The sequence below is a fragment of the Klebsiella sp. C360 genome (genome assembly GCF_048822415.1).
Taxonomy (GTDB): domain Bacteria; phylum Pseudomonadota; class Gammaproteobacteria; order Enterobacterales; family Enterobacteriaceae; genus Klebsiella; species Klebsiella quasipneumoniae.
In genome coordinates this window covers 113663-339215 of sequence record NZ_JBMEZZ010000006.1, presented here as the reverse complement: position 1 = coordinate 339215, position 225553 = coordinate 113663, and the positions used below count along the sequence as shown (strand labels likewise).

The 225553-nt window shown below is 58.5% G+C and carries 216 protein-coding genes, 1 tRNA gene, 1 other RNA gene, 2 pseudogenes and 1 other annotated feature (2 of these 221 cut by a window edge); of the genes and pseudogenes, 98 read left to right on the top strand and 122 right to left on the bottom strand.

Annotated features, from left to right (window positions below; translation table 11 throughout):
* From ACOI7D_RS18340 to ACOI7D_RS18330, 3 genes are all read right to left on the bottom strand, one after another.
* A protein-coding gene (locus ACOI7D_RS18340) for a class II histone deacetylase (RefSeq protein WP_048334288.1) crosses the window boundary here: on the bottom strand, positions 1-989 show its 5' portion. 127 nt of this gene lie to the left of the window's left edge; the window shows 989 of its 1116 coding nt (coding positions 1-989); it begins with the start codon at positions 987-989; the stop codon falls past the left edge of the window.
* Positions 986-2179 carry an MFS transporter gene (locus tag ACOI7D_RS18335; protein ID WP_087824406.1) on the bottom strand — a complete coding sequence of 398 codons (1194 nt, stop codon included), beginning with the start codon at positions 2177-2179 and terminating at the stop codon, positions 986-988. Before ACOI7D_RS18335 ends, ACOI7D_RS18340 begins: the two co-directional genes overlap by 4 nt.
* Before the next feature lie 117 nt (positions 2180-2296).
* A complete protein-coding gene (locus ACOI7D_RS18330) occupies positions 2297-2980 on the bottom strand; it encodes a helix-turn-helix transcriptional regulator (RefSeq protein ID WP_032454931.1) in 684 nt (227 codons plus the stop codon).
* Between the two features lie 425 nt (positions 2981-3405).
* Here ACOI7D_RS18330 and ACOI7D_RS18325 point away from each other — a divergent pair, with 425 nt between their 5' ends.
* The 4 genes from ACOI7D_RS18325 to ACOI7D_RS18310 all read left to right on the top strand — a co-directional run bounded on the left by ACOI7D_RS18325 (position 3406) and on the right by ACOI7D_RS18310 (position 8051).
* Positions 3406-4593 (top strand): anaerobic sulfatase maturase, encoded by a 1188-nt coding sequence (locus tag ACOI7D_RS18325; RefSeq protein WP_109546581.1) that lies wholly within the window; start codon positions 3406-3408, stop codon positions 4591-4593.
* A 43-nt stretch (positions 4594-4636) separates the two neighbouring features.
* Positions 4637-6370 carry an arylsulfatase gene (locus ACOI7D_RS18320; RefSeq protein WP_109546582.1) on the top strand — a complete coding sequence of 578 codons (1734 nt, stop codon included), beginning with the start codon at positions 4637-4639 and terminating at the stop codon, positions 6368-6370.
* An 87-nt stretch (positions 6371-6457) separates the two neighbouring features.
* Positions 6458-7234: an SDR family NAD(P)-dependent oxidoreductase gene (locus ACOI7D_RS18315; protein WP_109546583.1), complete on the top strand. Its 777-nt coding sequence runs from the start codon at positions 6458-6460 to the stop codon at positions 7232-7234.
* Positions 7235-7259: 25 nt separating this feature from the next.
* Positions 7260-8051: a MoaF C-terminal domain-containing protein gene (locus ACOI7D_RS18310; protein WP_064157802.1), complete on the top strand. Its 792-nt coding sequence runs from the start codon at positions 7260-7262 to the stop codon at positions 8049-8051.
* A 1435-nt stretch (positions 8052-9486) separates the two neighbouring features.
* Here ACOI7D_RS18310 and ACOI7D_RS18305 read toward each other — a convergent pair.
* The 3 genes from ACOI7D_RS18305 to ACOI7D_RS18295 form a co-directional block, all read right to left on the bottom strand.
* On the bottom strand, positions 9487-10440 hold the full coding sequence (locus ACOI7D_RS18305) for an aldo/keto reductase (protein WP_023288705.1): 954 nt from the start codon (positions 10438-10440) through the stop codon (positions 9487-9489).
* A gap of 128 nt (positions 10441-10568) precedes the next feature.
* Positions 10569-11345 carry a lysine/arginine/ornithine ABC transporter substrate-binding protein gene (locus ACOI7D_RS18300; RefSeq protein ID WP_032454773.1) on the bottom strand — a complete coding sequence of 259 codons (777 nt, stop codon included), beginning with the start codon at positions 11343-11345 and terminating at the stop codon, positions 10569-10571.
* A 19-nt stretch (positions 11346-11364) separates the two neighbouring features.
* Positions 11365-12543, bottom strand: coding sequence for a M20 aminoacylase family protein (locus tag ACOI7D_RS18295; RefSeq protein WP_023288703.1), 1179 nt, complete (start codon positions 12541-12543; stop codon positions 11365-11367).
* 232 nt (positions 12544-12775) lie between these two features.
* On the opposite strand from ACOI7D_RS18295, the gene ACOI7D_RS18290 reads away from it, so the two are divergent.
* Complete coding sequence (locus tag ACOI7D_RS18290) at positions 12776-13363, top strand: YSC84-related protein (RefSeq protein WP_032454772.1); 588 nt, start codon at positions 12776-12778, stop codon at positions 13361-13363.
* 60 nt (positions 13364-13423) lie between these two features.
* Here ACOI7D_RS18290 and ACOI7D_RS18285 read toward each other — a convergent pair whose 3' ends face one another.
* Positions 13424-13879: an RcnB family protein gene (locus ACOI7D_RS18285; protein ID WP_072413872.1), complete on the bottom strand. Its 456-nt coding sequence runs from the start codon at positions 13877-13879 to the stop codon at positions 13424-13426.
* A gap of 178 nt (positions 13880-14057) precedes the next feature.
* Positions 14058-14447, bottom strand: a complete 390-nt coding sequence (locus ACOI7D_RS18280; RefSeq protein WP_023288700.1) for a hypothetical protein — start codon at positions 14445-14447, stop codon at positions 14058-14060.
* Positions 14448-14716: 269 nt separating this feature from the next.
* Here ACOI7D_RS18280 and ACOI7D_RS18275 point away from each other — a divergent pair, with 269 nt between their 5' ends.
* The 3 genes from ACOI7D_RS18275 to ACOI7D_RS18265 are packed head-to-tail and all read left to right on the top strand — an operon-like array spanning position 14717 to position 17718.
* Positions 14717-15835 (top strand): ABC transporter substrate-binding protein, encoded by a 1119-nt coding sequence (locus ACOI7D_RS18275; protein WP_050533036.1) that lies wholly within the window; start codon positions 14717-14719, stop codon positions 15833-15835.
* 60 nt (positions 15836-15895) lie between these two features.
* Positions 15896-16924 (top strand): FecCD family ABC transporter permease, encoded by a 1029-nt coding sequence (locus ACOI7D_RS18270; protein WP_072096506.1) that lies wholly within the window; start codon positions 15896-15898, stop codon positions 16922-16924.
* Positions 16921-17718 (top strand): ABC transporter ATP-binding protein, encoded by a 798-nt coding sequence (locus ACOI7D_RS18265; protein WP_023288697.1) that lies wholly within the window; start codon positions 16921-16923, stop codon positions 17716-17718. The genes ACOI7D_RS18270 and ACOI7D_RS18265 overlap by 4 nt, the downstream gene beginning before the upstream one ends.
* Positions 17719-17759: 41 nt before the next feature.
* On the opposite strand, the gene ACOI7D_RS18260 is transcribed toward ACOI7D_RS18265, so the two are convergent.
* The 3 genes from ACOI7D_RS18260 to ACOI7D_RS18250 form a co-directional block, all read right to left on the bottom strand.
* Positions 17760-18902, bottom strand: a complete 1143-nt coding sequence (locus ACOI7D_RS18260) for an HlyD family secretion protein (protein ID WP_023288696.1) — start codon at positions 18900-18902, stop codon at positions 17760-17762.
* A complete protein-coding gene (locus tag ACOI7D_RS18255; protein ID WP_044521392.1) occupies positions 18902-19246 on the bottom strand; it encodes a DUF3302 domain-containing protein in 345 nt (114 codons plus the stop codon). Before ACOI7D_RS18255 ends, ACOI7D_RS18260 begins: the two co-directional genes overlap by 1 nt.
* Positions 19247-19383: 137 nt before the next feature.
* On the bottom strand, positions 19384-20025 hold the full coding sequence (locus ACOI7D_RS18250; protein WP_072096480.1) for a Crp/Fnr family transcriptional regulator: 642 nt from the start codon (positions 20023-20025) through the stop codon (positions 19384-19386).
* Positions 20026-20262: 237 nt separating this feature from the next.
* On the opposite strand from ACOI7D_RS18250, the gene ACOI7D_RS18245 reads away from it, so the two are divergent.
* The 5 genes from ACOI7D_RS18245 (at position 20263) to ACOI7D_RS18225 (ending at position 26777) form a co-directional block, all read left to right on the top strand.
* A complete protein-coding gene (locus ACOI7D_RS18245; RefSeq protein WP_050533039.1) occupies positions 20263-21186 on the top strand; it encodes an aminoimidazole riboside kinase in 924 nt (307 codons plus the stop codon).
* A gap of 164 nt (positions 21187-21350) precedes the next feature.
* Positions 21351-22868, top strand: a complete 1518-nt coding sequence (locus ACOI7D_RS18240) for a carbohydrate porin (RefSeq protein WP_023288692.1) — start codon at positions 21351-21353, stop codon at positions 22866-22868.
* A gap of 104 nt (positions 22869-22972) precedes the next feature.
* On the top strand, positions 22973-24343 hold the full coding sequence (locus tag ACOI7D_RS18235) for a sucrose-specific PTS transporter subunit IIBC (RefSeq protein WP_023288691.1): 1371 nt from the start codon (positions 22973-22975) through the stop codon (positions 24341-24343).
* Complete coding sequence (locus ACOI7D_RS18230) at positions 24343-25743, top strand: sucrose-6-phosphate hydrolase (protein ID WP_109546585.1); 1401 nt, start codon at positions 24343-24345, stop codon at positions 25741-25743. Before ACOI7D_RS18235 ends, ACOI7D_RS18230 begins: the two co-directional genes overlap by 1 nt.
* Positions 25744-25766: 23 nt before the next feature.
* Positions 25767-26777 carry a LacI family DNA-binding transcriptional regulator gene (locus ACOI7D_RS18225; protein ID WP_017898803.1) on the top strand — a complete coding sequence of 337 codons (1011 nt, stop codon included), beginning with the start codon at positions 25767-25769 and terminating at the stop codon, positions 26775-26777.
* A gap of 47 nt (positions 26778-26824) precedes the next feature.
* On the opposite strand, the pseudogene ACOI7D_RS18220 reads toward ACOI7D_RS18225, so the two are convergent.
* The 5 genes and pseudogenes from ACOI7D_RS18220 to ACOI7D_RS18200 all read right to left on the bottom strand — a co-directional run bounded on the left by ACOI7D_RS18220 (position 26825) and on the right by ACOI7D_RS18200 (position 32531).
* Positions 26825-27434, bottom strand: a pseudogene (locus ACOI7D_RS18220) (hypothetical protein).
* A gap of 185 nt (positions 27435-27619) precedes the next feature.
* Positions 27620-28642 carry an ABC transporter permease gene (locus tag ACOI7D_RS18215; protein ID WP_004152946.1) on the bottom strand — a complete coding sequence of 341 codons (1023 nt, stop codon included), beginning with the start codon at positions 28640-28642 and terminating at the stop codon, positions 27620-27622.
* 19 nt (positions 28643-28661) lie between these two features.
* Complete coding sequence (locus ACOI7D_RS18210) at positions 28662-30146, bottom strand: sugar ABC transporter ATP-binding protein (protein ID WP_004202401.1); 1485 nt, start codon at positions 30144-30146, stop codon at positions 28662-28664.
* Between the two features lie 32 nt (positions 30147-30178).
* Positions 30179-31102, bottom strand: coding sequence for a sugar ABC transporter substrate-binding protein (locus ACOI7D_RS18205; RefSeq protein ID WP_002892597.1), 924 nt, complete (start codon positions 31100-31102; stop codon positions 30179-30181).
* A 409-nt stretch (positions 31103-31511) separates the two neighbouring features.
* Positions 31512-32531: a LacI family DNA-binding transcriptional regulator gene (locus ACOI7D_RS18200; protein ID WP_023288687.1), complete on the bottom strand. Its 1020-nt coding sequence runs from the start codon at positions 32529-32531 to the stop codon at positions 31512-31514.
* Positions 32532-32633: 102 nt separating this feature from the next.
* Between ACOI7D_RS18200 and ACOI7D_RS18195 the strand changes: the two genes are divergently transcribed.
* The gene (locus ACOI7D_RS18195; protein ID WP_048334269.1) at positions 32634-33641 is read left to right on the top strand and encodes a Gfo/Idh/MocA family oxidoreductase; all 1008 of its coding nucleotides are present in this window, start codon (positions 32634-32636) and stop codon (positions 33639-33641) included.
* Between the two features lie 236 nt (positions 33642-33877).
* Here the strand turns inward: ACOI7D_RS18195 and ACOI7D_RS18190 are convergent, their stop codons facing one another.
* From ACOI7D_RS18190 to iolE, 3 genes are read right to left on the bottom strand one after another with little or no spacing between them, the layout of a single operon-like run.
* On the bottom strand, positions 33878-34909 hold the full coding sequence (locus ACOI7D_RS18190) for a Gfo/Idh/MocA family protein (protein ID WP_050533044.1): 1032 nt from the start codon (positions 34907-34909) through the stop codon (positions 33878-33880).
* Positions 34910-34918: 9 nt separating this feature from the next.
* A complete protein-coding gene (locus ACOI7D_RS18185) occupies positions 34919-36091 on the bottom strand; it encodes a Gfo/Idh/MocA family protein (RefSeq protein WP_105490865.1) in 1173 nt (390 codons plus the stop codon).
* Entirely contained in the window at positions 36088-37008 is a 921-nt protein-coding gene (iolE, locus tag ACOI7D_RS18180; protein ID WP_050533045.1) for a myo-inosose-2 dehydratase, read from the bottom strand. The genes ACOI7D_RS18185 and iolE overlap by 4 nt, the downstream gene beginning before the upstream one ends.
* On the opposite strand from iolE, the gene ACOI7D_RS18175 reads away from it, so the two are divergent.
* Positions 37007-37135, top strand: coding sequence for a hypothetical protein (locus ACOI7D_RS18175; RefSeq protein WP_254915157.1), 129 nt, complete (start codon positions 37007-37009; stop codon positions 37133-37135). The two genes, iolE and ACOI7D_RS18175, sit on opposite strands and share 2 nt — an antisense overlap.
* Positions 37136-37581: 446 nt before the next feature.
* Positions 37582-38007: a hypothetical protein gene (locus tag ACOI7D_RS18170; protein ID WP_032429107.1), complete on the top strand. Its 426-nt coding sequence runs from the start codon at positions 37582-37584 to the stop codon at positions 38005-38007.
* A gap of 76 nt (positions 38008-38083) precedes the next feature.
* Here the strand turns inward: ACOI7D_RS18170 and lysS are convergent, their stop codons facing one another.
* The 7 genes from lysS to ACOI7D_RS18135 form a co-directional block, all read right to left on the bottom strand.
* On the bottom strand, positions 38084-39601 hold the full coding sequence (lysS, locus tag ACOI7D_RS18165) for a lysine--tRNA ligase (protein WP_004202393.1): 1518 nt from the start codon (positions 39599-39601) through the stop codon (positions 38084-38086).
* A 343-nt stretch (positions 39602-39944) separates the two neighbouring features.
* Complete coding sequence (gene dtpD / locus ACOI7D_RS18160) at positions 39945-41420, bottom strand: dipeptide permease DtpD (RefSeq protein ID WP_044521382.1); 1476 nt, start codon at positions 41418-41420, stop codon at positions 39945-39947.
* A 59-nt stretch (positions 41421-41479) separates the two neighbouring features.
* A complete protein-coding gene (cadA, locus tag ACOI7D_RS18155) occupies positions 41480-43627 on the bottom strand; it encodes a lysine decarboxylase CadA (RefSeq protein WP_023288680.1) in 2148 nt (715 codons plus the stop codon).
* An 82-nt stretch (positions 43628-43709) separates the two neighbouring features.
* On the bottom strand, positions 43710-45044 hold the full coding sequence (cadB, locus tag ACOI7D_RS18150; RefSeq protein WP_023288679.1) for a cadaverine/lysine antiporter: 1335 nt from the start codon (positions 45042-45044) through the stop codon (positions 43710-43712).
* Between the two features lie 365 nt (positions 45045-45409).
* On the bottom strand, positions 45410-46978 hold the full coding sequence (cadC, locus tag ACOI7D_RS18145; RefSeq protein ID WP_044521381.1) for a lysine decarboxylation/transport transcriptional activator CadC: 1569 nt from the start codon (positions 46976-46978) through the stop codon (positions 45410-45412).
* A 289-nt stretch (positions 46979-47267) separates the two neighbouring features.
* Positions 47268-47540 carry a DUF1471 domain-containing protein gene (locus ACOI7D_RS18140; protein WP_002892402.1) on the bottom strand — a complete coding sequence of 91 codons (273 nt, stop codon included), beginning with the start codon at positions 47538-47540 and terminating at the stop codon, positions 47268-47270.
* A 100-nt stretch (positions 47541-47640) separates the two neighbouring features.
* Positions 47641-48561, bottom strand: coding sequence for a Kdo(2)-lipid IV(A) acyltransferase (locus ACOI7D_RS18135; RefSeq protein ID WP_060589558.1), 921 nt, complete (start codon positions 48559-48561; stop codon positions 47641-47643).
* 509 nt (positions 48562-49070) lie between these two features.
* Here ACOI7D_RS18135 and ACOI7D_RS18130 point away from each other — a divergent pair.
* On the top strand, positions 49071-49937 hold the full coding sequence (locus ACOI7D_RS18130; RefSeq protein WP_109546587.1) for a GNAT family N-acetyltransferase: 867 nt from the start codon (positions 49071-49073) through the stop codon (positions 49935-49937).
* Positions 49938-49959: 22 nt separating this feature from the next.
* Here ACOI7D_RS18130 and ACOI7D_RS18125 read toward each other — a convergent pair whose 3' ends face one another.
* The 4 genes from ACOI7D_RS18125 to ACOI7D_RS18110 are packed head-to-tail and all read right to left on the bottom strand — an operon-like array spanning position 49960 to position 54747.
* On the bottom strand, positions 49960-50985 hold the full coding sequence (locus ACOI7D_RS18125) for a fimbrial protein (protein ID WP_048296920.1): 1026 nt from the start codon (positions 50983-50985) through the stop codon (positions 49960-49962).
* A gap of 1 nt (position 50986) precedes the next feature.
* A complete protein-coding gene (locus tag ACOI7D_RS18120) occupies positions 50987-53422 on the bottom strand; it encodes a fimbria/pilus outer membrane usher protein (protein ID WP_109546588.1) in 2436 nt (811 codons plus the stop codon).
* A gap of 10 nt (positions 53423-53432) precedes the next feature.
* Positions 53433-54128 carry a molecular chaperone gene (locus ACOI7D_RS18115; RefSeq protein ID WP_032454278.1) on the bottom strand — a complete coding sequence of 232 codons (696 nt, stop codon included), beginning with the start codon at positions 54126-54128 and terminating at the stop codon, positions 53433-53435.
* A 58-nt stretch (positions 54129-54186) separates the two neighbouring features.
* A complete protein-coding gene (locus ACOI7D_RS18110) occupies positions 54187-54747 on the bottom strand; it encodes a fimbrial protein (RefSeq protein ID WP_048296917.1) in 561 nt (186 codons plus the stop codon).
* Positions 54748-55219: 472 nt separating this feature from the next.
* Between ACOI7D_RS18110 and ACOI7D_RS18105 the strand changes: the two genes are divergently transcribed.
* Together ACOI7D_RS18105 and ACOI7D_RS18100 are read left to right on the top strand one after the other, a co-directional pair.
* A complete protein-coding gene (locus ACOI7D_RS18105) occupies positions 55220-55882 on the top strand; it encodes a LuxR C-terminal-related transcriptional regulator (protein ID WP_048296915.1) in 663 nt (220 codons plus the stop codon).
* Positions 55860-56165 carry a hypothetical protein gene (locus ACOI7D_RS18100; RefSeq protein WP_044521373.1) on the top strand — a complete coding sequence of 102 codons (306 nt, stop codon included), beginning with the start codon at positions 55860-55862 and terminating at the stop codon, positions 56163-56165. The genes ACOI7D_RS18105 and ACOI7D_RS18100 overlap by 23 nt, the downstream gene beginning before the upstream one ends.
* A gap of 52 nt (positions 56166-56217) precedes the next feature.
* On the opposite strand, the gene ACOI7D_RS18095 is transcribed toward ACOI7D_RS18100, so the two are convergent.
* Entirely contained in the window at positions 56218-57522 is a 1305-nt protein-coding gene (locus ACOI7D_RS18095; protein WP_109546589.1) for a citrate synthase, read from the bottom strand.
* Between the two features lie 45 nt (positions 57523-57567).
* The gene (locus ACOI7D_RS18090; protein WP_032428644.1) at positions 57568-57708 is read right to left on the bottom strand and encodes a hypothetical protein; all 141 of its coding nucleotides are present in this window, start codon (positions 57706-57708) and stop codon (positions 57568-57570) included.
* A 324-nt stretch (positions 57709-58032) separates the two neighbouring features.
* Between ACOI7D_RS18090 and ACOI7D_RS18085 the strand changes: the two genes are divergently transcribed.
* Entirely contained in the window at positions 58033-58203 is a 171-nt protein-coding gene (locus tag ACOI7D_RS18085; protein ID WP_023288674.1) for a hypothetical protein, read from the top strand.
* 78 nt (positions 58204-58281) lie between these two features.
* On the opposite strand, the gene uraH is transcribed toward ACOI7D_RS18085, so the two are convergent.
* The 3 genes from uraH to ACOI7D_RS18070 all read right to left on the bottom strand — a co-directional run bounded on the left by uraH (position 58282) and on the right by ACOI7D_RS18070 (position 59816).
* Entirely contained in the window at positions 58282-58683 is a 402-nt protein-coding gene (uraH, locus tag ACOI7D_RS18080; RefSeq protein WP_008805473.1) for a hydroxyisourate hydrolase, read from the bottom strand.
* 393 nt (positions 58684-59076) lie between these two features.
* The gene (locus tag ACOI7D_RS18075; protein WP_048296911.1) at positions 59077-59370 is read right to left on the bottom strand and encodes a hypothetical protein; all 294 of its coding nucleotides are present in this window, start codon (positions 59368-59370) and stop codon (positions 59077-59079) included.
* Between the two features lie 369 nt (positions 59371-59739).
* Positions 59740-59816 (bottom strand) — tRNA-Arg (locus tag ACOI7D_RS18070).
* 340 nt (positions 59817-60156) lie between these two features.
* Between ACOI7D_RS18070 and folD the strand changes: the two genes are divergently transcribed.
* Complete coding sequence (gene folD, locus ACOI7D_RS18065) at positions 60157-61023, top strand: bifunctional methylenetetrahydrofolate dehydrogenase/methenyltetrahydrofolate cyclohydrolase FolD (protein ID WP_004143017.1); 867 nt, start codon at positions 60157-60159, stop codon at positions 61021-61023.
* 1 nt (position 61024) lies between these two features.
* Positions 61025-61237, top strand: coding sequence for a ribosome-associated protein YbcJ (gene ybcJ / locus ACOI7D_RS18060; protein ID WP_004143016.1), 213 nt, complete (start codon positions 61025-61027; stop codon positions 61235-61237).
* 45 nt (positions 61238-61282) lie between these two features.
* On the opposite strand, the gene cysS is transcribed toward ybcJ, so the two are convergent.
* On the bottom strand, positions 61283-62668 hold the full coding sequence (gene cysS / locus ACOI7D_RS18055) for a cysteine--tRNA ligase (RefSeq protein ID WP_004204706.1): 1386 nt from the start codon (positions 62666-62668) through the stop codon (positions 61283-61285).
* 175 nt (positions 62669-62843) lie between these two features.
* On the opposite strand from cysS, the gene ppiB reads away from it, so the two are divergent.
* From ppiB to mnmH, 6 genes are all read left to right on the top strand, one after another.
* Complete coding sequence (ppiB, locus tag ACOI7D_RS18050) at positions 62844-63338, top strand: peptidylprolyl isomerase B (RefSeq protein WP_004151319.1); 495 nt, start codon at positions 62844-62846, stop codon at positions 63336-63338.
* 3 nt (positions 63339-63341) lie between these two features.
* The gene (gene lpxH, locus ACOI7D_RS18045) at positions 63342-64064 is read left to right on the top strand and encodes a UDP-2,3-diacylglucosamine diphosphatase (protein WP_087824758.1); all 723 of its coding nucleotides are present in this window, start codon (positions 63342-63344) and stop codon (positions 64062-64064) included.
* A gap of 107 nt (positions 64065-64171) precedes the next feature.
* A complete protein-coding gene (locus ACOI7D_RS18040; RefSeq protein ID WP_072413891.1) occupies positions 64172-64510 on the top strand; it encodes a hypothetical protein in 339 nt (112 codons plus the stop codon).
* 96 nt (positions 64511-64606) lie between these two features.
* On the top strand, positions 64607-65116 hold the full coding sequence (gene purE, locus ACOI7D_RS18035; RefSeq protein ID WP_004151322.1) for a 5-(carboxyamino)imidazole ribonucleotide mutase: 510 nt from the start codon (positions 64607-64609) through the stop codon (positions 65114-65116).
* Positions 65113-66180 (top strand): 5-(carboxyamino)imidazole ribonucleotide synthase, encoded by a 1068-nt coding sequence (gene purK, locus ACOI7D_RS18030; RefSeq protein ID WP_049014645.1) that lies wholly within the window; start codon positions 65113-65115, stop codon positions 66178-66180. Before purE ends, purK begins: the two co-directional genes overlap by 4 nt.
* A gap of 111 nt (positions 66181-66291) precedes the next feature.
* On the top strand, positions 66292-67368 hold the full coding sequence (mnmH, locus tag ACOI7D_RS18025) for a tRNA 2-selenouridine(34) synthase MnmH (protein ID WP_087824759.1): 1077 nt from the start codon (positions 66292-66294) through the stop codon (positions 67366-67368).
* Positions 67369-67485: 117 nt separating this feature from the next.
* Here mnmH and ACOI7D_RS18020 read toward each other — a convergent pair whose 3' ends face one another.
* Entirely contained in the window at positions 67486-68631 is a 1146-nt protein-coding gene (locus ACOI7D_RS18020) for a porin (RefSeq protein ID WP_032454269.1), read from the bottom strand.
* Positions 68632-68722: 91 nt separating this feature from the next.
* Between ACOI7D_RS18020 and ACOI7D_RS18015 the strand changes: the two genes are divergently transcribed.
* Positions 68723-68836, top strand: coding sequence for a hypothetical protein (locus tag ACOI7D_RS18015; RefSeq protein WP_032428640.1), 114 nt, complete (start codon positions 68723-68725; stop codon positions 68834-68836).
* Here the strand turns inward: ACOI7D_RS18015 and ybbP are convergent.
* Positions 68813-71227, bottom strand: a complete 2415-nt coding sequence (gene ybbP / locus ACOI7D_RS18010) for a putative ABC transporter permease subunit YbbP (protein ID WP_101992036.1) — start codon at positions 71225-71227, stop codon at positions 68813-68815. The two genes, ACOI7D_RS18015 and ybbP, sit on opposite strands and share 24 nt — an antisense overlap.
* A complete protein-coding gene (gene ybbA / locus ACOI7D_RS18005; RefSeq protein WP_032454210.1) occupies positions 71224-71910 on the bottom strand; it encodes a putative ABC transporter ATP-binding protein YbbA in 687 nt (228 codons plus the stop codon). The genes ybbP and ybbA overlap by 4 nt, the downstream gene beginning before the upstream one ends.
* Between ybbA and tesA the strand changes: the two genes are divergently transcribed.
* Genes tesA through ACOI7D_RS17990 form a run of 3 tightly spaced genes read left to right on the top strand, consistent with a single transcriptional unit; the run spans position 71881 to position 74216 of the window.
* Positions 71881-72504 (top strand): multifunctional acyl-CoA thioesterase I/protease I/lysophospholipase L1, encoded by a 624-nt coding sequence (gene tesA, locus ACOI7D_RS18000; RefSeq protein ID WP_060591797.1) that lies wholly within the window; start codon positions 71881-71883, stop codon positions 72502-72504. The two genes, ybbA and tesA, sit on opposite strands and share 30 nt — an antisense overlap.
* Positions 72494-73303, top strand: a complete 810-nt coding sequence (locus ACOI7D_RS17995; protein ID WP_162543092.1) for an SDR family oxidoreductase — start codon at positions 72494-72496, stop codon at positions 73301-73303. The genes tesA and ACOI7D_RS17995 overlap by 11 nt, the downstream gene beginning before the upstream one ends.
* 58 nt (positions 73304-73361) lie before the next feature.
* Positions 73362-74216 carry a co-chaperone YbbN gene (locus ACOI7D_RS17990; protein WP_050533069.1) on the top strand — a complete coding sequence of 285 codons (855 nt, stop codon included), beginning with the start codon at positions 73362-73364 and terminating at the stop codon, positions 74214-74216.
* A 106-nt stretch (positions 74217-74322) separates the two neighbouring features.
* Here ACOI7D_RS17990 and fetB read toward each other — a convergent pair whose 3' ends face one another.
* Complete coding sequence (gene fetB / locus ACOI7D_RS17985; protein ID WP_004204721.1) at positions 74323-75105, bottom strand: iron efflux ABC transporter permease subunit FetB; 783 nt, start codon at positions 75103-75105, stop codon at positions 74323-74325.
* The gene (fetA, locus tag ACOI7D_RS17980) at positions 75092-75769 is read right to left on the bottom strand and encodes an iron efflux ABC transporter ATP-binding subunit FetA (protein ID WP_023288661.1); all 678 of its coding nucleotides are present in this window, start codon (positions 75767-75769) and stop codon (positions 75092-75094) included. Before fetA ends, fetB begins: the two co-directional genes overlap by 14 nt.
* 140 nt (positions 75770-75909) lie before the next feature.
* On the opposite strand from fetA, the gene ACOI7D_RS17975 reads away from it, so the two are divergent.
* Both ACOI7D_RS17975 and ACOI7D_RS17970 read left to right on the top strand, forming a co-directional pair.
* On the top strand, positions 75910-76827 hold the full coding sequence (locus ACOI7D_RS17975) for an SPFH domain-containing protein (protein ID WP_004204723.1): 918 nt from the start codon (positions 75910-75912) through the stop codon (positions 76825-76827).
* Positions 76824-77282 carry an NfeD family protein gene (locus ACOI7D_RS17970; RefSeq protein WP_023288660.1) on the top strand — a complete coding sequence of 153 codons (459 nt, stop codon included), beginning with the start codon at positions 76824-76826 and terminating at the stop codon, positions 77280-77282. Before ACOI7D_RS17975 ends, ACOI7D_RS17970 begins: the two co-directional genes overlap by 4 nt.
* Here the strand turns inward: ACOI7D_RS17970 and cueR are convergent.
* Positions 77279-77689: a Cu(I)-responsive transcriptional regulator gene (gene cueR, locus ACOI7D_RS17965; protein ID WP_004204725.1), complete on the bottom strand. Its 411-nt coding sequence runs from the start codon at positions 77687-77689 to the stop codon at positions 77279-77281. The two genes, ACOI7D_RS17970 and cueR, sit on opposite strands and share 4 nt — an antisense overlap.
* A gap of 106 nt (positions 77690-77795) precedes the next feature.
* Here cueR and copA point away from each other — a divergent pair, with 106 nt between their 5' ends.
* The 3 genes from copA (at position 77796) to ybaK (ending at position 81903) form a co-directional block, all read left to right on the top strand.
* Positions 77796-80297 (top strand): copper-exporting P-type ATPase CopA, encoded by a 2502-nt coding sequence (gene copA, locus ACOI7D_RS17960; protein WP_109547566.1) that lies wholly within the window; start codon positions 77796-77798, stop codon positions 80295-80297.
* A gap of 130 nt (positions 80298-80427) precedes the next feature.
* Positions 80428-81222, top strand: a complete 795-nt coding sequence (locus ACOI7D_RS17955; protein ID WP_109546591.1) for a TraB/GumN family protein — start codon at positions 80428-80430, stop codon at positions 81220-81222.
* Positions 81223-81423: 201 nt separating this feature from the next.
* Complete coding sequence (ybaK, locus tag ACOI7D_RS17950) at positions 81424-81903, top strand: Cys-tRNA(Pro)/Cys-tRNA(Cys) deacylase YbaK (RefSeq protein ID WP_101992034.1); 480 nt, start codon at positions 81424-81426, stop codon at positions 81901-81903.
* Between the two features lie 89 nt (positions 81904-81992).
* Here the strand turns inward: ybaK and ushA are convergent, their stop codons facing one another.
* Complete coding sequence (gene ushA / locus ACOI7D_RS17945) at positions 81993-83645, bottom strand: bifunctional UDP-sugar hydrolase/5'-nucleotidase UshA (RefSeq protein WP_109546592.1); 1653 nt, start codon at positions 83643-83645, stop codon at positions 81993-81995.
* Positions 83646-84014: 369 nt separating this feature from the next.
* Here ushA and ACOI7D_RS17940 point away from each other — a divergent pair, with 369 nt between their 5' ends.
* A complete protein-coding gene (locus ACOI7D_RS17940) occupies positions 84015-85235 on the top strand; it encodes an MFS transporter (protein ID WP_023288656.1) in 1221 nt (406 codons plus the stop codon).
* A gap of 225 nt (positions 85236-85460) precedes the next feature.
* Positions 85461-87137 carry a YbaL family putative K(+) efflux transporter gene (gene ybaL / locus ACOI7D_RS17935; RefSeq protein ID WP_109546593.1) on the top strand — a complete coding sequence of 559 codons (1677 nt, stop codon included), beginning with the start codon at positions 85461-85463 and terminating at the stop codon, positions 87135-87137.
* A 34-nt stretch (positions 87138-87171) separates the two neighbouring features.
* Here the strand turns inward: ybaL and ACOI7D_RS17930 are convergent, their stop codons facing one another.
* The 9 genes from ACOI7D_RS17930 to ACOI7D_RS17890 all read right to left on the bottom strand — a co-directional run bounded on the left by ACOI7D_RS17930 (position 87172) and on the right by ACOI7D_RS17890 (position 96558).
* Positions 87172-88476, bottom strand: coding sequence for an inosine/guanosine kinase (locus tag ACOI7D_RS17930; RefSeq protein WP_109546594.1), 1305 nt, complete (start codon positions 88474-88476; stop codon positions 87172-87174).
* 63 nt (positions 88477-88539) lie between these two features.
* Complete coding sequence (gene hemH / locus ACOI7D_RS17925) at positions 88540-89502, bottom strand: ferrochelatase (protein ID WP_023288653.1); 963 nt, start codon at positions 89500-89502, stop codon at positions 88540-88542.
* A gap of 128 nt (positions 89503-89630) precedes the next feature.
* On the bottom strand, positions 89631-90275 hold the full coding sequence (gene adk / locus ACOI7D_RS17920; RefSeq protein WP_002892184.1) for an adenylate kinase: 645 nt from the start codon (positions 90273-90275) through the stop codon (positions 89631-89633).
* A 222-nt stretch (positions 90276-90497) separates the two neighbouring features.
* On the bottom strand, positions 90498-92372 hold the full coding sequence (gene htpG, locus ACOI7D_RS17915; RefSeq protein ID WP_023288652.1) for a molecular chaperone HtpG: 1875 nt from the start codon (positions 92370-92372) through the stop codon (positions 90498-90500).
* A gap of 111 nt (positions 92373-92483) precedes the next feature.
* Entirely contained in the window at positions 92484-93089 is a 606-nt protein-coding gene (recR, locus tag ACOI7D_RS17910; RefSeq protein ID WP_002892177.1) for a recombination mediator RecR, read from the bottom strand.
* Entirely contained in the window at positions 93089-93421 is a 333-nt protein-coding gene (locus ACOI7D_RS17905; RefSeq protein WP_008805448.1) for a YbaB/EbfC family nucleoid-associated protein, read from the bottom strand. Before ACOI7D_RS17905 ends, recR begins: the two co-directional genes overlap by 1 nt.
* Positions 93422-93478: 57 nt before the next feature.
* Positions 93479-95386 (bottom strand): DNA polymerase III subunit gamma/tau, encoded by a 1908-nt coding sequence (gene dnaX, locus ACOI7D_RS17900; RefSeq protein WP_044521306.1) that lies wholly within the window; start codon positions 95384-95386, stop codon positions 93479-93481.
* Positions 94082-94146 (bottom strand) — a sequence feature (DnaX frameshifting element). Its footprint overlaps the gene before it by 65 nt.
* A 92-nt stretch (positions 95387-95478) precedes the next feature.
* The gene (apt, locus tag ACOI7D_RS17895) at positions 95479-96030 is read right to left on the bottom strand and encodes an adenine phosphoribosyltransferase (protein WP_023288650.1); all 552 of its coding nucleotides are present in this window, start codon (positions 96028-96030) and stop codon (positions 95479-95481) included.
* Between the two features lie 150 nt (positions 96031-96180).
* Complete coding sequence (locus ACOI7D_RS17890) at positions 96181-96558, bottom strand: DUF454 family protein (RefSeq protein WP_004204740.1); 378 nt, start codon at positions 96556-96558, stop codon at positions 96181-96183.
* Between the two features lie 69 nt (positions 96559-96627).
* On the opposite strand from ACOI7D_RS17890, the gene priC reads away from it, so the two are divergent.
* The 3 genes from priC (at position 96628) to ACOI7D_RS17875 (ending at position 98308) form a co-directional block, all read left to right on the top strand.
* Entirely contained in the window at positions 96628-97155 is a 528-nt protein-coding gene (priC, locus tag ACOI7D_RS17885; RefSeq protein ID WP_048296890.1) for a primosomal replication protein N'', read from the top strand.
* Positions 97156-97167: 12 nt separating this feature from the next.
* The gene (rsmS, locus tag ACOI7D_RS17880; RefSeq protein ID WP_004204742.1) at positions 97168-97341 is read left to right on the top strand and encodes a pleiotropic regulatory protein RsmS; all 174 of its coding nucleotides are present in this window, start codon (positions 97168-97170) and stop codon (positions 97339-97341) included.
* Between the two features lie 67 nt (positions 97342-97408).
* The gene (locus tag ACOI7D_RS17875) at positions 97409-98308 is read left to right on the top strand and encodes an Rpn family recombination-promoting nuclease/putative transposase (protein ID WP_032454012.1); all 900 of its coding nucleotides are present in this window, start codon (positions 97409-97411) and stop codon (positions 98306-98308) included.
* A 35-nt stretch (positions 98309-98343) separates the two neighbouring features.
* Here ACOI7D_RS17875 and mscK read toward each other — a convergent pair whose 3' ends face one another.
* Positions 98344-101691 carry a mechanosensitive channel MscK gene (gene mscK / locus ACOI7D_RS17870; protein ID WP_044521298.1) on the bottom strand — a complete coding sequence of 1116 codons (3348 nt, stop codon included), beginning with the start codon at positions 101689-101691 and terminating at the stop codon, positions 98344-98346.
* A gap of 129 nt (positions 101692-101820) precedes the next feature.
* On the bottom strand, positions 101821-102471 hold the full coding sequence (gene acrR, locus ACOI7D_RS17865) for a multidrug efflux transporter transcriptional repressor AcrR (RefSeq protein WP_023288646.1): 651 nt from the start codon (positions 102469-102471) through the stop codon (positions 101821-101823).
* A 142-nt stretch (positions 102472-102613) separates the two neighbouring features.
* Here acrR and acrA point away from each other — a divergent pair, with 142 nt between their 5' ends.
* From acrA to maa, 5 genes are all read left to right on the top strand, one after another.
* Positions 102614-103807: a multidrug efflux RND transporter periplasmic adaptor subunit AcrA gene (gene acrA / locus ACOI7D_RS17860; RefSeq protein ID WP_023288645.1), complete on the top strand. Its 1194-nt coding sequence runs from the start codon at positions 102614-102616 to the stop codon at positions 103805-103807.
* A 22-nt stretch (positions 103808-103829) separates the two neighbouring features.
* Positions 103830-106976 (top strand): multidrug efflux RND transporter permease subunit AcrB, encoded by a 3147-nt coding sequence (gene acrB / locus ACOI7D_RS17855; RefSeq protein WP_023288644.1) that lies wholly within the window; start codon positions 103830-103832, stop codon positions 106974-106976.
* Positions 106977-107459: 483 nt separating this feature from the next.
* Positions 107460-107834 carry an Hha toxicity modulator TomB gene (tomB, locus tag ACOI7D_RS17850; protein WP_002892066.1) on the top strand — a complete coding sequence of 125 codons (375 nt, stop codon included), beginning with the start codon at positions 107460-107462 and terminating at the stop codon, positions 107832-107834.
* A 26-nt stretch (positions 107835-107860) separates the two neighbouring features.
* Positions 107861-108079 carry an HHA domain-containing protein gene (locus ACOI7D_RS17845; protein WP_002892050.1) on the top strand — a complete coding sequence of 73 codons (219 nt, stop codon included), beginning with the start codon at positions 107861-107863 and terminating at the stop codon, positions 108077-108079.
* A 158-nt stretch (positions 108080-108237) separates the two neighbouring features.
* Positions 108238-108804 (top strand): maltose O-acetyltransferase, encoded by a 567-nt coding sequence (gene maa, locus ACOI7D_RS17840; protein WP_109546595.1) that lies wholly within the window; start codon positions 108238-108240, stop codon positions 108802-108804.
* Here the strand turns inward: maa and ACOI7D_RS17835 are convergent.
* On the bottom strand, positions 108776-108907 hold the full coding sequence (locus ACOI7D_RS17835) for a hypothetical protein (protein WP_162543094.1): 132 nt from the start codon (positions 108905-108907) through the stop codon (positions 108776-108778). The two genes, maa and ACOI7D_RS17835, sit on opposite strands and share 29 nt — an antisense overlap.
* 33 nt (positions 108908-108940) lie before the next feature.
* Here ACOI7D_RS17835 and ACOI7D_RS17830 point away from each other — a divergent pair, with 33 nt between their 5' ends.
* Complete coding sequence (locus tag ACOI7D_RS17830) at positions 108941-109411, top strand: YlaC family protein (protein ID WP_023288642.1); 471 nt, start codon at positions 108941-108943, stop codon at positions 109409-109411.
* Here ACOI7D_RS17830 and ACOI7D_RS17825 read toward each other — a convergent pair.
* Entirely contained in the window at positions 109380-110837 is a 1458-nt protein-coding gene (locus ACOI7D_RS17825) for a PLP-dependent aminotransferase family protein (protein ID WP_109546596.1), read from the bottom strand. The genes ACOI7D_RS17830 and ACOI7D_RS17825 overlap by 32 nt on opposite strands.
* A gap of 100 nt (positions 110838-110937) precedes the next feature.
* Between ACOI7D_RS17825 and ACOI7D_RS17820 the strand changes: the two genes are divergently transcribed.
* Positions 110938-111636, top strand: a complete 699-nt coding sequence (locus ACOI7D_RS17820) for a GNAT family N-acetyltransferase (protein WP_109546597.1) — start codon at positions 110938-110940, stop codon at positions 111634-111636.
* On the opposite strand, the gene ykgO is transcribed toward ACOI7D_RS17820, so the two are convergent.
* The 3 genes from ykgO to ACOI7D_RS17805 all read right to left on the bottom strand — a co-directional run bounded on the left by ykgO (position 111633) and on the right by ACOI7D_RS17805 (position 113223).
* Positions 111633-111773, bottom strand: a complete 141-nt coding sequence (gene ykgO, locus ACOI7D_RS17815; RefSeq protein ID WP_072125433.1) for a type B 50S ribosomal protein L36 — start codon at positions 111771-111773, stop codon at positions 111633-111635. The two genes, ACOI7D_RS17820 and ykgO, sit on opposite strands and share 4 nt — an antisense overlap.
* Entirely contained in the window at positions 111773-112036 is a 264-nt protein-coding gene (locus tag ACOI7D_RS17810; RefSeq protein WP_004204754.1) for a type B 50S ribosomal protein L31, read from the bottom strand. The genes ykgO and ACOI7D_RS17810 overlap by 1 nt, the downstream gene beginning before the upstream one ends.
* 116 nt (positions 112037-112152) lie before the next feature.
* The gene (locus tag ACOI7D_RS17805) at positions 112153-113223 is read right to left on the bottom strand and encodes a LacI family DNA-binding transcriptional regulator (protein WP_023288639.1); all 1071 of its coding nucleotides are present in this window, start codon (positions 113221-113223) and stop codon (positions 112153-112155) included.
* 270 nt (positions 113224-113493) lie between these two features.
* Here ACOI7D_RS17805 and ACOI7D_RS17800 point away from each other — a divergent pair, with 270 nt between their 5' ends.
* Complete coding sequence (locus ACOI7D_RS17800; RefSeq protein ID WP_023288638.1) at positions 113494-114765, top strand: maltoporin; 1272 nt, start codon at positions 113494-113496, stop codon at positions 114763-114765.
* A 136-nt stretch (positions 114766-114901) separates the two neighbouring features.
* Here the strand turns inward: ACOI7D_RS17800 and ACOI7D_RS17795 are convergent, their stop codons facing one another.
* From ACOI7D_RS17795 to ACOI7D_RS17770, 6 genes are all read right to left on the bottom strand, one after another.
* A complete protein-coding gene (locus ACOI7D_RS17795; protein WP_023288637.1) occupies positions 114902-115216 on the bottom strand; it encodes a glucose PTS transporter subunit EIIB in 315 nt (104 codons plus the stop codon).
* 64 nt (positions 115217-115280) lie between these two features.
* Positions 115281-117338: a beta-galactosidase gene (locus ACOI7D_RS17790; protein WP_109546598.1), complete on the bottom strand. Its 2058-nt coding sequence runs from the start codon at positions 117336-117338 to the stop codon at positions 115281-115283.
* Between the two features lie 30 nt (positions 117339-117368).
* The gene (locus ACOI7D_RS17785; RefSeq protein ID WP_048296878.1) at positions 117369-118571 is read right to left on the bottom strand and encodes a glycoside hydrolase family 53 protein; all 1203 of its coding nucleotides are present in this window, start codon (positions 118569-118571) and stop codon (positions 117369-117371) included.
* Positions 118572-118575: 4 nt separating this feature from the next.
* Positions 118576-119427: a sugar ABC transporter permease gene (locus tag ACOI7D_RS17780; protein ID WP_004204761.1), complete on the bottom strand. Its 852-nt coding sequence runs from the start codon at positions 119425-119427 to the stop codon at positions 118576-118578.
* A gap of 10 nt (positions 119428-119437) precedes the next feature.
* Positions 119438-120745 carry a carbohydrate ABC transporter permease gene (locus tag ACOI7D_RS17775; RefSeq protein ID WP_017898898.1) on the bottom strand — a complete coding sequence of 436 codons (1308 nt, stop codon included), beginning with the start codon at positions 120743-120745 and terminating at the stop codon, positions 119438-119440.
* A gap of 62 nt (positions 120746-120807) precedes the next feature.
* Entirely contained in the window at positions 120808-122040 is a 1233-nt protein-coding gene (locus ACOI7D_RS17770) for a maltodextrin ABC transporter substrate-binding protein (RefSeq protein WP_017898899.1), read from the bottom strand.
* A gap of 354 nt (positions 122041-122394) precedes the next feature.
* Between ACOI7D_RS17770 and ACOI7D_RS17765 the strand changes: the two genes are divergently transcribed.
* Together ACOI7D_RS17765 and ACOI7D_RS17760 are read left to right on the top strand one after the other, a co-directional pair.
* On the top strand, positions 122395-123504 hold the full coding sequence (locus tag ACOI7D_RS17765) for an ABC transporter ATP-binding protein (RefSeq protein ID WP_023288632.1): 1110 nt from the start codon (positions 122395-122397) through the stop codon (positions 123502-123504).
* Positions 123505-123739: 235 nt separating this feature from the next.
* A complete protein-coding gene (locus tag ACOI7D_RS17760) occupies positions 123740-125299 on the top strand; it encodes an EAL domain-containing protein (RefSeq protein ID WP_060591773.1) in 1560 nt (519 codons plus the stop codon).
* A 62-nt stretch (positions 125300-125361) separates the two neighbouring features.
* On the opposite strand, the gene ACOI7D_RS17755 is transcribed toward ACOI7D_RS17760, so the two are convergent.
* A complete protein-coding gene (locus tag ACOI7D_RS17755) occupies positions 125362-125634 on the bottom strand; it encodes a metal-sensing transcriptional repressor (RefSeq protein ID WP_004204767.1) in 273 nt (90 codons plus the stop codon).
* A gap of 164 nt (positions 125635-125798) precedes the next feature.
* Here ACOI7D_RS17755 and ACOI7D_RS17750 point away from each other — a divergent pair, with 164 nt between their 5' ends.
* Positions 125799-126641 carry a nickel/cobalt efflux protein RcnA gene (locus ACOI7D_RS17750; RefSeq protein ID WP_101862453.1) on the top strand — a complete coding sequence of 281 codons (843 nt, stop codon included), beginning with the start codon at positions 125799-125801 and terminating at the stop codon, positions 126639-126641.
* A 44-nt stretch (positions 126642-126685) separates the two neighbouring features.
* Here the strand turns inward: ACOI7D_RS17750 and ACOI7D_RS17745 are convergent, their stop codons facing one another.
* Positions 126686-127300, bottom strand: a complete 615-nt coding sequence (locus ACOI7D_RS17745; RefSeq protein ID WP_109546599.1) for a YczE/YyaS/YitT family protein — start codon at positions 127298-127300, stop codon at positions 126686-126688.
* Between the two features lie 88 nt (positions 127301-127388).
* Between ACOI7D_RS17745 and ACOI7D_RS17740 the strand changes: the two genes are divergently transcribed.
* A complete protein-coding gene (locus tag ACOI7D_RS17740; RefSeq protein ID WP_032453861.1) occupies positions 127389-128816 on the top strand; it encodes a PLP-dependent aminotransferase family protein in 1428 nt (475 codons plus the stop codon).
* A 134-nt stretch (positions 128817-128950) separates the two neighbouring features.
* Here ACOI7D_RS17740 and ACOI7D_RS17735 read toward each other — a convergent pair whose 3' ends face one another.
* From ACOI7D_RS17735 to ffs, 3 genes are all read right to left on the bottom strand, one after another.
* The gene (locus ACOI7D_RS17735) at positions 128951-129166 is read right to left on the bottom strand and encodes a hypothetical protein (RefSeq protein ID WP_004142688.1); all 216 of its coding nucleotides are present in this window, start codon (positions 129164-129166) and stop codon (positions 128951-128953) included.
* Positions 129163-129420, bottom strand: coding sequence for a hypothetical protein (locus tag ACOI7D_RS17730; RefSeq protein WP_023288627.1), 258 nt, complete (start codon positions 129418-129420; stop codon positions 129163-129165). The genes ACOI7D_RS17735 and ACOI7D_RS17730 overlap by 4 nt, the downstream gene beginning before the upstream one ends.
* 309 nt (positions 129421-129729) lie before the next feature.
* An RNA gene (ffs, locus tag ACOI7D_RS17725) (signal recognition particle sRNA small type) lies at positions 129730-129826 on the bottom strand.
* Positions 129827-130067: 241 nt separating this feature from the next.
* Between ffs and ACOI7D_RS17720 the strand changes: the two genes are divergently transcribed.
* Together ACOI7D_RS17720 and ACOI7D_RS17715 are read left to right on the top strand one after the other, a co-directional pair.
* Positions 130068-130475, top strand: coding sequence for a hypothetical protein (locus ACOI7D_RS17720; RefSeq protein ID WP_017898905.1), 408 nt, complete (start codon positions 130068-130070; stop codon positions 130473-130475).
* 65 nt (positions 130476-130540) lie between these two features.
* A complete protein-coding gene (locus ACOI7D_RS17715; protein WP_023288626.1) occupies positions 130541-130852 on the top strand; it encodes an MGMT family protein in 312 nt (103 codons plus the stop codon).
* Between the two features lie 37 nt (positions 130853-130889).
* On the opposite strand, the gene ACOI7D_RS17710 is transcribed toward ACOI7D_RS17715, so the two are convergent.
* The gene (locus tag ACOI7D_RS17710) at positions 130890-131381 is read right to left on the bottom strand and encodes a YbaY family lipoprotein (protein WP_023288625.1); all 492 of its coding nucleotides are present in this window, start codon (positions 131379-131381) and stop codon (positions 130890-130892) included.
* 216 nt (positions 131382-131597) lie between these two features.
* On the opposite strand from ACOI7D_RS17710, the gene tesB reads away from it, so the two are divergent.
* Positions 131598-132461 carry an acyl-CoA thioesterase II gene (tesB, locus tag ACOI7D_RS17705; RefSeq protein ID WP_023288624.1) on the top strand — a complete coding sequence of 288 codons (864 nt, stop codon included), beginning with the start codon at positions 131598-131600 and terminating at the stop codon, positions 132459-132461.
* A gap of 50 nt (positions 132462-132511) precedes the next feature.
* Here tesB and amtB read toward each other — a convergent pair whose 3' ends face one another.
* The 5 genes from amtB to ACOI7D_RS17680 form a co-directional block, all read right to left on the bottom strand.
* Entirely contained in the window at positions 132512-133798 is a 1287-nt protein-coding gene (amtB, locus tag ACOI7D_RS17700; protein WP_004204781.1) for an ammonium transporter AmtB, read from the bottom strand.
* 33 nt (positions 133799-133831) lie between these two features.
* Complete coding sequence (gene glnK / locus ACOI7D_RS17695; RefSeq protein ID WP_002891893.1) at positions 133832-134170, bottom strand: P-II family nitrogen regulator; 339 nt, start codon at positions 134168-134170, stop codon at positions 133832-133834.
* Positions 134171-134413: 243 nt separating this feature from the next.
* A complete protein-coding gene (locus ACOI7D_RS17690) occupies positions 134414-136192 on the bottom strand; it encodes a SmdB family multidrug efflux ABC transporter permease/ATP-binding protein (protein ID WP_109546600.1) in 1779 nt (592 codons plus the stop codon).
* Positions 136185-137957 carry a SmdA family multidrug ABC transporter permease/ATP-binding protein gene (locus tag ACOI7D_RS17685; protein WP_109546601.1) on the bottom strand — a complete coding sequence of 591 codons (1773 nt, stop codon included), beginning with the start codon at positions 137955-137957 and terminating at the stop codon, positions 136185-136187. Before ACOI7D_RS17685 ends, ACOI7D_RS17690 begins: the two co-directional genes overlap by 8 nt.
* Before the next feature lie 43 nt (positions 137958-138000).
* Entirely contained in the window at positions 138001-138459 is a 459-nt protein-coding gene (locus ACOI7D_RS17680) for an Lrp/AsnC family transcriptional regulator (RefSeq protein ID WP_004204786.1), read from the bottom strand.
* 115 nt (positions 138460-138574) lie between these two features.
* Here ACOI7D_RS17680 and ACOI7D_RS17675 point away from each other — a divergent pair, with 115 nt between their 5' ends.
* The gene (locus ACOI7D_RS17675; RefSeq protein ID WP_023288621.1) at positions 138575-139627 is read left to right on the top strand and encodes a PLP-dependent cysteine synthase family protein; all 1053 of its coding nucleotides are present in this window, start codon (positions 138575-138577) and stop codon (positions 139625-139627) included.
* Between the two features lie 45 nt (positions 139628-139672).
* Here ACOI7D_RS17675 and cof read toward each other — a convergent pair whose 3' ends face one another.
* Positions 139673-140491 (bottom strand): HMP-PP phosphatase, encoded by an 819-nt coding sequence (gene cof, locus ACOI7D_RS17670; RefSeq protein WP_109546602.1) that lies wholly within the window; start codon positions 140489-140491, stop codon positions 139673-139675.
* Between the two features lie 127 nt (positions 140492-140618).
* On the opposite strand from cof, the gene ACOI7D_RS17665 reads away from it, so the two are divergent.
* Together ACOI7D_RS17665 and queC are read left to right on the top strand one after the other, a co-directional pair.
* Positions 140619-142316 (top strand): SgrR family transcriptional regulator, encoded by a 1698-nt coding sequence (locus ACOI7D_RS17665; protein ID WP_109546603.1) that lies wholly within the window; start codon positions 140619-140621, stop codon positions 142314-142316.
* A gap of 66 nt (positions 142317-142382) precedes the next feature.
* Complete coding sequence (queC, locus tag ACOI7D_RS17660) at positions 142383-143084, top strand: 7-cyano-7-deazaguanine synthase QueC (protein ID WP_023288618.1); 702 nt, start codon at positions 142383-142385, stop codon at positions 143082-143084.
* A 127-nt stretch (positions 143085-143211) separates the two neighbouring features.
* On the opposite strand, the gene ACOI7D_RS17655 is transcribed toward queC, so the two are convergent.
* The 9 genes from ACOI7D_RS17655 to bolA form a co-directional block, all read right to left on the bottom strand.
* Positions 143212-143613 carry a YbgC/FadM family acyl-CoA thioesterase gene (locus ACOI7D_RS17655; protein ID WP_023288617.1) on the bottom strand — a complete coding sequence of 134 codons (402 nt, stop codon included), beginning with the start codon at positions 143611-143613 and terminating at the stop codon, positions 143212-143214.
* Positions 143614-143724: 111 nt separating this feature from the next.
* Positions 143725-144093, bottom strand: coding sequence for a helix-hairpin-helix domain-containing protein (locus ACOI7D_RS17650; protein ID WP_023288616.1), 369 nt, complete (start codon positions 144091-144093; stop codon positions 143725-143727).
* A gap of 148 nt (positions 144094-144241) precedes the next feature.
* Complete coding sequence (gene ppiD, locus ACOI7D_RS17645; protein WP_032453854.1) at positions 144242-146116, bottom strand: peptidylprolyl isomerase; 1875 nt, start codon at positions 146114-146116, stop codon at positions 144242-144244.
* Positions 146117-146330: 214 nt separating this feature from the next.
* Entirely contained in the window at positions 146331-146603 is a 273-nt protein-coding gene (gene hupB, locus ACOI7D_RS17640; protein ID WP_002444653.1) for a nucleoid-associated protein HU-beta, read from the bottom strand.
* Positions 146604-146812: 209 nt separating this feature from the next.
* Positions 146813-149167, bottom strand: a complete 2355-nt coding sequence (gene lon, locus ACOI7D_RS17635; RefSeq protein ID WP_023288614.1) for an endopeptidase La — start codon at positions 149165-149167, stop codon at positions 146813-146815.
* Between the two features lie 183 nt (positions 149168-149350).
* Entirely contained in the window at positions 149351-150625 is a 1275-nt protein-coding gene (gene clpX, locus ACOI7D_RS17630; protein ID WP_002891807.1) for an ATP-dependent protease ATP-binding subunit ClpX, read from the bottom strand.
* Positions 150626-150874: 249 nt separating this feature from the next.
* Positions 150875-151498, bottom strand: a complete 624-nt coding sequence (gene clpP, locus ACOI7D_RS17625) for an ATP-dependent Clp endopeptidase proteolytic subunit ClpP (RefSeq protein ID WP_002891804.1) — start codon at positions 151496-151498, stop codon at positions 150875-150877.
* Positions 151499-151806: 308 nt separating this feature from the next.
* Complete coding sequence (gene tig / locus ACOI7D_RS17620) at positions 151807-153105, bottom strand: trigger factor (RefSeq protein ID WP_023288613.1); 1299 nt, start codon at positions 153103-153105, stop codon at positions 151807-151809.
* Between the two features lie 345 nt (positions 153106-153450).
* Positions 153451-153768: a transcriptional regulator BolA gene (gene bolA, locus ACOI7D_RS17615; protein ID WP_002891649.1), complete on the bottom strand. Its 318-nt coding sequence runs from the start codon at positions 153766-153768 to the stop codon at positions 153451-153453.
* A 302-nt stretch (positions 153769-154070) separates the two neighbouring features.
* Between bolA and ACOI7D_RS17610 the strand changes: the two genes are divergently transcribed.
* From ACOI7D_RS17610 to ACOI7D_RS17575, 8 genes are all read left to right on the top strand, one after another.
* The gene (locus tag ACOI7D_RS17610; protein WP_004204800.1) at positions 154071-154649 is read left to right on the top strand and encodes a lipoprotein; all 579 of its coding nucleotides are present in this window, start codon (positions 154071-154073) and stop codon (positions 154647-154649) included.
* A gap of 43 nt (positions 154650-154692) precedes the next feature.
* The gene (gene ampG / locus ACOI7D_RS17605; protein WP_109546604.1) at positions 154693-156168 is read left to right on the top strand and encodes a muropeptide MFS transporter AmpG; all 1476 of its coding nucleotides are present in this window, start codon (positions 154693-154695) and stop codon (positions 156166-156168) included.
* A gap of 479 nt (positions 156169-156647) precedes the next feature.
* Complete coding sequence (gene cyoA / locus ACOI7D_RS17600; RefSeq protein WP_004204802.1) at positions 156648-157592, top strand: cytochrome o ubiquinol oxidase subunit II; 945 nt, start codon at positions 156648-156650, stop codon at positions 157590-157592.
* Between the two features lie 19 nt (positions 157593-157611).
* The gene (gene cyoB, locus ACOI7D_RS17595) at positions 157612-159603 is read left to right on the top strand and encodes a cytochrome o ubiquinol oxidase subunit I (RefSeq protein WP_004204804.1); all 1992 of its coding nucleotides are present in this window, start codon (positions 157612-157614) and stop codon (positions 159601-159603) included.
* Positions 159593-160204 carry a cytochrome o ubiquinol oxidase subunit III gene (locus ACOI7D_RS17590; protein WP_002891635.1) on the top strand — a complete coding sequence of 204 codons (612 nt, stop codon included), beginning with the start codon at positions 159593-159595 and terminating at the stop codon, positions 160202-160204. Before cyoB ends, ACOI7D_RS17590 begins: the two co-directional genes overlap by 11 nt.
* Entirely contained in the window at positions 160204-160533 is a 330-nt protein-coding gene (locus tag ACOI7D_RS17585; protein WP_002891634.1) for a cytochrome o ubiquinol oxidase subunit IV, read from the top strand. Before ACOI7D_RS17590 ends, ACOI7D_RS17585 begins: the two co-directional genes overlap by 1 nt.
* Positions 160534-160544: 11 nt before the next feature.
* Positions 160545-161432, top strand: coding sequence for a heme o synthase (cyoE, locus tag ACOI7D_RS17580; RefSeq protein ID WP_002891629.1), 888 nt, complete (start codon positions 160545-160547; stop codon positions 161430-161432).
* 249 nt (positions 161433-161681) lie between these two features.
* Positions 161682-162014: a hypothetical protein gene (locus ACOI7D_RS17575; protein ID WP_023288611.1), complete on the top strand. Its 333-nt coding sequence runs from the start codon at positions 161682-161684 to the stop codon at positions 162012-162014.
* Positions 162015-162052: 38 nt separating this feature from the next.
* On the opposite strand, the gene ACOI7D_RS17570 is transcribed toward ACOI7D_RS17575, so the two are convergent.
* Positions 162053-162811, bottom strand: coding sequence for an IclR family transcriptional regulator domain-containing protein (locus ACOI7D_RS17570; RefSeq protein ID WP_064155197.1), 759 nt, complete (start codon positions 162809-162811; stop codon positions 162053-162055).
* A 152-nt stretch (positions 162812-162963) separates the two neighbouring features.
* On the opposite strand from ACOI7D_RS17570, the gene ACOI7D_RS17565 reads away from it, so the two are divergent.
* The 8 genes from ACOI7D_RS17565 (at position 162964) to ACOI7D_RS17530 (ending at position 172779) form a co-directional block, all read left to right on the top strand.
* Entirely contained in the window at positions 162964-163785 is an 822-nt protein-coding gene (locus ACOI7D_RS17565; RefSeq protein ID WP_109546605.1) for a shikimate dehydrogenase family protein, read from the top strand.
* A complete protein-coding gene (locus ACOI7D_RS17560; protein ID WP_109546606.1) occupies positions 163782-165458 on the top strand; it encodes an FAD-dependent oxidoreductase in 1677 nt (558 codons plus the stop codon). Before ACOI7D_RS17565 ends, ACOI7D_RS17560 begins: the two co-directional genes overlap by 4 nt.
* Before the next feature lie 13 nt (positions 165459-165471).
* Positions 165472-165792 (top strand): NIPSNAP family protein, encoded by a 321-nt coding sequence (locus tag ACOI7D_RS17555; protein WP_004204812.1) that lies wholly within the window; start codon positions 165472-165474, stop codon positions 165790-165792.
* Between the two features lie 10 nt (positions 165793-165802).
* Positions 165803-167494, top strand: coding sequence for an FAD-dependent oxidoreductase (locus tag ACOI7D_RS17550; protein ID WP_109546607.1), 1692 nt, complete (start codon positions 165803-165805; stop codon positions 167492-167494).
* Positions 167495-167552: 58 nt separating this feature from the next.
* Complete coding sequence (locus ACOI7D_RS17545; RefSeq protein ID WP_032453585.1) at positions 167553-168371, top strand: sugar phosphate isomerase/epimerase family protein; 819 nt, start codon at positions 167553-167555, stop codon at positions 168369-168371.
* Positions 168372-168381: 10 nt separating this feature from the next.
* The gene (locus ACOI7D_RS17540) at positions 168382-169743 is read left to right on the top strand and encodes an MFS transporter (protein ID WP_017898923.1); all 1362 of its coding nucleotides are present in this window, start codon (positions 168382-168384) and stop codon (positions 169741-169743) included.
* 333 nt (positions 169744-170076) lie between these two features.
* Positions 170077-171255 (top strand): Gfo/Idh/MocA family protein, encoded by a 1179-nt coding sequence (locus tag ACOI7D_RS17535; RefSeq protein ID WP_023288604.1) that lies wholly within the window; start codon positions 170077-170079, stop codon positions 171253-171255.
* Positions 171256-171414: 159 nt separating this feature from the next.
* On the top strand, positions 171415-172779 hold the full coding sequence (locus ACOI7D_RS17530) for an MFS transporter (RefSeq protein ID WP_023288603.1): 1365 nt from the start codon (positions 171415-171417) through the stop codon (positions 172777-172779).
* Positions 172780-172822: 43 nt separating this feature from the next.
* Here ACOI7D_RS17530 and ACOI7D_RS17525 read toward each other — a convergent pair whose 3' ends face one another.
* Positions 172823-173314, bottom strand: coding sequence for a YajQ family cyclic di-GMP-binding protein (locus ACOI7D_RS17525; RefSeq protein WP_002891465.1), 492 nt, complete (start codon positions 173312-173314; stop codon positions 172823-172825).
* A 218-nt stretch (positions 173315-173532) separates the two neighbouring features.
* Here ACOI7D_RS17525 and panE point away from each other — a divergent pair, with 218 nt between their 5' ends.
* Genes panE through ACOI7D_RS17510 form a run of 3 tightly spaced genes read left to right on the top strand, consistent with a single transcriptional unit; the run spans position 173533 to position 175528 of the window.
* Positions 173533-174444 (top strand): 2-dehydropantoate 2-reductase, encoded by a 912-nt coding sequence (gene panE, locus ACOI7D_RS17520; RefSeq protein WP_023288602.1) that lies wholly within the window; start codon positions 173533-173535, stop codon positions 174442-174444.
* Positions 174407-175000 (top strand): protein deglycase YajL, encoded by a 594-nt coding sequence (gene yajL / locus ACOI7D_RS17515; protein ID WP_023288601.1) that lies wholly within the window; start codon positions 174407-174409, stop codon positions 174998-175000. Before panE ends, yajL begins: the two co-directional genes overlap by 38 nt.
* 51 nt (positions 175001-175051) lie before the next feature.
* Entirely contained in the window at positions 175052-175528 is a 477-nt protein-coding gene (locus ACOI7D_RS17510) for an SRPBCC family protein (protein ID WP_101989268.1), read from the top strand.
* 66 nt (positions 175529-175594) lie between these two features.
* Here ACOI7D_RS17510 and thiI read toward each other — a convergent pair whose 3' ends face one another.
* A complete protein-coding gene (gene thiI, locus ACOI7D_RS17505; RefSeq protein ID WP_004151340.1) occupies positions 175595-177043 on the bottom strand; it encodes a tRNA uracil 4-sulfurtransferase ThiI in 1449 nt (482 codons plus the stop codon).
* 181 nt (positions 177044-177224) lie between these two features.
* Between thiI and xseB the strand changes: the two genes are divergently transcribed.
* From xseB to ACOI7D_RS17485, 4 genes are read left to right on the top strand one after another with little or no spacing between them, the layout of a single operon-like run.
* On the top strand, positions 177225-177467 hold the full coding sequence (gene xseB / locus ACOI7D_RS17500; protein WP_004204824.1) for an exodeoxyribonuclease VII small subunit: 243 nt from the start codon (positions 177225-177227) through the stop codon (positions 177465-177467).
* A complete protein-coding gene (gene ispA / locus ACOI7D_RS17495) occupies positions 177468-178367 on the top strand; it encodes a (2E,6E)-farnesyl diphosphate synthase (RefSeq protein WP_004204826.1) in 900 nt (299 codons plus the stop codon). It abuts the gene before it with no gap.
* Positions 178368-178385: 18 nt separating this feature from the next.
* Positions 178386-180248 (top strand): 1-deoxy-D-xylulose-5-phosphate synthase, encoded by a 1863-nt coding sequence (gene dxs / locus ACOI7D_RS17490; protein ID WP_023288599.1) that lies wholly within the window; start codon positions 178386-178388, stop codon positions 180246-180248.
* Between the two features lie 60 nt (positions 180249-180308).
* Complete coding sequence (locus ACOI7D_RS17485; protein WP_023288598.1) at positions 180309-181283, top strand: aldo/keto reductase; 975 nt, start codon at positions 180309-180311, stop codon at positions 181281-181283.
* Positions 181284-181328: 45 nt separating this feature from the next.
* Here ACOI7D_RS17485 and pgpA read toward each other — a convergent pair whose 3' ends face one another.
* The 6 genes from pgpA to nrdR all read right to left on the bottom strand — a co-directional run bounded on the left by pgpA (position 181329) and on the right by nrdR (position 185421).
* Positions 181329-181832, bottom strand: coding sequence for a phosphatidylglycerophosphatase A (pgpA, locus tag ACOI7D_RS17480; RefSeq protein WP_004177266.1), 504 nt, complete (start codon positions 181830-181832; stop codon positions 181329-181331).
* The gene (gene thiL, locus ACOI7D_RS17475) at positions 181825-182796 is read right to left on the bottom strand and encodes a thiamine-phosphate kinase (RefSeq protein ID WP_109546608.1); all 972 of its coding nucleotides are present in this window, start codon (positions 182794-182796) and stop codon (positions 181825-181827) included. The genes pgpA and thiL overlap by 8 nt, the downstream gene beginning before the upstream one ends.
* Before the next feature lie 71 nt (positions 182797-182867).
* Positions 182868-183287, bottom strand: coding sequence for a transcription antitermination factor NusB (gene nusB, locus ACOI7D_RS17470; RefSeq protein WP_002891356.1), 420 nt, complete (start codon positions 183285-183287; stop codon positions 182868-182870).
* Positions 183288-183306: 19 nt separating this feature from the next.
* Positions 183307-183777 carry a 6,7-dimethyl-8-ribityllumazine synthase gene (gene ribE / locus ACOI7D_RS17465; protein ID WP_001021161.1) on the bottom strand — a complete coding sequence of 157 codons (471 nt, stop codon included), beginning with the start codon at positions 183775-183777 and terminating at the stop codon, positions 183307-183309.
* 87 nt (positions 183778-183864) lie between these two features.
* Complete coding sequence (ribD, locus tag ACOI7D_RS17460) at positions 183865-184968, bottom strand: bifunctional diaminohydroxyphosphoribosylaminopyrimidine deaminase/5-amino-6-(5-phosphoribosylamino)uracil reductase RibD (protein WP_023288596.1); 1104 nt, start codon at positions 184966-184968, stop codon at positions 183865-183867.
* Positions 184969-184971: 3 nt separating this feature from the next.
* Positions 184972-185421, bottom strand: a complete 450-nt coding sequence (nrdR, locus tag ACOI7D_RS17455) for a transcriptional regulator NrdR (protein WP_002890417.1) — start codon at positions 185419-185421, stop codon at positions 184972-184974.
* A 147-nt stretch (positions 185422-185568) separates the two neighbouring features.
* Here nrdR and ACOI7D_RS17450 point away from each other — a divergent pair, with 147 nt between their 5' ends.
* Positions 185569-186108, top strand: a complete 540-nt coding sequence (locus ACOI7D_RS17450; protein WP_109546609.1) for a DUF3251 domain-containing protein — start codon at positions 185569-185571, stop codon at positions 186106-186108.
* 300 nt (positions 186109-186408) lie between these two features.
* Complete coding sequence (locus tag ACOI7D_RS17445; RefSeq protein WP_004204836.1) at positions 186409-187293, top strand: nucleoside-specific channel-forming protein Tsx; 885 nt, start codon at positions 186409-186411, stop codon at positions 187291-187293.
* A gap of 42 nt (positions 187294-187335) precedes the next feature.
* Here the strand turns inward: ACOI7D_RS17445 and ACOI7D_RS17440 are convergent, their stop codons facing one another.
* From ACOI7D_RS17440 to ACOI7D_RS17405, 8 genes and pseudogenes are all read right to left on the bottom strand, one after another.
* A complete protein-coding gene (locus tag ACOI7D_RS17440; RefSeq protein WP_085551220.1) occupies positions 187336-188031 on the bottom strand; it encodes a helix-turn-helix transcriptional regulator in 696 nt (231 codons plus the stop codon).
* Between the two features lie 24 nt (positions 188032-188055).
* Positions 188056-188421: a VOC family protein gene (locus ACOI7D_RS17435; protein ID WP_109546610.1), complete on the bottom strand. Its 366-nt coding sequence runs from the start codon at positions 188419-188421 to the stop codon at positions 188056-188058.
* A 135-nt stretch (positions 188422-188556) separates the two neighbouring features.
* Positions 188557-189528 carry a protein translocase subunit SecF gene (secF, locus tag ACOI7D_RS17430; protein ID WP_109546611.1) on the bottom strand — a complete coding sequence of 324 codons (972 nt, stop codon included), beginning with the start codon at positions 189526-189528 and terminating at the stop codon, positions 188557-188559.
* A 10-nt stretch (positions 189529-189538) separates the two neighbouring features.
* Positions 189539-191386 carry a protein translocase subunit SecD gene (gene secD / locus ACOI7D_RS17425; RefSeq protein ID WP_008805370.1) on the bottom strand — a complete coding sequence of 616 codons (1848 nt, stop codon included), beginning with the start codon at positions 191384-191386 and terminating at the stop codon, positions 189539-189541.
* Positions 191387-191412: 26 nt separating this feature from the next.
* Complete coding sequence (gene yajC, locus ACOI7D_RS17420; RefSeq protein WP_002890398.1) at positions 191413-191745, bottom strand: preprotein translocase subunit YajC; 333 nt, start codon at positions 191743-191745, stop codon at positions 191413-191415.
* A 22-nt stretch (positions 191746-191767) separates the two neighbouring features.
* Complete coding sequence (tgt, locus tag ACOI7D_RS17415; RefSeq protein ID WP_002890395.1) at positions 191768-192895, bottom strand: tRNA guanosine(34) transglycosylase Tgt; 1128 nt, start codon at positions 192893-192895, stop codon at positions 191768-191770.
* Between the two features lie 108 nt (positions 192896-193003).
* On the bottom strand, positions 193004-194068 hold the full coding sequence (gene queA, locus ACOI7D_RS17410) for a tRNA preQ1(34) S-adenosylmethionine ribosyltransferase-isomerase QueA (protein WP_004204841.1): 1065 nt from the start codon (positions 194066-194068) through the stop codon (positions 193004-193006).
* Between the two features lie 64 nt (positions 194069-194132).
* Positions 194133-194248, bottom strand: a pseudogene (locus ACOI7D_RS17405) (hypothetical protein).
* Positions 194249-194336: 88 nt separating this feature from the next.
* Between ACOI7D_RS17405 and acpH the strand changes: the two are divergent.
* Both acpH and ACOI7D_RS17395 read left to right on the top strand, forming a co-directional pair.
* Positions 194337-194918 (top strand): ACP phosphodiesterase, encoded by a 582-nt coding sequence (acpH, locus tag ACOI7D_RS17400; protein ID WP_023288592.1) that lies wholly within the window; start codon positions 194337-194339, stop codon positions 194916-194918.
* Between the two features lie 127 nt (positions 194919-195045).
* Positions 195046-195648, top strand: a complete 603-nt coding sequence (locus ACOI7D_RS17395) for a peroxiredoxin (protein ID WP_004178733.1) — start codon at positions 195046-195048, stop codon at positions 195646-195648.
* A 144-nt stretch (positions 195649-195792) separates the two neighbouring features.
* Here ACOI7D_RS17395 and ACOI7D_RS17390 read toward each other — a convergent pair whose 3' ends face one another.
* On the bottom strand, positions 195793-195939 hold the full coding sequence (locus tag ACOI7D_RS17390) for a hypothetical protein (protein WP_162543138.1): 147 nt from the start codon (positions 195937-195939) through the stop codon (positions 195793-195795).
* Between the two features lie 55 nt (positions 195940-195994).
* On the opposite strand from ACOI7D_RS17390, the gene ACOI7D_RS17385 reads away from it, so the two are divergent.
* The 5 genes from ACOI7D_RS17385 (at position 195995) to fba (ending at position 200061) form a co-directional block, all read left to right on the top strand.
* Positions 195995-196438 carry a PTS sugar transporter subunit IIA gene (locus ACOI7D_RS17385; RefSeq protein WP_044521234.1) on the top strand — a complete coding sequence of 148 codons (444 nt, stop codon included), beginning with the start codon at positions 195995-195997 and terminating at the stop codon, positions 196436-196438.
* Positions 196439-196443: 5 nt separating this feature from the next.
* Positions 196444-196731 (top strand): PTS sugar transporter subunit IIB, encoded by a 288-nt coding sequence (locus ACOI7D_RS17380; RefSeq protein WP_017898931.1) that lies wholly within the window; start codon positions 196444-196446, stop codon positions 196729-196731.
* Between the two features lie 20 nt (positions 196732-196751).
* Positions 196752-198143 (top strand): PTS ascorbate transporter subunit IIC, encoded by a 1392-nt coding sequence (locus ACOI7D_RS17375; protein ID WP_044521232.1) that lies wholly within the window; start codon positions 196752-196754, stop codon positions 198141-198143.
* A gap of 65 nt (positions 198144-198208) precedes the next feature.
* On the top strand, positions 198209-199171 hold the full coding sequence (locus tag ACOI7D_RS17370; RefSeq protein WP_109546612.1) for a carbohydrate kinase family protein: 963 nt from the start codon (positions 198209-198211) through the stop codon (positions 199169-199171).
* A 35-nt stretch (positions 199172-199206) separates the two neighbouring features.
* A complete protein-coding gene (fba, locus tag ACOI7D_RS17365; protein ID WP_072199152.1) occupies positions 199207-200061 on the top strand; it encodes a class II fructose-1,6-bisphosphate aldolase in 855 nt (284 codons plus the stop codon).
* Between the two features lie 58 nt (positions 200062-200119).
* Here the strand turns inward: fba and ACOI7D_RS17360 are convergent, their stop codons facing one another.
* From ACOI7D_RS17360 to ACOI7D_RS17350, 3 genes are all read right to left on the bottom strand, one after another.
* Positions 200120-201988, bottom strand: a complete 1869-nt coding sequence (locus ACOI7D_RS17360; RefSeq protein ID WP_065805391.1) for an amidohydrolase — start codon at positions 201986-201988, stop codon at positions 200120-200122.
* A gap of 24 nt (positions 201989-202012) precedes the next feature.
* On the bottom strand, positions 202013-202558 hold the full coding sequence (locus ACOI7D_RS17355) for an antibiotic biosynthesis monooxygenase (RefSeq protein ID WP_008805362.1): 546 nt from the start codon (positions 202556-202558) through the stop codon (positions 202013-202015).
* Positions 202559-202694: 136 nt separating this feature from the next.
* Positions 202695-203336 (bottom strand): hydrolase, encoded by a 642-nt coding sequence (locus ACOI7D_RS17350; RefSeq protein WP_109546613.1) that lies wholly within the window; start codon positions 203334-203336, stop codon positions 202695-202697.
* A gap of 266 nt (positions 203337-203602) precedes the next feature.
* Here ACOI7D_RS17350 and ACOI7D_RS17345 point away from each other — a divergent pair, with 266 nt between their 5' ends.
* Complete coding sequence (locus tag ACOI7D_RS17345) at positions 203603-204505, top strand: LysR substrate-binding domain-containing protein (RefSeq protein ID WP_023288585.1); 903 nt, start codon at positions 203603-203605, stop codon at positions 204503-204505.
* Here the strand turns inward: ACOI7D_RS17345 and malZ are convergent.
* The 5 genes from malZ to phoB all read right to left on the bottom strand — a co-directional run bounded on the left by malZ (position 204502) and on the right by phoB (position 211671).
* Positions 204502-206319, bottom strand: coding sequence for a maltodextrin glucosidase (gene malZ / locus ACOI7D_RS17340; RefSeq protein WP_109546614.1), 1818 nt, complete (start codon positions 206317-206319; stop codon positions 204502-204504). The two genes, ACOI7D_RS17345 and malZ, sit on opposite strands and share 4 nt — an antisense overlap.
* A 151-nt stretch (positions 206320-206470) precedes the next feature.
* Positions 206471-207844, bottom strand: coding sequence for a proline-specific permease ProY (gene proY, locus ACOI7D_RS17335; RefSeq protein ID WP_044521225.1), 1374 nt, complete (start codon positions 207842-207844; stop codon positions 206471-206473).
* A gap of 86 nt (positions 207845-207930) precedes the next feature.
* A complete protein-coding gene (brnQ, locus tag ACOI7D_RS17330) occupies positions 207931-209250 on the bottom strand; it encodes a branched-chain amino acid transporter carrier protein BrnQ (RefSeq protein ID WP_023288582.1) in 1320 nt (439 codons plus the stop codon).
* Between the two features lie 414 nt (positions 209251-209664).
* The gene (gene phoR, locus ACOI7D_RS17325; protein WP_023288581.1) at positions 209665-210960 is read right to left on the bottom strand and encodes a phosphate regulon sensor histidine kinase PhoR; all 1296 of its coding nucleotides are present in this window, start codon (positions 210958-210960) and stop codon (positions 209665-209667) included.
* Positions 210961-210981: 21 nt separating this feature from the next.
* Positions 210982-211671, bottom strand: coding sequence for a phosphate response regulator transcription factor PhoB (gene phoB / locus ACOI7D_RS17320; RefSeq protein ID WP_004204861.1), 690 nt, complete (start codon positions 211669-211671; stop codon positions 210982-210984).
* Between the two features lie 182 nt (positions 211672-211853).
* Between phoB and sbcD the strand changes: the two genes are divergently transcribed.
* Positions 211854-213059 (top strand): exonuclease subunit SbcD, encoded by a 1206-nt coding sequence (sbcD, locus tag ACOI7D_RS17315; RefSeq protein WP_048296837.1) that lies wholly within the window; start codon positions 211854-211856, stop codon positions 213057-213059.
* Positions 213056-216193, top strand: coding sequence for an exonuclease subunit SbcC (gene sbcC, locus ACOI7D_RS17310; protein WP_109546615.1), 3138 nt, complete (start codon positions 213056-213058; stop codon positions 216191-216193). The genes sbcD and sbcC overlap by 4 nt, the downstream gene beginning before the upstream one ends.
* A 74-nt stretch (positions 216194-216267) precedes the next feature.
* Here the strand turns inward: sbcC and mak are convergent, their stop codons facing one another.
* On the bottom strand, positions 216268-217182 hold the full coding sequence (gene mak / locus ACOI7D_RS17305) for a fructokinase (protein ID WP_049013804.1): 915 nt from the start codon (positions 217180-217182) through the stop codon (positions 216268-216270).
* A gap of 91 nt (positions 217183-217273) precedes the next feature.
* Here mak and rdgC point away from each other — a divergent pair, with 91 nt between their 5' ends.
* Complete coding sequence (gene rdgC, locus ACOI7D_RS17300; protein WP_002890285.1) at positions 217274-218185, top strand: recombination-associated protein RdgC; 912 nt, start codon at positions 217274-217276, stop codon at positions 218183-218185.
* A gap of 72 nt (positions 218186-218257) precedes the next feature.
* On the opposite strand, the gene ppnP is transcribed toward rdgC, so the two are convergent.
* The 4 genes from ppnP to aroL form a co-directional block, all read right to left on the bottom strand.
* Positions 218258-218542 (bottom strand): pyrimidine/purine nucleoside phosphorylase, encoded by a 285-nt coding sequence (gene ppnP / locus ACOI7D_RS17295; RefSeq protein ID WP_002890284.1) that lies wholly within the window; start codon positions 218540-218542, stop codon positions 218258-218260.
* A gap of 77 nt (positions 218543-218619) precedes the next feature.
* Positions 218620-219300 (bottom strand): AroM family protein, encoded by a 681-nt coding sequence (locus ACOI7D_RS17290; protein ID WP_072096489.1) that lies wholly within the window; start codon positions 219298-219300, stop codon positions 218620-218622.
* A 249-nt stretch (positions 219301-219549) separates the two neighbouring features.
* Positions 219550-219741 (bottom strand): YaiA family protein, encoded by a 192-nt coding sequence (locus ACOI7D_RS17285; protein WP_008805350.1) that lies wholly within the window; start codon positions 219739-219741, stop codon positions 219550-219552.
* 71 nt (positions 219742-219812) lie between these two features.
* Positions 219813-220346, bottom strand: coding sequence for a shikimate kinase AroL (aroL, locus tag ACOI7D_RS17280; protein WP_023288577.1), 534 nt, complete (start codon positions 220344-220346; stop codon positions 219813-219815).
* Positions 220347-220674: 328 nt separating this feature from the next.
* Between aroL and ACOI7D_RS17275 the strand changes: the two genes are divergently transcribed.
* Entirely contained in the window at positions 220675-221367 is a 693-nt protein-coding gene (locus ACOI7D_RS17275; RefSeq protein ID WP_109546616.1) for a DUF2076 domain-containing protein, read from the top strand.
* Here the strand turns inward: ACOI7D_RS17275 and ACOI7D_RS17270 are convergent.
* Positions 221364-221822: a YaiI/YqxD family protein gene (locus ACOI7D_RS17270; protein ID WP_004204870.1), complete on the bottom strand. Its 459-nt coding sequence runs from the start codon at positions 221820-221822 to the stop codon at positions 221364-221366. The two genes, ACOI7D_RS17275 and ACOI7D_RS17270, sit on opposite strands and share 4 nt — an antisense overlap.
* A gap of 116 nt (positions 221823-221938) precedes the next feature.
* On the opposite strand from ACOI7D_RS17270, the gene proC reads away from it, so the two are divergent.
* The gene (gene proC / locus ACOI7D_RS17265; protein WP_023288574.1) at positions 221939-222748 is read left to right on the top strand and encodes a pyrroline-5-carboxylate reductase; all 810 of its coding nucleotides are present in this window, start codon (positions 221939-221941) and stop codon (positions 222746-222748) included.
* A gap of 69 nt (positions 222749-222817) precedes the next feature.
* On the opposite strand, the gene psiF is transcribed toward proC, so the two are convergent.
* The 4 genes from psiF to ACOI7D_RS17245 all read right to left on the bottom strand — a co-directional run.
* A complete protein-coding gene (psiF, locus tag ACOI7D_RS17260) occupies positions 222818-223135 on the bottom strand; it encodes a phosphate starvation-inducible protein PsiF (protein WP_048296829.1) in 318 nt (105 codons plus the stop codon).
* A gap of 91 nt (positions 223136-223226) precedes the next feature.
* Positions 223227-224657, bottom strand: coding sequence for an alkaline phosphatase (gene phoA, locus ACOI7D_RS17255; RefSeq protein WP_032428614.1), 1431 nt, complete (start codon positions 224655-224657; stop codon positions 223227-223229).
* Positions 224658-224746: 89 nt separating this feature from the next.
* Positions 224747-225007 (bottom strand): anti-adapter protein IraP, encoded by a 261-nt coding sequence (gene iraP, locus ACOI7D_RS17250; RefSeq protein ID WP_004204875.1) that lies wholly within the window; start codon positions 225005-225007, stop codon positions 224747-224749.
* Positions 225008-225308: 301 nt separating this feature from the next.
* Positions 225309-225553, bottom strand: the 3' end of a protein-coding gene (locus ACOI7D_RS17245; protein WP_023288571.1) for a multidrug efflux MFS transporter. The gene runs 955 nt beyond the window's last position; 245 of the gene's 1200 nt are visible here — the last part of the coding sequence; the start codon falls outside the window, past its right edge; its stop codon occupies positions 225309-225311.

The following is a 225553-nucleotide window of genomic DNA, read 5'->3' as shown; positions in this document are numbered from 1 at the left end:
CTCAGGGCTTCCATCACCGCCAGGCCGCAGAACGGCACGTAGGATTCGGCGTAGCCGCCCTCGTGCACCATCACCAGTTTCCCGCCGCACAGACGATCCGCCGCCTGCTGCACCAGCCCGGTCATCGCCCGGAAGCTGTCGCTGTGCAGCTGCATCCGCGCCAGCGGGTCCATGGCGTTGGCATCATAGCCGCAGGCGATGATAATCAGCTCCGGCTCAAAGCGCGCCAGCGCCGGAATAACGATGGTTTCCAGCGCATAGCGCCAGCTGTCGTCCCCCGCCCCGGCCAGCAGCGGAATATTGATGTTGTAACCTTCGCCCGCGCCAGCGCCGCGATCGTCCTCACCGGCATAACCGGGTGGGAAGCAACCGTCCTGATGCAAGGAGATGGTCAGCACGTCGTCGCGCTGCAGGTAGATATGCTGGGTGCCGTTGCCGTGATGAACGTCCCAGTCAATGATCGCCACCTTGCCGAGCCCCAGCAGCGCTTTCGCCCGCTCGACGGCAATCGGAATATTGGCGAGGAAACAGAAGCCCATCGACTGGTCCGGCAGGCAGTGGTGTCCAGGCGGCCGCGACAGCGAATAGGCATTATCCAACTCGCCCTTCAGCACCGCTTCCACCGCCGCGCAGGCCAGTCCGGCGGAGAGACAGGCGATTTCATAACTGCCCGGCCCCAACGGCGCCTCTTTGCCCAGCATGCCGCCGCCGTTATCGCTTATCGCCTTGAAGCGCTCAAGATAGCTGTCGGGATGGATCCGCCGCAGGTCCGCAAGGCTTGCCGGCGCCGCGCTGCGCAGCGCCAGCTGCGGCGTCAGCCCGGAGACGTCCATCAGGTTTTTCATCCGCCGTTTGGTCTCCGGCGATTCGGCATGACCGCCGCCGGCGGGCGGTTGCACCCACCCGCCCACCGGCAGCGTCACCGCGTGCAGACCAGTACTGTGCCAGAAACAACGTTCATCAAAGAAGAAACCGGTTTTTCTTTTCACTCTATCCTCCCGTTGGCTAAGCCTTTGCCGGCGGCCGACGCCGCCGCAATCAAAATCAGTGACAGCAGCGCGCAGCCCCCTGCCGCCAGCAGCAGTGGATCGGCGCTGGCAAAATGCTGCAGTAAAGCCCCGGCTAATGCCGGACCGGCCGCCATGCCGCCGCCGATCACCAGATTAATGCTGTTCATCAGCCGGCCGTTGTTATCGAGCCCGGCGACGCGGGCGAGAATAAAGGGCAGCACGAAGGTCCAGGTGAACTTAAACAGCAGCGCCGCGATGGCGTAGCGCGCCAGCAGCGGCTGGCCGATCAGCAGCCCGACGCTGAGGATCAGCAGGCCGTAGCCCAGCCACACCGGCAAACGATCGGCCCGCCGGGTGCCGCGCAGGGCCGCGCCCCCCGCGCCGATAATGCCGCACACCGTCGCCGCCGCCAGCACCAGGCCGACCTGCGTCGGGCTCAGGCCCGCCGCCGCGCCGAGGGTGCCGATAAAGGTCCACACCGCGCTAAGGCTGATATAGAAGGTCAGCACCGCGAGGACCGCCAGCGCCTGACGCCACAGCGCCGTCGGCGGCTGCTGGCGCGAGACGGACAACGGTTGAAAGCGCGGCGGGAAAGCCGACACCAGCGGCAGGCAGCAGAGCATAATGGCGGCGAGGATCAGATAGACCACCTTGAGGCCAAAGCTGGCAAACAGCCCGGGCAGCACCAGCAGACCAAGCATCCCCAGCAGCAGTTGCCCAAGCACCCAGAAGGCATAGACTCGCGACGGGTTCGAGGTTCCCGCCGCGCAGCTGATGCACAGAATCATCAGCGTGCCGCCCGCCAGCGAGGCGAGAAAGCGCACCGCCAGCAGCGTCTCATACTGGGTCACCGCCGCCGAGGCGAGATTGGCTGTCAGAAACACGACCCCGGCCGTCAGGGCGACCCGCCGCCAGTCGAGGCGACTCATCCACCACCACGCCGGCAGCGTCGCCAGGCTCATCGCCCCCAGTTCCGCCGAGAACAACCAGCCGATCTGGCCGGGTTTTAGCTGCCATTCGCTGGCCAGCTGCGCCGCCACCGCCGGCGCGGTCATCAGAATACCCGGCGCAATAGCGGCGAAAATCACAATCGCCGCCAGCAAACGCAGGGACACGACCAGCCCGGCGGGCCGGGAAAGCGCATGATCAGAGAGAGGGGTACTTGACATCGTAGGGCGTGCTCCGGTCAAAAAAGCCTCCCCCCGGAGGGGTCTCCAGGGAGTGATACCCACAGGCATCAGGAAAACGCCGTGCTGCCACGGCGCGCGGGGGATGCGATAGTCAGATCACAGATGCAGCGTACGCTGAGCGGCCGGCATCCAGGTTCGGGAAACGAGTTCAGTACGATTGACCACTTCGGTCTTGGCGAAAATATTGCGCAGGTGCGTTTTCACCGTCGAGAGCGAGATATCCAGCCGGCGGGCAATCAGCTTATTGCTGGCCCCTTCGCGCACCATGCCGACGATTTCCCGCTCTTTGGCCGTCAGGATGGCGGGCAGGTCATCTTCGTCCTGCAGGCAGTCGCGGATCGCCAGCTCCACCAGCGGCAGCACCGCCTGGGCCCGATGACGCTCTTCGCTGGAGAAAGGCACGTCGCGCATCAGCGAGATACCGGCGACGATCCGCCGCTCGCGGCGAATAAAGATCTCGGTCATGTCGCGCACATTATTCGGCAACATAAATTCATGATAATAATGCCGGTTGCGGTCGCAGAGCCGCGGCGTCATCGCCGCCATGGTGGTGTTCTGGTGGCTAAAGCGCGACGGCAGCAACGGATCCAGCGGCTGGAAGTTTTCCAGATATTGTTGGTGCGTATTATCAGAAATATTATGCAATATATAGTTTTCGGGTTTTAACCGATTATTTACTCGATAAAATACCGCCGAAGACAGTGGAATTAACTGGGAAATAGTCTGTAAACAACGGGCTATTATCGCATCATTACGGCTGGCTTTTAACAAAGCAGACATGATAGGGCCTCCCCGTCGAGGTGCTGGTACATGACACATGAATGACTACCGATTATTGAAGCATACATTTCACATTTAAGTAACACAATCATTAACATATTAACAGTGTGATAGCCGTTACAAAATTTTCAGCAATCCATTGTTATATAAAGCATTTAAAAAACACACCCGCCATGCTTTACGATAGCGGCGTTAAAACATAAACAAAAAAGATTAACACCCGGCGGACAGGCCCCTGGTGATAAAAAAAACCTATCCCGGACGCGTCTCTCTCATCCTTAAGAACGATGGATTTCTGTTTTTTTTCACTTATACCTCTAACAGGATGCAATTAATTTTCGCCGCGGCTTAATCATGTGATTACGCCTGACCCGCTGTTGCCAAAATAATATCAACAGCGCCGGTCATTAACCGAGGATAAGCCGATGCTGAATATCGCCGCCCTGCGCCAGCAGCAAATTCCGCTGGCCGCTGAGCCGCGCTCGCCGGTGCCGTTTCATATTCTGATGAAGCCGATTGGCCCCGCCTGCAATCTCGCCTGCCGCTACTGCTATTACCCACAGGATGAAACGCCGGTCAACAAGATGGACGAGGCGCGGCTGGAGCAGTTTATCCGCCGCTATATCGCCGCCCAGCCCGCCGGCGCGCGGGAAATCAACTTTGTCTGGCAGGGCGGCGAGCCGCTGCTGGCCGGCCTGAGCTTCTACAAAAAAGCGCTCGCCCTGCAGGCGCGTTATGCCCCCGACGGCGTCACCATCAGCAACAGCCTGCAGACCAACGGCACGCTGATCAACCACGCCTGGTGCCGGCTGTTTCGCGAGCATCGCTTTATTATCGGCTTGAGCCTCGAAGGCAGCGAAGCGCTACAGGACCAGCATCGTCCGGATAAACGCGGCCGGGCCACCTGGCCGGCGGCGCTGCGCGGCATCGACCTTCTCCACCAGCATCAGGTGGAGTTTAACCTGCTGGTGGTGGTGCATAACGAGATGGCGGCGCACGCGGCGGCGATATATGACCGGGTGGTCAGCCTCGGCGCGCGCTATCTGCAGTTTCAGCCGCTGATGAGCGAAGGCGCAGCGCTGCGCGAGGGCTATCAGCTGAGCGCCGATAACTGGGGGCGTTTTATGGTCGGCATCTGGCGGCAGTGGCAGAAGCGCTGCGACAAGGGGCGGGTGTTTGTCATCAATATCGAGCAGGCGTGGGCGCAGTACTTCACCCACACCAGCGGCAGCTGCGTGCACAGCGCCCGCTGCGGCAGCAATCTGGTGATGGAGCCCGACGGAGAGCTCTACGCCTGCGATCATCTGATCAACGCCGAACATCGGCTGGGCCGCCTCGATGAGCAGACGCTCGCCGCCGCGGTCGACGCCTCGGTGCAACTGCCTTTCGGTCAGCAGAAAAGCCTGCGCCGCGAATGCCAGACCTGCGCGGTCAAAATGGTCTGCCAGGGCGGCTGTCCTGCGCATCTCAACGCCGCGGGCAACAACCGCCTCTGCGGCGGCTACTACCGCTTCTTTAGCGAAATTCTTGCGCCCGTGCGCCCCTTTTCCCGCGACCTTCAAGGACTGCAAGCCTGGCGGGCCGCGTTTGTCGGGGCCGCGCATCCGGCGTAGCCCGTTGCTCTGAAGCTATCCCTTTGAAACAGGAGAATCCGTTGTGAATAAAACAGCCATGGCCGCGGCGGTCAGTGTCATCCTCGCCGGCGGCGCGCACGCCGCGCAGCAGGAGCGTCCGAACGTCATCGTCATTATCGCCGATGATATGGGCTACTCGGACATTAGCCCCTTCGGCGGCGAGATCCCCACCCCCAACCTGCAGGCGATGGCCGAGCAGGGGATGCGCATGAGCCAGTATTACACCTCGCCGATGTCGGCCCCGGCGCGCTCCATGCTGCTCACCGGCAACAGCAACCAGCAGGCCGGGATGGGCGGCATGTGGTGGTATGACAGCACTATTGGCAAGGAGGGCTACGAGCTGCGGCTGACCGACCGCGTCACCACCATGGCCGAGCGCTTTAAAGACGCGGGGTATAACACTCTGATGGCCGGCAAGTGGCACCTCGGTTTTGTTCCCGGCGCCACGCCGAAGGACCGCGGCTTTAACCACGCTTTCGCCTTTATGGGCGGCGGCACCAGCCATTTTAACGACGCTATTCCGCTGGGTACCGTTGAAGCGTTTCACACCTACTACACCCGCGACGGCGAGCGCGTCTCTCTGCCGGACGATTTCTACTCCAGCGAGGCCTACGCCCGGCAGATGAACAGCTGGATTAAAGACACGCCGCAGGAACAACCGGTCTTCGCCTGGCTGGCCTTTACCGCCCCGCACGACCCGCTGCAGGCGCCTGACGAATGGATCAAGCGCTTCAAAGGCCAGTATGAGCAGGGCTACGCCGAGGTCTATCGCCAGCGTATCGCCCGCCTGAAAGCGCTGGGGATTATCCATGACAACACCCCGCTCCCGCACCTTGAGCTGGATAAAGAGTGGGACGCGCTGACCCCGGAGCAGCAGAAATATACCGCGAAAGTGATGCAGGTCTACGCGGCGATGATCGCCAATATGGACGCGCAGATCGGCACCCTGATGGAAACGCTGAAGCAAACCGGTCGCGATAAAAACACCCTGCTGGTGTTCTTAACCGACAACGGCGCCAACCCGGCGCAGGGCTTCTACTACGAATCCACCCCGGAATTCTGGAAGCAGTTTGACAACAGCTATGACAACGTTGGCCGCAAAGGCTCGTTTGTCTCCTACGGCCCGCACTGGGCCAACGTCAGCAACGCCCCTTACGCCAACTATCACAAAACCACCAGCGCTCAGGGCGGGATTAACACCGACTTTATGATCGCCGGCCCCGGGATTACCCGCCACGGTAAAATCGACGCCTCGACGATGGCGGTGTATGACGTGGCGCCGACCCTATATGAATTCGCCGGTATCGATCCGAACAAATCGCTGGCGAAGAAGCCGGTGCTGCCGATGATTGGCGTCAGCTTTAAGCGCTATCTCACCGGCGAAGTGCAGCAGCCACCGCGCGGGAACTACGGCGTCGAGCTGCACCATCAGGCGGCGTGGGTCGATGGCGAATGGAAGCTGCGGCGGCTGGTGCCTCGGGGCTTCACCGCCGGCGACGCGCCTTGGCAGCTGTTTAATCTGCACGACGATCCGCTGGAAACTCATGACGTCGCGGCCCAACACCCCGATCGGGTCAAAGCGATGAGCGAAGCCTACGAGGCGTTCGCCAGACGCACCTTGGTCACCCGGGCGCAAGGCAAAATGATCGATTACGTCGGCATCGACAGCAAGACCGGACGCTATCTGGCGGTCGACCCCGCCACCATGAAGCCGGTTCCGGCGCCGCAGGCGATCCCGGTGAGCGAGCTCCATTAACCGACCCGGCTATCGTTCTTCCGGGCGATAGCCGGGAGCTGGCGCGCTTTTTAAGGTAACCGGAAACCCCATTACAGGAGAGAGCGAATGGCGAGAGTCGTGGTGATCACCGGCGGCGGAACCGGAATTGGCGCCGCCTGCACGCGGCTGATGCGCGCCGCGGGCGACCGGGTGTTTATTACCGGACGGCGCGAGGCGCCATTGCGGGCGGTCGCCGATGAGACCGGCGCCACGGCGCTGATGAGCGATGCCGCCGACGGCGAGGCGTGGCGCCAGCGGCTGCTGCCGGCCATTCTCGACCAGGCCGGCGGTATTGATGTCCTCATCTGCAGCGCCGGCGGGATGGGCAACAGCCCCGCCGCCGATACCAGCGACCGCCAGTGGCGCGAGGCGCTGGACGGCAATCTCACCAGCGCCTTCGCCAGCGTTCGCGCCTGCCTGCCCTCGCTGATTGCCCGCCGCGGCAACGTGCTGTTTGTCGCCTCCATCGCCTCGCTGGCCGCCGGTCCGCAGGCCTGCGGCTACGTCACCGCCAAACACGCCTTAATCGGCCTGATGCGCTCCGTCGCCCGCGATTACGGCCCGCAGGGGATGCGCGCCAACGCCGTCTGCCCCGGCTGGGTCACCACGCCGATGGCGGATGAAGAGATGCTCCCGCTGATGCAGGCGGAAGGGTTGTCGCTAACTGAGGCGTATCAGCGGGTCTGTCGCGACGTTCCGCTGCGCCGACCCGCCAGCCCCGAGGAGATAGCCGAGGTCTGTCAGTTTCTCTGTTCGCCGCAGGCCGCCATCATCAGCGGCGCTACGCTGGTCGCCGACGGCGGCGCCAGTATCGTCGATGTTCCCACTCTGGCGTTTGCCTAACGCCCTACTCTGTTCAGGAGCCCCTATGACTTCAGAAGCCGTATTTATCCAGGTCGGCGCGCTGGCCGATGGTTTTGCGCCACACGGTAATGTACTCGCCACCGCCAGCCTGCCCGCAGGCGAGCGCTTTACCTTTTATGTCGCCGGGAGCGAGCCGCAGCAGCTGATCATCGAAGATGAGCAGACGCTAAGCTGGAACGGCACGCGCGCCCCCTGGCGGGCGACCGCCCTGCGCCCGGATATTCTGTTTATCGACTTCCTTGACCCGGAGCGGGATAACGCCAGCATCAGCGCGGTATGTAACCTGACGCAGCGCAACGCTACCCTGGTCTATGGCCAGCTGCCGGACGAAGCCGCCGCGCGGCTGGACGCCTTCAGCCGGGTGGAGCGAGGCCTGCCGCTGACCGCGGTAGAAGCGCGCTTTGTCTTCGCCCGCCTGGATGCGCAGCCGGGGCCGCTGCCGGGCTTTACTCCTGCGCTGGTCGGCATGCGCAATCAGTACACCTACAGCCCGACCGAGCGCTATGAGCACATCTATCTCAACGATAATTTTTACGCCTGGCAGTGTCTGGACGGCGTGGAAAAGGGGCTGGCGGATGTCGACCGCTGCCACTATGTACTGGTGGCGGAGGATCTCTATCTGTTTGTCTGGCGCGAGAAAATCATTCCGACGCTGGGGGTGATCCTGATCGATCTTCAGCAAATGCGCACCGACGGCAAGATCATGGGCTATCAGGGCAGCGACTTCGGCGCCCTCAGCAATTTCCCGGTCGGCGCCAGCGCGAAGATCCTCAACATCACCCGCCATCAGGAATAAAGGGGCGCCGCCGGGCACGCTTTCAGGCGCCATGCCCGCCATATTGCCGGGTGGCGGCTGGCGCCTTACCCGGCCTACGGGGTCCTCTCACAGGCTGACACATCGTAGGCCCAGCAAGCACAGCGCCGCCGGGCGATGATAGCGGGCACGGAGCCGCTTTTATGCCGGGTGGCGGCTGCGCCTTACCCGGCCTACGTTCTTACGACCTGTCGTTAATTTATTCACCATTGTTGCTGAAACTGCCGGTGCTGGCGGCCTCAAAATCGCTGAGACGTTCCCGGAAGGCCGGGGCAGCCCGCATGGATGCGGGCTGAGGGCCGTGTTTTGCATGGACGCTGCCTCGGCCCGACCCGAAGCCTGCAGGGATAAGTCGAAGGTACCGCGTAGCGGCGATTTTGCTGGCCGGAGCCCGGGGGTACAGGGGGCGGCGGCGACTGGCCGCCCCCTGTGCGCTCCCAGCGCCATAAGAGACATAGCGCAGAAAATTAACCGGGAGCGCAATCTGCACGGAATTAACATAGAAGTTGTAGCCCTGCCAGGCGCAGTGCGAACAAGATATTTCCGGTTGTGCCGTTATTTTGCCGGGTGGCGGCTACGCCTTACCCGGCCTACAGGCTCCACTCACAGGCTCACACCCCGTAGGCCCGTGCAAGCGCAGCGCCGCCGGGCGATGACAGCAGGCACAGAGCCGTTTTATGTCGGGTGGCGGCTACGCCTTACCCGGCCTACGTTCTTACGACCTGTCGTTAATTTATTCACAATTGTTGCTGAAACTGCCGGTGCTGGCGGCCTCAAAATCGCTGAGACGTTCCCGGAAGGCCGGGGCAGCCCGCATGGATGCGGGCTGAGGGCCGTGTTTTGCATGGACGCTGCCTCGGCCCGACCCGAAGCCTGCAGGGATAAGTCGAAGGTACCGCGTAGCGGCGATTTTGCTGGCCGGAGCCCGGGGGTACAGGGGGCGGCGGCGACTGGCCGCCCCCTGTGCGCTCCCTGCGCCGTAAGAGACATAACGCAGAAAATTAACCGGGAGCGCAACCTGCCCGGAATTGACATAGAAGTTGTAGCCCTGCCAGGCGCAGTATGCACAGGGAAATTGACGCTTGTACCGTTATTCCGCCGGGTGGCGGCTGCGCCTTACCCGGCCTGGAGGGTCCTCTCACTGGCTGACACCTCGTAGGCCCGGTAAGCGCAGCGCCACCGGGCGATGATAGCGGGCACGGAGCCGTTTTATGCCGGGTGGCGGCTGCGCCTTACCCGGCCTGGAGGGTCCTCTCACTGGCTCATACCTCGTAGGCCCGGTAAGCGCAGCGCCACCGGGCGATGACAGCAGGCACAGAGCCGCTTTTATGCCGGGTGCCGGCTGCGCCTTACCCGGCCTGCGGTCCGCGCCATTTATAGCCCTTCCACCCTCTCCCCGCCGGGAAGAGGGCGTGACTCAGGCGCTGGCGCTGTCCAGCCGCGCCACCTGCTCCGCGCTCAGGCTCAGCGCCGCCGCGCGGGCAAAACTTTCCACCTGGGCCACGCTGGTGGCGCTGGCGATCGGCGCGGTCACCCCTTCGCGGCCGATCAGCCACGCCAGGGCCACTTCCGCCGGCTTCGCCCCCAGCTCCTCCGCGACCGCCACCAGGGTATCGATAATCCGCATCCCGCGCGGATTCAGGTATTTACCAATCTTTCCTCCGCGCTGACTCTGCGCCAGATCCGACGGCTGACGGTACTTACCGGTTAAGAACCCCGAGGCCAGGCTGTAGTAGGTCACCACCCCGATATCACGGCTGACGCAGAGATCGCATAGCGCGCCTTCAAAGGCGGAGCGGTGGTAGAGGTTATATTCCGGCTGCAGCACCTGCCAGGCAGGCAAGCCGCCCTTGCGCGCCACCTCCAGCGCCCCCGCCAGCTGCATCGCATCGAGGTTAGAGGCCCCCATCGCGCGAATTTTCCCCGCCTGCTGCAGGCTGTGGAAAGCCTCCAGCGTTTCCGCTACCGGAGTTTGCGGATCCGGCCAGTGGGAAAAGTAGAGGTCGATGTAGTCGGTATTAAGGCGGCGCAGGGAGTCGTCTACCGCCTGCTGGATCCAGGCTTTGCTGAGTCCCTTATGGCCAGGAAGGCCGAGATCGGAGCCGACTTTAGTGAAGATTTTGACCTTATCGCGCATGCCGGGACGCGCCTGCAGCCAGCGGCCGATAATGGTTTCGGATTCGCCGCCCTGGTTGCCCTCCGCCCAGCGGGAATAAACATCCGCCGTGTCGATAGCGTCAAAACCATGGTCAACAAAAGCATCAAGAAGGGCAAAACTGGTTTTTTCATCAATGGTCCAGCCAAAGACGTTACCGCCAAACACTAACGGGGCGATGGAAAATCCGGTTTTGCCCAAGGGACGTGTCATCATGCCGAGTACTCCTTAGCTTATATTCTGCTTCCCTCAGGTAACCACAGGGGTCAGGAGAGGAGGTCGATTGGATAATCAGAAAAGGAATCTTACGGCGGGCGATCCTTGCCCGCGGGTACACTCAGACATTATGTCCCGGAATAAACATCAAAGCTAAAATATTTGCTGGCTAATTTTTTATAGGTGCCGTCGGCAAGGATCTTCGCAATCGCGCCGTTTATTTCCTGACGCAGCGCCTCATCGTCTTTACGCAAGCCGATCGCCGCGCCGGCGCCAAACAGCGTATCATCCTGCAGATGGCCGCCGACAAAGGTGAATGCCTTACCCTGCGGCTGCTGCAGGAAGCTGTAGTCGGCCATCATCCCGGAAAGCACCGCGCCGTCGATGCGCCCGGACTCCAGATCGCGCACCACGCTATCGGCCCCCTGGTAGGCCACAATGTTGATCCCCTGCGGACGCCAGTGCTGATTGACGTAAGTCTCCTGCGCCGAACCCTGCTCGACGCCGATGGTTTTGCCCTTCAGCTGCGCCGGCGTATTGCCTTGCAGGGTATTTTTACGCGCCACGAGAAACACCGGCCCGTTATACAGCTTGTCGCTAAAGGCAATCTGCGCTTTACGCTTCTCGGTCATGTACATCCCGGAAAGGATGGCGTCGAATTTCCGCGCCTTCAGCGCCGGGATAATGCCGTCGAAATTGCTTTCCACCCACACGCATTTCGCCTGCAGCTGCTGGCAAATGGCGTTGCCTAGATCGATATCAAACCCCGCCAGCTTGCCCTGCGGATCCTTCCATTCAAACGGCGCGAAGGTCGGGTCGACGCCGAAGCGGATCGCCTTTCCCCCGTCGGCCAGCGCCGACGTCGACGCCATTAACGCCAGCCATAGCAACAGTGATTTTTTCATTCCAGTTCTTCTCCAGAGGTTAACGGCAGTGCTTTTCCACCAGGCGGGCGAACAGCGTCGCGCCGGTGGTGATAATGTCATCGTTGAAGTCGTAGCCGGGGTTATGCACCATGCAGCCGCCCTTCTCCCCCTGCTCGCCGTTGCCCAGCAGGAAGTAGCAGCCCGGACGTTCGCGCAGCATAAAGGCGAAGTCCTCGCTGGCGTTCATCGGCGAGACCGACTCCAGCACCCCCTCGCGACCAAACACCTCCAGCGCCAGCGCCCGGGCGAAATCAGTCTCTTCGGGGCTGTTGGTTAATACCGGGTAGGAGTCGTAAACCTCTACTGCGCTGCTGGCGCCATAGCTTTTGGCGGTAAATTCGCTGAGCTCGTGAATACGTTTGATCAGCAGGTCGCGGATTTCCGGCTTCATCGCCCGCACGCTGAGCTCCATCACCACGCTCTCCGGAATAACGTTGGAGGCGATACCGGCCTGGAAGGTGCCGACGCTGACCACCGCCGTTTCGCCCGGCGGCACGTTGCGCGCCACGATGCTCTGCAGAGCCATCACCAGCGCCGCGCCGGCGACGATCGGGTCGACGGTGCGCTCCGGATGGGCGCCGTGGCCGCCGTAGCCGGTAAGGGTGATTTTGACGGTGTCCGCCGAGGCCATAAAGTTACCGGCGTAGAAGCCCAGCTTGCCCACCGGCAGCCCCGGCATGTTGTGCAGACCGAAAATGCGTTCGCAGGGGAACTGCTCAAACAGGCCGTCTTTAATCATTAAATCGGCGCCGCCGATAGCCTCTTCCGCCGGCTGAAAAATCAGATGCACCGTGCCGTTGAACTGACAGGCCGGCGAGGCGATATATTTCGCCGCCGCCAGCAGAATGGTGGTATGACCGTCATGACCGCAGGCGTGCATTTTCCCCGACACCGTGCTGGCCCAGGGTAAACCAGTGGTTTCATGAATCGGCAGAGCGTCCATATCGGCGCGCAGGCCGATGGTGCGCGGCGAGTCGCCTTTGCTCAGGCTGCCGACCACCCCGGTCTTGCCGAGGCCGCGCGTCACCTGGTAGCCCCACTCGGTCAGCTTGCCGGCAACCAGTTCGCTGGTATTAAACTCTTCCAGACTTAATTCCGGATTGGCATGTAAATAATGACGCAGAGAAATCATTTCCGCTTCCGTCGCTTTAATTTCTGGAATTACATAATCACTCATGCCGCTCTCCGGGAAATATCGTAAGGACTTAACACGGTATCGTGGTGAAAACTTTATGCAAGCAGGATTTCTAATACCGGCGATGGCGGCATCTTATTTAATAATGCGCTCACAACAGTGTAATAAGCATTAAAAACGGCGAAGTTTAAAAATAAACGTTTATTTTATGGAGAATTAACCATTATTTACCCACCATCCCCGGCCATATTCAGATTTAAATAAAAAGATTTCGATGAAATTACAGACGCTTTTCCTCGTCGCCATGACCGCGCTGGCGGGCTGCAGCGCGCAGGGCGATACCGCCAGCCAGCAGCGGGCCAGCATTCAGAAGATGCGCAACGAAACCCTCAATAAACTTTACACCCTGCAGCCCGAGGCCCGCAGCGATATTCAGCATGCGAAGGGTTATGCGGTATTCGCCAATAACAGCAGCAAGATCCTGCTGTTCGGATTTGGCAGCGGCTACGGCGTGGTGCGGGATACGGCCTCCGGGAAGGACACCTATATGAAAATGGCCCAGGGCGGCGCCGGTCTGGGAATAGGGATCAAGCAGCAGCGCACGGTGCTGGTCTTCCATGATAAAGCGGCCCTGGATCACTTTATCCGCCAGGGATATATGGTCGGCGCCGATGCGAACGCCGCGGCGAAATATGATGACAAAGGCATCGCGCCGATCGCCGCCTCCGCGAACGGCGTAGCGAAGGACACCTCCTCGCTGCCGTCAAAAGTGAACGTCTATGAAATCACCGACAAGGGGCTGGCCGCCCAGGCGATGGTCAATGGCTATAAATACTGGCCGGATGACGAACTGAACCCGTAGCCCCGGCGGTGCTCCATCGCCGGGTCAGGTGTTCCCTGCCCGGCGTTGGGAAACGCGCATTTAGTGGCCGAGGGCGCCGCTCACCAGAATCGAGGTGATGATCCCGGTCGCCGCAGCGATCAGCACATAGTTACCGTCGATATAGGACCAGTGATGGCCCTCCGGCGGGGGCGGCAGGCCGCGGTCGCTCCAGTCACGGACGCGATACTCATCGCCACGGAACGGCGCCGGAGCCGGGTGGCCTTTGCGGAAATCGTTACCGCGCCAGGCGAAATGGTCCTGCTCATGACGTGCCTGATCGCGTTTGTCATGACCGTCACGATCCGGGCCACGCTGGTCATGGTCACCCTGATGATGCGCGTCAGGTCCGCCCTGCGGCGCATGCCCATTATGATCCGGACCGTTCTGCCACACCGTTGGCTGCCCCGGGCGATGGCCGTCGTTCGGGCCATTGGCAAAGGCCGGGACGCTCAGCACAGTGGATAACATTACCGCCAGAGAAATCATCTTTTTCATCGTACACCTCCTGATTGAAGTTCTTTGTAACGGGAAAATGTGAAGAAAGAGTGAGTATCCGCTTAACCAGGACGATTCCTGGCACCTGGGGTTTCTGCTGTCGGGGAAGGCATTATGGGGGAGGACGAGCAATAAAAAAGGCCGCTCTCGCGACCTTTATTCAGACTGCTATCAGGACTTACTCAGTCACTTTATTTTTTAACTCTTCAGCGCCGGATTTGGTTTTATCCCAGCCCTTTTCTGCGCCGGATTTGGTGGCGTTCCAGCCTTTTTCGCTGACCTCTTTGGTCTTATCCCAACCTTTCTCAGTCCCTTCTTTGGTCTTGTTCCAGGTCTTCTGCGCGCCTTCGCTCACCTGGCTGCCGACGCTATCCTGTTTGCCTTCGGCCGCATGTTTCGCCTTCAGCTGCTGCTCTTCACCCTCGTGCTGGGCCTGGTGCAGCTTCTCTTTGGCGGTGTTGGCGTTGGCATTGGCCGCCGCGACGGTATCATCTGTTGCATGTGTTGTCGCAGCAAAAACCGGAGCCGCAACCAGAATAGCCGATAACGCAATCATTGCTTTTTTCATAATATCCTCTCTCACATGTCATGTTATGAGTCGCATTCAGGATGGCACAGCGAACCGGGGATGACATTAGGAATTAGCCTGAAAAACGTTTTCGACCTCCAATCATGGCAGAAAATGCTGCCGCCGCGCGCCCTGTCGGCGTTCACATAATTTCCAACACGTTTGTTACATTTCGTGAAATTTGCCCTTGATATACTTGCCGTTGAGGTTTACTCGAGAATAATTCTCAGAATCATTATATTTATAAATTGGCAAACGGAACTCCTTTTATGGCAAGAAAATCAGTAAGATCGCTGTTGCTTACTGCGCTGATCGCGACGCCCTTCCTCAGCTATGCGACCCAATATCCGCTGACGGTTACCGACCTTGACGGCCGGCAGGTCACCCTGGTCAAAGAGCCGCAGCGTATTATTTTGCAGGATGGTCGCGACATTATGACCCTCGCCCTGCTGGACCGGGACAATCCGTTTAAGCGGCTGGTGGCATGGAATAATCTGGCGAAAAAGCAGGATGTTGCCACCTGGCAGATGCTGAAAACGGCGTGGCCGCAGTCGGCTACGATTCTGGACATGGGCTTCAGCGACAAGGGGAACGTCGATCTTGAAAGCGTCATCGCCCGCCAGCCGGATCTGATGATCGCCCAGCTGCGCGCCAGGCCTGCGCTGATGGAGAGCGGGGTCATTGACAAGCTTAGCGCCCTGCACGTTCCGGTGCTGTTTGTCGACTATGAGATCGACCCGGCGAAAGATACCGCCCCCAGCATCGACCTGCTGGGCAAAGTGCTTAACCGCGAGAGCCAGGCCAAAGCCTTTACCGATTACTATCGCCATCAGCTGCAGACGATTCGTCAGAAAACCGCAGCCATCACGCCGAAGGCCAACGTCTTCGTGGAAGCGCTGGCCGGCAACAGCGACGCCTGCTGCTTTACTCATGGCCACAGCGGCTGGGGCGGGCTGGTGGAGGCGGTCGGGGCGAACAATATCGGTTCGCAGCTGCTGCCGGGCGCCTCCGGGTTCGTCTCGCTGGAGAAAATCATCAGCATGAAGCCCGACGCCTGGATCATGACCGGCTCGAAGCGTGGCAACAGCCAGGTGCTGCCCCTGGGCTATGAAGTCAAGCCGGAGGCGGTGAAGACCCAGGCGCAGACGCTGCTGGCGCGGCCAGGGGTCAGTCAGATCCCGGCGGTCCAGGAAAAACGGGCCTATGGCGTCTATCACCACTTCTATAACCACCCGTGGAATATTGTCGGCATGGAGTATCTGGCGAAAGATATCTATCCGCAGGCCTTCCGCGATCTCAACCCGGATGAGACGTATCATTATATCGTGCGCCATTTCACCGACCTGCCGGACCAGCCGTTCGTCTTTTCCTGGCAGCAGAGCGAGTAATCCGGCATGCGTTTAACTTCCGACTCCGTTCTGGACGGGCTGCCCGCCGGGACGCCTGGCGTGATGGATCATTATCGCCATATCGTGCGTCGCCGCCTGCTGCTGATGCTGCTGCTGGCGCTGTTGATTGTCGCTTCGCTGCTGCTCGATTTTATGCTCGGCCCCTCCGGATTGCCGCTGCAGAGCCTGTGGCAGACGTTAACCGATCCAGCCAGCGCCGATCCGGGCACTCGCGCCATCGTCTGGGACATCCGGCTGCCCTATGCGGTGATGGCGATTATCGTCGGTCTGGCGCTGGGGCTGGCCGGTGCCGAAATGCAGACCATCCTCAATAACCCGCTGGCCAGTCCGTTTACCCTGGGTGTCTCCTCGGCTGCGGCGTTTGGCGCCGCGCTGGCGATTGTACTGGGTATTGGCCTGCCTGGTATTCCCGGCCAGTGGTTTATCTCGGCCAACGCCTTTATCTTCGCCCTGCTGGCGGCCCTGCTGCTGGACGGCATTACCCGCTGGACCCAGGTGGCCACCTCTGGCGTCATTCTGTTCGGCATCGCGCTGGTCTTTACCTTTAACGCCCTGGTCTCGATGCTGCAGTTCATCGCCAATGAAGACACGCTGCAGGGGCTGGTGTTCTGGACCATGGGCAGCATCGACCGCGCCTCCTGGAGCAAGGTCGCCATCCTGCTGGTCGCCCTGGCGCTGGTGATGCCCCTGTCGCTGCGCAGCGCGTGGAAGCTGACCGCCCTGCGGCTGGGCGAGGACCGGGCCATCAGCTTTGGCATTAACGTTCGCCGTCTGCGCCTGGCCACACTGCTGCGGATCAGCATTTTGTCGGCGCTTTCGGTGGCCTTTGTCGGGCCAATCGGCTTTATCGGCCTGGTGGCGCCGCATATTGCGCGGATGCTCTTCGGCGAAGACCATCGCTTTTACCTGCCCGCCAGCGCGCTGATCGGCGCCCTGGTGCTCTCTCTGGCCTCCATCGCCTCGAAGAACCTGATCCCGGGGGCCATTATTCCGGTGGGGATCGTCACTTCCCTGGTAGGGGTCCCGTTCTTTTTAAGCATTATTTTACGTCACCGGGGGCAGGTATGAGCGACCAGACGTTATCCGGCCTGTCGCTGTCTCACTTCAGCGCCGGCTACCCCAGACGCAAGGTGATCGAGAACCTGACGGTTCCCCATCTGCCGCGGGGGAAAATCACCGCGCTGCTGGGGCCAAACGGCAGCGGTAAATCGACGTTAATGCGGGCGATGGCGGGTCTGGGACCCTGCCGCGGCGAGCTGCTGCTGGAGGGGGAAAATCTGCTGACGCAGCCGTTTGCACGTCGTGCGGAACAGGTGGTCTATCTTCCGCAGACGCTGCCCGCCGGCGTGCATCTGCATGTGCTGGAGTCGATTATCGTGGCCCAGCGCGCCGCCGGAGGACGCCACAGTCCGCAGCACCAGGAGGAGGTGATGGCGCTGCTGCGCCAGCTGGGAATTGCCCATCTGGCGATGAGCTACCTCGATCAGCTCTCCGGCGGGCAAAAACAGCTGGTGGGTCTCGCCCAGTCGCTGATTCGCCAGCCGCGCCTGCTACTGCTCGACGAACCGCTCAGCGCGCTTGATCTCAACTATCAATTTCACGTGATGGATCTGGTGCGCCGGGAGACCCGGCGGCGCAACATCGTGACCCTGGTGGTGGTGCACGATATCAATATTGCCCTGCGTCACGCCGACCATGTGCTGATGCTCAAAGCGGGCCAGCTGCTCGGCGACGGCACCCCGGCCGCGGTCATCACCCCCGAGACCCTGGCGGCCGTCTACGGCGTGCGCGGTCGTATTGAGCCCTGTTCGCAGGGGGTGCGGCAGGTAATTATTGACGGGCTGGTGGACAGCGAGGCCTGACCGCGGCGCGGGGAGGGTACGGCCTCCCCGCGCCCGCCGGCTTAGTGATCGAGATAGATATAGTTTTCCCAGCTCTTCATGCGGATCAAGATCTTCCGGATCAGCGACAGCTCTTTCAGATGATCCGAGTAGACCGCCGCCTCGAGGGTGGCCCCCTGCGGCAGGGCGTATTCGGCAAAACGCGGATCGGTCACCTTCAGCACCACCAGCGCCCGGCCATGGGTATTGAGCGCGTCCGTGGTCAGCAGTTTGCCCTGGCCCTGAAACTGACTCTCGCCAATCGCCGGCAGCACGTCGGCCACTTCCCCGCGGAAGACGGTGCCCGGAATGGCCGGAAACATCAGCTCCGCGGGCTCGCCTTTATGCAGACGCTGCAGGGCGTTCTGGCGAAATGCCGCGACATACTCCCGCGAGGCGTCGCCCTCCACCGGCACAAAGGTCATCACCGGCAGCATCCCCAGCGCGGTGGACATGGTGCCTGGCCGTAAGCCGACGGTGCTGACATAGCCGTCTTCCGGGGCGCGGACGACGGTGTTATCCAGCTGAAACTGCGCCTTCTGCAACTGCGCCAGCAGGGAGGCCACGGTGGTATTTTTGCCCTTCACCACCGAGTCCAGCGCGTTACGCGCCTGAACCACGTTCGCCTGAGCCGCGCTGACGCTGGCTTCATCGGCTTTCCACGTCTGCAGACGGGTATCGACCATTTGATCGGAGAAGGCACCCTGAGCATGCCCCTCCCGAAAGCGGGCATACTCCCGCCGCGACTGGTCGCGCTGGGCCACCGCTCTGCTCAGCTCGGCCTCCGCCTGGCTTAACGCGGCGTTGAGGGAGAGCGCATCCTGACTGGCCGCTTTAATTTGCGCCTGCAGATCGTCCACCTTTGCCTGGAACGGCGTCGGGTCGAGAGTAAACAGCACATCGCCCTTATGCAGCCTCTGGTTAGGCTTCACCGGTACGGTCTGCACCCGACCGCGCACCTGCGACACAATCGGCACGGTGCGAAACACCTGATTACCGACGTCGGTATAGGGGAAGTTGTAGTTCATCCCGAAGATCACCGCGCCAATCAGGGCGATACCGCCGAGCACCGCCGTCGGCACGGTCCACTTATTGAGCGGAATGCGGAAAACTTTAAACACCACGATGCATAGCGCGGCGTAGGTCAGCAACATTAACGTTTCCATTATTCTGCCTCCTTCGCTTTAAGTTCCTCGACCTCGCGCTGCACCTGCTCCAGTCGCTGAGCGACCGTCTCCAGACGCTGATGCAGGGCCTGCTGATCGTCGGCGATGCGGCGCATTCCCCATCCGCGGTCTTCGCGCCACAGCGTCGCCCAGATCCACAACAAGGGCCACAGGGCATGCAGGGTAAATAAGCTGACCCAGCCGGCATAATGAATCGCATCCTGATGAGGATGGCGCCGCTCTTTGGCGATTTCATAAGGAATATCGTGAATAACAATCACGCCATAAAAAAGTATTAAGGCCACGGCGATGAGAATGGCCAGCGCCACATAGTCCAGGGTCATAAAATAACTCCAGAGTGAAAGGTTAAATAAATAAAACGGCCAGGTTCAGGCGTAACGGGGCCGGGGGAAAACGCGCGCGTAGCGCTTTCCTCGGGCGGGTTTTAGCGACGTTATGTCGGGGAGCCGACGAACCTGAATCAGAATTTCTCAGGAATATGACGGTCGATGGAAATCAGTTTGCCTTTTTTCACCGTGATATATCCTCCCTCGCGCAGGGCGGCCAGCACCTGATAAACATAGCTGCGCGAAAGATTGGTTCGCTTAATAATAAATGCCGACAGGCTTTCATGCTGACCACCATCGATTCCTCCACGATATAAATAGCGCGACAGCATTGATTTAATGGTCTGAAAGCTGGTCTGGCTGCCGCGTTCATAGTGGGCATCAAGGGCAAATATGCCCATATAGGCCAGGATCGTGGTCAGCTCTTGCATATAGCCCGGCGACGAATGAAAGAATATCCGTTCAAAATCGCTGGCGGATATTTTCGCCAGCTGGCATTCGCCCAGACACCGATAATAGAGCGCCACCGACGGACAATAATGTTCAAGCAGCCCTAACGGCATATGCGCGATAACAATCCCGATCAGGTTCTGCTCATCACCAAAGGCCAGCGTCATTTGCCCCTGCAGCAAAAAATAGAGATAGCCCGGCTGCGGCAGAAATGGCTGGTCTTTACTCAGGCTCAGGGTTTCACTGCAGGCGATGACCGCCGGCAGGTGCGTGGTCAGCGACAGCTTCTGGTACCGATCGTAAATATCGCCAAAACTGGGGTTCATCGCGCTACGCACTCCTTCACCTTTTATCACCGCGGCGGGGTTAACCGCGGCCTGTGGAACTATACCTAAGCGGGTCAGGAAGGAAAAGTCCAGATCTGGAGTGGCGAAATATTCCGCCTGGCTCACATTTTTTACCCTCGCCCCGCCCTTTCGTCCACCAATCGTTCCGCTTGCCGCCAGGCTGTGCTTTAATTAGCTAAACCGGTTTAACAAAGTTTAGCTAAGAGGAGCTGTCCTATGAATGGTAAAATCTGGGTACTCGGCGATGCGGTCGTCGATCTCCTGCCCGACGGAGAGGGCCGCCTGCTGCAATGCCCCGGTGGCGCGCCGGCCAACGTCGCGGTCGGCGTGGCGCGGCTCGGCGGCGACAGCGGGTTTATCGGCCGCGTCGGCGACGATCCGTTCGGTCGCTTTATGCGCCACACCCTGGCGCAGGAGCAGGTCGATGTGGATTTTATGCGCCTCGACGCGACGCAGCGCACCTCCACGGTGGTGGTCGATCTCGATCGGCACGGAGAGCGCACCTTTACCTTTATGGTCCGCCCGAGCGCCGACCTGTTTCTTGCGCCTGAGGATCTTCCGCCGTTCGCCGCCGGCCAGTGGCTGCACGTCTGCTCTATCGCCCTCAGCGCGGAACCGAGCCGCAGCACGGCATTCGCGGCGATGGAGGCGATAAAGCGCGCCGGGGGCTATGTCAGCTTCGATCCCAATATCCGCAGCGACCTGTGGCAGGATCCGCAGGAGCTGCGCGACTGTCTCGACCGGGCGCTGGCCCTCGCCGACGCCATAAAACTGTCGGAAGAGGAGCTGGCTTTTATCAGCGGCAGCGACGACATCGTCAGCGGCATCGCCCGGTTGAACGCCCGCTTCCAGCCGACGCTGCTGCTGGTCACCCAGGGCAAAGCGGGAGTTCAGGCCGCGCTGCGCGGGCAGGTTAGCCACTTCCCCGCCCGCCCGGTAGTGGCCGTCGATACCACCGGCGCCGGCGATGCCTTTGTCGCCGGGCTGCTCGCCGGGCTCGCCGCCCACGGCATCCCTGACAACCTCGCCGCCCTGGCGCCGGACCTCGCGCTGGCGCAAACCTGCGGCGCGCTGGCCACCACCGCCAAAGGCGCCATGACCGCCCTGCCCTACAGGGAGGATCTTCAGCGCTCGCTGTGATCCCGTTGGGCCGGCTAACGGCCCACTTTGCTGGCGACATCACAATTCTTAAACCGGTTTAGCAATTTTTATTTTCACTGCGTTACCGACATGTTTACCATATCAACTAAACCGGTTTAGCAAACGTTAGCACACTCACTGATTTACCTTTGGATGTCACCAACATGTATAAAAAACGGAAGTTAGCCATTCTTATTGCTTTGCTAACCGGCGCCGCCGCCGCCCATGGGCAGACAGACCTGAACAGCATTGAAGCGCGTCTCGCCGCCCTGGAAAAACGTCTGCAGGATGCCGAGACCCGCGCCAGTACCGCCGAAAGCCGCGCCGCCTCTGCGGAGCAGAAAGTTCAGCAGCTAACCCAGCAGCAGCAGCAAACCCAGGCCACCACCCAGCAGGTGGCCAAGCGCACCACCCAACTGGAAGAAAAAGCCGAACGGCCCGGCGGCTTTGAGTTCCACGGCTACGCCCGCTCCGGGGTGATCATGAACGACTCCGCCGCCAGCACGAAATCCGGGGCCTATATGACCCCCGCCGGGGAGACCGGCGGCGCCATTGGTCGTCTTGGCAACCAGGCCGACACCTATGTGGAAATGAACCTCGAACATAAGCAGACCCTGGACAACGGGGCGACCACCCGTTTCAAAGTGATGGTGGCCGACGGGCAAACTACCTATAACGACTGGACGGCGAGCAGCAGCGACCTGAACGTGCGCCAGGCGTTCGTCGAGCTGGGCAACCTGCCGACCTTCGAGGGTCCGTTCAAAGGCTCGACCCTGTGGGCCGGGAAACGCTTTGACCGCGACAACTTCGACATCCACTGGGTTGACTCGGATGTGGTGTTCCTCGCCGGGACCGGCGGCGGGATCTACGACGTGAAGTGGAACGACAGCCTGCGCAGCAACTTCTCGTTATATGGCCGCAACTTTGGCGATATCGCCGACAGCAGCAACAGCGTGCAGAACTATATCGTCAGCATGAATAACTTTGCCGGCCCGGTGCAGATGATGGTCAGCGGGATGCGGGCGAAAGATAATGACGACCGCCAGGACGCGAACGGCAATCTGGTGAAAGGCGATGCCGCTAACACCGGGGTTCATGCCCTGCTGGGTCTGCACAATGAGAGCTTCTATGGTCTGCGCGACGGGACCAGCAAAACGGCCCTGCTGTACGGCCACGGACTGGGCGCCGAGGTCAAAGGCATCGGCTCCGACGGCGCGCTGCGTCCGGGGGCCAATACCTGGCGTTTCGCCAGCTACGGCACCACGCCGCTGAGCGATCGCTGGTTTATTGCCCCGGCCGTGCTGGCGCAGAGCAGTAAAGACCGCTATGTCGATGGCGACAGCTATCAGTGGGCCACTCTCAACCTGCGTCTGATTCAGGAGGTCACGCAGAACTTCGCCCTCGCCTGGGAGGGCACCTATCAGTACATGGATCTGCAGCCTGAAGGCTACAACGATCGCCATGCGGTCAACGGCAGCTTCTACAAGCTGACCTTCGCCCCGACCTTCAAGGTCGGCAGCATCGGCGACTTCTTCTCGCGCCCGGAGATCCGCTTCTACACCTCGTGGATGGACTGGAGCAAAAAGCTGGATAACTACGCCAACGACGACGCGTTAGGCAGCAACGGATTCAAATCGGGCGGCGAATGGTCGTTCGGTATGCAAATGGAGACCTGGTTCTGACGTGAACCCGGACGACAGGGTAAGTCACACATAAATATAAGGTTCGCGGTGCCTGCCACGGCCGGCGCCGCCCACGCCATATCATCATGCATTCAGAGGGTACTATGGATTTTGAACAGATTTCCCGGTCACTGCTTCCCCTGCTGGGCGGCAAGGAAAATATCGCCAGCGCCGCGCACTGCGCCACCCGCCTGCGGCTGGTGCTGGTCGACGACGCGCTCGCCGACCAGCAGGCGATTGGCAAAATCGACGGCGTGAAAGGCTGCTTTCGCAATGCCGGCCAGATGCAGATCATCTTCGGCACCGGGGTGGTCAATAAAGTCTATGCCGCCTTTATCCAGGCGGCGGGCATCAGCGAATCGAGCAAATCCGAAGCCGCCGACCTGGCGGCGAAAAAGCTGAACCCGTTCCAGCGCATCGCCCGCCTGCTGTCCAACATCTTCGTGCCGATTATTCCGGCCATCGTCGCCTCCGGCCTGCTGATGGGCCTGCTGGGGATGGTGAAAACCTACGGCTGGGTCGACCCGGGCAACGCTATCTATATCATGCTGGATATGTGCAGCTCGGCGGCGTTTATCATTCTGCCGATCCTGATCGGCTTTACCGCCGCCCGCGAATTTGGCGGTAACCCTTATCTGGGCGCGACCCTCGGCGGGATCCTCACCCACCCGGCATTGACCAACGCCTGGGGCGTCGCCGCCGGCTTCCACACCATGAATTTCTTCGGCATCGAAGTGGCGATGATCGGCTATCAGGGCACGGTCTTCCCGGTGCTGCTGGCGGTGTGGTTTATGAGCCTTGTCGAGAAACGGCTGCGCCGCATTATCCCTGACGCGCTGGATCTGATCCTCACGCCGTTCCTGACGGTGATTATCTCCGGCTTTATCGCCCTGCTGCTGATCGGCCCGGCCGGCCGCGCGCTCGGCGACGGCATTTCGTTTATCCTCAGCACGCTTATCAGCCACGCCGGCTGGCTGGCGGGCCTGCTGTTTGGCGGCCTCTATTCGGTGATCGTCATTACCGGTATCCATCACAGCTTCCATGCCATCGAGGCGGGTCTGCTCGGCAATCCGTCGATCGGCGTCAACTTCCTGCTGCCGATCTGGGCCATGGCCAACGTCGCCCAGGGCGGCGCCTGCTTTGCGGTGTGGTTTAAAACCAAAGATGCAAAAATCAAAGCTATCACCCTGCCGTCGGCGTTTTCGGCGATGCTGGGGATCACCGAGGCGGCAATCTTCGGGATTAACCTGCGCTTTGTGAAACCGTTCATCGCCGCGCTGGTGGGCGGTGCCGCCGGCGGCGCCTGGGTGGTATCGATGCACGTCTACATGACCGCGGTGGGCCTGACGGCGATCCCGGGAATGGCCATCGTGCAGGCCAGCTCGCTGCTGAACTACATTATCGGGATGGCGATCGCCTTCGCCGTGGCCTTCACGCTCTCTCTGACGCTGAAATACAAAACGGACGCTGAATAATGTCATTACCGTCACGCCTGCCTGCGATCCTGCAGGCCGTTATGCAGGGCCAGCCGCAGGCGCTGGCCGACAGCCATTACCCGCAATGGCATCTGGCGCCGGTCAGCGGACTGCTGAACGATCCCAACGGCTTTTGCCAGGTCGCCGGGCGTTACCACCTGTTTTATCAGTGGAACCCGCTCGCCTGCGACCACACCTACAAGTGCTGGGGACACTGGAGCTCAGCCGATCTGCTGCACTGGCGGCATGAACCTATCGCCCTGATGCCGGATGAAGAGTATGACCGCAACGGCTGCTACTCCGGCTGCGCGGTCGAGTTCGAGGGCGCCCTGACCCTGTGCTATACCGGCAACGTGAAATTCCCCGACGGCGGGCGCACCGCCTGGCAATGTCTGGCGACGGAAAATGCCGATGGCACCTTCCGCAAGCTGGGGCCGGTGCTGCCGCTGCCGGAAGGCTATACCGGCCATGTGCGCGACCCTAAAGTGTGGCGACAGGACGGGCGCTGGTACATGGTCCTCGGGGCGCAGGATGTGCAACAGCGCGGCAAAGTGCTGCTGTTTACCGCCAGCGACCTGCGGGATTGGCGCCTGGTGGGCGAGATAGCCGGGCATGACGTTAACGGCCTGGCGAACGGCGGCTACATGTGGGAGTGCCCGGACCTGTTTCCGCTGGCGGACACCCACCTGCTGATCTGCTGCCCGCAGGGGCTGGCCCGCGAAGCGCAGCGCTTTCTCAATACCTATCCGGCGGTGTGGATGGCAGGCCGTTTCGACGCCGAACGCGGCGCCTTCGACCATGGTCCGCTGCACGAGCTGGACAGCGGATTTGAGTTCTACGCGCCGCAAACCATGCTGGCCGAGGATGGCCGCCGCCTGCTGGTCGGCTGGATGGGCGTCCCGGATGGGGAAGAGATGCATCAACCCACCCGCGCGCAGGGGTGGATCCACCAGATGACCTGCGTGCGCGAGCTGGAGTGGCAGGCGGGCACCCTGTATCAGCGCCCGCTGCGCGAGCTGGCCGCCCTGCGCGGCGAAGCCGAGGGCTGGCGCGGACAGACCCTTCCCCTCGCCCCGATGGAGCTGGCCTTTGACATCGCCCCCAACAGCACGCTGGGGCTGGATTTTGCCGGCGCCCTGCAGCTCACCGTCAACCGCGACGGCCTGCGTCTGTCGCGCCGCGGGCTGCAGACGGCGGAGATGCATCACCGCTACTGGCGCGGCGAGGCGCGGCGCCTGCAGATCTTTATCGACCGCTCCAGCGTGGAGATTTTCATCAACGATGGCGAAGGGGTGATGAGCAGCCGCTTCTTCCCGGGCTATCCGGGGCAGTTAATCTTCAGCGGTGCGACGCCGGTGGCATTCTGCCGCTGGCTGCTGCGGCCATGCATGGTAGAATAACCGTTTTGCTTTCAGGCTCCCGGGTGCTGATGAAAACCAAACGCGTAACTATCAAAGATATCGCCGAACTGGCGGGCGTCTCCAAAGCGACCGCCAGTCTGGTGCTTAACGGTCGTGGCAAAGAGCTGCGCGTGGCGCAGGAGACGCGCGAGCGCGTGCTGGCGATCGCCCGCGAGCAGCACTATCAACCCAGCATTCACGCGCGCTCGCTGCGCGATAACCGCAGCCATACCATTGGCCTGGTGGTGCCGGAAATCACCAACTACGGGTTTGCCGTTTTCTCCCATGAGCTTGAGACGCTCTGCCGGGAAGCCGGCGTGCAGCTGCTTATCTCCTGCACCGACGAAAACCCCGGCCAGGAGAGCGTGGTGGTCAATAACATGATTGCCCGCCAGGTCGACGGCCTGATCGTCGCCTCGTGCATGCACAGCGATGCCGACTACCTGAAGCTCAGCGAACAGCTGCCGGTGGTGCTGTTTGACCGCTCCCCCAGCGACAGCGCCCTGCCGCTGGTGATGACCGACTCGGTCACCCCAACGGCCGAGCTGATCTCCCGCATCGCCCCTCAGCATGCGGACGAGTTCTGGTTTCTCGGCGGCCAGCCGCGGCTATCGCCATCGCGCGACCGGCTGGCGGGATTCACCCAGGGCCTGGCTCAGGCGGGGGTCACGCTGCGTCCCGAGTGGGTGATCAACGGCAACTATCACCCCAGCTCCGGCTATGAGATGTTCGCCGCGCTCTGCGCGCGGCTGGGCCGGCCGCCGAAAGCGCTGTTCACCGCGGCCTGCGGCCTGCTCGAAGGGGTCCTGCGCTATATGAGCCAGCACCATCTGCTGGACTCCAATATTCATCTCGCCAGCTTCGACGATCACTATCTGTACGATTCACTTTCCCTACGCATTGATACCGTGCAACAGGATAATCGCCAGCTGGCCTGGCACTGCTACGATCTGCTCAGCCAGCTGATCGACGGCCAGGCGCCGGAGCCGCTCCAGCGCTATCTGCCCGCCACCCTGCAGTTTCGCCATGCCTGACGGCGCCGTCGGCAATTAGCGTTTTCGCCGGGCGCCCGCCGCCCGCCTCACCGCCAGCAGCGTGCCGGCGAGCACCGCGCCGAGGCCCATCGTGACTGGCCAACGGTAAGCCATCAGCAGCGAGGGCAAACCGCCGTCCGGCGCCAGCATCACGAGATTCCAGCCCGCCAGGCCTGCATTGCCGTTCAGCGCCCGGCTTAACATCCGCTGATGCGGGGCGAAGGGCTGAATGGTCTGGTAATGGCTGCCGAACAGCGGCGGCTGCATCTCCCTGGGAAATTGCGCCTGAACCTGGGCCAGCACGCTGGCCGGCAGCGCATGCGATGCCGCCAGCAGATGCCCGTCGCTATTTACCAGCAGCAGCTGATAATGTCGCTGCCGGGCCAGGGCATAGAGATCCGCGCGCATCACCGCCAGCGGCCAGGTGGCTTCCCGCTGCCGCGCCGGCGTGTTCATCCGCCGTTCGAGGCGTGACGCCACCCACTGCGCATCCTTCTCCAGCTGACGGGTATACATTTCGCGGCAAACCTCTCTGGCCAGAAAATGCCCGCCCCGGCCGATGATCAGGATCGCCAGGCCAACGAGCAGCGTGACGATCACGCCCCTTCTTCCCGGTCGCCAGACCGGCGAGGATTTGCCTATGGATGGTGTATTCATACGACTCCAGAAACAAGGGGGCAAGGCGTGGCCCCCTGGCGAATGGACAACAAAAGTCGCGAAACTGTACAGGATGCGCAGCGCGGGAAAAATAGACAGCCGGCGCCAGGCGGGGAGTATTTTGTTTATTTCTGGACAGGACTGGCGGCAACGACGCGCTTCGCCGTTGCCGCCAGTTGATAAGATTAGTGTTTTTTCCGGTTACGGCGCATGTCGATGGTCACCGCCGCGACGATAATGATCCCTTTAATAATATCCTGCACGTAGGCATCGACGCCGACAAAGGTAAAGCCGCTCTTGATCAGGCCAAGGATCATCGCGCCAATCAGGGTGCCGGTAATGCGCCCCACCCCGCCCATTAAGCTGCTGCCGCCGATCACCGCTGCGGCAATCGCGTCCAGCTCGTAGGACATCCCCATGCTGGACTGGCCGCTGCTGACGCGCGCCGCCAGCACCACCCCCGCCAGCCCGGAGAGCGCCCCGGCGATGGTGTAGACAATCACCAGGTACTTATTCACGTTGATGCCGGACACTTTGGCCGAGGTCATGTTGCCGCCGATGGCATACACATATTTGCCATACCGGGTATGCTTCAGCGCAATGTGAAACACCGCGGCGATCACGAAGAAGATGATCACCGGCATCGCCCCCTGACCTATCGCCGTAAAGCTGTCGGAGAGGAAGCTTATCGGATTGCCCTGAGTGTAATACTGCGCCAGACCGCGCGCCGAGACCATCATCCCGAGGGTGGCGATAAACGGCGGGATACCGGTTCGCGTCACCAGGAAACCGTTGGTCAGCCCGCACAGCAGGCCGACGCCGATCCCCGCGCAAATCGGGATCACCGCCGGCAGGTTGACCAGCGCCGGGAACATCGGCGACAGGCTGTCGGAGGTTTGCGCCAGGCTCGCCGCCACCACCGCCGCGAGGGCGATAACCGAGCCGGAGGAGAGGTCAATCCCGGTGGTGATGATCACCTGGGTGACGCCGACGGCGATGATGCCGATGATCGCCACCTGCAGCACAATCAGCACCAGGCGGTTGGTATTGAGCAGGAACGACTGGTCGCGAACATACCAGCCGGCGATTTCAAATGTCAGGGCAATCACCAGCATCACCACAAAGATGCCGGTATCTTTCGGCATTTTATGCCGCAAATTAGCGAAGAAGGAGGAACCCTCGCTGGCCGGAGCCGCCGTTAATTTCATATTACTCATTCTCTGTGCCTCAATGGGATGCCAACGACAAAATGGTTTCCTGGTCGGCTTCGTCTTTTTCCAGGATGCCGGTGATACGACCTTCATGCATCACCATGACCCGGTCACTCATGCCAAGGATTTCCGGCAGCTCAGAGGAGACCATAATGACCGCCACCCCCCGATTCGCCAGTTCACTGATAAGATGATAAATTTCCGCCTTCGCCCCGACGTCGATGCCGCGGGTCGGCTCATCGAGAATTAAGATTTTCGGTTGCGCTAACAGCCAGCGCGCAATCAGGACTTTTTGCTGATTCCCCCCGCTGAGGTTATTAATAATTTGATCCATCGTCGGCGTTTTAATATTGAGCCGGCGGATTTGCTCCATGCAGTCTTCGGCCATTTTCACGTGCTGGACAAAACCGCTCTTGCCGATATATTCCGGCATTTTGACGATACTCATATTTTCCAGCACCGACAGCACCAGAAACAGGCCCGACTTTTTGCGGTCTTCGGTTAATAACGCCATCCCCTTTTCAATCGCCACGGAGGGAGAATCAATGGTCACCGGCGCCCCGTCGATCAGCACTTCGCCGCTGTCGAAGCGTTCCATACCGAACAGGCTTTCCATCACCTCGCTGCGCCCGGCGCCCACCAGCCCGGCCACGCCGAGGATCTCGCCGCGACGCACGGTAAAGCTGACGTCATGAAACACGCCCTGACGCGTCAGGTTGCGCACCGTCAGCACCTCTTCGCCGATGGTGTTATTAAATTTCGGGAACAGCTGGGTTAATTCGCGGCCCACCATCTGGGTGATCAGCGACTGGCGGGTAAATTCGGTGGTGTTTTTGCTCCCCACCCAGGTGCCGTCGCGAAAGACGCTGATCTCATCGGTGATCGCGAAGATCTCATCCATTTTATGGCTGATATAGATGATCGCTTTGCCCTGGGCCCGCAGGTCGCGGATGATGGTGAACAGGTGAGCCACCTCGCCTTCGGTCAGCGCCGAAGTGGGCTCATCCATGATCACAATATCCGCGTTCCATGAGACCGCTTTGGCAATCTCCACCATCTGCTGGGCGGCGATGCTCAGGTCGCCCACCAGCCGGTCGGCAGTTAAGCGAATATTCAGCTTATCCAGCAGCGCCTGGGTCTGGCGGGTCAGCTGGCCGTGGTCGACAAAGCCGTACTTCATCGGCTCGCGCCCCAGCCAGATATTCTCCGCCACCGTCATATGCGGCACCAGATTCAGCTCCTGGTGAATCATCGAGATCCCCGAGCGCAGCGCATCCATGGTGTCGGTAAACTCCACCGGCTCACCTTTCACGCGAATCGATCCTTTATCCGGGCGATAGATACCGATCAGGCACTTCATTAGCGTGGATTTACCGGCGCCGTTCTCGCCCATCAGGGCGTGCACCGTTCCCGGGCGCACGCGTAATGAGACATTGTCGAGCGCCTTCACGCCGGGGAAGAACTTACTGATACCTTCGGCTTCAAGGGCAAAAGCGTTCATACATCCACCTCCGTACCACAGGTTGGCCAGGATTATTTCTGATTACGATTGGTAAATTCAGCCATGTTTTCTTTGGTGATCAGCTGATACGGCACGTCGATGATCTTTTCCACTTTCTCGCCGTTCGCCAGCTTAATGGCCGCGTCTACGGCGCCCTCGCCCTGGCCTTTCGCATCCTGGAAGATGGTGGCGATCATCTTGCCGCTCTTCAGCATCTGCAGCGCATCCGGGGTGCCATCCACGCCGGCGATGAGAATATGGTTCGGGTTTTTACCCAGCGCCTGCAGGGCGCCGATCGCCATTTCATCGTTGTTGGAGGCGATGGCCTGGATATCTTCGCCGCTGGTCATCCAGTTGCTGACCACGTCCACGGCGTCATTGCGGGTAAATTTCGCGGTCTGCTTTTGCACGATTTTGATGTTCGGGTATTTCGCCACGACCTCTTCCACCCCTTTGGTGCGGTCGCGAGTGGATTCATTCGCCAGGTCGCCGAGCAGGATCGCCACATTGCCCTTGCCGTTCATCGCTTTCGCCAGCGCTTCCATCTGCAGACGGCCGGCGAGAATCGAGTCCGACCCCACATAGGCCATCTTGTCGGTCAGCTCCGCCTGCGGGCGACGGTTTACAAACACCAGTGGGATCCCGGCTTTGGTGGCCTGATCCATGATCGGTTTCACCGCGTTGGTATCCACCGGGTTGACGATAATGGCGTCCACGCCCTGGCCGATAAAGTTCTGCACCTGCTGCAGCTGCTGGGAGACATCCCCTTTCGCGTCCTCGATCTGCGATTTCACCCCATCTTTTTTCATCTCTTTTTGCATCGAAGTACGCAGGATCGTCAGGAAGTTATCGTCAAACAGCGCCATCGAGACGCCAATGGAGACATCTTTTGCCATAACCACCGCAGGCAGCATGCAGGCTAACAAAGAGGCAACAATCGTTTTCTTAATATTCATAGTTGATCCTTGATTTTGTAGGTACGCCGGTGAATGAAACAAAATGAAAAATTAATTTCAGTCAGATTGCGACAAATGTCTGTTGTGACGGCGACAGCGCTACGGGGTTTTCCGCATTTCGTCGTGATCGGAATCACAAATAATGGCTGTTTTATCATCACTTTTTTGAAACATCAGTCCATTTATGCCACACCGTGAATTCCAGACCATTTATTTCATTAACAAGACATTTGAAACTTTTATAAGTAAATAACTGAAATGAAAATTTTAAAACCATGCAGTAACAGAATTTTGACAGACATCTAACATTGCTGCATAAATGAGCGAAAAATGAGAGGCAGACAACGCTTTACAGCGATCGCCCCCGGCGGGGAGATCCGCGTTGTCAGGAAGGGAGGCGCCGTACGCCTTAGTCGACGTTCTCGGCGCTGTAAAGGATAAAGTCGACTTTCCCGTCGGCATAGGTTTGCGGCTGATAGCCGGACTCCAGATGGCGCAGCATCAGGTCGATCGCCAGCTGGGCGTGCTGGCGGGTGTTCTGATCGAGCGTTAACGCCAGGCTGCCCCTGGCCAGCTGCTGGCGGGTGGTATTGTAGCGCTCATGGGTGATCCAGCAGACGTCGCCTTCGCGGCGGTGGCGAGCCAGCGCCTCGGCAATCTGAGTATTGCCAAGTCCGGTGTTATAGATCCCGACAATATGCCGGCTGCGGCACAGGGCCTGCTCCAGCAGGCGGGTGATCTGCTCCCGCCGCTCTTCGCCCGCCAGCACCTCGTTGAGCTGCAGATGGGGAAAGCGCTGGCTCAGCACCTCGCGGAACCCCTGAATGCGCAGGCGATGCGCGCTGTAATCCTCCCGGCCGCTCACCATCAGCACCTCCCCGGGCCGCGGCGTCATTCTCCCCATCATTAACCCCGCCGTGCGGCCAGCCTGCAACTGATTGATCCCAACGTGGCAGAGCCGGTCGGCGCCGGGCAGATCTGTCGCCAGGGTAATGACGGGGACGCCCGCTTCCCGACAGCGGCGCAGCGCGTCATGCACCACAGGATGGTCATTGCCGAAAACGATGATCCCCTGACGCTGCTGGCCGCTGCGCATAATGCGCCGGGCCAGGGTCGCCGGCTGCGACTCCGGGACAAAGGTGCGGTGCAGGGTCAGACGACGATAGCCGAGGCTATCCGCGACGGCGGCGAAATCCTGCGCCAGCTGCGGAAAAAAGAAAGAGTCATTGCTGCTGAGAAAGAGCTCAATCTGCCAGGGAAAGCGGTGCTCCTCTGGCAGGATCCGCTTCAGCCCCGCCTCCCGCGCCGCCTGCAGCACTTTGCGCGTGGTCTGCGGCGATACGCCGCCGCGTTCGTTCAGCACCCGGTCAACGGTGGCCACGCCGACGCCAATCTGTCTGGCCAGCATCGCCAGTGACATGTTTTTCATCGCCCCTCTCTTCAATGATGGAAATACATCAAAACGGCAGTGTCAGTGAGTTTAGCAAACCGATTATGGTGGCAGCGTCCCCTCGCCATTCTGGAGAATAAAATGAAGTGCAAACGTTTTGCCCTGGTAGGCAGTGGTTTTATCGGTCAGGTTCATGCCGCCAGCCTCGCCCGTCACGACGGGAGCGAGTTGACGATGGTGGCCGATGCCGCGCCGGAGCGCGCCCAGGCGCTGGCCGCCCGCTATGGCGCCCGGGCGGTGACGGTGAGCGAGGCTCTCCGTAGCGACGCCATCGACGCTGTGCTGATCGCCAGCTCGACCCCGTCGCATGCCGAACTGCTGGAAGCCGCCGCCCGGGCGGGCAAGGCGGTCTATTGCGAAAAACCGATCGACCTTTCCCTGGCGCGCGCCCGCGAGGTGGTGGAGCGGGTGCTTCCCCTTAAGGTGCCGGTCACCGTCGGCTTTAACCGGCGCTTTGACAGCAGCCATCAGCAGTTGCGCCGCCAGCTGGAGCAGGGAGCGATCGGCAGGGTCGAGCTGGTGCAGATGGTCTGTCGCGCCTCCAGCATGCCGCCGCTCGACTATCTGCGCAGCTCCGGCGGTCAGATGCGCGATCAGGCGATCCATTTCTTCGATCTTCTGCGCTTTCTCACCGGCGATGAAGTGCATACCGTAGCGGCGATGGGCGCGGCGCTGGCCCTGCCGGAAATCGCCGAATTTGGCGATGTCGACACCTCCATCCTGATGATGCAGATGCGCGGCGGCGCGCTGGCGCAGCTGGACAACACCCGCCGCACCGGCCACGGGTATGATGAACGGATCACCCTGCTGGGGGCAGAGGGCGCGCTGGAGTCCGGCAGCCAGTCGCCGGCGGGCCCTACCCTGTGGCGCGGCAATCAGCGCATTGAGCCAGGCCTGTGGCCGGACTGGTTCAGCCGGGTGCAAGGATCTTATTACCAGCATCTCGACGCCTTTATCCGCTCTCTGAATGGTGAAACCGTGGCCGACCTGCCCGGCCTGATGGACGGCCTGCAGGCGCAGGCCATTGCCGAAGCGGCGGTTCAGTCTCTGCAGCGCGGCCAGTTTGTCGCCGTCGACGACTGTCGGTGAGTGGTTGCGTGGCAACCGCTATCAGGCTCTGAACCTGCCTTTATGCCGGGCGGCGGCGACGCCTTGCCCGGCCTACGGGCATGATAACCATCCATATCACACAGTTGCAGTGACCTCCCAGGCCCGCGCAAGCACAGCGCCGCCGGGCAGCAGATATCCGGAACCGTGCGCGTCCCGGTGCCGGGCAATGGCGTGCACGCTCGCGCTGTCTGCAAAACCAAAGCCCGGCCGGCCCCTTAACGTTCTTCGTTAAACACCGCGCCCACCTGGCGCCGCACCTCATCCATCACCTGCAGATTCTGCAACACCCGACTGAGCGGCCGCAGCGGCGAGTCCCGCAGCCCCTGACCGATGCACCAGGCAAAATGCTCCGCCTGCCAGAACAGCTGATCGTAGCGATTGCGCGGCTCTTCCCAGCGCAGCGCCTGCCCGCCCTGGCTGGCGGCGAGCGTGAACCCGCCGGGGGCGTAAAACTGACCGTCGATCGTCAGGGTCGCCTGGCGTCCGGCCACCACCGCCCCGCCCGGCGTGTTGCTGAACAACGTCGTGTTTAACAGCCCCTGCATCCCGTTCCGCCAGCTGAATAGCATTGACGTCTGGCCGTTAAGCCCCTCCGCCGTCGCGCGGCCGCGGGCGACAATCTCCTGCGGCATGCCACCCACCATCAGCGCAAACGAGGTCAAATAGCTGCCGAGATCCATCATCGGCCCGCCGGCAAGGTCGGCATTAAAGATGCGGTGGTCGGTAGTGAAATACTCGCCGTGATCGGCCAGCAGGGTATGCAGGTCGCCGAGTACCCCATCCTCCAGCAGCTGGCGGATCACATCATACTTCGGCGCGTAATCGCACCACATCGCCTCCAGCGCCAGCTTCCCCTGGCGGGCGGCTTCGGCCTGCAGTTCACCTCCTTCGCCGAGGTTGAGCGCGAAGGGCTTCTCTATCAGCACATGTTTGCCCGCCTTCAGCGCCTGCATGCCGTCGGGAAAGTGATGGTTGTGCGGCGTCGCAATATAGACCGCATCAATATCCGGACGCGCCAGCATCTCCTCCACCCGGCCGTAAGCCTGGGGGATCCCCCATTCCGCGGCTACCCGGTCGGCCTTCGCCTGGCTGCGGGAGGCAACGGCCACCACCTGCTGCCGGCTCTGGGTTTTCAATGCGTGCACAAAGCGCTCGGCGATCCAGCCCGGACCGATGATGCCCCAGCGCAGGGAGGGAATGCTCTGCGCCGCCGGGCGGCGCGGGGTCGGTAATTGTGAGGGAAACATAGCGGCTCCTTAATCCTTAACCACGTTAACCCAGCGACGGCTGACCATCGAGGCTTCAATCGCCGACAGCACGCGCTGATTCTGTAAACCAAATTCAAAGCTGGGATAGCAGTCGTCGTCCCCACAAATTCCCTGCACCAGGTCATGCACTTCCATCACCTTGACGTCAAAATAGCCCAGCCCGCCGCCGCCAAAATCGAAGCCGAAGAAGCCGGCATAGGCCGGGATCTGGCTCCCGGCATACAGCGTTTTAAAGCCGCGGTCGTGTTTGTCATCGCGGAAGCGATACACCTGCAGTTCGTTAAAGCGCTCCCCGTCCATATACAGCGTGCCTTCGGTGCCGGAGACCTCCCAGAACACGCCGAAGATGCGCCCGGCGGCGATGCGCGAAGCCTCAATCACCCCCGCGGCGCCGCTGTCGAAATTGACCAGGCACTGAACCTGATCGTCATTTTCCACTTCCCGCCACTCGGCATCGGCCGCGACCCGGCTGGCATACCCGGCATCGGTCTGTGGCACCGGACGCTGGCGCAGGCAGGTTTGCGCGCTGGCGGTCACTTCACGGATCCCGCCCATCAAAAACTGGGCGACGGACAGGGTATGGGCGCCGAGGTCGCCAAGCGCCCCGCTGCCGCCGAGGGTTTTCGAGCAGCGCCAGGACCAGGGCAGGTTCGGGTCGTTATAAAACCCCTGATCAAAGGTGCCGCGGAAGCGCACCGGTTCGCCAATATCGCCCCGGGCGATAAGCTGCTTTGCCAGCAGCGCCGCCGGGGTTTTAATGTTGTTAAAGGCCACCATGGTCTTCACCCCCGCGCGCCGGGCCGCCTGCGCCATCTCCTGCGCCTGCTGCTCGTTAACCGCCAGCGGTTTCTCGCAATAGACATGTTTACCCGCCGCGATCGCCGCCATCGCCATCGTGTAGTGCAGATGGTTCGGCGAGGTAATATCCACCACGTCCACCAGCGGATCGTTCACCAGTTCGCGCCAGTCACCGTAAGCTTTCTCCGCCCCCAGCTTCACCGCATGACGTTCAGCCAAAGCCTGATCCTGATCCGCCAGCGCGTAAAGATAGGGGCGCTTCGGCAGACCGGGATAGAACATGGCCGCGCGACGGTAAGCGTCGGCGTGCGCCTGGCCCATAAAACCGGAGCCGATAAGACCAATATTTAACCGCGCGCTCATGATGCGTGCTCCTCTGATGATGACGGGGACGAAAAGTGGTGCGCCAGCCAGGCGAAGGCGCGGCGGGCGGTGGCAAACGGCGGCGCCATCGCCGGGTCCTGCTCGGCTTCGATAATCAGCCAACCGCGGTAGTCGCTGTCCCGGGCAAAGTCGAGGATCGGCGCATAGTCGATGCAGCCGTCGCCAGGGATGGTAAACAGCCCGGCGCGCACCGCCTCGTTAAAGCTCAGGTTTTCGCGATACAGGCGCCCCAGCACCTGCGGACGGACGTCTTTCAGATGCAGATGGCGGATACGGTGGCCATATTTCTCCAGCACGCGCGGGATATCGACCCCGGCGACGAAGGCGTGTCCGGTATCAAACGCCAGCCCGACGTTGTCATGGGTCTGGGACAGAAACCGCTCCAGTTCGTCGTCGTGCTCCACCAGCATCATCAGATGATGGTGATAGGCCAGCCGGAGGCCGTAGTCCCGCAGCAGCAGGTCGGCAAAGGTATTTAGCTTATGGCAATACGCCGTCAGGCTGACGCGGCTTAACGGCGGCGAGAGCGAGATCGGCTCATCAAGCGGCGTTTCACCGGGCAGTTGCCCGCACTCGCCATAGACCATTACCCTGGCGCCGAGCTGCTGCAGTAGCTGCGCGTGGCCCCGCACCGCCTCCAGCTCCGCTTCCACGCTGCGGTCGCCCAGCAAGCCGCTGTACCAGCCTGACGCCAGGCGCAGGTCAGCCGCCGCCAGCAGAGGCCCCAATGTCTCCGCCTGGCGGGGAAACTTCCGCCCTAACTCAATGCCCTGAAACCCCGCCTCCCGCGCCTCGCGCAGACACGTGTCGAGAGGGATATCGCCGCCTAAATCCTCCAGCACATCGTTGGTCCAGCACAGGGGGCTAATGCCCCACTGCAGGTGCTCTGTCGCCATGTTTATCTCCTTTTCAGCCAGTCGTCTGGTGTGCCGTCACTATAAGCAGGCGACGACCAGCGATGAAAACGGAGAAATGATGGAAATCCATCATTGCCGCGGGCGAAATATCCGCTGGCGCGAGTAGCCCTGAAAAATAAATGGAAATAATGCTTGCCGCAGGCTTATTTTGCAGATAAAAATTACTGGCTTAATAACCCGTTTCAGAGGTTATCCCTTTCATTCGAAATATGATGATAGCAATATGAAAAAATCTCAACACCGCAGCGGCGCGGGTTTAAGCCCTGCGCCCAGGCCAGGCCTGCTGTTATTTGCGTAAGTGACAAATAGTCCCTTTTAAAACATCAATTACTTAACATTCTCTCTGCAATAATATGACATGCAGCGGGAAGGTACGGTGATAAATAAGCCCAGGGTAATGATGTTTTTACAAATAAATAACCCTTCTCCTTTCTGCTCGTTAGTTATCAGGAATGGCTGCGGTTATATTTATTCTGACGCCCCCGGAGAATGCACCAATGTGTATCAACCTTTATGACAATGCGCGCCGCTATCGCGATGAGAAACAACAAGATGAATAAGACCTGGCTTTTCACCACCCTCACCCTGGCGCTGGTCGCCGCCGCGCCGGCCCACGCCATTAGCGCGAAATACCGGGAACAGCTTGAACGCTCCGGTTGCACGCAGATGACCGACGGGACCACTTGCGATATTCATAAAACCAAAGCCGAGAATGCCGCCGCCGCGCAGCAGGCCAGCAGCGGCTTCGGCCCCTGGGTGGGCACCTGGTATGTTTATACTGACTATGGCAATAAAATTGATGAGATTACCGTCACCGCTAAAACGGTGAAAACCCATGGTCATCTGGTCGAGGAGGCGAAAGCCAGCCAGGGTAAATTGACGTTCCGGGTGAAAAGCTCAGCCTTTACGCTGAACGACGCCTTTAACGGCGTATGGGCAAACGGCAGCCAGCGCGGCACGTTGCAAAAAGTCCTGTAATAACATTGCCCTGCCGACAGGATGGGGATAATGCAGGAAGAACCTCCCGGCGCAGGCCGGGAGGGAGTGCAACGGTTTACTTCTGCGGACGCATCGCCGGGAAGAGGATCACGTCGCGGATGGTGTGGCTGTTGGTAAACAGCATCACCATCCGGTCGATACCGATGCCCAGACCGGCGGTCGGCGGCAGACCGTACTCCAGCGCGGTGACGTAGTCTTCGTCATAGAACATCGCTTCGTCATCGCCCGCCGCTTTGGCGTTAACCTGATCCTGGAAACGCTGCGCCTGGTCTTCGGCGTCGTTCAGCTCGCTGAAACCGTTACCGATTTCGCGGCCGCCGATGAAGAACTCGAAGCGGTCGGTGATTTCCGGATTGACGTCGTTACGGCGCGCCAGCGGGGAGACTTCCGCCGGGTATTCGGTGATGAAGGTCGGCTGGATGAGGTGCGCTTCCGCCACTTCGTCGAAGATTTCGGTGACGATGCGCCCCAGACCCCAGCTTTTCTCTACCTGAATACCGAGAGATTCCGCCAGCGCTTTCGCCGCGTCGAAGTTATCCAGATCCGCCATGTTGGTTTCCGGACGATGTTTTTTGATCGCCTCGCGCATGGTCAGTTTTTCAAACGGCTTGCCGAAGTCAAACACCTGGTCGCCATACGGCACCTCGGTTTTGCCCAGCACCGTCTGCGCCAGGGTGCGGAACAGCGACTCGGTCAGCTCGATCAGGTCTTTGTAGTCCGCGTACGCCATGTACAGTTCCATCATGGTGAACTCTGGGTTATGGCGTACCGAGATCCCTTCGTTGCGGAAGTTACGGTTGATTTCAAACACGCGTTCGAAGCCGCCGACCACCAGACGTTTCAGATACAGTTCCGGCGCGATGCGCAGGTACATATCGAGATCCAGCGCGTTGTGATGGGTGATAAACGGACGGGCGGAAGCGCCGCCGGGGATCACCTGCATCATCGGGGTTTCCACTTCCATAAAGCCGCGGGCTACCATGAACTGACGCATGGTCGCGAGGATCTGCGAGCGGATGCGGAACGTATGGCGCGACTCTTCGTTAGCGATCAGATCCAGATAGCGCTGGCGATAGCGGACTTCCTGATCCTGCAGGCCGTGGAATTTATCCGGCAGCGGGCGCAGGGCTTTGGTCAGCAGGCGCAGCTCGGTGCAGTGGATGGAGAGTTCGCCGGTTTGCGTTTTGAACAGCTTGCCGCGGGCGGCGATGATGTCGCCAAGGTCCCATTTCTTAAACTGTTCGTTGTAGACGCCTTCCGGCAGGTCATCGCGGGCCACGTACAGCTGGATACGGCCGCCGACGTCCTGGAGGGTGACGAAGGAGGCTTTACCCATCACGCGGCGAGTCATCATCCGGCCGGCCACCGCAACTTCAACGTTCAGGGAAGCGAGTTCATCGTTATCCTTCGCATCGAATTCAGCGTGCAATTGGTCAGAGGTATGATCGCGACGGAAATCGTTGGGGAAAGCTACGCCCTGCTCACGCAGCGCAGCCAGTTTTTCGCGACGAGTTTTCAGTTCATTATTAAGGTCAATGGCCTCATCGGCACCTTGTGCTTGTTGTTCAGACATATGGGTTCCTCATAACCTTGCTTTCAAACTAGCTTCGATAAATTGAACCAGGTCACCCTTCCGCGCGGCCTGTCTCCGGCTTCACACCGAAGAACAAGAGTAACGAATCTGGCTTCTCTTCAAGCTGATCTCACTCAGCTATGCCTTCACTAACGGTATTTTTTATCGTTGGCTTCCGCGCCTGCCAGAATATCCTCCTCCTGTTCAGTAAACGGTGCAAGGAGCGGCTTGTCGCTCCACTGTTGGGGTTACCGATCCCCGGCTCGCGGCGTAAACGCCTTAGCCGGGCTACCAGGCAGCACGATTTTGTAGCCCGGTAAGCCGGACCTGTCGCCAGACGGGGCTAGGCGCCGCCGCCGGGAAGCTCGCCAGCCGCCGCGCGGCGTTTGCCGACGCTACAGGCTGCGGCAAAGGCGATAACCACCATCACCGCCACGCAGCCGAGGGTCCATTCCCCCATCTGCGAGAAGAAATGCTGATAGGCGGCAATCGCCGTATCGCTGATTTGCGATTCGGTGGTCTGCTGGGCGACCACGCCCGCCAGCCAGTTGGCCACCGCGCCGGTGGCCAGCATATAAATACCGGTCAATACCCCGGTGACGCCGGGCATGTTCAGGCGGGTGATTTGCGCCATCGCGACCGGGTCGATAAACAGTTCGGCAAAGCCCATCATCGCCAGTCCAGCGACCATCATGCCCATCGAGGCCTGACCCTCAGCGGCGCCGTGGCGGGCGTTGAGCGCCAGCAGCATAAAGCCGCCGCCCATCAGCAGCAGGCCAAAAGCGAATTTCAACCAGACGCGCAGCACCGAACGCGCGCTGCCTTCCGGGCGCATCAGCCACGCCAGCGCCACGCCGGCCGCCATCACCGCCACCGCGTTAACCGACTGGAACAGCGCCGTCGGCACGTCCCAGTTCAGCAGGCGGCGGTTAACAAAGTGATCGATAAACAGGCTAATCGAGCTTCCCCCCTGCTGCGCCAGCACCCAAAACAGCGTCCCGGCAAGCATCAGCAGGACGATCTGCCACAGCGCGCGACGATGCTCCGGGGCTTTGATCATGATCCGCGCCACCATCTGGGCGGCGAACAGGCAGACGACCGCCAGCAGATAGCCGGACCAGTTGTTTTGCAGCAGCAGCGTGAAGAACACCGGCGCCAGGCAGAGCATCACCAGCAGCCAGCCCCAGGTCGGCAGCACGAATTTCACCGCCCGCAGCGCCGGTTTATCGACGCCGCGGGTATGCCGGAAGTGGCGGCTGCCGCTTAAGAAAATCATCAGGCCGATGAACATCCCGATCCCCGCCAGGGCGAAGCCGATATGCCAGCCGTACCACTGAGCCGCCAGCCCGCAGGCGATGGGCGCGGCGATGGAGCCGACGTTGCCGGCGGCGTACAGCAGCGAGAAGCCGCCGTCGCGACGCGGATCGTCGTGGGCGTAAAGTTCGCCAAGCAGGCAGCTGATATTGGATTTGAACAGGCCGTAGCCGCAGATAATGATCGCCAGCGCGACGTACAGGCTCCATGCGGAGGTCGACTCAACGCCCAGCACCACGTGGCCGAGGGTCATCAACAGCGCCCCGGCAATCACCGCCGTGCGGTTGCCGAGCAGGCGGTCGGCAAGCCAGCCGCCAAGAATAGGGGTAACGTAAACCAGAGAGGCGTAAGCGCTGAACAGGCTGATGGCGTGGCTGTCGTCGAAGCCAAGCTGGTGGGTGAGGTAGAGGATGAGTAAGGCGCGCATGCCGTAAAAGCTGAAGTACTCCCAGATCTGGATCGCAACGATGTAGTAAATCGCGCGCGGCTGTGAGGGTGTTTTCATGTGTTCTCCTTGCAGCGTGAAAAAGGGAAGTGGCAAGCCACTTCCCTGATGTGCGTCTATTACTTGTTATTCTCTTCTTTCAGCACTTTAACGGTGTAACGACCATCCGCCTGACGATAGGCGCCGTGGATATCGGTTTCGAAGCCCGGATAGTGGGCGCCGATTTCGCACAGCATCTGCAGGAACTCCAGCACCGGACGGCTCTCTTCGGTGATCATTTCACCCGGCATCACCAGCGGCACTCCCGGAGGATACGGCAGGATCATGTTGGCGTTGACGCGGCCGACCATCTCTTCGAGGTACACTTCTTCCGTCTGACCGTGCAGCTCTTTCTGGAACGCGGCATACGGGGTCATCACCATGGATGGCAGCACTTCAAACGCGCGGAACATCAGGTCCGGCAGGTTGTGATGCTCAACCAGTTTGTGAATGTTCTGCGCCAGGTCCTGAATACGCATGTTTTCATAGAATTCAGGATCTTCACGGTACAGCGACGGCAGCATGTTTTTCACCCGCAGGTTCAGGTCGAACGCGCGTTTGAAGTCGGTCAGCGCACGCAGCAGGCTCAGCGCTTTGGTTTTGTCGATACCGATGCTGAACAGGAACAGCAGGTTGTACGGACCGGTTTTCTCCACCACGATGCCGTGTTCGTCGAGATACTTCGCCACGATGCTGGCCGGAATACCGAACTCATCCATGGTGCCGTCTTTCTTCATCCCCGGGGTCAGCAGAGTGACTTTGATCGGGTCGAGATACATGTGCTCGTTGTCGATGTTTTTGAAACCGTGCCATGCGCTGTCGGAGCGCAGCGGCCAGCATTCAGGACCGTCGATATGTTCCGGCTGCCATACGTCGAAGAACCAGCCGTCAGACTCGCCTTTCAGACGTTTGATCTCTTTACGGAACTTGATGGAGCGTTCGATAGAGCCGTCGATCAGGCGCTTACCGGCGTTGCCTTTCATCATCGCCGCCGCGGTTTCGGTGGACGCCACGATCCCGTAGTGCGGGGAGGTGGTGGTGTGCATCATGTAGGCTTCGTTAAAGGTCTCTTCGTTAACATCGCCTTTCACGTGGATCATCGATGCCTGAGAGAACGCCGCCAACAGTTTGTGCGTGGACTGGGTTTCGTAAATCACTTTCCCTTCGACGCGGCCGCCGCTCATCCCGCATTTGCCTTCATAGATCGGCGAGAAGTTGGTGTAAGGCACCCATGCGGAGTCAAAGTGGATGGATTTCACATCCAGGGTTTTCTTGATGAAGTCAGTGTTGTACAGCAGACCATCGTAAGTCGAGTTGGTGATAACGGCGTGTACCGGCCAGGTCGCGTTCGGCGTCTCTTTCACACGCTTGGCGATAGTCGCGTGCTGGAATTCGCTCTGCGGGATACCGCCGAGGATGCCGTAGGCGTTACGGGTCGGACGGAAGTAGATCGGCGTAATGTCGCTCATCATCATCAGATGGGTCAGCGATTTGTGGCAGTTACGGTCAATCAGCACGGTGCTGCCGGCCGGCGCGGAGTACATACCGACGATTTTGTTGGCGGTCGAGGTGCCGTTAGTCACCATGTAGCTGCGTTCGGCGTTAAATACGCGAGCGATATACTCTTCCGCTTCTTTGTGCGGGCCGCTGTGGTCCAGCAGGGAACCGAGTTCAGAAACCGAAATCGAGATATCGGATTTCATGGTGTTGGAGCCAAAGAAATCGTAGAAGATGCTACCTACCGGGCTTTTCTGGAAGGCGGTACCGCCCATGTGGCCCGGGGTACAGAAGGTGTATTTGCCTTCACGCACATATTTGAACAGCGCTTTGGTCAGCGGCGGCAGAATGGTGTCGATGTATTCGTCAGTGTTCTGTTTGATTTTGTTCGCGATATCTTCCGCAGCGCCCAGCGCATATTCGAAGAAGCGAACCTGCATGCGCAGATCGTTCAGGCTAACGTCCAGCGTGGAGTAGGTGTTAGCGAACGCATACAGCGGCATGTACTCGTTCATTTTGCTGATTTCTTCGCACAGCTCGAGATTGTATTTATCCCAGTCGAAGATCACGCCGCACAGACGAGAGTTGTTTTCGATCAGTTTTAATAAGTCGTCACGGTCGTTCGGGTAGACAATGCGGAAGTCCAGGCGTTCGAGAGCACGATGCAGTTCACGGATGGGTTCTTCTTTGAAGTAAACCCCCATGTGATTCATGATTGCAATAACGTTCATAGTCAAATCTCCAGATGTAGAAAGCCCCTCCCGTCGCGCTATGACAGGTGATGGAAGGAGCCTCAGGAAAAAGGGTTACTGATTAGTGCGCGTTAGCGGGGCTGTTGCTATCCGATGCGTTGCTCTGGCGCTGGTGCATTTTGCGACCGTAGAACATCAGGATAATCAGGCTAACGATAAAGGTGCCGGCCAGTTCGAAGGAGCTTGCGCCCATCAGCGCGATGAAGCAGAACACGCAACCCAGTACCGAACAAATCAGGCTGACGAAGTTACGGATGTTGATGCCTTCGAAGCGAATCAGGTCAACACAGGAGTAGAAGTAAGGCAGCATGGTCAGCAGTACCGCGATACCGGTCAGTTCGCCGAACAGGTCAGAGGCTTTACCACCGGCGGAGTTCATCAGGGTAATCAGCACCATCAGCGCGGTCATTTTCACCGCGGCCAGCAGCAGGCCTTTTTTCGGGATACCGTTGCTATCGACTTCGCCATACACTTTCGGGAAGTTGCCATCGTTGGCGGCACGCACACCCGCCTGGCCAACCAGCATCATCCACGAGCCTAGAGAAGTCAGGCAGGCGAAGGCGGTGAAAGCGGATACCATCGGCGCAGCCCAGCCGCCGAGGATGGTGGAGGCGCTAATCGCGAACGGCGCACCGGACGCTGCCATCTGAGAAGCAGGATACATACCGGCGATAACCTGAGTCGCGGCGATGTAGACGATACCGGCCATCGCGGTACCCAGCATGGTGGCCAGCGGCACGGTACGTTTCGGGTTTTTCACCATCCCGGTACTCACGGCGGCGGATTCTACGCCAACGAAGGCCCACAGGCAGAGCAGGATACTTTTGATGACCGCGTGGCTATCGGTGGTGCTGGAGGTGTTCCAGTTCGCCTGATAGGTAGCGACATCAAACCAGTGCCAGCCGACGACCGCGGTCATGACTACCGGAATAAGCACCAGCACCAGACCAATGGTGGTCAGACGGCTGACCCAGGTCCCGCCGAGCATATTAACGAAAGTAAAGATCCACACGATGGCAATACAGGCAATCCCTGCTGGCACCGGGTTATTTAAAATAGGGAAGAACGTAGACAGATAAGAAACTGCGGTAATCCCGATAGCCAGGTTACCAATCCAGTTTGCGTGATAATAAAGTACACCGGTCTGGAAACCGAATGCCGGAGATATTTCCCCTGCATAAGCAATGGGACCACCCTGCTGCGGGTTTTTAGTGGCCAGTCGGGCATAAACATAAGCCAGAGACATCGCACCAATAATTGAAATTACCCAGCCCCAAATGGCAATACCACCGATGCTGGCCAGGTTCGCAGGTAATAATGCAATACCGCTCCCCATCATATTACCGGCGACGACACCGGTACAGGCAAATAGCCCGATCTTCTTGGCAGAACTCATGGTTGTTTTTCTCCTAAGTTTATTTGGGAGGTACAGATCATGATACAGAACCATTAATTGACCCGACCAACTGCCAACAAGATTACTGATTTGTACGAGATAAGTCCTAAAGATAAAGTGAAATAACAACAAACATCAGACAAATGATATTTTGACCTTTTTCGCTTAACATATAAACATGACAACAGGGTGTCAGAAAAAGATAAACATTGTTGTTTTACATGAACTTAGATGATGGGCGGTGTGTTACCGAACTGTTATTCAAGGCCTCCTGAATGCTAAATATAAATAACAACAGGAGGCTTCATGAGAAACATAAATTTAACCTCATCATGCCAAAAACCTTTCGCATGATGAGGGTTTACTTATTCTGAAGAGAGGAAATTATCGAGATACGGAACAACCCGGTTGACCGACGTCTGGAAAACTCCGTTTTCAATCCAGTACAATGTGTCTCCACCGGGTCGTAAATTAAACGCCGTAATGTAAGAATCCGCTGCCAGCCGGTTCTCACCTTTCATCTCATAGACTTTGCCTAACAGCACATAATTCAGCCATGACATCTCTAAATCGATCGCGTGGTTAATTGCTGTGTTCGCTTCGTCAACTTTTCCCTTCCCCAGCAAATCCACTGCGTTTATTTGATAATAAATCGCCATATCTTTTATACCCGGCATCTCCCCTACCCGCTCAACTTCGCTGTAAAGGGCTGCCAGCTGTTTATCATCCAGCGGCTGTTGCGAATGGCGTAATACATCCACCAGCGTTTTTTCGGCATACGCGTAAATAAAATCAGGCGCCCGCTTAATCACATCATCCAGCAGGCTGCTGGCCTTGCTTAATGAGTCAACATCGCCCTTCATTAACAGCTGATGCGACTGGTAGAAATAGGTTAACGCCACGCTTTGCGAGGGCTGATATTGCCTGAGCATCGCCTGCATTCGCGCCGGCCACGGCTGCGCCAGCGCGTCCGACAGGCTGTTCATCAGATCGTTCTGGATGGTGAGCTGGTTGTCATTGGTCACAAAGTAGCGCTTATCGAGCATCGTCGAGCTGTCGGCGTTATCCACCAGCTGGACCGACATAAAGCATTGCTGCGCCCGGTAGTGGCGCTGATTGACGAATTCAATGGTCAGCGTTTTACCGGAACTGCTCGGCTCATTGATGTTGTAGTCTGTTTTGTCATGCACCATAAAGGTCGAGAAGGTGTTCAGCGAGGTGGTGATCAGGCTGGCCAGGCCGACCGCGTAGGAGTGCTGCGAAGACCAGTTGGTGCAGGAGTTACCATTGACCAGGTGGATATCGATATCGCGCGGGTTGAGTAGCAGGCGCGCCTTGTTGACCGGCGGCCGCGATTCCATGCTCGACAGCGCCACCAGCGCCACGCAGGTGCCCAGCGCCAGCAGAAACAGCCCCCACACCAGGGCGGTGGTGAGCCGTTTACGCACTGACGGCGCGCTGGCACCTGTCGGCGCGGGAGCTGGCGCGGCGGGATCGGCGGTGGAGATGGGCGCGTCCGGCGGCGCACCGGCAGCCGGCGGCGCGGGAGCGGCGACCGATGGCGAAGGCGTCAGCGCCTCCATCTGCGGGGCGAGTTCCTCCCCCTCTTCGGTGCACCAGATCACCGGCACCGTGAGCTTATACCCCCGTTTGGGTACCGTCGCGATGTACTCAAGGCTAACGTCGTCGCCGTCTTTGAGCGACTTGCGCAGTTCGGAAATACTCTGCGTGACGACGTGGCTGGTCACAACGTTCCGGGTCCAGACGTTTTCGATAAGCTCGTCCCGGCTAAGCACTTCCCCCGGATGGCGAGCAAAAAAGACCAGAAGGTCGATTAAACGCGGTTCAAGGGTAAGCTGGCGCCCCTTCCTGCTGATTTGGTTTACAGAGGGGGTTACCAGCCATTCACCGACGCGAACAACAGGTTGTAGCATACAAGAAAGCCCCAGACAAAAAGGGAAAGGCGCGATGATAACACATTTGTCCTACCTATTTTTGCCAGGGGTCACTCCCTCAGGCATTAGGCTGGAATTCGCCTTTTAGCGACAATAAAAAGCAATATTTCATTAACATCGTGATCATCAAAACTATATATAGCGATAAAAATGCGTTTTCGCCGTCGCTTAGCCGGTGGAACGCGGGCGGCGGAAAAAAATAAGCCCGGAGGCGTAACGCGCTCCAGGCTCAGTCAGTGGCGTGCCGTTACGGCAGCGGCACAATCGATTATTTATACACTTCCGCTGTGGCTTCAAAGTTAGGGCCATGCTCACGCGCAGCAGTAATCACGTAGTACTTTCCGCCTTTCTCATCGGCCAGCTTAGAGAGCTGATCGTGCAGATCGGAGGGCGAAGAGAACTCACCGCCGGACGGCCCCACCGAGATCGGTCCGACCTTGGTCAGTTTGAAGTGTTTCACTTCTTCTTTGGTGATCAACTGCGCGGCGGAGGCGCCAAATGCAACGGCTGAAAGGGCTAACGCGACTATCACTTTTTTCATCCTAAAATCTCCTTGGAATAGGCCTTCAGTCAGGCCCTTTCAGTATAGACGGCGATTTACTAAGCGTGCTACCGATGCGCTGATTTTTTGGCCGCAGCGTTTAGTAACGCGGCGGCACTCCTTCCGGGCGGGTCTTAAAACGCCGGTGCAGCCACATATATTGCTCGGGCGCCATCAGGATGCACTGTTCGATAATCTGGTTCATCCACGCCGCCGTCACCTCGGCGCTTGCCAGCGGCGGCGTGCGCTCCGGCGTCAGGGAGATCAATTCATATCCCCTACCGTTGGGCTTGCGTCGGGGAACAAACGGCACAATCGTCGCTCCGGACATTTTCGCCAGCATCCAGGTGCCGGTGGTGGTCGCCGCCTGCTCGACGGCAAACAGCGGCGCAAAAACGCTGCTGGCCGGGCCGTAATCATGATCCGGCGCGTACCAGAGGATCTCCCCCTCTTTCAGCGCCCTGACCATCCCTTTCAGATTTTTTCGATCCAGCATGGTCTTGTTCGAGCGCAAGCGTCCCCAGGTCTGCAGCCAGTCAATCAGCGGGTTATCATTGGGCCGGTAGACGCCGATGCCCGGGGTAAACATGCCATACATCCGCGCCCCCATCTCGAGGGTGAGAAAATGAATGCCGATCAGTAAGATGCCCTGCTTTTGTTCGAGGAGGTCGACCACCTCGTTCACGCCGCTGGTCTCGGTCCAGCGCGCCACCCGGTGCGTCGGCCAGAACCAGGCCATGCCGGTCTCCATCAGCCCCATGCCCAACGATTCAAAGTTTTTCACCAGCAGCGCCTCACGCTCGGCGACGCTCATCGCGGGAAAACAGAGTTCCAGATTACGTCTGGCAATCCGCGCGCGACTTTTCATCACCCGCATTGCCAGCCGCCCGAGCGTCGTGCCCAGTCGGTAGATCACCGGATACGGTAATTGCACCAGCAGCCATAACAAGCCAATTCCCAGCCATAATAGCCAGTAACGCGGGTGCAATAGCGCGCGGGAAAATTTGGGTAAATTTGACATAGTAATCCTGTTAATTCACTCAATAATAGCTGAGCAAAAACCGCGAAATAAAGTAGCGGATCCTGCAGGTTATATTTTTCCAATTCGTGCGGTAATACTCAGTCACAAAGTGCGTTATTATAAGCCGATTCCATGATAATTTCAGCCCTTGCGCTGGGGTTACTCTAGTATTAGACACTTAGCGTAAAATTTCCTGATTTGTGCATAAATAAATAAACCTAACCTCTACGACGCGGCCGATTGCCGATAAAATCGCCAGTGCCTTATCCTCAGCCTCTCGCACAAAGCCTTTTTTACTCACGCTTTATTATGGCGATAGCCAACGCAAACAGGCCGTTTCGCCCGGTCTAACATGGTCAGCATGCGGTTATTTGTGACTCGGGCAAAGGTTAAGCATCACCAATGCGGATCCTTTTCCCAGATATGCTACGTTTACAGCGCTCATTCGACGCAAGTGCCTTTGCCGACGTCGTCGCTTTCAGAAGCCATAGTGAGAAGGAACTATGACAATGAATTATCAATTAGTGAAGCAAGTCAGAGAAAATAACACATTAAGAAAAAGCTTCATTGACCTTGCCGTTAAGACTTTCGACCTGTCTTTTGAAGAGTGGTATCAACAAGGTTACTGGACTGACGCCTATATCCCCTACGCCTTTGTCGAACGTAATAAAATTATCGCTAACGCCTCGGCCAACATCATCGATCTGCGCTGGCAGGGCGAACCCCGGCGTTATATTCAGATTGGCACCGTGATGACCGAACCGGACCACCGTAATAAGGGACTAGCCGGTCAGCTTATCCATCACATCCTGCAGGACTGGCAGCAGGAGGCGGACGCCTTCTTTTTATTTGCCAATCCCACCACGGTGGATTTTTACCCCAAATTTGGTTTCACCCGCAGCGAAGAGCATCAATATATTATGCCGGTCTCTCCGCGCGCCGGTGATTTTCGCAAGCTGGATATGGACCGCGCGGACGATGTCGCCCTGCTCCGCCATTACTATGAAAAATCCAACCCGTTCTCACCGCTGCGGGTGGAGCACAACTTTGGCCTGCTGATGTTTTACTGCTCCGCCTTTATGAAGCATTTCGTTTACTATTCGGCAAAAAATGAGGCGGTGGTTATCGCCATGCAAAACGGCCCGGTGTTGATCTGCTTTGACATGTTCTGCGACACGGGCAAAAGCCTGTCGACGCTGGTCAACGAGCTGGCCGATGACCATGTTTACCAGGCCATCCTCGGTTTTACCCCCAATGAAGACCGGCTCGGCGAGTACGAGAAGATTGAGGGAGAAGATATCCTCTTTGTCTATGACCACAAGGAAAACCTGTTTAAAGACAGGAAGTTGATGTTTCCTTTACTGGCGCATGCCTGACGGCGCCGCGCCGTCAGGCCGATCAGTTATAGGTCACCACGAAGGTCGCGCTGGCATTCGCCTCGCCCGCTGTCACCGAAGGTTGGGTCTGGATATAACGGGCCTGATAGGCAAAACGGTAATTCGTCTGGCTACCCTTGCTTCCGGACCAGATCTGGCTCACCTGGTTTAGCGGCACCAGAGCGCCGCCGGCGGTGAGGATCTGCACGCCGAGCCCGGATGCGCCTTCAGGTTGGTCATCGATTTTAATCACCTCGTTGGCGGCCATGGCGCTGTCCGCCGTCGCGTTAAACTGCATAAACACGCTGCCGACATTTTCACACTCCGTCAGGTTGATGTTAAAGGGGATCGGGGCGGTAGTGCTGTTGAGTCCGGTAAACGCCGTTTTATTATGCCGCCCGAGGAAGACGTTAATATTTTTACTGTCGTCTGTAATCTTGCAGGTGGGCGATTTGATATGGATACAGAGCCCGCTGACGCTAAAACGCATCGCCTGCACGCCGCCCAGAAAAATATCGCCGAGGTAATCGTTAAGACAATACTCGCCTGGCGGCGGCAGGCCGCCGTTGTCGGCAATACGCCAGAAATAGATGGTCGGTTTTTTATTTTCCGCCTGAAATGCGCGCTGGCCGGAAAATACCGGCGCGGAAGGCCAGGCCGTGAACAGGGGATCGAAATTAATGCCATCCTGTTCCCCCATCTGAAAGCTGTAGCCGATGCCCGGCAGGCGGTCGATGCTATAGATATCCCCCGGCTTGCCGTTTCCCGCCGGGCCGACCCGGGAGCCGCCAATGCTCTGAAACCCGCCGGACTCGCTGCCGCTGCAGGCGATCTCCCAGCGCTCATTATTGGTGATTATCATCCCGCCGTAACTGTACAGCAGGGAGCCGACGGGGCGATTGCTGACGTCAAGGTTGATACTGGCCTGGCTGACGTTGACCGAATACTCGATAGTTTTACCACTCACCATCTGGCACGCCGCCGACGGCGAGGCGCAATAGCCCCAGGCCAGTAAGAGGGCTCCCCCTGATGCGATGATTTTTTTCATATTATTTCTCCTTTAATCCGGGACGGCAGACCTGGTGCGGCGTACCTCTGCTATCCTGCTGCGCCGCCTCGCCGTGGATGGCATAGTCCAACCGGCAGCGCTGCGCGCTGCGTTCCCCCCAGACTACCGAGACGCTACCGCGGACCTGCGGCACCCGGGCATACAGCAGCCCGCCCTGACCGACAGCGCCAATCGCCTGGTCGCTGTCGTCTAATACTTCCGCGCCCAGTGGCGGCGCCGCGCCATCGGACAGCGTGACGTGGGCAAACCACGGGTAGCCGGTGCGCGTGACAAATTTTACCTTCACCGCAGCGCCCGAATCGGGCACCACCGTCGTGCTGCTGGAAACGATCTCCACATGGTCGTTCATGCCCTGCGGATCGAGATCGAGCCAGTTATCGGTAAAGGGATCGAGGTAAGGGATAATCGTGAAACCCTGGCGATTAATCGGCTGTCCGAGGCGGTTCGCCACCCTGGCCCCCGCCGCGCCGGGCGCTTCCACAATCGCAAAGGTCTCACCCAGCTCGGGGGTGGCGGTCATTCCGCCCTGATGCGCCACCAGGGCACCCGATGCCCCCAGCGAATACTGCTGCTGATGTCGACCCGCGCTGGCGCTGGCATTCAGGTACGCATAATCCGTCCGCAGATTACCGTTGGCCCCCACGCTGGCTTCATGCGGGTTCTGCCGCGGCATGTCGTAGCTGGCTGTCAGGCCGTAGCTGAAGGCGTTTTTAGCGCCAGCGCTGCCGGTATAGCTGGACTGCAGCTGGCTGCCGTAGTTCTTATCGTGGTTAAAGCGGGTGGTCAGGCTGCCCGCCGGGCCGAACGTCAGCGAGAAAGAGGCCCCCACCACCTGATTATTGCGGTGATGTATATCCTGACTCTGCTGGGCGTACAGATAGTAATTGAGCCGACCATAACGATTGGCGTACCCCAGCTGATAGGAGCGCCAGCGGTGGTGGCGGACGTCCTCACTCCATATTCCGTTAAACGACAGACTGCCGCTACCTGCCTGCTGGGACAATGTCGCGCTGTAGCGCGTCATCTCTCGCCAGTCATTGGGATGACTGTCATGCTCCCAGGCGGCATCGCGAATGGATCGATAGTTGCCGTCGTTGCTGTGGCTCATCGACACCAGCATTCGCGTGTCAGAGGAGAAGGATTTTGATACGGACACCCGCCAGCGATAGCCCTCCTGCCAGCCGCGTTCCCTGCCCCTGGCCGCAGAACGAGAAAGATCGACCGCCAGCGCCCCCCAGTAAGTGTTGAAGGCGCTGCCGACCAGCGTCGAGTAATAATCCGTCGTCGCGTTGGCCCCGGTGTAGCCGCTGACATAATCATTGAAGCCGTACTGCACCGTTGCTTCGCCAAATCCCGGCCGCACGGCGATCCCGTTCTCATCCAGATAGCCCAGCGACAGGTCATAATAGACGGCGCCGGCCCGCACCAGACCAGGTAGCACAGCGTAAGGCACGGTAAAGGTGTCCTGACTGCCGTCCGCCTCATGGATCGTCACCTGTAAATCGCCGCCGGCGTTGGTGGGATAGAGATCGTCGAAGGTGAACTTACCCGGCGGAACCGTTGCCTCGTACAACAGGGCACCGTTCTGGGTGACCGTCACGCGAGCATTAGTGCGCGCCACCCCGCTGATCGACGGCGCAAAGCCGCGACGGGAGCCCGGCAGCATGCGGACATCGGTGGCCAGCCTGCCGCCGATAAAACTGACGCTGTCAAAGAAGGTCCCGTCGGTCCACCCCTGACCCAGCCGTAAGGTGGAAGCCCAGTTCACCAGACTTCTCTCTGCCCAGGTGGCGATGCTATCCCAATGCTTATCCCCGGCCTGAGCCTGGTAGCTGGACTGGTGATGTAACCGCCAGCCAAAGGCGCGCAGGCTGGCATCCAGGCCGAGGTAATGATGGCTGCTGCTATCCCCGTCGACGATGCTCTGATAGCTGTTGGCCTGATAGCGCAGCACCGCGGCGGGCACGCCGCTGTCTACCTTCTTCAGATTCACCGCCCCGCGATAAGGGGATTGCAGCAGCGCCTGGGGCATATTCACCCGCAGGACATTTTCTCCGCTGTCATACTCCCAGGCAATCGCCTTATCGATTTGCGCAAAGCGCAGGCAGGTGGCCGCCGCCGGCCATTGAGCGTCCTTCAGCTGCAGGGCGTCGAACAGCGAGGGCGAGATGCAGGGCTCGAGCTGGCCATCGTATTCCTGGATAACAAACGTCTCTTCCGCCATGTCCCGGCCATTCACCGAGAGGAGGCTGCGATACTGTCCGGGGTGCAGCGGATTACCGTATTGATATTTCTGGAGATCAACCGGCGCGGCGCCGTGCAAATGGGCACGGTTAAAACTAAACGCTTCTGCCGCCCATGCCTCTTGCCAGGGTAGGAGGAGCATTAACCCAAACTTGATCTCCCTGAGTTTCATAATAATGTCCTTACTGAGGATAATTATGATTCACTACTGCGCCGTAATCATTGATGGTGGTGAAGCTGAATCTCGCTGGCAGCATGTGCAGCGCGGCCCCTTTAGGCGTGATAACCAGCGAGGAAAAAGGGGCGACCATGCCAGCGGACTGTTTTTGTCCGTTAAGGGTGATGCTGTCGATGGTGATATAGCGCGATGAGGCATTACTCACCCGCAGACCACCGCCTGCGGGAGCCAGCGCCCAGCTCAGCGCTTTGTCCGGCGCTATTTTGTCCGCCGCCACGCCTGCCGGACGGTAAAACAGCTTGATGCGCGACCGTATCGCGAGTTGCAGATAATTGATTGCCGTGCCGTTTTTCGGCTCAGGCGGGATGTCCAGCAGATTGAACCAGAATAGCGATTCCCGATCCTGGGGCAGACGGCTGCCGTTGAACACCAGGCGCCAGCTTTGGCCTTTTCCCGGCTCAATGCGCACAATCGGCGGCAGCACAATAAACGGCGCCGAATCTTTTTCCGGTCGATTTTGCACGCGGCCATCGTCGACCCAGACCTGGGTCAGCGACGGCGTCTCCCCCACATTGGTGGCCCTGACCGCGATCTCTTTTTTGTCGCCGGGAAAAACGATCCGTGTGCCGTCAATAACCATGCTGGCATCCGCCGAGGGTAAAATGCTGGAAAGCAGCCATGCCAGAACCATACGCCGCATATTCACCTCCTCCTTGCCGGGTGGATAAACGGCCCCTGATCGGGGCCGTGGACTGGGTTTACGGATAGACCACCGTAAAGTTGACGTAGGTCGCGACTTTTCCAGCCGTAGCGGCGTCGGTCGCATAGTAGCGGGCGTAGAAAGGCAGCGAAGCGGAACCATCCTGCTCAGCGACCGCCACCGGGATCACCGAAGGGCGGGCAACGGTGCCGTCCGCAGCAATCGTCGGGCTCTCCGCGAGGTTAATCGCCGTAAACCGGGTGTTCAGCAGCTCCACATCGACATTTTCTGCTTCCGTGCCGTCAGACAGAGTGTTTTTTAGTCGCCCCTCCGTGGAAACGAATTGATCCTTCTCGAAGTACACCGAGACATCGGATCCCGGGGTACAGCTCATCAGATCGATGGTGAAGGGAACGACGCCCGCCGTCTCGCCCGCGCTGCTGAGCGCCGAACGCTGGACCGTCGGCAGAGTCACCGTCTTGTCTTTATTCACTACCGTACAGGTATTTTCGATGACTTCACCATTAAAGGTGACTTTGCCATCAGCAGCCTGCGCCGCTACCGGAGAAAGCATCATCATCGCGACGAAAGATGCCGTTCCTTTGCTATATTTTTTCATAATCACTCCTCATCACCACGCTTATGGCAGGATCGTTCAGGAAATACCCCTGGCGTACTTTCTACGTACAATTTATTAATACTCAGCTATTGGATTAGCCGGTTATCTTTTAACCCCTTCCTTGCACTGACATCCTACTCATTTCGTCATTTATTATTCAAACTCACCACCAGGACAGTTTCTTATTTTTATAGAATAGTCTTAAAGTCATGCGAATAAATAAAAACAAAAAAACATAAATAAAAACACAACATCCTGAAAATTAAGAGAAATTTTTATTTTTTATTTCATTGAAAACATCTAAAAAATGCGATCTACCTATCTCACCCTGATTATCGCCATTATCCTCCTGCACCCTCCCCCCTGGATTCACACCGCAGGGAGTATGTTATTTTTGATCTTTAATACCTACAGTAAATTGTCGAATCAAGCAGGACAGCATGCACAGCTGTATTTATGCCAGGAGGTCATTATGTTGATCTGCATTACGGATTCAGAATATTTTAATATTGCGCTGAAGGCGTATATTAATGAGCCCCACAGCAAGCCTCTGGATATTAAAGAATTGATCTGTTACCCATTTAGCGGGCAGAGTGAGATGTTTTATACTTTTTTTGCGACCGATGCCGGTGCCCGGTTAAGCACCATCCTGATCGATTACAGCCGCGCCAGCATCGAAGTGCTGCAGGTCGCACTGAGCCTTAAAGCATTTAATCCCCTGCTCCGTATCTTTCTTTTTACCAGGCCTGGCTACACGCTGAGCGAACTGGAAAGCAGCCTGGCCATCGTGGTCGGCGCGGAGTTTATTACCTGCTTTGCCGGGCTCAGCGCGGCGCTGGCCCGCTGGCCGCTACGGTCATCCCCGCCGGCAAACAAACTTTATATCGCGATCCCGGACAGCTATAACCTGACCCGTAAGGAGACCTTTTTAATCAGCCTGCTGATGGGGGGGATGCCGTTGTGCCACGTGGCCAGCACCATGCAGCTCACGATCAAACGGGTCTACTATTATCGTTCACGCGTGCTCAGCAAGCTGGCGGTAAAAAATAACGTGGAATTGGTCACTAAAGTTCAGGGAATGGTATTGCGCCACTATCGACAGGAGACTGGCCATGAAATCGTATCTCTACGCTAAAGATCGCCTCATGCTGATGATCCTGAGCTGGCTTAACGCCGACGAGACGCTCCCGTCTCGCCACGATTATCATCAGGCCGAGGCCCTGCTCTGCACGCTGCATATTCCCTATGTGCTGAAGCCCGACCTGGAACAGCTAAGGGCTACGCTGCAGCCGTTACTCACCACCGCCGGGCCGCAGGTCGGCGAGGTAAACGCATTTATAAGCGCCTTGCTAACGCTGTATACCCGACTCACCGAATATACCGCCGTTGAGCACTACCTGCTCTCCCGGCACCTCTGAGTGACATGCCGCCAGGGCAGGAAGACGCCGCGCGCCTCCTGCCCGTAAGGCATTACCTTGGGTTAGCAGACGGCTCGCCGCGCCGTGAGACGTAATTCCGATAGTCCTCGCCAACATAAATCTGCCGTGGCCGGTAGATGGTCAGCGGCGCCTGGTGCATCTCGTTCCAGTGCGCCACCCAGCCGACCGTCCGTCCGACGGCGGTGACCACCGCAAACATCGACGAAGGCAGATTCATCGCCTTGAGGATCACCGCGGTATAAAAATCCACGCTCGGCGACAGGCCATTTTCCACAAAGTAGGGGTCGGTCAGCGCCACGTCCTCAAGGGCCATCGCCACCTGCAGCAGACGGTCGGACATTCCTACCTCCGCCAGTACCCGATGGCTGGTTTCACGCAGGATATCGGCGCGCGGGTCGCGGTGACGGTAGCGTGAGTTGCCAAAACCGAGGCGGCGAAATGCCTGCGGGTCGCGTTTTGCCTGACGCAGAAACGCCGGAACCTGATCGACGCTTTCAATCTCTTCCAGCATCCGCATGCTCGACTCATTGGCGCCGCCGTGCATCGGTCCCCACAGCGACGCTAGCCCGGCGGCGACGCAGGCGAATAAGTTCGCCCCGGAGGAGCCCGCCGCGCGTACCGTGGTGGTGGAGACGCACTGCCCGTGATCGGCATGCAGGACCAGGATCTGGTTCATCGCCTGCTCGATGACCGGATTGAGGACGTACTTCTCGGCCGGGATAGCAAACAGCATCTGCAGGAAATTGCCGGCATAGGAGAGATCGTTGCGCGGATACGCGGCGGGTTGTTCAATGGTGTACTTGTAGCTCATGGCGGCGATAGTGGGCATTTTCGACAGCAGCCGCGTGGCGGCCAGCGCCCGGTGCTCCGGATTTTCCACATCCAGGACATCATGATAGAACGCCGCCAGCGCCCCCACCAGGGCGCACATCAGCGCCATCGGGTGCGAATCGCGACGAAAGCCGCTGCACATGCGGGCTATCTGCTCATGCACCAGGGTATGGCGGATGATGGTTTCGCGAAACGTTTGATAGCTGGTCTCATCCGGCGCCTCGCCCCGCAGCATGATGTACGCCACCTCGAGAAAATCACACTGGCGGGCCAGCTGGTCCACCGGATAGCCGCGGTGCAGCAGCACGCTGTTTTCCGTATCGATCCACGAGATCGCCGACTGGCATCCGGCGGTGTTGGCGAAGCCGGGGTCGTAGCTGCAGAATCCGGACTGATTCAGCTCGCGTATGTCGACCCCCACGTGGCCCCGGCTTCCCGGCACCTGCGGCAGGGTGATGGGCGTCGGTTGCCCGGCAATAGAAAGCGTTAACGGTGTGTTGCTCATCCTGTCAGTTCCCCCAGCAGCTTATCAGCGACCTGAAGTCATTCTTCAGGCGGAAAGACCAACATAACCAATGTGATGCAGCTTATTCATTGATGTCATCACTATAACGCTGACAAAGAGGATATTTTGCTGGCCTTCCCGGGGAAACAGGCCGTCTTTCCCCACCCCACCGCTGGATAGCGGCACAAATCGCCAAGGATAAAGGCGATCAGCGCTGTCAAAATTTACGCTGAGTAAAGAAAGGATGAAGAGGAGCTACCATGAATTTTGTGCTGTCGATGACCCTCATCTGCATCGCTATCGCCTGGCTGATGATGAGCCTGCTGCCGGTGTAGACGCAGCGCTAACCGCCACGCCAGTGGCCTGGATAACGCCTCATTCAATGGATTTCCGCCGTGGTCTTCGCCTCTGAAGTTTCAGCAGAGTCGTACAAGAAGTACTGGTCGCATATCAGGCTGTTGCGGTTTCCCGGCGAGGGGTAGGCTAAAGGCCCACTGTTAAGGAGGTGATATGTCTGGACTGATCAACCCACATGCGGCCCCGGAAGAAGCAGCCTATGCGCTGATAATTGAGCTCGTTCGCGCCCAGCGCGTGCCGCAATATGAAGGCGATATTTCCGGCCTGCTGGCGATGTACGACGAAGCCGTTAACCATTTTAAAGAGAAAGAGACCAAGCGTTAGGCGTGGGCGTCGTTGTGCGGGGAAAGGGTGACGCCTGCGGGAGACGCGCAGGCGTTGGCTGGATAACGGCTTGAGTTATCAGCTGCCGCGGTAGGTAGAGTATCCGTACTGACTGAGCAGCAGCGGGATATGCAGTTTTTGATTTTGCTTTGTGACATTGAAAATAACCGGAACCACCGGGAAGAACGTATTCATGTTTTGGCTTTTAAAATAGTCACCAGTTTTAAACGTCACTTTATACACCCCCGGCTCCATATTTTCCGCCTGCGGATAGAGCGATTTAATCCGCCCATCGGCATCCGTTTTGCCGGTGGCGATATGCTGCCAGCTCTCCCCTTGCTGCTTATCCAGCTCAATCTGCACCCCCGGCGAAGGGAGCCCGGTTTGCTGATTAAGAATGTGTACGCTGAGCGTGCCCTCTGGCGCCGCCAGCGCGCTGAAGCTGAGCAGGGAAATTACGGAGGCGATAACTAATTTCATAATCGTGACCTTTTGGGCAAGTGAAAGTGCCCTAACTATAGTCAGCGCGGCGGGGAAAAAAATTAAACTTTTTGTTATCAGATTGCGGTGATGGGGACTGTCCCCATACACAACACGCCGAACCGGTTTTGTCGTGAGAAGAGGAAGTGTCTTATGTGTGAGTAACCCCGTGCTCTGCGTAACAGGATACGGGACACTTAAACTGTCAGAGAGGGGAAATAGATTAGCTCGGGTCAAATATCACAAGGTTAAAGAATATACGCCGTGGCCTCTCCCTCCTCTAACAGAACAGTGCTCACTGAAAATGGCCTGCCGTATTCGAAATAATCATTTAATATTATTTAAACGACTATTCCAGTGGAAGTAATCACCTGGTGAAGATATTAATTATTATCATTGATTCTCTTGTCGCCACGCCTTCACCATCTCCTTTGTTACCTCTTTCTTGTAGCAAATGGGTGAATACCCACCCGCTTTGCTCCAGGCACTGCGGCCACCGCACGAGCTGCCGTTCCGCGCGGTATTGAAGGGGCAGGCACAGGTGCCGGGGTAGGATGCGACAGAGTCATCAATAATTCTTTGCCTGACCTGATCATCGCTTAAGGCATTCGATTTGGCGATAGAAATATCTGATGCAAAGACAAACACAACAGCGAATACGGAGATGGTGACGAATTTGATGTTCATTTGGATCTTTCCAGGTCGAAGATGAACATCGAGGGTATGCTTTCAAAAAGCATTGAATATTGATCTTTAGCAACTGTCATTCGCGCCAGCTTAAAATGCGATACCTAGCCCCGGTAGCATAAATTAAAGCTATGAAGAGTATTAGCCTGTTTATTATTTGCCTGCAAACATTTATTGCATGCGGAAATATTTTTCAGAAAATGAAATTAATCAATAAGGCGACCAGATTACGGAAAATCGCTATCCAGGATAGTAACGTGTGAGACGCTAGCTCTATGACAATGACGCCATTTTGCCGCCAGCGACACAAAGACGACACAGAGAGGAAAATAGTCTGGATGAAGATTGGTATAACGTTTTGATTCAAAATGGCACGCCCTACAGGATTCGAACCTGTGACCTACGGCTTAGAAGGCCGTTGCTCTATCCAGCTGAGCTAAGGGCGCCCTGAGAAGCGAGTGCTTCGCGGAGTGAAACGCCTGGAATTATACGGTCCACGTCGGTTGAGTCAATCCATTTTGCCAGGAAACTGCGGGGCTTATACGACGCTGGCGAAATATCCTCCGCCAACTGTACAAGAAGCATACCACCGGGGCTCTTACGCCAGTAAATCGACTGAGTGGCCAGGCGCAATACACCAATAACCATGCAATGCAAAGGGTCAAAAACCGGCTAAATTTGCCCCAGACAGGATAAAACAGCAAACGAGGACTGACAGCGAGGCCGGCTTCTGACAAAATATCCTCATCCCCCTTTCGTAAAGATACAGATGGAATCCTCTCTCTGATGGCAGCAAAAATTATTGACGGTAAAACGATTGCGCAGCAGGTACGCTCTGAGGTTGCGGAAAAAGTGAAGGCTCGCGTTGCGGCCGGAAAACGCGCCCCTGGGCTGGCCGTCGTGCTGGTCGGCAGCAACCCGGCCTCGCAGATTTATGTCGGCAGCAAGCGCAAAGCATGTGAAGAAGTGGGCTTCGTCTCCCGCTCTTACGATCTCCCGGAAACCACCAGCGAAGCCGAGCTGCTGGAGCTTATCGACACCCTGAATGCCGATAAGACCATCGACGGTATTCTGGTTCAGCTGCCCCTGCCGGCAGGGATCGATAACGTCAAAGTTCTCGAGCGCATCGCGCCGGATAAAGACGTCGACGGCTTCCATCCTTACAACGTTGGCCGCCTGTGCCAGCGGGCGCCGCGCCTGCGTCCGTGCACCCCGCGCGGTATCGTGACGCTGCTGGAGCGCTACAATATCGACACCTACGGCCTGAATGCGGTGGTCATTGGCGCGTCCAATATCGTCGGCCGCCCGATGAGCATGGAGCTGCTGCTGGCCGGCTGCACCACCACCGTCACCCACCGCTTTACCAAAAACCTGCGCCATCATGTCGAAAACGCCGACCTGCTGATCGTCGCGGTGGGTAAACCGGGCTTTATTCCTGGCGAATGGATCAAAGAAGGGGCGATTGTGGTCGATGTCGGCATTAACCGTCTGGAAAGCGGCAAAGTGGTCGGCGACGTGGTGTATGAAGATGCCGCTGAACGCGCATCCTACATCACCCCGGTGCCCGGCGGCGTTGGCCCGATGACCGTCGCCACCCTGATTCAGAACACGCTGCAGGCGTGCGAAGAGTACCACGACGTTGAGGAGGCCTGAGATGGCGACATTTTCCTTAGGAAAACACCCGCACGTTGAGCTGTGCGATCTGCTGAAGCTGGAAGGCTGGAGCGAAAGCGGCGCCCAGGCGAAGATCGCCATCGCCGACGGGCTGGTAAAAGTCGACGGCGCGGTGGAAACCCGCAAACGCTGCAAAATCGTCGCCGGTCAGACGGTGAGCTTTGAAGGCCAGAGCGTAACCGTCACGGCCTGACCGCGAAAAGGAAAACGCCCGCTTAAGCGGGCGTTTTTTTATGACTTACTTCCGGCGCCAGGTGGTGCCCTGCGGGCCATCTTCCAGCACGATCCCCATCTCGTTAAGACGATCGCGCGCTGCATCCGCCGCCGCCCAGTCTTTCGCTTTACGCGCGTCCAGACGCTGCTGGATAAGCGATTCAATTTCCGCCACTTCCGCGTCGTCGGCCTGCGCGCCGCTCTGCAGGAAGGCGTCCGGCTCCTGCTCCAGCAGCCCCAGCACCGACGCAAGCTTACGCAGGTGGGCCGCCATGGCGTTCGCCGCGGCCGCGTCCTCGGTTTTCAGGCGGTTTACTTCGCGCGCCATATCGAACAGCACCGAGTAGGCTTCCGGGGTGTTGAAGTCATCGTCCATCGCCTCGATAAAGCGTGCTTCGAAGGCTTCGCCGCCCGCCGCGTCGACGGATTTGTCGGTCCCGCGCAGCGCGGTGTACAGACGCTCCAGCGCCGAGCGCGCCTGCTTGAGGTTCTCTTCGCTGTAGTTCAGCTGGCTGCGATAGTGGCCGGACATCAGGAAGTAGCGAATGGTCTCCGCATCGTAATACTTCAGCACGTCGCGGACGGTAAAGAAGTTGCCCAGCGATTTCGACATCTTCTCGCGGTCGACCATCACCATGCCGGAGTGCATCCAGTAGTTAACGTACTCGCCGTCATGGGCGCAGGTGGACTGAGCGATTTCGTTTTCGTGATGCGGGAACATCAGATCGGAACCGCCGCCGTGGATGTCAAAATGGTTGCCCAGCTGTTTGCAGTTCATCGCCGAGCACTCGATATGCCAGCCCGGACGGCCCGCGCCCCACGGCGACGGCCAGCTTGGCTCGCCCTCTTTCGACATCTTCCACAGAACGAAGTCCATCGGGTTACGCTTGACGTCAACCACGTCGACGCGCGCCCCCGCCTGCAGCTGATCGAGATCCTGACGCGACAGCAAACCGTAGTTCGGGTCCGTCGGCACATCGAACATCACGTCGCCGTTATCCGCCACATAGGCATGGCCTTTGGCGATCAGCTGCTCGGTAATCTCGATGATTTCCGCAATATGATGCGTCGCGCGCGGCTCGCTGTCGGGACGCAAAATATTCAGGGCGTCAAAATCCTTGTGCATTTCGGCGATCATCCGATCGACCAGCGCGACAAAGCTTTCGCCGTTTTCATTAGCGCGCTTAATGATTTTGTCATCGATATCGGTGATATTGCGCACGTACTTCAGCTTATAGCCGAGAAAACGCAGATAACGCGCCACAACGTCAAAGGAGACGAAGGTACGCCCATGGCCGATGTGACAGAGATCGTAAACGGTAATACCACACACGTACATGCCGACTTCCCCGGCATGGATAGGTTTAAATTCCTCTTTCTGGCGCGTCAGTGTATTAAAAATTTTTAACATCGAAGATTCCGTGTAGACGTGTGTGGGTAATGAAGCCTCTATAATACCCATAATTCACACAGGACGCAGCACACATTGCAAGGTGCATCGACCCCCGCGGTTATGCTATAACACCCCCCTATATCTCACCCGACACCGGGTGCTGGCACCACACTCATCGGAACAGGATGCAAAAATGGTTACTTTCCACACCAATCATGGCGATATCGTAATCAAAACGTTTGACGACAAAGCGCCGGAAACAGTTAAAAACTTCCTGGACTACTGCCGCGAAGGTTTCTACGACAACACCATTTTCCACCGTGTTATCAACGGCTTCATGATTCAGGGCGGCGGTTTTGAACCTGGCATGAAACAAAAAGCGACCAAATCTCCGATTCAGAACGAAGCGAACAACGGTCTGAAAAACACCCGCGGCACGCTGGCGATGGCCCGTACTCAGGCGCCGCACTCTGCAACCGCGCAGTTCTTCATCAACGTGGTTGACAACGACTTCCTGAACTTCTCCGGCGAAAGCCTGCAGGGCTGGGGCTACTGCGTCTTCGCGGAAGTGGTTGAAGGCATGGACGTGGTTGATAAAATCAAAGCGGTTGCCACCGGCCGCAGCGGCATGCACCAGGATGTGCCGAAAGACGATGTGATCATCAAAAGCGTCACCGTCAGCGAGTAATTCGTGGCGACACTTTTTATTGCAGATTTGCACCTGCAAACAGAAGAACCGGCGATCACCGCCGGTTTTCTGCGTTTTTTACAGGGGGAAGCCCGTCAGGCGGACGCCCTGTATATCCTTGGCGATCTGTTCGAGGCATGGATCGGCGATGACGATCCGAACCCGTTGCATCAGCAAATCGCTACGGCAATCAAAGCCGTCGTCGACGCCGGCGTGCCCTGCTACTTCATTCACGGCAACCGCGATTTTCTCGTCGGCCAGCGCTTCGCCCGCCAGAGCGGGATGATCCTGCTCGCCGAAGAAGAGCGACTGAACCTCTATGGCCGTGAAGTCTTGATTATGCATGGCGACACGCTGTGCACCGATGACCCGGGCTATCTGGCGTTTCGCGCGAAAGTCCACACCCCGTGGATCCAGCGCCTGTTCCTGGCCCTGCCGCTGTTTATCCGCCGCCGTATCGCCGCCCGCATGCGCGCCGACAGCAAAGCCGCCAACAGCAGCAAATCAATGGAAATTATGGATGTGAATCCGCAGGCGGTGGTTGACGCGATGGAGCGGCATCACGTGCAGTGGCTGATCCACGGCCATACCCATCGCCCGGCGGTCCATGACCTGCAGGCCAACGGCCAGCCCGCATGGCGCGTGGTGCTTGGCGCCTGGCACAGCGAAGGATCGATGGTCAAGGTGACGCAGGACGACGTCGAACTGCTCCATTTTCCGTTCTAATTCCTGCGCGAGCATAATTCCGAAACCGCCTTTTGCCCGGGCGGAGGTATGCGCCTCCCGGCATTCCGCATGCTAGTCTTCCTCGACATCACTCTCAAGGAACGAGCATGAACAGGAAAAAGTGGAGCCCGCCGCTGATCTGGGGAATGATCCTCGCGCTCCTCAATCCGTTAGGGATAAGCTATATCGCCTTAATCGGCGTCGCTCTCGGCAACACGCTGACGTTTGTCTGGTGCGCCCTGCTGGCGTGGGCCATCTATTTCTATGCCATTTATTTGCTCTGCACCCGCCCTCACGAGAGCCGGTCAGTACAGATCTTTTTACTGATCATGGGCGCCCTGATGCTCCCCTGGGGGCTCGTGCTGCTTATCACCTGTATCATGAATGAGAGAAGTGTCGATAAGCCGCGATCGCCGTCCTCGATAAGCGAGACAAAAGACGGCTAACCATGCGCACGCAACCGTTTTCCTTGCCGGCAGTTCATGCTATTCTCTGTGGCCTCTAAAGCAGTGTGAAACACACCCACAGGAGTTTTAAGACGCATGTCTTCCCGCAATAATTCGGCGCGTATCGCCATCGTGATGGGGTCCAAAAGCGACTGGGCTACCATGCAGTTTACCGCAGAAATCCTTGATGCCCTGAACGTTCCGTACCATGTCGAAGTGGTCTCCGCCCATCGCACGCCCGATAAGCTGTTCAGCTTCGCTGAAAGCGCCGAAAGCCACGGTTATCAGGTGATTATTGCAGGGGCAGGCGGCGCGGCGCATCTGCCGGGCATGATTGCGGCGAAAACCCTGGTGCCGGTGCTCGGCGTACCGGTTCAGAGCGCGGCCTTAAGCGGTGTCGACAGCCTCTACTCCATTGTGCAGATGCCGCGCGGTATTCCGGTCGGTACCCTGGCCATCGGCAAAGCCGGGGCTGCAAACGCCGGTCTGCTCGCCGCGCAGATCCTCGCCCAGCATGATGCTGAACTCCACCAGCGCCTGAGCGCCTGGCGTCAGGCGCAAACCGATGAAGTACTGGATAACCCGGACCCGCGGGGTGCGGCATGAAACAGGTATGCGTGCTCGGTAACGGCCAGTTAGGCCGTATGCTGCGCCAGGCCGGCGAGCCGCTGGGTATCGCCGTCTGGCCGGTGGGGCTGGAAGCCGATCCGGAAGCGGTGCCGTTCCAGCAGAGCGTCATCACCGCAGAAATTGAACGCTGGCCGGAAACCGCCCTCACCCGCGAGCTGGCCCGCCACCCGGCGTTCGTCAACCGCGACGTCTTCCCGATTATCGCCGATCGCCTGACGCAAAAGCAGCTGTTCGATAAGCTGGGCCTCGCCACTGCCCCGTGGCAGCTGCTGGCGGATAAAAGCGAGTGGCCGGCGGTGTTTGCCCGCCTTGGCGAACTGGCGATCGTTAAGCGTCGCGTCGGCGGCTACGACGGCCGCGGCCAGTGGCGTCTGCGGGAAAACGAGATCGATCAGCTACCGGACGATAACTACGGCGAGTGCATCGTCGAGCAGGGGATTAACTTCTCCGGCGAAGTGTCGCTGGTAGGCGCCCGCGCCCATGACGGCAGCACCGTCTTCTACCCGCTGACCCGCAACCTGCATCAGGACGGTATTCTGCGCGCCAGCGTCGCCTTCCCGCAGGCCAATGCCCGCCAGCAGGAGCAAGCGGAAAGCATGCTGACGGCGATCATGAACGAGCTGAACTACGTCGGCGTGATGGCGATGGAGTGCTTCGTCACCGCCGAGGGGCTGCTGATCAACGAGCTGGCGCCGCGCGTACACAACAGCGGCCACTGGACGCAAAATGGCGCCTCCATCAGCCAGTTTGAGCTGCATCTGCGAGCGATGACCGACCTTCCTCTGCCGCCGCCGGTGGTTAACAGCCCGTCGGTGATGATCAACCTGATCGGCACCGATCTCAATTACGACTGGCTGAAGCTGCCGCTGGTCCACCTGCACTGGTACGATAAAGAGGTGCGCCCGGGTCGTAAAGTCGGCCACCTGAACCTGACCGACAGCGATACAGACCGTCTGAGCGCGACGCTGGAAGCGTTGAAGCCGCTGCTGCCAGCGGAATACGCCAGCGGTATCGTCTGGGCGCAGGCGCAGCTCAGCTAAGCCCTTCGTGCCGGGGATTTGATCTATCCCCTTCCCCGGCACACCTTGAGGCGCGTACAATCCCCCCCTTGCTGTAAAGCCCATTTCTGTTTTGACTTCAGAGGATACCCCATGACCAATGGGACGGATTATCGCGCCATTCTCGCCAGCGATACGCCACTGATTGACGTGCGCGCCCCGGTGGAGTTTAGCCAAAGCGCGATGCCGGCGGCGATCAACCTGCCGCTGATGAATGATGAAGAACGCGCCGCGGTCGGCACCTGCTACAAGCGCCAGGGGCCGGAAGCGGCGCTGGCGCTCGGCCATAAGCTGGTCCAGGGCGACCTGCGCGCCAGCCGGATCCAGGCCTGGCTGGAAGCGTGCGCCCGTTACCCGCACGGTTTCCTGTGCTGCGCTCGCGGCGGCCAGCGCTCGCATATCGTCCAGCAGTGGCTGAAAGAAGCTGGTGTGGATTACCCCCTGATCGTCGGCGGCTATAAAGCGCTGCGCCAGGCGGCAATCCAGGCCACCGACGCGCTGGTACAGCGACCGATCGTGCTGATTGGCGGCTGCACCGGCAACGGCAAAACCCAGCTGGTCTGCTCGCGCCCGGACGGTATCGATCTGGAAGGCCATGCCCACCACCGCGGCTCTTCGTTTGGCCGCACGCTACAGCCGCAGCATCCGCAGGCCACCTTTGAAAACCATCTGGCGGTTAGCCTGCTCAAAAAAGCCGAACAGCAGACGCGCTGGGTGCTGGAAGATGAAGGCCACATGATCGGCGCCAACCATCTGCCGGAGTGCCTGCGCATCCGCATGGCGCAATCGCCGCTGGCGGTGGTGGAAGATCCGTTTGACGTTCGCCTCGAACGGCTGCGCGAGGAGTATTTCGATCGCATGTATCGCGACTTTATCGCCGCCTATGGCGAAGAGAAAGGCTGGCAGGCATATGGCGAGTATCTGCATCACGGCCTGTTCGCCATCCGCCGTCGCCTGGGACTGCAGCGTTTTGCTCAGCTCACTGAACGCCTCGATGAGGCGCTGGCGCAGCAGCAGCGCACCGCCAGCACCGAGGCGCACTTCGCCTGGCTGGTGCCGCTGCTGGAAGAATACTACGACCCGATGTATCGCTATCAGTTGGGGAAAAAAGCCGGGAAGATTATTTTTCGCGGCAACTGGCAGGAGGTCGCCGCCTGGCTGGCGGAGTAATCACACCCTCTCTTGTCCCGGCTTGCGGCGTAAACGCCTTAGCCGGGCTACGGGTCCGCAGACGGCGGTGAACCTGTAGCCCCGGTAAGCGCAGCGTCACCGGGGAATGGTTACCGCTTAGAAGTCGTAGCGCAGACGCACCAGGTTCATATCGCCCAGGTTGTCGGTGCTGGAGGTAAACACGTGCTCGTAGTCAACGCGGAAACCATAATCCAGCTGGAAGCTGATCCCCAGACCGTTATCAATACGCTGGTAGTTACGGCCGTTCACATATTCCAGGCGGTCGCCCATAAAGTACGGCTGAATAGATTTAACGGCATATTGATTGATCGGGAATTTATAGCCCGCAAAATATTCAATCCCCCAGGCGTCGCCGGCGAAGTAATTATGGACATCGGTTTTTTTGGTAGTGAGGAAGTTCTGATACCAGCCGCCGCCGAAGGAGAAAGTCCAGTTATCCGGGGTCCAGCTCAGCGCGGTACCGACGATGTTCTGGTCATAGGTTTTGCTGTCGGAACTTGACGGGTCGCGCATTTCGGCGCGGGTGTAGTTCCACGCGGTCCCCCAGGTCAGATCCTTCATGATGTGGTAGTCCGCGCCAACAGAACCGCCGCCTTTACGTTTATAGCGCAGACCATTACCCGGCAGGTATTCGCTGTCTTCGAACAGATAGGAGCCGTAAAGATCGACATCGCCAACGGTTTTCTTATATTTCAGCATATTACGGGAACGATAAGAGCCATCGTAATCGCCGTTAATACCGTTGCCCGGCGCCTGGGCAATCATATCGTAGTCCCAGATATCGGTTTTCACCCCGACCACATCATAGTAAATACTGTTTTGCTGACCGTAGGTTAACGTCCCCCAGGTATCGCTTTTCAGGCCGGTATACAGCATGCGGCGGGTGGTATTGTTCGCCCCTTCCGCGTAGTGATTATCCCAGTCGAACAGCGCCGGAATATTCACCCCCAGCTCGTAGTAGCTGATCCAGCTAATATCATCGAACAGATAGTAATCCGCGGCGAAACGGAAGCGGGTGCCGCCGTCAAAACCGTTGCGCTTATAGGAGCCTTTATCCCCGTCGCCGGTCATCATATTGAACTGCGGGCGGATACTTCCGCCGACGGTAAAGTTAAGCCGGCTTAACGGATCCCCCGCCTGCGGATCCTGTTTTAGCAGGGTGATCTCCGCGTGGGCAGCCAATGACGTTAACGCTAATGCTGCGCCGATCGAGATCGCCAGCGTTTTTATTGTGTGTGCCATAGTTTTTCCTTGATTAATAAGCAACCTTATATTTTCCAGTTGAATATTAACCGCGAATCAGCACAGCGTGTTGCTGGGTTTTTAATGTTTCGTGCGCTTAAAAATCAATGGTTTATCAATTTGTGCGCTTAAAATAAAAGCGCCGCCAAAAACGGCGGCGCATCATCAACATGTAATATTCTTACTGGCTAAACTGACGGAATAGCGCTTTCCCTTTTAATAAACGCAGCCCCAGCCCGCCGCCGCACAGGGATAACAACACCGCTCCCGTCATCGGCAGCATCACCCACAGCCGCCAGTCCGGCGCCCAGGGAAAATCAAAGACTTTGGTCTGCAGCATCGCCAGCGCCACTTCGGCGCCTATCGCCGCCACCAGGCCGGAGACCAGCCCCAACAGGGCAAACTCCGCCCACAGCGTGGCGCGCAGCAGCGATTTCCCGGCCCCCAGCGTGCGCCAGACCACCAGCTCCTGATGACGCTGACGCATACCGACCTGCACCTGCGCCAGCAACAGCAGCACGCCGCAGGCCGTCACAAGGCCTACCATCACCTCCAACGCCCGGCTGACCTGGGAGAGCACCTGGCCGACCTGGCGCAGGATAGCGCCAATATCCAGCAGACTGACGGTGGGAAACTCGCGGTTCAGCTGGGTCAACATCGCAGGACCGTTATCCCAGCGGAAGCTGGTGAGCCAGCTCTGCGGCTGCCCGTCCAGCGCCCCGGTGGGGAAAATAAAGAAGAAGTTTGGCCGCAGGCTCTCCCAGTCGACGTTGCGCACGCTGCTCACCTTCGCGCTGAACTCCTGCGTATCGCCGGTAAAGGTCACCGTATCGCCGATTGTCACTCCCAATCGCTGCGCCAGCCCCTCCTCAATCGATACCTCGCCCTGCTTCGGCGGCCAGCTGCCGGCCACCAGCGGATTATGATCCGGACGCTGTTCGCTCCAGGTGAGATTAAGCTCTCGATTCAGCGCTTCGTCTTTATTCCCGTCCGTGGACTGGCCGTTGATCTGCGTCAGACGAGCCCGGACGATCGGATAGAATTCCGCCGCCCGCGTCTGATGTTCGGCGAGGAAGGTCTTCACCGGCATTATCTGCTCAGGGGCGATATTGATCAGGAAGTAGTTCGGGCTCTCCGGGGGCAGTTGCTGCTGCCAGCGGTCGAGCAGATCGCCGCGCAGCACCAGCAGGAGCGCCAGCAGCATAAATGACAGGGAAAACGCCGCCAGCTGGCTGAGGGTCGACCACGGCTGGCGCAGCAGGCGATTCACCGCCAGACGCAGCGGCAAGGCTCTGAGCGTCAGGCGTTTGAGCAGCCACAGCAATCCCCAGCCCACCAGGCCGCACAGCAGCGCCAGCACCACCGCCCCGGCCAGCACTGACCACAGCAGCGGACTGCCGCCCATCAGCCACGCCAGCAGGCCCACCACCACGGCGCTGACCGTCGGGATCCAGATTTTTAACGGCCAGACGCTGGCCACCACGTCCTGGCGCAGCACTCGCAGCGGCAGGGTCGCCAGCAGCAGCCGATACGGCCGCAGGCCCACCAGCAGGGAAATCACGCCGGTCGCGCCCACCGCCCACAGCCACGGCCAGCCGCTGGCCGGTGGGAGCGCGGCGGGCAGAACCGGTTTGAGCACCAGCAGCAACAGGCGCTCCAGCGCCAGCCCCGCCACCCCGCCGGTTATCACCGACAGCGCCAGCAGCAGCAGCCACTGACCGACAATCAGCTTGCGCAGCTGCGCCCGTCCGGCGCCCAGCGTCTTGAGTATGGCGACCAGATCGTAGCGGCTGCGGCAGTAGTGGCCCATCGCCACGGCCACCGCCGCGACGGCCAGCAGCAGCGTCAACAGCGCGGATAACAACAGGAATTGCTGCGAGCGTTCGAGGGATTTGCCCAGTGCGCTGTCGTCCTGTTCAAGACCAATCCAGCGATGCTCCGGGCCGAGTTTCGGCAGCAGCCACTGCTCATAACGGGCCAGCTGTTCAGCGTCGCCGGCGAATTTATATCGCCATGCGACGCGACTGCCGGGCTGTACGGCGCCGGTCTTTGCCACGTCGGCCATATTCATCATCAGCCGCGGCGCCATCTGGAAGGGGTTAAACCCCGCATCCGGCTCCTGAATCACTTCCCCGGCAATGCGCAGCGTGGCGTCGCCAACGTCAATCGTATCGCCGGTTTTCAGGTTCAGCAGCGCCATCAGCCTTGGCGCCAGCAGGACGCTGCCCGCCCGGGGCTTCAGCCCCGGCGGCTGCGTCTCGAGAGTGCCATACAGCGGATAGCGGTCATCCACTGCCTTGACGTCCGCCAGCTGCGGCGTATCGCCCGCAAAGGTCATGGTGGCGAAGCTCAGCTGTTCGCCGACGCTCAGCCCTGACTTCCGCGCTTGCGCGATCCACTCAGCGGGCACCTCGCGCGAACTGCGCAGCGTCCGGTCGCCCGCCATAAACTCACGGCTTTGCTGGCTGAGACCTTTCTCCATTCGATCGCTTATCGACCCCAGGGCCAGCACGCAGGCCACGGCGAGGCTTAACGCCAGCCAGACGATCAGCAGCGACGGCGAGCGCCATTCGCGCCAGAACCAGCGGGCGATCATGCTTCCTCCCGCAGCTGGCCATCCACCAGGCGCAGACGGCGGTCGCAGCGTGCCGCCAGCAGCGGATCGTGAGTGACGAGGATCAGGGTGGTGCCGTGTTCGCGATTAAGCGAGAACAGCAGATCGGCAATTTTGTCCCCGGTCTGGCGATCGAGGTTGCCGGTGGGCTCATCGGCGAACAGAATGGCCGGACGCCCATTGAAGGCCCGGGCCAGCGCCACCCGCTGCTGTTCGCCGCCGGAGAGCTGCGCCGGCAGGTGGTGCAGGCGTTTGCCAAGCCCCAGTTGCTCAAGCAGCGCCCGGGCATCGCCCCGGCTCTGGCTATCGCTGGCGCCGCGCAGCAGCGCCGGCAGCTCGACGTTCTCCAGGGCGTTGAGCGTTGGGATCAGCATAAACGACTGAAATACAAAACCGACGTGCTGCGCCCGCAGCGCCGCCCGCGCCTCCTCATCCATCCGATGCAGCGGTTTGCCCAGCATCGATACTTCCCCGCTGCTGCCATCGTCCAGGCCGGCGAGGATCGCCAACAGGGTCGATTTACCGGAGCCCGACTCGCCGATCAGGGCGATGGTCTGCCGCGGTTTGACAACCAGCTCAACTCCGGTAAGGATGGTGAGCTGATGCTCCCCCTGACCGACGGACTTCTTAAGATGATGAACTTCAAGTATGTTTTCCGCTGGCATGTGCCTTTCCTGTTTTTGTTCCTGTTTACCTGCCGCGCGATGGCGGCGGACACGCTGCTGATCCTCGGCGACAGCCTGAGCGCTGGCTATCGGATGGCGGCCAACGCCGCGTGGCCTGCGCTGCTCAATGAGAAGTGGCAGGCGAAAACGCCGGTGGTGAACGCCAGCATCAGCGGCGATACCTCTCAGCAGGGACTGACCCGTCTGCCATCGCTGCTTAAGCAGCATCAGCCGCGCTGGGTGCTGGTTGAGCTCGGCGGCAACGACGGGCTGCGCGGCTTTCCGCCGCAGCAGACCGAGCAGACGCTGCGCACCATCATTCAGACGATCAAAGCGGCCAACGCCGAACCGCTGCTGATGCAAATTCACCTGCCGGCGAACTATGGCCGCCGCTATAATGAAGCCTTCGGCGCGATTTACCCGGCCCTGGCCAAAGAGTTCGCTATTCCTCTCCTGCCCTTTTTTATGGAGGAGGTGTATCTGAAACCCCAGTGGATGCAGGACGACGGCATTCACCCGAATCGCGACGCGCAGCCGTTTATCGCCGACTGGATGGCGAACCGGCTGGCTCCCTTAGTTAATCATGACTCCTGAACGCCAGGGGTCGCTGACAGGTAAAGTTATGCAAAAAACGGTTTTAGTGACAGGCTGTTCCAGCGGAATTGGTCTGGAAAGCGCGCTGGATTTAACCCGCGAGGGCTTTCGCGTGCTGGCGGCCTGCCGCAAAGCGGAGGACGTGGCGCGGATGCAGGAGCTGGGGCTAACCGGTATTTTGCTCGATCTGGACGACCCGCAGAGCGTGGAGCGCGCGGCGGTGGAGGTGATTGCGCTGACCGATAATCGTCTCTACGGCTTGTTCAATAACGCCGGTTACGGCGTCTATGGCCCGCTGAACACCATCAGCCGCCAGCAGATGGAACAGCAGTTTTCCGCCAACTTTTTTGGCGCCCATCAGCTCACCATGCTGCTGCTGCCGGCGATGACCCCGCATGGCGAAGGGCGCATCGTGATGACCTCCTCGGTGATGGGGCTTATCGCCAGCCCCGGCCGCGGGGCCTACGCCGCCAGCAAATATGCCCTTGAGGCATGGTCCGATGCGCTGCGCATGGAGCTGCGCCACAGCGGTATTCAGGTCAGCCTGATTGAACCGGGCCCGATCCGCACCCGCTTTACCGATAACGTCAACCAGACGCAAAGCGACAAGCCCGTTGAAAACCCGGGCATCGCCGCCCGTTTTACCCTCGGGCCGGAGGCGGTGGTGGAAAAAGTGCGCCACGCTTTTACCAGCGATAAGCCGAAGCTGCGCTACCCGGTCACCCTGGTCACCCACGCGGTGGCGCTGCTCAAACGCCTGCTGCCAGCCCGCGCGATGGACAAAATTATCCACGGCTGAGTTGAAGCGCGGAATGCCGCCCCCATGTAAAACAGAAATCGACTAACGAGAAATGCCCATGTCCGAACAGAATATTGTCAACATTAGCGAAGCGAACCTGCAGCAGACGCTACAGCAGTCTATGAACGTCCCGGTGCTGTTTTACTTCTGGTCTGCCCGCAGCCAGCACTGCGAACAGCTGACCCCGGTTCTTGAGCGTCTGGCCGCGCAATACAATGGCCAGTTTATGCTGGCGAAGGTCGATTGCGACGCTGAGCAGATGCTCGCTTCACAGTTTGGTCTGCGCGCCATCCCTACGGTTTATCTGTTCCAGAACGGCCAGCCGGTGGACGGTTTTGAAGGCCCGCAGCCGGAAGAAGCGATCCGCGCCCTGCTGGATAAAGTCCTGCCCCGCGAAGAGGAGCTGAAAGCTCAGCAGGCGCTGGCCCTGATGCAGGAAGAAAAATACGCCGATGCCCTGCCGCTGCTGAAGGAAGCCTGGCAGCTGTCGAATCAGGAGAGCCAGATTGGCCTGCTGCTGGCGGAAACGCTGATTGCCCTGCACCGTTCCGATGAAGCGGAAAGCGTGCTAAAAACCATCCCGCTGCAGGATCAGGATACCCACTATCAGGGTCTGGTGGCGCAGATTGAGCTGCTCAAACAGGCCGCCGACACGCCGGAAATCCAGCAGCTGCAGCAGCAGGTGGAACAGAATCCGGAGGATGCGCTGCTGGCCTCCCAGCTGGCGCTACAGCTGCATCAGGTCGGGCGTAACGAAGAAGCGCTGGCGCTGCTGTTCAGCCATCTGCAGAAGGATTTAGGCGCCGGCGACGGCCAGGCGCGCAAGATGCTGCAGGAGATCCTCGCCGCCCTCGGTACGGGCGATGCGCTGGCCGCCAAATACCGCCGTCAGCTCTATTCGCTGCTGTACTAATTCGTTGCCTGCCCCGGATAGCGCTGCGCTATCCGGGCTGTGCGAACGAGGCGCAACGCAGCCTTAGTAACCCGGGTGAGGCGTGAACGCCGCAACCCGGGATCGTTCACGGGCGTTTTTTCAGCTGCGTCACCACCAGCTGATGGCGGGCGTTGAAGAACTTCCGGTAGGTCAGATAGCCGGCGATAATCGTCGACAGGCTGGCGGTCGACAGCAGCATAAAAGTTACCATGATCTGGTACTTAATCGCCTTCACCGGGTCAATACCGGCAAAAATTAGTCCCGACATCATCCCTGGCAAACTCACCAGGCCGACCGTTTTCGCTGAATCGACGGTGGGAATCAATGACGCGCGGATGCTGTCGCGGATCAGCCGCGCCGAGGCCATCTTCGGCGTGGCGCCGAGGCTGAGCTTCTCCTGAATCTGCTGCTGCTCGCTGCTGAAGCGCTGGCCCATATTGTTGTAGCACAGCCCCACCGCCACCATGGCGTTCCCGGCCACCATCCCGGCAATCGGGATCACCTGCATCGGCACGAAGGCTATCGATCCAGAGAACACCAGCACCGCCAGCGTCAGCCCGGCGCCGGTGGTGATGGCGATAAATGACGAGACAAACGCCTTATCGATATATTTACTGCGCTTTTTGGCATTCCACGCCGCGTTAAAGCAGATAAACAGCACCATCAACAGCGTCAGAACCGCATGGTTGACGTTAAAGATATATTTCAGCACATAGCCGACGATAATCAGCTGCACGATCGCCCGGCAGATGCTCCAGAGAATATCTTTTTCCAGCGCCAGCTTTTCCCGATAGCTCACCAGAATAGCGATCAGCACCAGCACCATCGACAGCGCCAGCGATTCGTTCGTAATGTTATGCCCGTTCATGCTGTGCCTCCTGCATGTTTCCGCCGGCAGGTTGCAGCGTAATTACTTCATCGGCATGCGAAATTTCATTGCGATCGTGAGTGACCCATAGAACAGCGACCTGTTTTTCCGTCGCGTAGCCATGAATAATGTCATTCACATTCTGTTTATTACTGTCATCCAGCGCGCTGGTAATTTCGTCCAGCAGCAGCACGCGCGGCAGAAATTGTAAATTGCGGATCAGCGATACGCGCTGCTTTTCACCGCCCGACAGTTCGTTAATCGATTTTTCCAGCATATTTTCGCCAAGACCAAAGCGCTGCAGATCGGCCACCAGCGCCTGCGGATCCGGTTGTTTATTACGGATCTGCCACGGAAAAATCAGGTTATCGTAAACCGAATCCCCGAACAGCGCCGGCGTCTGCGCACAATAAGAGACCTGCTGGCGATACCTTTCCGGCGACAGCGTCGCGACATCAGCATCGTCGAAAAACAGACGTCCGGAGGTCGGGCTGAGCAGCGAGGCGATAATTTTCAGCAAGGTGCTTTTCCCGCAGCCGGAAGGCCCGGTAATCAACTTGAATTCCCCGGGTCTGAGCTGAAGGTTGATATTATGTAAAATAACTGCGTCGTCGGTCTTAAATCCCACATCCTCGAGACGCAAAAGCGCGTTATTTTCCTTCATGAGTCTTCCTGATTATTTTCTGAAACACCGCTAGTTTACCCCACTTTCCTTTCTCCAGGATGAGGAGAAAGATATACTCAATTTAAACATGCGCTATTTCCTTGTAGCGCCCCATCAGGCAACAAGACAGGAGGTTTTTGATGCTGATTTTTATTCCTATCCTTATTTTCGTCGCGCTGGTCATTGTGGCAGCGGCGGTGAAAATCGTCCCGCAGGGCTACCAGTGGACGGTGGAGCGCTTCGGGCGTTTTACCCAGACGCTGCAGCCGGGATTAAGCTTAGTCGTGCCGTTTATGGACCGCATCGGCCGCAAAGTGAACATGATGGAGCAGGTGCTCGACATCCCGTCACAGGAGGTGATCTCCCGGGATAACGCCAACGTCACTATCGACGCCGTTTGCTTTATTCAGGTGGTTGACGCGCCAAAGGCCGCCTACGAGGTCAGCAATCTTGAGCAGGCGATCGTCAACCTGACGATGACCAACATCCGTACCGTGCTCGGCTCGATGGAACTGGACGAAATGCTCTCCCAGCGCGACAGCATTAACACCCGTCTGCTGCATATCGTTGACGACGCCACCAACCCGTGGGGGGTGAAAATCACCCGCGTCGAAATTCGCGACGTTCGCCCACCGGCGGAACTTATCGCCTCGATGAACGCCCAGATGAAAGCCGAACGAACCAAGCGCGCTTATATTCTCGAGGCCGAAGGGGTGCGTCAGGCGGAAATACTGAAAGCGGAAGGGGAAAAGCAGTCGCAGATCCTCAAGGCGGAGGGCGAGCGGCAGTCCGCATTCCTGCAGGCGGAGGCCCGCGAGCGTTCCGCTGAAGCGGAAGCCCGCGCCACCCAGATGGTCTCCTCGGCGATCGCCTCAGGCGATATTCAGGCGATCAACTACTTCGTGGCGCAGAAATACACCGATGCGCTGCAGCAGATTGGCGCCGCCAACAACAGTAAAGTGGTGCTGATGCCGCTGGACGCCAGCAGCCTGATGGGATCGATCGCCGGGATCAGCGAGCTGATCAAAGAAGGCGCTGGCGATCGGAAAAAATCATGATCGACCTGATCCTCGCCCACCCCCATCTGTTCTGGCTTAGCCTCGGCGGGCTGCTGCTGGCGGCCGAGATGCTGGGCGGCAGCGGATACCTGCTATGGAGCGGCGTCGCCGGCGTGGTGACCGGCGCCCTGACCTGGCTCCTGCCGCTGAGCTGGGAATGGCAAGGCACGCTGTTTGCCGTCCTCACTCTGCTGGCGGCGTGGCTGTGGTCGAAGTGGCTGCGCAAGCGCGTCAAACTGCAGCGTCCTGCCGATGCTCAACTCAACCAGCGCGGGCTACAGCTGATTGGCCGCCGTCTGACGCTGGATACCCCCCTGGTAAACGGCCGCGGCCACGTGCGCGTGGGCGACAGCTCCTGGCCGGTGATGGCTGACGAGGACCTCGCCGCGGGCAGTCAGGTCGAAGTGGTCGCCGTGGAAGGGATTACGCTGCGGATCAGACCCGTTGTTCGTTAAGCCTGCGCCTTGCGATGACAGCAGCCGGAAAGATTATCAATAATCGGGCACTCCGCGCTGTCGTCGCCGGGGCAGGATTCAGCCAGCGCCAGCAGGTGCGCGCGCATATTTTGCAGCTCACGGATATGATTCTCGATATCCGCCACTTTCTCCAGCGTGCGTTTTTTCACATCGGCGCTGTGCCGTGACGGGTCGTTGAATAGCGCCACCAGCTCGCGGCACTCTTCCAGATTAAACCCCACCTGCCGCGCCTGGCGCAGCAGCGTCAGCTCATCGAGATGCTGCTGACCGTAGGTGCGGTAGCCGTTTTCGCTCCGCAACGGCGGCGTCACCAGCCCCTTCTCTTCGTAAAAACGAATCGCTTTGCTGGTTAAGCCGGTTTTTTTCGCCACATCGCTGATATTCATTTTTTCTCCTTGACCTTCCCCTTGCTGGAAGGTTTAACCTTCTTAATACTCGATGAAAGAGTGGTTCTGGTCAATCGTTGACCGGAAAATTATTCAGGAGTTATTTATGTCTAACACTATCGACCTGACGCTGGATGGCCTCTCCTGCGGCCACTGCGTTAAACGCGTGAAAGAGAGTCTGGAGCAGCGTCCTGACGTTGAGCAAGCGGAAGTCACCCTCACTGAAGCCCATGTGACGGGCAGCGCCAGCGCACAAGCGCTGATTGAAACCGTTAAACAAGCCGGATACGGCGCGGAGCTCAGCCACCCAAAGGCTAAACCGCTGGCAGAATCATCAATCCCGTCGGAAGCACTGACAGCGGCCACTCCTGAGCTTCCGGCAGCCCATGACGAAGATGACAGTCAACAGCTGCTGATCAACGGCATGAGCTGCGCCAGCTGCGTCTCCCGGGTACAGAACGCGCTTGCCGCGGTGCCGGGCGTCTCACAGGCGCGGGTTAACCTGGCGGAACGCACGGCGCTGGTGATGGGCAGTGCGTCCGCCGCAGAATTAGTGCAGGCGGTGGAGAAAGCGGGCTACGGCGCGGAGGCGATCGAGGACGATCTGGAACGCCGCGAACGGCAGCAGGAAACCGCCATCGCCACCATGAAACGTTTTCGCTGGCAGGCGATTGTCGCCCTGCTGGTCGGCGTGCCGGTGATGGTCTGGGGCATGATCGGCGATAACATGATGGTCAGCGACGACAACCGTTCGCTGTGGCTGGTCATCGGCCTCGTCACCCTGGCGGTGATGGTCTTCGCCGGCGGCCACTTCTACCGCAGCGCGTGGAAAAGCCTGAAAAACGGCACTGCCACCATGGATACGCTGGTGGCGCTCGGTACCGGCGTCGCCTGGCTGTACTCGATGAGCGTCAACCTGTGGCCACAGTGGTTCCCGATGGAAGCCCGCCATCTGTATTACGAAGCCAGCGCAATGATTATCGGTCTGATTAACCTCGGCCATATGCTGGAGGCCCGCGCCCGCCAGCGCTCCTCAAAAGCGCTGGAGAAACTGCTCGACCTGACGCCGCCTTCGGCGCGGGTCGTCACGCCCGAGGGCGAGAAAGATCTGCCGCTCGCTGAAGTTCAGGCCGGCATGACGCTGCGCCTGACGACCGGCGACCGCGTCCCGGTCGACGGCGTGATAAGCCAGGGGGAAGCCTGGTTTGATGAAGCGATGCTCACCGGCGAACCGGTACCGCAGCAAAAAGGCGACGGCGACACCATTCACGCCGGCACTGTAGTGCAGGACGGCAGCGTGCTGTTCACCGCCAGCGCCGTCGGCAGCCAGACCACGCTGGCGCGTATTATCCGCATGGTGCGCCAGGCGCAGAGCAGCAAGCCGGAGATCGGCCAGCTGGCGGATAAAATCTCCGCGGTGTTTGTCCCGGCGGTGGTCGCCATTGCGCTGATTAGCGCTGCGATCTGGTACTTCTTCGGCCCGGCGCCGCAGATCGTCTATACCCTGGTGATCGCCACCACGGTACTGATTATCGCCTGTCCGTGCGCCTTAGGCCTGGCGACGCCGATGTCGATTATCTCCGGCGTTGGCCGGGCGGCGGAGTACGGCGTACTGGTGCGCGACGCCGATGCTCTGCAGCGCGCCAGTGAACTCGACACCCTGGTGTTCGATAAAACCGGCACCCTGACCGAAGGCAAGCCGCAGGTGGTGGCGGTGAAAACTTTCGCAGACGTTGATGAGATGACCGCGCTGCGTCTTGCCGCCGCGCTCGAGCAGGGTTCAAGCCATCCGCTGGCGCGAGCGATCCTTGATAAAGCCGGAGACAACCCGTTGCCGGAAGTGAGCGGCTTCCGCACCCTGCGCGGCCTGGGCGTCAGCGGCGAAGCGGAAGGCCATCGCCTGATGCTCGGTAACCAGGCGCTGCTCAACGAGCAACATATCGCCACCGGCGATATAGAAAGCGAGATGATGGCGCAGGCCTCGCGCGGGGCTACGCCGGTGCTGCTGGCGGTAGATGGTCAGGCGGCCGCGCTGTTCGCCATCCGTGACCCGCTACGCGAAGACAGCGTCGACGCTCTGGCGCGCCTGCATCGTCAGGGCTACCGCCTGGTGATGCTCACCGGGGATAACCCCACTACCGCGAATGCTATCGCCAAAGAAGCCGGCATTGATGAAGTGATTGCCGGCGTGCTGCCGGACGGTAAAGCCGACGCCATTAAGCGTCTGCAGAGCCAGGGGCACAAAGTGGCGATGGTGGGTGATGGGATTAACGACGCCCCGGCGCTGGCGCAGGCGGATGTCGGGATCGCCATGGGCGGCGGCAGCGATGTTGCCATTGAAACGGCGGCGATCACCCTGATGCGCCATAGTCTTCACGGCGTGGCCGATGCGCTGGCGATTTCGAAGGCGACCTTACGCAATATGAAGCAGAACCTGCTGGGGGCCTTTGTCTACAACTCGCTGGGCATCCCGATTGCCGCCGGGATCCTCTGGCCGCTGACCGGCACGTTGCTCAATCCGGTGGTCGCCGGCGCGGCGATGGCGCTGTCGTCGATTACCGTGGTGAGTAACGCTAACCGCCTGCTGCGCTTTAAACCAAAAGCGTAAGCGCTGTCCAGGAAAGCGGGCGCTGACAGGGTCGGCGCCCGCTTTTTTACCGGGACAAGAAAAGCCCGCCGGAAGGGTGACGTGTATCACCATATGCGCTAGCATGAATGCCTCACACTTCGGAGCGCGTATGGGCCTGTTAAACCGGATAAAAATGCTGTGGCGAGCCGCCGTCGGCTCGTCTTATTCCTGGCCTGCGATGGATATCGTCCTGCCCGGCGAACGCTATCTGCACCTCGTCGGCAGCATCCATATGGGCACCCGCGATATGGCGCCGCCGCCAGCGAAGCTGCTGAAAAAAATACGCCAGGCCGATGCGTTAATCGTTGAGGCCGATATCAGCGGCAATGAAACCCCGTTTAGCCATCTCCCCGCTTATCCGCCGCTGGCGGAGCGCCTGAGCGACGCGCAGCTGAGCGAGCTACAGACGCGAGCCGGTGAACTCGGCCTGTCGGTCGCGCTATTCGACAGCCAGCCGCTGTGGCAGGTGGCGATGGTCCTGCAGGCCACCCAGGCGCAGAAGCTGGGGCTGCGCCCGGATTACGGTATTGATTATCAGTTGCTGATGGCCGCCCGCGAGAGCAACATAGCGGTGATAGAGCTGGAAGGCGCCGACAGCCAGATCGCGCTGCTGCGCGACCTGCCCGATGGCGGAATGGCGCTGCTGGAGGATACGCTGACCCACTGGCGCACCAACGCCCGTTTACTGCAGGTCATGATCGGCTGGTGGCTGGAGCAACCGCCGTCGCGCGGCGCGGTATCGCTGCCGACGACCTTCAGCCAGTCTTTATATGATGTGCTGATGCACCAGCGCAATCTCGCCTGGCGCGAGACGCTGCTGGCCCTGCCGCCGGGGCGCTACGTGGTCGCCGTCGGCGCGCTGCATCTGTATGGCGAAGGGAATCTGCCGGATATGCTGACATAAAAAAATGGCCAATATTGCTATTGGCCCGTCAAAGAGGAATTTCATCATTATTATTATCCCGGGATTTGCATCCCGGATCGTCTGATTGTCGCTCAAAGTGACCATCACTGCCAACACTATTGCGCAAGATGGTACTATTTTTTAGACAACCTGCGGGCGTATTCTGACGTCACGCAAAACCGGTTGGTAAGAAGGATAGCTATGACTCCCGCCGTTAAATTACTCGAAAAAAACAAAATCCCCTTTCAGATCCACAGTTACGATCACGATCCCAATGAGACCAACTTCGGTGATGAAGTGGTGCGCAAGCTCGGCCTCAATGCCGACCAGGTTTACAAGACCCTGCTGGTCGCCATAAATGGCGATATGAAGCATCTGGCGGTCGCCGTCACCCCGGTCGCCGGGCAGCTGGATTTGAAGAAAGTGGCGAAAGCGCTGGGCGCCAAGAAAGTCGACATGGCCGACCCGATGGTGGCGCAGCGTATCACCGGCTATCTGGTGGGCGGCATCAGTCCGCTGGGGCAGAAGAAGCGCCTGCCGACGGTGATTGACGCCCCGGCGCAGGAATTTGCCACCATTTACATTTCCGGCGGCAAACGCGGGCTGGATATTGAGCTGGCGGCCAGCGATCTGGCGCAGCTGCTGGATGCGAAGTTCGCCGATATCGCCCGCCGCGATTGATGACGCGCCCCGTGCCCGGTAAGCGCAGCGCCACCGGGAAAGCGCCCGGATAGCGACGCAGCGCGCTTTATCCGGGCTTCCCCTCAGGGTTACTGCCAGCTCACCTCGCCTTTCGGCTCATAGGCGGCGGCATCCAGCGGCGAGTTCTTCTCGATATACTCTTTCAGCACTTCGGCATCGATAAAGCCGGTATTCACATACCCGGGTTTATCGGCGATGTTCGGATAGCCATCGCCGCCGGTGGCGTTAAAGCTCAGCGTCGCCATCCGGTAGATCTTCGCCGGATCCACCGGTTCGCCTTTGATTTTCAGATCGTTCAACTTGCCGTCTTTGGCCACAAAGCTGACGTTCGCAAACTGCGGATAGGCGCCGGAATCCGGCTTCATCTGCGCGACGGCGGTCAGGTAATCCACCACCTCTTTGCCGCTCATATCGACATAGGTCAGCATATTGCCGAACGGCTGGACCTTCATCACATCCTTGTAGGTGATATCGCCCGCCTCGATGGAGTCGCGGATCCCGCCGCCGCTCATCACCGCGAAATCCGCGTTACTGCGCGCCATCTGCGCCGCCAGCAGCAGGTGGCCCATATTGGTCTGTACGAAGCGCACTTTACTGCGATCGCCCTCCAGATGACCATTCACGCTGCCGATTTTGACCTGCAGTTGCGCCTTACCTTTGTTCTGGAACGGCGTCAGCAGCGACATCATCTGCGGGTTCTCCGCGATCTGCGGCGTATACAGCACCCGCTCGCTTTGGCCGTTATCGTATGTCACTTTTTTCTTCAGGTTGACCGGGATCAGCTGATAGTGCACCAGTTTCATCTCGCCGTTGCGGAACTCAAAATCGGCGCGGCCGACGTATTTGCCCCACTCATGCGCCTGGACGATCCAGATACCGTTCTGACGATCCGGGGCGCACGGCGTCCCTGGCACATAGTCGACCTGTTTTTTATTTTCCGACGCCATGCACACCGGATCCTGCGAGTGACCGCCGACGATCATCGCCAGCGAGCCCGCGGGTAAACTGCGTGCCATCTCGACATCCCCCGGCGCGTTAGAGCCGTGGTTGCCGTTGTCATAGTGGCCCATATGGGTGGTGGCCAGGATCACGTCCGGCTTTTCATTCTGCTGCAGCTCCTGGATCACCAGCTTCGCCTCTTCCGCCGGTTTGCGGAATTCGATATCGGTGAAATATTCCGGATTGCCAATCTTGGCCGTATCGTCAGTGGTTAAGCCAATTACCGCGATTTTTAACCCGCCGCGTTTAAACAGCGCCCAGGGTTTGAACAGCCGTTCGCCGGTGCTTTTCTGATAAATATTGGCCGACAGGAACGGGAACTTCGCCCACTTTTCCTGCTGGCGCAGCACGCTCAGCGGATTATCAAACTCATGGTTCCCCACCGCCATCGCGTCGTAGCCGATCAAGTTCATGCCGCGAAAATCGGGCTCTGCATCCTGTAAATCAGACTCCGGCACCCCGGTATTGATATCCCCGCCGGACAGCAGCAGAACGCTACCGCCTTCGGCCGCCACCTCTTTACGAATACCGTCCACCAGCGTTTTCTGCGCCGCCAGGCCATATTCGCCGTAGTCATTGCGCCAGAAATGGCCGTGGTGATCGTTGGTGTGCAGGATGGTAATTTTATAGGTTTTATCCTGCTCATAGGCCTGCGCGGACAGGCTGCCCAGCGATAAAGCGGCGAATAACGCCAGCGCCACGCCGTGTTTGAAATAATGCATGCTTCACTCCCTGACTTAATCCCAAGTGCCGAAAGTATAGCGAGTTAGCCGCGTTGACAAATATGTTTTCAGAATTGCGACTTCCTTCAAACCTTATCTGCAGGTATGTTAGTCGGATAATAATTCTACCCGTCATACTTCAAGTTGCATGTGCGTTGGCAATAACTCGGCCCATCCCTGGGCCTCGCCCTTACGGGCGCAGTGAACTGCGTTCAAATTCGTTCCTGACGAATTTGTCCTCGCTCACCCCAGTCACTTACGAGAGTAAGCTCCTGGGGATTCGCTGCGTCGCCGCCTGCCTGCAACTCGAATTATTTAGGGTAACAACCTGCATTCTCTACAACAAATCGAACTCGCTGAAGTGAACCTATGACAACCAACCAATCCGCTCAGACCTTACCCAGTACCGACGCGCCGCCGCAAAAAGCGCGCACCTCGTTTGGCATCTTAGGCGCGATCAGCCTGTCCCATTTGCTTAACGATATGATCCAGTCGCTCATACTCGCTATCTACCCGCTGCTGCAGGCCGAGTTCTCCCTTACCTTCGTGCAGATTGGGATGATCACCCTCACCTTCCAGCTCACCTCATCGCTGTTCCAGCCGGTGATTGGCTACATCACCGATAAACGATCGATGCCGTGGTCGCTGCCGGTGGGCATGTGCTTTACCCTCTGCGGTTTGATCCTGCTGGCGCTGGCCGGTAGCTTCGGTATGGTGCTGCTGGCCGCCGCGCTGGTGGGTACCGGCTCCTCGGTTTTCCATCCGGAATCATCCCGCGTGGCGCGGATGGCCTCCGGCGGCCGTCACGGCCTGGCCCAGTCGCTGTTCCAGGTCGGCGGCAACTTCGGCAGTTCGCTTGGCCCGCTGCTGGCGGCGGTGATCATCGCCCCGTATGGTAAAGGCAACGTCGCCTGGTTCGTGCTGGCCGCCCTGCTGGCTATCGTCGTGCTGTCGCAAATCAGCCGCTGGTACGCCGCGCAGCACCGGATGAATAAGGGCAAACCGAAGCCGGCGATCGTCAATCCGCTGCCGCGCAATAAGGTGATTCTGGCGGTAGGTATTCTGCTGATGCTGATTTTCTCGAAATACTTCTATATGGCGAGCATCAGCAGCTATTACACCTTTTATCTGATGCATAAGTTCGGCTTATCGGTGCAAAACGCCCAGCTGCATCTGTTTGCCTTCCTGTTCGCGGTGGCCGCCGGGACGGTGATTGGCGGGCCCGTTGGCGATAAGATTGGACGAAAATATGTTATTTGGGGCTCTATCCTCGGCGTGGCGCCTTTTACCCTTGTTTTACCCTATGCCAGCCTTGAATGGACCGGAATTTTAACGGTGATCATTGGTTTTATCCTCGCCTCGGCCTTCTCCGCTATCCTGGTCTATGCCCAGGAGCTGCTGCCGGGACGTATCGGCATGGTTTCAGGCCTGTTTTTCGGCTTCGCCTTTGGTATGGGCGGCCTTGGCGCCGCGGTGCTGGGCCTGCTGGCGGACCATACCAGCATCGACCTGGTATATAAAATCTGCGCCTTCCTGCCGCTGCTGGGATTCCTGACGATATTTCTTCCTGATAACCGGCAAAAAGCCTGATTATCCGGCGGCCAAAGTGTAACGCTGGCCGCCGTTACCCCTTGCGCCATCGGCCTGATGCGCGCATTCCTCTCTCGATTTTTCCTTCTGTGCCTTTTCAGCGGCCAATTGCATTTTTTTGCACAATTCAAGAATTATTCATAAACAAAGTGAACGTTTTTGTCATAAACTATTACGCGGACAGGGTAGCAAAATGGACCGATTCACCACTGGAAAGGAGACGGAATGCACCACGCAACACCGCTAATCACCACCATTGTCGGCGGCCTCGTGCTAGCCTTTATTCTCGGCATGATTGCCAATAAGCTACGTATTTCTCCTCTGGTGGGATATCTCTTAGCGGGCGTGCTGTCCGGACCTTTCACCCCTGGCTTTGTTGCTGACACCAAACTGGCTCCGGAACTGGCGGAGCTCGGCGTGATCCTGCTGATGTTCGGCGTCGGCCTGCATTTCTCTCTCAAGGATCTGATGGCGGTAAAGTCGATCGCCATTCCCGGGGCCATCGCCCAGATAGCCGTGGCGACGCTGTTGGGTATGGCGCTCTCCGCCGCCCTTGGCTGGTCGCTGATGACCGGCATCGTCTTTGGTCTGTGCCTCTCCACCGCCAGTACCGTGGTGCTGCTGCGCGCCCTGGAGGACCGACAGCTGATTGACAGTCAGCGCGGGCAGATCGCCATCGGCTGGCTGATTGTGGAAGACCTGGTGATGGTCCTGACGCTGGTCCTGCTGCCGGCGGTTGCCGGTATGGCGGAGAAAGGCAACCTCGGCTTCGCTTCCCTGGCCCTCGACCTCGGGATCACCATTGGCAAAGTGGTGGCCTTTATCGCCATTATGATGCTGGTCGGCCGTCGGCTGGTGCCGTGGATCATGTCGCGCAGCGCGGCCACCGGCTCGCGCGAGCTGTTCACCCTGTCGGTGCTGGCCCTGGCGCTGGGCATCGCCTTCGGCGCCGTGGAGCTGTTTGATGTCTCCTTCGCCCTCGGCGCCTTCTTTGCCGGCATGGTGCTTAACGAATCCGAGCTGAGCCACCGTGCCGCTCATGACACCCTGCCGCTGCGCGACGCCTTCGCGGTGCTGTTCTTTGTCTCCGTCGGCATGCTGTTTGACCCGATGGTGCTGGTCCAGCAGCCGCTGGCGGTGCTGGCGACGCTGGCGATCATTATCTTTGGTAAATCCGCAGCCGCCTTTTTCCTCGTGCGTATGTTTGGCCACTCGCCGCGTACCGCACTGACCATTGCCGCCAGCCTGGCGCAGATAGGTGAATTTGCCTTTATTCTCGCCGGCCTGGGGATGGCGCTTAACCTGCTGCCGCAGGCCGGGCAAAACCTGGTGCTGGCCGGAGCGATCATCTCGATTATGCTCAACCCGGTACTGTTTACTCTGCTGGAGAAATATCTCGATAAAACCGAAACCCTCGACGAGCAGACCCTGGAAGAGGTGCTGGAAGACGAGAAGCAGGTGCCGGTCGATATCTGCAACCACGCGCTGCTGGTCGGTTTCGGCCGCGTCGGCAGCCTGCTGGGCGAGAAGCTGATGGCCCAGGGGATCCCGCTGGTGGTGGTTGAAACCTCGCGCACCCGCGTGGATGAGCTACGCGAGCGCGGGATCAGCGCGGTGCTGGGCAATGCCGCCAATGAAGAGATCATGGAGCTGGCGCATCTCGACTGCGCCCGCTGGCTGCTGCTGACCATTCCCAACGGCTACGAGGCCGGCGAGATTGTCGCTTCCGCACGGGAAAAATGTCCGCATATCGAGATTATCGCCCGCGCCCATTATGATGACGAAGTGGATTACATTATCGACCGTGGGGCCAATCAGGTGGTGATGGGCGAGCGGGAAATTGCCCGCGCCATGCTGCAGCTTCTGGAAACGCCACCCGCCGGTGAAGTGGTCACCGGCTGATGTTCTGCCCTCTCCCGTCGGGAGAGGGACTCGCTTACCGATCCCAGTACGCCTCTTCCAGGCTGTCCTCACGTTCCGGCAGGCCGCGGGTTAAGCGCGGCGAGTGCTGGTTCAGCACCTGATAGCTTACGCGGTTGGCATATTTACACACCTGCGCCAGCGAGGAGTAGGTCAGCCATTTGCATTTGTGTTTGCTGGAGTTGGGGACGTTATTGCGATGGTAGTTATTGGCGGTGATGTCATGCAGCAGCGCCGCCAGCGCGCCGTCCCCTGCGCCGTTGGTGTTCATGATCTTCTCCGGGCCACCCATATACGGCGCAATATGCGAATAAATCCGCAGCGGATTGACGCAGTCCTGGTGACGCATCGCGCGACTGAATTCGAACTGGTTAAATTCCGGGATCGCCCCCGGCAGCAGCGGATGCTGGGTCTTACGCTTCGCCTCTTCTTCAGTGAAGCCCGCCATATACAGCCCCGCCGGTCCGGCGGTGCACAGCACCAGGTCGACCCAGCCCAGCGCTTTATCCGCCGCCGACAGCGGATCGGCAAAGCCGGTCAGCGCTTCCCCTTCCTCTTCATTCATCGCCAGAATCGAGACATGCTCCTGCAGGAACTGCTGCCACCACGCCGGGTTATCGGCAATCACGTATTTGGTTCCAAGAGTCAACACCACCGGCACATCATGCTTTTTGGCATACTCGATGGCTTTCATCGTCGCGTCCGGCATCGGCTCGCCCGGCTTGCAGCGTACCAGGTAGGAGGTCAGCACCAGCGCCGAGGCGCCGGCGATCACCGCTTCCGGAATGCTTTCCGGGCGCAGCTTGTTCATATGACCCGGGCTGATGGCGAAGGTGCGCTCGCCGCTGTCGCTGATCAGGGTGAAGCAGCGGCCAATGGCGCCGTCGACGCCCTGCAGATAGTTCAGATCGGTACGGCTGGAGGTATTGCACAGGTAGCGATAGGCATAGCCGCCGATTTCGATATTGCTGCACATGACGCCAAGCAACACCGAGCGATCGTCCGCCAGCACCGAGTAGTTGTGCATGGTATTGCCGATCGTGCCGCCGGCAAACTGATGGGTAATAAGATTATTGCGCACCAGCTCCTGGTACAGCGCCTCAGCGACGTCATCTTCAATCACCAGCGAGTGGCCCGCGCTCAGGCCGTAGCGCACGATAAACGCCTCATCCACTTTCGCTTCGATATCCACCAGCGTCTGGTCGATACCCACCACCCAGGAGACGCTGGATTCATTCTCCGGCTGAATTTGCTGCAGCAGCGGGTCGCGGGCGTTAACGGGAAAATAGTGTTTGGATTTGCGTTTACCGGGAAATTTCATAGTGGCGCTTAAATAACAGGGAACAAGCGGGAAATAGTAGCATATTCCCCGCCCTGCGCGCGATCAGCGATAAGGCGCCGTCAGGTTGACCATCATCTCAATATGCGCGGCGTCCGCGTTAAGCGCCGGAATGTATTCATATTGCTTTCCGCCCGCTTCGAGGAATATTTCCCGGTTCTGGACGGCGATCTCTTCCAGCGTTTCGAGACAGTCGGCGGCAAACCCCGGGCACAGCACCTGAATATGCTTCGTCCCTTTCTCGCCGAGCATCTTCAACGTCTCATCGGTGTACGGCGTCAGCCAGGGTTCCCGACCAAAGCGCGACTGGAAGGTCATCATTACCCGCTCCGGCGGCAGCCCCAGCGCGGAGACCAGTTCCCGCGTGGTATCGCGACAGCGCTGAGGATAATCATCCCCTTGATTGGCATAGCGCTGCGGGATCCCATGATAGGAGAGCAGCAGCAGATCCGGTTCCCCATGAACGGCAAACGAGGCGCGCACGCTGGCCGCCAGGGCATGGATATAGTCCGGGTGCCCGGCGTAATCGCGAATAAACGAGATACCGGGAATGGCGCGTTTCTTCGCGAGGATCCGCGCCAGCTCATCCCAGACGGCAGCCACCGTCGAGCAGGAATATTGCGGATACAGCGGCAGCACTACGATGTGCCCCACCCCCTGCGCCAGTAAATCATCCACCGCGCTGGCCAGCGACGGCGATCCATAGCTCATGCCCAGCGCCACCGGGGTATCCGGCAGTCTGGCGGCCAGCGCCTGCTGCTGGCGACGGCTGTATACCATCAACGGCGACCCCTCTTCCATCCAGACGGACTGATAGAGTTTAGCCACGCGGGGAGAGCGAATCGGCAGTATGACGCCGCGCAGCAGCGGCCACCATAGCAGACGAGACGTATCCACCACCCGTTTGTCGCTGAGGAATTGTCGCAGATAGCGCTTCACCGCACCGGGGGTGGGCGCATCGGGAGTGCCTAAATTGGCCAGCAAGATACCTGTTTTCGTCTGATGCATTACCGCCTCTTAACCATTTGAATCGCAGCCAATTGTAGCTGAAATGGCGCTAAACGGAACCAATCATAGCAAAAGGTAGGAATGAGAGGAGTTCTCATCCTGCCGCAGCAGGATGAGAAAAGGCTTTATCAGCCGAGGATTTTTTCCAGTTCGGCGCGCACGTCAGCCACCGCTTTGGTGCCGTCGACTTTGGCGTATTTGGTGTTGCCCGCCTGCGCTTCTTTGGTGTAGTAGCCGATCAGCGGCGCCGTCATCTGATGATATTCCACCAGACGCTTACGCACGGTCTCTTCCTGGTCGTCTTTACGTGTGGTCAGCTCTTCGCCGGTCACGTCGTCTTTGCCTTCCACCTTCGGCGGATTAAATTTGATGTGGTATACGCGACCGGATGCCGCGTGAACGCGACGGCCAACGATGCGGTCGACGATCAGTTCGTCCGGCACATCGAATTCCAGCACGTAATCAACGGTAATGCCCGCTTCTTTCATGGCGTCAGCCTGCGGAATAGTGCGCGGGAAGCCGTCCAGCAGGAAGCCGTTACGGCAATCTTCCTGGGCGATACGCTCTTTAACCAGCGCGATAACCAGCTCATCGGTCACCAGCTTGCCGGCGTCCATGATGTCTTTCGCCTGCTTACCGAGCTCAGAGCCGGATTTTACCGCAGCGCGCAGCATATCGCCGGTGGAGATTTGCGGAATACCGTATTTCTCCATGATGAACTGAGCCTGAGTTCCTTTACCCGCGCCCGGAGCGCCAAGCAGAATAATACGCATTACGAAAATCCCCTCAAAAGTCGATTCAATTTTTCAAAAACGCTAAACCATACCACCAGAACGGCGATGGCTCAAGGAAGGCGGTGCGGCTGAAACGGTTAATGGTGAGATATTTTATGCCATCCAATGTGAAATGCCCCGCCGGAGCAAATCGCTCAGACGGGGCATTTATCCCGTTCCCGGCGTCGCGTCGCTCGGCCGGGCTACTCGTTCAGGTTCGCGTCAGGAAGCCAGCAGCTGGTTCATACGGCGGATAAACTGGTTCGGATCTTCCAGCGTGCCGCGCTCGGCCAGCAGCGCCTGATCCAGCAGCAGTTCCACCCATTCGCCGAACTGCGCGTCATCCTGGGTATCGGCTGCGCGTTTCACCAGCTGATGCGCCGGGTTCAGTTCGAAGATGTATTTCACTTCCGGCGCCGCCTGGCCCGCAGCCGCGAACAGCTTCGCCATCTGGGTGCTCATCTCGTCGGCATCGGTGGTGACAATCGCCGGGGTATCGGTCAGACGATGGGTCAGACGCACCTCTTTGACCCGGTCGCCAAGCAGGTTTTTCACACGCTCAACGAACGGCTCCAGCGCTTTTTCGGCTTCTTTGGTGGACTCGTCCACTTCGTCCGCCAGTTTGTCCAGCGACTCGTCGGCTTTAGCGACAGACTGGAACGCTTTGCCGTCGAATTCGGTCAGGTAGCTCATCATCCACTCGTCGATGCGATCGGAGAGCAGCAGCACTTCGATCCCTTTCTTACGCAGCAGTTCGAGGTGTGGGCTGCTTTTCGCCGCCGCATAGCTGTCGGCAGTGATGTAGTAGATCTTCTCCTGACCGTCTTTCATACGCGAGACGTACTCTTCCAGCGACACGGTCTGCGCGGAGGAGTCGGTATGGGTGGTCGCGAAGCGCAGCAGTTTGGCGATCGCCTCCTGGTTGCTCGGATCTTCCGCCGGGCCCTCTTTCAGCACCAGGCCGAACTGTTTCCAGAAGGTCTGATATTTTTCGGCGTCGTCTTTCGCCAGCTTATCCAGCATCTGCAGCGCGCGTTTGGTCAGCGCGGTGCGCAGGTTACGGGTCACGCTGCTGTCCTGCAGGATTTCACGGGAGACGTTCAGCGGCAGATCGTTGGAGTCTATCAGGCCGCGTACGAAGCGCAGGTAGTTCGGCATAAACTGCTCGGCGTCGTCCATAATGAACACACGCTGGACGTACAGCTTCAGGCCGTGTTTATGATCGCGGTTCCACATATCCCACGGCGCCTGCGACGGGATATACAGCAGGCTGGTGTACTCCTGCTTACCTTCCACGCGGTTGTGGCTCCAGGTCAGCGGGTCGCTGTAGTCATGGGCAATGTGCTTGTAGAACTCTTTGTACTCGTCGTCGTTAACTTCAGACTTGCTGCGGGTCCACAGGGCCTGCGCCTTGTTGATTTTTTCCCAGCTGATAACGGTTTCGCCGTCTTTCTCTTCCTGTTTTTCAATCTCAACCGGCAGCGCGATATGATCGGAATACTTGCTGATGATGGAGCGCACGCGCCAGTCGTTGAGGAAATCATCCTCACCTTCGCGCAGATGCAGGGTGATTTCGGTCCCGCGATCGGCTTTGGTGATGTCGGCCACGGTATATTCCCCTTCGCCGGCGGATTCCCAGAACACGCCGTTTTCAGGTTTATCGCCTGCCGCACGGGTGCGCACGGTCACTTTATCCGCCACGATGAAGGCCGAATAGAAGCCGACGCCGAACTGGCCAATCAGCTGGCTATCTTTTGCCTGGTCGGAACCCATGGATTCCAGGAACGCTTTGGTGCCGGATTTGGCGATGGTGCCGAGATGATCGATAACCTCTTCCCGGTTCATGCCGATACCGTTATCGGCGATGGTCAGGGTACGGTTGTCTTTATCAAACGAAACCCGCACGCGCAGCTCGCCGTCTCCCTCATACAAATCCGGCTGCGACAGCGCGCGGAAACGCAGCTTATCGGCCGCATCAGAGGCGTTGGAAATCAGCTCACGCAGAAAGATTTCTTTGTTGGAATAGAGGGAATGGATCATCAGGTGCAGAAGCTGTTTTACTTCTGACTGAAAACCACGAGTTTCTTGTCCTTTCATCTGATTCAACCTCAACAATGCCATTTTAAATGGGTAAAAAACCGTTGAGTGGGAGATGGGGACAGCGGGGAAATTTTTCAAGCGGAGGCGGCGATGGCCGCCTCCATTTGTTCAGAAAGTAATCTTGTGGCGACCGGCCAGCGAGTGGGACAGCGTAGTGCCGTCGACCATCTCCAGCTCGCCGCCCACCGGCACGCCGTGGGCGATTCGGCTGGCGTCGACGCCATACTGCGCGCACAGCTCTGCGATGTAGTTGGCCGTCGCCTCGCCCTCAACGGTCGGGTTGGTGGCAAGGATCACCTCGGTGATCGACTCCGCCTCCAGCCGTTGTTCCAGGCGATCGAGCCCGATGTCGTCAGGCCCGATGCCGTCGAGCGGCGACAGGTGCCCCATCAGCACGAAGTAGCGGCCGGAATACTGCCCGGTCTGCTCAATGGCGTAGATGTCCGCCGGACTCTCCACTACGCAGATTTGGCCGTTTTCCTGGCGACGCGGGTTGCTGCAGATATTGCACACCTCCTGCTCGGTGAAGGTGCGGCAATCGGCGCAGTGGCCGATCTCCGACATCGCGCGCGTCAGCGCCTGCGCCAGACGCATCCCGCCGCTGCGATCGCGCTGCAGCAGGGTAAACGCCATGCGCTGCGCGGACTTAGGGCCGACGCCCGGCAGACAGCGCAGCGCTTCCATAAGCTGAGTTAACAGCGGGCTGGTTTGCATCAGAACGGCATCTTGAAGCCTGGCGGCAGCTGCATACCGGCAGAGACGGAAGCCATCTTCTCTTTCTGGGTCTCTTCGATACGGCGCGCGGCGTCGTTGAACGCGGCAGCCACCAGATCTTCCAGCATCTCTTTGTCATCTTCCAGCAGGCTTGGGTCGATCTCCACGCGGCGGCAGTTGTGCGCGCCGTTGATGGTCACTTTCACCAGACCCGCGCCGGACTCGCCGGTCACTTCCAGCTGAGCGATCTCTTCCTGCATCTTCTGCATTTTGTCTTGCATCTGCTGGGCCTGCTTCATCAGGTTACCCAGGCCGCCTTTTCCACCAAACATAGGCTTCTCTCTCAGTCAGTCATCATTAAAGGTACTGACTGCAAGTCAAACTTGCAGTCAAATGGGGCGGATACTCTCTTCATCCAGATCGGCGTCGAAGAAACGACGCAGGGTCTGAATGTTATTATCCGCAATAATCGCGTCGCGCGCCTGCGCGAGCTTCTCTTCATAAATAGCCTGCCGCCACTCCAGCGGCGTGCGCATCGCGGGATTATCGTCTTCCACGATGGTCAATTCAACCGGCGTACCGTACAACACCCCCAGCGCTTCAGCCAGCTTTTGCTGCGCGCCGGCGGAATTGAGGTGGCGCTGACTGGGGCGCAGATGCAGACAGACGCGATTGCCCTCCTGCTCTTTCCACGCGTTGAGCGCCACCTGCTCGACCAGCTTCGGTACCGCCAGCTGGCTCACTTCCGCCGCCCAGCTGTCGCGCTCGACCGCTTCAACGGCAAGCTTAGCCGCCAGCTCCGGCGTTTTTTCATGCTCCAGCGCTTTTTTCAGCGCTTTAGGCGTGGCGACTTCGACTTTGGTCTCTTCAACCACCGTCGTCGCCTTCCAGCGATAGGCCTCTTTCTTCGCCGGGGCCTGCTCCAGCGCCGCCGCGGCCGGACGAGCCTGGACGCGCTCGGTAATCGAACTCAGTCGCTCCAGCGCAGCGTTATTCACCGGCCGCGCGCGGGAAGCGGCTGCCGGTTCACTCTTTTTTGGGGTGGTTGCTCCCTGGCTGCGCTGCAGGTGGCTGCGGGCCGCCAGCACCTGGCTGGTGGTCGGCGGCAAACTCTGCGACGGCTGCGGCGGCGGCGCTGCGGGGGAAACCTGCTGGCGCGGCGCGGGCGCGGCGGCCAGTGCCGGCTGCACCTCCGGCTCGGGCAGCGGCTTACGCGGATGAAACGCCAGGGCGCGCAGCAGCGTCATTTCGACGCCCATCCGCCGGTCCGGGGCATAGGGCAGCTCTTTGCGGCCAATCAGCAGCGTTTGGTAGTAGAGCTGAACGTCGCCCGGCGGTACGGTGCGCGCCAGTTCGCGCATTCGCACTTCGACCGCGGCCATGTCGGCGCCCAGCGCCGAAGGGGACAGCTGAACCATGGCGATGCGGTGCAGCAGGCTCTGCATCTCCACCAGCAGCGCCTCCCATTCAACGCCGCGCGCGGCGGCGTCATTGACGCCCGCCATGACCCGCTCGCCATCGGCGGCGACCAGGGCTTCAATCAGCGACAGCGCCTGATCGTCATCGAGGGTGCCGAGCATGGCGCTCACCGACGCCGCCGTCAGTTGCCCTTCTCCACTGGCAATAGCCTGATCGGTCAGACTTAAGGCATCACGCAGACTGCCGTCGGCGGCGCGCGACAGAAGCTGCAGCGCGCGGGGCTCGAAGGCAATCTGCTCTTCGCCAAGAATATGCTCCAGCTGATGGCGGATCTGTTCAACGTCCAGCGCCTTCAGGTGGAACTGCAGGCAGCGGGATAAGATCGTCACCGGCAGCTTCTGCGGATCCGTCGTCGCCAGCAGGAATTTGACGTGCGCCGGCGGCTCCTCCAGCGTCTTTAATAACGCGTTGAAGCTGTGGCGCGACAGCATATGGACTTCGTCGATGAGATAGACCTTAAAGCGGCCGCGGGCCGGCGCGTACTGGACGTTATCCAGCAGGTCGCGAGTATCTTCGACTTTGGTTCGCGAGGCGGCGTCAATCTCAATCAGATCGACAAAGCGCCCCTGTTCTATTTCCCGGCAGTTATCACACACGCCGCAGGGTGTGGCGGTGATGCCGGTCTCACAGTTTAACCCTTTCGCCAGCAGGCGGGCGATGGATGTCTTACCGACCCCGCGGGTACCGGAAAAGAGATAAGCGTGATGAATGCGCCCTAACGACAAGCCGTTCGCCAGTGCGGTCAGCACATGTTCCTGGCCGACGACGTCAGCAAAGGTTTGTGGGCGCCATTTACGGGCTAAGACCTGATAACTCATGGGCTGGCTCTGAAACGCTGGAAGGTGAAATCACGAAGGGGTCATGCTATCACAGCCCCGCCCGATCGGCGAGGCTATGTGGAGGGATTTGCTTAGTGGCCCGGGAACGGCACCAGACTGTAGCAGTGGACCCCCAGCTTCTCCAGGCGCTGTTCGCCGCCCAGATCGAAGAGATTGATAATGAAAGCGGCATCCTGTACTTCGCCGCCGAGACGGCGGATCAGTTTGACCGTCGCGTCGATGGTTCCGCCGGTCGCCAGCAGATCGTCCACCACCAGCACTTTGTCGCCCGGTTTGATGGCGTCAACGTGGATCTCCAGCTGATCGGTGCCATACTCCAGCTCATAGCTCTCAGCGATGGTTTCACGCGGCAACTTACGCGGCTTGCGTACCGGAACAAAGCCCACGCCCAGCGCCAGCGCAACCGGTGCGCCGAAAAGGAAGCCACGCGCCTCAGTCCCTACCACTTTGGTAATTCCCGCGTCTTTGTAGCGCTCGGTCAGCAGTTCAATGCTGAGCGCGTAAGCTTTCGGGTCTTCCAGTAAACTGGTGACATCGCGGAAAAGAATGCCAGGTTTTGGATAATCCTCGATACTCTGGATGCTGTTCTTCAGATATTCAAGCTGCTGTGCAGTTGCGGTCATAAGTGTATGCCTGATTGAAACGGTGTTACCCACGGGCGTGCAAAAGGGGCCAAAGAAACATTTGTTTAACCTTTGACCAGGCTTACCCGCGCTCGAAAACGCCAGAATTTACTGGCTGTCAGCAACAATTGCAACAGGCTTTATTGCGCATCAGTGCTTTTGTTGCTTTGCGTCAACCACCGGAATGCGCCACATAAAGATCAGCAGACAGGCCAGAATGACCAACAGCATAATGCGCACCCACGTAAGCTTAACCAGCCACAGCGAAATAGCAAAAGTCGCTACGATCATGGCAATGGCGCGCGGTTTGGCGCCGCGGGGCATGGCGCGGTACTGCTGCCAGTGGCGAAGATAGCCGCCGAACCATGAGCGATACAGCAGCCACTGGTGAAAGCGCGGCGATGAGCGGGCAAAGCACCAGGCGGCGAGCAGAATAAACGGCGTCGTCGGCAGCAACGGTAAGAAAACGCCCAGCGTACCCAGCGCTACCGCCAGCCAGCCGATAATGGTTAAAATAACAGGTGGCATAATGCGAATCGTTATCAAACAGATACGGCTACTGTAGCACAGTTGGCTGATGGAAAATGGAGGGGGTGGGTGAAAACAGCTCAACTTTTACAAACGCTGAACAATCAGCTCAGCGAGCTGGCCGCGCTGGTGGCGCCGCTGGCGGAGCACGCGACCCTCAGCCCGCGCTTTGACCGCCAGCTCTTCCACACCCGCAGCACGCTGATGCAGGCCTATCTGGCGGAAGCCCAACACAACTTCAGCCAGCTCCGCCAGGCCGTCGAGCGCCAGCAGCTGCCGCAGGTAGCCTGGATCGCCGAGCGGCTGGCGGCGCAAATCGCCGCGCTGCGTCGCGAAACCGCCACCTGGTCGCTGCGCAGTTGGGACCATGCCTCGCCAACGCTGAGCCGCTGGCAGCGCCGTCGCCTGCAGCATCAGGAGTATGAGCGCCGCCTGCTGGCGATGCGCGACCAACGCCAGCGCCAGCTGACGCAGGCTACCAGCCTTGACGAGCAGCAGCGGCTGGCCAGCGAAGTCGAGGTCTACAGCGGACGGCTGGCGCGCTGTCGACAGGCGCTGGACAAGATTGAAAACGTACTGGCGCGGCTGACGCGCTAACAGGAGAGTCCGATGTCGCTGGAAAATGCCCCCGATGAGGTCAAACTGGCCGTCGATTTAATCATGTTGCTGGAGTCGCATCAGATCCCTGCGCAAACGGTGCTGGACGCGCTGGAAATTGTCAGGCGGGATTATGCAAACAAGTTAAAAAACGCGGAAAGCGCCTCGCAAACGCCGCAGAAGTAAGATGTTGCCCACGACGACGTGCTGGCAGAGTGGTCCTCTGCGCATGACGCCGATGGAGGCAATATTGATGGAAAAGGTCAGTCAAACCCCGCACGATGCGGTTTTTCGCCAGATGCTGATGCATCAGGCGGTGGCGAAGGATTTCCTGCAGCTGTATCTGCCCGCGCCGTTTCTGGCAATTTGCGAGCTGGATTCACTGCAGCTGGTCTCCGGTAGCTTTGTTGAAGAGGACCTGCGCGCCAGCTATTCCGATATCCTTTACTCACTGCGCACCCGCCACGGACCGGGCTATGTTTACGCGCTGATTGAGCACCAGAGTACCCCGGACAAGCTGATGGCGTTTCGCCTGCTGCGCTACGCGCTGGCCGCCATGCAGCGTCATCTGGACGCTGGCCACGACACGCTGCCGCTGGTGGTACCAATTCTGTTTTATCACGGCAAGGTCAGCCCCTGGCCCTGGCCCCGCAACTGGCAACAGCTATTCGCCGAACCGGCGCTGGCGAAGGCGCTCTATAGCGGTGATTTTCCGCTGGTGGACCTCACCGTTATGCCAGATAATCAGATCGTCCGTCATCGGCGTATGGCCATGCTGGAGCTGTTGCAAAAGCATATCCGCCATCGCGATCTGGCCGAGCTGCAGGTGCCGCTGATTGCGCTGATGACGCAAGGTTATCTGACAGAAGCGCAGTTAAATACGCTGCTGCGCTATATGTTGCAGGCGGGTACCACGGAACATCCGGGGGCGCTGATCCGCGCGCTGGCGGCGCAGTCGCCCAGACATAAGGAGCTGATGATGACCATTGCCGAATGGCTGGAAGAGAAAGGCCGTAAACAGGGGCAGCAGGAGGGCGAACAGGAAGCCACTCGCAGCATCGCCGCCAGAATGCTGGCGCGCGGCCTCGAACGTCAAATCGTGCGGGAACTCACCGGGCTTAGCGACGAAGAGCTCGCCGCGCTGACGCCCTGATGCAGCAGGGGCGGCTTTGCGCCGCCCCTTTTCAGTTAAGACGCGACGGAGGGCGCTAAATCGTCACCCTTTCCGTCCCGCTTCACTTCCGTGACCTCGTCGCCCTTTTCATTTCGCAGATGGACTTCCAGCTGGTTAAAGGCAATGTTGATGTCATTCTCCCGGCACAGACGGTCGATGGCGCGGTTGAGCTCATCCACCGTGTAGCTGCGATCGCGCAGTTCACGGACATACAGACGCAGTTCATGATCCAGGGTACTGGCCCCGAAGGTGGTGAAGAAGACCGCTGGCGCTGGCTCCTGCATCACTTTCGGATGATCGTGCGCGACCTTCAGCAGCACCTCCTTCACCTTATCCAGATCGGAACCGTAGGCGACGCCGAGGCGGATCACCACGCGGGTCACGGTGTCGGAGAGCGACCAGTTGATCAAGCGCTCGGTAACGAACGCCTTGTTCGGGATGATCACCTCTTTGCGATCGAAGTCGGTGATGGTGGTGGCGCGAATACGGATTTTGCTTACCGTACCGGAGAAGGTGCCGATAGTCACCGTATCCCCAATGCGCACCGGACGTTCGAACAGAATAATCAGGCCGGAGACGAAGTTACCGAAGATCTCCTGCAGACCAAAACCTAAACCAACCGACAGCGCGGCCGCCAGCCATTGCAGTTTATCCCATGAGACGCCCAGCGACCCGAATACCGTCATCGCCCCGATGGCGATAATCGCATAGTTAAGAATGGTGGTAATGGCGTAGGAAGTCCCCTGGCGCATGTTGAGCCGCGACAGGACCAGCACCTCCAGCAGCCCCGGCAGGTTGCGGATCAGCGCCCAGGCAACCATCGACGCCACAATGGCAAACAGCAGGCTGCCCATCGTAACGCTGCGCACCACGCTGGCCCCTGCCTCGGTGCCGTTGTAATGCCAGAGGGTAATGCTGTCGAGATAGGCGAAAACGGTGATCAAATCCGACCAAATCGCCCAGAACATGACCGCGAACAGCGCGATCATCACCAGCATGGTGATGCGTAACGTCTGCTGGTTGACCTGCTCGAGGGCGATAGTCGGCTCCTCCTGCGGCTCGGCGCCTTCCGCGCCCTCCTTCACCAGATGCTGACGGCGCGCCAGCGCCCGGCGCCAGGCGATGCGCCGCGCCGCCACGCTCAGGCCGCGCAGCACAGTCTGGTACAGCAGGTTCCAGATCATGACCAGATAGACGGTCTCGATCCAGCGTCCCGCCAGGCGCAGCGTGGTGTAGAAGTAGCCGGTCGCCGTCAGCACCATCAGGGCCACCGGAACGATAGACAGCACCGTGATCGTCAGCAGGCGCAGGCTGTGCGACTCTTTATCGCGCCAGCTTTCCCGGCACATCGGCCAGACCAGCACCGCTATCAGCAGTAAGTTGAAGAAAATCACCAGCTGCCCCAGCACGTCGTCCATCAGGTTCAGCGGCGACAGCTCGGAAATCACCGACCAGAAATTCAGCGGCAGCAGCGCCAGGCTGACGCGAACAATCTGCCGCCGCCAGTGGCTGGTCAATTGCGCCGGCATATTAAAGTGGCTGACCGCTACGCCGTTCTTTTCCAGCACTTTCCAGCACAGGCCAAACACCAGCCAGAACATCGCCAGCTTTTTACTGTACGCCCACAGCAGAGCACTGATATTGAGCTGCATGGTGAGTAAGATCAGGCCAATCGCCAGAATCACCAGCACCACCGGTAAGGCGCGGATCAGGTCGATAAGGATCGCCTTCGGCGTATGCAGTTGGGTATCATTCCGCAGCTGGCCTACCTGGGAGGCAAGCTTTGCCTGATAATCCTTGAGCCACTGCAAACGCCAGCGGATCAGGCCGGCAATCAGCAGCAGCGGTAATCCGGCAAGAAAAGCGACAAACACCGCTGGCCACGCTTTTTCCCAGTTCACGGTGATTTTCATCGCCTTAAACTGACCTTTCAGCGCTTCCGGGAAGGCCTTAATCCACTCCCAGTCCATCGGTTTATTGCTGTTCACCCAGAAAATTTGCTGGGTCAGAATTTCTTTCAGGCTGCTCGAGACGCTCATCAGCTGCTGCTGGTTGATCTGCAGGTTGATGGCCATCATCAGCTGATTCCCCAGCTGTTTATTGAACTGGTCGAGCAGCTCCCGGCGCATGTCGATCACTTCCAGCAGCGCGGCGTGCACTTCATCGTTTACTTCAGCGCTGTGCCCCTCTTCCAGCTTGGCGACATAGGCATCGCTCTGGAACAGCGCGTCGCGTTTCTGATTCACCTCGAACTGTTCGAGCCGCAGATCGGCAATGCGATTGGTCATATCCTGCAGCTCATCCGCCGACGGCAGCGTCTGCTGCTGCTGGTAGAGAATGCGCGACAGCAGCAGGCTGCCCTTGAGCACGGAAATTTGCTCTTTAATATCCCGTTCAGACTGCAGGGCGCGGTCGAGCCAGTTCTTCACCTGAATATTGCGCTGCACCAGCTGGTTGCCGTTCTCCGTCGCCTGAATCAGCTTCTCGCTCAGCTGGTGGTTGATATCCAGCTCCTGCTTGACCAGCGGGTTGGCCTGAATACGCGCCGTTTCGTCGGGCGTGACCGCCTCCTGGGCGGTTTTCTCAGTCAGGGTCAGCCGCTTGCTGTTCACCGCCTCCTGCAGCAGCTGCAGCTGATGCTCCAGCCGGTTGCTCCAGGCGGTGACGTAGTCACGCTGCTTCTGCAGGGTATCCTGCAGCACCGTATTGCCTTCGAGGCTCTTGCGCTGCTGCTCGATCTGCGCGTTAAGCAACGCCTGCTGGGCCTGCAGCAGCACCTGCTGGGTCGGACGCAGAGTCTCATCCCCCACCGAGGTGCCATTCAGACGATTGCGGATCTGCTGCAGCTGCTGGGAGGCTTTGTACATCGCATTTTGCACGCGTTCCGGCTGCGTTTGCAGGGAAACCAACTGGCTGTTGTAGGTCGCCAGATCGTTTTGCGCATTCTGCAGATCGTCCAGCGTTTGGGTGACGCGTGATTCCAGCTGACGCAGGGAGAGCGTGCTCAGCGTTTTGCGCGTCGCGTCGTCGTTCGGGACATCGCTCAGATTGTTAAGGCTGTCCACCGCCTGGCGCAGCTTCGCCGGGGCTTGCTCGACCTGCTGGCGGAGCTGCGTCGTCTCGCTCTTGATGCGATCGATTTTATCCAGCGTTTCCAGGGTCTGGGTCAAATCCTGCTGGACCAGTTTATCCTGCGGAGTCAGTTCTTTTTGCTTGTTTAATGTATTGAGCTGACTCTGCACCTCCGCCCGGTCAGGGAGGTCCGCGGCGCGGCCCTGAACTGGACTGAAAAGGCCAATAAAACAGAGCAGTATAATGATAAAGATGAACGTGGCGCGTTGCCTGGAGATCGTGTGCAGCATAGTTAATATGAATGAATGCAAATGCCGGAGAATACCGGGGGTCGTCGCAAGCGCGAAGAATAGCACTTCTCATCGCTGGCGAATAGCGGCGGACGGCGCTAAAAATTCACGTCCCCCCGCGCGCGACGTTTACGCTGACAGGTTCTCCGGGCCGCGCAGCGTGGGGCAGAACTGATACATCTCCAGCAGGATGGCAACATAATCGCGCGCTTCCGCATGCAGGTCGAACGAGTCGGGGGCAAACAGCCAGTTCTCCATCAGGCCGGAAAGATAGCTGCGCATTAAAATCGCCGCTCGCCGGGTGAGTAAATTGGCGGGCAACAGCTTCGCGGCGATGCACTCTTTCAAGGTCTGCTCGATGCGCTCGTAGCTCGCCAGGGATAACTGCCGCTGGGCCTGCTGCACCACGGTCATTTCACCGACGAATTCGCACTTATGGAAGATAATCTCCATCATCAACCGACGGCGCTCCTCTGTCACCGTCGCTTCAAGAACATAGACTAGTATCTCCCTGATAACTGAGAGTGGATCGTTAGGGAATTTTGCCCGATACTCAATTTCGAGATCGCTAATACTGGCGTCTGACAGCTCCCAAATTTCGTTGAATAAATCTGATTTATTCTTGAAATGCCAGTAGATAGCCCCCCTCGTTACACCCGCAGCTTTTGCAATTGTTGCCAACGAGGTAGATGATACGCCTTGCTGCGAAAACAGACGCAGAGCAACATCCAGAATCAGTTGCCGGGTTTCACGTGCCTGTTGTTTGGTTTTTCGTGCCATAGGTTAATGACTTTACAGAGGTTACGTTTACATACATTTGTGAATGTATGTACCATAGCACGACCATAATAGAAAGACTGTAGTGGGTTTGTGGTTGTTTGAGCCACTGAACATTTTGAAATTGGACACTCGAGGTTTACATATGAACAAAAACAGAGGGTTAACGCCTCTGGCGGTCGTTCTGATGCTCTCAGGCAGCTTAGCGCTAACAGGATGTGACGATAAACCGGCTCAACAGGGAGCCCAGCACATGCCGGAAGTCGGTATTGTGACGCTCAAATCCGCACCTCTACAAATGACCACCGAACTGCCAGGCCGCACCAGCGCCTATCGCATTGCGGAAGTCCGCCCTCAGGTCAGTGGCATTATTTTGAAACGTAACTTCGTCGAAGGTAGCGATATCCAGGCCGGCGTCTCCCTGTATCAGATCGATCCAGCCACCTATCAGGCCAGCTATGACAGCGCCAAAGGCGACCTGGCAAAAGCCCAGGCGGCGGCAAACATGGATCAACTGACGGTCAAGCGTTATCAGAAACTGTTAGGCACTAAGTATATCAGTCAACAAGACTACGATACCGCCGTCGCGACGGCGCAGCAAAGCAATGCGGCCGTGGTCGCGGCGAAAGCGGCCGTGGAAACCGCGCGCATCAATCTGGCCTACACCAAAGTCACCTCGCCGATCAGCGGCCGCATTGGTAAATCCGCGGTGACCGAAGGGGCGCTGGTGCAGAATGGTCAGTCAACCGCTCTGGCAACCGTTCAGCAGCTGGATCCGATCTATGTTGATGTCACCCAGTCGAGCAATGATTTCCTGCGCCTGAAACAGGAGCTGGCCGATGGCCGTCTGAAACAGGAAAACGGTAAAGCGAAAGTGGAGCTGGTGACTAACGACGGTCTTAAGTATCCGCAGTCCGGCACCCTGGAATTCTCGGATGTGACCGTCGACCAGACCACCGGCTCTATCACGCTGCGCGCCATTTTCCCCAACCCGGATCACACCCTGTTACCGGGGATGTTTGTCCGCGCGCGTCTGGAAGAAGGGGTTAACCCTGACGCCCTGCTGGTGCCGCAACAGGGCGTGACCCGTACGCCGCGCGGTGACGCCAGCGTCATGGTAGTGGGTGAAGGCGATAAGGTCGAAGTCCGCCAGGTCACTGCTTCTCAAGCGATTGGCGATAAATGGCTGGTCACTGACGGTCTGAAATCCGGCGATCGCGTTATCGTCACCGGCCTGCAAAAAATCAAACCAGGCGTGCAGGTAAAAGCGCAGGAAGTAGCTTCTGATGATAAACAGCAAGCCGCAGGCAACGCGCCATCAGAACAAACCAAGTCTTAACTTAAACAGGAGCCGTTAAGACATGCCTAATTTCTTTATCGATCGCCCCATATTTGCATGGGTGATCGCCATCATCATCATGCTGGCTGGGGGATTATCGATCCTCAAATTGCCGGTGGCGCAATATCCGACGATTGCGCCGCCAGCAATTTCCATTACCGCCATGTACCCCGGTGCTGACGCCGAAACCGTGCAGAACACCGTGACTCAGGTTATCGAACAGAATATGAACGGTATCGATCACCTGATGTACATGTCCTCGAATGGCGACTCCACCGGTACGGCGACCATCACCCTGACCTTCGAATCCGGTACCGATCCGGACATCGCCCAGGTTCAGGTTCAGAACAAGCTGGCCCTGGCCACCCCTCTGCTGCCGCAAGAAGTACAGCAGCAAGGGATCAGCGTTGAGAAAGCGTCCAGCAGCTTCCTGATGGTTGTCGGCGTCATTAACACCAACGGCACCATGAACCAGGACGACATTTCGGACTACGTGGCGGCCAACATGAAGGACCCGATCAGCCGTACCAGCGGCGTCGGCGACGTTCAGCTGTTCGGTTCCCAGTACGCGATGCGTATCTGGATGGATCCGAATAAACTGAATAACTTCCAGCTCACGCCGGTGGACGTGATCAGCGCGCTGAAAGCGCAGAACGCCCAGGTAGCCGCTGGTCAGTTAGGCGGTACGCCGCCGGTGAAAGGCCAGCAGCTCAACGCCTCCATCGTCGCACAGACGCGTCTGACCAATACGGAAGAGTTTGGCAACATCCTGCTGAAGGTGAACCAGGATGGTTCCCAGGTTCGTCTGCGTGATGTCGCCAAAATTGAACTGGGTGGCGAAAGCTATGACGTGGTGGCGAAGTATAACGGCCAGCCTGCGTCCGGTCTGGGTATTAAACTGGCTACCGGCGCGAACGCGCTGGATACCGCCAACGCGATCCGCGCTGAACTGGCGAAGATGGAGCCGTTTTTCCCGTCGGGGATGAAAATCGTTTACCCGTATGACACCACCCCGTTCGTGAAAATCTCTATTCACGAAGTGGTTAAAACGCTGGTGGAAGCGATCATCCTGGTCTTCCTGGTGATGTATCTGTTCCTGCAGAACTTCCGCGCCACCCTGATCCCGACCATCGCGGTGCCGGTGGTCCTGTTAGGGACCTTCGCGGTGCTGGCGGCGTTTGGCTTCTCGATAAACACCCTGACGATGTTCGGGATGGTGCTCGCCATCGGCCTGCTGGTGGATGACGCCATCGTGGTGGTCGAGAACGTCGAGCGCGTCATGGCCGAAGAAGGCCTGCCGCCGAAAGAAGCGACGCGTAAATCGATGGGGCAGATTCAGGGCGCGCTGGTAGGTATCGCCATGGTGCTGTCGGCGGTATTTATCCCGATGGCGTTCTTCGGCGGCTCAACCGGGGCCATCTATCGCCAGTTCTCCATCACCATCGTTTCCGCGATGGCGCTATCGGTACTGGTTGCGCTGATCCTGACGCCGGCGCTGTGCGCCACGATGCTGAAGCCTATTCAGAAAGGCAGCCATGGCGCGACCACGGGTTTCTTCGGCTGGTTTAACCGCATGTTCGATAAGAGCACGCACCATTACACCGACAGCGTAGGCAACATTCTGCGCAGCACCGGTCGTTATCTGGTGCTGTATCTGATCATCGTGGTGGGTATGGCGTGGCTGTTCGTTCGTCTGCCGAGCTCGTTCCTGCCGGACGAAGACCAGGGGGTGTTCCTGAGTATGGCCCAGCTGCCTGCCGGCGCCACCCAGGAGCGCACGCAGAAAGTGCTGGATGAGATGACGAATTACTATCTCACCAAAGAGAAGGACAACGTGGAATCCGTGTTTGCGGTTAACGGCTTCGGCTTCGCCGGCCGCGGCCAGAACACCGGTATCGCGTTCGTCTCGCTGAAAGACTGGAGTCAGCGTCCAGGCGATGAAAACAAAGTTGAAGCGATTACCGGTCGGGCGATGGGCTACTTCTCGCAGATTAAAGACGCGATGGTCTTCGCCTTTAACCTGCCGGCTATCGTTGAACTGGGTACCGCGACCGGCTTTGACTTCCAGCTGATTGACCAGGGCGGCCTGGGACACGAAAAATTGACCCAGGCACGTAACCAGCTGTTTGGCATGGTGGCGCAGCATCCTGACGTGCTGACTGGCGTGCGTCCTAACGGTCTGGAAGATACACCGCAGTTCAAAGTCGATATCGATCAGGAAAAAGCCCAGGCGCTGGGCGTCTCCATCAGCGACATTAACACCACGCTGGGCGCCGCCTGGGGCGGAAGCTATGTCAACGACTTTATCGACCGCGGCCGCGTGAAGAAAGTGTACATCATGTCCGAAGCGAAATACCGTATGCTGCCGGAAGACATCGGCAAGTGGTATGTTCGCGGCAGTGATGGCCAGATGGTGCCGTTCTCCGCCTTCTCCACCTCGCGTTGGGAATACGGTTCGCCGCGTCTGGAACGCTACAACGGTCTGCCATCAATGGAAATTCTTGGCCAGGCAGCGCCAGGCAAGAGCACCGGTGAGGCGATGAGCCTGATGGAAGAGCTGGCGGGTAAACTGCCGTCGGGTATTGGCTACGACTGGACCGGGATGTCTTATCAGGAGCGGCTGTCCGGTAACCAGGCCCCTGCCCTGTATGCCATCTCGCTGATTGTCGTCTTCCTGTGTCTGGCAGCGCTGTATGAGAGCTGGTCGATTCCGTTCTCGGTCATGCTGGTCGTACCGTTGGGTGTGGTCGGCGCGCTGTTAGCCGCCACCTTCCGCGGTTTAACCAATGACGTTTACTTCCAGGTTGGCCTGTTGACCACCATCGGCCTGTCGGCGAAGAACGCGATACTGATCGTTGAATTCGCCAAAGACCTGATGGAGAAAGAGGGCAAAGGGCTGATTGAGGCGACGCTTGAAGCGGTACGTATGCGTCTGCGTCCAATCCTGATGACCTCCCTGGCGTTTATCCTTGGGGTTATGCCGCTGGTTATCAGCTCCGGAGCGGGCTCCGGTGCGCAGAACGCCGTAGGTACAGGCGTAATGGGCGGGATGGTGACCGCGACGATCCTGGCAATCTTCTTCGTGCCGGTGTTCTTTGTGGTGGTGCGACGCCGCTTTAGTAAGAAATCGGAAGATATTGAGCACAGCCATCAGGTTGAGCATCATTAATCTGCACTGATGAACAAAGGGCCGCTACTGCGGCCCTTTTTTTGATCATTACCCACAGGGCACATATTGCCATTGTTTATTTTTCGCGCTGCATTTAATATATATTGATGTGTTCCCGGCTATATCTATCACGCTGTTTAGCCCTTAGGATCTTCTTACGCTCATTTACCAGGAATAATCCTAATATCATCATCACGGCCGGCGGTTTCTGAACGCGACGACTGCCTGCCTTAAGCCAATGATTGATAAGACATCTCTATTTTTCAGGCTGCGCGCCCGGGTCGGAGAATTTAATTCGTCTATTTTTAAGATAATTTCTCTCTGATAATTGTAATTTTTCGTAATAGCACGATGAAATCTGTTGGAGAGTGGATTATAGTTAAATCAGCAGGATTACTCAGTTAGTGTCAGGTCAGTTAGTCGTGTTCATCCCACAACGGTGTTTGTTAGTCGTCGTTTAAACCACTCAAAAGGGGATGCGTTATGGACGAATACTCGCCAAAAAGACATGATATCGCACAACTACGCTTTCTCTGCGAAACGCTGTATCATGACTGCCTTGCAAACCTGGAAGAGAGCAACCATGGCTGGGTCAACGACCCGACATCGGCTGTCAATCTCCAGTTAAATGAACTGATCGAGCACATTGCCACATTCGCCCTTAATTATAAAATTAAGTACGCTGAGGATAATAAGCTGATCGCTCAGGTTGACGAATATCTGGACGATACATTTACGTTGTTCAGTAACTACGGCATTAACTCTACGGATTTGCAAAAGTGGAAAAAATCCGGTAATCGGTTATTTCGTTGTTTTGTCAACGCCAGCCGGGAAAATCCGGCCAGTCTTTCGTGTTAGGATTATTACAATCAAAAGGTGGAATTATGTCTGATAAGCCATTAACTAAAACAGACTATTTGATGCGCTTACGCCGTTGCCAGACAATTGACACGCTGGAGCGCGTCATTGAAAAAAACAAATATGAACTTTCTGATAATGAGCTGGCGGTATTTTACTCAGCCGCCGATCATCGTCTGGCTGAACTGACCATGAATAAGCTGTACGATAAGATCCCGACGTCCGTCTGGAAATTTATCCGCTAATTACCGCGCCCGACGCGGTCTGCTGACCGGGCGGTAATCGCCAGCCTCAGCAGGGTATCTTTGTGATAGTCATCACATCATTTAGCCAACAGCAAACCTGTAACCGGTTTCTTTTTTATACTGCTGCGGCCATCTAACGTCAGGTATAAGGAAGACCAATGAGTGAAGAAAAACGCAAAATGATCGCCGGTGAGGTCTATTTATCTGGCGACCCAACGCTACGCGCCGATCGCCTGCGCGCCAGACAGCTGCTGCACCGTTATAATCATTCCGCCCCGGATGTGCAGGAAGAACGTCAGCGTATTCTCGCCGAGCTGCTCGGTCGCGCTGGCGATGCGTATATCGAGCCAAGCTTTCGCTGCGACTACGGCTACAATATCTTTCTCGGCGCCGGTTTTTACGCCAATTTTGACTGCGTGATGCTGGACGTCTGTCCTATCCATATTGGCGATAACTGCATGCTGGCCCCGGGCGTCCATATCTATACCGCCACCCATCCGCTGGATGCGGAGGCCCGAAACAGCGGCCAGGAATATGGCAAACCGGTGACCATTGGCCACAATGTGTGGATTGGCGGTCGGGCGGTGATCAATCCCGGGGTGACCATTGGCGATAATGCGGTCATCGCGTCCGGAGCGGTGGTCACTAAAGACGTCCCCGCCAGTACCGTTGTCGGCGGCAACCCGGCGCAGATCATCAAGCGCCTTCCGCCGCCAAATGCGTAACTGTTATGCTTTTCTGTAACCGATCTGTTACTTTCTCCGCAGAATACTGCAACATAAAATAGCCTTCAGGCTGAGCCTGCCACGCCCGAACCACCGGGCGCACGGGGCAGGCTTATTGCAGAATTCGGGGACCAAGATGACAGAAATACAACGCCTGCTAACTCACACCATTGACGAACTGAACGTGCAGGAAAAACGCGATAATCGCCCGCGTTTTAGCATCAGTTTTATCCGTAACCATCCGGGCCTGTTTGTTGCCATGTATGCCGCGTTTCTGGCGACGCTGGTGGTGATGCTGCGCTCTGAAACGCTGGTGGATTCGGTCTGGTTGTTGGTGGTGCTGTTCATCCTGTTCAACGCTTTTTTCTTCTTTGACGTCTATCCACGCTATCGTTACGAAGATATCGATGTCCTCGACTTTCGCGTGTGTTACAACGGCGAATGGTACAACACCCGCTTTGTCCCCCGACAGCTGATCGACCGTATTCTGCAGTCGCCGGACGTCGATAGCGAGCAGAAGGCGCAGCTTAAAAAAATGGTCGACACCAAAGGCGATCTCTCCTTTTACGATGTCTTTACGCTGACCCGAGCCGGTACTGCGCAATAAGACGATTCAGCGTCCGCAGCGCCAGCGGATAGCGGGAAGCAGAAGTATTGCCATACCCCAGCACCAGCCCGCTCCGCCCCCGCCGCGGGTCGAGATAGAAATGACTTAGCGCAGCGGGCGCCAGCTGAAACTGACGCGCCTGCTGCGCTATCGCGCGATCGTCGATCCCCTCGATGGCCAGCGTCAGATGGAGCCCCCCTTCCCCACCAAGGACTTCGCACGGCACGGTGATCTCTTGCGCCAGCGCCTCGCGCAGCAGCTGCTGACGTTTGCGGTACAGACGACGCATCGCCGCCAGATGACGCGCATAGTGCCCCTTCTCGATAAAGCTGGCCAGCGCCCGCTGTTCAGCGCGGTGCCCTCCGCGCAGCAGCGCGCCAATGGCCCCCTGAGCGGCATCCGCCAGCGCGGGCGGCATTACCATAAAACCGATACGCAGCGCCGGAAAAAGGGTTTTGCTGAAGGTGCCGAGATAGACCACCGGGGCATCCGGGACCATTCCCAGCATCGCCGGGATCGGCTCTCCGCTGTGGCGAAACTCGCTGTCGTAGTCATCCTCCACAATCCACGCGCCGTGCCGATGGGCATACTCCACCAGCGCCAGACGCCGCGCGGCGCTCATAACGCTCCCAAGGGGATACTGATGAGAGGGAGAGGTAAAAATCAGCCGGGGTGGCTCTGCCGCGCCGTTGGTCATACACATCCCTTCATGATCGACGGCCATCCCGCAGACCTGCAGCCCCGCCCGCTGGAAACCACTCCTGGCGCCCAGGTATCCCGGCTCTTCCTGCCACACGCTGTCGCCCGGGTTGGTCAACAGCGAGGCGCATAAGTTGACCCCTTCCAGCGCCCCCTCGGTGATGACGATCTGCCGGATATCGCACTGAATACCCCGGGAGAGCGCCAGATGGCGAGCGATCGCCTCCCGCAGTTGGGGATCGCCCGCGGCCTCACCGTAGCCCAGCAGCGTGCTGCCCTCGTCGCGCAATGCTTTATCCATTAACCGCCGCCACAGCGGCAGCGGGAAATAGTTCACCGCCGGCATGCCAGGCGTAAACGGCAGCGCCGGCGAGTCACGGCGCATAGCGGCTGGCAGCCCCTGCAGCCGCTCAGACAGCACAACGGGTGGCGCGTTTACCTCCTGCCGGCGGCTGGCGGCGAGCGGCACAACCTGCGTCCCCTGACGGCTTCGCGTCAGGTATCCTTCCAGCGTCAGCTGCTCCAGTGCGGCATTCACCGTATTGCGCGACAGATGCAGTCGACCGGCAATCACGCGCGATCCTGGCAAACGGCAGCTGGCCGCCAGAGTTCCCTGCAGGATGGCATGGCGCAAAGTGTGGTAAAGGGCGCGCTGCAGGGTTTCGTCCGTTCGCTGCCGCATCCCCTGCGTCACCAATCCATAAAACGCATCGTCCGGTATGTTCATGTCACCTCCTCGTGGATCCATAAAAACATACTCTGGTGGCACTTTTTATGGAACCACCCAGCGCGTACGCTGCCTGTACATCCCCAATAAGGAAACCGCAATGTGTGAATACAATCAGTTTGGACAGGCGCTCGGCGCCGCGCTGCCCGACTGGCAACCCCGCCCCTGGCCAACGCGGCAGGTTCTTCAGGGCAGCCGCTGTCGGCTCGAACCGCTCACCCTCGCCCACGCCAGCGATCTGTTTGCTGCCCACCAGCTGGCGCCCGACGCCCGCAGCTGGACGTGGCTGCTGCGCGAACCGGAAACCAGTCTGGCTGAATTTAGCGCCTGGGTGGCGCAGGTTTCGACGCTGACCGATCCTATCCATTTCGCCGTCGTTGACCAGCAGCGCGGGACGGCGGTCGGGTCGCTGGCGTTAATGCGCATCGATGCCAACCACGGCGTGGTCGAGGTGGGGCATGTCCATTTCTCTCCGTTGCTGAGCCGAACGGCTATGGCCACCGAAGCGCACTGGCTGTTGATGCAGTATGTTTTCGGGACGCTCGGCTACCGTCGCTATGAATGGAAATGCAATAGCCTCAATACGCCGTCAGGCCGGGCGGCAAGGCGACTGGGATTTCAGTACGAAGGACGTTTTCGTCAGGCGCTGGTGAGCAAAGGACACAACCGGGACACGGACTGGTTTTCAGTGATTGATGGCGAATGGCCGCAGCTGGATAGCGCCATGCGCCAATGGCTGGCCGCCGACAATTTTACCGCCGACGGCCAGCAGCGCCGTCCCCTGGAAAGCTTCCGTTAACGACGTTTTTTGCGCCCCTGCACCACTTTAAAGCGGGGGTTGCTCTTACAGATCACGTACAGCCGCCCTTTGCGTTTGACCAGCTGGCAATCCGGGTGGCGCTGTTTGGCGCTGCGTAATGAGTTAACGACCTGCATCATGCCTTCCTTTTTGCATCAATAAAGCCGCCGAAGCGCTGGCGGAAACGGGCCGCGCTACCCTCGCTGGCGAACGTTTTTTGTTTGCCGGTGTAGTAAGGATGCGATTTCGATGAGACATCGATCGTCACATACGGATACGTCTCACCGTCGAGCTCAATCACGCGTTCGGTGCGGATGGTTGAGCCAACTTTAAAATATTCATTGGCGCTGGTGTCGTGAAACACCACCGTGCGATAGGGAGGATGGATATGGGCTTTCATGATGACCTCGTCATTATGTTATAACATAACAATTAAATTACGCCGTTCCACGACAAAGATCAACCATGGTTATATCAGGGGTAATAACAAAGAGGCGAGTTTCCTCGCCTTTGACTTCAGGGCGCCAGACGGTGGGCGATAGCACGAAGTTGCTCCGCGATAGCCTGCAGATCTTTCCCCTGCTCGACTCTGGCGCCGCTGGAATGGCGAATCACCAGGCGCGCCGGCAGGATGGATGAGGTATGCGCCGCGCCGCTGGTACTGGCGAGGATCCGCCGCACCGCCTCTTTACCCTGCAGGTCGAGGTCCAGCGATACCGTACTCAATGCCGGATAGAAAAAGGAGCTTTCATAGGTATCGTCATAGCCAATCACCGATTTCTCTCCCGGCACCGCCACCTGATGCTGATGGAAGGCGCTGAGCACCCCCAGCGCCATTTGGTCATTGCCCACCAGCACAGCGCTGAAGTTCGGCGTTTCACGCAGCATCTGCAGCGCGCCGGCGTAGCCGCTTTGCGCATCCCAGTTGCCGTGCAGGACGGTCACCGGCTTCAGGCCGTAGCCATCCAGGGTCTCCAGCCAGCTTTTCAGCCGCAGTTTGGCCGATACGGAGCTGTCCGGCCCCGCCAGCAGCGCGATCTCCCGATGCCCCATCTCGTAGAGATATTTGACGCTGGCCCGGGTGCCGTCCGCCGGGTTAAACGAAACGTTAAACACGGAGCTGTAGGGATCAACATCGAGAAACAGGCAGACGATATCATCATTGTCAGCGGCGATTTTCTGCGCCTGTTCGGTCTCCAGCGGCACGTTGATAATGACCTTATCCACCCGCTGAGACTTCAGCTCATTGATGGAATCCTGGATGCTTTGGTTGACGCTCTCATCGATCATCGAAATCAGGACCTGGTAACCTTCCAGATTGGCATAGCGTTTTACCGCCGCCGCTACCTGGGAGGGGGCATGCCAGGCCAGCGAAATCGTCACCAGCCCCACCGTCTGGCTCTCCTTCCCCACCAGCTGCTGCGCCAGCCGGTTGGGCACATAGCGTAGAGCCTCTATCGATTTCTCCACCTTGCGGCGCGTCGCTTCGGATACATTGGCAGATTTGTTGAGTACCCTGGACACGGTCTGGTAAGAGACACCCGCATGACGTGCGACGTCTTCCAGAGTAGCGCTTTTAGACTTCATGGTCCGGTTCCTTATGTTGTTATCCCATGATTGTAACAGGGGCCATTTGAAAAAACGCTCACCGCCACTTCTCACCGCAAAATTAGACCACAAAAAGTATTACGTTCACAACCAGGTTAATTGTGAATCACCTCACTCATCACAACAAAAACCAGCGTTATTATTTGCACTTAGTCACACAATAATCACATCACGTTTGCCTGAAGTTACATTTAGGCATTTTATGACATCAGTTATGTGAACGTAATACAAAACAATAAGAGGATAGAGATGAATACGACACTGCGCGCCCTTTCCACAGCATTAGCCGCTGCGCTAATCACCCCTTCCGCCTTTGCGGCTACCGCTGCGATCCCGACCGTTGATTTTCATGGCTATTTGCGCGCCGGGGTTGGGGTCTCCGGCGACGGTAGCGAAGCGGAATGGCAAAAGAACAAGCTGGGCCGGTTGGGGAACGAATCGGATACCTATGGCGAACTGGAATTGGGCTCCGAGGTCTACAAAAAAGATGATGTCAGTTTCTATCTCGACAGCATGGTCAGCATGGTCTCCGATGGCTCTAACGATAATGAAACCACGTTGAACGATGACGCGCAGTTCGGCTTACGTCAGCTGAATCTGCAGATCAAAGGGCTGATCCCGGGCGATCCGAATGCGGTGATCTGGGGCGGCAAACGTTACTATCAGCGTCACGATCTGCACATCATCGATACCAAATACTGGAACATTTCCGGCTCCGGGGCCGGGGTGGAAAACTACACCCTTGGCCCGGGCGCCGTCTCGCTGGCGTGGATCCGCGGCGATGCCAACGACGTTGACTATCGCGTCGATGGCGACAGCAACGTCAATATCAACTATATCGATTTACGCTATGCGGGATGGAAGCCGTGGTCCGGGTCGTGGACCGAATTCGGCATCGACTACGCCATGCCGAACACCACCAAAAAACAGGACAGCTACGGCGGGCTGTACGATGCCGAAAATGGCGTGATGCTAACCGGTGAAATCAGTCAGGATATGCTGGGCGGCTATAACAAAACCGTGCTGCAGTATGCCAACAAAGGGCTGGCGCAGAATATGGTCTCCCAGGGCGGCGGCTGGTACGATATGTGGAACTACGTGAATGACGCCACCGGCTATCGCGTGATTAACACCGGTCTGATCCCCATTACCGAGAAGTTCTCCATCAACCACGTTCTGACCTGGGGCTCGGCGGATGATATTACCGACTACACCGACAAAACGCGGATGCTGTCGCTGGTCGCCCGCGGGCAGTATCAGTTCACCGACTACGTGCGCCTGATTGGCGAAGTCGGCGGTTTCTATCAGAAAGACAGCTACAACAATGGCACCAGTTACAAACAGGCCGGTGAGAAATATACCATTGCGCTGGGTCTGGCGGACGGGCCGGACTTTATGTCACGTCCGGAATTACGTATTTTCGCGTCGTATCTGAATGATTCCGAAGATGGTAAACCATTTGAAGACCAGACGGCGAATAATACCTGGAATTTCGGCGTGCAGGTTGAAGCCTGGTGGTAATATCGCTCTGGTAAGAAAAATACGTTATTGATATCTCCAACGCTAAGGTCATTAATTACCCTCCGGTAATCATTATTGCCACTGCTGTCTTTGTCTTATTTTCGGGATAACCTGTTTTCAGGTTATCCCATTTTATTTATTTCCGCGCGGCAAAATGGTCATCCAGCAATTGACGTAGCGCATCGGACTGCTTACCGAAAATAGCATGAACCTGCTGACCAAGAATAATGACGCCCAGCGCGCCCTGCTGCTGTAATGCGTCAGAGTCCACGGCCGCCAGATGACGAACCGTTACCCGCAGACGGGTAATACAGGCGTCCACTTGGGTAATATTCGCTTCACCGCCGAAGGCCTGAATCAGCGCCTCGATTTGCTGTTTTTCCGCTTCGCTTAACGGCTGTGCCGGACGCGCAGGCGAGAAATAGTGCAGGAAAGATTTTAAACTCACCATCATAAACTCCAGGGTAATAGATAAAAAAAAGCCTGCTCGTCAGAGCAGGCGTGGAGAAAAAGGATTACGCGTGGCGACGGAGAATACGGCAATCCCATGCTGACAGGGTCAGCGGGTCCGACACCGCCGCGTCGGTCAGGCAATCCCGATACCCTGGCGGCAGGCTCAGGGTATGGCTTTGCGCGCTGTAGTTCTGCAGGAAGACAAACGTACTCTCACCGTCGGTGCGCGCGGTGGCCACCACTCCGGGCGGTAAATCCGCCGCGATCGCCCGCGGCAGCGCCAGCTCCTTGCTCAGGGCGGCAAAAAAGTCGCGCTGGAAGGCCAAATCGTTGCGGGAGGCCACATGCCAGGCTTTACCTTTCCCGAAGCCGTTCACCGTCACCGCTGGCCTTCCGGCATAAAAATCATCCCGGTAGGTGGCCAGCGTCTGCGCGCTTTCGGTATGGATCAGTTCACAGAGATGGCGCACCTGATAGGGGCCCTGAAGTCCGCACTGATTCCCGGCCAGGCCCTGCACCAGATTAAACTCGCCGTCATTCAGACAGTCGATCTCCTCCGCCCAGATGCCCAGAAGATTGCGCAGCGGGCCCGGGAAGCCGCCGAGATAGCAGAGATCGGACTCGTTGACGATGCCGGTCCAGTAGGTAGTCACCAGATGGCCGCCGCTGGCGACGAACGCCTCCGCCCGCCCGGCAAAGCCGTCGCGCACCATGTATAACATCGGGGCGATCACCAGCCGGTACGGCGTTAAATCAGCGTCGGCGTCAATCACATCGACGGCGATGCCCTGCTCCCAGAACGGACGGTAGTGCTCATTGACCGTCTTCTCATACTCCATACCCAGATTGCGCGGCCCCTGGGCGTCATCAAGCGCCCAGCGGTTCTGCTGGTCGAAGATAATCGCCACTTTCGCCTCGATGCGACACCCCCTCACCGCCGGCAGCTTGCTGAGGATCTCGCCGAGCTGGCTGACTTCACGGCCAATGCGGGTATCAATATGCCCAACGTGGTCGACCACCGCGCCGTGGAATTTCTCAACCGAACCACGGCTCTTGCGCCACTGGAAATACTGCACCGAGTCGGCGCCATGCGCCACCGCCTGTAGCGAAGAGAGAATATGCATCCCCGGTTTCTTCAGTTTGCTGGTCGGCTGCCAGTTGGTGGCACCCGGCGTGGACTCCATCAGCACAAACGGCTGGCCGCCCTTCAGGCTGCGCATCATGTCGTGATACATCGCGGTATAGCAGGCCAGCGCGGTTTCGTCTTTGTCGCGGTGCCACATCGGATAGCTGTCCCAGGAGATAAAGTCCAGCACCTCCGCCAGCTGCCAGTAGTCGTAATCGTAAAAATACTCCATAAAGTTGGTGGTCACCGGCAGGGCGGCATTCGCCGCCTTCAGCGGGGCGATTTCATGGCGGCAGAAATCGGTCACCTGGGCGGTATTAAAGCGATGCCAGTCCAGATTCAGGCCGTGGATCGACACTTCGCCCTGCGGCGCAGGCGATTCAATCTGCGACCAGTCGCTGTAGGTATGGCTCCAGAAAGTGCTCCACCAGGCCTGGTTGAGATTCTCCAGGGTCTGGTACCGCGCCTTCAGCCAGTCGCGAAAGCGAGTCTGGCAGCGCTCGCAATGACATTCGCCGCCATATTCATTGGAAATATGCCAGCCCAGCACCGCCGGATGCGCAGAATAGCGCTCTGCCAACAGGGTATTGATTTTAAGGGTCTTCTCACGATACACCGGCGATGACATACAGTGGTTGTGACGGCCGCCGTGCAGGGCTGGCACCCGATCGCGCCCCACCCGCAGAACCTGCGGATAGCGCTGTGACATCCACGCCGGACGCGCGCCGCTCGGCGTGGCCAGAAAAACATGAATGCCGGCGGCATACAGTTTATCGAGGATAGTATCCAGCCAGGCGAAATCAAATACCCCTTCGCGCGGCTCAAGTTTCGCCCAGCTAAATATTCCCACCGACATCACATTACATTTTGCCTGCTGCATCATGGCAATGTCTTTATCAATAATATCGGGGTCATTCTCCCATTGTTCCGGGTTATAATCTGCGCCATGCAGCAGCGTATTAACCTTTGGATGTAAAGGTGCAAATTTATTCATAATAAACTTCCTGAAAAGAACGACAAAAAATTAATTAAATACTTTTACCGACGGCAATACTTTTCCCTGGCAATCAAATAGCGCCTGATTTTCACGCGCATTGCCTTCTTTCCATTCGTCATGGATATATTTCATCCCCGCCGGGGTGGCCCAGGTATTTCCCGGAACGGCAATCCACGTGGGCTCCCAGTAAAAAATCCCTTTGCCGCGCTGGTCGGGAACATCGATGACCGCCTGCATCAGATCGTGGATATAGCGATATTGTCCCTGCACGCTGGCGGGATATCCCCCGTCCTTTTCCTCTTTGGCCTGGAAACTGTTTTCCGCGTTATCGCAATTGGCCAGGGTATAGGCATAGGCCGCCTCGACGACAATAACGTCTTTGTTATAGCGTTTGCTGATGTCATCCATATTGGCCTTCAGGGCGCTGATCGGCCCGTTCCAGTAGGTGTACATCGACAAACCGATCACGTCATACGGCACATGGCGTTTCTCTATTTCGTCAAACCACCAGCGGAAGGTATCGTTTTTGGTCCCTTCAGCCAGATGCAGCATGATTTTCACCTGCTCGCCGTTGTGCAGGTTCGCCTTCAGGCCATCAATGGCCGCGTTCAGCAGACCAGCCAGCCGGTCGAACTCTCCGCCCCCCTGCCCCCAGCTTTTCCCTTCCGGCCACAGCATACCGCCATTGATCTCATTGCCGATCTGCACCATATCCGGCAGGACGCCCGCCTGCTTAAAGCGGGCGATGGTATCCCGGGTATAGTCATGAATCGCCGTTTTCAGCTGCGGGTAATCCATCTTTTCCCAGGCCTTCGGTTTGAACTGCTTGCCGGGATCGGTCCAGAAATCGCTGTAATGAAAGTCGAGCAGCAGCTTCATTCCCTGGGCTTTCGCGCGTTTCGCCAGCGCCAGGGTCGTGGCCAGATCGTTATTCCCGCCGCCATAGCCCTCGCCGCTTGCCGATTGCGGATCCACCCACAGGCGGAGGCGAACATAGTTGACGCCGTTCTCTTTCAGAATGGCGATCGGATCCTTACGCTGGTTATTCTGGTCGTAGAAGGTCGCCCCGTGCTTTTCAGCATCCAGCAGCGTGGAGATATCCGCGCCTTTAATAAAGTCCGCCGGCATGCCCTGAAAGGCGCGGGTTTCAAGCGCGTCCGCCGCCAGCGAAGGGGGGGAAAAACTGCATGCCAGACAAACCGCAAGCCATGCGGGTGTAAATCTTTTCATGTGCTTATCCTTTAGTACTGCCCGAGGTCAGGCCGGAGACGAAGTATTTTTGTAACGCCAGATAGAGGATCGCGACCGGCACGGCAATCAGCACCGCCCCCGCCGCGTAGGTGGTGTAGCTGGCCCCCATTTTTTGCGCCACCAGGTTATACAGACCGATAGGCAGGGTGTATTTATCCGGGGTACGCAGGATGGTGCTGGAGAGGATGAAATCCCCCAGCGGGCCGGTGAAGGAGAACAGCGCCACCACCGCGAGGATCGGCCTCGACAACGGCATGATGATCTCGATAAAGATGCGAAAGCTGCTGGCGCCGTCCATGCGGGCGGACTCATCCAGATCTTTGGGGATCGCGTCGAGATACCCCTTCATCAGCCAGGTGTTCATCGGGATCATTCCCCCGACGTAGATCAGCACCAGCGCCAGATGGCTGTTAATCAGGCCAAGCAGTTGCGACAGCACAAAGATGGCAATCAGCGCGGAAAACTGCGGGATCATCTGCAGCAGCAGGAACAGCATCAGCCCGTTCTGCCGCCCTTTAAAGCGGAAGCGGGAGAAGGCGTAGGCGGTAAAGCTGACGCTAATCAGGGTCAGCACCATGGTCAGGAAGCTGATTTTCATCGAGTTCCAGTACCAGGTAAGGTAATTCACATTGCCATTGAACAGATCGGCATAGTGCTGGAACGACAGATTTTCCGGAATGATCGAGGTACTCAGCAGGCTATTGCCGGCGTTCAGCGACGCCCCGACGGTCCAGACCAGCGGATAGATAATCACCACCGAGACCAGGATAACCACCAGCCAGGTGAGAGAGAGTCGGATCCACTTTTCGCGTTTAATACTGGGTGATTGAGCCATGTTGCTTCCCTTACGCCATGTCGTCATTTTTGAAGGATTTGGTGGCGCGGAACTGCCACAGCGCCAGGCCGACGACGAAGATCGACAGCAGGATAGTGATGGTCGCCGCGATGGCGTACTGCGACGAGGACATCGTCAGCTTATAGATCCACGACACCAGAATATCCGTCCCGCCGGCGTTAGATCCCGCCACCGCAGGGCCGCCGTTGTTAAACAGATAAATGATGTTGAAATTATTAAAGTTGAAGGTGTACTGGGTGATGATGATCGGCGCGATCGCGTACAGCACCAGCGGCAGGGTGATGGTGCGCAGGCGGGTAAAGGCGCTGGCGCCGTCCATCGTCGCCGCTTCATACAGATCGTCCGGGATCGCCTGCAGCACGCCGGTGGTCATGGCAAAGACAAACGGGAAGCCAAGCCAGGTCTGCATCATGATCAGCGCGGTTTTGGTCCAGAACGGGTCGGTCAGCCATGCCTTTGGACTGATGCCGAAGAATGACAGGATCGCGTTGTTAATCACCCCGAAGGAGTCATTGAACATCCCGGCAAAGACGAGGATGGTGACAAACCCCGGCACCGCCCACGGCAAAATAAAGATAGTGCGGATCAGCGGCTTAAAGCGCAGATCTTTTTGGTTCACCAGAATCGCCAACAGCACGCCCACCGTACACTGCAGGGTGGTCGCCAGCAGCGTCCACACCACGGTCCACTGCAGCACATCCAGGAAGGTGGAGCGCCAGATGGAGAGGGTGAAAATATTGACGAAGTTTTTCAGGCCCACCCAGTCCACCAGCTTCGCCGGCGGCGTGTGGTACAGGTTATAGTTGGTGAAGGCGATGGCGAAACCAAACAGAATGGGAAAGATCACCACAAAGACCAGCAGAATAAAGCCTGGCGTGATCATCAGGTACGGGAAGCCGTCGCTCAGCAGCATCTGGTACTGCTTACGCACGCTGTTCAGCGCGACCCCCTCATCGCGTTTTTTGCCGTTCAGCCACGCGTCCCGCAGCGAGAGAAAATAGATCAGCACGCCAAAAGCGACGATCAGCACGCTGATAATCCCCTCCGCTAACAGGAAGATAGAGTTATCCCGGGGCACCTCTTCACCCAGGGTATAGAGCCCCCACAGCCCCTCGCGCAGGAAATCATAAAAAATACCCAGAAAGCTGCTCAACAACACCAGGAAGACCAGCCCCTTCAGCCACTGGCGATGATAAAACTGGCCGAAACCCGGCACGATTGCCAGCAGCAGGCCGCACCACGCATGGCGCCCGGGCCCGCGCGCGTCGCTAAAATTTTCGCTGGAATGGATGCTCACACTCGACTCCTTCTACAAACGGGAGGTCCCCCTCCCGCTCGGTGACTTCACGTGACGGTAAATTACTGATTGCTGGCCTGCATCGCTTCGATCTGCATCTTGATCTGTTTCACCGCGTTATCGAGCGCGGCCTGCGGCGCCTGCTTGCCGGTGAGGCTCAGTTCAAGCGCGGCATTAGCCGGCCCCCACACTTCCCCCATCTCCGGAATGCCCGGCATGGCCATCGCCCTCGCCGACTGTACGGCAACGGCGCTGGCCTTTTCGTCATTTTTAATCACCGGGTCGTCAATCATCGCCTTCAGCGGCGGGATTTCGCCGGTGGCGACATAGCGGGCTTTTACATACTGCGGCTGGTTGATGAACTCGATAAACTGTTGCGCCAGCGCCTTGTCTTTACTCCAGGTCGATACCACGTAACCCTTAACGCCGAGGAAGGAGCTCATCGGCTTGCCGTCCGGCAGGGTCGGCAGCGGCACCACGCCATAGTTGATACCGGCGGCTTCATACGGCTGGAAGGCCCAGGGGCCGTTGATCACCGCCGCCGCTTTTTTCTCGGTAAACAGCGAATCAATGGCGTTCAGCCCGTTATCGCCGAGGATCCCTGCAGGGAAGGCCTTCTCGGCATAGAACTTTTTCAGGAAGGTCACGGCTTCCACGGCGCCGGGAGTATTGAGCCCCACCTGCTGCGGGTTGAAACCGCCGCCGTCGTTCTTCGCGAAGATATAGCCGCCCATCGGGCCAATGGCGCCCCAGCTGTAGTAGATCTGATCAAACTTCGCCAGCAGGCCGTATTTGTTCTGCTCGCGCTGGGTCTTCGAGTAGTCCAGCCAGGCCTGCAGGCTGTCCAGCGGCTTGTCGATCAGGTCCTTGTTGTAGATAAGCACCAGGGTTTCCACCGCTTTCGGGATGCCGTACAGCGCGTTGTCCATGCGGAAGGCATTGATAGAGGCTGGCGTAAAGGCATCCTGTTTCGCCTGCTCGACGTTGAGCGGCGAGAGAAGCCCCTGAACGACGGCGCCGCCGAGCTGGTCATTCGGGATCACCAGCACGTCCGGCCCAATGCCCGCCGGGCCGTCGAGGCGCAGTTTTTCCAGCTGCTGGGCATAAGGCATCTCCTGCAGATTGACCTTCACGTTGTACTGCTTCTCAAAATCGCTGACCGCGGTTTTGATGCCAGTGGATTTTTTAATGTCTTCCCAAACGTTGAGCTGCCCGGCGGCATGCGCCTGCAGGCTGGTAAGTTGCCCCGCCGCGAGGGTGGTAAGGATCAGTGCAGCAAGCGTGTTCTTTTTCATTATCAACCTCATGTGAAGGTATAACAATTTAATGGTTTTTATTTGAATTACGTCTGTCAGCTAGAAAAAAAATCATTTCAAACTGCGTTGTTACATAGAAAACAGACACCGATTCGCTTTTGTTATACGCTACGCTTTGATTAGGGATAAAACTACCATAAGCTGCCAGTTGTGTGATCATCCTTGCAGAAATGAAACGCCGCTGTATGGCGCAAAATCCGCGGAAGTTATAGTCAGGACATGATTTTAGCGCTGTTGAATATCGTCACGCTGTTTTGTTACACGTAATACAATTTCACTCAACTCAGCGACACGCCAACGGCAAACAACGGCTACTCACTTCGGGGAATGTGGATGTCCAATATACGACTGAGGAATGTCACCAAAAGGTTCGGCAGCACGGTGACGCTGCACCAGGTCAATCTCGATATTGAAGATGGCGAGTTTGCGGTCTTCGTCGGCCCTTCCGGCTGTGGAAAATCGACGCTGTTACGTATGATTGCCGGGCTGGAAGAGGTTAGCGACGGGGAAGTGCTGATCGGCGATGAGGTGATGAACGATGTGGTCCCCGCCCGCCGCGGCGTGGCGATGGTTTTTCAGTCCTACGCGCTCTACCCGCACATGACGGTGGCGGAGAATATGGGCTACGGGCTGAAGGTGAATAAAGTGCCGAAAGCGGAGATCCGTCGCCAGGTGGAAATGGTGGCCAAAACGCTGCAGCTCTCTCACCTGCTGGACCGTAAACCGAAGCAGCTCTCCGGCGGCCAGCGGCAGCGCGTGGCCATTGGCCGCGCTATCGTGCGTAATCCCCGGGTGTTTATGTTCGATGAGCCGCTTTCTAACCTCGACGCGGAACTGCGCGTCGATATGCGCCTGCATATTGCCCGCCTGCACCAGGAGCTGAAGACCACCATGGTGTATGTCACGCACGATCAGGTGGAGGCGATGACTCTCGCTGATAAAATCGTGGTCATGAACTACGGAAAGGTTGAACAAATGGGTTCGCCGATGGCGCTTTACTACAATCCGGTCAACAAATTCGTCGCCGGTTTTATCGGCTCGCCAAAGATGAACTTTTTACCCGCCACCGTCAGCGACTGGCAGCCAGAGCGTTTAACGGTCACCCTCGCCCAGGACCATCAGCTCACCCTGAACGTTGCCACCCAACCGCTTAACCCCGGCGCCGCGGTAACGCTGGGGATCCGGCCAGAGCACCTCACGCCTGAAGTCTCCACCGGTACCGTGGTGGAGTTTCAATGTGAAGTGGTGGAACGTCTGGGCAACAATACCTACCTGTTCGGCCAGTGCTATGGTCACGATAACGTCAAGGTTCTGCTGCCCGGCGACGTCCATTTCCGCCCGTGGCAGAAGATTAATCTGGCCTTCGATGACCGCTTCTGCATGGTGTTTGATGAGAACGATCTGCGCATCAGCGCCGATATCACGGCACCAGACGCGCACTAAGCCAACATATTGCTGTCATCTGCGCAGCGTATGCTGCGACTGAATGCCGGAATACATCCTGCCCGGCATTCACACCCTCATTTTTATTCTGCTGCATCGGAATCGTCCTTCTCTCCCGGCATCGCAGGCTATTGTGATGCCGGTTTTTTTCCCCACACAGCGCGATTTCTCCCACTGCGCCCGGTTTATCTTTCGCATATACTGATGACACCCGGCGAACGATAAGGACACAGGCATGAGGACCCGGCATCTGATGGCGCTGTTTACAGGGGTGCTGATACTGGCCATCATCCTGCCCATCTCGCTCAGCATCTGGCAGGCGGCGCGGCAGGCCAAAATGCAGTTCTATCGTGAACTGGATGATTATTCCAACCGCATCGTCGTCCGCACGCTGCAGGTCGCCGATCAGGCCCGGGAAGCGCTGCGGGAGGCCGATGCACATACAGGCTCGTCCTGTAGCCCTGAACATCTGCTCATGCTCCGCCGGATCGCCTATACCCACCGCTACGTTCAGGAAGTGCTCTGGCTGCTGAATTCCGTACCGCAATGTTCCTCCCTGGAAGACCATAGCGTCGCGGTGACCTTCCCGCCACCGGACCACATTGCCTCCGACGGCTATCGCACCTGGCTGACCTCGATTAACGATCTTGGCCTCAATCACCAGATGACGGCCATGGCCAGCCAGCAGCATATGGTAATGATCGATCCCATCTCCTTCATTGATGTGGTGCCCGCCAGCGAGGAGAAGATCCATACCATGCTGTTTGGTTTGGACCATCTGAAAATGGTGATCAGCAGCCAGCCGCTGCCGGCGAAGGTCTGGCAACGGATTAAAGACCCGCACCTGAATATGCTTACCCTGGATAATACGGTCTACCGGATCCAGCGCATTCCCGAGCTGGGATCCGGCATTGTGACCTGGTCATCCACCCTGCCCCTGCAGCAGCACATACGGCAGCAGTTGATCTTCTGGCTCCCGGCCGGCATCTTCACCAGCCTGCTTGCCACCTGGCTGCTGCTGCGCCTGCTGAGACACCTGCGTTCACCGCGCAACAGTATGCTTGACGCCCTCAATTCCCAGGCGATTCAGGTTCACTATCAGCCGATTATTTCATTGCAGGACGGGAAAATCGCCGGAGCCGAAGCGCTGGCGCGCTGGCAGCAACCCGACGGTACCTATTTATCGCCGGATATCTTTATTCCCCTGGCCGAGCAGACCGGACTGATCACCCAGTTGACGGAAGATATCGTCAGGAAAATTTTCGCCGATCTGGGCCCCTGGCTGAGGCAGCGGCCGGAAGTGCATATCTCCATCAACCTGTCGGTGGATGACTTACGCTCTCCCATCCTGCCCACGCTGTTACACGATCAGCTGCAGCACTGGGGGATCGCCGCCGAACAGATCATCCTTGAGATCACCGAGCGCGGGTTTGTCGACCCGGAGACCACCATGCCGGTGATCGCTCACTACCGTCAGGCTGGCCATCGGATCTCGATTGACGATTTCGGTACCGGCTACTCCAGCCTGAGCTATCTGCAGAAGCTGGACGTCGACACGCTGAAAATCGATAAATCCTTTGTCGATACCCTCGAGTACCGGCCGCTGACGCCGCACATTATTGAAATGGCCAAGGCGCTCAATCTGACCACCGTCGCCGAAGGGGTGGAAACCGAAAGCCAGCGCGACTGGCTGCGACAGCATGGCGTTCAGTACGCCCAGGGGTGGCTGTACAGCAAAGCGCTGCCAAAAGAGTCATTTATTCAGTGGGCGGAAGATAATCTCCATGCGCATTAAGCGGCAGGCAGCCTGCACAGAAGGTCAGCGGGCGCGGCCTCTTCGCCGCCCTCTGCCGGAGGCTACTTCAGATAGGATTTAATCACCTGCATCACCGTCTCCAGATCCGCTTCACGCTGCGTCTCATCTGGCTCTTTCACCACATGGTCGGTCAGATGCCCCTGGATAACCTGCAGCATCATGCCATTGACCGCGCCGCGGATCGCCGCCAGCTGCTGTAGCACCTCAGCGCACTCATGCTCGCGATTAAGCATTTTCTCTAATGCGGTACTCTGCCCCTGAATTTTCTTCAGCCGGGTCAGTAACTTCTTTTTGTCTCTCACTGTGTGTGACATTGCGCGATCCACCGTTTTATTCTGCCGTCATTGCCCGACCTTCGACGCCGGCAACGCCTGCCAGCATAGCATGATCCCTTTTATCAGCCTCTTTTTCTACTGGGGGGTAGTATTTTACTACTGGGGGGGAGTAGCATAGAGCCACTTTTGGCAAGGATCCCGATATGAACGATTTCACTTCCCTTCTGCAGCAGGGCAATGCCTGGCTGTTTATTCCCAGCGCGATACTGCTCGGCGCGCTGCACGGCCTCGAACCCGGCCACTCAAAAACGATGATGGCCGCCTTTATCGTGGCGGTACGGGGAACCTTAAAGCAGGCGGTTCTGTTGGGGCTGGCGGCGACGGTCTCGCATACCGCGGTGGTCTGGCTGATCGCCATGGCCGGCCTGTGGTTTGGCCGCGGCTGGAACGCCCAGACTTCTGAGCCCTGGTTTCAGCTGATCTCGGGGATTGTCATTGTGTTGATTGCCTGCTGGATGCTCTGGCGCACCTGGCGCGAATCGCGGCCCCACGCCCACCACCATCATCCTCAGCACGGGCACGACCATGACCATGACCATGACCATCATCATCATGAACATCATGACCACCATCATTCTCACTCCCCTGGCGCGCCGCTGGTGGCGGAGGAGTGGCAGGACGCGCATCAGCGGGCCCATGCTCAGGAGATTAACCGGCGCTTCGATGGCCGCCAGGTGACGACCGGGCAGATTGTGATGTTTGGCCTGACCGGCGGGCTGATCCCCTGCCCGGCGTCCATTACCGTGTTGCTTATCTGTTTACAGCTGAAGAAATTCTCGCTGGGCGCCACGCTGGTACTGGGCTTTAGCGTCGGTCTGGCGCTGACGCTGGTGGCTTCCGGGGCTATCGCCGCCCTGAGCATGAAACATGCCACCCGCCGCTGGCCGTGGCTTAACGACATCTCACGCAAAGCGCCATGGATCTCAGGCTTACTGATTATTGTGGTAGGGATCTACATGATGCTTCATGGCCTGAGCGGCCTGTAAACCACAATGCGCCCTCTTCTTGACGACGAGGGCGCGGGTTCCCTTCAGGAGACGCTCTCCCGGGGAGTGCTGACCGCCCGGCGGCGGACGGGCTGGCTGAACCACGGCAGGCACAGCTGGATCAGCGGCCCAATCGACAGCGCGTAAATGACGGTTCCGACGCCAAACTTGCCCCCCAGCAGACAGCCAATCAGCAGCACGGAGAGCTCGATCGCCGTACGGATACCGCGCAATGACCAGTCGGTGCGAGCGTGCAGGCCGGTCATCAGGCCATCGCGCGGACCCGGGCCAAAGCCCGCGCCAATGTACATCCCGGTGGCGATAGCGTTCATCACAATCGCCACCACCAGCAGCGCACTGCGCGCCACCAGCGACTCCAGCGGAGGCAGGACGGCCAGCGTGGCGTCCGCCGCCAGCCCCAGCACGATAACATTACTCACCGTGCCGAGCCCCGGCATCTGCCGAATCGGGATCCATAGCAGCAGCACCGCGGCGCCGGTCAGGATAATCACGGTCCCGAAACTGATCCCCAGCTGTTTAGCCACCCCAAGATGAAAAACATCCCACGGATCGGCGCCGAGATTAGCATGCACGAAGAGCGCCGTGGACACGCCGTAGAGCACAAGACCGATATATAACTGCAGCAGGCGACGAAGCATATTTTTTCCTCAACATCATTGCGAATGCCCTCATCATCAGCAAAAATGGACTGATAATTAATGGCCAGTTTTGGAAAAGTGGATCGCTATGTCAGCCCGACGCTTTGGAACACAGTCCCTGGTACGCCTGCTTGGCAACTGGCAGGAGTCCAGTTCCCGCACACCGCTATGGCGCCAGCTGGCGGAAGCGCTCCGCCTGCTGATCCTCGATGGCCGTCTGACGCTACAGACGCGCCTGCCCGGCGAGCGCGAGCTGGCGGCAGCCCTCAACGTCAGCCGGACGACCATCGCCAGCGCCCTCGGCCAGCTGCGGGAGGAGGGGTTTCTCCATAGCCGCCAGGGGAGCGGGTCGCGCATTGTCCTGCCGGAACGCCCTGCCGATCTGCCGCCGCCCTCTGCGACCCCCTCGACGATCAATCTCTCTACCGCTGCCCTCAGCGCCGGTCCGGAGGTCCATCAGGCCTTCCAGCACGCCATGACCTTGCTGCCGCCCTATCTCACCCAGACCGGCTACGATCAGCAGGGGCTCCCGGTGCTGCGGGAAGCGATTGCCCGGCGCTACAGCGAACGTGGCCTGCCGACGCGGCCCGATGAAGTGATGGTGGTCAACGGCGCGCTCAGCGCCTTTGCGCTGATCCTGCGTCTGTTCACCGGCCCCGGTGATCGGGTGGTCATTGACGCCCCGACCTATCCAATGGCCATCAGCGCCATTCAGGGCGCCTCCTGCCGGCCCGTCGGGGTCGCACTCCCCCAGCAGGGATGGGACTGTGATGGATTAGCGGCGACCATTGCGCAGACCGCGCCGCGTCTGGCATGGCTGATGCCGGATTTTCACAACCCTACCGGGCGCTGTATGGATGCCCCTACCCGCCAGCGGGTCGCGGACATCGCGGCCAGGACGCGAACAACGCTGGTGATCGATGAGACCATGGTCGACCTCTGGTATAACGCCCCGCCCCCGCCGCCGCTGGCCTGCTTTAATCCCGACGCCGCGGTGATCACTATCGGTTCGGCCGGGAAAAGTTTCTGGGGGGGACTGCGCATCGGCTGGATCCGCGCCAGCGCGCGAACGATCGCCTCGCTGATTCAGGCCCGCGACTCTCTGGACCTGGGTACGCCGCTGCTGGAGCAGTTGGCCTGCAGCTGGCTGCTGGCAAACGCCGCCACGCTGCTGCCGCCGCGACGGGAGATGCTGCAGGCGCGCCGGGACATGTGCGAAGTGCTGATGAAAGAGTATTTTCCCCGCTGGCGCTTTACGCCACCGGAAGGCGGACTCTCTTTTTGGGTGGAACTCCCTGACATGCTGGCCACCCTGTTCTCTGCGCGTGCGGAAAGCCAGGGGATCCATATCGGCACCGGGACGCGGTTTGGTCTGGAGGGCGCGTTCGATCGCTATTTACGTCTGCCGTTTACCTTGCCGGACGAAGCATTGCGCCAGGCCTTCTCCACGCTACAACCATTGTGGCATAGCCTTGCAGAACAGCGGGAAAATACGCGTTTGCGGAAAATAATATAAGAAAATATCGACGGGCTGGCTTCAGCCCGTCAAAAGTCCGTCATCCATGAGGTATATGAGATGTTTTTATAAAATTGCCTGGGTATCCTGCCATCTGGTTATGGCAACCCGGTGACGGAAATAAGGCAATTTCATTAATGCTGGCGCGGAATAGGAAACCCTTTCAGGGAAATAATAAAGCCATCTTCATCTTTTTTAATTTTAGCGCCGGTGTCACACCAGTCGGAGGCAATGCGAAAGAACTCATCACTACCGATATTCCAGTTCAGGCGGACGTGTTTTACGTATCCTGAGCGCAACATATCGCAGGCTTCGCTATAGTTGCTGGCTGTAGAGAATTGTTGTTTCATTTTTTCTTCTTCAGAAGTTTTCTTAATGCTTTGATTTCTTTAGGGGTTAATGGCGTCGCTTCCTCTTCGGTATGCTGGCTGTCAATGTCCTCTTCCGTCACCCCCGCCTCACCTGCTGATGCCTCCAGCTGAAAAGCCAGCTGCAGCAGCTTTTCCGTTGCCGTACCCAGGTTCTCGTTATTCACTTCCGCATAATGACGCAACTTCTCTTTTAACTCAGCGTCAATTTTTACATTCAAAACCACTGTGGTCATAGCTACGCTTCCCGTGCAATAAAATCATCATAATTAATACACGAAGTTAACATGCTGATCCAGAGATATATTTTATAGCATGGATCTGGCAACAAATTCCCAGCTATAAGATGCGCTTTGTTTATGACACGAAAATGACATTAATATTGCAGTAGCATTTCAGATTTATGACAAGTCAATATTATGGAATAAAAACGGGTTGTTTTAGCAACAAAAAATAATATGTGATCTGTATCAGGTATTAAATATAGCAGGAATAAAGACCGGGAAAATATAAGGGATATATCATGAGGGCGAAATGGGTGGGGGCCCTGCCAGCTACATCCCGGCACACACGTCGTCTGCTCTGGCTGCTTCCTTCCGGACCTGACCTGGTAAACAGAGTAGCGTTGCGGGAGAACCAACAGAGCCCCCATTGAGAGCGTTGTTACCCAACGCGCTGGCGCATTATCCCTGCTGACCTGGTGAATTGCAAGCGCGCCCCGACTGCCTGCTGGTTTATTGCGCAATAACGCGAATAAAACCAGTCACTCACGCTCAATCTGTGAGAGTGAGAGCGTGCGCTCAGCACACAGCCGGGATATCCACCATACTTATCCACCTTATGTTCTCTTTTATCATCAGCGCATTGTCTCTACGGTAATCGAATGACTGACTCATCACCACAGACCATCACTCTGCCTTTGCCCGCCATTGAAGGGATGACCATCGCCTTTCAGGGGGTGAATTATCTGCGCCCTGAAAAAATGCTCGACTTCGTGACTATCAGTCAGGCGCCGGTGCGGGCGGTCACGCCGCTGGCGCTGCTCTATTCCACCGTCGGCGTGCTGCGTCAGGTGGAACTGCGCAAGCTACCGGTCTACATCAGCGGTCGGGTGGTCTACCCCATCTCGTCGCTGACCATGCCGGGCCTGCGCGCGAAGCTGATCATCAACGCCACCTCGCAGCGGTTAAAATTCCTGGAGAGCCTCATCGCCAGTTCACCTTCCGACAATGTCCATGGCATGCAGATCCTCGGCCTGGCCCTGACGTTCACCGTCGAACAGCCCGCCTGATCTGCAGGCTGTACAGCCTGCAGATCAGCGCTTATGCTGGCGTTTTTCGGGTAACAGGACTAAATATGGATCCGCTCGATACATTTCCCCAACGTGTCTGGCACATTGTGGCGTCAATACCGGAAGGGTATGTCACGACCTATGGCGATGTCGCCAGGCTGGCCGGTTCTCCGCGCGCGGCGCGCCAGGTGGGCGGTGTGCTGAAGCGTCTGCCGGAAGGGTCCACTCTGCCCTGGCATCGGGTGGTCAATCGCCATGGCGATATCTCCCTCACCGGCCCCGATCTGCAGCGGCAGCGTCAGGCATTGCTGGCCGAAGGGGTACAGGTCTCCGGCAGCGGCCATATCGATCTCCAGCACTATCGCTGGGTTTACTGAAGACAAAAAAAAGCCCCCATCCGGGGGCTCATCGAGCTTACTGTGCGACAGGCACGGCGGTCTGCTGAACCGGAACCAGCGTCAGGTCGGCATGGGTGCCCCCCTGGTTGATCACCGTCTGCACGGTATCGGTAATGAACATCAGCTGGCCATTAACCGTAATCGCTGCGCTCAACAGAATGCGGGCGTTCGGTTGAATATCTGCCGGGTTGTAAGGCAGGGCAAAGTTAAATGGCGCCTGCTTGCCTTCGGTACGCACCGCTTTTTGCGACAATACGCGGGCTGGCGCATCTGCCAGAGAAGCATCCGACAGGGTCACCGTCAGCACCGCATCCGGCGGTAATGCGATTCTCTGGCGGATATTAATCGTCCCCGTGACGCTCGGCTGCTGCTGCGCCACGCTCAGCGTCGCAATACCGTAAGGGTCGGGTGCGGCTGCCTGAGCGGAAGAACTGGTGGAGTGGTGATTAGCACAGGCGGTCAGCGTCGCGGCGACGGCTAAGGCACTAAACATATAGGCAAATTTCATGATGTTCTCCTTATCATCCCTTTATACCCAGGAGGATGTTCCGCCGCTTCGCCGGCAGGAACTTTCGTGTCGTCAATAAGTGTGGCACAGATCTCAGATTTCTTCCTGTTGACCGGTTGTTATTCAGATTATTACACCCATCGGACCACTTGCGATTCCAGGTTATACTTTGCCACATTACGCGCACGGCGCCGCCATTGTTAATTGAGGATAAGTATGAGTCAGGCACTCTCTAACCTGCTGGCATTATTAGATCTGGAAAAAATTGAGGAAGGGTTGTTCCGTGGACAGAGCGAAGACCTGGGATTGCGCCAGGTTTTTGGCGGCCAGGTGGTGGGCCAGGCGCTGTATGCCGCAAAAGAGACCGTGCCCGTTGAACGTCTGGTGCATTCGTTTCACAGCTACTTTCTGCGCCCCGGCGACAGTCAAAAACCGATCGTCTACGATGTGGAGGTCCTGCGCGACGGCAACAGCTTTAGCGCCCGCCGGGTCGCCGCCATCCAGAACGGGAAGCCGATCTTCTATATGACCGCCTCCTTCCAGGCGCCAGAGCACGGCTATGAGCATCAGAAAGCGATGCCGGCCGCCCCCTCCCCTGACGGACTGCCTTCGGAAACCGATATCGCCCGCAAGCTGGCGCATCTCCTGCCGCCGCAGGTGAAAGACAAATTCCTCTGCGATAAGCCGCTGGAGATCCGCCCGGTGGAATTTCATAACCCGATGAAAGGCCATATCGCCGAGCCGGCGCGCCAGGTCTGGCTGCGCGCCAACGGCGCCGTTCCCGACGATCTGCGCATTCATCAGTATCTGCTGGGCTATGCCTCGGACTTTAACTTCCTGCCGGTGGCGCTGCAGCCGCACGGCGTTGGTTTCCTTGAGCCCGGCATGCAGGTCGCCACCATCGACCACTCAATGTGGTTCCATCGGCCGTTTAATATCAATGAGTGGCTGCTGTACAGCGTTGAAAGCACCTCGGCCTCCAGCGCCCGCGGCTTCGTTCGCGGCGAGTTTTACACGCAGGATGGCACGCTGGTTGCCTCAACGGTCCAGGAAGGGGTGATGCGCAACCGCAACGCATAAAAAAGCCTCCCTGACGGGAGGCTTTTTGCTACATGGAGAAGGGTTTTCTGTCAGGCGTTGTAGGCGTTTTCGCCATGGCTGTTGACGTCCAGCCCTTCGCGCTCCTGCTCTTCCGGTACGCGCAGCCCTACGGTCATATCCGCCACTTTGTAGCCGATGAAAGCGACGACGCCGGACCAGACCACGGTAATGCCGATACTTTCCAGCTGCACCAGCAGCTGATGGCCCATGGTGACGCCTTCCGCATAACCAACGCCGCCCAGAGAAGTCGCCGCGAAGATACCGGTCAGGATACAGCCGACGATGCCGCAGACGCCGTGGACGCCGAAGACGTCGCAAGGGTCATCCACACGCAGCCAGCGTTTCAGCGCAGTCACGCCCCAGATACCCGCCAGGCCAGAGGCGATACCGACGATCAGCGCGCCGCCGACACCGATATAACCACACGCCGGCGTAACGCCAACCAGACCGGCAATTGCCCCGGAGCAGGCGCCCAGCAGTGAAGGTTTGCCGCGCAGAGCCCATTCGCCAAAGGTCCACGCCAGGATAGCTGCGGCGGTCGCCACGACGGTGTTAACGAACGCCAGGGCCGCGATTTCATTCGCTGCGCTGGCAGAGCCGGCGTTGAAGCCGAACCAGCCCACATAGAGGATAGCGGTGCCGGTGAACACCATCGGCAGGTTATGCGGTTTGAACGCTTCTTTGCCGAAGCCCACGCGTTTGCCCATCATATAGGCGCCCACCAGCCCGGCGACCGCGGCGTTGATGTGCACAACGGTGCCGCCGGCGAAATCCAGCGCGCCATGGGTCGCCAACAGACCGCCGCCCCAGACCATATGCGCAATCGGCACGTAGGAGAGCGTCATCCACACCACCACGAAAATCAGCACCGCGGAGAAACGGATACGTTCAGCCAGCGCGCCGACGATCAGCCCGACGGTGATGCAGGCGAACGAGCCCTGGAAGGCGACGTGGATATACTGATAGAAGGTGCCCATCAGCGCTTTCAGTTCAATATTTTTCAGCATTACCCAGTCAAAGCTGCCGAAGAAGCTGCCGCCGGTGCCGAAGGCCAGGGTATAGCCATAAATGACCCACAGTACGCAGACGAGGCCAAAGGTGACAATCACCTGCGTCAGCATGGAAAGAACGTTCTTACCGCGGATCAGCCCGCCGTAAAACAGCGCAATCCCCGGGATAGTCATAAACAGAACCAGCGCGGTGCAAATCATCATAAACGCATTATCGGCTTTGTCCGCCACCGCAGGCGCGGCCATCGCCAGCCCCGGAAGAAGGGCTAACGCCCCCAGACCCGATTTCATTGTTGCCATTTTCATTGTTTCGTTCCCCATCACTGTGTGGTCTGGAAATTACAGTGCCGCTTCGTCAGCTTCGCCGGTACGGATGCGAATGACGCGCTGCAATTCAGCGACAAAAATTTTGCCGTCGCCAATTTTTCCGGTGTAAGCCGCTTTGCTGATGACATCGATAACTTCATCCAGCTGATCGTCGGCGATAGCCACATCAATCTTCACTTTTGGCAGAAAGTTGACGCTATACTCGGCGCCGCGGTAGAGCTCCGCATGACCTTTCTGACGGCCAAATCCTTTGACTTCAGTGACCGTCAGGCCCTGAATGCCGATGGAAGACAAGGCTTCACGCACGTCTTCCAGTTTGAATGGTTTGATTACCACGGTAACCAGCTTCATAAGTCCCCTCCAGTCAGTATTCGGTAATGGCCGCAGCTAACACGATGGATATAAAGCAAGGGCTATGCCAGAAATGAAAAAAGGCCGCTGAGCGGCCCTTTGATGGCAAAAAACAGGCGAGAGGTCAGGCATTAGCCTGCGTAAAGGCGTTTAACGGGCAAAAATGCACCACGGCGGTGCATTTGATGTAACGTTTTTGCACCACGACAGGCCGACCCGCCTTCGCTGCCTGCTGGTGGTGCATCAGGCGCTGAGCGACTCTTCTCTGGCGCTGGCCGCCAGCTCTTCACCAGCCAGCTGTAGCTGATACATCTGCCAGTAGCGGCCTTTCGCCGCCAGCAGTTGCTGATGGTTGCCCCGCTCGACGGCCTGACCGCGATGCAGGACCAGAATGGTATCCGCCTCAACGATGGTCGACAGACGATGGGCAATGACCACCAGAGTGGTATGCTGGCGAACCTTCGCCAGCGCCTGCTGGATCGCCTGCTCGGTGCCGGAGTCGATGTTCGCCGTCGCCTCATCCAGAATCAGAACCTGCGGGGTCTCCACCAGCACGCGCGCCAGCGCCAGCAGCTGCTTCTGTCCGACGGAGAGATTATTGCCCTGCTCGCCCAGTTGGGTGTACAGGCCGTCGCTCATGCTGCGCGCCACCGCCGCCAGCTGCACCGCCTCCAGCGCTTCCCAGACCTGTGTTTCGCTGATGTCCCGGCCCAGCGCGACGTTGGCGTAGAAGGTATCCGCCAGCACCACCGGATCCTGTTGCACCATCGCGATGCCCCGACGCAACGCGCTGTGGCTGAGAGAAGAGAGCGGCCGGCCATCGATGCGGATCTCCCCGTGGGTTAACGGGTAATAGCCCATCATCAGACTGGCGAGGGTACTCTTCCCACTGCCGGTATGCCCGACCAGCGCCACAAAACTGCGGGACGGTATATCCAGCGTGATATCCTGGAGGACCAGACGATCCCCGCGGTAGGCAAAGGAGAGATGGTCGATTTCCACCCGACCGCTGCTCAGCGGCGCGTCATCGGCGCCCCACGCCTGGCGCGGACGGTCCATCAGTTCGAAAACGCGTTCGCCGGCGACCACCGCCTGCTGCAACATCGACTGCTGGGTGGTCAGCTCAATGAGCGGCTCGTTGAGGCGTCCGAGATAGCTGATAAACGCGTACAGCACCCCGACCTCAATCGTGCCCGCCGCGCTAAAGCCGAACAGCATCAGCAGCCCGCACAGCACCAGCGAGGAAAAGAAGCTCAGCAGCGGACGCAGCAGAAAACCGTCCAGGCGCAGCGTCTGCATCCGCGCCAGGTAGTGGGCGTAGCTGGCCTCGCGCATCCGTTCGCCAAAGCGCGCCTGCTGGCGAAACTGCTGGATGACCCCCATGCCGTTGATCACTTCGTTAAAGCCATCGTTGATGTCGGCAAGCCAGGCGCGCACCCGGCGCACGATCGGCGTGCTATAGCGCTGATAAATGATCATCACGATCAGCACCGCCGGGAAAATCGCGATCGCCACCAGCGCCATCCGCCAGTCGAGGCTAAACATCGCCACCAGCATCGCGCCGATCAGCGCCGCGCTGCGCAGCACCGTCGCCACTACCGTCACATACAGGTCACGAATGACTTCGGTATCGTTGGTCACGCGTGAGATCAGCTGCCCGACCGGCTGAGTATCAAACTCGCTGAGCGGCTGATGCAGGGCGGCATCCATCACATCGCTGCGTAACTGCTGGACCACGCCGACCGCGGCGCGGTTAAACAGCAGCGACTGGTTATAATGCAGTAGCGCCGCCAGCAGCTGCAGACCGATATAGGCTGCCGCCAGGCCTGCCACCAGCTTCAACGGCAGAGTCTGTTTCGCCACCATATTGTCAATGAAATAGCTGATAAGCAGCGGGCCGCTCACCTCCGCCGCCGCCGCGATCCACATCATCGCCACCGCGATGGCCAGCGGCTTACGCCACGGTGAACCATAGGCCAGCAGGCGTTTAAGCGTCGGCCAGAGTTCGGTAAAGCTACGCATCCAGGGCCTCCTCTTGCTCCTGGGGAACCTCGTCGAGCGCGGCTTCCAGCTGCTGATACCGGTACATGTCGCGGTACCAGCCGGGCTGCACCGCCAGCGCCTCATGGCGGCCGCGCTGGGCGACATGCCCATGCTGCAGCACCAGGATTTCGCTGGCCTCAGTCAGCGCCGACAGGCGGTGGGCGCTGATGATCACCGTCCGCCCCTCTCCCCACTGGCGCAGGTTATGCAGGATCTGGTGTTCGGTGCGGCCATCCACCGCGGATAAAGCATCATCAAGGATCAGAATTTCGGCCTCCAGCAGCAGGGCGCGGGCAATCGAGATGCGCTGTTTCTGGCCGCCGGAGAGCATCACGCCGCGCTCGCCCACTTCGGTATCGTAACCCTGGGGCAGACGCAGAATGTCGTCATGCACGCTGGCCAGCCGCGCCACCCGCTCAATCTGTTCCGGCGTCGCGTCCGGTTTTCCCAGCGCGATATTATTGGCGACGGTATCGGAGAATAAAAACGGCGTCTGATTGACCACCGCCAGCCGTTCGCGCCAGCTGTCGAGCTGCAGACGCGGTAGCGGCAGATCGTGAAAGCGGATCTCGCCGCTGGTGACGTCAAAATGGCGCTGCAGCAGGGCCAGAATGGTGCTTTTGCCAGCGCCCGTCGGCCCGCAGATGCCCAGCATTTGCCCCGGCTGCAGGGTAAAATTAACCTGTTCCAGCGAAGGCTTGCTCGCCTGCGGATAGATGAAATCGCGGATAGCGACCTGCAGGACGCCGCGGCCAGCCGGTACCGTCTCGGTCCCGTCGTCCACCGCCGGCGCCTCTTCGAGCATGGTGCGAATACGACCATAGGCCGCGCTACCGCGCTCCACGATGTTAAACATCCACGCCAGCGCCAGCATCGGCCAGATCATCAGACCAAGGTACATCACAAAGCTGGTGAGCTGACCCAGCGTCAGACTACCGTGGATCACCATCCAGCTGCCGCCGCCGATGGCCAGCAGATTCGCCGCCCCGATGGCGATATAGATAGTAGGATCGAAGCGAGCGTCAATGCGCGCCACGCGCATATTTTTCGCTCCGGTATCGGCCGCATCGGCGGCAAACTGCGCCGACTGGCGATCCTCCAGCCCGAACGCCTTAATCATGCGGATGCTGGTCAGGCTCTCCTGCGTGCGATCGTTGAGGCTGGAAAAGGCCGCCTGGGCAACGCGAAAACGTTCGTGAAGGGCATCGCCGTTGCGTTTGATCGCCAGGGCCATCAGCGGCATCGGCAGCAGCGCCAGCAGGGTGAGCTGCCAGCTAATCTGCGTCGACATCACAATCAACACCGCACAGCCCATCACCAGAGAATCCACCAGGGTTAACACCCCTTCGCCGGCGGCAAACACCACCCGGTCCACGTCGTTGGTGGCGCGGGCGATCAGATCCCCGGTGCGATGGCGCAAATAGAACGCCGGATGCTGGCGGCTCAGCTGCCGGTAAAAATCTTCCCGCAGTTCAACCGCCAGCTGGTAAGAGGCGCCGAACAGCAGCACGCGCCAGACATAGCGCAGCAGGTAAACCATCACCGCGATCAGCACCAGCGCGCCGATCCACATCCACACCTTCTCCGCGGTGTAATGTTGTTGCGTCACGCCGTCGACCACAATGCCCACCACCTTCGGCGGAACAAGCTGCAGGACGGCAATAACGGCCAGCAGGGCAATGGCGCCAAGATAGCGGCGCCACTCCCGGCGGAAATACCAGCTGAGTTGTGCAAATAATCGCAAGCAGTAAGATCCTGATTTTGTAATGGGTTACGGCGCAATACCGTTATTCGACAGGCAAGGCGGTGGTGTATTTTATCTGTTCCATGGCAAAACTCGAAGTGACATCCGACAGCCCCGGCACGCTGTTCACCAAACGTTTATAAAAGTCGTCATAGCGCTTCATATCGGCCACCTGCACCCGCAGCAGATAATCATACTCCCCCGCCATCCGCCAGAAGCCGAGCACTTCAGCCATCTGCGTCACTTCGCTCACAAAATGGCAATACCAGTCGCTGCTGTGATGTTGGGTCTTGATCAGGACAAACGCCGTCAGCCCCAGCCCCACCTTTTCCGCATCCAGTAAGGCGACGCGCCCGCGGAGAATACCCTCATCCTCGAGTCGTTTCAGGCGTTTCCAGCAAGGGGTCGTGGTCAGATTAACGGCATCAGCCAGCGCCTGCAAAGAGAGGGTGCAATCTTCCTGCAGCAGCGCCAGCAGCTTACGGTCAATTTTATCTAACATAGGGCCACCAGAGAGAATAATTTACTCCCGCAATTGTAATTGAAAGGCTAAATAGCAACAATTTTTCCCGCACAATCCGCTAAGCTGGGCACAAAATGACAAACAGGAATCCGAGATGAATAGCGCCTGGGTAAAACACGCCATTAGTGAAATTAACGCCGACTATCAGCGTTCCGCCGATACACACCTGATTCGCCTGGCGCTGCCTGGTTTTCCCGGGATCCCGATTTATCTGAAGGATGAAAGTACGCATCCGACCGGTAGCCTCAAACACCGTCTGGCGCGGTCGCTGTTTCTCTATGGCCTGTGCAACGGCTGGATCAAAGAAGGCACCACGATTATCGAATCGTCTTCGGGTTCGACCGCGGTTTCTGAAGCCTATTTCGCCCGCCTGCTGGGGCTGCCGTTTATCGCCGTGATGCCCTCCTGCACCGCCAGACGCAAAATCGAACAGATCGAGTTCTACGGCGGACGCTGCCATTTTGTGCAGAACGCCTGCGAAATCTACGCGGCTTCCGAAACGCTGGCGCGCGAGCTGAACGGTCACTATATGGATCAGTTTACCTTCGCCGAGCGGGCCACCGACTGGCGCGGCAATAACAATATCGCCGACAGTATTTTCCGCCAGATGAGCCATGAGCCGCATCCGCAGCCATCGTGGATCGTGATGAGCGCCGGCACCGGCGGCACCTCAGCGACCATTGGCCGCTATATTCGCAGCCAGGGCTACGAGACGCAGCTGATGGTTGTCGACCCGCAAAATTCGGTGTTCCTCGATTACTGGCAGACTCGCGACGCCAGCCTGCGCAGCCCGGTCGGCAGCAAAATTGAAGGCATCGGCCGCCCGCGGGTCGAGCCATCATTTATTCCCGACGTTGTCGATGAGATGCTGCGCGTGCCGGATGCGGCAAGCGTGGCCACTGCTTTGTGGCTGGAAACGCAGCTTGGACGAAAAGTCGGCGCCTCGACCGGAACCAATATGTGGGGGGTGCTGCAGCTGGCCGCGCGGATGCGCGAGGAAGGACGCACGGGTTCCCTCGTGACCCTACTGTGCGACAGCGGCGAGCGTTATCTGGAAAGCTATTACAACCCACAGTGGGTGGCGGCCAACATCGGCGATATCGCCCCCTGGCAGGCGGAGCTCGCCCGGCTGGTCGGCAGAACATAAAAAAAAGCCAGATAGAATGCTATCTGGCTTGCTGGAAGGGTCTCTCTATTCGGGGGAATAAGGAAGATCAGGATTATCCAGCCAATGCGTTAAAAAATGGGAGACCGCCTGATGCCGGCAGTCGCCGATAACCGGGAGATGCGGCAGCTCGGCTTTCAGCTGCGGCATCGCGTTGCCCATGATGAACCCCCGCCCGACGCTGCGAAGCATCTCGCGATCGTTCATCGCATCGCCGAAGGCCATGCACTCCTGTAGGGTGAGGCCCAGGTGCTGGCTCAGCCTCGCCAGCGCCGCGCCTTTATTGCAGCCAACCGGCAGCACTTCCAGACAGTCCATCGCCGAGAAGCTGAGAAACGCGCGCTGGCCCAGCGCCTCATTCAGTTGGATCCGCAGGCGGCGCAGATCGTCATGATCGCCGCAGAAGCAGATCTTGGTGACATGATGCGCCGACATACGTTTCGGATCGCACAGTTGATAGCGAAACCCGCTAAAGACATGCGCCTTCAGCAGCTCTGGCCTTGCCTGGCCGGTGAACCAACCGCCGTCATTAAACACGTGCATGCTGGCCCGGGTATCCCATCGACTATGCAGCACTTCTTCCGCTACCTCGGGATTGAGATCCTGACGGTACAGCTCCTCCCCTTCCAGCGAGTGGATGCGCGTCCCGTTGCCCGTGATCAGAAAGGCGTCCAGGGAAAACTCACCCATCACATGGTGCATCTCCAGCGCATGGCGGCCGGTGGCGAACGTCAGGGTGATATCGCGTTCCCGCAGCCGTTTCAGCGCGGTGAGCGTCTTTTCTCCGAGACGATGGTCCGGCATCAGCAAGGTGCCGTCCATATCAAATGCTGCCAGTTTTGCCATGGTGTTTTCCCCAATGTGTGATGGGCTTCGCTTGTGCTGCAGTATCACCTGGGATATACGGAAGTAATAGTGAATAGATAATATAAATTGTTCCGGGTTTATTACGGCCCGGTGGACGACAGTGCTTATGCGACTCTTACACCGTTTAAATCAGTACCAGCGGCTGTGGCAACCCTCAGCCGGGGCGCCGCAGCAGGTCACCGTCGGCGAACTGGCGGAACGCTGTTTTTGCAGCGAACGCCACGTCCGTACCCTGCTGCGTCAGGCGCAAGAGGCCGGATGGTTAAGCTGGCAGGCCCGCTCCGGGCGCGGCAAGCGCGGACTGCTCTCTTTTTACAAAACGCCGGAACGTTTGCGCAATGAGATGATGGAGCTGGCGCTGCATAAAGGTCAGCAGCAAAACGCGCTGGAGCTGGCGCAGCTGGCCCCGGTGGAGCTGAAAGCCCTGCTCCACCCCTTTCTGGGCGGTCAGTGGCAAAACAATACCCCGACGCTGCGTATTCCATACTATCGCCCGCTGGAGCCGCTACGCCCCGGCTTTCTGCCCGGACGCGCCGAGCAGCATCTGGCCGGGCAGATCTATGCCGGGCTGACGCGCTTCGACGAAGGCGACACTATGCCGATCGGCGATCTGGCGCACCACTGGCAGGTCTCCCCTGACGGCCTGCGCTGGCAGTTTTATATCCGCTCCACGCTGTGCTGGCACAACGGCGATGCGGTGGAAACCGCACAGCTGCGGCAGCGCTTACTGCTGCTGCTGGATCTGCCCGCCTTGCGGACCCTCTTCGCCAGCATCAGCCGCATCGATGTCACTCACGCCCAGTGCCTCACCATCACGCTGCATCGTCCTGACTACTGGCTGCCGTTCCGCCTCGCCAGCTATTGCAGCGTGCTGGCCCATCCTGACGATCCGGCCATCGGCTGCGGACCGTTCCGCCTGAAGCGGTTTAGTCCGGAACTCGTCCGCCTGGAGAACCATCCCCGCTACCATCTGCGGCATCCGCTGATCCAGGCGGTGGAGTACTGGATCACCCCCCAGCTCTTCGATCGCGATCTCGGGACCAGCTGCCGCCACCCGGTGCAGATCACGATTGGCGATCGCGAAGAGCTCCATAACCTGCGCCAGGTCAGCAACAGCATCAGTCTTGGCTTCTGCTATCTGACCCTGCGTCACAGCCCTCGGCTTAGCAAAGCGCAGGCCCAGCGGCTGGTATCGATAATTCACCGCTCATCGTTGCTGGAAACGCTGCCGCTCGACGAGGATCTGATTACGCCAAGCCATGAGGTGTTGCCGGGATGGTCCATCCCGCAGGGGACGGAAAACAGCGCGGTGCCGCTGCCGGCCAGGCTCACGCTGCTCTACCATCTGCCGGTCGAACTCCACGCCATGGCCGAACAGCTGAGACAGCGGCTGGCTGTACTGGGCTGCGAGCTGACGCTTCTGTTTCATGACGCCAAAAACTGGGAGGGCTGCCAGCATCTGGGGCAGGCCGACCTGATGATGGGCGACCGCCTGATCGGCGAAGCGCCAGAGTATGCCCTGGAGCAGTGGCTGCGCTGCGATATGCTGTGGCCCAATTTGCTGACCGGGGCTCAATATGCCCATCTGCAGGCGACATTAGACGCGGTACAGGCGCAGCCGGAAGCCCGCAGCCGCAACGATGCGCTGCGCAACGTATTCAACAACCTGATGGAAGACGCCATCATGACGCCGCTGTTTAAATACAACTATCGGATCAGCGCCCCGCCGGGTGTCAATGGCTTGCGCCTCAACGCCCGCGGCTGGTTCGACTTCGCCAGCGCCTGGCTGCCGGCGTCGACGTGAGAGAGCTGGTGGTGGCGGGCGTCTGGCGCTACCATATCGCCTTTACTCATTAAGTCAGGAATTGCCATGAAACGCGCCGTAGTTGTCTTCAGCGGAGGACAAGATTCAACCACCTGTCTGGTGCAGGCTCTGCAACAGTATGATGAAGTGCATTGCGTCACTTTTGATTATGGCCAACGCCACCGCGCGGAAATCGACGTTGCGCGCGAACTCGCCCTGAAACTTGGCGCCGTCGCGCATAAAGTGCTGGACGTTACCCTGCTCAATGAACTGGCGGTCAGCAGCCTGACCCGCGATAACATTCCGGTACCGGACTATCAGCCTGATGCCGAGGGCATTCCCAATACTTTTGTCCCGGGCCGCAATATTCTGTTTTTAACCCTGACGGCAATCTACGCCTATCAGGTAAAAGCCGACGCTATCATCACCGGCGTGTGCGAGACCGACTTCTCCGGCTACCCGGACTGCCGCGATGAGTTTGTCAAAGCGCTGCACCACGCCGTCAGCCTTGGGATGGCGAAAGACATTCGCTTTGAAACCCCACTGATGTGGCTGAACAAAGCCGAGACCTGGGCGCTGGCCGACTACTGGGGTCAGTTGGATCTGGTGCGCCGGGAAACCCTCACCTGCTACAACGGCATTAAGGGCGATGGCTGCGGCCAGTGCGCCGCCTGCAACCTGCGCGCTAACGGGCTCAACCAATATCTGGCCGATAAGGTCGGGGTAATGGCGGTGATGAAGCAAAAAACCGGCTTGACACAGGCATAGCCTCCGAGAGGTATCTGCCCGAAGCTTCAGTCCAAATTCCCCGGTGGCGCTACGCATACCGGGGCAAGGGGTTCATTACCTTCAGGAGGTCGAAGCGCGCCACCGCCCGGCACGCACGCGACGGTTGTCAGCGCAAGTTCATCTGGTCGAGTTTCTCACGCAGTTCCCCTTCCAGCGGCAGCGCCTTCTGGGTTTTCAAATCAATACAGACGAAGGTGATCAGCGCATCGGCCACCACCTCGCCATTGGGGTTGAGGGTGACCACCTGGCTGAGCGTGCCGCTTTTGCCGTTGAGTTGCTCCAGTTTGCTGCTCACCGTCAGCACATCGCCCAGGACCGCCGGACGGCGGTAGTTGATATTAATATTCACCACCACGAAGGCGATGTTTTTCTCGGTCATCCACTGAAACGCCGGACTATTTTCCAGACCATCCCAGCGGGCCTCCTCAAGGAACTCCAGGTAGCGTGCGTTATTCACATGCTGGTAGACGTCCAGATGATAGCCGCGAACTTTAATTTGTGTCTGCATAGCATCAATGCCTTTCTGTTATTGTTGTTTGTGAGGTAAGAGGTCACACCACTTAATGCAACCTCTTTATCCTGGCAAAAAATCACCGCTGTGCAAGCGCTGGCATAAAATTTACAGCGTCAGATGGGCTAAATTCCGCTCCACCAGCGCACTGCCCATCCCCGGGACCTGCTTCAGGTCATCAAGGGTTTTAAACGGCCCGTACTCCTCACGGTAGCTGACAATCGCCTGGGCTTTTTTCAACCCCACGCCATTCAGAGCCTGCGCCAGCTGCTCGGCGCTGGCGTGGTTAATGCTGACTTTGGTCGCCCCGTTGTCGGCCTCGCCGGGTTCCGCTTTCGCTTTCGCCGAAGAGGACGCCGGGACATGCTCTTTGGTTACCACCGCTTTGCCGCTGGCGGGGGCGGCCAGCGCGCCCTGTGCGCCTACCGCGAAAACCAGAACGCCCGCGGCCATCAGTGCTTTTATTCCATATTTCATGCTGATATCTCCTTGTGTGTAGACAGCAAGGCTACGATAGCGTCAGTGCGGATGGCCGACAAAAGGCAAATCACAGAAATGGAAAGGGCCGCGAAAGCGGCCCCTGAGGATTACATGGTGTTGCGTATTTTTGCGAAACGACGCGAAATTACTGCTGCTGGTCGATGCTGTCGCCCAGCTTAATTTTCGCCGCCTTGCGCAGGTTGCTCATCAGCGCTTCGAAAGCGATTTGGGCATTGTTCTGGGTAATCCCCTGAACCATAGCCTTCTTCTGCTCTTCCGGCATGCTGCCTGCTTTCACTTCATCCAGCGCCACCAGCACCACATCGCCTTGCATGTTGCTGCCAACGCCATAGACCGGTTTGCCCTGCTGCGGCAGCGGCAGAGTGAATGCCAGCTGGCTCAGCGGATCCTGGCCGGTACGGGAAAGCGTCTGTGGCGCGCCAAAGCTCAGGCCAGCCGCCTTCATCGCCTCATCGCCTTTGCCGTCTTTCAGCGCCGCCAGCAGCTTATCGGCATCCAGCTTCGCCTGCTGTTCCGCTTTATTGTGCTTAACGATATCGCTGACCTGCGCCTTCACTTCGGCCAGCGGTTTCACCGCCTCGGCTTTGTGCTCGCTGATACGCAGAACAAAGGCGCGATCGCCATCAACGGTAATGATGTCAGAGTTGCTGCCCGGCGCGCCGTTCACACCGACCAGACCGCCGTTGAAGATAGCGTCAGCGACCGGTTTAAAGTTCAGCTCTTCCGGCAGGTTATCGCGGCCAAACCAGCCGGTTTCCACCACCTGCACTCCGGCGACCTGCGCCGCGCCCGCCAGCGATTCATTATCGTTGCTGGCCGCATCGCTCACCTTCTGCTGCAGCGCATAGTAAGCATCCAGCGCTTTCTCCTGCTTCACTTTCGCCGCAATGTCATTGCGCACGTCAGCCAGCGGTTTGACCTGCGCCGGCTGGACGTCGTCCAGACGGGCCACCAGGAAGCCAACCGAGGATTTGATCACCCCGGAGAGCTGGCCTTTCTCTTTCAGGCCGGCCTCTTTCAGCTCAGGCACGGTAGAGGCATCTTCCATCCACCCCATATCGCCGCCGTTGCGGGCAGAAATAATATCGGTCGATTTTTCTTTTGCCAGCGTGGCGAAATCAGCGCCTTTTTGCAGCTCGGCCAGCACCGCTTTCGCGTCGGCTTCAGTTTTAGTCTGAATCACGCTGTAGCGATTACGCTGCGGCTGAGTGAACTGATCTTTATGCTGGTCATACCATGACTGGATTTCTTCGTCAGAGGCGTTTTCCTGCATGCTGGCGGCATCCATCTTGATGTAGCTCACGCGGAACTGCTCCGGCGCCATAAAACGGGCCTGATTCTGCTGCCAGAAAGCGTTGATTTCCTCATCGCTGGCGGTCTGTTTTGCCGCCAGGGCGTTGACGTTGATGGTCGCTTCGCGGACGACACGCTGCTGAGACACCAGCGCCGCCAGCTGATCGGACTCGCCCGGCAGCATGAAGTCGGTACCCGCAATGGCGTTAATCAGCTGCTGCGTGGTCAGCTGGTTACGCAGCGCCTGGGCGTACTGATCGGTGGTCATTCCCATCTGGGCGACAATACCGCTGAAACGCTGGTTGTCGAACTTACCGTTCGTCTGGAACGCCTGGGTCTGGAAGATCGCCTGCTTCACCTGCTCATCGCTGATGCTGAGGCCCAGCTCGCGGGCATACTGATCCAGAAGCGACTCATCGATCAGGCGGTTCAGCACCTGCTGGCGCATGGTTTTCATGTAGTTTTCGTTCGCCGCCAGCTCGGAGAACTGGTCGCCAAGCTGCTGCTGCATACGGTTACGTTCGCTGGCGACGGCGTTTTCAAACTGCCCACGGCCAATCTCCTGGCCATTCACTTTTGCGGCATAGTTTTTGCCACCGCCAATCAGGTAACCACTCACCCCGGTCAAAATGAACGAGACGATAATGATACCGAAAATAATCTTGAGCACGACGCTGTTGGCGGCCGTGCGTAGGTTGTCCATCATGGTGTAACAACGCTCCGCTGTAGATGACTTTAGCTCGCGCAGCATAGCACGTGATGGCCGCCGCGCGTGAGGACGTATTTTGACAAGAAAACAGGGTGATTGTCAGCCCACAAGTGGCGATAAACACACATAAAGTGGTCTGAAAAGGCAATAAAAAAGGCACATCTCACGATGCGCCCTTGTACTTCGTCACATTCCCTGACGGGAAAGCCGATCAGTTCACCGCGTCTTTCAGCGCTTTACCAGCACGGAAGCCCGGCACTTTTGCGGCAGCGATAGTAATTTCTTTACCTGTTTGTGGGTTGCGACCAGTACGGGCGGCACGTTCTTTAACAGCAAAGGTACCGAAACCTACCAGCGCAACGTCATCCCCAGCCTGCAGAGATTCAGTAACAGAAGCGATTAAAGCATCTAACGCACGTCCAGCTGCAGCTTTAGAAATGTCCGCACCCGCAGCAATTTTGTCAATCAGTTGAGATTTATTCACTGTTCTCTTCCTCTCTTTATAATTTATATCGCACCAGAGTCCTTCATAGTGCGACCGCGCAGCAGTTATATCAGGACTGTCATGCCCTTACAACAGCAGTTGTCGATGACCCCCCTGCCAGCGATCTAAGTTAGCTACACAAAAAAAGGCTGGCAAGTCCGAAATGACTTACCAGCCCTATTTTTATCAGCGCAATTTGCGCAGAATCACTATTTCGCGGTCACAACCTGCATGCCGAACGGTTCGTTCTGCAGCGCAAGTGTCAGAACTTCCTCGATTCGTTTCACCGGATGGATATCCAAATCGGCGATAACGTTATCCGGAATTTCTTCAAGGTCGCGTTTGTTCTCATCAGGAATCAGAACAGTCTTAATACCTCCGCGATGCGCCGCGAGCAGTTTTTCCTTCAGACCGCCGATCGGCAGCACCTGACCACGCAGCGTAATCTCCCCGGTCATCGCCACATCGGCGCGTACCGGGTTGCCGGTCAGGCAGGAGACCAGCGCCGTACACATGGCGATACCCGCGCTCGGACCATCCTTCGGCGTCGCCCCTTCCGGTACGTGGACGTGAATATCACGCTTCTCGTAGAAGTCGGCGTTAATGCCCAGCTTGTCCGCCCGCGAACGTACCACGGTCAGCGCAGCCTGAATCGACTCCTGCATCACCTCGCCCAGCGAGCCGGTGTAGGTCAGTTTGCCTTTACCCGGTACGCAGGCGGTTTCGATGGTCAGCAGATCGCCGCCCACTTCCGTCCACGCCAGACCGGTCACCTGACCGACGCGGTTCTCACTATCGGCGCGGCCATAGTCGAAGCGCTGCACGCCGAGATAATCATGCAGATTCTCACCGTTAATTTCGATGTGTTTCAGCGTTTTATCCAGCAACAGCTGCTTAACGGCCTTACGGCACAGCTTGGAGATTTCACGCTCCAGGCTACGAACGCCCGCTTCACGGGTGTAGTAACGAATAATGCCGATAATGGCGCTATCGTCGACGGTCAGCTCGCCTTTCTTCAGCGCGTTGCGTTCGATCTGCTTCGGCAGCAGGTGACGCTTGGCGATGTTCAGTTTTTCATCTTCGGTGTAACCCGAGAGGCGAATTACTTCCATACGGTCCAGCAGCGGCGCCGGAATGTTCATGGAGTTGGACGTCGCCACGAACATCACGTCGCTGAGATCGTAATCCACTTCCAGATAGTGGTCGTTAAAGGCCACGTTCTGTTCCGGATCCAGCACCTCAAGCAACGCGGAAGCCGGGTCGCCGCGCATGTCGGAAGACATTTTGTCGATCTCATCCAGCAGGAACAGCGGGTTTTTCACCCCCACTTTCGCCATTTTCTGGATCAGTTTGCCCGGCATCGAGCCAATATAGGTCCGACGATGACCGCGAATTTCCGCTTCATCGCGCACGCCGCCCAGCGCCATGCGGACGTATTTCCGGCCGGTCGCTTTGGCGATAGATTGACCCAACGAGGTTTTACCTACCCCCGGCGGTCCCACCAGGCAGAGGATCGGCCCCTTGATTTTGTTGACCCGGCTCTGCACCGCGAGATACTCAAGGATGCGGTCCTTCACGCGCTCCAGGCCATAGTGATCGGTATCGAGGATCTCCTGGGCCTGACGCAGGTCTTTCTTGACCTTACTGCGCGCATTCCACGGCACCTGCACCATCCAGTCGATGTAGCCACGCACGACGGTCGCTTCCGCAGACATCGGCGACATCATCTTCAGCTTCTGCAGTTCCGCTTCGGTTTTCTCTTTCGCCTCTTTCGGCATTTTCGCCGCGTCGATCTTGCGCTTCAGCGCTTCGTTTTCGTCCGGGGCGTCGTCCATCTCGCCGAGTTCTTTCTGAATCGCTTTCATTTGCTCGTTCAGATAGTACTCGCGCTGGGATTTCTCCATCTGCTTTTTGACGCGGTTGCGAATGCGCTTCTCAACCTGCAGCAGATCGATTTCCGATTCCATCATCGCCATCAGATATTCCAGACGTTCGTTGACGTCGGACATCTCCAGCACGGACTGCTTGTCCGCCAGCTTCAGCGGCATATGCGCCGCGATGGTATCCGCCAGGCGCGCCGGATCGTCGATGCTGTTCAGCGACGTCAGCACTTCCGGTGGGATCTTTTTATTCAGCTTGATATAGCCTTCAAACTGGCTGATAGCGGTACGAACCAGCACTTCCTGCTCACGTTCGTCAATCGCCGGCGAGTCGAGATACTCCGCTTTCGCCGAGAAATGTTCGCCATTATCAGACAGCGCAGAAATGCGTGCACGCTGTAGCCCTTCGACCAGCACCTTCACGGTGCCGTCCGGCAGCTTCAGCATCTGCAAAATAGACGCCACGGTTCCAACGGTGAAAAGATCGTTTACACCCGGCTCATCCGTCGACGCTTCTTTCTGCGCAACCAGCATGATTTTTTTATCATGGTCCATGGCCGCTTCGAGGCAACGGATAGATTTTTCCCGCCCTACGAACAGGGGTATGACCATGTGCGGATAAACCACCACATCGCGCAACGGCAATACGGGGATTTCAATGCGTTCAGAACGCTCAGGATTCATAGAGCTCTCTCTTAGTTTAAAGTCCGCCAGGTAGCCGACGACGCCACACTCCACTGCATCGTCGTTAATATGTAATCCAGTATATGGGGATGTATTCCACACATTCAACGGCGGGAATGCAGGAAAAATAAAAGGGGAGATAAAATCCCCCCTTTTTGTTAACTGCTTGAGTGAAATGGCTAATTATTCGCCAGATGCCTGCTGAGCTTCCGGTTTGCCGTAGATCAGCAACGGTTTGCTCTGCCCGGCGATAACCGACTCATCAATGACCACTTTTTCGACATCTTCCATCGAAGGCAGGTCATACATGGTGTCCAGCAGCGCCGCTTCCACAATGGAACGCAGGCCACGGGCCCCGGTTTTACGCGCCATCGCTTTCTTGGCGATGGCATCCAGCGCTTCGTCGCGGAATTCAAGCTCTGCGCCTTCCAGGCTAAACAGCGCCTGATACTGCTTGGTCAGGGCGTTTTTCGGCTCTTTCAGGATCTGGATCAGCGCTTCTTCGCTCAGCTCGTTCAGGGTTGCCACTACCGGCAGACGGCCAATGAATTCAGGAATCAAACCAAACTTGATCAGATCTTCCGGCTCGACCTGGGCCAGCAGTTCGCCTTCGCTCGCTTTGTCGGACTTCGCTTTAACCGTCGCGCCAAAACCAATGCCGGAGCCGGTTTCCACACGGTGGGAAATCACTTTATCCAGACCGGCAAACGCGCCGCCGCAGATAAACAGGATCTTGGAGGTATCAACCTGCAGGAACTCCTGCTGCGGGTGTTTGCGCCCGCCCTGCGGCGGAACGGCGGCGACGGTGCCTTCGATAAGCTTCAGCAGCGCCTGCTGCACGCCTTCGCCGGAGACGTCGCGGGTAATCGACGGGTTGTCGGATTTACGCGAAATTTTGTCGATTTCGTCGATATAGACGATGCCGCGCTGCGCTTTCTGCACGTCGTAGTCGCACTTCTGCAGCAGTTTCTGAATGATATTTTCGACGTCCTCACCCACATAACCGGCTTCGGTCAGGGTGGTGGCATCCGCCATGGTAAACGGCACATCCAGCAGGCGCGCCAGCGTTTCCGCCAGCAGCGTTTTACCGGAGCCGGTCGGCCCGATCAGCAGAATGTTACTTTTACCCAGCTCTACGCCATTGCTGGTATCGCCATTGCGCAGACGTTTGTAGTGGTTATATACCGCGACCGCCAACACTTTTTTCGCCTGTTCCTGACCGATGACGTAGTCATCAAGGTGGTGGCGAATCTCGTGCGGCGTCGGCAGCGCGCTGCGCTCGCGGTGCGGCGCAACTTCTTTAATCTCTTCGCGAATGATGTCGTTACATAAATCAACGCATTCGTCGCAGATATACACGGATGGCCCGGCGATCAGCTTACGCACTTCATGCTGGCTTTTGCCGCAAAAAGAGCAATACAACAATTTGCCCGATCCATCTTTGCGTTTATCTGTCATGAGTCCAAACCTCTTTTTAAGTTCTTTGTGCCGCACACGACGACGCAAATGCCATTCTCAGGCGCAAGCCGCCATATAGCGTTGTGCCGCCCTTCATTAGTATATACACAAAATCCTTCGCGCTACATCGAGGCGGTAGCGAAGCTACCGGCCGCCTGCCTGCCCGGCAAGCCTCCGGAAAAATGCCAACCGCTTAGCAGACGTGGCGAGAAGGATGCAGCGTAAAGCGGCACCCTTGCGCCTCGGGCATCAATTACGATGGGTCAAAATAGAGTCGACCAGTCCGTACTCCACGGCTTCCGCAGCAGAGAGGAAGCGGTCACGCTCGGTGTCACGCTCAATCTGCTCAAGAGACTGGCCGGTATGATGCGCCATCAGCTCATTCATGCGTCCTTTCACCTTCAGGATTTCACGGGCGTGGATCTCAATATCCGTCGCCTGCCCCTGATAGCCGCCCAGCGGCTGGTGGATCATCACGCGGGAGTTCGGCAGGCAGAAACGCTTGCCCTTCGCCCCGGCGGTCAACAGGAACGCGCCCATGGACGCGGCCTGGCCCATACAGATGGTGCTGACGTCCGGCTTGATGAACTGCATGGTGTCATAGATCGACATCCCGGCGGTGATCACCCCGCCCGGAGAGTTAATGTACAGGTAAATGTCTTTTTCCGGGTTTTCCGCTTCCAGAAACAGCATCTGCGCCACGATCAGGTTTGCCATGTGGTCTTCGACCTGGCCGGTCAGAAAAATGACGCGTTCCTTAAGCAGACGGGAGTAGATATCAAAAGAACGTTCACCGCGTGAGGTCTGTTCAATGACCATCGGCACCAGGGCCATATGGGGTGCAAAGTTGTCTCGTTCGCCACTGTATGACATTTCCGTCTCCTGGAGTAATTTTAAAATACCTGCTGCACTGATTGTAACCTTACGGACGGATTATCAGCCACAGTTTCTATCCGCTGAACGCGTCACCGCCTCTTCAACACGCGTGCAATTGCGGATGCAGTTGCCTCCCCCGGTAATGGGGATGGCGTTGCCATATTTCAAGCATAACAAGCTTTTGCTGTAACGCTATCATGGTAAATGCGTTTTAGCACCGTGCCTGAGGCTGCATTATCCTAAAAAAAAACCCGCCGCCTTTCGGCAACGGGTTTTTGCCCGAACCTTACACCATCGCGGCGAAATTACGCCTGCTGGTTCATCAGTTCGTTGAAGGAAGTGGCTTTTTCAGACACTTTGGCTTTCGCCAGCACGGCTTCAACAGCCTGCTCTTCCAGCGCCACGTTGCGCATGTTGTCCATCAGCTCTTTGTTCTTGCTGTAGAACTCAACCACTTCTGACGGATCTTCGTAAGCAGAAGCCATCTCTTCGATCAGGCCTTTCACGCGCTCTTCGTCAGCTTTCAGCTCGTTGGTGCGAATCACTTCGCCCAGCAGCAGGCCAACCACTACGCGGCGTTTAGCCTGCTCTTCGAACAGCTCACGCGGCAGTTCCAGAGCCTGTTTCTCGTTGCCACCGAAACGCTGAGCAGCCTGGCGACGCAGCACGTCGATTTCGCTGTCGATCAGGGCCGCCGGAACGTCGATTTCGTTAGCTTTAACCAGACCTTCGATAGCCTGAGACTTCACGCGGTTACGCACAGCGCCTTTCAGCTCGCGTTCCATGTTTTTACGCACTTCAGCGCGCAGGCCAGCGACGGAACCATCTTCCACGCCGAAACGTTTGATGAATTCTTCGGTCAGCTCCGGCAGTTCACGTTCTTCAACTTTCTTCAGGTTGATAACGAACTTAGCCGCTTTACCTTTCAGGTTTTCAGCGTGGTACTCTTCCGGGAAGGTCACGTCGATGGTGAACTCGTCACCCGCTTTGTGGCCTTTGATACCGTCTTCGAAGCCCGGGATCATACGACCCTGACCCATCGCCAGTACGAAGTCAGACGCTTTGCCGCCTTCGAACTCTTCGCCGTCTACGGAACCGGTGAAGTCGATGGTTACGCGATCTTCAGCGTCAACTGCGCCTTCTTTGTCTTTCCAGGTGGCCTGCTGCTTGCGCAGGGTTTCCAGCATGGTGTCAACGTCAGCGTCGGTCACTTCAACAACCGGTTTTTCTACTTCGATCGCTTCCAGACCCTGCAGTTCAACTTCCGGGTACACTTCGAACTCTACCGCGTAGGTGAAGTCTTCCCCCAGTTTGTATTCGCCCGGAACGTAGTTCGGCGCGCCGGCCGGATTGATTTTTTCTTTGATGATCGCGTCAACGAAATGACGGCTCATCAGGTCGCCCAGCACGTCCTGGCGAACGGATGCGCCATAACGCTGAGCAACAACATTCATCGGCACTTTGCCTTTACGGAAGCCGTCAATGCGAACTTTTTTCGCTACGTTGACCAGCTCGCTTTTGACAGCATTCTCGATGCTGTCAGCGGCGATAGTAATCGTTACACGGCGCCCAAGGCCCTGAGTGGTTTCAACTGAAACTTGCATCTTGTTACCTCAAAAAAATCACAGTGCTCGGTCAACTCTGGAAGCGCGTGTAGGTGGCTTCGCAGAACCGGGATGCCCTCTTCAAATCAGAAACACATTCCCTGTCGTCAGAATCATCCCGAAGACATTCATATATAAGACGCGGCATTATAGCGGCATCACTTTTGTGAGTCGAGAACGGTTGTCGCCTGGTGCTGCGGCATTTTTCACATTTCCCGCTCAATTTTGTCCGCAAAAGCGCTGACTTTGCGCATTTTCCAGGCAAAACAAAACGGCCCGTAGGCCGTTTTTGCTAAATCTGCAAGCAACATACTGGAAAAGCGCCAGCGGTTGCAAATGGGATTTCTAGGCGATGCTCCCCGCGCCGCGGCACGGCGGCGAGGCGAAAACCGTATCCTGTAGCGCTTCCCATTCTTTAATCGTGTAGGTGTGCAACGCCAGGGCGTGCACCGTATTCGACAGCTCCTCGGTTAGCGTGCCGTAGATCATACGGTGGCGATTAAGGAAACGCTCGCCAGTGAAGCGATCGCTCACTAACACCACTTTAAAATGACTTTCAGAGCCCGCAGGGACGTTGTGACGATAACTTTCATCCACGACTTCGAGATACATCGGGTCGAACGCTGCTCTAAGTTTTGCTTCGATCTGTTCACGTATCATCATGAATTTTCTCCTCCGACAACGCTGAGATGCCGCCACTCCTTTTAAATGTTAGCCGCTTTTACCGCTTCCATTAGGAGAAAACAACAAAAAATTAGCATTGTTCTGATATTTTCATTCAAAAGTATCACGTTTACTGGCTCTGGTCGCCAGATCCGCCGGTGAAAGAGCGATTAACCGTAGCGGGGCGCTCAGAAAACCGCCAGGGCGATGGATTTACACGCGTTGCCACTTCCCCTTGCCGTTGGCAATGCTATGATGGCGGTAATTTTCCTTATAACAACACCATGCGTTGAGACCTGAACATGCTTAAGAAGATCCTTTTCCCGTTGGTCGCCATGTTTATGCTGGCAGGATGCGCCACGCCGCCGACCACCATTGAAGTATCGCCGAAAATCACGCTGCCGCAGCAGGATCCGAGCCTGATGGGCGTGACCGTCAGCATCAACGGCGCCGACCAGCGTCCGGACCAGGCGCTGGCGAAAGTGACGCGCGACAACCAACAGGTCACCCTCACCGCCTCCCGCGACCTGCGCTTCCTGCTGCAGGAAGTGCTGGAGAAACAAATGACCGCGCGCGGCTATATGATTGGCCCGAACGGCGCAGTCGATCTGCAGATCATCGTCAACAAACTTTACGCTGACGTCTCCCAGGGCAACGTGCGCTACAACATCGCCACCAAAGCCGATATCGCCATCATCGCCACCGCGGCAAACGGCACCAAGATGACCAAAAACTACCGCGCCAGCTACTCGGTTGAAGGCGCCTTCCAGGCCTCGAACAAAAACATCGCTGATGCTGTCAACAGCGTCCTGACCGATACCATCGCCGATATGGCGCAGGACACCAGCATCCACGATTTCATCAAGCAAAACGCGCGTTAATGCCACCACGAACCCGGCCTCCGCCGGGTTCGTGCTTTATGCTATGTCCAGTCATTACTTACGCATTTTTCAGCAGCCTAAATCAGCGATTTTGCTGATCCTCGGCTTCGCCTCCGGTCTGCCGCTGGCCCTCACCTCCGGTACCCTGCAGGCCTGGATGACGGTGGAAAATATCGATCTGAAAACGATCGGTTTTTTCTCGCTGGTCGGCCAGGCCTATGTCTTTAAATTTCTCTGGTCCCCGCTGATGGACCGCTACACGCCGCCGTTTCTCGGCCGACGTCGAGGCTGGCTGGTCACCACCCAGATCCTGCTCCTGCTGGCCATCGCGGCGATGGGCTTTCTTGAGCCCGTCTCCCAGCTGCGCTGGATGGCGGCGCTGGCGGTGGTGATCGCCTTCTGTTCAGCGTCGCAGGACATTGTCTTTGACGCCTGGAAAACCGACGTTCTGCCGGCGGAAGAGCGCGGCGCCGGCGCCGCGATCAGCGTGCTGGGCTATCGCCTCGGGATGCTGGTCTCCGGTGGTCTGGCCCTGTGGCTCGCCGACCGCTATCTCGGCTGGCAGGGGATGTACTGGCTGATGGCGGCGCTGCTGGTGCCCTGCATCATCGCCACGCTGCTGGCGCCCGAGCCGAGCGACGTCATCCCGGTTCCCCGATCGCTGGAGCAGGCGGTGGTTGCACCGCTGCGCGATTTTTTCGGCCGCAACAACGCCTGGCTTATTCTGTTGCTCATCGTTCTTTATAAGCTTGGCGATGCGTTTGCCATGAGCCTGACCACCACCTTTCTCATCCGCGGCGTCGGTTTTGACGCCGGTGAAGTGGGGATGGTGAACAAAACCTTAGGCCTGTTCGCCACCATTCTCGGCGCCCTGTACGGCGGCGTCCTGATGCAGCGGCTGACGCTGTTCCGGGCGCTGCTGATCTTCGGTCTGCTGCAGGGGGTCTCCAACGCCGGCTACTGGCTGCTGTCGATTACCGATAAGCACCTCTATTCCATGGCGACCGCGGTATTCTTTGAGAACCTGTGCGGGGGAATGGGCACGGCGGCGTTTGTGGCGCTGCTGATGACGCTGTGCAACAAGTCGTTCTCCGCCACCCAGTTCGCGCTGCTCTCGGCGCTGTCCGCGGTTGGCCGCGTGTACGTCGGGCCGATTGCCGGCTGGTTCGTCGAGGCCCACGGCTGGTCCACCTTCTATCTCTTCTCTGTGGTCGCGGCGGTGCCGGGGATCGCGCTGCTGCTGCTGTGTCGGCAAACGCTCGAGCATACCCAACGCACGGCAAGCTTTATACCGCGTAGCGAATATCCGCAGGCCTATGCGCTGGCGCTGAGGATCCTGACGCTGGGCTGCCTGCTGCTGGCGGTATGGCTGGGTCTGCTGATCCTCAACGCGCTGGATTATACGTCGTTCAGCTTCCTGTCCGGCCTGCTGGAGGTTGCCGCGCTGACGGCCGTTGGCGGTATTTTGCTCGGCGGCCTGCTCGACTACCTGGCGCTGCGTAAAACCCACCTGATTTAAGGACGCTGCATCATTATTAGCCGTTGTAATTACGAAACGTAATTATAACGGCTTATTAACGCTTTTATATTGCCCGCCGCGCTATTTGTTGTTTTGTGCGTTTTTGTTTTCTGGAAATTATTGACAGTTTTTATTCGATTCTTTAAATAATTTAACCGATTCAGCTAAGCCGATTTTATTTTACGTTTCCACAATGTCTTTTATTTGATAATTAAATGTTAAACAATTGTTCTAATTTTTGGGTGGTTATGCCCATTCGCCGCTAAGCACTCCTTTTCTTATCCCTTTCGTTATCGATCCCACGAAAATCAGGCTTTGCAAGCGATTACGTAACACTACGTAACATATGTGACAAAGCAAGCAGAAGCCGCTAACACAGAACTGACAGAGATCCAATCATGTTTACAGTAATGCAACCTTACCGTAAAATGCCCGTACACTTTAAACGCCACCAGATCCCGTGGAATTGAGGTCGTTCAATGAGACTCAGGAAATACAATAAAAGTTTGGGATGGATGTCATTAATCGCAGGTACTGTATTACTCAGTGGTTGTGATTCTGCACTCCTTGACCCAAAAGGACAGATTGGACTGGAGCAACGCTCTTTGATTCTGACGGCCTTCGGCCTGATGATGATTGTCGTTATTCCCGCCGTCTTGATGGCAGTAGGATTTGCCTGGAAGTATCGCGCGAGCAATAAAGATGCGAAGTATAGCCCGAACTGGTCACACTCCAATAAAGTGGAAGCTGTGGTCTGGACGGTACCTATTCTGATCATCCTGTTCCTGGCCGTTCTGACCTGGAAAACCACTCACGCACTGGAGCCAAGCAAACCGCTTGTCCATGACGAGAAACCAATCACCATCGAAGTCGTATCGATGGACTGGAAATGGTTCTTTATCTATCCGGAACAGGGTATTGCTACCGTTAACGAAATCGCCTTCCCGGCGAACGTACCGGTACACTTCAAAGTGACCTCTAACTCGGTGATGAACTCGTTCTTTATTCCGCGCTTAGGCAGCCAGATCTACGCAATGGCCGGGATGCAGACTCAGCTGCACCTCATTGCTGACGAAGCTGGTACTTATGACGGTATCTCCGCTAGCTACAGTGGCCCGGGCTTCTCTGGTATGAAGTTCAAAGCGATTGCTACCCCGGATCGTGCAACTTTCGATCAGTGGGTTGAAAAAGCGAAACAGTCTCCGAACGCTATGGACTCTATGGCCGCGTTCGAGAAAGTGGCTGTGCCTAGCGAATATAACAAAGTGGAATACTTCTCTAACGTGAAGCCGGATCTGTTCAAAGATGTTGTGAACAAATTCATGTCTCACGAGAGCATGAACATGTCCAAACCTGAAGGCGAGCATGCCGCTCACGACGGGATGGAAGGCATGGACATGAGCCACGCGGAAACCGCTCACTAAGGGGCCGAGGAAGAAAACGATGTTCGGAAAACTTACACTGGATGCAGTGCCCTACCACGAACCTATTATCGTGGTAACGGTGGCTGCGATTATCATTGGGGGACTGGCGCTTCTGGCGGCCATCACTTACTTCGGTAAGTGGTCCTACCTATGGAACGAGTGGCTGACCTCTGTCGACCACAAACGTCTCGGTATCATGTACGTTATCGTGGCAATCGTCATGCTGCTGCGTGGCTTTGCTGACGCCATCATGATGCGTAGCCAGCAGGTGCTGGCCTCGGCCGGGGAAGCAGGCTTCCTGCCGCCTCATCACTACGATCAGATCTTTACCGCCCACGGCGTTATCATGATCTTCTTCGTGGCGATGCCGTTCGTTATCGGTCTGATGAACCTGGTGGTTCCGCTTCAGCTCGGCGCACGCGACGTAGCCTTCCCGTTCCTCAACAACCTGAGCTTCTGGTTCACCGTTGTGGGCGTGATTCTGGTTAACCTGTCTCTGGGCGTCGGTGAGTTCGCGCAGACCGGTTGGCTGGCCTATCCGCCGCTGTCGGGAATTGAGTACAGTCCTGGCGTAGGGGTCGACTACTGGATTTGGGCGCTGCAGCTCTCCGGTATCGGTACTACCCTGACCGGTATTAACTTCTTCGTGACCATTATCAAGATGCGCGCCCCGGGCATGACCATGTTCAAGATGCCGGTATTCTCCTGGGCATCTCTGTGCGCTAACATCCTGATTATCGCCTCTTTCCCAATTCTGACCGTCACCATCGCGCTGCTGACCCTAGATCGTTACCTGGGCACCCATTTCTTTACCAACGATATGGGTGGCAACATGATGATGTACATCAACCTGATTTGGGCCTGGGGTCACCCGGAAGTGTACATCCTGGTTCTGCCGGTGTTCGGGGTCTTCTCCGAAATCGCCGCGACCTTCTCGCGTAAGCGTCTGTTCGGTTACACCTCTCTGGTGTGGGCAACCGTCTGTATTACCGTTCTGTCGTTCATCGTTTGGCTGCACCACTTCTTCACCATGGGTGCCGGCGCAAACGTAAACGCCTTCTTCGGTATTACCACCATGATTATCGCGATCCCGACCGGGGTTAAGATCTTCAACTGGCTGTTCACCATGTATCAGGGTCGCATCGTCTTCAACTCGGCGATGATGTGGACTATCGGCTTTATCGTGACCTTCTCCGTAGGTGGGATGACCGGCGTGCTGCTGGCGGTACCGGGCGCGGACTTCGTTCTGCACAACAGCCTGTTCCTGATCGCGCACTTCCATAACGTTATCATCGGCGGCGTGGTATTCGGTTGCTTCGCAGGTCTGACCTACTGGTGGCCGAAAGCCTTTGGCTTCACCCTGAACGAAACCTGGGGCAAACGCGCTTTCTGGTTCTGGATCATCGGCTTCTTCGTAGCATTTATGCCGCTGTACGTGCTGGGCTTCATGGGGATGACCCGTCGTCTGAGCCAGCAGATCGATCCGCAGTTCCACCCGATGCTGGTTGTTGCAGCTTGCGGTGCGGCGCTGATCGCCTGCGGTATCCTGTGCCAGCTGATTCAGTTCTACGTCTCTATTCGCGACCGCGATCAGAACCGTGACCTGACCGGTGACCCGTGGGGTGGCCGTACGCTGGAGTGGGCAACCTCTTCTCCACCGCCGTTCTACAACTTCGCTATCGTTCCTCAGGTTCACGAGCGTGACGCCTTCTGGGAAATGAAAGAGAAAGGTGAAGCGTACAAACAGCCTGCTCACTATGAAGAAATTCATATGCCGAAAAACAGCGGCGCCGGCATCGTCATTGCCGCCTTCGCGACGGTATTTGGTTTCGCCATGATCTGGCATATCTGGTGGATGGCGATCGCCAGCTTCATCGGCATCGTAGCGACCTGGATTATTAAGAGCTTTGACGAGGACGTGGATTACTACGTACCGGTTGCAGAAGTCGAAAAACTGGAAAAACAGCATTTCGATGAGATTAACAAAGCAGGGCTGAAAAATGGCAACTGATACTCTTGCGCATACTGCCCACGCGCATGAACACGGGCACCATGATACAGGACCGATGAAGGTATTCGGTTTCTGGATCTACCTGATGAGCGACTGCATTATCTTCGCTACGCTGTTTGCTACCTATGCCGTTCTGGTGAACGGCACGGCCGGCGGACCGACTGGCAAAGATATTTTCGAACTGCCGTTCGTTCTGGTTGAAACCGCACTGCTGCTGTTCAGCTCCATCACCTACGGCATGGCGGCTATCGCCATGTACAAAAACAACAAGAGCCAGGTGGTTTCCTGGCTGGCGTTGACCTGGCTGTTTGGCGCCGGATTTATCGGGATGGAAATCTATGAATTCCATCACCTGATCATGGAAGGCTTTGGTCCGGATCGTAGTGGCTTCCTGTCCGCGTTCTTCGCGCTGGTCGGCACCCACGGTCTGCACGTGACCTCTGGCCTTATCTGGATGGCGGTGCTGATGTTCCAGGTTTCACGTCGTGGCCTGACCAGCACTAACCGCACGCGTATCCTGTGCCTGAGCCTGTTCTGGCACTTCCTGGACGTCGTGTGGATCTGCGTGTTCTCGGTTGTCTATCTGATGGGGGCGATGTAATGAGTCATTCTACCGATCATAGCGGCGCTTCTCACGGCAGCGTGAAGAGCTACATGACAGGATTTATCCTGTCCATCATCCTGACGGTCATTCCGTTCGCCATGGTGATGAGTGGCTCCGCCTCGCATGCGGTTATCCTTGGCACCATTCTGGTGACCGCTGTGGTGCAGATCGTGGTACACCTCGTGTACTTCCTGCATATGAACAGCAAGTCCGATGAAGGCTGGAACCTGACCGCATTTATCTTCACCGTAATCATCATTGCGATCGTGGTTGTCGGCTCCATCTGGATTATGTGGAACCTGAACTACAACATGATGATGCACTAAGAGCGGCGAGTATGTTTAAGCAATACCTGCAAGTTACGAAACCAGGCATTATTTTTGGCAACCTGATCTCCGTGATCGGCGGTTTCCTGCTGGCTTCCAAAGGCCACATCGACTATCCGCTGTTCGTCTGGACGCTCCTTGGAGTATCCCTGGTGGTCGCCTCGGGTTGTGTATTCAACAACTACATCGACCGGGACATCGATCGTAAGATGGAACGGACGAAAAACCGGGTGCTGGTCAAAGGGCTGATCTCGCCAGAAGCTTCGCTGGTGTACGCCACCTTGCTGGGTATTGCTGGCTTTATGCTGCTGTGGTTCGGCGCAAATCCGCTGGCCTGCTGGCTGGGGGTGATGGGGTTCGTGGTTTATGTCGGCGTCTACAGCCTGTACATGAAACGCCACTCTGTCTACGGCACGCTGATTGGCTCACTCTCCGGCGCCGCGCCGCCGGTGATTGGCTACTGCGCGGTCACCGGTGATTTCGACAGCGGTGCGGCGATCCTGCTGGCTATCTTTAGCCTGTGGCAGATGCCTCACTCCTACGCCATCGCGATTTTCCGCTTTAAGGATTATCAGGCGGCGAATATTCCGGTGCTGCCGGTGGTGAAAGGCATTTCGGTCGCCAAAAACCATATTACGCTGTACATCGTCGCCTTTGCCGTTGCGACCCTGATGCTCTCGCTGGGCGGTTACGCCGGGTATAAATACCTGGTCGTGGCGGCAGCGGTCAGCGTCTGGTGGCTGGGTATGGCGCTGCGTGGCTACAAAGTGGCAGATGACAAAGTCTGGGCGCGCAAGCTGTTCGTCTTTTCCATCGTCGCCATCACTGCGCTGTCCGTGATGATGTCCGTTGACTTTATGGTGCCGGATTCACATAGCCTGCTGGCTTACGTGAGATAATCTCGCTCTCCAGTACGATATAAAGCCCCGTTTTGACGGGGCTTTTTCTTTTCTGTTGCAAATTGGTTCCTTTCTCATTTCATACTTCCCCTCCCCTCCCCCGCATCGGTTTCGCTATCTCACGCCCAAAAAATGAGGAAAAAATGAGCTTGTGCTAACCGGGTATCGCTCGCGCCGCACGCGCCCGCGATGCTACTTTTCGCCTCGGGTTTACACCCGTTTGGGAAATATTCACTACAAGGAATCGCAATGAAAGAATTAACACTGAACGAAATGGAGTACATCTCCGGCGGCTTTAACCTGTTCGGCGCGGCCAACGGCTTCGCCAGCTTTGTCGCCAACTCTGCCGTCGGCTTCACCTCGTTTGTCCTCACCTCCGGTACCGCCTTCGCCTCATTCGTTGGCGACAGCGCGATGGCGTTTGGTTCCTTCCTGACCGGTCAGACAAACTGGGAAACCTTTGTGACCACCGGTAAGGAAAACTGGGGTAGCTTCGTCAATACCGCCGGCACCAGCTGGAACACCTTTGTCGATAACGCCGCCAGCGACTGGAGCAGCTTCCTCAACAAAGCGTCAGCCTAAGCGACGTCTCGCCGAGGGCAGCGCATCGGCTGCCCTGTTTAACTCACCAGCATCGCCTGCGCGCTATAGAGCAGATCAAGGTGGTCGCGGCATAACGCGTCCAGCGAAGTCCGCGATTGATGACTGGTCAGACTTAACGCTCCCCACCAGGTCCCTTCCCTGTCGGTTAACGGTACCGCCAGCACCAGCATACCAATCTCAAACTCCTGCTCGATAGTGGCATACCCCTGACGCCGCACCTGGGCAATCTTCTCCATCAACGACGCGACGTCGGTCACCGTATAGGGCGTGCGTTGTTCCCGGGTAATGCGCTGTAGAACCGCTTCACACTCTGCTTCCGGCAGCGAAGCCAGCCATAACCGCCCCCCGGCGGTACAAAAGATGGGCACCCGCTCCCCAAGCCTAACCGACGTGGAGTTAAATGGCGTGTGACGGCTGCGGGCGATATAGACCAGTTCATCTTCATCCACCACCCCCACCGAGGCGTGCTCCTCGGTCCGGCTGGCGATGTATTCGACAATCGGCCGCACCATGCGGGGAAACTGCGCCGAATCGACGTAGGCCTGACCAAGCCGCAGCGTCTTCGGGGTAAGCCAGTAATAGCGCCCATCGGTTTGCAAATAGCGCTCATGCAGCAGCGTCAACAGAAAACGTCGTGCCGCGCTTTGCGTCAGGCCGCTCATTTTCGCCGCCTGAGCGACGGTGAGCTTTGGGCAGGTTTTAGAAAAAAGCTGGATGAGCGCCAACCCTTTTTGTAAACCGACGATCAGATCGCGAGGATGAATGGTGTTTTGCATATTCGCTCACATTTTTGCAACATCATTATCGATTTCCTGCGATTATCGCAGCGATGGTGCGATTAACAACCGACATGTCCGAATTCTGCGTTGTCGCTCCCAGCTTCCACTGAAATACTTTCACAACATTCATTTAACAAACGAGGTTTGCAATGGTCAGTGGAACTACCCAGGTTGTCGCCGTGATTGGTCATCCGATTACCCAGGTGAAATCACCGGATAACTTCAACCGCTACTTTGCCGAACAGCACATGGACAGCGTCATGATCCCGGTGGATATCGCCCCGGACGCGGTGGCCGCCTACCTCAACGCCCTGCGCGGCTGGCAGAACATGAGCGGCGTGCTGGTGACGGTGCCGCATAAACAACGCGCCGCCGCGCTGGTCGACGAGCTTACGCCGCGCGCCCGCCGACTCAACGCAATCAATGTGATCCGCAAGCTGGCGGATGGCCGGTTACAGGGCGATATGCTGGACGGCGTCGGCTTTCTGCTCGCCGCCGAGGCACAGGGTTTTCAGCCGGCGGGTAAGCAGGCGTTGCTCTCCGGTTGCGGCGGCGTCGGCAGCGCCATCGCCTGGGGATTGTGCGAGGCGGGGCTCCGTCAGCTGGCTCTGCACGATCAAAACCCCGCCACCCGGCAACGCCTGCACGACCTTCTGGCTGAAGCCTTTCCGGCGGTGCGACTGAGCGCGCTGCCGGACATCCTGCACGGCGTCGATCTGCTGGTCAACGGCTCGCCGGCCGGCATGGCCGGATTTGATGCGCTGCCCCTGCCGCAGGCGCTGCTGGAGACCCTCGACAGCGCCACCCACGTGGCTGACGTTGTCACCGCCCCGGTGATGACGCCGTTGCTCACCTTCGCCGCCGCCCGCGGCTGCCGGGTACAGACCGGGCCGGAAATGGCGCTGGCGCAGATGACGCTGATGGGCCAGTTTATCGGCGCCATCCCGCCGGCGCAGGGAGCGGCGGCATGAAGAGCTGGGACGTGATCGTCATCGGCAGCGGCGCCGCTGGCTTTGCCGCCGCGGTCACCGCCAGCTGCAAAGGGCTGTCGGTGCTGATGTTGGAGAAAGCCGGTCAGTTCGGCGGCACCTCGGCCATCTCTGGCGGCGCCGTGTGGCTGCACGATACCGACCAGGCGCGCGCCGCGGGCAAAAGCGGTAGCGCCGAAGCGATCAAAACCTATCTGCGAACCATTATCGGCGAGGACCACTACCGCGAAGATATCGCCGAGGCGTTTGTCAGCGCCGGGCGAGAGGCCCTCGCCTTTCTGGAGCGCGAGGGGGCGGTGAAATATAGCCTGCGCCCACTCTCACCTGATTACTATCCGGATGAGCCCGGCGCTGTCGACGTCGGGCGGGCGCTGGAGGTGGTGGAGTATGACGGCCGTGAACTGGGTGACGCGTTTCGCGACCTGCGTTCACCGCCGCCGGGGATGCTGCTGTTTGGCGGAATGATGGTCAACCGCGTCGACATTCAACATTTTCTCGATATGCGTCGCTCGCTGCGCTCCCTGGCCCATTGCACCCGACTGCTGCTGCGCTACGCCCGCGACCGGGTGACATACCCTCGCGGCACCCGCCTGGCGATGGGCAATGCCCTGATTGCCCGCATGGCGACCACGGCGCTGCGTAAAGGCATGAGCCTGCGGCTGAATGTCAATGTTCTGGCGCTGTGCGAAGCGCAAGGCGCGGTCACCGGGGTAGAGATTGAGTGTCAGGGGCAAAGAGAGACGCTGCACGCCCGGCGCGGGGTGGTGCTGGCCGCAGGCGGTTTTGCCGCTGGCGCGCTGGCGGCGCGCTATCGGCCTGACACCCGAGAGCACTTCACCATGTCGCCGCCGGCCAATGATGGCGCTGCGCTGCGTCTCGCGGCGGCGCTTAACGCTCGCGAGGGAGCCGATCGGGCATCCAACTTTTTCTGGGCGCCGGTATCGGTGCTGACCCGGGCCGACGGCAGCGAGGAGCGCTTCCCCCACCTGGTGACCGACCGGGCCAAGCCGGGCGTGATTGCCGTCAATCAGCGGGCGGTACGCTTCGTTAATGAGTCCAGCTCCTATCACCATTTTGCCAGCGCGATGCAGCGTGCCGCGGAGAATGCCCCCTGCTTTTTACTGTGCGACGCCCAGGCGATGAAGCGTTACGGCCTCGGGCTGGCGCGCCCGGCGCCGGTGAACAATGACGCCCTGATCGCCGCCGGCTATCTGCACAAAGCCGACACCCTGGCCGCGCTGGCGCAGCAGCTTGGGCTGGATGCCCACGCCCTGAGCGAGACGGTCGCCCGCTACAATCGTGACGCCGCGCAGGGCGTGGACCGTGAGTTTGCCAAAGGCGGCAACAGCTATAACCGGGCGATGGGCGATCCGGGCCATCACCCTGACGCCTGCAACGCTCCCCTGCTCAGCGCGCCGTTCTATGCCATCAAACTCTATACCGGCGATCTGGGGACTTCCCGGGGTCTGGTCACCACCGCCGATGCCCAGGTCGTCAACGCCGAAGGAAAGCCTATCGCGGGGCTGTACGCGGTGGGAAACGACATGGATTCGCTGATGGCCGGCACCTACCCGGGTCCCGGCATCACCCTTGGCCCGGGGCTGACGTTTGGCTACCTCGCCGCCTGCCATCTGGCGCAACCCGCCACCCACTAATCAGGAAAACATCATGATCTACGAAAAACGCACCTACACCATCAATCCGCTGAAAATGGCCGACTGGCTGGCGCTGTACCAAAGCGATGCCCTGGCGGTGCAAACTGACCATCTCGGCAAACTGATCGGCTTCTTTTTTACCGAGATCGGCGTGGTCAATCAGGTAGTGCACATCTGGGCTTACGAAAGCCTGGACGATCGCCTGGTACGCCGCGCGCGGATGGCCCAGGACGAGCGCTGGCAGACCTTCTCGCGGAAAAATCGCGAACTGGCCGCCGTGGAGCGCCTCGAGTCGGTGCTGATGCGCCCCACCGCTTTTTCACCATTGCAGTAAGGAGTCCATCATGAGCGGGCCTGTGAAGGTGGATATGCTGGTGGTCGGCTCCGGCGCGGCGGGACTCTCTGCCGCGGTCACCGCGGCAATGCACGGCGCCAGCGTCATGGTGGCGGAGAAGGCGTCAGTGCTCGGCGGAACCAGCGCCTGGTCCGGCGGCTGGCTGTGGATCCCCCGTAACCCGCTGGCGCGGGCGGAGGGCATCGACGAAGCGGCCGATGCTCCGCTGACCTATCTGCAGCATGAGATGGGGGGCGAAGCCGCCGACGTTCGCCTGCAGACTTTCCTCCGTCACGGGCCGGAAATGGTGGATTTTTTTCATCAGCGGACGGCGGTGAAGTTTCTGTCGGGCAGCGCCATGCCGGACTTTCACGCGTCGCCGGGCGCGGCGAACGGTGGGCGGTCGGTCACCGCTCAGCCCTACGATGGCCGCCTGCTCGGCGACTGGCTCCACCGACTGCGGCCGCCGCTGGAGACCATCAGCCTGGCCGGGATGGGCATCGCCGGCGGCGCGGACATGGCGCATTTTTTTAACGCCACCCGCTCGCCGCGCTCCGCGCTGTATGCCGCCCGCCGCCTGCTGCGCCACGGCTGGCAGCGGCTGCGCGCCGGACGGGGGCAGCATCTGGTCAATGGCAATGCGCTGGTCGCCCGTCTGCTGCGATCCGCCCTCGACGCCGGAGTGCGCTTTCAACTCAATGCGCCTGCGGTTCGGCTGCTGCAGGGGCCGCAGGGCGTGTCCGGCGCGGTGCTGCGCAGCGATGACGGGGAGATGCACGTCGAAGCGGGCGCCGTGGTGCTGGCCTGCGGCGGTTTTCCCCACGATCGGCAGCGCCTGGCGCAAATGGTGCCTCACGCCGCGGAGGGCTACGGCCATTTCTCCGCCGCGCCGCCTGACAATCAGGGCGAGGGGATCCGCCTTGGCGAATCCGTCGGCGGCCAGTTCGATACCCGCCTGCGCCACCCGCTGGCCTGGGCGCCGGTGTCCCGCGTCACCCTCGCCAGCGGCCAGCAGCTGATGTTTCCCCATCTGGTGGAGCGAGCCAAGCCCGGGGTGATCGCCGTCCTGCCTAACGGCAAACGCTTTGTTAACGAGGCCGATTCCTATCACGACTTTATCGCCGCCCTGCTGGCGGCGACGCCCGTGGGCGACACGCCGCAGGCCTGGCTGCTGGCCGATCGGCGCGCGCTGCGCCGCTATGGCCTGGGCCACGCCAGGCCCTTCCCGTTCACCCCTACCGCCTGGCTGCGTACCGGCTATCTGCTGCGAGGAAACACCCTGGCCGAGCTGGCGAAACGGTGCGCCATCGATACCGATGCGCTGGCGGAAACCGTTGAACGCTTTAATCACTTCGCCAGCACCGGTGAAGACGTCGATTTTCACCGCGGCGCATCGGCCTATAACCGCGCGCAGGGTGACCATCAGGTGACGCTCGGACCGCTGCGCGAAGGGCCGTTCTTCGCGGTGCGCATTCTGCCCGGCTCACTGGGCACCTTCAGCGGATTGCAAACCGACGAACACGCTCGGGTGCTGGACGGGCAGCAGCAGCCGATACCGGGCCTGTTCGCCATCGGCAACGACATGTCGAGCGTGATGCGCGGCTATTACCCCAGCGGAGGGATCACCCTCGGGCCGGCGATGACTTTCGGCTACCTGGTGGGCAAAAAACTGGCTGAAAACACAATAAAAACAAAACAATAAAAACCAGGGACGGCAATACCCCTGGCTAACTTCACCTGCAACTGAACCGGAGCCATTTATGAACATGCGTACCCTATCGCTCGCCGCGCTGAGCCTGCTCGATGTCTCTCCCCCCGAACAGGTGCGGATAGCGGCCAGAACCGGTTTTACCCACGTGGGTCTGCGGCTGCTGCCCGCCACCCCCGCCGACCCGGACTACGATATGCTGGGCGATACCCCCGCCGTCCGCGCGACCCTGGCCGCGCTGATGGAAACCGGCATCCGCGTCTCGGACGTGGAGATCGTCCGCCTGAGCCCGGGGTTTACCCTCGACGATCGGCTGCAGCGCTTTATGGAGACCGCCGCGCGGCTTGGCGCCGGGCAGGTGTTAGTCGCCGGGAATGACGACAACCTGCAGCGCAGCGCCGACAACCTGGCCACTCTCGCCGCGGCCGGCCGCCCGTTTGGCCTGACCATGAACCTTGAGCCAATGCCCTGGACCCAGCTGCGCACGATCGCCGATGCGCAGGCGCTGATCGCCGCCAGCGGGCGGGAGGATATCGGCATCCTGGTGGACGCCCTTCATTTCTGGCGCGCGGGAGAATCGCTCGCCGCCCTCTCCAGCCTGCCCGCGCATCATCTGAACTATATGCAGCTCTGCGATGGCGCGGCGCAGCGGCCGGAAAGCGAGCAGGAGCTCATCCGCCAGGCCCGCTCAGCGCGCAACGTGCCGGGGGAAGGCGGTTTGGATCTGCACGGTCTGATGTCGGCTCTGCCGGCGACGCTGCCGGTCTCCCTCGAGGTGCCGCTCGACGGCGAGCAGGGCGCCCTGCCGCCCCTCCAGCGGGCGCAATTACTGTTCACTGCCGCGCAGCCCTACCTGCGCTCCTGCGCATAAGGAATCCGCTATGACACAGACTCAACGCCTGGATGTCAGAGAGTTAATTAACCGTAACCCGCTGAGCCGCTTTCAAAAGCAGATTATTTTTCTCGGCTTTTGCGTTATCGCTCTCGATGGGTTTGATATCGCGATCATGGGCTTTATCGCCCCGACGCTGAAGCTGGAGTGGGGAGTAAGCAACCACCAGCTGGGCCTGGTGATCAGCGCCGCGCTGATCGGCCTCGCGCTGGGCGCTATTTTCTCTGGCCCGCTCGCCGACTGGCTGGGACGCAAAAAGATCATCATCAACAGCGTCTTCTTCTTCGGTTTCTGGACCATCGCCACCGCCTTCTCGCACAACATTGAGCAGATGATGTTCTTCCGCTTTATGACCGGCCTTGGACTGGGCGCCGCGATGCCGAACATCGGGACGCTGGTGTCGGAATACGCTCCGGAACGCCAGCGCTCATTTATTATTACCGTCATCTTCTGCGGCTTCACCTTCGGCGCGGCGGCCGGAGGATTCACCGCATCATGGCTGATCCCGCAGTTTGGCTGGCACTCGCTGATGGCGCTCGGCGGCATTCTGCCGCTGCTGTTTGCCCCCCTGCTTATCTGGCGGCTGCCGGAATCGGTTCGTTTTCTGGTGATCAAACAAGCGCCAGCGGCGCGCATTCGCGCCATCCTTAATCGTCTTTATCCCGGACAAATCAGCGACAACGTGACGTTTATCCTGCCGGCGCAGCCGGCGGCCGGCAACGCGATGCGCATTGTGCTTTCCCGCCAGTACGGCTTTGGCTCGTTGATGCTATGGCTGGTCTATTTTATGGGGCTGTTCCTGGTCTATATTCTCGGCAGCTGGCTGCCAACGCTGGTTAAGGAGGTCGGGCTTACCGTCAGCCAGGCGGCCGTGATGACGGCGATCTACCAGGCGGGAGGCACACTCGGCTCGCTGTTTGCCGGCTGGCTGATGGACCGCATCAATCCCCATCGCGCGCTGGGAATGATCTACGCCGTCGGCGGCCTGTTTACCATGGCGATGGGCTACGCCGCGGGCAGCTTTGCCTTGCTCTGCATGCTGGCGTTTATCAGCGGCGCCTGCCTGAACGGCGCCAATACGGGCATGAACGCCCTCTCCGCCCGTTACTACCCCACGCAGGCGCGGGCGACCGGCTCCAGCTGGATGCACGGCGTCGGGCGGATCGGCGCGATCCTCAGCGCCTTTGCCGGCGCTGAGATGATGGCGCTCAACCTGCCCTTCGAAAGCGTCTTTTTGATCCTCGGCATCCCGGCTGCCCTCACCGTCGCAGGCCTGGCGGCGAAGGGCATCTTCGCCGCAGGTAATCCTCCCGCCGCTTCGCCAGCCCCCGCGTCTGTGCGCGGAGCGTAATGCGGTATCCTTCCTCCGGTGCAATCTGCGGATTGCACCGCGCGCTGCGGCTAAAAAGAACATTTATTTCATCTTGCCGTGTAACGAAAAGCGCTCCGCAACCGTCCGGCCTGCACCCATTGCCGTTGTTTCCCCTCTCCTCTTTTCAAGCCAGCAGAAAATAAACTTCTGCTTATTCGATCCCCTTCGCATATATGAAAAATAAATTCCACATAACAATTGAAACAGAACAAACATTTCCTTAAGTTTAGGTCAGTTTATCCGGATGCGCGTTGCCGCAGGCGTCGGCATTGAGCGCCTCAGAGTGCGAATGATTTCAAAAAGGAGAGCACCATGTTAAACGGTCTGAAACCCTTATCCCGTTCCCTGCGTTGGGGCATGGTCGGCGGCGGGGGAACCAGCCAGATCGGCTACAGCCACCGCTGTGCGGCGCTGCGTGACAATGTTTACACCCTGCTGGCCGGCGCGCTTGACGTTGATGCCGAGCGCGGGCGCGCGTTTGGTGAGCAGCTGGGCATCGCGCCGGAGCGCTGCTACGCCGACTACCAGACCCTGTTTCGTGAAGAAGCCCGCCGTCCTGACGGGATCGAGGTCGTCTCGGTCACCACCCCGAACAATACCCATTTCGCCATCACCAAAGCGGCGCTGGAAGCGGGCCTCCACGTCATCTGTGAAAAGCCCCTCTGCTTTACCGCCGAAGAGGCGCGCGAGCTGGTGGACCTGAGCAAAAAACAGAACAAAATCGTCGGCGTCACCTACGGCTACGCCGGCTATCAGATGATCCAGCAGGCGCGGCAGATGATTGCCGATGGGCTGCTCGGCGAGATCCGCATCGTCAATATGCAGTTCGCCCACGGCTTTCATAACCAGGCCGTCGAGCTGCAGGCAGAATCCACCCGCTGGCGCGTAACGCCGAAGTTCGCCGGGCCCAGCTATGTGCTGGGGGATCTGGCCACCCATCCGCTGTTTGTCGCCGAAACCATGGCGCCGCAGCTCAATATCAAACGGCTGATGTGCTCCCGCCAGAGCTTTGTCCCCTCCCGCGCGCCGCTGGAAGATAACGCCTTTGTCCTGATGGAGTATGACAACGGCGCGGTTGGCTCGATGTGGACCAGCGCGGTGAACAGCGGCGCCATGCACTCGCAAAAAGTGCGCATCGTCGGCGAAAAGGCGAGTATCGAATGGTGGGATGAGCATCCTAACCAGCTCAGCTATGAGGTGCAGGGCGAGCCGGCGCGCATTCTGGAACGCGGGATGCCCTACCTGAGCGCAAACGCGCTGGCGGACGATCGCATCGGCGGCGGCCACCCGGAAGGGCTGTTTGAAGCCTGGGCCAATCTCTATCGCCGCTATGCGCAGGCGATTGACGCCACGGACCGTGACGATCGCGCCTTCCTGCAAGACTTCTGGTATCCGGACGTCGAAGCCGGGCTGCACGGCGTCTACTGGGTCGAGCAGTGCGTCAAATCGGCTGATGCCGGCAGCCAGTGGGTTGACTTTACTTTACCTTAATTTTCCCCCTCGCCAGTGGAGTCCCCCTCCACTGGTTTATTGATTTTTACCAACTTGTCGCATCACGCAACAGCCCCGTAATATCTGTTAAACAAACATTTATTTACGCTTCTTACCCCCCGCCGCTACACTAGGCGCAGTTTTTATATTGAGGTGGTAATGAACGATAACAAAATGACGCCAGGGGAACTGCGCGCGACCTGGGGTTTGGGGACGGTATTCTCCCTGCGCATGCTTGGCATGTTTATGGTCCTGCCGGTTCTGACCACGTATGGCATGGCATTGCAGGGCGCCAGTGAAGCGCTGATTGGCCTGGCGATCGGCATCTACGGTCTGGCGCAGGCGGTGTTCCAGATCCCCTTCGGACTGTTATCTGACCGTATTGGCCGTAAGCCGTTGATCGTCGGCGGCCTGCTTATCTTCGTGCTCGGCAGCGTCATCGCCGCGCTCACCGACTCCATTTGGGGCATCATTCTTGGCCGCGCCCTGCAGGGTTCCGGCGCCATCGCCGCCGCGGTCATGGCCCTGCTCTCCGATCTCACCCGCGAACAGAACCGCACCAAAGCGATGGCGTTTATTGGCGTCAGCTTCGGCGTCACTTTCGCTATCGCCATGGTGCTGGGGCCGATTATTACCCATCAGCTGGGCCTGCACGCCCTGTTCTGGATGATCGCCATCCTGGCGACCGTCGGCATCCTGCTCACCCTGTGGGTGGTTCCCAACAGCCAGAATCATGTGCTTAACCGCGAATCCGGGATGGTGAAAGGCTGCTTTAGCAAGGTGCTGGCGGAGCCGCGCCTGCTGAAGCTCAACTTTGGCATCATGTGCCTGCACATCATGCTGATGTCCACGTTTGTCGCGCTGCCCGGACAGCTGGAGGCTGCCGGCTTCCCGGCCGCCGAGCACTGGAAGATTTACCTGGTCACCATGGTTATCTCCTTCATCTCGGTGGTGCCGTTTATTATCTACGCCGAAGTGAAGCGCAAGATGAAGCGCGTCTTTTTGCTCTGCGTGGCCATCCTGCTGATTGCGGAAATTGTCCTCTGGGGCGCCGGAGGCTACTTCTGGGAGCTGGTAGCGGGCGTGCAGCTCTTCTTCCTGGCGTTTAACCTGCTGGAAGCGCTACTGCCGTCATTGATTAGCAAAGAGTCGCCGGCGGGCTATAAAGGCACCGCGATGGGCGTCTACTCCACCAGCCAGTTCCTCGGGGTGGCGATTGGCGGCGCCCTTGGCGGCTGGGTCGATGGTTTCTTTGATTCACAGACCGTGTTTCTGCTGGGCGCGCTGCTGGCGATGCTGTGGCTGCTGGTGGCCAGCACCATGAGCGAGCCGCCCTACGTCAGCAGTCTGCGGGTGGAGGTACCGGACGGCGTGGTGGTCGACAGCGCGCTGCAGGCGCGTCTGCTCAGCGCCAGCGGGGTTCATCAGGCGCTGGTGGTGCCCGAGGAGCGCTCGGTGTATATCAAAATCGACAGCAAGGTCACCAACCGCTTCGAGATAGAGCAGCTCATCAAAGGGGTATAAAAAAAGCGGGGAATTCCCCGCTTTTTGCTGTCAGTCTGCCGCCTTAGTCGCGGAAGTTTTTGAACTGGAACGGTTGTCCCAGATCGCCACCGCGCACCAGCGCCATCACCGACTGCAGATCGTCGCGGGACTTACCGGTCACGCGGATCTCTTCGCCCTGAATCTGGGCCTGCACTTTCAGCTTGCTGTCTTTGATCAGTTTAACGATCTTCTTCTGCACCGCGCTTTCAATGCCCTGTTTCAGCTTCGCTTCAACAAACCAGGTTTTACCGCTGTGTACGATATCTTCCGGCACGTCGAGGGAGGTGCCTTCAATGCCGCGCTTGAGCAGCTTGGCGCGCAGGATATCCAGCAGCTGATTCACCTGGAAGTCAGACTCGCTCAGCACTTTAATGGTCTTGTTGGCGTCGTTTAATTCAAACGTGGCTTCAACGCCACGAAAATCAAAACGCGACTCGACTTCGCGGCTCGCGTTGTCCACCGCGTTACGGGCTTCCTGAAGATCAACTTCAGAGACAATATCGAAAGATGGCATCTTTTCCTCTCCTTCCGTTTCTTTTGCGTTGCATAATACCTGCAACGCGGCATAACTCAACTTGTTATCCCGGAAGCTTAGCTGATTACGCAACGCTCGCGCTATTTTCCCCATGCTGCCCGACGACGCCGAAACCCCCTTTCCGTCCGACGATGCGAAAAGCGACGAGATATACTTTAGCCATCAGCGCCTGGGGTAGCGGCAGATGAGGAGGAACAATGAAAGTAACCGTACTGGGATGCGGTGCACTGGGACAACTATGGCTGACCGCGTTGTGCAAACAGGGACATGAAGTCCAGGGCTGGCTACGCGTACCGCAGCCATTCTGTAGCGTCAACGTCATTGAAACCGACGGCTCGGTGTTCAACGAGTCGCTGACGGCCAACGACCCCGATTTTCTTGCCAGCAGCGAGCTGCTGATTGTCACCTTAAAAGCCTGGCAGGTTTCAAACGCGGTGAAGCACCTGGCCGCGATCCTGCCGGTCACCACGCCGATTGTGCTGGTGCATAACGGCATGGGAACCGTCGAGGAGCTGCGCAGCGTGAAACAGCCGTTGCTGCTGGCCTCCACCACCCAGGCGGCGCGCCGCGACGGGAATGTCATCATCCACGTCGCCCAGGGCACCACGCATATCGGGCCGGCGAAAAGCTACGAAGAGGACTACAGCTACCTCGCTGAAGTGCTGCAGAGCGTGCTGCCGGATGTCGCCTGGCACAACAATATCTTCTCGGCCACCTGGCGCAAGCTGGCGGTTAACTGCGTGATTAACCCCCTGACCGCGCTAAAAGGGTGTAAAAACGGCGATCTGCGCGACTATCCGCAGGAAGTTGCGGCCATTTGTCGCGAGGTGGCGGCAGTGATGGAGCGCGAAGGTATTCATACCTCGGCGGAAAACCTGCTATTTTATGTCGAACAGGTGATTGAAAGTACGGCAGAAAATATCTCATCCATGCTGCAGGACGTTCGCGCCCAGCGGCACACGGAGATCGACTATATCACCGGTTTTCTGCTCAACCGCGCCCGCGCCCACGGCGTTGCCGTACCGGAAAACGCCCGCTTATTTGAACTGGTCAAGCGTAAGGAGAATGAATATGAGCGCGTCGGCACTGATTTGCCTCGCCCCTGGTAGCGAAGAGACCGAAGCGGTCACCACCATCGACCTGCTGGTCCGCGGCGGAGTCAAAGTGACCACCGCCAGCGTCGCCAGCGACGGCAACCTGACCATCGTCTGCTCGCGCGGCGTCAAACTGCTGGCGGATGCCCCGCTGGTCGAGGTGGCCGATGGCGATTTCGATATCATCGTCCTCCCGGGCGGTATCAAGGGCGCAGAGTGCTTCCGCGACAGCCCGTTGCTGGTGGAAACCGTCCGACAGTTCCATCTCTCCGGGCGCATTGTGGCCGCCATCTGTGCCGCCCCGGCGACCGTGCTGGTGCCCCATCAGCTGTTCCCGATCGGCAACATGACCGGTTTTCCGGCGCTGAAGGATCATATCCCCGCCGATCAGTGGCAGGATAAACGGGTGGTCTGGGATCCACGGGTGAATCTGTTAACCAGCCAGGCGCCGGGAACATCGATTGATTTCGCCCTGAAAATGATCGATCTGCTGGTGGGGCGCGAGAAAGCGTATGAAGTCGCCTCGCAGCTGGTGATGGCCGCCGGCATCTATAATTACTACGAAGCCTGATAGCCGGTCCGCGCCGCGGACTGGCTCCCCCTTTTCCTGAGGAGTCGTAGCATGTCCGGAAGCGCAACCGATTCTCGCGATCTTGTTATCAGCCGCCTGCTCAGCGCGCCCGTCCCTGCCCTGTGGCGCGCGTGGGCCGACCCGGCATTACTCAAAACCTGGTGGTGCCCGAAGCCCTGGCAAACCGAGGTGCTGGCCTTTGATTTTCGCGCCGGCGGGGCCTTTCACACCGTGATGCACGGCCCTGACGGTGAACGCAGCGATAACCCCGGCTGTTTTCTTGAGGTTATCCCGCAACAAAAAATCGTCATGACCTCGATGCTGACGGCGGATTATCGTCCCGCCGTTTCCCCCTTCGCGATGACGGCCATCATCACCTTTGCCGATGAACAGGGCGGGTGTCGCTATACGGCCACGGTGCTGCATGCCGACGATGAAACCCGCGAGCAGCATGAGCAGATGGGATTTTTCGAGGGCTGGAATATTGTCATCGATCAGCTGAATGACCTGGCGCTGACCCTGCGCTAATACACGCCCCTGCCAATAGTAAAAAGGCCTTCCATCAGGGAAGGCCTTTTGCATCATAACAACCTGTTACGGGCGATAAACTTTTACGTTGCTGAAACCCTGCTCGCGCAGATAAAGCGCCTGCAGACGGCTCATCACCCCGCGTTCGCACCACAGCAGCCAGGTTTTGCTCTGATCGAGATCGCCAAATTTGGTGCTCAGCTTGTAGAACGGCAGGGAAACGACCTCAACCCCCTCGACCTTCAGCGGCTTGTCTTCCTGCTCGTCGATGGAGCGAATATCGAGGATCGCATCGTTGGCGCCAAAGCCGGTCACGGTTTCCACTTCCACCACCGTCTCTTCCGTCTGCTGGGCGATTTCGCGGATATCGATATTGCTCGCCTCTTCCACCACTTTATCGAGGATGCTGAAATCGAAGTGTTCTTCTTCCGCTTCAATCTTCGCCTTCACCGCCTTCACGGTCGGGCTTTTGGAGATCACGCCGCAGTACTCCGGCATGGTGCGGGCGAAATCTTCCGTGCCGATCTCGCGGGCCAGGTCGATGATGTGCTCTTTATCGTGCGAAATCAGCGGACGCAGGATCAGGGTATCGGAGACGTTGTCGATAAGGCGCAGGTTGGTGAGGGTCTGACTGGAGACCTGGCCCAGCGCTTCGCCGGTGACCAGCGCCTGCACGCCGTAGCGTTCCGCGACCTTTGACGCGGCGCGGACCATCATGCGCTTGAGCACCACGCCCATCTGACCGTCATCCACTTTTTCGAGGATTTCGCCGACCACCGGCTCAAAGTTAATCGCCACAAAGCGAACGCGGTGCGAGCTGCCGAAGCGGTTCCACAGATAATGCGCGACCTGGCGGACGCCAATCTCATGGGCGGCGCCGCCAAGGTTAAAGAAGCAGTAGTGCACACGGCAGCCGCGGCGCATCAGCATGTAGCTGGAGACGCCGGAGTCAAAGCCGCCGGAAATCAGCGACAGCACATCTTCCTGCGTGCCGATCGGGAAGCCGCCGATACCTTCATAGCGGCCTTTCACCAGCAGCAGGCGATCGTTTTCAATCTCAAGATTGACGGTGACGTCCGGGTCGGTCAGCTTCACGCGCGCCGTTTCAATATGCTGATTCAGGCCGCCGCCAACGTAGCGCTCCACCTCAATTGAGGTGAATTCATGTTTGCCGCGACGCTTCACCCGCACGCAGAAGGTTTTGCCTTCCAGCGCCTCGCGCCACAGCGGCAGCGTCTGCTCAAAAATATCGTGCAGCGAGGTGAACGGTACGTCTTCGACTTCCAGAATATGGTGGATGCCGGGAATACGGGTCAGCGCATCGCGAATAGCCGGGCGCTGATTTTCATCTTTCGCGCGAACTTCGATATGATCCCAATGACGAACGACGGCCAGCGTCTCGTCATAGTTTTTGAGAACGTTACGAATGTTCCCGGTTAAGATTTTAATGAAGCGCAACCGCACAGATTGGCTTTTGATGGTGATTTCCGGGAACAATTTAATGATAAACTTCATGGCGACAATAGTTCGTTGGCAAGCCCGACGGGGCTTTAAGCAAAAGTTGTAAAGCAGCGCACACCGGTGCCTGCATCCTGGGCGCGGAGTATATCACCATTGCGCGTTATTTGCTTACACGCGTGACTTCGTTACCATACCCGGTATTGCCGTCGCGACATAACAAGAGTCTACATTCACTATGCCAAAGAAAAATGAGGCCCCGGCCAGCTTTGAAACTGCGCTGGGCGAACTGGAGCAGATCGTTAACCGTCTGGAAAGCGGCGATTTGCCGTTAGAAGAAGCGCTCAGCGAATTTGAGCGCGGGGTCCAGCTGGCCCGCCAGGGGCAAAGCCAGCTACAGCAGGCCGAACAGCGCGTGCAGATCCTACTGGCGGATAGTGAAGATTCCCCGACCACGCCTTTTACGCCGGACGCTGAATAAATGGATTTCCCGCAACAATTGCAGGCCTGTGTGGAACAGGCTAACGAGGCGCTGCGCCGTTTTATCGCGCCGCAGCCCTTTCAGAACACTCCGCTGGTGGAAGCGATGCATTATGGCGCACTCTTAGGCGGTAAACGCCTGCGTCCCTTCCTTGTCTACGCTACCGGCGAGATGTTCGGCGTGAGCCGCACCACGCTGGACGCCCCTGCCGCCGCGGTCGAATGCATTCATGCTTATTCCCTGATGCATGATGATTTGCCGGCGATGGATGATGACGATCTGCGTCGCGGATTGCCGACCTGCCATATTAAATTTGGCGAAGCCAACGCAATTCTTGCGGGAGATGCCCTGCAAACGCTGGCGTTTTCTATACTCAGTGATGCGCCGATGACGGACGTCCCTGACCGGGATCGTCTGGCGATGGTTTCCGAACTGGCGCAGGCCAGCGGCGTGGCGGGCATGTGCGGCGGCCAGGCGCTGGATCTGCAGGCGGAAGGACAGCAGGTGAATCTGCAGGCGCTGGAGCGTATCCACCGCCACAAAACGGGCGCGCTGATCCGCGCCGCCGTCCGCATGGGGGCGCTGAGCGCCGGCGAACGTGGGCGCGCCGCCCTTCCCGCGCTGGATCGCTATGCGGAAAATATCGGCCTGGCCTTCCAGGTCCAGGATGACATTCTCGACGTGGTAGGGGATACTGCGACCCTTGGCAAACGTCAGGGTGCCGACCAGCAATTGGGTAAAAGCACCTATCCCGCCCTCCTGGGCCTTGAGCAAGCCCGGAAGAAAGCGCACGACCTGATCGCTGATGCCCGCCGGTCGTTAGATGAACTGGCCGCACAATCTCTGGATACTTCGGCACTGGAAGCGCTCGCGAATTACATTATTCAGCGCGATAAATAAACAATAAATGAGTCTCTGATGAGTTTTGATATTGCCAAATACCCGACCCTGGCGCTGGTAGATTCCACCCAGGAGTTGCGCCTGTTGCCAAAAGAGAGCCTGCCGAAGCTGTGTGATGAGCTGCGGCGCTACCTGCTGGACAGCGTCAGCCGCTCCAGCGGTCACTTTGCCTCTGGCCTCGGCACCGTGGAACTGACCGTGGCGCTGCACTACGTCTATAACACGCCCTTCGATCGCCTGATCTGGGACGTCGGCCACCAGGCCTACCCGCATAAAATTCTGACCGGCCGCCGCGACAAAATCGGCACCATTCGCCAGAAAGGCGGCCTGCACCCCTTCCCGTGGCGCGGTGAGAGCGAGTACGACGTACTGAGCGTCGGTCACTCCTCCACCTCCATTTCCGCTGGCATCGGGGTGGCTATCGCCGCCGCGAAAGAGGATAAGCAGCGGCGCGCGGTGTGCGTGATTGGCGACGGGGCGATCACCGCCGGCATGGCGTTTGAGGCGATGAACCACGCCGGGGATATCAAACCCGATCTGCTGGTGGTGCTGAATGACAATGAAATGTCGATCTCCGAGAACGTCGGCGCGCTGAACAATCATCTGGCGCAGCTGCTCTCCGGTAAGCTCTACTCCACCCTGCGCGAAGGCGGCAAAAAGGTCTTCTCCGGCGTACCGCCGATTAAAGAGCTGCTTAAGCGGACCGAAGAGCATATCAAAGGCATGGTGGTGCCTGGGACGCTGTTTGAAGAGCTGGGCTTTAACTACATCGGCCCGGTGGATGGCCACGATGTGCTCGGTCTGGTCAGCACTCTGAAGAACATGCGCGACCTGAAGGGGCCGCAGTTCCTGCATATTATGACCAAAAAAGGCCGCGGCTATGAGCCCGCCGAGAAAGACCCGATCACTTTCCACGCGGTGCCGAAGTTCGACCATACCAGCGGTGTGCTGCCCAAAAGCAGCGGCGGTCTCCCCTCCTACTCGAAAATCTTCGGCGACTGGCTGTGCGAAACGGCAGCCAAAGACAGCAAGCTGATGGCCATCACCCCGGCGATGCGCGAAGGTTCAGGGATGGTGGAATTTTCGAAGAAATTCCCCGATCAGTACTTTGATGTCGCCATCGCCGAGCAGCATGCGGTCACTTTCGCCGCCGGACTGGCGATTGGCGACTACAAGCCCGTCGTCGCCATCTACTCCACGTTCCTGCAGCGAGCCTACGATCAGGTGATCCACGATGTGGCTATTCAGAAGCTGCCGGTGCTGTTTGCCATCGACCGCGCCGGGATTGTCGGCGCAGACGGCCAGACGCATCAGGGGGCGTTCGATCTCTCCTTCCTGCGCTGTATTCCGGATATGGTGGTGATGACGCCGAGCGATGAAAATGAATGCCGCCAGATGCTGCACACCGGCTACCACTACAGCGACGGACCCTGCGCGGTGCGCTATCCGCGCGGCAGCGGCACCGGCGCGACGCTGGAGCCGCTGGCATCGCTGCCGATCGGCAAAGGGGTCGTGAAGCGCCAGGGCGAGAAGGTCGCGATCCTTAACTTCGGCACCCTGCTGCCGGAAGCCGCGGCGGTGGCGGACAAACTCAACGCCACCCTGGTGGATATGCGCTTTGTGAAGCCGCTGGATACCGCGCTGATCCTGCAGCTGGCAGGCGAGCACGACGTTCTGGTGACGCTGGAAGAGAACGCCATTATGGGCGGCGCCGGCAGCGGCGTGAATGAAGTGCTGATGGCCCATCGCCGGGCGGTACCGGTGCTCAATATTGGCCTGCCGGATGTCTTTATTCCGCAGGGCACTCAGGAAGAGATCCGCGCCGACCTCGGCCTTGATGCCGCCGGCATTGAAGCCAAAATCCTCGACTGGCTGGCATAATCGCCCCTCCCGCTCCTGCTATGCTTAAGGGATACCCTTGATGAATAGCAGGAGCGCACTATGCACTATATCCCCCTCGGCGATACTGCCTTACGTGTTTCCCGACTCTGCCTCGGCTGCATGACCTTCGGCGAGCCGGACCGCGGCAGGCACGCCTGGACGCTTCCGGAAGAGAGCAGTCGCCCGCTCATTCAGCACGCCATTGAAGGCGGCATCAACTTCTTCGATACCGCCAACAGCTACTCCGACGGCAGCAGCGAAGAGATCGTCGGCCGCGCCCTGCGCGACTTTGCCCGCCGCGATGAGGTGATTGTCGCCACCAAGGTCTATCACCAGGTCGGCGATCTGGCGGAAGGGCTTTCCCGGGCGCAGATCCTGCGCTCCATCGACGACAGCCTGCGCCGTCTCGGGATGGACTATGTCGACCTGCTGCAGATCCACCGCTGGGACTACAGCACCCCGATTGAAGAGACGCTCGAAGCGCTGGACGAGGTGGTGAAAGCCGGCAAAGCGCGCTATATCGGCGCCTCGTCCATGCATGCCCGGCAGTTTGCCCAGGCGCTGGCGCTTCAGCAGCAGAACGGCTGGGCGCGCTTCGTCACCATGCAGGATCACTACAACCTGATTTACCGGGAAGAAGAGAATGAGATGCTGCCCCTGTGCCAGCGTAACGGCGTGGCGGTGATCCCGTGGAGCCCGCTGGCGCGCGGCAGGCTGACCCGCCCATGGGGTGAGACCACCGCCCGGCTGGTCTCGGATGAGTTCGGCAAATCGCTTTACAGCACCAGCGAAGAGAACGACGCGCAGATCGCCGGGAATCTCGCGGACGTGGCGGAAGAGCTCGACGCCAGTCGCGCACAGGTCGCCCTCGCCTGGCTATTAAGCAAGCCCGGCGTCGCCGCGCCGATTATCGGTCCGTCGCGTCAGGAGCAGCTCGATGACCTGCTGCAGGCGGTGGATTTGACGCTATCTTCGGAACAGATCGACAAACTGGAGGCGCCCTATCAGCCGCATCCGGTGGTGGGATTTAAATGACGGGCGTGCTTTCCCCGACAGCATGGCGCTGCCGGGGAGCAGCGGTCAAAGCAGACCGATCGGCCAGTGATGGCCAATAACATACAGCACGCCGGCGGAGATCACGCCGGCGACGATATCGTCCACCATGATCCCCATTCCGCCGTGAATATTGCGGTCAAACCAGCGGATCGGCCACGGTTTCCACATATCGAAGATACGGAAAATGACGAAGCCGGCGGCCACCCACTGCCAGTCGAGGGTCGGCAGCGCCATCAGGGTGATCCACATCCCGACGAACTCGTCCCAGACGATGCTGCCGTGGTCATGGGTGCCCATATCTTTGGCCGTGCGATGGCACAGATAGACTCCGATACAGATGCTCATCATCACCACCAGCGAGTAGAGCTGCCAGGGGAGAAAAGTCATCAGATACCAGAACGGGATCGCCGCCAGCGAGCCCATCGTCCCCGGCACCACCGGGCTTAAGCCGCTGCCAAAGCCGGTCGCCAGCAGATGCCACGGATTACGCATACTCAGGCGGCTAAGCGCCTCGTCTCGACTACGCAAAGTGATCGTATCCCTTTAAATCAAGCATGACCGGCTTACCGTCACGGATAAACTGCAAACCTTCGCTCTCCGGCGCAATCTGTCCGATACAGGTAAAACGCGCGCCTAGATGGCCAAGGGCCACGTCCAGCGCCCCGCGGTTCAGTTCCGGTACGGTAAAGCACAGTTCGTAATCTTCTCCACCGGCGAGCGCCCAGCGCAGCGCCTGCTCGGGCTCAACCTGGCGCAGCATGGCGTCAGAGTACGGCATGGCATCAAGATCGATGCGCGCGCCGCAGTCGCTGGCTTTGAGAATATGACCCAGATCGGAGATCAGGCCGTCGGAGAGATCGATGGCCGACGTCGCCAGGTCGCGCAGCGCCTGGCCCTGCAGCACGCGGGGCATCGGACGCAGGTGACGGGCCAGCAGGTAATCGGCATCCGTCGGCGCATCCACCGTCAGACGGTTCTGCAACAGGGCCAGGCCGGCGGCGCTGTCCCCCGGGGTGCCGGTGACATAGATCCAGTCTCCCGGCTTCGCGCCTGAACGTTTCATGGCGCGCCCTGGCGGCACAAAGCCGTGGATACCCAAGGTCATGGCGAGCGGGCCGCGGGTGGTATCGCCGCCAATCAGCTGCATATCGTAGTAGTCAAGCTGGACAAACAGGCTGTCGCTGAAGGCTTCCAGCCAGGCTTCATCCACCTCCGGCAAGGTCAGCGCCAGGGTGAGCCACGCCGGCTCCGCGCCCATCGCCGCGAGGTCGCTCAGGTTTACCGCCAGCGCTTTATAGGCGAGGTCGGCCGGGTCGATATCGGGTAAGAAGTGATTGCCCGCCACCAGAGTGTCGGTGCTGATTGCCAGCGTTTTTTTCTCGGGAATATTCAGGAGAGCGCAGTCGTCGCCGATACCGGTTTCGACATCAAGACGAGCGCTTTTAACGCGATCAAAATAACGGGCAATCAGGGAGAATTCGCCACATGCCATACGTTATGCCTCAGCAAAATAATAAATAAGGCCGGGTTGCGAGGCGACCCTCGCAAAACCCGGCCTGCAGTTTACTTCTTGTGGGGACGAATTACCGGAGCCGCTTTGTCCAGCACGCCGTTGACGAACTTGTGGCTATCTTCAGCGCCGAAGGTTTTCGCCAGTTCGATAGCTTCATTGATGGCCACTTTATACGGTACGTCATCACGTTTGGATAGCTCAAACAGCGCGATACGCAGCACCGCTTTTTCCACCTGACCCAGCTCTTCCAGCTGACGGGACAGGTAGGGCTTCATCAGGCCGTCGAGGTACGCGCTGTTAGTCGCCACTCCGGACAGCAGTTCGCGGAAATACAGAACATCAACATCTTTTACGTCCTGTTCCGCCAGGAACTGGTATTCGACATCAGCGATGTCGTTGTGGGACAACTGCCAGGAGTAGAGCGCCTGAACGGCACACTCACGGGCGCGGCGACGAGCAGCAGGTTTCACGGAATTCCCCTTACAAAAATCAGGCCTTGATGGCTTTCAATACGTTAATCATTTCCAGCGCGGTCAGCGCAGCTTCTGCGCCTTTGTTACCGGCTTTGGTGCCAGCGCGCTCGATGGCTTGTTCAATACTTTCAGTGGTCAGAACACCAAAGGCTACCGGGATTTCGCTGTCCTGAGCGACGTGCGCCAGGCCATTGCTGGCACCGCCAGCCACATATTCAAAGTGGGCGGTACCGCCGCGAATCACCGTACCCAGCGCAATCACCGCGTCATATTTACCGGTTTTCGCCAGTGCGCCAGCCGCCAGCGGCAGCTCGTACGCGCCTGGAACCCAAACAACGGTGATGTTTTCATCTTTTACCTGACCAATGCGTTTCAGGGCGTCAATCGCACCTTCCAGCAGGCTGTCATTGATAAAGTTGTTGAAACGCGCAATGGTGATGGCGACGCGAGCGTCCGGGGTAGCAACGTTAGCTTCAATAATGTTCATACTCTTCCTTCGGGTTCATGTGCCCCGCAAGGGGGGCGGATTTTATCATATTATTCTGAGCGCTGCTTCCTAATAATCAGGAAAGCCTCACGCAGTGGTTAAATGCAGGCAGACATCCGGGCCAACCTGACGTATCTCATTGAATTTGAAATGGGGCGCCTGGCTCAGTTCTTCAAGCCCCGGCAGCGCGCATAATCCACGCGCCGCATTGCCTAACAGTTTAGGCGCAATATAGACGATAAGCTCGTCGACCAGGCCCGCCTGCAGCAGCGCCCCGGCGAGCGTGGCCCCCGCCTCCACCCAGACGCTGTTGATCTGCTGTTTGCCGAGCAGCATCATCAGCAGCACCAGATCGAGATGGCCGTTATGTTCCGGAACCAGCAGCGTGCGCACGCTGTCCGGCCACTGGCGCTCATCGGCGCTCAGGCGGGCAAACAGCGTTTCCCCCGCCTGCTGCACAATACGATGCTCAGGCGTGACGCGGTTCTGGCTGTCGATAACGACGCGCAGCGGCTGGCGCAAATTCTCTTCGGGATACAGCGCCTGGGTATCGGCGCTCAGCTCCTGCCAGCGCACGGTCAGCGCCGGATCGTCCGCCAGCACGGTGGCGCTGCTGGTCAGGATAGCATGGCTCTGGGCGCGCAGACGCTGCACGTCGCGTCGCGCCTGCGGGGAGGTGATCCACTGGCTTTCGCCGCTGGCCATCGCCGTGCGGCCGTCCAGCGAGGCGCCCAGCTTGAGCTGGACCCAGGGAAAACCGGTGCGCATCCGCTTCAGGAAGCCCTTATTCAGCGCTTCCGCCTCGTTCATCATCAGCCCGTGGCTGACGTCAATACCGGCCTGCTGCAGACGGTACAGGCCGCGCCCCGCCACCTGCGGGTTCGGATCCTGCATCGCGGCGACCACGCGGCTGACGCCGGCGGCAATCAGGGCGTCGCAGCACGGCGGCGTACGACCGTGGTGGCTGCAGGGCTCGAGGGTGACGTAGGCGGTGGCGCCGCGCGCCTTTTCCCCGGCCATCCGCAGAGCGTGCACTTCGGCATGCGGCTCGCCGGCGCGATAGTGGAACCCTTCGCCGACGATCTCGCCGTCTTTAACAATGACGCAGCCAACGTTAGGGTTAGGATGGGTGGTAAAGCGACCGCGGGCGGCGAGCTTGAGCGCACGCGCCATGTACATTTCGTCCTGCATGGCTTAGTCCTGTAAGCGGGCGATCTCTTCGCCGAATTCTTTGATATCTTCGAAGCTGCGATAGACCGACGCGAAGCGAATATAGGCGACTTTATCCAGTTTTTTCAGCTGCTCCATCACCAGGTTGCCGATCATTTTGCTGGCCACTTCGCGCTCGCCGGTGCCGCGCAGATGGGTTTTGATATGGTTGACCGCCATTTCGACGTCATCGGCGCTGACCGGACGTTTCTCCAGCGCTTTCAGCATCCCACTGCGCAGCTTGTCTTCGTTGAAGGGTTCACGCACATCGTTACTCTTCACCACCCGCGGCATGACCAGCTCCGCCACTTCGAAGGTGGTAAAGCGCTCATTACAGACCAGACACTGCCGACGGCGACGCACGGAAGAGCCTTCCCCTACCAGACGAGAGTCGATCACTTTGGTATCCACGGCGAAACAGAAAGGGCAATGCATAGCGCGTCCTGACAGGTAGTTAAACTGAAGGGTAGTTTACCGCGAAGTGACCTGACTACAAAGAAAGAGCTTTTGAGACAAAGGATCTATGGGAGAGTCAGGCGGTTTGGCTACCATTAAGCATCCTCTGCAAACGGAATCCTGACCATGACAAGACGTTACCTGAAACTCGCCATCGCGGGCAGCCTGTTTACCCTGACCGCCTGCGCCCAGCAAAGCGAAATCCGCCAGATGCACCAGAGCGTGAGTACGCTGAGCCAGGAGATGACCCAGCTCAATCAGCAAACGATCAAAATTACCCAGCAAAACGCGCTGAACGCGAAATCCACCCGCGGCGTCTATCTGCTGCCGGAGGCGAAAACCCCGGCGCGGCTGGAGAGCCAGATCGGCACCCTGCGCATGTCGGTGGCGAGCATTACGCCGGATGGCGACGGGTCACGCCTGACCTTACGTATTCAGGGCGAATCCAACGATCCGCTGCCGGCCTTTACCGCCACCGTCGCCTCCGGACAGATCACCGGTATTACCCACAGCTACCAGGAAGTGAATGTTCAGGATCAATTGATCAGCGCCCCGGCCAGCATTCTCGCCCCCAGCGATGTCGATATCCCGCTGCGCCTGAACGTGACGCCGGACAAAGTCGGTTTTATTCGCGTCCACGATATCCAGCCAGCCGCCGCGCAGTAAGCCTTGCCGCCGGGCTTCCCCCTGCCCGGCGACGTCCTGTCCCGTTATTCTTATCCACTTACAACTTTTCGCAAGAGTTCATTAGAAATCGTTCTGCATCGCGATTTTCAGTAGCATTTTGTCAAGAAATGCATAGAATCGTGAACGCAATCGATTACGCATGTTCTGGTTATGTGAAACAACACGTATTTTTGTGAGCAATGATTCCTATAATAGACCCCCACAGAAACACGAAATATTTAGAAACGCTTCGGCACTTCTTTTAACGCCTTCAGGCTCAATTTAAACAGTGGCATTACTATGAAAAAAACATTACTGGCAGCGGGTGCGGTTGTGGCGCTCTCCACTTCTTTTACCGCGGGCGCGGCAGAAAACGACAAACCGCAGTATCTGTCTGACTGGTGGCACCAGAGTGTTAACGTGGTGGGCAGCTACCACACCCGTTTTGGACCGCAGATCCGTAACGATACCTACCTGGAATACGAAGCGTTCGCCAAAAAAGACTGGTTTGATTTCTACGGTTATATCGATGCCCCGGTATTCTTCGGCGGCAACAGCACGGCAAAAGGTATCTGGAACAACGGCTCCCCGCTGTTTATGGAGATCGAACCGCGCTTCTCTATCGATAAGCTGACCAACACCGACCTGAGCTTCGGGCCGTTCAAAGAGTGGTATTTCGCGAACAACTATATCTACGATATGGGCCGCAATGACTCCCAGGAGCAGAGCACCTGGTATATGGGTCTGGGTACCGATATCGACACCGGCCTGCCGATGAGCCTGTCGCTGAACGTCTACGCCAAATACCAGTGGCAGAACTACGGCGCGTCCAACGAAAACGAGTGGGACGGCTACCGCTTCAAAGTGAAATACTTTGTGCCGCTGACCGACCTGTGGGGCGGTTCGCTGAGCTACATCGGCTTCACCAACTTCGACTGGGGCTCTGACCTCGGCGATGACAACTTCTACGATCTGAACGGGAAGCACGCGCGCACCAGCAACTCCATCGCCTCCAGCCATATCCTGGCGCTGAACTATGCGCACTGGCACTACTCGGTGGTGGCCCGTTACTTCCATAACGGCGGCCAGTGGGCTGACGATGCCAAGCTGAACTTCGGCGATGGCGATTTCAGCGTCCGCTCAACCGGTTGGGGTGGTTACTTCGTGGTTGGTTACAACTTCTGATTGCTGAAACGGCAGGACAGCGCCCGGGCCACCCGGGCGTTTTTATTTCTCCCACACGTCGCAGCGGACCTTGCGCAGAAAATCGCTTAACGATCGGTCGGCGCACTCGCTGAATCGACGCTCGGTCGCCCTGACCGCCAGACAGCGGTCGAGGCGAAAGTTGCGATAATCATTGCGCAGCTCGCACCAGGCCACCAGCAGCCAGCGCTCCCCCCAGAAAAACAGCCCCAGCGGCAGCACGTCGCGCTCGGTCACCCGACCGGACTCATCCTGATAGCGCAGCGCCAGCACCTGCTGGCCGGAGACCGCCAGATGAATGACGTCAAAGAAGGTTTTGGCATAGCGATGGGCGCCGAGATCGGGGGCAAACAGGCGGGTCTGCTCCGCCTGGCGCCGGCGCGCCTCCGGCAGGATCGCCAGCATCTTCTCCTGGGCAGACTCCAGCGATTGCGACAGCGCCTCGCCGCCCCAGGTTTTCAGCAGCCGGATCGCGGCGATCAGCGCTTCGGATTCTTTGGTGGTCAGCATTAGCGGCGGCAGATCGTAGCCCGCCAGCAGGCGATAACCACTCCCCGCCTCGCCCTCCACCGGCACGCCGGAGAGGGAGAGATCGCGAATATCGCGATACACGGTGCGCTCCGACACGCCCAGCCGCTCCGCCAGCAGCGCGGCGGTGGTGAGCCGCCTGCCGCGCAGGATCTGCACAATCTGAAATAAACGGTCGGCGCGTCGGGTCATGTCTCACTTCACAAAAAGTTCAGGTTAAGCCGGTTGGTGCAGGCCGACGCGGTTGCCCTCGCTGTCAGTAAACAGCGCGATGGTGCCAATATCATTCGGCAGCGTCAGCGGCCCGAAAACACATGCCCCACCCGCCGAGGCAACGCGGTCGAGGGTGGCGGCAAGATGGTCTGTATGCAGGTAAATAATAGCGCCCTGCGCAGAGGGCGCGATACCCTCAAATTTGGCCAGCGCGCCGCCGGGGGTCGGATCCTGATGCGGGAACACCGCCAGCTCGGCGCAGTCCATGGTTTCGCGACGCAGCGTCACCTGCATCACCGGCTCATAAAACGCGACGGCGCGATCCATATCGGCGACCGGAATTTCAAACCAGTTAATCACGTTATTCATACTTCCTCCTGCTCGTTAATGAGTTCAGAAGGAGTGTATGGGAGGGCTCCTGACAGCATACTGTCAGCAGGTTTTGTCGCGGGCAAAAAAAATCCCGGCGCCTGGCCGGGATTGCGTTATTTCAACTGAACTGTATTACGGCAGAATAGACGGCTGGTCCGCCCCTTCTTTTTCGACCTTCTGCTGCAGCAGATGCTCGCGCTTCATGCCCAGCTTCAACGCCAGCGCGGAGGCGACGTAGATAGAAGAAGCCGTACCGATGGAGACACCGATCAGCATGGTCAGCGAGAAGCCTTCCAGAATCGGGCCGCCGAACAGGAACAGCATCAGGATCACCATCAGGGTGGTCCCGGAGGTGATCAAGGTACGGTGCAGCGTCTGGGTCAACGACACGTTGAAGATCTCGTACGGCGTACCGCGGCGGATCTTACGGAAGTTTTCACGGATACGGTCCGATACCACGATACTGTCGTTCAGCGAGTAGCCGATAACCGACATCAACGAGGCCACAATGGTCAGGTCGATCTCGATATGGAACAGCGACAGCACCCCCATGGTGATCACCACGTCGTGCGCCAGGGCGATAACCACCCCCGCCGCCAGACGCCATTCGAAGCGGAAGCCGACGTAGATCAGGATACAGACCAGCGCGGCAATCAGCGCCAGGGCGCCGGTTTGCGCAAGGTCCGCGCCGACGCTCGGGCCGACAAACTCAATACGCTTCACCGCCGCGTTCTGGCTGGTCGATTCGTTAATCACCGTCACGACCTTGCTGCCCAGCTCCTGGCTGACGTTGGCGTCATGCACCGGCGGCATACGTACCATGATGTCGCGGCTGCTGCCAAAGTTCTGCACCTGCGGCTCTTCAAAGCCCGCTTTCTGCAGAGAATCGCGCATCTGGTCCAGATCGACCGGCTTCTCAAGGTTAATTTCGATCACCGTACCGCCGGTGAAATCGAGACCCCAGTTAAAGCCGCGGACGCCGATGATGGCGATCGACACAATCAGCAGAAAGCCTGAAATGCCGAAGGCCCAGTAATCCCAGCGCATAAAGTCCCAGACTTTACGGCCGTGGTTCAATTGTTCAACAGTATATTCCTGTGCCACAACGCACTCCTCAGATAGACAGCTTTTTAACGCGCTTGCCGCCGTACAGCAGGTTCACGATGGCACGGGTGCCGACGATAGCGGTAAACATTGAGGTCGCGATACCGATACCGGTGGTAATCGCAAACCCTTTAATGGCACCGGTACCGACCGCGTACAGGATGATCACTTTGATAAGCGTCGTCACGTTGGCGTCGAAGATCGAGCTGAACGCGCCGCGATAACCTTCGTCAATCGCCTGCTGAACGGTACGCCCGTTGCTCAGCTCTTCTTTGATACGCTCGTTGATCAGAACGTTAGCATCGACCGCCACCGCAAGGGTTAACACGATACCCGCGATGCCCGGCATGGTCAGCGTCGCCCCCGGGATCAGGGACATAATGCCGACAATCAGCACCAGGTTGGCAATCAGCGCCGAGGTCGCAATCAGACCGAACTTTTTATAGAAGAGGATCATGAACAGGATTGAGACCACCAGGCCGGCCAGACAGGCTTCCAGACCCTGCTTGATGTTCTGCATGCCAAGGGTTGGGCCGATAGTCCGCTCTTCGACGATCTGAATCGGCGCAATCAACGCGCCGGCACGCAGCAGCAGCGACAGCTGGCGCGCTTCGTTCGGGTTGCTGATACCGGTAATACGGAAGCTGTTGCCCAGACGCGACTGGATGTTGGCGATGTTAATCACCTCTTCCTCTTTCGCCAGGATAGCGCGACCGTTGGCGTCTTTCTTACCGCTGTCTTTATACTCCACGAACAGGGTCGCCATCGGCTTGCCGATGTTGTCCTTGGTGAAGTTGGACATGATGTTGCCGCCCGCGCTGTCCAGCGAGATGTTGACCTGCGGCTGGTTGTACTCATCCATGCTGGAGGTCGAGTCGGTGATATGGTCACCGGTCAGGATCACCCGCTTGTACAGCACCACCGGCTGGCCTTCACGCGTCTCTTTCACTTCCGAGTCGCCCGGCACGCGGCCTGAGGCGGCGGCGGACTGGTCCACGTTGGTATTGACCAGACGGAACTCGAGGGTCGCGGTCGCGCCAAGGATCTCCTTCGCCCGCGCGGTATCCTGGATACCCGGCAGCTCAACCACGATGCGGTCAGCGCCCTGACGCTGAACCAGCGGTTCGGCGACGCCCAGCTGGTTCACACGGTTACGCAGAATGTTAATGTTCTGCTGAACCGCATACTCACGCGCTTCTTTCAGGCGCTCATCGGTCATCACCGCTTTCAGGCTGTTGTCACCCTGAGAGGAGATCACCAGATCGCGATGGCGAGGGCTGAGATAAGAGATAGCCTGGTCGCGCGCCGCGCTGTCGCGGAAGACGATGCTCAGACCATAGTTGTCTTCCTTACGCACGGTCGCGTAAGGAATGCCTTTGTCGCGCAGCTCGCTGCGCAGGCTATCGATGTTCTGTTCCTGCAGTTTGCCTAACGCGGTGTCCATGTCGACTTCCATCAGGAAGTGCACGCCGCCGCGCAGATCAAGACCCAGCTTCATCGGCTCGGCATAGAGTGCCGCCAGCCAGCGTGGGGTTGCCGGAGCAAGGTTTAGCGCCACGACGTATTTGTCACCCAACACGGTAAGCAGCGCTTCACGCGCGCGCAGCTGGGTATCAGTGGTGTCGAAGCGCGCAAGAATAGCGCCCTCTTCCAGTGCCACAGACTTCGCGGTAATTTTTTCTTCTTGTAAAGTTTTCTGGACCTGGATCAGCGTTTGCTCACTGGCGGCGACGCCGCGCGCGCCAGTGATTTGAACAGCCGGATCCTCACCATACAGGTTGGGAAGCGCATAGATCAGGCCGACGACAATGACGACGACCAGCATGACATACTTCCACAAAGGATAACGGTTTAACACGGCAGTTCCCTTTGGGAAAAGTTAGATTACAGCGCCTTCATGGTGCCTTTCGGCAGAACGGCAGCAACGAAGTCACGTTTGATAACCACTTCAGTGGTATCGTTCAGCGCGATAGCAATGTAGCCAGTTTCCGCTACTTTGGTCACGCGACCGACCAGACCGCCGTTGGTCAGCACTTCATCACCTTTGGCGATGGAGTTCATCAGGTTCTTATGTTCCTTGGTGCGCTTCTGCTGTGGGCGCAGGATCATGAAGTAAAAAATCAGACCGAACACCACCAGCATCAGAATCAGAGACATCGGGCTGCCCTGCGCCGGTGCACCCGTTGCCGCTACCGCATCAGAAATAAAAAAGCTCATTGAAATTCCCTCATTATTAAAATTAATCAACGTTCAAAGGAGGCACGGTGCGCCCCTGACGTTGGTAAAAATCGGTCACGAAGCTCTCTAATTTACCCTCTTCGATAGCCTTGCGTAAACCAGCCATTAAACGCTGATAGTAGCGCAGGTTATGAATGGTATTGAGACGCGCGCCCAATATTTCGTTGCAACGGTCAAGGTGATGCAAGTAAGCGCGTGAATAATTGCGACATGTATAGCAATCACACTCGGCGTCCAGCGGCGCGGTATCGCTTTTGTGCTTCGCGTTGCGGATTTTCACCACGCCGTCGGTGACGAACAGGTGGCCGTTACGCGCGTTGCGCGTCGGCATGACGCAGTCGAACATATCGATACCGCGACGTACCCCTTCCACCAGATCTTCCGGCTTCCCGACGCCCATCAGGTATCGTGGTTTATCGGCCGGGATCTGCGGGCAGACGTGCTCCAGAATACGGTGCATGTCTTCCTTCGGCTCGCCGACCGCCAAACCGCCGACAGCGTAGCCATCAAAGCCAATCTCTACCAGACCTTTCACCGAGATATCACGTAAATCTTCGTAAACGCTGCCCTGAATGATGCCGAACAGCGCATTTTTATTGCCAAGGCTATCGAAACGGTCGCGGCTGCGCTTCGCCCAGCGCAGAGACATCTCCATCGAGCGCTTGGCGTAATCCCAGTCCGCCGGGTACGGCGTACATTCGTCGAAGATCATCACGATATCGGAACCGAGATCGTACTGAATCTCCATGGATTTTTCCGGATCGAGGAAAATCGGATCGCCGTTGATCGGGTTACGGAAGTGGACGCCCTGCTCGGTGATCTTACGGATATCGCCAAGGCTGAACACCTGGAAGCCGCCGGAGTCGGTCAGGATCGGTCCTTTCCACTGCATAAAATCGTGCAGATCGCCGTGCAGCTTCATGATCTCCTGACCCGGGCGCAGCCACAGGTGGAAGGTGTTGCCGAGAATAATCTGCGCGCCGGTGGCTTCCACCTCTTCCGGCGTCATCCCTTTGACGGTGCCGTAGGTGCCAACGGGCATAAAGGCCGGTGTTTCCACCACGCCGCGCTCAAACACCAGGCGACCGCGGCGGGCGCGACCGTCGGTGGTATCCAGTTCAAATTTCATGCTTGCTCCTGCGTCAGAAAAACAGTCCGACGTTTTGATACTCGCCACGGAATGATTCCGTGGCTAAAAATGCGTCATGGCGTGCCAAAAGCCGGCGGGCCGGCCTTTTCAGGGACGCTCAGAAATAGCCTGCGGATTGTACGTGATAAACATCGCATCCCCGTAGCTAAAAAAGCGATATTTCTGCTCTACCGCTACCTTATAGGCGTTCATGGTGTGCTGATAACCAGCAAACGCCGACACCAGCATAATCAGTGTGGATTCAGGGAGATGGAAGTTGGTCACCAGCGCATCGATCACCTGGTACTGATAACCCGGATAGATGAAAATCTGCGTATCGTCGAAGAACGGCGCGATCAGGGCGTCTTTCGCCGCCTGCGCCGCGCTCTCCAGCGAGCGTACCGAGGTGGTGCCCACCGCGATCACGCGATTGCCGCGCGCTTTCGCCGCCAGCACCGCATCGACCACCTCCTGCGGCACTTCCGCATATTCTGAGTGCATAGTGTGCTCTTCAATGCTGTCGACGCGCACCGGCTGGAAGGTACCCGCGCCCACGTGCAGGGTGACAAACGCCATCTCAACGCCTTTAGCGCGCAGTTTGTCCAGCAGCGGTTCGTCGAAGTGCAGACCCGCGGTCGGGGCGGCTACCGCGCCCGGCCGGGTGCCGTAGACGGTTTGATAGAGCTCACGGTCAGCGTCTTCGTCCGGGCGATCAATGTAGGGCGGCAGCGGCATATGGCCGATCCCGTTAAGGATCTCCAGCACCGGGCGCTCGTCGTTAAATTCCACTTCAAACAGCGCGCCGTGACGCGCCAGCATGGTGGCCTGAATGCTCTCGTCGTCGCCCAGCAGCAGCTCGGCGCCCGGCTTCGGCGCTTTCGAGGCGCGAATATGGGCGAGGATGCGCTTATCATCCAGCATCCGCTCCACCAGCACTTCAATCTTGCCGCCGCTGGCCTTGCGGCCGAACAGACGCGCCGGGATCACCCGGGTGTTGTTAAACACCAGCAGATCGCCGGGATTGAGCTTATCGAGGATGTCGGTGAAGGTGCCATGCGTCAGCGCGCCCGTCGGCCCGTCCAGGGAGAGTAAGCGGCAGCTACTGCGCTCAGGCATCGGATAGTGGGCGATCAGGGATTCGGGTAGTTCAAAAGCAAAATCGGTAACGCGCATGACGATAACTCAGACTGAATAAAGAGGCGGGTAGTCTAGTGCCGGGGCGGTCTGCCTGCAACCTTTACCCCTCCGGATGAATGACATAATCTATATTCCAAATCATTCCGAATGCCGCCATGCGGCAGCCGAATGCATCACCGGTGGCAGAGGGCCGCGCGCGGCCAGACAGCACGCCATCCGGGCACCGGGGCTGCCGTTCAGGGCGACGCGCAGCGCTACACCGCTCACTCTGCCCGCCAGAAAGTATTTGAAGGATGTCGTCACTATGAATTTTCTCGCCCACCTGCACCTGGCCCATCTCGCCGACAGTTCGCTGCCCGGCAATCTGATGGCCGACTTTGTGCGCGGCAACCCGCAGGGCGACTATCCGGCGGAGATTGTTGACGGCATCTATATGCATCGGCGGATTGACGTGCTGACTGACAACCTGGCGGAAGTCAAAGAGGCGCGGGAGTGGTTTCGCCCGCAGACCCGCCGCGTCGCCCCGATCACCCTCGACGTCATGTGGGATCATTTCCTGTCGCAGCACTGGGCGCAGCTCTCCCCTGACCTGCCGCTGGAGGAGTTCGTGCGCTACGCCGAGCGGCAGATCGTCCCCATCCTGCCCGACTCGCCGCCCCGCTTCGTCAATCTCAACCAATATCTCTGGTCGGAGCGCTGGCTGGAGCGCTATCAGGAGATGGATTTTATTCAGCGCGTGCTCAACGGCATGGCCAGCCGCCGCCCGCGTCTCGAGGCGCTGCGCGACTCCTGGCAGGATCTGGATACCCACTACGACCGGCTGGAGGGGCAGTTCTGGCGCTTTTATCCGCAGATGATGCGTCAGGCGAAAAACAAACAGCTGTAATCGCTGCGACATTGATAGGTAAAAGCTGGCTGAACGATTGTCAGTGCCTCTTTGTGTTATTGGCGGACAGGCTCTATACTTGCCGGCGTTGCGTTTTAAATAACCTTAGTAATTACAGGAGAATCAAATGGTTCTGGTCACTCGTCAAGCGCCGGATTTTACTGCAGCCGCTGTGCTGGGTAATGGTGAGATCGTTGAGAAATTCAATTTCAAACAGCACACCAACGGTAAACCTACCGTTCTGTTCTTCTGGCCGATGGACTTCACCTTCGTTTGCCCGTCTGAGCTGATCGCGTTCGACAAACGTTACGAAGAATTCCAGAAACGCGGTGTGGAAGTGGTTGGCGTTTCCTTCGACTCCGAGTTCGTGCACAACGCATGGCGTAACACCCCGGTAGACCAGGGCGGTATCGGCCCGGTTAAATACGCGATGGTTGCTGACATCAAACGTGAAATCCAGAAAGCTTACGGTATCGAGCATCCGGACGAAGGCGTTGCCCTGCGTGGTTCCTTCCTGATCGACGCCAACGGCGTGGTTCGTCACCAGGTGGTTAACGACCTGCCGCTGGGCCGTAACATCGACGAAATGCTGCGTATGGTTGACGCGCTGCAGTTCCACGAAGAGCACGGCGAAGTTTGCCCGGCGCAGTGGGAAAAAGGAAAAGAAGGTATGGCTGCCTCTCCGGAAGGCGTTGCAAAATACCTGACCGAAAACGTCTCCAGCCTGTAATCGGCACACGTTTTTATAAAAGGCTCGCTCAGGCGGGCCTTTTTTGTTAGCGACGTCAAAATTTAGGAAAATGACCCGGCGATATTTGTGACCAGGAATACACTTCTGCCGAAAAATTTCGCTCTGCCTCTCATTTTTTCTCTGTCAAATTTCAGCGCCAAATCTCAAGCACTCCATAACTCCCTGAAAATAATATAAATTATTCATATAGTTTTCTGCCGGCACTTTGCCGTCGATGTGATCGCCATCAATATTTAAAACCGCGGATGTGATCTCATCCATCATTTTTATCAATGTATTTGGTCATGATTTTACTCAGGAACAGGAATACGTTCAGGAGAAGAGAATGGATATTATTTTTGACCCGACGTTAATCGCCCTGAAGCAGAATATTTCCCATGCGGAAGAGGCCATCGAACTGGCGGGTTCATTACTCGCCAGGCGTCAGATTTGCAGCGCCGAATATGTCAGCGAGATGCTGACGGTATACGAAGATTTTGGCGCCGCCATCGTGATAGATGACGGGATTGCCATGCCGCACGCCCGCCCGGAAAAAGGGGCATTGCAGACCGGATTTTCGCTTGTCACCACCGCCACGCCAGTGACCTTCGGCCACGATGAGTTCGATCCGGTTACCGTCGTCATCGCCATCGCCGGCGCCGATGCTGACAGTCATATCAAAATGATCCAACTGATAGCCTCGCTGATCGAGTCAGATATCGTGACCTTTCTTCAGCAGGAAACTGACGTGAATTCAGTCTTACATTTCATCCAAAAACAAATGGAGTAGTCATTATGTTAGTTATCAGAACGGTTTGTGGTAACGGTATTGGCAGTTCATTGATGGCTGCGAATAATGTGAAGAAGATCTGTGAAGAATTAGGTATCAAAGCGGACGTCGCCTCGGTCGATTTTGCTAATGCGGTCGGGGAAAAAGCCGACCTTTATGTCACGATCAAAGAACTGGCAAATCAATTTCCGGCCCACTGTCATGTCGCCATTATTCGCAGCTATGTCCATAAAGCAAAAATCGCCGAGGATATTACCGACGCGCTGATGAAAATTGCTGCGACTCACTCTTAATCAGCATAGAGGGAACGACCATGCAGGCTATTCTTAGTTTCTTAACGGAAATATTCAGTCAACCCGCTTTTTTAATGGGGCTTATCGCCTTCGTTGGCTTAGTGGCGCTGCGCTCCCCCGGCAACAAACTCCTTACCGGCACATTAAAGCCGATTTTAGGCTATTTGATGTTGAGCGCTGGCGCAGGCGTTATCGTTGCCAATCTCAACCCGTTGGGCGGCATTATCGAAGCGGGATTTAATATCCGCGGCGTTATTCCGAACAATGAAGCCATTGTCTCCGTCGCCCAGAAGATGCTGGGCGTGGAAACCATGAGTATTTTGCTGTTGGGCTTTATTTTCAATCTGATCATTGCCCGCTGCACAAAATATAAATATATCTTTCTCACCGGTCATCACTCATTCTTTCTCGCCTGCCTGTTCTCCGCCGTCCTGCAGGCGGCGGAGTTCCAGGGCTGGATGTTGATCCTGATCGGCGGATTCCTGCTGGGCTCATGGTCGGCCATCTCCCCCGCCATTGGCCAGCGTTACACCAGGCAGGTGACCGAGGACGGCGGGATCGCCATGGGCCATTTCGGCTCTCTGGGCTACTACCTCTCGGCGTGGATCGCCAGCCGGACCGGTAATCCGGCAAACTCCTTCGCCGATACCGAAATCTCAGAGAAATGGGGTTTTCTGCGCGATACCACCGTCACCACCGGTATCGTGATGTTTGTTATCTACTTTATCTGCAGCGCTGTCGCCGGGTCGGCGTACCTGAGCACCATCACCGACCAGAACATGCTGATCTTCTCCGTGCTGACCGGTCTGCAGTTCGCCGTTGGCGTAGCCATTGTCTACAACGGCGTGCGCTTGATCCTGGGCGATCTGGTGCCGGCATTCCAGGGCATCAGCCAGAAACTGATCCCGGACTCCATCCCGGCCGTTGACTGCGCGGTGTTCTTCACCTTTAGCCCCACCGCGGTGGTGGTGGGATTCATCAGCTCCTTTGTGGGCGGGCTGGTCGGGATGCTCATGCTCGGCGGTCTGGGCATGGCGCTGATTATTCCCGGCATGGTGCCGCACTTCTTCTGCGGCGGTACCTCCGGGGTCTTTGCCGACAAGCTGGGCGGTAAGCGCGGTTGTATCATCGCCGCCTTTATCGGCGGGATCTTCCTGGCCTTCCTGCCGGCGATGCTGCTGCCGGCGCTCGGCAACCTCGGGTTTGAAAACAGCACCTTCGCCGATTTCGACTTCGCGGTGTGGGGCATCATTATCGGTAACGCGTTTACCCAGTTTGGCCAGGTCACTATCTACCTGATTTGTCTGGCGCTGCTCGTCGCGCTGCTGGCGCCTTTCTGCTTCCGTCAGGTACGGGTGGTGGGCAACACGCTCAGCTATGAGGAGCTTATCGCCAAGCAGAAAAATGAATAAGCGAGGTCATTTTTCCCGGCGGGAAGGTCACGCTTCCCGCCGCTGACAAATAATCAGGAGTGGTTATGGCTATTTTGTCCATTGGATTTGCTTGTTTCGATCAGTTTTTCTTTCTTAATGAATGGCCCCAGGAGAATACTAAAAACTTTTGTCATGATTTTATCGAAAGCGGCGGCGGCCCGGCGGCCAATGCGGCCTGGCTGCTGGGATTATGGGGGGAGGAGGTCTATTACATCGGCCATCTGCATCAGGATCTTTACGGTCAGCGCATTATCGATGAGTTTGCCGAAGCGGGCGTGGATACCAGCCAGGTGGTTTTCTCCGATGACATGATCACCCCGCTGGCCTCGGTGCTGGTCAATCGCTTAACGGGTTCGCGGACGATTATTACCCGCAAGATGCAAACACCGCCTTCCCTGACCTACGATCAAAAGCTCAAACTGGACGATCTCGCCGAGCGACTGATTGCCGCCGAGGAGCCAGTCACTATTTTAATTGACGGCCATGAGGCGGAAATCAGTGAATATTTAATTAAGAAACTGCCCAACGCCAGAGTCGTGATGGACGGTGGGTCACTGCGTGCCAGCAATATTAAACTGGCGGCCTGGACCGACTATTTTGTGGTGAGCGAGCATTTTGCCCGCGACTATATGAGCTATCGCTCGCTGAGCACCGAAGCAGAAATTAAAGCAGCGCTGATTGAGCTGAATAAAATTTGCCGCGGCGAGGCATTTATTACCCTTGGCGAAAAAGGCTGCGCTTTTTTAAAAAGCGGTATGCTGCAGATCGTTCCTTCCTGGCTGTGCAATGCCGTGGATACCACCGGAGCCGGGGATGTATTTCACGGCGCCTTCACCTATGGCGTCCACTACTCATGGCACATAGATAATATTATTTTATTTGCCAGCCTCACTGCCGCCATTTCTATTGAGAAAAAAGGGGTACGGGAATCTATGCCGGACCTGGCGGTCGTCCACCACTCGTTAAATAGCTACGATAGAAACTTAAAGCAATATTTTGAAGAATAACTGTATTTAATAAATATCAAGAGGTGAATATGTTAGTGTCGATGAAGGACATGCTTCAGCATGCCCTGAGGGACGGCTACGCCGTCGGTCAGTTCAACATTAATAATCTGGAATGGGTTGGCGCCGTATTAAGCACCGCCCAGCAGTGCCGCTCACCGGTTATTTTGGGCGTGTCCGGCGGCACGGTTAAGCATATGCTCGGGTTAAAATGTATTCATGACATCGTGGTTAACGCCATGGAGTATTTACATATTGATGTTCCGGTGGCGCTGCATCTGGATCATGGCACCACCCGGGAGGCCTGCGAAGCGGCGATCGCCGCCGGCTTCAGTTCCATTATGTTTGATGGCTCGCATCTGCCGTTCAGGGAAAACCTGGCCATTACCCGCCACCTGGTGACGCTGGCGCACAGCAAAGGTATCTCCGTGGAGGCGGAACTGGGGACTATCGCCGGTAGCGAAGACGGCATTGTCAATTCCGAAGTCATCTATGCCGATCCGCAGGAGTGCTACACCCTGGTGACAGAAACCCAGGTGGACTGCCTCGCCGCCGCGCTGGGCTCCACCCATGGCCTGTATAAAGGCAAAGCCAGGCTGGGATTTAGCGAGATGAAAGCCATTGCCGAGCGGGTGAAGGTTCCGCTGGTGCTGCATGGCGGCACCGGTATTGCCGATGAGGATATGCGCCGGGCGATTGCCTGCGGCACCGCCAAGATTAACGTTAATACCGAAAATATGTACGCCTGGTGCCAGCAGGTGAAGGCGATCTTCGCTGCCGATACCGGGCACGATGTGAACGATCCGCGGAAAGTGATCGCCCAGGGACTGCAGCCGGTACGCGAGATGATTGCCCGCCGCATGGCGCTATTTGGCTCACAGCAGCGCTATTGATGCGGGAAAGGTGGCTGAGACCTCCGCCCCTGAGCTACCGGGGCGGAGGCGTCAGGCATCAGAAGGCAAAGCAGGAGCAGCCCAGCACGCCCCAGAAGGCCTGCTCGTCGGAGACCGGGATCGACGATTTCCGCGCGATATCATGCTGATGGCCGTGGACGCCGCAGCTACCGCAGCACTGGTGCATCTGCACGATCGCGCCGATTTTCGCGGCGGTCGGCGGAGCGGAACGATAATGGCCCGGGACCTTCACCACCGGCGACCACTCCGGCAGCACAGGAATCGGCGGCGGCGCCAGCGGCGAGAAGTGTCCGGCGGCATACACCACTTTGCCGTCAACCACCGTCAGCACCGACTCAATGCCTTTGATCTCCTCTTCCGCGACGCTGAAATAGTCCTTCGACAGCACCACCAGATCGGCAAGCTGACCGGCGGCCAGACGGCCCTTTTTCCCCTGCTCGCTGGAGAACCAGGCGCTGCCCGCCGTCCACAGCTCCAGCGCGACATCGCGCGGCAGCCGGTTGTTATCGTCATACATCGCCATCCCGCCGACGGTGCGCCCGGAGACCAGCCAGTACAGCGCGGTCCACGGGTTATAGCTGGCGACGCGGGTGGCATCGGTCCCCAACCCTACCGGTACGTCCAGCTCCAGCATTTTCGCCACCGGCGGCGTATGTTTCACCGCCTCTTTGCCGTAGCGATCGACAAAATATTCGCCCTGGAAGGCCATCCGGTGCTGTACCGCAATGCCGCCCCCCAGCGCCTTCACCCGCTCAATGTTGCGCTCGGTAATGGTCTCGGCATGGTCGAAGAACCAGTGCAGGCCGTTAAACGGAATGTCGCGGTTCACCTTCTCAAACACGTCCAGCATCCGGCTGATGGACTCGTCGTAGGTGGCATGCAGGCGGAACGGCCAGCGATGTTCCACCAGGTGGCGCACCACCCGCTCCAGCTCATCCTCCATGCCTTGCGGCAGATCCGGCCGCGGCTGCAGGAAATCTTCAAAATCCGCCGCCGAAAACACCAGCATCTCGCCGGCGCCGTTGGCGCGATAGAAGTCGGTCCCCTGCCCCGGCTTCAGCATGTCGGTCCAGCGTTCGAAGTCCTCCAGCTCCTGCTTCGGCCGCTGGGTAAACAGGTTGTAGGCGATGCGCACGGTCATTTGCTCTTTCGCGTGCAGCTGTTCGATAATTTCGTAATCTTCCGGGTAGTTCTGGAAACCGCCCCCGGCGTCGATGGCGCTGGTCAGCCCCAGCCGGTTCAGCTCGCGCATAAACTGGCGGGTGGAATTCACCTGCAGATCCAGCGGCAGCTTCGGCCCTTTGGCCAGGGTGGCATAGAGGATCATGGCGTTTGGTTTAGCGATCAGCATCCCGGTCGGGTTGCCGTGGCTATCGCGGACGATCTCGCCGCCCGCCGGATCCGGCGTCTCTTTGGTATATCCCACAGCTTTCAGCGCCGCGCGGTTCAGCAGCGCGCGATCGTAGAGATGCAACACAAACACCGGCGTATCGGGCGCCGCGTCGTTTAGCTCTTCCAGGGTCGGCATCCGTCGTTCGGCGAACTGGAATTCGCTCCAGCCGCCGACCACCCGCACCCACTGCGGGGAGGGTGTGCGATCCGCCTGCTCCTTGAGCATTCGCAGCGCATCGGCCAGCGAGGGCACCCCCTCCCAGCGGAGCTCAAGGTTGTAGTTCAACCCACCGCGGATCAGGTGCAGGTGAGAATCGTTGAGGCCCGGGATCACCGTATGCCCTTTGAGATCGACGATCTGCGTCCCCTCGGCGGCAAAGCTCATGATCCGATCGTGGCTTCCGGTGGCAACAATTTTTCCGTCGGCGATGGCCACGGCTTCCGCCAGCGGATTCGCGCGATCGAGGGTATGAATCTGGCCGTGGGTCAGAATCAGTGTGGCAGTTTGCGACATAACGCACTCCTTGGGGAGGCTGACTCAGTTTTTCTTCAACCAGCCAGCAAACAGGCGGGTCACGATGGGCATCCAGAACCAGACCACCAGCGCAACCACGCAGGCATCATTGATCAGGTGCAGCAGCAGGCTCCCCTTAAGCGACGGCAACAGCATGCCGGTCACCGCCGGCACCAGGTTGGTGCTGGGGAAAATCACCAGCAGGGTGATCAGAAACTGTTTCCAGCGCCGCGGCTGGCGCACGTTCGCCGTCGGCGGGGTAAACCAGAAGGCCGGTTCGGTCCGCACCTCCGTCCGATCGCCCTCCGTCAGCAGCGGGGCAATCTCCGCCACCAGCTGACGACGGGTTTCCGACTGCGTCCAGGCGTAGAGATGCTCCAGGGTGTCGAAGCGGATAATCACGCTCCACAGATTCTGCCCTGCGGCGGGCCGGATCACATTCGCCCCGAGATGGCCGGGAAATTCAGCCGCGATGGGCATGATTTTGCCGAGCCACTCTTCGTAGCGCTGGCCGTGTTGCGGATCGAGCAGATGGCTGATGACCAGGGTCACCGATTTTTGCTGCGCCATAAAGAGTTCCTTGCTTCAGGGGAATGGCAGGATTGCTCCTGCCATTAGCGATAAATGGCTCTGCACAACATCATTCATGCTGCGTCGGGGCGGACAAACGCAGCCAACAAAGAGGCAGCTTGAAGGATGAAGTGAGTTACGCTTTACGCTCTGGCGCGCCGTGCACCATGGTATAAGCGTAATCCACGCCCATCCCGTAGGCGCCGCTGTGTTCGCGCACGAGGTCCATGACCGCATCGTAAGTCGCTTTGCGCGACCAGTCGCGCTGGTACTCCAGCAACACCTGCTGCCAGGTCACCGGCACCGCACCCGCCTGCACCATCCGGTCAATAGAACGCTCATGGGCGTCGACAGAGGTACCGCCGGAGGTATCGGTGACCACATACACTTCGTAGCCCGCCTCCAGGGCCATCAGCGCCGGAAACGTCAGGCAAACTTCGGTCCACAGAGCGGAGATCACCAGCTTTTTACGGCCGGTCGCTTTCACTGCCGCGACGAAGGCATCGTCTTCCCAGGAGTTCATTGAAGTACGCTCAATCGGCTTGACGTCAGGATGCACGGCCAATAATTCCGGCCATATATAACCGCTGAAGCTTTTGGTCTCTACGGAAGTGTAAATCACCGGTACATTAAAAATTTTGCCGGCTTTGGCCAGCGCCACGGTGTTATTTTTGAGGGTCTGGCGATCGATATTCGCCACGCCAAATGACATCTGTGGTTGATGGTCAATAAAGATAAGGGCGGAATTAGTGGGATCGAGCAGTTCACGAACAGACATTAAATACCTTCTTAATCAATGAGTTAAAAAGATGACATGATGGTTAATGCGTCGTGTAGATCCTGACTGATAAAGCATGGTGAGTATAGCCAGTTATTTCTAACAAGTTATTAAAGTTTTTTTGTGATTTATATTTTGTCGGCGGTTAGTATTGACTCACGCCAGCTTTCATCAAATTTTTACGTCAAACTGTTCTGATTTATTCACTGGCATTGATTATTGCGCTTAGGTACAACAAGGGGAAAATAAATTAATGGAAACCCCTGATGCGCGTAAACTTTGATGTTCTGATGATCCTTGATGCGCTGGACCGACACGGATCCTTCGCCACCGCCGCGGAGTCGCTGTATAAAACCCCCGCCGCGCTGAGCTATATGATCCAGAAGCTGGAGAACGATCTGGATATTGTCTTATTGGATCGCTCCGGTCACCGGGCGAAGTTTACCGATACCGGGCGATTGATGCTCGAGAAAGGACGCCAGCTGTTGAGCGCCGCCAGAGATCTGGAAAAGCAGGCCCAGCAGCTAAGCGCCGGCTGGGAGCGAGAGCTGGCGATCGCCCTCGACGCCTCGTTTCCCTTTTCAGCCCTGCTGCCGCTGATCGCCGAGTTCTACGCGCAAAACCCGCAGACGCGGCTGAACTTCAGTCATCACACCCTCGCCGGTTCGTGGGAAGAGCTGACCCACCATGGCGCGGATATTATCCTCGGCGCCATCAATGAGCCGCCTACCTCCGCCGAGTGGTCATGGCAAACCCTCGGCGCGCTGGATAACATTTTCGTGGTCGCCCCGACCCACCCGCTGGCCGGCGCGGAAGCGCCGCTCAGCAATAAGCAGCTCAGCCAGCACCGGGCGGTAGTGATCCGCGACAGCGCCCGCTATTGCCATCCGCTGAACAGCAACCTGCTTGATGAACAACCGCAAATCGGCGTCGATGATTTCGCCAGCAAAGTCGAACTGCTGTGCGCCGGGCTGGGCTGCGGCTTTCTGCCGCGTCATATCGCCCGCCCGTGGCTGGAAAAAGGCTGTCTGGTGGAGAAAAGCGTCGCCTGCTGGCGGGAAAAAGATATCACCTACATGGCCTGGCGCAGCGGGAATGATGGGCTGGCTCAGCGCTGGTGGCGGGAGGCGCTCCTCCGCGACGACCTGCTGAGCCAGCTCTATCGTTAACGGCCGGACCAGACGCAGGCGGAGATAGCCGGGAGGGTCAGCACCCCGTCATGGAAGGCGCCGGCGCCTTCCTGCAGCATCCAGGCCCCCACGTCCAGCAGCGGCGAATCCTCGATAACCACCTCGCAGGCTTCGCCGCGGTTAATCGCCACCAGCACCCGCTGCTGTTTATAGACGCGGACAAACACCACCACGTTATCCTCGGCGTAAATCACCTGGCAGCCGCCGTAGCGCAGCGCCTGCTGGGCTTTACGCAGTTTCGCCATCCGCTGATACAGCGCCAGCAGCTGGGTATCCTGCAGCGCCGGATCCCACGGGAACGGTTTACGGCAGAACGGATCGTTATTGCCATCCACGCCCACCTCGTCGCCGTAGTAGATGCACGGTACCCCCGGCCAGCTGAACAGCCACACCACCGCCAGCGGCAGGCGCGCTACGTCTTTGCCAAGGAGAGATTTAAAACGCGCTGTATCATGGCTGTCGAGCTGATTGAACATCCGTAGCTGCTGCTGATGCGACAGCCCGGCGCGATAATTATCCATCCACGCCATACAGGTCTGGGCGTCTATCTTCTGCGGATCGTAAGAGATATCGGTATTGGCAAGGAATCCCCAGATCGGGAAGGTGAAGCCGCGGTAGTTCATTGCCGAATCTTCGGCATCCGCCTGCAGCCACTGGCGCGCGTCGCCAAAATGTTCGCCAAAGACAAAGGCTTCCGGCTGCGTTTGCTTCGCCGCCTGGGTGATGCCGGCGATATGCCGCAGGTTATTTCGCGCCCCGCCGCCTTCGCCGAGCATATGCACCACGTCCAGACGCCAGCCGTCCATGCTCCACGGCGCCTTCAGCCAGTGGCGTACGATGCTGTCCTCGCCGGCATAGATCTCGTTGACCAGGCTGGTCGACCGATAGTCGAGCTTCGGCAGACTGGCATAACCCAGCCAGTTGTGCGCCTGCCCCTCCCCGGAGAAGGTAAACCAGTCGCGCCACGGGGAGTCCGGATGATGGCCGGCGCCGCAGCTGCCCTGCTGGTGACGGTCGAACCAAGGATGGGAATCGCCGGTATGGTTGAACACGCCGTCGAGGATCATGCGCATTCCCGCCCGCTGGGTGTTATGGCGCAAGCGGAGCAGCGCCGCGTCGCCGCCAAACTGCGGATCGACGCGCCGATAATCCTCCGTGTCATATTTATGCACGCTGGGGGCGGCGAAGACCGGGTTCAGATACAGGGCGGTCACGCCGAGCTGCTTCAGGTACGGCAGTTTTTCGCTGATGCCGTCGAGATCGCCGCCGTAGAACGTCGATCCGCCCGCCTCGCCGGTAAGCGGTTCGTCCCACGCCTTGCGCACAATCTCCCGTCCCGCCGCGTGATGGTAATAGACCGCATCCTGTTCGCCGTCACGCGCAGCGCTGCGGGCAAAGCGATCGGGGAAAATCTGATAGAAAACCTGATCGGCCACCCACTGCGGGCCGGCGTCCGGCAGGTCGACGGCGAACTGCTCCAGCCTGGCCGGCGGAAAACGGCTGAAGCCCTGCGGCGTAAACCAGCGCTGATGGTCGGCCCACAGCAGCTTAAAGCTGTAGCGGCGGCGCGGCTGACCGCTGGCGAGATGGATTTCACCGCGCCATGCCACCACCCCCGGCCTCGGCGCCTGGCGGAGGCGCTGCATCGGCAGCGACAGCTCTTCGTTATCTTCTTCCGCGCGCAGCGTGATCCGCTGCGGCAGCGACTCACCGCTTAACCACAGGGTAATAAACAGTCGGTCCTGTTGCACCTTGATAAAGGGTGCAACCGGAAGGTGCCATGCCTTCAACATCGTGAATCCTCATTGTGCAGAATGGGCACACCTTGCCATAGCCGTCAGGCGCAGAACTCATCGTCACAGGATTTTTTGGGGGAGGATAACGGGGGAGGACGCGGGTCGGCAAGCCGCCCCGGTCGCGCGATGCTGACCGGGGCGATGTCGATTACTGAGCCTGCGCCAGGCGGCGATCGCGACGGGTCTTAAAGACCCAGCCCAGCAGCAGCAGCGCAATCCACGCCATACCGACATACAACGAAATGCGGGTGTCCGGATGATAGCCGATCAGGGCGATAATAAACGCCAGGAACACCAGGCCGACAACCGTGGTCGCCACCCCGCCGGGGACTTTGAATTTCAGGGCCTTGACCTCCTCCGGCGACAGACGGCGGCGGAAGGCAATCTGCGACAGCAGGATCATAATCCACACCCACACGGTGGCGAAAGTGGCCAGCGAGGCGATCACCAGGAAGACGTTTTCCGGCATGATGTAATTGAGGTATACCGCAAACAGCAGCGCAATGGTCATCACCATCACCGTCACCCACGGAATACCGCGACGCGAGGTTTTGGCGAACACCTTCGGCGCGCTCCCCTGCTCGGCCATGCCGTGCAGCATACGGCCCACGCCGAACACGTCGGAGTTAATCGCCGACAGCGAGGCCGTCAGGACCACGAAGTTAAGAATGCTGGCCGCGAAGGTAATGCCCAGATGCTGGAAGGTCAGGACAAAGGGGCTGCCGTCGGTACCCACCTGGTTCCACGGATAGATAGACATAATGACGAACAGCGTGCCGACATAGAACACCAGAATGCGCATCGGCACCGAGTTGATGGCGCGTGGAATAGATTTCTCCGGATCTTTCGCCTCACCGGCGGTAATGCCGATGATTTCGATACCGCCGTAGGCGAACATCACCATCTGCAGCGACATCACCATTCCCAGCCAACCGTTGCTGAAGAAGCCGCCGTTGCTCCACAGGTTATGAATCCCCGTCGGCTGGCCGCCGTTGCCGATCCCCCAGATAATGATGCCGAACCCGGCGAGGATCATGATGATGATGGTGGCCACTTTGAAGAACGAGAACCAGAACTCCAGCTCGCCAAATACCTTGACGCTCATCAGGTTGACGGCGCAGATGATCAGCACCACGCTGAGCACCCAGATCCAGTGCGGCACCGTCGGGAACCAGACGCCCATGTAGATCCCGAAGGCGGTGACGTCGGCGATGGCGACAATCAGGATTTCAAAGCAGTAGGTCCAGCCGGTGATATACCCCGCCAGTCCGCCGAGGTTTTCCTGGGCATAGCGGGAGAATGAGCTGGCGGAAGGGTTATGCACCGACATCTCACCGAGCGCGCGCATAATAATATATGCCGCGACGCCGCCGATAATGTAGGCCAACAGTACGCTGGGTCCGGCCATTTTAATCGCGTCGGCTGAACCGTAAAAAAGCCCGGTGCCGATGGCGGAACCCAGGGCCATAAAGCGAATGTGCCGGGTGCTTAGCCCGCGCTTAAGCTTGTTACTACTTTCCATCGTGGTTTTTCAATGCCGTTTAACACAAAAAATAAAAAACCACGGAACCCGAAGTCCCGTGGTTAAACGCTTGTCCTCAACGCCGGTTAGTGCGCGCTGGAGGTCACCTGACGTCCGGCGGCACGGTCCCAGATCACCGCGAGAATTGCCATCACGGCGGTCGGCATCAGCCAGGCCAGGCCCTGCTCCGCCAGCGGCAGACGCGCGGTCCAGGCCGGCAGGATAGCGGCAAACGCCGATGACTTAATCCCGTCAATGATACCAAACATCAGACTGATAAACATGGCCGGCGCGATAACACGGGACGAATTATGCCACCAACTGCGGGTAAAGCTTAATACAACCAGTGCGATACACGGCGGGTAGATAGCGGTCAGCACCGGAATCGACACCTGAATCAGGTGGCTCAGACCGAGGTTGGAGACCGCCATCGAGAACAGGCCGAGGATAAAGACCAGCGTGCGATAGGAGAACGGCAGATACTGGGCAAAGAATTCGGCGCAGGCGCAGGTCAGGCCCACCGCCGTCACCAGGCAGGCGATGAAGATCAGCGCCGCCAGCAGGAAGCTGCCCGCCCCGCCGAAGGTATGCTGCACGTAGGCGTGGAGGATCGCCGCGCCGTTAGCGGACTGGTCCACGAGGGTGGCGCTATCAGAGCCCAGACGGAACAGCGCCAGATAGAGCAGGGTCAGACCGACGCCTGCCATCAGGCCCGCCCAGACGGTGTAGCGGGTCAACAGACGCGCTTCGCTGACGCCGCGGGAGCGTGCGGCATTAACAATCACGATCCCGAACACCATCGCGCCGAGGGTGTCCATGGTCAGGTAGCCGTTGACGAAGCCATTGGAGAATGGCGCGGTACGATACGCTTCCAGCGCGTCGCTGATCGGGCCTGCCGGCCAGACAATAGCGGCGACCGCCAGCACAATCAGGGCGATAATTTTCAGCGGCGCCAGGAAGTTGCCCACCGTATCCAGCAGTTTGCCCGGATAGAGCGAGACCAGGATCACCAGCGCGAAGTAGATAACGCTGTAGATCAGCAGCGGCAGCGGGCCGTCGCCGGTCAGCGGCGCAATCCCGACCTCAAAAGAGACGGTCGCGGTGCGCGGGGTCGCGAACAGCGGTCCCACCGCGAGATAACACACCACCGCCAGCAGGATACCAGCCACTTTACCAATCGGGGTGCTCAGGCTTTCAACGCCGCCGCCGACTTTCGCCAGCGCCACCACCGTCAGCACCGGCAGACCCACCGCGGTGATCAGGAAGCCGATCGCCGCCGTCCAGACGTGCTCGCCCGCCTGTAAGCCAACCATCGGCGGGAAAATAATGTTGCCTGCGCCAACGAACAACGCGAAGGTCATAAAGCCCAACGCTATGATGTCGCGAGATTTTAACTGATGGGTCATAAATTCATTACTGCCTGTGGATGTGGTGTTGTAAAAAAATGGAAAAATACCGCGCTACCCTCTCAGGGACGATACAGCGGCGATTGCCGGTAAACTCAGCGAGATATGCTCCCGAAGCGGCGTGGGAAAGAATTGTTTTTGGTATTACCACGCAAAAGCAGTCTGTCATCGACTGCGCAGGCGCAATTTAAACGCTTATAACGTTTTAAAGCAAGGCACGATCGCAAAAGCAGATGATTATGCTGGTTATCAGTTTCACACCAGAATCATTTACCATATTGATGGAAAACCCGTGGCTTATCATGCGAACAAAAAAGCAGCGCGCGTTCATTAAATAGGCAAGAGAAAAACGACTGCCAGGGAAAATGACCAGCCGAAGCTGGTCATTGGCAAGATAAGCTGACAGCGCGCCGCTCAGGCGTCGTTTCTGGCAATTAATCGTTCCGGGAGCAGGAAGCTAAAACGGGTTCCCTTGCCCACCGTGCTGTCGATCTCCAGCCGGCTGTCATGATGGTTGACCGCGTGTTTGACGATCGCCAGCCCCAGGCCGCTGCCCCCGGTTTGCCGGGAGCGAGCCTTATCCACCCGATAGAAGCGCTCAGTCAGACGGGGAATATGCTCCGGCGCAATGCCCGGCCCATTATCCTCGACGCTGAACAGCGCCCCCTGGGGCGTTCGCTGCCAGCTGACGCGAATTTCGGTGCCCGGCGGGGTGTGGTTCACCGCGTTATAGACCAGGTTAGAAATGGCGCTGCGCAGTTGTTCCTCGTTGCCCAGCACCTTGAGCTGCTCATCGACGGTAAAAATCAGCGTCTGCTTATCCTGGCTGAGGGTCTGCGCCTCGCGCTCCACGACCCGCAGCATCATCGGCACGTCGATGCGGTCATTCATCGCCAGCGCCGGCGCGGCTTCAATACGCGACAGCGTGAGCAACTGCTTCACCAGCCCCTCCATACGCTGGGTTTGCTCACGCATGGTGTGCAGGGCCTTTTCACGGGTCGCCCCTTCCAGCACCTGCTCCTGCATCATCTCCAGATAGCCCTGCAGCACCGTCAGCGGGGTGCGCAGCTCATGGCTGACGTTGGCGAAAAAGTTACGCCGCGCCCCTTCCAGCTGATGCATCTGCGTCACGTCGCGCGCCACCATCAGCCACTGTTTGTCGCTGTAGGGCATCACGCGAATTTCCAGATGACGGGCATTATTCAGCACCAGATTGAGCGGCTTTGAAAAATCACGCTGTTTCAGGTAGTTGGCGAATTCAGGATAGCGCAGAAGGTTAAGAATGTTTTGCCCACTGTCGTCCGGCCAGCGCAGGTTTAAAATCTGCTGCGCCAGGCCGTTACACCAGAAAATGGCCCCCTCTTCCGTGGTCAGGACCACCGCGTCCGGCAGGGATTCCGCCCCGCTGCGAAAGCGTTTGATCAGGCTTCCCAGCTCACGTCGACGCTTTTTATTACGCATCTGCATCTGGTGCAGACCATACAGCAGCGGCTCCCAGCTGCCGCGGCCGGGCGGAGGGGTCATGCTCCGGTCCACCCACAGCCACCACGACAGGCGCATCAAATTCCAGAAATGCCAAATCAACAAACCGGTCACTGCCGCCAGTAAAAACCACGGCAAATGACCCACAAACGCCCCCAGAATCAGGGCCGGAATACACGCTAAAAAGAGCTCCAGCGCCAGCCTTTTCCATGACAGCCGTTCCAGCACGGGTCACACTCCTGTCAAAATTCAGAAACGGGCGGAGAAACGATACCCCGTGCCGCGAACCGTTTGCACCATGCGATCATGGCCACTGTGTTCCAGCGCTTTACGCAGGCGGCGAATATGGACGTCTACCGTGCGGTCTTCCACATAGACGTTGGTTCCCCAGACGTGGTTCAGCAGCTGCTCGCGGCTGTACACCCGCTCCGGATGGGTCATAAAGAAGTGCAATAATTTAAATTCCGTTGGCCCCATGTCCAGCGGACTTTCGCCGGTCATCACCCGGTGCGATGAGGGATCGAGGCTCAGCCCCTGCATTTCAATCACCTCTTCCACCGCCATCGGCGAAATACGGCGCATCACCGCTTTGATTCGCGCCACCAGCTCCTTCGGTGAGAAAGGCTTGGTAATGTAGTCGTCCGCCCCGGTCTCCAGGCCGCGAACGCGATCCTCTTCTTCTCCGCGCGCGGTCAGCATCACCACCGGAATATCCCGGGTCATCGCCTCGCGCTTGAGCAGCTTAATAAACTGCAGCCCCGAACCGCCCGGCAGCATCCAGTCAAGGAGAATCAAATCAGGCCAGGGTTCATTGAGTTGATTCACCGCGCTGTCATAATCTTCCGCTTCGACAGGCTGAAAGCCATTTTGCTCCAGAACAAAGCAGACCATTTCGCGGATTGGAGCTTCATCTTCAACGACCAGAATTCTTCTCGCCATTATTTACCCTGTGTTTTTTAGCCATCAGTATAGAAGTGCGGCGTCATTATGCGTCACTTTTGTGACAGATTTATGAAAAAAATGACCGTCCGACGATCGGGTATTTTGAAGCATGACGCGGACTTACCCCTCTCCGACAAATGGTATACTGCCGCTCATGCTTTTTTCGCTAGGGAAGATTTATGCGCATCCTTCACACCTCCGACTGGCACCTGGGCCAGAATTTTTACAGCAAAAGCCGTGCGGCCGAACATGACGCCTTCCTGACCTGGCTGCTGGCCCGCGCGCAGGAGCATGAAGTCGACGCCATCATCGTGGCCGGCGATATTTTTGATACCGGATCGCCGCCGAGCTACGCTCGCGAACTGTATAACCGCTTTGTCGTCCAGCTGCAGCAGACCGGCTGTCGCCTGGTGGTGCTGGCGGGCAACCACGATTCGGTGGCGATGCTCAATGAATCCCGCGATATCCTCGCCTTTTTACACACCACCGTCGTGGCGAACGCCGGCTGCCCGCCCATTGAGCTGCCGCGGCGCGACGGCACCCCAGGCGCTATCTTCTGCCCGGTGCCGTTTTTACGCCCGCGCGAGCTGGTCACCAGCCAGGCCGGCCACTCCGGTCGGGAAAAACAGCAGCAGCTGCTGCACGCCATCAGCGACTATTATCAGGAGCAGTATCAGCAGGCCTGCGCCCTGCGCGGCGATCGGCCGCTGCCCGTGATTGCCAGCGGCCATCTGACCACCGTCGGCGCCAGCAAAAGCGATGCCGTTCGCGACATTTATATCGGCACGCTGGATGCCTTCCCGGCGCAGCACTTCCCCCCTGCCGACTACATTGCGCTGGGCCATATTCACCGGGCGCAGGTGGTTGGCGGCTGCGAGCACATCCGCTACAGCGGCTCGCCGCTGCCGCTGAGCTTTGATGAAACCGGTAAAGCGAAATCGGTGCATCTGGTGAGCTTTAGCGATGGGCGACTCAGCGCCGTGGAGACCCTTGAGGTGCCCGTCACCCAGCCGCTGGCGGTCATCAAAGGCGATCTGGCCGCCATCACCGCCCAGCTGTCGCAGTGGCGCGGCGTTGAACAGGACCCGCCGGTGTGGCTGGATATCGAAATCACCACCGAGGAGTACCTGCACGATATTCAGCGCCATATTCAGGCGCTGACGGAGGATCTGCCGGTGGAAGTCTTGCTGGTGCGCCGCAGCCGCGAGCAGCGCGAGAAAATACTGCTCAACGCCCAGCGGGAGACCCTCAGCGAACTCAAGGTGGAAGAGGTGTTCGAGCGCCGGCTGGCGCTGACCGAGATTGACGATGAGAAGCGCGCACGGCTGCACGAGCTGTTCGCTCATACGCTGCATACGCTCACCGCGGAGGACGAAAACGCATGAAAATCCTCAGTCTGCGTCTGAAAAACCTCAACTCCCTGAAAGGGGAATGGAAGATAGACTTTACCGCCGAGCCGTTCGCCAGCAACGGCCTGTTCGCCATTACCGGCGCCACCGGCGCCGGGAAAACCACCCTGCTCGACGCCATTTGCCTCGCGCTCTATCACGAGACGCCGCGCCTGAATAAAGTCTCCCAGTCGCAAAATGACCTGATGACCCGCGATACCGCCGAGTGTCTGGCGGAGGTGGAGTTTGAAGTGAAAGGCATCGCCTACCGCGCCTTCTGGAGCCAGAACCGGGCGCGTAACCAGCCAGATGGCAACCTGCAGGCGCCCCGCGTCGAGCTGGCGCGCTGCGCCGACGGTAAAATCCTCGCCGATAAGGTCTCGGATAAGCTGGAGCAAACCGCGGCGCTCACCGGCCTCGACTATGGCCGCTTCACCCGCTCGATGCTGCTCTCCCAGGGGCAATTTGCCGCCTTTCTGAACGCCAAGCCGAGCGATCGCGCGGAGCTGCTGGAGGAGCTGACCGGCACGGAAATCTACGGTCAGATTTCGGCGATGGTCTATGAGCAGCACAAAGCCGCTCGCCATACCCTGGAGAAGTTCGAAGCCCAGGCGACGGGCATCGTCCTGCTGACGGAGGCCCAGCAGCAGGCGCTGCAGGAAAGTTTGCAGGTACTTACTGACGAAGAGAAAGCCCTGCTGGCGCAGCAGCAAAACCAGCAGCAGCAGCTTCAGTGGCTAACGCGTCGCGATGAGCTGGCGCAGCAGCAGCAGCAGGCGGTCAGCGGCCAGCAGCAGGCCCGTCAGGCGCTGACCGACGCCGCGCCGGCGCTCGCCAGGCTTGAGCTGGCCCAGCCCGCCGCCCAGCTGCGCCCCTTATGGGAGCGTCAACAGGAGCACGCGGCAGGCCTGGCACAAACCCGCCAGCGAATCAATGAAGTGAATGCTCGCTTACTTACCAGCACGGCGCTGCGCGCGCGCATTCGCCGTAGCGCCCTGCATGCCCAGCGGCAGCGTCAGGCTGAACTGGCCGACCTGGCGCAGTGGCTGGCGGCCCATGAGCGATTTCGCTTATGGGGCCAGGAGATCGCCGGCTGGCGGGCGCAATTTTCGCAGCTGACTCGGGATAAACAGCAGCTGACGGCCCAGACCACCCGCTTGGCCGCGCTGCGCCAGAAGCTGGCCGATCTGCCGGCCAGCCCTCTGTCGCTGACCGCCGATGACGTTGCGGCGGCGATGGCGCAGCAAACCCAGTCGCGACCGCTGCGCCAGCGGCTGCTCTCCCTTCATGAACAGCATCAGCTGCTGCGCAAGCGTCTGCGCCAGAACGCCGAAAGCGTACAGCAGGCGCAGGCGGAGCAGGCAAAACTCAACGCCACCCTGGCGCAGCGCCGGGAGCAGTACAAAGACAAAAACCAGCACTATCTCGACCTGAAGGCGCTCTGCCAGCGGGAAGAAACGATTAAAGATCTGGAAGGTTACCGCGCCCGGCTTGAGGCCGGTAAGCCCTGCCCGCTGTGCGGCTCCTGTGAACACCCGGCGATTGAACAATACGCCTCGCTGACGGTCACGGATAACCAGCGCCGCCGCGATGCGCTGGAAAAAGAGGTCGCCGCGCTGAAAGAAGAAGGTCTGCTGATCCTCGGGCAGGTCAACGCCCTGACGCAGCAGCTCCAGCGTGAAACCGAAGCGGCCGGGCGGCTCGCTGAGGAAGAGCAAGCGCTCACTAAAGCGTGGCAGGAAACCTGCGCCTCTCTTCAGGTCACGCGGGATATTGCGCAAGAGATAAACGACTGGATACAGGAGCAGGAGCGCTACGAGCAACAGCTCTACCAGCTCAGCCAGCGCCTGATGCTGCAGAGCCAGCTTAACGATCAGGAGGCGCTGGCGCGCCAGGCTCAGCAGCAGCTGACGGCCACGCGCCAGGGGCTGGAGAGCGCCCTGCAGACCCTGACGCTCAACCTGCCGGAAGAAGGGACAGAAGCCGCCTGGCTGAACGCTCGCGAAAGCGAATTTGCCCAGTGGCAGGCGCAACAGACCCGGCATGGCGCCATTCAGGAGCAGATTGCCGCCCTGCAGCCGCTGCTGGAGACGCTGCCAGCCAGCGACGAGGCAGAGGCTGAGGCTGAGCCGGTGATTCCCGACAACTGGCGCGCTATCCATGAGGAGTGCCTGGCGTTGCACAGCCAGCTTGTCGCCCAGCAGCAGCTGGAGACCGAAGAGAAGGCGCGCCTGGACCAGTCGCAGGCGCAATTTACCGCCGCCCTGGCCGCCAGCCGCTTTAGCGATCGGCCGGCGTTTCTCGCCGCGCTGCTGGATGACGAGACCGTCCAGCGGCTGACGCAGTTAAAACAGACGCTGGAGCAGCAGCTCCAGCAGGCGACGGCGCTCTGCGAGCAGGCGACCCGTCAGCAGCAGGCGCACCTGGCGCTGCGTCCGCAAGGGACGGACGCGGACATCCCCGCCCTGCAAACCCAGCTACAGGCCCTGGCCCAGCGGCTGCGGGACAACACCACCCGCCAGGGCGAGATCCGCCAGCAGCTCAGGCAGGACACAGAGAGCCGTCAACATCAGCAGGCGCTGGGGCGACAGATTGCAGAGGCGGCGCAGCGGGCGGATGACTGGGGCTATCTCAATTCGCTGATCGGCTCCAGCACCGGCGACCGGTTCCGCAAATTCGCCCAGGGGCTGACGCTGGATAATCTGGTCTGGCTGGCAAACCAGCAGCTTAACCGCCTGCACGGGCGCTATCTGCTGCAGCGCAAAGCCAGCGAAGCGCTGGAGCTGGAGGTTGTCGATACCTGGCAGGCCGACGCCGTGCGCGACACCCGCACCCTCTCCGGTGGCGAAAGTTTCCTCGTCAGCCTGGCGCTGGCCCTGGCGCTGTCAGATCTGGTGAGCCATAAGACGCGGATTGATTCCCTGTTTCTTGATGAAGGCTTCGGCACCCTCGACAGCGAAACGCTGGACACGGCGCTGGACGCGCTGGACGCGCTGAACGCCAGCGGCAAGATTATCGGGGTGATCAGCCACGTGGAGGCGATGAAAGATCGCATTCCGGTGCAGATCAAAGTGAAGAAGATCAATGGCCTGGGCTACAGTCGGCTGGACAGAGCGTTTGCGGTGGAGTGAGGTTTGAATCATTGCGATGTCCCCTCACCCTAACCCTCTTCCGGAGCGAGAGGGTCGGGGTGAGGGGGAGCGGTTCAGGTCCCCTGGAGCGGCCACAGCCATGCCGCGCCACGTACTCCGCTGGAGTCGCCGTGCATCGCTTTGCGGATCGGCGTTGCACACTCGCCGCCGAAGACCCACTGTTTCACCAGGTCCGGCACCGTCTGATACAGCCGCTCGACGTTGCTCATCCCGCCGCCCAGCACGATAACGTCCGGGTCGAGGATATTCACCACGTGGGCCAGCGATTTCGCCAGCCGCTGCTCGTAGCGGCTCAGCGCCAGTTCGGCTTTTTCGTCACCTTCCCCCACCAGGCGCATAATCTCGCTGCCGGTTAACCCCTTGCCGCTCAGCCGCTGGTAGTCAGTGGCAAAGCCGGTGCCGGAGATAAAGGTTTCGATACATCCCTGTTTACCGCAGTAGCAAGGCACTTCCGCACGGTAGCGCAACTCATCGTCGTTCATCCACGGCAATGGGTTATGTCCCCACTCGCCGGCGTTACCATTGCCGCCGATATGCGCCCGCCCGTTGAGCGCCACGCCCGCGCCGCAGCCGGTGCCGATAATCACCGCGAACACCGTGTGCGCCCCCGCCGCCGCGCCGTCCACCGCTTCCGACACCGCCAGACAGTTGGCGTCGTTAGCCAGCCGCACTTCACGGTCGAGGCGCAGGCTGAGGTCCTTATCAAAGGGCTGGCCGTTGAGCCAGGTCGAGTTGGCGTTTTTCACCACCCCGGTATAGGGCGAAATCGCGCCCGGGATCCCCATCCCCACGGTGCCACGCTGTCCGGTCGCCTGCTCGGCCATCGCCACCAGGGTGGCGATAGTCTCGATGGTTTGCCGGTAATCCTCCCGCGGCGTGGGTAACCGATGGCGAAACAGCTGCTCTCCCTGGTCGCTCAGGGCTATCACTTCAGTTTTTGTGCCACCTAAATCAATACCAATACGCACGCTCAGCTCCTCACCCCGATTAACAATGCAAGCATAGCGACAATTCGCTATCATGCCCGCCTGATTTAACGACAAAGCCGTGGAAATTATCATGCTGTGGTTCAAAAATTTAATGGTTTACCGTCTCAGCCGCGATATCGAATTGCGCGCCGAGGAGATGGAAAAACAGCTGGCCGAGCTGACATTTACCCCTTGTGGCAGCCAGGATATGGCGAAAACCGGTTGGGTATCGCCGATGGGATCGCACAGCGACGCGCTGACGCATACGGCGAACGGCCAGATCATTATCTGCGCGCGTAAAGAAGAAAAGATCCTGCCGTCGCCGGTGATCAAGCAGGCGCTGGAGGCGAAGATCCAGAAGCTGGAAGCCGATCAGGGGCGCAAGCTGAAGAAAACTGAGAAAGATTCCCTGAAAGATGAAGTGCTGCACTCGCTGCTGCCGCGCGCCTTCAGCCGCTTCAGCCAGACGATGATGTGGATCGACACCGTCAACGGCCTGATCATGGTGGACTGCGCCAGCGCGAAGAAAGCGGAAGATACCCTGGCCCTGCTGCGTAAAACCCTCGGCTCGCTGCCGGTGGTGCCGCTGACCCTGGAGAATCCGATTGAGCTGACGCTGACCGAGTGGGTCCGCTCCGGCACCGTGGCGCAGGGCTTCCAGCTGCTGGACGAAGCCGAGCTGAAAGCGATGCTGGAAGATGGCGGCGTGATCCGCGCCAAGAAGCAGGATCTGGTGAGCGACGAAATCGCTGTGCATATTGAGGCCGGAAAGGTCGTCACCAAGCTGGCGCTGGACTGGCAGCAGCGTATTCAGTTTGTGATCTGCGACGACGCGTCAATTAAGCGCCTCAAGTTCTGCGATGAATTACGCGACCAAAACGAAGATATCGATCGGGAAGATTTCGCCCAGCGCTTTGACGCCGACTTTATCTTAATGACCGGCGAACTGGCTGCCCTGATCCAAAGCCTGGTGGAAGGGCTCGGCGGCGAAGCGCAGCGCTAAGCGCCGCTTTCCTTCCTGCCTGGCAGGAAGGAAACATACAACCCGGCGGCAAGCGCCGGGCGTTACGCTGGCTTACAGATAGCGGCACAGATAAGAGGTTGGCTCAGCCACCTGCAGATGGAATTCGCTGTTGCCTGGCACATTGAAGACTTCGCCGGCGGCGTAAACTTTCCACTCAGTCTCACCCGGCAGCAGGACATTCAGCGCCCCGCTGACCACCGTCATCTCTTCCGGCTGCGCCGTACCAAAGGTGTATTCCCCTTCCGCCATCACGCCAACGCTGGCGCGACCGGTACTGCTGCTGGTGAAGCCAATGGATTTCACTTTTCCGTCAAAGTATTCATTGCTTTGAAGCATAAACAAGCCCTTCTGATCGTCGTTGAAAGGCTCAATATAGGGGGCGCTCCTTGCCCCTGTCACGTGAAATTAACACATTAGACTAATAGTTCTGCCGCCAGTCGGGAAACCAGCACATTCGACAGCAAAACCGGGACATCAAGGGCTTTTTGTAACACATCGCGATGATGCTGATAGTAACCAAGACAGTCGAGGACCAGCACGTCGGCGCCCTGCTCCAGCAGCGCTTTACCGGCGGTTAACAGCTCGCTGTCGCTACCGGTAAACGGGTTGGCCAGCGCGTAGTACGGCGACTTCTCCAGTGAATGCCACTTTTGTCGCTGCATGGGCATGATCTCTTCCACCGGCACGATCACCCCGACCTGGTGCCCATCAACGATCGACGCCACCAGCGGCGGAATGATCCGCTGCGGCTCGAGGAGGATCGCGTGGTGGGTGGTAAAACCGGTCAGCTGTTCGGAGCTGAGCAGCAGGATCACATCAAAATGCTGTCGATCCAGCATAGCGATCACGCTGCGAACATCACGTTCAATTTTTTGTCGCGACACCATCACCAGCTGGTTATCGCTGAGCAGGGTCAAGAGACCCTGTTCGCCGTCACCCACGGCGTACTCTGCCATCACGTCATCACGCGTCATCTCGCCCAGCAGGCTGATGTGAGCGATCTGTTCTTCCCTGATATGTTCGGTCAGGAGCGGTAATACTCCCGCCAGCGGCACAACGCCGATGGTCAAAATTGCCATCGTTGCACTACTCATATCATGTACCTTTTCACTACCACTGCTTCAACACAGGCTTACCACACACAGCATTCGCCCCCCTGGTGAGTAAAAATCAACCGTCGAGAAGCGTAGCAGCTCCACGCCGCAGTAGAATGTAAAGATTGCCCGGCGGCAGCGGCGCGCCTGAAAAATCCGTGTGTTAGATATTCATTAGTACGACTGATAAATAAAAAGTGTGAGATATGCCCGATATTGCCCGCAGAGCAGGCAATCCGGGCTCAGGGGTTAGGACTTGTCAGGATCTTCGTAGCGCCGCTTGGCATCCACGGCTTCCTGCTCGGTAGGATGTTCGCTGATCAGCGAATTGGGTTCAGGATAGTCCGCGCGAAGTTGATACCAGGTGACCGTCTGACCCTGCGGGCCTTTCTCTACCGCAACCACGCGCGCTTCTCTCGGATATGGGGGCCTGTTTGGCATAGTTCTTCCTTCTTCTGGTATCAGAACTATCAAGTATAGGCGCCCCTCGCCGCCTTAATGTAAGTAAATTCTTAACTTACCGGGGTGGCCGCCGCGCCGCACAGCATGGTCATAATCTGTTCCACCACCCGATCCGGGGCGGCCGTAGCATCGACAATATGATGGGCAGCGTCACGGTATAACGCTTCACGCTGCGCCAGCACCTCGCCCACTTCCTCACGCACCGGTTTCCCGGTGAGCGTCGGCCGCTGTTCGGCTTTCGGGTAGGCTTCCAGACGGTCAATCAGCGCCGATACCGACGCCTGCAGATAGATCACCACGCCGTTCTCCCGCATAAACTGGCGGTTACATTCCGCAAGAATGATGCCGCCGCCGGTGGCGATCACCGTATTCGGCAGGGTTACGGCCTTCAGCGACAGGGTCTCCAGCTCGCGAAAGCGCGCCCATCCTTCCGCCTGCACGATCTCCGCCACCGTCCGCTGCTCATGGGCCTGCAGCCGATGATCGGTATCGGAGAACTGAAAATGCCGCGCTCGCGCCAGCGCATGGCCGACGGTGGTTTTACCGCAGCCGCGTGGCCCGATAAGAAAGATTGGCTGTGTCATAACCGAAGACCCCCTGGTTCCGTCTGTCGCAAAAAAAGGAAAACGAAAGAACGTATTATCGCTGTCTGTTCCGCAACGCATACGTAAAGAAAACGTTACACAACTTCTTTACACCCCATCACCACAGTGAGACAAGGGGTTCTTAATGTAAACTTATCATTGCATGTACTGTTTAACCAGCTTTACTTTCTGCCGGGCGTTATTTTTTATCCGCTGCTGGCGTAAACGGTAACACATTTATGCATAGCTTTACGAAGCAACATATTTACAACATCGTGTTTCAGACGCACCCTGATGCCTATTCGACAGTGTGACAGAGGAATGTAACATGCAATCTGAAGAACAACGCCTTATTGATGGACTGTTTTCCCGGCTGAAAGAGGCTGAGGCGCACAGTGCATCGCGCGATGCCAGCGCCGAGGAGCGGATTGCCCAACACGTGAGCGCGCAGCCGGCGGCCCCCTACTATATGGCGCAAACCATTCTTATCCAGGAAGCCGCGATTAAACAGCTCAACGATCGCATCCAGGCGCTGGAGAGCCAGGTCAGCCAGCTGCAGGCGGCGAAGCCCAGCAGCGGCGGATTCCTCTCCGGCCTGTTTGGCGGCAGCGGCTCGTCACGCGGTTCTGACCCGATCCCGGGCGCGGAGCAATACGGTCGCCCGCAGGCCAGCGCGCAGCCGCAGTATGCCCCACAGCAGCAGCAGAGCTATGCCCCGCAGGCTGCCGCACGCGGCGGCGGCTTTATGGCAGGCGCGCTGCAAACGGCCGCAGGCGTAGCGGGCGGCGTGGTGCTGGGCAATATGCTGACCAATATGTTCAGCGGCTCGCACCCGCAGGAGATTGTTAATATCATCGAAGAGAAGCCGCAGCCTGATGCCGCCGCGCAGGACGCCGCCGCAGGTGACGATCCGTTCCGTCAGGGAGACGATCAGTTCCTTGCCGACAACACCTGGAACGACGACTTCGACGCCGGCTTTGGCGATGATGATATCGGCAGCGATGACGACAGCTGGGTTTAACCCTGCTGTCGTTTAACCGCCAGCAACCACTTCTCCAGCTCGGCGGCAAACTGTTGCCGATCGCGCTGCGATAAACTATCCGGGCCGCCGGTCTGAACGCCGCTGGCCCGTAATGTCTCCATAAAATCCCGCATCGTCAGCCGCTCGCGGATCGTCGCCTCGCTGTAGCGCTCTCCGCGCGGATTGAGCGCCGCCCCACCCTTCGCCAGCACCTCCGCCGCCAGCGGAATATCGGCGGTGATCACTAAATCCCCCGCCGCGCACTGACGGACGATTTCGTTATCCGCCACGTCAAAACCCTGCTCAACCCGCAGGGTGCGGATGAAACGCGACGGCGGTACGCGCAGCGGCTGGTTCGCCACCAGCGTCAGCGGCGTCTGGGTCCGCTCTGCCGCGCGGAACAATATCTCTTTAATCACGTTCGGACACGCGTCTGCATCCACCCAAATGGCCATGCCAGCTCCTGTTACCTGCAATAAGTGCCGCCAATGTTACCTGCTTTTCTCCCCCATGAAAGCGTCAGGATGATAAGCTAATCAGATCGTAACGAAAAAAGCAGAGGGGAATGGTGATGGATAAGAAAATTGGCTTTATCGGCTGCGGCAATATGGGTAAGGCCATTCTGGGTGGACTGATCGCCAGCGGCCAGGTACAGCCGGGACAAATCTGGGTCTACACCCCGTCGCCGGACAAGGTTGCGGCTCTGCGCGACCAGTACGGCATCAACGCCGCCGATAGCGCCCAGGAAGTGGCGCAGATTGCCGATATCGTCTTCGGCGCGGTGAAGCCGGGGATCATGACCAAAGTGCTGGGCGATATCGCCTCCAGCCTGAATAAAGAGTCGCTGGTGGTCTCCATCGCCGCCGGCGTCACGCTTGATCAGCTGGCACGCGCGCTCGGCCACGATCGCAAAATTATTCGCGCGATGCCCAATACGCCGTCGCTGGTTAACGCCGGCATGACCTCCGTTACGCCAAATGCGCTGGTGAGCAGCGAAGATGTAGCGGAAGTGCTGACCATTTTCCGCTGCTTTGGCCAGGCGGAGCAAATTGCCGAACCGATGATCCATCCGGTGGTCGGCGTTAGCGGCTCGGCGCCGGCCTATGTCTTTATGTTTATCGAAGCGATGGCCGATGCCGCCGTGCTCGGCGGAATGCCGCGCGCTCAGGCTTACAAATTCGCCGCTCAGGCGGTGATGGGCTCCGCCAAAATGGTGCTGGAGAGCGGTGAGCATCCGGGGGCGCTGAAAGATATGGTCTGCTCTCCTGGCGGGACCACCATCGAAGCCGTGCGCGTGCTGGAAGAGAAAGGCTTCCGCTCCGCGGTGATCGAAGCCATCACCCAGTGCATGGAAAAATCAGAGAAACTGAGCCGCTCCTGAAGCTGAGCAGGCGGGCTGCAAGCCCTGAGAGGTCAAAGAACAAGGGAGCGCGCGAGCGCTCCCTTTTTTTCAGGCTTTCTTCAGGCAGCTACTCATGAAGGTGCTGCGTTCATCGCCCTTCAGTGATTTTGCCGAAGCCGCTTTGTTGCAGTCGCTCATCTTCTGCTGCTGAGGCGTGAGGGTCTTTCCTTGCGGCGTGGTGGTCTCTTTTTTCAGGCACTGGCTCATAAAGGTTTTGCGCTCATCCCCCTTCAGCGCCTTGGCTGACGCTTGCTGATTGCAGTCCGTCATCTTTTGCTGCTGGGGAGTAGGCGTTTTTTCTGCCGCGCCAACCGCGCTGATAAAGATCAAGCCAAACAGTAGGGTCATCAGTAAGGTTATTTTCATCGCACCATCCTTCTGTGAGTGGAACGTTGTAAGTCTGGACGCAGATAGAAAAAAAACCAGCCGGTGACGCGAATTCGCCACCGGCAGCGACTTATTTGAGACTCAGGGCCGCTTTCATGGTCGAGAAGAGGTCGGTCTGGTCGGTCAGGCCGACGACGTTAGCCGCATGCGGACCGTAGGCCGCGATGCGCAGCTGGGTGCCGGTGTGCTCCATCGACTCTTCCTCGGAGTTACCGTAACTCATCACCATCACCGCGCCATCGTGCGTGTTCAGGGCCTGGGTCAGCCCCGGGGCTTTGCTATCCGCCGGGATAATCTGGCTGGCGTGCGCATGGTCGGCAGTGACGATCACCAGGGTATTGCCGTCTTTTTTGGCAAATTCCAGCGCCTTCTGCACCGCCTCGTCGAGGTCAACGGTTTCGCCGATCTGGCCGCACGGATTCGCCGCATGATCCTGCTTATCGATGGAGGCGCCTTCCACCTGCAGGAAGAAGCCTTTCTCGTTGCGGCTCAGCAGGTCAATCGCTTTCTCCGTCATCTGCGCCAGCGTCGGCACCGAGGCGTCGCGTTTCGGGTTTGGCGTACAGGTCACCGGCGGCTTATCGATATTACCGTGATAAGACGCCTTCGGCCCTTCCCAGCGTACCGGCATATTGCCGTCGGCGAAGAGTCCCAGCAGCGGTTTATCCTGGCTGGCTGCCGTCGCGGCGGCAAGAGAGGCCGCGTCGGTCACAATCTGGTAGCCGCGCGCTTCCGCCTGCTCGCGCAGGGTTTTGCCCTGCCACTCGCCCGCCGTCGCCGTTTCGGCAAAGGTCTTCGCGCCGCCGCCCAGGGTGACATCCGGCCGGGCGTTCAGCAGCTGTTCGGTAATGGAGCCTTTGCCCCCTTTCTCCAGCGCATTGCTGGGGCATTTTTCACTGGTGACCGTGGGGCCGTAGCATTTACGCGATGTCACATGCGCCACCAGCGCCGCGGGGGTGGCGTCCTGCAGCTCGGCGGTAGAAACGTTGCCGGTGGCCAGGCCCGCCGCTTTCGCCAGCTCGAGGATGGTCTGATGCGCGTTCTCATGAATATCGACGCCCAGCGCGCCGTTATAGGTCTTCACGCCGGTGGTCCAGGCGGTGGCGGAGGCCGCCGAGTCGGTGACGTAGTCCGGTTTACCGGTTTTTTTATCCAGCGAATAGTGCGTGTACTGCCCGGTTAACGGCAGGGCGTCAATGCCTTTAAAGAAACCGCCCGCCCCTTCCGCATAATTTCGCGCAGCGGTAATTTCAGAATCACCCATGCCATCGCCAATCAGCAAAATAACGTTTTTGGCCGGCTTATTGATTATCGAGGCGCGCAGCGCTTCGGTTTGATCGCCCGTTAAACGACGCGCGCCGCCGGGAGTGGTGATATCTCCCTGGGCAGCGCGATTTTCCAGAACCGGCGCGGCAGTAGTTTCCGCATGAATAACCGGCGAGCCCAGCAGAGGCAGCAGGGCAATAAACAGGGCGCTTAATTTCACTTTTGTCATCTCCATGTAAAAAATACTTAAAAAAACAAAACGTGGGAGACTTTATAAAAGGGAGATGACAGAAAAATGACGGCATCCTTGTCGCGTCGCAAAGATTAGCTACGAGGATGCCGCAACAGCTTCTTTAGATATTGCTGCAGCAGGATGGCATCCTGGTCGTTGACCGGCGGACAGGGCGTCACCTGGTCTATCGCCTGCTCAATATCCTGAATCAATGCCTGCTGGGCATCATGCTCCATATGGCGCAATAATGCGGTGACCACGATCTCCAGCGCTTCAACCTGCACCGTCAGTTCCTTTGCTTCTTCTTCCTTTTGCGCCAGTTTAACCAGTAACTCAGCAATGAGATTCTTCATAGCACCAGTTCCTTATGCGAGGTCTGTTTTTCGATTGAGATGTCATACCCGATGACGGACCTCAGAATTACTTAAAATAAGAATCGTCGCAACACCCAATATACAGCGAAACGTTTTACCACAACAAAATACCACTATAAATAGTATTGTTTAATCATGAGCGGCGCTGTTTATAACCAAAGTACGTCGGAAATAATAAAACGGAATAGCGCTCACGCCATGGCGATAACAAAAAGTAATGATAAATCTACTGTCGGTGAAAAACGCTGACGGTATGGCGTTAAATACCGTCAGCCGAGGTTCAGGCCTTCGCCCGGCGGGTGCGGCGCAGCATCCATGCCAGCTGCCAGAGGTTGATGAAGACGATAATGGCGGTGGCAATAAATACCCAGCGGAAGCCCGCCATCGCCGATACGGAGGCGCCAATCAGCGGCCCGGCGACGTTGCCCAGATACATAAACGACTGGTTATAGCCAAAGATGCGCCCGGTGACGCTGTCGCTGCTGTATTTCAGCAGCAGGGTCTGCACCGCCGGAAGCATCGCGC

Coding starts and splice junctions, on each gene's coding strand:
- ACOI7D_RS18335 (WP_087824406.1), bottom strand. CDS start 2,179: ATGTCAAGTACCCCTCTCTCTGATCATGCGCTTTCCCGGCCCGCCGGG.
- ACOI7D_RS18330 (WP_032454931.1), bottom strand. CDS start 2,980: ATGTCTGCTTTGTTAAAAGCCAGCCGTAATGATGCGATAATAGCCCGT.
- ACOI7D_RS18325 (WP_109546581.1), top strand. CDS start 3,406: ATGCTGAATATCGCCGCCCTGCGCCAGCAGCAAATTCCGCTGGCCGCT.
- ACOI7D_RS18315 (WP_109546583.1), top strand. CDS start 6,458: ATGGCGAGAGTCGTGGTGATCACCGGCGGCGGAACCGGAATTGGCGCC.
- ACOI7D_RS18310 (WP_064157802.1), top strand. CDS start 7,260: ATGACTTCAGAAGCCGTATTTATCCAGGTCGGCGCGCTGGCCGATGGT.
- ACOI7D_RS18305 (WP_023288705.1), bottom strand. CDS start 10,440: ATGATGACACGTCCCTTGGGCAAAACCGGATTTTCCATCGCCCCGTTA.
- ACOI7D_RS18300 (WP_032454773.1), bottom strand. CDS start 11,345: ATGAAAAAATCACTGTTGCTATGGCTGGCGTTAATGGCGTCGACGTCG.
- ACOI7D_RS18295 (WP_023288703.1), bottom strand. CDS start 12,543: ATGAGTGATTATGTAATTCCAGAAATTAAAGCGACGGAAGCGGAAATG.
- ACOI7D_RS18290 (WP_032454772.1), top strand. CDS start 12,776: ATGAAATTACAGACGCTTTTCCTCGTCGCCATGACCGCGCTGGCGGGC.
- ACOI7D_RS18285 (WP_072413872.1), bottom strand. CDS start 13,879: ATGAAAAAGATGATTTCTCTGGCGGTAATGTTATCCACTGTGCTGAGC.
- ACOI7D_RS18280 (WP_023288700.1), bottom strand. CDS start 14,447: ATGAAAAAAGCAATGATTGCGTTATCGGCTATTCTGGTTGCGGCTCCG.
- ACOI7D_RS18275 (WP_050533036.1), top strand. CDS start 14,717: ATGGCAAGAAAATCAGTAAGATCGCTGTTGCTTACTGCGCTGATCGCG.
- ACOI7D_RS18265 (WP_023288697.1), top strand. CDS start 16,921: ATGAGCGACCAGACGTTATCCGGCCTGTCGCTGTCTCACTTCAGCGCC.
- ACOI7D_RS18260 (WP_023288696.1), bottom strand. CDS start 18,902: ATGGAAACGTTAATGTTGCTGACCTACGCCGCGCTATGCATCGTGGTG.
- ACOI7D_RS18255 (WP_044521392.1), bottom strand. CDS start 19,246: ATGACCCTGGACTATGTGGCGCTGGCCATTCTCATCGCCGTGGCCTTA.
- ACOI7D_RS18250 (WP_072096480.1), bottom strand. CDS start 20,025: ATGAACCCCAGTTTTGGCGATATTTACGATCGGTACCAGAAGCTGTCG.
- ACOI7D_RS18245 (WP_050533039.1), top strand. CDS start 20,263: ATGAATGGTAAAATCTGGGTACTCGGCGATGCGGTCGTCGATCTCCTG.
- ACOI7D_RS18240 (WP_023288692.1), top strand. CDS start 21,351: ATGTATAAAAAACGGAAGTTAGCCATTCTTATTGCTTTGCTAACCGGC.
- ACOI7D_RS18235 (WP_023288691.1), top strand. CDS start 22,973: ATGGATTTTGAACAGATTTCCCGGTCACTGCTTCCCCTGCTGGGCGGC.
- ACOI7D_RS18230 (WP_109546585.1), top strand. CDS start 24,343: ATGTCATTACCGTCACGCCTGCCTGCGATCCTGCAGGCCGTTATGCAG.
- ACOI7D_RS18215 (WP_004152946.1), bottom strand. CDS start 28,642: ATGAAATTAACGGCGGCTCCGGCCAGCGAGGGTTCCTCCTTCTTCGCT.
- ACOI7D_RS18210 (WP_004202401.1), bottom strand. CDS start 30,146: ATGAACGCTTTTGCCCTTGAAGCCGAAGGTATCAGTAAGTTCTTCCCC.
- ACOI7D_RS18205 (WP_002892597.1), bottom strand. CDS start 31,102: ATGAATATTAAGAAAACGATTGTTGCCTCTTTGTTAGCCTGCATGCTG.
- ACOI7D_RS18200 (WP_023288687.1), bottom strand. CDS start 32,531: ATGAAAAACATGTCACTGGCGATGCTGGCCAGACAGATTGGCGTCGGC.
- ACOI7D_RS18195 (WP_048334269.1), top strand. CDS start 32,634: ATGAAGTGCAAACGTTTTGCCCTGGTAGGCAGTGGTTTTATCGGTCAG.
- ACOI7D_RS18190 (WP_050533044.1), bottom strand. CDS start 34,909: ATGTTTCCCTCACAATTACCGACCCCGCGCCGCCCGGCGGCGCAGAGC.
- ACOI7D_RS18185 (WP_105490865.1), bottom strand. CDS start 36,091: ATGAGCGCGCGGTTAAATATTGGTCTTATCGGCTCCGGTTTTATGGGC.
- ACOI7D_RS18175 (WP_254915157.1), top strand. CDS start 37,007: ATGTTTATCTCCTTTTCAGCCAGTCGTCTGGTGTGCCGTCACTATAAG.
- iolE (WP_050533045.1), bottom strand. CDS start 37,008: ATGGCGACAGAGCACCTGCAGTGGGGCATTAGCCCCCTGTGCTGGACC.
- ACOI7D_RS18170 (WP_032429107.1), top strand. CDS start 37,582: ATGAATAAGACCTGGCTTTTCACCACCCTCACCCTGGCGCTGGTCGCC.
- lysS (WP_004202393.1), bottom strand. CDS start 39,601: ATGTCTGAACAACAAGCACAAGGTGCCGATGAGGCCATTGACCTTAAT.
- dtpD (WP_044521382.1), bottom strand. CDS start 41,420: ATGAAAACACCCTCACAGCCGCGCGCGATTTACTACATCGTTGCGATC.
- cadA (WP_023288680.1), bottom strand. CDS start 43,627: ATGAACGTTATTGCAATCATGAATCACATGGGGGTTTACTTCAAAGAA.
- cadB (WP_023288679.1), bottom strand. CDS start 45,044: ATGAGTTCTGCCAAGAAGATCGGGCTATTTGCCTGTACCGGTGTCGTC.
- cadC (WP_044521381.1), bottom strand. CDS start 46,978: ATGCTACAACCTGTTGTTCGCGTCGGTGAATGGCTGGTAACCCCCTCT.
- ACOI7D_RS18140 (WP_002892402.1), bottom strand. CDS start 47,540: ATGAAAAAAGTGATAGTCGCGTTAGCCCTTTCAGCCGTTGCATTTGGC.
- ACOI7D_RS18135 (WP_060589558.1), bottom strand. CDS start 48,561: ATGTCAAATTTACCCAAATTTTCCCGCGCGCTATTGCACCCGCGTTAC.
- ACOI7D_RS18130 (WP_109546587.1), top strand. CDS start 49,071: ATGAATTATCAATTAGTGAAGCAAGTCAGAGAAAATAACACATTAAGA.
- ACOI7D_RS18125 (WP_048296920.1), bottom strand. CDS start 50,985: ATGAAAAAAATCATCGCATCAGGGGGAGCCCTCTTACTGGCCTGGGGC.
- ACOI7D_RS18120 (WP_109546588.1), bottom strand. CDS start 53,422: ATGAAACTCAGGGAGATCAAGTTTGGGTTAATGCTCCTCCTACCCTGG.
- ACOI7D_RS18115 (WP_032454278.1), bottom strand. CDS start 54,128: ATGCGGCGTATGGTTCTGGCATGGCTGCTTTCCAGCATTTTACCCTCG.
- ACOI7D_RS18110 (WP_048296917.1), bottom strand. CDS start 54,747: ATGAAAAAATATAGCAAAGGAACGGCATCTTTCGTCGCGATGATGATG.
- ACOI7D_RS18105 (WP_048296915.1), top strand. CDS start 55,220: ATGTTGATCTGCATTACGGATTCAGAATATTTTAATATTGCGCTGAAG.
- ACOI7D_RS18100 (WP_044521373.1), top strand. CDS start 55,860: ATGAAATCGTATCTCTACGCTAAAGATCGCCTCATGCTGATGATCCTG.
- ACOI7D_RS18095 (WP_109546589.1), bottom strand. CDS start 57,522: ATGAGCAACACACCGTTAACGCTTTCTATTGCCGGGCAACCGACGCCC.
- ACOI7D_RS18085 (WP_023288674.1), top strand. CDS start 58,033: ATGTCTGGACTGATCAACCCACATGCGGCCCCGGAAGAAGCAGCCTAT.
- uraH (WP_008805473.1), bottom strand. CDS start 58,683: ATGAAATTAGTTATCGCCTCCGTAATTTCCCTGCTCAGCTTCAGCGCG.
- ACOI7D_RS18075 (WP_048296911.1), bottom strand. CDS start 59,370: ATGAACATCAAATTCGTCACCATCTCCGTATTCGCTGTTGTGTTTGTC.
- folD (WP_004143017.1), top strand. CDS start 60,157: ATGGCAGCAAAAATTATTGACGGTAAAACGATTGCGCAGCAGGTACGC.
- ybcJ (WP_004143016.1), top strand. CDS start 61,025: ATGGCGACATTTTCCTTAGGAAAACACCCGCACGTTGAGCTGTGCGAT.
- cysS (WP_004204706.1), bottom strand. CDS start 62,668: ATGTTAAAAATTTTTAATACACTGACGCGCCAGAAAGAGGAATTTAAA.
- ppiB (WP_004151319.1), top strand. CDS start 62,844: ATGGTTACTTTCCACACCAATCATGGCGATATCGTAATCAAAACGTTT.
- ACOI7D_RS18040 (WP_072413891.1), top strand. CDS start 64,172: ATGAACAGGAAAAAGTGGAGCCCGCCGCTGATCTGGGGAATGATCCTC.
- purE (WP_004151322.1), top strand. CDS start 64,607: ATGTCTTCCCGCAATAATTCGGCGCGTATCGCCATCGTGATGGGGTCC.
- purK (WP_049014645.1), top strand. CDS start 65,113: ATGAAACAGGTATGCGTGCTCGGTAACGGCCAGTTAGGCCGTATGCTG.
- mnmH (WP_087824759.1), top strand. CDS start 66,292: ATGACCAATGGGACGGATTATCGCGCCATTCTCGCCAGCGATACGCCA.
- ACOI7D_RS18020 (WP_032454269.1), bottom strand. CDS start 68,631: ATGGCACACACAATAAAAACGCTGGCGATCTCGATCGGCGCAGCATTA.
- ybbP (WP_101992036.1), bottom strand. CDS start 71,227: ATGATCGCCCGCTGGTTCTGGCGCGAATGGCGCTCGCCGTCGCTGCTG.
- tesA (WP_060591797.1), top strand. CDS start 71,881: ATGAACTTCAAGTATGTTTTCCGCTGGCATGTGCCTTTCCTGTTTTTG.
- ybbA (WP_032454210.1), bottom strand. CDS start 71,910: ATGCCAGCGGAAAACATACTTGAAGTTCATCATCTTAAGAAGTCCGTC.
- ACOI7D_RS17995 (WP_162543092.1), top strand. CDS start 72,494: ATGACTCCTGAACGCCAGGGGTCGCTGACAGGTAAAGTTATGCAAAAA.
- ACOI7D_RS17990 (WP_050533069.1), top strand. CDS start 73,362: ATGTCCGAACAGAATATTGTCAACATTAGCGAAGCGAACCTGCAGCAG.
- fetB (WP_004204721.1), bottom strand. CDS start 75,105: ATGAACGGGCATAACATTACGAACGAATCGCTGGCGCTGTCGATGGTG.
- fetA (WP_023288661.1), bottom strand. CDS start 75,769: ATGAAGGAAAATAACGCGCTTTTGCGTCTCGAGGATGTGGGATTTAAG.
- ACOI7D_RS17975 (WP_004204723.1), top strand. CDS start 75,910: ATGCTGATTTTTATTCCTATCCTTATTTTCGTCGCGCTGGTCATTGTG.
- ACOI7D_RS17970 (WP_023288660.1), top strand. CDS start 76,824: ATGATCGACCTGATCCTCGCCCACCCCCATCTGTTCTGGCTTAGCCTC.
- cueR (WP_004204725.1), bottom strand. CDS start 77,689: ATGAATATCAGCGATGTGGCGAAAAAAACCGGCTTAACCAGCAAAGCG.
- copA (WP_109547566.1), top strand. CDS start 77,796: ATGTCTAACACTATCGACCTGACGCTGGATGGCCTCTCCTGCGGCCAC.
- ACOI7D_RS17955 (WP_109546591.1), top strand. CDS start 80,428: ATGGGCCTGTTAAACCGGATAAAAATGCTGTGGCGAGCCGCCGTCGGC.
- ybaK (WP_101992034.1), top strand. CDS start 81,424: ATGACTCCCGCCGTTAAATTACTCGAAAAAAACAAAATCCCCTTTCAG.
- ushA (WP_109546592.1), bottom strand. CDS start 83,645: ATGCATTATTTCAAACACGGCGTGGCGCTGGCGTTATTCGCCGCTTTA.
- ACOI7D_RS17940 (WP_023288656.1), top strand. CDS start 84,015: ATGACAACCAACCAATCCGCTCAGACCTTACCCAGTACCGACGCGCCG.
- ybaL (WP_109546593.1), top strand. CDS start 85,461: ATGCACCACGCAACACCGCTAATCACCACCATTGTCGGCGGCCTCGTG.
- ACOI7D_RS17930 (WP_109546594.1), bottom strand. CDS start 88,476: ATGAAATTTCCCGGTAAACGCAAATCCAAACACTATTTTCCCGTTAAC.
- hemH (WP_023288653.1), bottom strand. CDS start 89,502: ATGCATCAGACGAAAACAGGTATCTTGCTGGCCAATTTAGGCACTCCC.
- adk (WP_002892184.1), bottom strand. CDS start 90,275: ATGCGTATTATTCTGCTTGGCGCTCCGGGCGCGGGTAAAGGAACTCAG.
- htpG (WP_023288652.1), bottom strand. CDS start 92,372: ATGAAAGGACAAGAAACTCGTGGTTTTCAGTCAGAAGTAAAACAGCTT.
- recR (WP_002892177.1), bottom strand. CDS start 93,089: ATGCAAACCAGCCCGCTGTTAACTCAGCTTATGGAAGCGCTGCGCTGT.
- ACOI7D_RS17905 (WP_008805448.1), bottom strand. CDS start 93,421: ATGTTTGGTGGAAAAGGCGGCCTGGGTAACCTGATGAAGCAGGCCCAG.
- dnaX (WP_044521306.1), bottom strand. CDS start 95,386: ATGAGTTATCAGGTCTTAGCCCGTAAATGGCGCCCACAAACCTTTGCT.
- apt (WP_023288650.1), bottom strand. CDS start 96,030: ATGACCGCAACTGCACAGCAGCTTGAATATCTGAAGAACAGCATCCAG.
- ACOI7D_RS17890 (WP_004204740.1), bottom strand. CDS start 96,558: ATGCCACCTGTTATTTTAACCATTATCGGCTGGCTGGCGGTAGCGCTG.
- rsmS (WP_004204742.1), top strand. CDS start 97,168: ATGTCGCTGGAAAATGCCCCCGATGAGGTCAAACTGGCCGTCGATTTA.
- ACOI7D_RS17875 (WP_032454012.1), top strand. CDS start 97,409: ATGGAAAAGGTCAGTCAAACCCCGCACGATGCGGTTTTTCGCCAGATG.
- mscK (WP_044521298.1), bottom strand. CDS start 101,691: ATGCTGCACACGATCTCCAGGCAACGCGCCACGTTCATCTTTATCATT.
- acrR (WP_023288646.1), bottom strand. CDS start 102,471: ATGGCACGAAAAACCAAACAACAGGCACGTGAAACCCGGCAACTGATT.
- acrA (WP_023288645.1), top strand. CDS start 102,614: ATGAACAAAAACAGAGGGTTAACGCCTCTGGCGGTCGTTCTGATGCTC.
- acrB (WP_023288644.1), top strand. CDS start 103,830: ATGCCTAATTTCTTTATCGATCGCCCCATATTTGCATGGGTGATCGCC.
- tomB (WP_002892066.1), top strand. CDS start 107,460: ATGGACGAATACTCGCCAAAAAGACATGATATCGCACAACTACGCTTT.
- ACOI7D_RS17845 (WP_002892050.1), top strand. CDS start 107,861: ATGTCTGATAAGCCATTAACTAAAACAGACTATTTGATGCGCTTACGC.
- maa (WP_109546595.1), top strand. CDS start 108,238: ATGAGTGAAGAAAAACGCAAAATGATCGCCGGTGAGGTCTATTTATCT.
- ACOI7D_RS17830 (WP_023288642.1), top strand. CDS start 108,941: ATGACAGAAATACAACGCCTGCTAACTCACACCATTGACGAACTGAAC.
- ACOI7D_RS17825 (WP_109546596.1), bottom strand. CDS start 110,837: ATGAACATACCGGACGATGCGTTTTATGGATTGGTGACGCAGGGGATG.
- ACOI7D_RS17820 (WP_109546597.1), top strand. CDS start 110,938: ATGTGTGAATACAATCAGTTTGGACAGGCGCTCGGCGCCGCGCTGCCC.
- ykgO (WP_072125433.1), bottom strand. CDS start 111,773: ATGCAGGTCGTTAACTCATTACGCAGCGCCAAACAGCGCCACCCGGAT.
- ACOI7D_RS17810 (WP_004204754.1), bottom strand. CDS start 112,036: ATGAAAGCCCATATCCATCCTCCCTATCGCACGGTGGTGTTTCACGAC.
- ACOI7D_RS17805 (WP_023288639.1), bottom strand. CDS start 113,223: ATGAAGTCTAAAAGCGCTACTCTGGAAGACGTCGCACGTCATGCGGGT.
- ACOI7D_RS17800 (WP_023288638.1), top strand. CDS start 113,494: ATGAATACGACACTGCGCGCCCTTTCCACAGCATTAGCCGCTGCGCTA.
- ACOI7D_RS17795 (WP_023288637.1), bottom strand. CDS start 115,216: ATGGTGAGTTTAAAATCTTTCCTGCACTATTTCTCGCCTGCGCGTCCG.
- ACOI7D_RS17790 (WP_109546598.1), bottom strand. CDS start 117,338: ATGAATAAATTTGCACCTTTACATCCAAAGGTTAATACGCTGCTGCAT.
- ACOI7D_RS17785 (WP_048296878.1), bottom strand. CDS start 118,571: ATGAAAAGATTTACACCCGCATGGCTTGCGGTTTGTCTGGCATGCAGT.
- ACOI7D_RS17780 (WP_004204761.1), bottom strand. CDS start 119,427: ATGGCTCAATCACCCAGTATTAAACGCGAAAAGTGGATCCGACTCTCT.
- ACOI7D_RS17770 (WP_017898899.1), bottom strand. CDS start 122,040: ATGAAAAAGAACACGCTTGCTGCACTGATCCTTACCACCCTCGCGGCG.
- ACOI7D_RS17765 (WP_023288632.1), top strand. CDS start 122,395: ATGTCCAATATACGACTGAGGAATGTCACCAAAAGGTTCGGCAGCACG.
- ACOI7D_RS17760 (WP_060591773.1), top strand. CDS start 123,740: ATGAGGACCCGGCATCTGATGGCGCTGTTTACAGGGGTGCTGATACTG.
- ACOI7D_RS17755 (WP_004204767.1), bottom strand. CDS start 125,634: ATGTCACACACAGTGAGAGACAAAAAGAAGTTACTGACCCGGCTGAAG.
- ACOI7D_RS17750 (WP_101862453.1), top strand. CDS start 125,799: ATGAACGATTTCACTTCCCTTCTGCAGCAGGGCAATGCCTGGCTGTTT.
- ACOI7D_RS17745 (WP_109546599.1), bottom strand. CDS start 127,300: ATGCTTCGTCGCCTGCTGCAGTTATATATCGGTCTTGTGCTCTACGGC.
- ACOI7D_RS17740 (WP_032453861.1), top strand. CDS start 127,389: ATGTCAGCCCGACGCTTTGGAACACAGTCCCTGGTACGCCTGCTTGGC.
- ACOI7D_RS17735 (WP_004142688.1), bottom strand. CDS start 129,166: ATGAAACAACAATTCTCTACAGCCAGCAACTATAGCGAAGCCTGCGAT.
- ACOI7D_RS17730 (WP_023288627.1), bottom strand. CDS start 129,420: ATGACCACAGTGGTTTTGAATGTAAAAATTGACGCTGAGTTAAAAGAG.
- ACOI7D_RS17720 (WP_017898905.1), top strand. CDS start 130,068: ATGACTGACTCATCACCACAGACCATCACTCTGCCTTTGCCCGCCATT.
- ACOI7D_RS17715 (WP_023288626.1), top strand. CDS start 130,541: ATGGATCCGCTCGATACATTTCCCCAACGTGTCTGGCACATTGTGGCG.
- ACOI7D_RS17710 (WP_023288625.1), bottom strand. CDS start 131,381: ATGAAATTTGCCTATATGTTTAGTGCCTTAGCCGTCGCCGCGACGCTG.
- tesB (WP_023288624.1), top strand. CDS start 131,598: ATGAGTCAGGCACTCTCTAACCTGCTGGCATTATTAGATCTGGAAAAA.
- amtB (WP_004204781.1), bottom strand. CDS start 133,798: ATGAAAATGGCAACAATGAAATCGGGTCTGGGGGCGTTAGCCCTTCTT.
- glnK (WP_002891893.1), bottom strand. CDS start 134,170: ATGAAGCTGGTTACCGTGGTAATCAAACCATTCAAACTGGAAGACGTG.
- ACOI7D_RS17690 (WP_109546600.1), bottom strand. CDS start 136,192: ATGCGTAGCTTTACCGAACTCTGGCCGACGCTTAAACGCCTGCTGGCC.
- ACOI7D_RS17680 (WP_004204786.1), bottom strand. CDS start 138,459: ATGTTAGATAAAATTGACCGTAAGCTGCTGGCGCTGCTGCAGGAAGAT.
- ACOI7D_RS17675 (WP_023288621.1), top strand. CDS start 138,575: ATGAATAGCGCCTGGGTAAAACACGCCATTAGTGAAATTAACGCCGAC.
- cof (WP_109546602.1), bottom strand. CDS start 140,491: ATGGCAAAACTGGCAGCATTTGATATGGACGGCACCTTGCTGATGCCG.
- ACOI7D_RS17665 (WP_109546603.1), top strand. CDS start 140,619: ATGCGACTCTTACACCGTTTAAATCAGTACCAGCGGCTGTGGCAACCC.
- queC (WP_023288618.1), top strand. CDS start 142,383: ATGAAACGCGCCGTAGTTGTCTTCAGCGGAGGACAAGATTCAACCACC.
- ACOI7D_RS17655 (WP_023288617.1), bottom strand. CDS start 143,613: ATGCAGACACAAATTAAAGTTCGCGGCTATCATCTGGACGTCTACCAG.
- ACOI7D_RS17650 (WP_023288616.1), bottom strand. CDS start 144,093: ATGAAATATGGAATAAAAGCACTGATGGCCGCGGGCGTTCTGGTTTTC.
- ppiD (WP_032453854.1), bottom strand. CDS start 146,116: ATGATGGACAACCTACGCACGGCCGCCAACAGCGTCGTGCTCAAGATT.
- lon (WP_023288614.1), bottom strand. CDS start 149,167: ATGAATCCTGAGCGTTCTGAACGCATTGAAATCCCCGTATTGCCGTTG.
- clpX (WP_002891807.1), bottom strand. CDS start 150,625: ATGACAGATAAACGCAAAGATGGATCGGGCAAATTGTTGTATTGCTCT.
- clpP (WP_002891804.1), bottom strand. CDS start 151,498: ATGTCATACAGTGGCGAACGAGACAACTTTGCACCCCATATGGCCCTG.
- tig (WP_023288613.1), bottom strand. CDS start 153,105: ATGCAAGTTTCAGTTGAAACCACTCAGGGCCTTGGGCGCCGTGTAACG.
- bolA (WP_002891649.1), bottom strand. CDS start 153,768: ATGATGATACGTGAACAGATCGAAGCAAAACTTAGAGCAGCGTTCGAC.
- ACOI7D_RS17610 (WP_004204800.1), top strand. CDS start 154,071: ATGCTTAAGAAGATCCTTTTCCCGTTGGTCGCCATGTTTATGCTGGCA.
- ampG (WP_109546604.1), top strand. CDS start 154,693: ATGTCCAGTCATTACTTACGCATTTTTCAGCAGCCTAAATCAGCGATT.
- cyoA (WP_004204802.1), top strand. CDS start 156,648: ATGAGACTCAGGAAATACAATAAAAGTTTGGGATGGATGTCATTAATC.
- cyoB (WP_004204804.1), top strand. CDS start 157,612: ATGTTCGGAAAACTTACACTGGATGCAGTGCCCTACCACGAACCTATT.
- ACOI7D_RS17590 (WP_002891635.1), top strand. CDS start 159,593: ATGGCAACTGATACTCTTGCGCATACTGCCCACGCGCATGAACACGGG.
- ACOI7D_RS17585 (WP_002891634.1), top strand. CDS start 160,204: ATGAGTCATTCTACCGATCATAGCGGCGCTTCTCACGGCAGCGTGAAG.
- cyoE (WP_002891629.1), top strand. CDS start 160,545: ATGTTTAAGCAATACCTGCAAGTTACGAAACCAGGCATTATTTTTGGC.
- ACOI7D_RS17575 (WP_023288611.1), top strand. CDS start 161,682: ATGAAAGAATTAACACTGAACGAAATGGAGTACATCTCCGGCGGCTTT.
- ACOI7D_RS17570 (WP_064155197.1), bottom strand. CDS start 162,811: ATGCAAAACACCATTCATCCTCGCGATCTGATCGTCGGTTTACAAAAA.
- ACOI7D_RS17565 (WP_109546605.1), top strand. CDS start 162,964: ATGGTCAGTGGAACTACCCAGGTTGTCGCCGTGATTGGTCATCCGATT.
- ACOI7D_RS17560 (WP_109546606.1), top strand. CDS start 163,782: ATGAAGAGCTGGGACGTGATCGTCATCGGCAGCGGCGCCGCTGGCTTT.
- ACOI7D_RS17555 (WP_004204812.1), top strand. CDS start 165,472: ATGATCTACGAAAAACGCACCTACACCATCAATCCGCTGAAAATGGCC.
- ACOI7D_RS17550 (WP_109546607.1), top strand. CDS start 165,803: ATGAGCGGGCCTGTGAAGGTGGATATGCTGGTGGTCGGCTCCGGCGCG.
- ACOI7D_RS17545 (WP_032453585.1), top strand. CDS start 167,553: ATGAACATGCGTACCCTATCGCTCGCCGCGCTGAGCCTGCTCGATGTC.
- ACOI7D_RS17540 (WP_017898923.1), top strand. CDS start 168,382: ATGACACAGACTCAACGCCTGGATGTCAGAGAGTTAATTAACCGTAAC.
- ACOI7D_RS17535 (WP_023288604.1), top strand. CDS start 170,077: ATGTTAAACGGTCTGAAACCCTTATCCCGTTCCCTGCGTTGGGGCATG.
- ACOI7D_RS17530 (WP_023288603.1), top strand. CDS start 171,415: ATGAACGATAACAAAATGACGCCAGGGGAACTGCGCGCGACCTGGGGT.
- ACOI7D_RS17525 (WP_002891465.1), bottom strand. CDS start 173,314: ATGCCATCTTTCGATATTGTCTCTGAAGTTGATCTTCAGGAAGCCCGT.
- panE (WP_023288602.1), top strand. CDS start 173,533: ATGAAAGTAACCGTACTGGGATGCGGTGCACTGGGACAACTATGGCTG.
- yajL (WP_023288601.1), top strand. CDS start 174,407: ATGAGCGCGTCGGCACTGATTTGCCTCGCCCCTGGTAGCGAAGAGACC.
- ACOI7D_RS17510 (WP_101989268.1), top strand. CDS start 175,052: ATGTCCGGAAGCGCAACCGATTCTCGCGATCTTGTTATCAGCCGCCTG.
- thiI (WP_004151340.1), bottom strand. CDS start 177,043: ATGAAGTTTATCATTAAATTGTTCCCGGAAATCACCATCAAAAGCCAA.
- xseB (WP_004204824.1), top strand. CDS start 177,225: ATGCCAAAGAAAAATGAGGCCCCGGCCAGCTTTGAAACTGCGCTGGGC.
- ispA (WP_004204826.1), top strand. CDS start 177,468: ATGGATTTCCCGCAACAATTGCAGGCCTGTGTGGAACAGGCTAACGAG.
- dxs (WP_023288599.1), top strand. CDS start 178,386: ATGAGTTTTGATATTGCCAAATACCCGACCCTGGCGCTGGTAGATTCC.
- ACOI7D_RS17485 (WP_023288598.1), top strand. CDS start 180,309: ATGCACTATATCCCCCTCGGCGATACTGCCTTACGTGTTTCCCGACTC.
- thiL (WP_109546608.1), bottom strand. CDS start 182,796: ATGGCATGTGGCGAATTCTCCCTGATTGCCCGTTATTTTGATCGCGTT.
- ribE (WP_001021161.1), bottom strand. CDS start 183,777: ATGAACATTATTGAAGCTAACGTTGCTACCCCGGACGCTCGCGTCGCC.
- ribD (WP_023288596.1), bottom strand. CDS start 184,968: ATGCAGGACGAAATGTACATGGCGCGTGCGCTCAAGCTCGCCGCCCGC.
- nrdR (WP_002890417.1), bottom strand. CDS start 185,421: ATGCATTGCCCTTTCTGTTTCGCCGTGGATACCAAAGTGATCGACTCT.
- ACOI7D_RS17450 (WP_109546609.1), top strand. CDS start 185,569: ATGACAAGACGTTACCTGAAACTCGCCATCGCGGGCAGCCTGTTTACC.
- ACOI7D_RS17445 (WP_004204836.1), top strand. CDS start 186,409: ATGAAAAAAACATTACTGGCAGCGGGTGCGGTTGTGGCGCTCTCCACT.
- ACOI7D_RS17440 (WP_085551220.1), bottom strand. CDS start 188,031: ATGACCCGACGCGCCGACCGTTTATTTCAGATTGTGCAGATCCTGCGC.
- ACOI7D_RS17435 (WP_109546610.1), bottom strand. CDS start 188,421: ATGAATAACGTGATTAACTGGTTTGAAATTCCGGTCGCCGATATGGAT.
- yajC (WP_002890398.1), bottom strand. CDS start 191,745: ATGAGCTTTTTTATTTCTGATGCGGTAGCGGCAACGGGTGCACCGGCG.
- tgt (WP_002890395.1), bottom strand. CDS start 192,895: ATGAAATTTGAACTGGATACCACCGACGGTCGCGCCCGCCGCGGTCGC.
- queA (WP_004204841.1), bottom strand. CDS start 194,068: ATGCGCGTTACCGATTTTGCTTTTGAACTACCCGAATCCCTGATCGCC.
- acpH (WP_023288592.1), top strand. CDS start 194,337: ATGAATTTTCTCGCCCACCTGCACCTGGCCCATCTCGCCGACAGTTCG.
- ACOI7D_RS17395 (WP_004178733.1), top strand. CDS start 195,046: ATGGTTCTGGTCACTCGTCAAGCGCCGGATTTTACTGCAGCCGCTGTG.
- ACOI7D_RS17385 (WP_044521234.1), top strand. CDS start 195,995: ATGGATATTATTTTTGACCCGACGTTAATCGCCCTGAAGCAGAATATT.
- ACOI7D_RS17380 (WP_017898931.1), top strand. CDS start 196,444: ATGTTAGTTATCAGAACGGTTTGTGGTAACGGTATTGGCAGTTCATTG.
- ACOI7D_RS17375 (WP_044521232.1), top strand. CDS start 196,752: ATGCAGGCTATTCTTAGTTTCTTAACGGAAATATTCAGTCAACCCGCT.
- ACOI7D_RS17370 (WP_109546612.1), top strand. CDS start 198,209: ATGGCTATTTTGTCCATTGGATTTGCTTGTTTCGATCAGTTTTTCTTT.
- ACOI7D_RS17360 (WP_065805391.1), bottom strand. CDS start 201,988: ATGTCGCAAACTGCCACACTGATTCTGACCCACGGCCAGATTCATACC.
- ACOI7D_RS17355 (WP_008805362.1), bottom strand. CDS start 202,558: ATGGCGCAGCAAAAATCGGTGACCCTGGTCATCAGCCATCTGCTCGAT.
- ACOI7D_RS17350 (WP_109546613.1), bottom strand. CDS start 203,336: ATGTCTGTTCGTGAACTGCTCGATCCCACTAATTCCGCCCTTATCTTT.
- ACOI7D_RS17345 (WP_023288585.1), top strand. CDS start 203,603: ATGCGCGTAAACTTTGATGTTCTGATGATCCTTGATGCGCTGGACCGA.
- malZ (WP_109546614.1), bottom strand. CDS start 206,319: ATGTTGAAGGCATGGCACCTTCCGGTTGCACCCTTTATCAAGGTGCAA.
- proY (WP_044521225.1), bottom strand. CDS start 207,844: ATGGAAAGTAGTAACAAGCTTAAGCGCGGGCTAAGCACCCGGCACATT.
- brnQ (WP_023288582.1), bottom strand. CDS start 209,250: ATGACCCATCAGTTAAAATCTCGCGACATCATAGCGTTGGGCTTTATG.
- phoB (WP_004204861.1), bottom strand. CDS start 211,671: ATGGCGAGAAGAATTCTGGTCGTTGAAGATGAAGCTCCAATCCGCGAA.
- sbcD (WP_048296837.1), top strand. CDS start 211,854: ATGCGCATCCTTCACACCTCCGACTGGCACCTGGGCCAGAATTTTTAC.
- sbcC (WP_109546615.1), top strand. CDS start 213,056: ATGAAAATCCTCAGTCTGCGTCTGAAAAACCTCAACTCCCTGAAAGGG.
- rdgC (WP_002890285.1), top strand. CDS start 217,274: ATGCTGTGGTTCAAAAATTTAATGGTTTACCGTCTCAGCCGCGATATC.
- ppnP (WP_002890284.1), bottom strand. CDS start 218,542: ATGCTTCAAAGCAATGAATACTTTGACGGAAAAGTGAAATCCATTGGC.
- ACOI7D_RS17290 (WP_072096489.1), bottom strand. CDS start 219,300: ATGAGTAGTGCAACGATGGCAATTTTGACCATCGGCGTTGTGCCGCTG.
- ACOI7D_RS17285 (WP_008805350.1), bottom strand. CDS start 219,741: ATGCCAAACAGGCCCCCATATCCGAGAGAAGCGCGCGTGGTTGCGGTA.
- aroL (WP_023288577.1), bottom strand. CDS start 220,346: ATGACACAGCCAATCTTTCTTATCGGGCCACGCGGCTGCGGTAAAACC.
- ACOI7D_RS17275 (WP_109546616.1), top strand. CDS start 220,675: ATGCAATCTGAAGAACAACGCCTTATTGATGGACTGTTTTCCCGGCTG.
- ACOI7D_RS17270 (WP_004204870.1), bottom strand. CDS start 221,822: ATGGCCATTTGGGTGGATGCAGACGCGTGTCCGAACGTGATTAAAGAG.
- proC (WP_023288574.1), top strand. CDS start 221,939: ATGGATAAGAAAATTGGCTTTATCGGCTGCGGCAATATGGGTAAGGCC.
- psiF (WP_048296829.1), bottom strand. CDS start 223,135: ATGAAAATAACCTTACTGATGACCCTACTGTTTGGCTTGATCTTTATC.
- phoA (WP_032428614.1), bottom strand. CDS start 224,657: ATGGAGATGACAAAAGTGAAATTAAGCGCCCTGTTTATTGCCCTGCTG.
- iraP (WP_004204875.1), bottom strand. CDS start 225,007: ATGAAGAATCTCATTGCTGAGTTACTGGTTAAACTGGCGCAAAAGGAA.